This window comes from Tenacibaculum sp. MEBiC06402 (assembly GCF_049239625.1).
Lineage (GTDB): Bacteria > Bacteroidota > Bacteroidia > Flavobacteriales > Flavobacteriaceae > Polaribacter.
Genome location: NZ_JBMKKT010000083.1, coordinates 1 through 200,902, shown reverse-complemented (window position 1 = coordinate 200,902; position 200,902 = coordinate 1). Strand labels below are relative to the sequence as shown.

Below are 200,902 nucleotides of genomic sequence, written 5' to 3'. Positions count from 1 at the left end.
ACTTTTAGTCCCCAGTATAATAAACCTCTGTACTTTCAGTACAGAGTGATTTAGTTTTTTATTACTAAAGTTTACTTAAAACGAGTTTAATTAATTTTTTTGATTGAGTTTATTATGTATTTTAAGGGTTGAATTAACTATTACTATTTTGACTCACGAATTTAAAGACATTGTATATCAGGCAAAAGAAAATCAGAATAAAGGAATTAAAAATGTACTAGCTACCATTATTGCTTTAGAAGGTTCATCCTATAGAAAACCAGGAGTAAGAATGCTGTTATCTTCAGATGGAAAAATGGTAGGCGCTGTTAGCGGTGGATGTGTTGAGAAAGAGGTTCAAAGAAGAGCACAATCTGTTTTTGAATCTGGTATCCCAAAAATTATGACTTATGATGGTCGTTATCGATTAGGTTGTGAAGGTATTCTGTATATTTTATTAGAACCATTTCATATTTCTGATGAGTTTTTTCAGGATTTTGAATTATGTCTGAATAAGAGAAATTCGTTTGAAATAGAATCTTCTTATAAAAAAGAGGATGAGTATATTGCTAATATAGGTTCCTTAATTCGTTTTAACGAGAGTGAACATTGCTTCTCTCCTACTTTTGATAAAAATACTTTCGATAATCATGATATTTTTAAGCAATCATTACAATCTCGATTCAGGTTATTAATTATTGGAGGTGAACATGACGCCGTGAAGTTCTGTAAATTAGCAAGTTTGTTAGGATGGGAAGTTGATGTAATTACTTCAGAAAAAGATCCGAAATTAATATCCGATTTTCCTGGAGCAAATTCGGTTATAGGTATTTCACCAGAATTAGCTGAATTAACCATTGATACTAATACAGCAGTAGTATTAATGAATCATAATTATGTGAAAGATTTGAAATATCTTTTGAAGCTAGAACCTTTAAAACCTTTTTACATAGGGATATTAGGTTCAGTAAAACGTAGAGAACAACTGCAAAATGAATTATTTCATTATGCTCCAGATTTATCAGAAGAATTTTTAGATACCATTTACAGTCCCGCAGGGTTGAATATTGGCGCAATTACTCCTGAAGAAATAGCCATCTCGATAATATCAGAAATTTTAGCGGAAACTCGAAAAAAAACACCAGTTTCACTAAGGACTCTTACAGGAAAAATCCATGTTTAAAAATATGCGCATTGCTACACTAATTTTAGCCGCAGGTTCTTCAACACGAATGGGTAAAACTAAACAAATACTTTCTTTTGGAAATACAACATTGCTAGGGAAAGTAATTGAAGCTACAACTGAAGTTTCGAATAATGATATTTTTTGTGTTCTTGGAGCTAATTCAGAAGAGATAAGTCTATCCATTCAACAATATGATATAAATATAATTTTAAACAAAGAGTTTGAAACAGGCCTTTCTTCTAGTATATATGCTGGAATTGCAGTTATTTCGAAATTAAACTTTGATGCTGTAATAATCGTATTGGGCGATCAACCTAATGTTTCTTCAAATTATCTTCAACATATGATGAAAATATCCGAAGAGAATAAAAGCAAAATTATAGCATCAAATTACAATGGTAGAAATGGAGTTCCTGCCCTATTTCCTAAAAAATACTTTAAAGATTTACTCCTATTAAAAGGTGATAAAGGAGCTTCAAAATTATTAAATAGTGACGATTTTCCTATTTTTACAATGAAAGGTGATGTTGATTTATTTGATGTAGATACCGAATCTGATTACAACCATTTGATTAGAAAAAAAATATGATTTCAGTAACCGAAGCTATTAAGCTTGTAAATAGTTTTTCCAATAAAATGCCCTCTGTTTCAAAACCTATTCATAAGATTTTAGGGTGTTTTCTAGCAGAAGATGTTTACTCCCCTATAAATATGCCTCCTTTTAAGCAATCCTCAATGGATGGTTATGCTTTTATTCATTCGAAAAATACTGAATTTAAAATACAAGGAGAAGTGCCAGCTGGTAGTTCTGAAAATTTTGATATTAATACAAATCAAGCAATTAGAATATTTACAGGTTCTAGAATACCGGATGACGCAGATACAGTAGTAATGCAAGAGCATACCGAACGCAAAGGAGATTTTTTGAAGATTAAAAATGTTCCTGAAAAAGGAGTAAATGTTCGTCCTATTGGTAATCAGATAAAAAAAGGAGAAATAGCATTAAAAAAAGGAACTTACTTAAACGAAGCGGCTATTGGTTTTTTAGCAGGATTAGGAATCTCTGAAGTTAACGTTTATAAGAAACCTAAGGTGAGTATTTTGGTTACTGGGAATGAATTACAACAAGTTGGCGAAAATTTACAGGAAGGTCAAGTGTACGATAGTAATTCAATTACTTTAAAATTAGCTTTAAAACAATTAGGAATAAAAAAAGTAAGAGTTTTAAAAGTTAAAGATACTTTTAAAGCGACATATAAAATCATTAAAAAAGAACTTAACAAATCTGATATCTTGCTAATTTCAGGTGGAATTTCGGTTGGTGATTATGACTTTGTTCAAAAAGCATTGATTGATAATAATGTTCAGGAAGTGTTTTATAAAGTGAATCAAAAACCAGGTAAACCTTTATGGTTCGGATATAAAAATAATACCAAAGTTTTTGCATTACCTGGAAACCCAGCTTCAAGTTTAAGTTGTTTTTATGTACATGTACTTCCTTTGTTAAGAACATCTTTAGGATTTGAAAATCCTCATTTACCTAAAAAGACTGCAGTAACAACTTCTGATATTAAAAATATTCATGGTAAAACTTTATTTTTAAAAGGAACTGTTGAAAATGGAAAAGCAACATTATTAGGTGGTCAAGCTTCTTCCATGTTGAAATCTTTTGCAATTTGTAATGCTTTATTGGTGGTTCCTGAAAATGAAACTATGATAAAAAAAGGACAAAAAATTGAATACATAAAATTGAATTAATGGAATTTCTTCAAACGGATATTCTCGTTTTATTTTTTATCATTCTTGCTGTAGTAGCTTTTTTATATGCGAGTGTGGGACATGGTGGTGCTAGTGGATATTTGGCCTTAATGGCTTTGTTTGCATTTCCAACTATAGTAATGAAACCAACTGCTTTGTTACTGAACATTTTTGTTTCGGGAATTTCATTTTGGTTTTTTAGAAAGAATAATCACTTCAAATGGAAACTCTTTTATCCATTCGCTTTAACGTCGATACCTATGGCTTTTTTGGGCGGATATATATCCATAAATGCAACGTTATACAAACAAATATTAGGTGGTTTTTTAGTGTTTGCTATACTAAGAATGCTAAACCTATTTGGTAAAGAACAAACTTTAATAAAAGACAATAATTTAGGATTATCACTTTTGATTGGTGCTTCAATTGGTTTGTTTTCCGGTATGATTGGAATTGGCGGAGGAATTATTTTAAGTCCAGTTATAATTCTTTTAAGATGGGGAACCATGAAACAAGCAGCCGCGGTTTCTGCTCTTTTTATTTTTGTGAATTCTATTTCAGGAATTATTGGTTTTCATTTTAAAGGAGGAATCATTCCTAGTGAAGCTTGGTATTTTATTCCAGTAGCCATTATTGGTGGAAGTTTAGGAGCTCTATACGGAAGTCAAAGATTTAAAGGAGTGGTGTTAAAATATGTTTTAGCTGGAGTTTTAACAATTGCAGCTGTAAAATTATTCTTAATTTAGATATATGGAAATAAAATATTTTGGAGAAATAGCGGAAAGAACCAATACAACATCACAAAATATTTCATTGGAGAAGAAAAGTTTATTTGAACTACTATCTTTTCTAAAAGACACTTATGGTATCGATTCAAACGATATTCATATTGCTGTAAATCATAACTTAATATCAAAAGAAATTGATTTAGAGTTTGATAGCGGCGATGAAATAGCTATACTATCTCCTTTTGCAGGAGGATAATAAAACAATATTTAATACAACTAAATAAAATAAGCACATTAGTAATATCTAATTGTTGAAAGAACATACATGAACAAAAAGAAAACAGTATTCATTGAAGGTGAGATTACCTCAGATTTTATAGCAAATTCCATCGCAAAACATCAAATGAAAACTTCAATTGGGGCACACAATATATTTTTAGGTCAAGTAAGGAAAGATAATGTTGATGATAAGACAGTAGCTGCAATTGAATTTTCATGTTATGAAGAAATGGCCAATGAGAAATTACATATAATTCGAGAAGAAACTTTTGAAAAGTATAATCTTACTTGCATGCACATTTATCATAGCTTGGGAACTGTTAATGTAGGAGAGATTTGTTTTTTCGTTTTTGTATCAGCTCCTCACCGACCTCAAGTGTATGAAGCAACTGAGTATATTGTAAATAGAGTTAAAAGTGAAGTTCCAATTTTCGGTAAAGAATTGTTCGAAGAAGGAACTCATCAATGGAAAAAGAATGTATAATGGTTGATATCACGCATAAATCAAATACGTTAAGAATTGCAACTGCTCAAGCTATTGTAAAAGTAAGTAGCGAGAAAACAATCAATGCAATTCAAAATGGCACAGTTCCTAAAGGAGATGTTTTTTCAATGAGTAAAGCAGCAGGTTTGTTGGCTGTAAAAAAAACACCTGAGCTCCTACCCGATTGTCACCCAATGCCAATAGAATTTACGGGTATTACATATGAAATTGATGAATTGACTATACAAGTAAAAGTTACTGTAAAAACTATATATAAGACTGGCGTTGAAGTTGAAGCAATGCACGGTGCAAGTGTAGTGGCGTTAAACATGTATGACATGTTAAAGCCTATTGATAAAGGTGTGGAGATTGAAAATATTAAGTTATTAGAAAAAAAAGGAGGAAAAAGTTCATACCCGATCGCAGATGTTTCGGGTATTAATGCTGCTGTGATTGTTTGTTCTGATTCCATTTCACAAGGAATTGGAAAAGATACATCTGGAGAAGTGATTAAAAACAAGCTTGCTCAATTTCAAATAACTACAAATGAAAGCATAATTATTCCTGATGAGATTTCTGGTATTCAAAATAAGGTTAAAGAATTAGTAAAAACCAATAATCTTATAATTATTACTGGAGGAACCGGTATTTCTCCAAAAGATGTTACTCCTGAAGCTGTTCTCCCACTTATAGAAAAACGTTTGTCTGGAGTTGAAGAGACCATTCGAAGATATGGGCAAGACAGAATGCCTTTTGCCATGTTGTCAAGAAGTGTTGTTGGAACATTTCAAAATAGTATAATTATGGCATTACCTGGATCAAGTAAAGGTGTAGCTGAATCGTTAGATGCCGTTTTACCGCATTTATTTCATAGTTTTAAAGTGCTCACTGGAGCGAGACATTAATTAATGCAAGAATCATCAAACATATTAACAGATAGTTTTGGAAGACATCATAACTATTTGCGCATTTCACTAACTGAAAAGTGTAATTTAAGATGTACGTATTGCATGCCTGAAAATGGTGTTGTTTTAAGTCCGAAAAAGCAATTAATGACAACACAAGAAGTTATTGATATTGCACAGTTATTTGTTAAAAATGGAGTAACTAAAATCAGACTTACAGGCGGTGAACCCTTGTTACGAAAAGATTTTCCTGAAATTATAACTGCTTTATCAAAATTCCCCGTTCATTTATCGTTAACTACCAATGCTATTTTAGTTGATAGACATATTGATACGTTTAAAAAAAGTAATCTAAAAGCGATAAATGTTAGTTTAGACACCTTAATTCCTGCTAAATTTAATAGCATAACCAAGAGAGATCAATTCAACAAAGCCTATGATAATATAAAGCTACTTCTTAATCATAATTTTAATGTGAAAATAAATGTTGTTTTGATTAAAGGATTTAATGATGATGAGATAATAGACTTTATAAACTTTACTAAAAACGAGCATATTACAGTTCGTTTTATCGAGTTTATGCCCTTTGATGGGAATAATTGGGATACTAGTAAAATAGTATCTTACAAAGATATTTTAGACAAAGTTGAAGAATTTTATTCTCCTTCTAATGTTACCATGTTGACTAATGAAAAGAATTTTACAGCTCGAAATTTTAAGATAAAAGGCTTTACAGGAACTTTTGGAATAATTAGTACTGTTACCAATCCTTTTTGTGATAGTTGTAATAGGATTCGCTTAACAGCCAATGGAAAACTAAAGAACTGTTTGTTTTCAACTACAGAAACAGATTTGTTAGCTCCTTACAGAGAAAATCAACCTATTGAACCAATTATTCAAGCAGCTATTCAAAAAAAGAAAGCGGTTCGTTCTGGTATGACTTCAATTGATGATTTTAAAAACCTCGCGAATCATGATAACCGCAGTATGATTACTATTGGAGGTTAAACTATAAGGTTTTGTATTAAATAGCACATAATTTTTCAGCAGCAGCTAACAACGTTTCATCTGTTTTTGCGAAACAAAAGCGCAGCATGTGTTTATCTGTAGCATCTTCATAAAATACCGAAATAGGAATAGCAGCAACCCCATACTTCGTAATTAATTCTTTGGCAAATTCTGTATCATTGTTCTTACTTATTTCTCCATAGTTTACTACTTGAAAATAAGTTCCTTCAGAAGGCAAAATTTCAAATCTACTTTCTTTTAAAGCATTTTGGAAAAGTGTTCTTTTCCTTGCATACATCTTTGATATTTCATCAAAATCAACCACATCTAAATATTCTGAAATTACATGTTGCGATATACTATTTACACTAAATACTAAAAATTGATGTACTTTTTTTATCTCTTTCATCAAGTATTTAGGAGCGATTAAATAACCAACTTTCCATCCTGTTACATGTAATGATTTTCCGAAGGAAGAAGCTATAACTGCTCTTTCTCTTAATTTTGGACGAGTGTTTACTGAGACATGCTGGTGTTTAAATGAAATGTATTCATATACCTCATCACTCAACAAAACTATTTGAGGATGCTTATCTAGAATCGTTTCTAAGTTCTGATAATCCTCTTCACTCCATATTTTACCGGTTGGATTGTGTGGATTATTTACAACAATCATTTTAGTTTTATGACCAATAGCCTCTTCAATTCTATTGAAATTCGGAGAATAATCATCATTTAAAGAAACGCGTACAGGCTTCCCTCCTGCTACCAAAACAGATGGCTCGTAACTATCATAACTGGGATCCAAAATAATTACTTCATCGTCCGTTTTAACTAAAGCATTAATTGAAGTGTAAATTCCTTGAGTAGCACCTGTAGTAATTAGCATTTCTGATGAAGTATCTACTTCTCTCCCGTAATTCTTCCTTGTTAAAATTGCAATTTTCTCTAACAAAGAAGGTAAACCAACCATTGGAGTATATTGATGAATATTTTCAGTTAATAATCGATTAGTTATTTTTAGTAACCTCTCATCTACTGGAAAATTAGGAAAGCCTTGTGATAAGTTAATGGCTTTATGCTCATTGGCTAATTGAGACATTACAGAAAAGATACTTGCAGAAGTGTTCGGTAGTTTAGACATATTTGGTATAAAATCTTGATATACGAAAATAGGATTTTGATTCTAAAATTTGCGCCTTATTAATTTGAACTCTACTATTTTTTTAATCTGATGTTTTTCAAAACGTTAACATTTCTTTGACGGATATAAAGTCCTTTAATTTTTAAATTTGAAAGAAACAATCATACCATGAGAAAACTAATAATAACATTAATTACAGGATTACTTTGCATCCCTATGATGGCAAACAATTCTTTAACCAAAAACTTTATTACAGGTAATCCTGAAATTGGTTCTATAAATACAATGACCTTTGGTCCAAAAGGAATATTATTTTTAGGTGATAGTAAAAATTCTCAAATAGTTGCTATTGACATGAGTTCTGCTAAAAAAGCAGTTAACGAAAAACTTTACATTGAGGATATTGAAGCTCTTTTAAATCAACTTTTAGGTGCTGATAGTGACCAATTACAAATTATAGATTTAGTGGTAAATCCCATAAATGAAAACGTTTATTTAGCAGCACAACACAGTTCTGGAAAATCGTTTTTATTCTTAGTCAATAATAATAGTTTAGAAAATATTCCGCTTAATGATGTTTCTTTCTCTAAAGTTAATGTCCAAAATGTTGTAAAAGCAGATGCTAAAGACAGACGAGGAAGACCTTTACGAAAGTTAGCTATTACAGATATTCAGTATTCAAACGGACAATTAATGGTTTCGGGTTTAAATAATGCTGAGTTTGCTTCTACTTTTAGAGCGATTCCTTTTCCGTTTACTGATAAGCAACAAGACAGTTCTTTAGAGATTTATCATGCTGCACATGGACAATATGAAACGCATGCTCCTATTAAAACTTTTATGACTACTACAATTAACAATCAGCCACATATTATTGCTAGTTATACTTGTACTCCTTTAGTTGTTTTTCCAATGAATAGTTTATTACCTGGAAAACATACGAAAGGAAGAACTGTAGCAGAATTAGGGAACTGGAATACTCCTTTAGATATCATAGAAATGTCAAAAGATGGAGAACGCTATCTATTGATGGCAAATTCAAACAGAGCACTTATGAAGTTTAAAGTTGCTGATATTGAGTCTTTCAGTAGTTCTCTAACAACCAGAGTAAAAGAACGTGCAGGAACAGATGGTGTTAATTTTATAAACTTACCTTTTGTGAATGTTCAACAGTTAGATAAACTTAATGATAAGGAGTTTGTTTTTATTCAACGAGGAGCTAACGGTAAATTATCATTAAAAACGAGTAATAATCGTTGGTTATAATTAAAGCATAACATTTTGAAGCATTTAGTGCTTATACTATTAATAATATCAACTTTGGAGATGTCTTCTCAATCACCAAAGTTTTCTTTTACAAAAGAGTTTGTACAGGTTTCAAATACTAGTTCAGGTAAAGAACTCAAGGTTTATAAAGGAGCTTATAAAAACTCTGATGAAATTTTAAGTAAAAAAGCTTTACTTGGAAATGTTTCAAGAACTGATAAATCAATACGATTTACTCCACTCCTATCTTTTCAGGAAAATAAAATGTATACGGCTGTTTTCGAAAATGAAATTTTTGTTTTCAAGATACCTCTAAATCCTAATCACGAACAATTAAAAGTAGTAGATGTATATCCTAGAACCGCTACTTTACCTTCTAACTTTTTAAAGTGGTATGTCGAGTTTTCTAAGCCTGTAAACAGCACTAATATTTACAATCATATTTCATTAGTAAATAATAAAACTGGAAAAAAAGTGGATAGAGCTTTGTTACCATTAGAAACTCCATTAATTTCTGATGATGGTAAAATTCTTACTTTATGGATTGAACCTGGTCGACAAAAAAGAGATTTAGGACCAAACAAAAGACTTGGTGAAGTCTTAAAAGAAGGAGAATCATATACTTTACTTATTTCTAAAAGTTTAAAGGATATTGAAGGATTTTCTATGAAAACTGACTTTCATTATTCTTTTGAAGTGATTGAAAATGATAGAGAAAGTCCAAATATCACAAGATGGACACTTGAATTACCAAAATCTAATACCCAAAATTCGCTTATAATCAATTTAAATGATACCTTAGATTATGGAAGTCCATACAATAATGTAGTTATCGTCGATGAAAAAGGAAAACAGATTCAAGGAGTTTTCTCTATTAACATGAATGAAGAAAGAATTGTCTTTAGACCAGATAATAACTGGGAAAGAACTTACTACACTATACATTGTAATAAACTAATAGAAGATGTGGCTGGAAATAATTTAGAACGTTTATTTGATAGAGATATTCGAAAAGAAGTAAAAGCGCCAATTTTAGAACTCTATTTTTCTCTAAATTAATTTATAGAATACGAACATTTATCAAATAAAAAATACGATTACAGTAGCTAGTAATCGTATTTTTTTATCGGTTATTTGAGTAGATTATTTACTCTCCCTTAAAAACATCATTTAATAGCTGTTGTAAACTTTCCCAAGATTTTTGATCAGCTTCTGCATTATAAGCTAATGGCAGATTGAATTTTTTTCCGTTTTCATCTGCTTCTTTAGATGTAAAACTATGTGTAGCACCAGGGTAAGCAATATACTCATACTTTTTACCTAAAGAATCTAATGCCGATGTAAATGCCTTAACCGATTCTGGACTTACAAATGGATCTTCTGCTCCATTACAAACTAATACTCTAGCTTTTAAATCTTCATTAGGCATCACAGGAAGTTGCACACCACTGTGAAAAGCAGCTACAGCAGCCAAATCTTGTCCACTATTTGCCATAGTTAAAGCTACACTACCTCCAAAACAGTATCCAATAGCCGCAATTTTTTCTGCATCAACAGACTCATGTTTTTTTAATAAATCAACAGCAGCATTAAATCTGGCTTTCGCAACAGGTAAGTTAGACATTACATTTTTAGCGAATTTACCTGCATCATCAGGATGCCCAGCTTGTTTTCCATCACCATACATATCAATTGCTATAGCTGTATAGCCAAGTTCTGCTAACATATCTGCACGTTTTCTAACATAGTCATTATGTCCCCACCATTCATGTACAATAATTATTCCTGGACGTTTTTCCTTTTTATTTTCGTTAAAAGCTATATACCCTTTCATTTTTGTAGAATCTGTAGCATAAATAACTTCTTCTCCTTTAACTTTTTCAGGTAGGTCTTCAACAACAGTTTTTTCTTCTGTTTTGGAAGCTTTCTCTGTTTTACAAGAAAATACAAATGCTAACGTAAAAATGAGTACAAAGGTTGTTTTTAATAGTTTCATTATGGTTAATTTTATATGAAAGATAAAGATACTAATTGTAAGGAATACATTCAATAATTATAGCTAATGCTAGAAGTAATTAATAGGGAAATAATGATTTCTTTAAATTCTAAAAACATTTGTTGAGAAAGTACTAGTATATTTGTTTGTTATCAATAGAATTATTTAAACTTATAAAAATGATAAAGAAGTTATTGTATACGGTTGTTTTGTCTTGTATTAGTTTTATGAGCTTTGGACAAGATTTGGTGCAATCTGGACCAATGGTTGGTTATTCAACTATGAAAGAGGCTTTACTTTGGGTACAAACAACGAAAGCTGCTGAAGTACATTTCGTATATTTTGATAAAGCTAATCCTAAAAAGCGATTTAAGACTGAAAAATATACAACTGAAAAAAAATATGGATACGTAGCGCGTTTAATTGCTGATGAAATTTCACCTGGAAAAAAATATACATATGAAGTGTATATTGATGGAAGAAAAGTGAAAAGAGACTATCCCATGGAGTTTCAATCACAAACATTATGGCAATGGAGAACTGATCCACCAGAAGTTAATTTTGCAGTTGGAAGTTGTAATTATGTGAATGAAAAAGAAGTTGATAGACCAGGGAAACCTTATGGAAGCGAGCATGAAATCTTTGAATCTATTCATCAAAAAAGACCAGATTTTATGTTGTGGTTAGGTGATAATACTTATTTAAGAGAAGTAGACTGGAATTCTAGAACTGGTTTTTTACATAGATATACACATACTCGTTCATTACCAGAAATGCAACCTTTATTAGCATCAACACATCATTACGCTATATGGGATGATCATGATTTTGGGCCTAATAATGCTGATGGTAGCTTTGCAATGAAAAAAACAGCATCTGAAATTTTTAAACTATTCTGGGGAAATCCGAATTATGATGTAATAGATAAAGGAGGAATTACCGGACATTTTCAGTGGGCTGATTTAGATTTCTTCTTATTAGATAATCGTTATTATAGAACAGCTAATAATAATCATACTGAAGAAAGACAAATGCTTGGTAAAGAACAAATAGATTGGTTGATAAATGCCTTGACTTTCAGTAGAGCTCCTTTTAAGTTTATAGCAATTGGTGGACAATTTATTAGCTCGGAAGCTATGTATGAAAATCATGCAATCTATCAGAATGAACGTAATTATTTGATTCAAAAAATACGAGAAGCAAAAATAGAAGGCGTTATTTTTCTTGACGGAGACAGACATCATACAGGTTTAAGTAAAATGCAAGAGAGTGATAGAGTTCCTCCTATTTATGACTTAACATGTTCTTCTTTAACTGCTGGAGCACATGCAAATAAAGAAGCTTTAAACATGTATAAATTAGAAGAAACACTAGTTGGGCAGCATAATTTTGGAATGTTAAAAGTTAGTGGTCCTCGTAAAGAAAGAGTTCTTACGATTCAAATTTTAGATAAAGATGGTAAAGAGTTGTGGACTAAAAATATTAAAGCCAAGGATTTAAGATATAAGAGAAGATAAAAATCAAATAAAAGCGAACCTATGTTGGTTCGCTTTTTTTAATTATAGTTGCTCTACTTTTCCATTATGAAATACACGGTAATACTTTTCTCCTTCAATTAATAAACCTTCTGATTTTCGATTAGGCCAACTATTTATATAGTCTTTGGGATGCACAACATCAATAGCATAGACTTTTCCTTTATAGAGTTTTTTTACTTTCGATTGTAATGTATGACCTACTACAATACTTTTTGCATTAAAATTATTGAGCCCCTTCTCTACTTCAATTTGTGTTAATTCATCTTTAAAATATCCACGGTACCAACAAACTCCTTTCTTATTAGAAGTAATTAGCTGTTCTACTGTTTTCTGAGGCTTAGGAAAATACGGTTTGAAATAATGTTTTCTATTAATCGCATTTATTTCATCTATTGAAATACTTGTTTTTACAATTTCAGGATGAATTCCGCCATGTGTGAACAAAACACCATTAATAAGTTCAATACTATTTTTACTAGCTAACCACCTTCCTAAAAATGCTTTTTTATTATACAATTCATATCGCTTTTTTCCAAGGATAGAAGCCACAGCATAGTATTTTTGTTCAGAAGATTTATATTGTCCTTGCATATTATATAATTCGTGGTTACCAATTATAAAATGAACATTTCCGCCATGTTGCTTAGCTTTTTGTTCAAGCATGTAGATAAACCATAATACTTGAGTTGTTGAGTTTCCTCTATCAACAAAATCACCAACTAAAACCAAATGATTGTCCTTAAATATCCAATATAGTTTTTCATTAATTACATCGTTTTTAATTAGAAAATCTCTGAATGTTTTAAAACCACTTTCTATATCTGATATAGCAAGTACTTTTTTTCCTGTACTATACGTTGATTTAGGTGGCTTTATAATATGATTTAATTCAAAATTAAAGCTCGAACTATCTAATGGAAAATAACAACTTAAAGAGGTCTTCTTTTTGATATTACATGAATCTGATTTCACAAAAAAACCATAAGCTCTAGTTCCTTTTAAATAATTCACACTGAAAGTACTATCATTTTCATAAAAAACATAAGGACCTTCATTCTCTAAATTATATGCTAAAGAGTTTTGATTGTAGTTTAAAGATCCATTTAAATAAATTAACAGAAACGCCCCTGTTATTAATAATAAAAATAATGTTATAAAAATATGCTTTAGATATCTTATTATTCTTTTTTTCATTTAATTAAGTTTAATTCTTCTCAAATGTAAATGGTGAATAATGAGATCAAAAACTTTTGGGATAAACGTATCAAAAATGATTTCATACATTTCTATTCGCATGAAAATGAAAAAAAGGACTTTTATCAATTAAATCTATCTGTTCATCACTAAAACTTTAATTACCATAAAGAAATTACTACTTTTCAATCATGATTCAAATACTAGATAAATACAAAAAAATAATAATCTCAATTATCATTATTTCTATACTGATTCCTTTGATTTATTTAAGTTATATCATTATTGAATCAAAGCAAGATTCAGTTCGGGTAAGCATTGGTTTAAATTCAATATTCGAAATTATTCTTTTGATTTTCTATATTTTGCTTCTCTTTATTGTATTCAGTTATCTTATTTCCTGGTTCATCACTAAAATTCAATATGTATTAAATCTAAAAAAAGAGAAAGCAAAAACTGAATTACAACATCTACAATCTCAAGTAAATCCTCATTTCTTCTTTAATATGCTAAACAACTTATATGGTTTGGTAGATAGTGATCGTGAAAAGGCTAAACGATTAATTCTTCAGCTTTCCGATATGATGCGTTACAGCATATATGAAGGACAAAAAGAGTTGGTAACTTTAGAACAGGAAATAGATTTTATTCAAAGCTTTTTAGAGTTACATAAAATGCGTTATCATAAAAAGATTGATATTAATTTCAACGTGGATGTTCAGAGTTTAAATCTAAAATTAACCCCGTTACTATTCATTATTTTAGTTGAAAACGCGTTTAAACATGGTGTAGAAGTTTTGCGAGATAATGCCTATGTAACAATAAATATTACAGAACAAAATGGTACTATAAAATTGCATGTAGAGAATAATTTTGATACCGAATTAAAAACAGAAAATGGTATTGGATTATCCAACTTAAAAAGAAGACTTGAACTTCTATATCCTAAAAACCATAAGTTTAGTAAGTTAATTAAAGAAGATGTGTACACCACTCAATTATTATTAATGCCATGATAAAATATATAATTATCGATGATGAATCTGTAGCACATGATATTATTAGAGGATATTGTGATGCTTTACCCAATTTTTCATTAGTGCAGAGTTGTTATGATGCTATTGAAGCTCTTGAGTGTATTAGAAATAATAAAATAGATTTAATATTTCTGGATTTAAATATGCCTAAATTAAATGGTTTTGATTTTTTGAAGACTCTTCAACATCCACCTAAAGTAATTGTAACTACAGCATACCAAGAACATGCTTTAGAAGGATATGAATTGAATGTTGTTGATTATTTATTGAAACCATTTAGTTTTGAACGTTTTTTAAAAGCTATCAATAAATTAGACTTTAAAGTAAATTTAGAAAGTAAACGTTCCGAGGAAAATCACCCGGAAAGCTTATTTGTGAAATCGAATAAAAAACTAATCCAAATAAACTTTGATGAAATTTTATTTATTGAAGCTCAAGGGAATTATTGTAAAATAGTTAGTGTGAATGAAGAAATACAAACACGAGAAAAGATTTCTGATTTTATGGAACGATTATCAAAAGTAGATTTTTATCAAGTTCATAAGTCATTCATAATTTCAAAAAAACATATTAAGTCAATAGAAGGAAATAGAATTTATATTCAGGATTATATTATTCCCATTGGAAAATCATACAAAACTAACTTAACTAAATTCCTGTAAGTATTAATTATTTATCTAAAATAATTAATCAGAATTGATCATAGAATGAATTTTAATTCTGATAACTGTGACCTATCTCAATAATCTATGTCATATTTTTTAGAAAAGTTAAAATTTTATTAATTAAATTAAAATTCATCATGAAAAAATTGATGTTAGGGGCAATCTTAATTGGAAGTATTTCATCGTATTCACAAGATTTACCAGAAAACCCAGAACCAGGAAAGTGTTATGTTCGTTGTAAAACCCCAGAAGTCTGGAAAAACGAAGATGTAACCATTGAAATAGCTCCAGCTTATAAAAGAATAGTAACATACCCTGCCCAATATAAAACAGTAACTGAGAGAGTTATTGTAAAAGAAGCAGGTCAACGTTTAGAAGTTGTTCCAGCAGTATGGGAAAACAAACAAGTAAGCTATACAGCAAAAGAAGATGCAAATAGGTTAACGGTTATTAACGCTACTTTTAGACCAGATGAGGAAACAATTGAAACCAAAGCGGCTTCAGCTCGTTGGGAAATGAGTGAGAAAGCTCCTGATTGTGAATCTAGTGATCCAAATGATTGTAGATATTGGTGTTATAAGCCAACTCCGGCTAAATTTGTAACTATTCCAATTACTAAATTAAATAGTGATGCTAATACGAATAAAGTAGCCGTTCCAGGTTATGAAAAAACATATACGAAAAGAGTTATGGTTAAACCTCCAACTACTCGTACTGTTGAAATTCCTGCCGTTTACAAAGAAATTACTAAAACTGTTTTAGTTAAAGATGCATATAAAGAAGAAATAACTGTACCAGCTAAATATAAAAATGTAACTAAAGAAGTACTTGTTAATAAAGGAGGATTAACAACTTGGAAAGAAGTTGAGTGTGAATTATTAACATATAATCCATTACCAATTAACTGGAATTTAGGAAGTGCTACGTTAACTTCTGCAGCAAAAAGATTAATTGACTCAAGGTTATTACCGGTTTTAAAAGATGGTGTTCAGGTAGAATTAGCATCACATACAGATTCTAGAGGTTCTAAGGCATCAAATTTAGATTTATCTGAAAGAAGAGCTCAAGCTGTAGCAAATTATTTAATTTCTAAAGGCGTTAATGATAGCCAATTAGTAGCTAAAGGTTATGGAGAATCTAGATTAAAGAATAGATGTTCAGATGGTGTTACTTGTACGGAAGCTGAGCATAGAGTAAATAGAAGAACAGAGTTTAGAGTAATTAATCAAAAATAATTAGATTACATCTAAAACGTCATAAAAAATCCGTTGCGAAAGCAACGGATTTTTATTTTATATAACTTTCAAAAAATGGATAATAATACTCGGTTAATATCAACCCTTTCTTTACACCCATTACTTTTTGTCGATGATTTAAAACTAACAGCGTCGGATAAGAAGAAACCTTAAATTTCTTTACAAGTTTTTTATTCTGTTCTAGTCGTTCCTTTGTAACTAAATCCTGATTCATTGGAATATCTGCTTCATATAAAACAAAATGATTTTCCGATAAATTTTTAAATTTTTCAGTACTAAATAATTCCTGATCCAATTTTTTACAAGGTCCACACCAATCAGAACCTTTGAAATAAACTAACAAAGGCTTCTTTTCTTTTTTCGATAATTGTAAAGCTTCTTTATAAGATAAACTCCAAAGATCTTTTTTAGGAATCGAATCATTGCTTTCTTGAGCAATCAATAAATTATTAAAAACAAAAAGAAATGTTAGTACTATTACTTTTCTCATACTTCAAAATTAGATTTTAAAATTAACAAAAATAATACCAAAGAGAAAATCTAATGTTTTCAGATGAGGACGATATAACTTTGACTAACATTTTGAAACTTTTTCTAATATTTTAAAGGATTAACATCATTTTTTGAAAAATATTAGAAAATGATATATTTAACATATCACAAAAGTCATTAATAATAACTACATTGGTAAAGTGAAATACATAGTATACCAATATTTATACAACAATCCCCCAATGTATAGATTGAAAAACTTTTTTTTAAAAATTGTCTTTTGTTTTTGTTGGTTGTTTTTTTTAAGTTATTCGAGTTCTGCTCTACAAACCCCCGATAATAAAGAGCTTAGAATACACCTTCATAACAATGTGATAAATGGAAATTCTGAAATTGTATTAGATTCAGAATGGGAATTTTATTGGAACAAATTATTATCACCCAAAGATTTTGAAAAAGAAATTAGTCCCGATACTATAGTAAAAACACAAACTTGGACACACTTTATTCTTAAAAACAAAAGGCTTCCTACTTTTGGATATGCAACTTACAGGTTACAATTTTCCATGCCTCTAGATAGGCCAAATACCTCTCTTTTTATACCTCCAGCCTATTCTTCATCTAAAATATGGATTAATGGAAGATTAATGTCCGAAATAGGTATAGTTGGAGCAACCAAAGAAACTACTTTACACAGAAGATTTTCGAAAAAAATTGATTTAGACAAACATGAATCAAATTTTGAAATTGTAATTCAGGTTGCAAATTTTTACCATAACAAAGCAGGCATTGATAAAGATATAATTTTAAGTGAGACAAATTATCTAGAGAAAAAGTTGAGAAAAAAAATTATAGCTGATATGTTATTTATTGGTTGTTTAGGTTTTATAGGTTTTTTCTTTCTTTTGTTTTTCTTTTTCTATTGGAATAAAGATAAAGCGATATTACACTTAGGTCTTGCCTGTGTTTGTTTGTCATATATGGCAGTAAGTAGCAGATATGCTCCTCTCACGGATGTTTTTCCAAATATAAGTTGGATATTACTTACTAAAGTTGAGTATCTCTCATTGTTTTATGCTGGTACTGCTGCCAGTTTGTTTTTTAACCAGATTTTTAAAGGGTTTTCCCACAAGTTATATCCCAAAATTTTGCGCTATTCTTTCTACTTGTTAGCAACGCTAATTATAGTACTTCCTGCTCCTTACTTCACTGAGTTTGTAGTTCCTTTTTTAGTATTTATGATTATCAATATTTTATATGTTTTTTTCATAATTGCTAAATCTTTAAGAGAGAAAAAACATGATTCTATATTATTATTGGTTAGTATGTTACTAGGAACAATTGTTTTTTTCTTACATATTTTTGTTTTTCTTGGAAAAATAGAGAATACTATAATCTATGTAAATTTTGGTTATGTAATTGTTTTTTTAATGTTATCCATGCTATTGATGTACCGATTCTCAACTTCATTTAAACAATTGGCAAAATCAAGAGAATTAGCTGTAAATCAACGAAAAGAGATTACATTACAATCAAATGAACTTACTAAGGTCAATTTAGAGCTTAAGGAAAATTTAAAACAATTAGAAAGTTCAAATGCCGAATTAGATAGTTTTAATCATATTGTCTCTCACGATTTGAAAGCGCCATTGGTAGCCATGCACACGCTTATTACATTTATTGAAGAAGATTTAGAATTGGTAATGGATGAAAATGCGAAAAAACATTTTGGATTGTTAAAGAATAGAGTTTCTAAAATGGACGGATTAATTAACGGTCTTTTAGAGTATTCAAAAGTTGCGAAAGGAAGTAAAAAGAAAGAATTATTCAGCTTGAATAATTTATTGAAAGACGTAGTTGATATATTAAATCACACTAAGCAGAATTTAATCCACTTACCCGATGAAGATATTCAAGTGTATGCGAATAGAATAGCATTAGAACATGTTTTTCAAAACCTCATTAGTAATGCCATAAAATATAATGATAAAGAAAAAGCTGTAATAGAAATTACAGCCTTAATTACAGATGAAGAATATGTGTTTTCAGTAAGTGATAATGGCCCTGGAATTGACACGAAATATCATTCGAAAATATTTGAGATGTTTAGTAGATTGGACAAAGATGATGAGCACAGTACTGGAATTGGTCTTACTATTGTGCAAAAATTAGTTACTGAAAACAACGGTTTTATCTCTGTTGAGTCAGAAGAGGGTCAAGGGACTACAATAAAGTTTAGCTGGAAGGTATGATATCTTAAATGATTTTTATATAATCAATTTCCAATTCAAAATTTTCATCTCTTTTATTTCCAATTAAAATTGCGATTTCTTCAATTCTATTCCAATTAAAATTGGCCTTATTAAGTTTATATCCTCTGTAAGCAGGATAAAAATCTTCAAGTAATAATTCTATAGTTTCCCATTCATTTTGGGTTTGAAAAGAATTTACATACGAATAACGCTGATAGGATTTTGATTTAATTCTAAACTGATAGTTTTTCGAATCACCTTTAACTCTTAGTACTATCTTCTTTTGCATCGAATTTAAATCTATACTGACTGGTAATTTTGTCATAGCAAATCCTCCATTATTTTCAGTTGACACTTTTCCCTGAAAGACTCCATGACCATTGCTGTTTAATGTAATTTTTGATGTTGAAACACCGCCCATAACATCGTCGTTAGTAATATACCAATTATTGATATCGCAAGTTTTAGAGAAATCAAATAAAATCAAATCTGTAGTAGATAAACTCATTACAAATAAAAAGGATAGAACATATTTCATATTATAATTTTAAACTAACAATTCCAGCATCAATAGGAAATACTTGTCCAGAGATTGCCGAAGATTGTTCTGATAATAAATAAGAAGCTAAACTGGCAACTTCATCAGCTTTTAAATATTTCTTTAACGGATGGCGGTTTTCCATATTCTCTTTTTGCTTTTCGTTTCTCAATAGCTTTTCCGCTAAAGAAGTATCGGTTACTGTTGGAGCAATACAATTAAAACGAACTTTAGTTGCAAATTCACCTGCTAATGATTTTGCTAAGCCCTCCACTGCTGACTTACTAGCGGCTACGCTCGCATGAAATGGCATTCCTAATTTAGTAGCGACCGTACTGAATAAAACTACACTAGCATCATTATTCTTTAATTGATTGATATATTTTTGTATGACTTTTACTGCACCAATTACGTTAATTTCAAAGTCGTTTCTAAAATCATCTAGCGAAAGACGATTTACAGGTTTTAGATTAATACTTCCTGGGCAGTATACCAAACCATGAATGTCTTCATTTAGTTCCGGCATTTCGTCTTGTAAAATATCAACTGAATAATGAGTAACATTTGGGTGAGACTCAGCTTCACTCCTACTAAAATTTATTATTTTATGATTTTGCTTTAATTGGTTAATTATAGCATTTCCAATTCCTTTACTTCCACCTACTACTATGATAGTTTTCATATTGTATTATCTTTTTGATATTTTATTGTTTGAAATATTTCGTTGTCGTGTGCATTTAAATCTTCCTTTATCAAACTCACGTTTTGCCTGATGTTTGGTTGCCCGACCTGTAACTCTTTTTCGCCACATTCTAAAGCTTGAAGGCTTCATTTCTTTACGCATTAAATCAATAACTTCTTGCTCTTTTAATCCAAACTGAAATTGAATGGCATCAAAAGTCGTTCGGTCTTCCCAAGCCATTTCTATAATTCTATCGATTTCTCTAACCGTCATAATAATCAAGATTTAAAAATTCATTTTTGTAATCAATCATTTTGTCAATGAATTTTTTGTTTTCTACATAATTTTTATTCTTTAAGAACTTTATAAAATTCCCTTCTGCATGAATACTGAAATAACTAGAATTATAAACCACTAACTTATAGTAAGGAATACACCAAGAGTAACGTTCAAGTCGATTAGTAAAATGAACCAAAATTCCATTTGGTCTTAATTCTAAATTTCCATAATTAAGTTCTGAGAATTGCTTCTGTTTAGAATGTAATTTTTCACTTAACTCATGAATCATAAATCTTCCAGAACCAATTCCCTTCATTTTAATTCGATCAAGAAAACCAAAAGGTTTACCCAATAGCTCTTTACTATGTATGTTAAAATCTTCGTTGTTGTATGTTGTATTAAATATCATTCGTCTCGTAACATTCTACTTCTATTATTAATTGTATGCTTTCTTAGTATTCTCACGCTTTCTTTTAGCACATCTTTATCCTTTTTCATATTCCATAAAATTTCACTAGCTCTTTTTCTGTTTTCTTTTATGTTTACAATTGGATAAGGATAATCAGTACCTAAATGACAATTATTAAACTGTTGATCTAATGGAGTCATTAAATACGGTTCATGAATAAAAGGTGTTGATAAATGCGCTAATTCAGGAACCCATTTTTTAATAAACGTAGCATCAGGGTCATGTTCTTGTCCGTTTTTTATAGGATTATAGATTCTAAGGTTGTTAATTCCAGTTTCACCTGCTTGCATTTGTAACTGCGGAAAATGAATTCCTGGTTCAAAATCTAGAAAACATCTTGACAAATGATGTGTTGCTTCTTGCCAAGGCTGCCATAAAATATGAGTAAAAAAAGAGACTAACATGGCCCTCATTCTAAAGTTTATATAGCCAGTAGTATTTAAACAACGCATAGACGCATCAACTAAAGGAAAACCAGTTTGACCTTTTTCCCAAGCTTCGATATAACCTTTAGAAATTGATTTTTTAAGTTTATGATATCCTTTATTTACACTTGCGTTTTCCATGGTACACTCCATTTCAAACTTCTGAATAAAATGAGCTTGCCATCGCAATCTTGAAATAAATGCACCTAAATGTCTTTTTCCGGATGAATTTTGCTTTACTTCCTTAGCTTTCTGAAAGATTTCTCTTATTGAAACATTTCCCCAAGCTATATACGGAGATAATCTACTACAACTTGTTCTTGAATCTTCAGGTTTAGAAATATGAAACATGTACTTTTCATAGCGTTCATTAAAAAATGAATCGGCATATTTCCAAGCCATTTTGGTTCCTCCATGCTGAAAATTCTTATCCTCATCCGTTTTTAAATTCGTCGTATGAAAATACTCTGAAAGTGAATGTATCTCAGACAAAGAAATAAAACGTTCTGTTGAAGCTTTAAATTCTATTTGAGGCTGGTACATATAGTCTTCCCATTTCTCAAACCAATCATCTCTATTTAAAAGCCCTCGTAAAACACCGTTATTAATGTTTTCTGTCCATTCTATTAAATTATTTCTACAATAACGAGCAAATTCTTTATCCCTATTAAAAGTGACTAATAATCCTGTTTCTTGATGAGAGAATACATTACTTATTGTATATTTTGATTGTAACTGATTAAAAACAGCAAAAATATCTCCAGTTACACTTAAAACTTTTGTGTTGTATTTGGATAAATCCTCATTGATATCTGCGATAGATTGTTTAATAAAATCCCAATGACGCTTACTATAATGTTCATCATTCAATAAAAGATTTTCAAAAACATATAAAAAGAGCACTCTTTTATCTGATTGTAAAGCATTTTGAATTGCTTCATTATCACGAAGTCGTAAATCTCTTTTTAACCAAACAACTGATATTCTTTCTTTATTCATCATGAAATTTTAAAGTATAATTGGTTTCTTTTTCTTCTAACTTGTCTAAAGAATTCAAGAAGCTCTCTGCTGCATCAAAAAGAGTATTTCTTTTTTCTGAAGACATTTTATCAAGGTTAGAAATCAACATTCTTAACCTAGGATTCTTAGCTAATTTATCACGATTAACATCCATGAATCTCCAAAATAAGCCATCCCAAACATCTTCCCAATATCCAGAAGGATAATCACTCATTTTTTTGATATAATTGCTACTGCTTATATATGGCTTGGTAGACATTAATCCTCCGTCAGCAAACAAAGTCATTCCGTACACATTTGGTACCATCACCCAATCGTAGGCGTCGATAAAAAACTCCATAAACCATTGATAAACCTGATTCGGATCAAACTCACAGAGCAACATAAAATTTCCGAGCACCATTAAACGCTCAATATGATGCGTATATCCGGTTTTTAAAATTCTTTTAATGGTGGTATCAATTGGTAGAATTCCAGTATTTCCTGTATAAAATGATGCCGGAATTTTTCGTGAATGATTCCAGTAATTTCGTGTTCTTTCTTCCGAACCTTTTACTTCATAAACTCCTCTTATAAATTCTCTCCAACCTAATATCTGACGGACAAAGCCTTCCAATGAATTTATTGGTATTTCGTTCTTTGCAGCATAATTAATAGCGGATTCAATAACGTATAAAGGAGATAATAATCCTACATTGATTAATGGAGATAGAATACTGTGATGTAGAAAATTTCTGTCTTTTACAATTGCATCTTCATAATCTCCGAACTCATGAAAACGTACTTCTAAAAACTCCTGTAACCATTTTTCAGCTTCAGCAAACGTTGTTGGGTAAATTTGGAACTGATGAAGCTCTCCTAAATTATCTTGAAAGTTTTCACTAATGTAAGTTTTAGCTTCCTTGTAATATTTGTTAATATCTGGAAATAAAACAACCGGGGTGATTTTGTTCTTCGGATATTTCTTTCGGTTCTCTGTATCAAAGGTCCACTTTCCTCCTACTGGATCACCATTCTGAACTAAAATATTTCGTTTTATTCTTTCATCTTTATAAAACGAAGTTTGATAAAATTTTTTCTTTGTCTTTTTAAAAAAGGAAGATAATTCTTCTTTTGAATTGATAAATAAAGGATTATCGAACCATTTAATTTCAGCTTGTACTGTAGATTCTTTAATTCTTTTTGATAACCAATTATCTGTTGGATCAAATAAGAACAATTCTCTGCAGCCTTTGCTTTCGATTTCTGGTATCAATTCTCTAATATCAGATAATGGATTATTTGCTTCAATGTACGTTGTTTTGAATCCTTTTGTATGAAGATAATCTTCATAAAATTTAAGAGTTGCTCTATGAAAAGCTAACTTTTGCTTATGAAAGTTATATTGATTGAAGTATAATAATTCCTCAATCAAATACACATGAATACCTTGAGAAAGATAATCTGTTATGTTTTTGAATAATTGATGTGGAAATATGATACTAATTTTATTCATTTAAAATAATGTTGTTTGTAACCACGTACGCTGAAATTTCCCATTGCTGTCATATCTTTCAGCTTGTAGTTGTATGTTAAACTTTCTGTTTCGAGGGTCATTACCTACTCCAGAGACATATTGCCAATTTCCATAGTTACTGTGTACATCATAATCGATTAGCATACTTTCAAAATACGATGCACCAATTCTCCAGTCTAATTGAAGTTCTTTTGAAAAATATGAGGCCACGTTTTGTCTACCTCGGTTACTCATCCATCCAGTTTCCCGTAATTCAATCATGTTGGCATTAACAAACGGTTCAGAAGTTTCACCATTGATCCATTTTTGAACTAGATCTTCATCTTGCTTCCATTCGTAATCAATTTCCTTAATACCATCAATTTTAAATAACTGATTTCTATGTTTTATAGCGAGGTACTTAAAATAATCTCTCCAAATCAGTTCAAAAATTAACCAATAAGTTGATTGATTTTTTTCAATCAGATTCTCATACTTTTTTACTTCCCAGTAAATAGTAACTGCAGATATACATCCATTAGCTAGCCATGGAGAAAACTTAGAACTATAATCAACTCCCAATAAACCATTACGAGTTTTTTTATAATACGATAGCTTCTTAGAATTAAAAAAATACTCTTTTAGGCGTTCAAGAGCTTCAGTTTCTCCTCCCGAAAAAGGAAAAGCAGAATACGCTGGAGTGTCAAACTCTTCAAATCCCAAATCTTGAAGTGTAATAAACTTAGTTTCCTCTTTAATTAAGTTGGAAATATTTTTCTTTATGGGATAAACTTCCTGTTCGATAACCCCATACTTCTCTAGTTTCTTACGAAACTCAGTAAAAATGTGAGGTGTTTGGCGGGTCTCGAAAGAAATGTTACTTGGTTCAACTAAAAATTGATCGTAATATTCAAACACCTCAACTTGCTCTGGAATTGATGATCTTATATATTGTATTTCAAGTGTTTCTTCACTTGTAAATTCCCTCTGAAAAAAAAGAGCATCCGCGTTATGCGTCAGACAAAATTTTGGCAAAAAAACTTGCGGATGCTCATAACATAAGAAGAGAGAAATGTTTAATTTTTTTAAATTCTCATGTAAATCATTAACAGATTCGATGATAAATTTGGCTCTATATTTTTCGGTTTTTTTAAATCCATATTCGTTTATTTTATAATGATTAGGATTAAAGCAATAAACAGCAATAACCTTGTCATAGTTGGCACAAGCTTTATAGAGAACTTTATTATTTCGTACTCTTAAGTTGTTGGTAAACCATACTATTGCTGTTTTAGATTTTTGCATTTTTTACTACAATATTTAACGTTATCCCAATCTCTTTCCCATTTTTTTCTCCAAACAAAGGGCCTTTCACATGAAGGACAAACTTTGGAAGGTAAATGTTGTTTTTTTACACCTTTCACTGTTCTGCTACTAATGCGTCAATCATTCCATTAAAAACAAAAGCATGAAAAGGTAAAACACTATACCAATACAGTCTTCCCCATATTCCTTTTGGTCTAAATACAGCGCGCTGGAATAATTGATTTTTAACTATCTTAAATTCTAACCAAGCTTCACCAGGTAATTTCATCTCTGCAAAAAGCAATAATCTTTTTCCCTCTTTATCAGCTAATAAAACACGCCAAAAATCCAAAGGATCTCCAGGTTCTAAATAAGAACTATGTGTTCTTCCTCTTCTTAAACCTACTCCTCCAACCAGCTTATCCATATAACCACGAATTTTCCATAACCAAGTAAAACTGTACCACCCATTTTCTCCTCCAATGGACCATATTTTATCAATAGTTTGTTCTTCATTACGAATTTGACGAGATCTTACATCTTTAAAACATCCAAATTGTGGTATTTGAATGTGCTTACTTAGTTGATCTTTAAAAACACCGCTACTTATAGCATCTTTCCAACTTGAGATAACGGCATTTTGTTCAATTTTTTGAAAAGCAACGTCTACTGCTTCTGAATATCTAATAGGTTCTACTCTCAGTAACTCGTTAATATTACTTGGTTTTGCGATCACTTCAACCTTCATACTATCTACCAATGCTTTTGCCAAATTGAATGAAGTTGACGTCACAAAATAGAGCCAGTAGGACGAAAGTCTTGGTGTTAGTACAGGCAATGTAAAAATGTACCTTTTTAAGCCTCTAACCTTAGCAAATTCTAATAACATTTGTTTGTAGGTTAACACTTCAGGTCCACAGATATCAAAAGATTTGTTGTGAACTTTCTCATTTCCTAATCCATTAACTAAAAAACTTAATACATCTCTAATAGCTATTGGTTGCGTTTTCGTATTTAACCATTTCGGAGTAATCATTACAGGAAGCTTTTCAACTATATCTCTAATGATTTCGAAAGATGCACTTCCACTTCCTACAATTATTCCAGCTTTAAATGTGGTTAAAGCATACTTATTTGACGTTAACGTTTGCTCAACTTGTAAACGAGATTGTAAATGTTTGGATAAGGAATTATCATTTACAATTCCACTTAAATAGATTACTTGCTTACAATTTGTCTTTTCAACGAGTTTTTTAAAATTGTCTGCACATTTTTTTTCTAAGTCTTCAAAATCTCCAGAACTTGAGGACATTGAATGAATAAGATAATATGCAGCATCAATATCTTTTGGTAACTCTGGTAGATTCTCTTTTAAAAAATCTACTTTTAAAAACTCTATATTTTCCTTGTTTTCAATTTCATCTGGAATTCTATTTAAATCACGGACACAACAAACAAGTTCATGATTGTTTTCCAACAATTGAAGCACCAAGCGTTTTGCTATATAACCCGTTGTACCTGTGATTAAAATTTTCATTCCTTATGAAATTGTTTTTTTAGGTCTCTGATATTCGTATCTTTTATTAGATTCAGGAATAGCATACGCATCTAAACCATTAATGGCAGCAACATTCCCTTTTGCTAAATCTAAAAAGCCATCTTGAGCATTATACATTTCTTCTTTTACATAAAAGAATTGAATTTCTCCTACAACCAGAAGTGTATCATTAGCTTTAATATAATGCTCCTCTATAAATTTCATAGCGATTTGCACTGGAGACTCTTTTACAAATGGCGCATGAAAATCATTCTTATACTCAGGATTCAGAGCAGTCATATTAAATTCTGAAATACTCTTGTCATATTTAGCCGAAGTATGATGAGCATCTTGTGTAAACTCTTTAGAAATATGATTAACTGTATAATATCCTGTGTTTATAATATTCTCATAGGTGTTTCTTGGAACAGTCGTAGGCCTTAAAATGAAACCTAACAAAGGTGGATTGGACCCTAAATGAACAATTGAACTAAAAACAGCTACGTTCTCCTCTCCTTCATTAGAAACTGTTCCTAATAAATTTGCAGATTTGTAACCTGATAAACTATTCATTAAGTTAATCCTATGAATTTTATCAAACTCATTAATATGTTGTTTTTCGAATAGCTTCATTAATACTTATAGAAATTGTTAATTTTAATGTTAGTTGCCTTTAAATCGTGCATTAAATTGTAAAGGCCAAAAAACGTTCTGTTTATATAAATAAAGTGCTTTGAACCACGATTTCCATTCATATTTCTTAGTTCTGTATTTTTTGCATACTTAGTTCCTAATTCGGTGATTTTACCAAAGAAATCTTTATCCGAAAAATCAAAAACTTCTTGATGAAAAGGTTGTGTGAACAGACTTAACATTTCGTGAAACATGTCCTTAAAGAAAACTATTTCTTCAGGAGAATCATCCTTTCTTAATATTTCTAATTCATATAATTTCTTTTCGAAAAAATCTGGATTGGATATATTCTCTTTCTTTGCTAGCTCGAAATAAGGAATATAGAATTCTTCAGGAACTTCTTTCATGCAACCAAAGTCAAGAACAATAAGTTCATTGTCTTTAGATACAAGAAAGTTTCCAGGATGCGGATCTGCATGTACTTTTCTAAGCTTATGCATTTGATACATGTAGAAATCCCAAAGGGCTTGTCCTAATTTTGTCGCTGTTTGTTTATTTGCATTCCTAGCAGTAAATTCAGAAAGATGAACACCTTCCATCCAATCCATTGTTATTATTCTATCAGAAGAGAATTCAGTGTAGTAATTCGGGAACTTAAGATTCTCAATATGTTTACAAGCATCAACAATAGCTTGACTTTGAGAAACTTCTAAAACATAATTTGTTTCTTCAATTAATTTATCTTCTACTTCTTTGAAATACTTATCACTATCCTTTCCTCTAATATTAAACATTTTAATAGCAATAGGTTTTACTAATGCTAAATCTGTCGAAATACTCTCAGCTACACCTGGATATTGAATTTTTACTGCGTATTTTTTTCCATCTTTAACAGCTAAATGCACCTGTCCGATACTCGCACCACTAACTGCTTCTAGATTAAACTCATCAAATAAGTCATCAGGATTCTTACCGAAATACTTCTTAAAAGTTTTTTTCACCAAAGGTGCCGATAACGGAGGCACGGAGAATTGAGATAATGAAAACTGCTCAACATAAGCTTGAGGAAGAATTCCTTTCTCCATGCTTAACATTTGAGCAACTTTTAGCGCACTACCTTTCAACTGCTTTAAACCATTATAAATATCCTCTGCATTATCCTTATTTAATTGTTCCTTGGCTTCATCCTCTCCATTAACAATTTTGTTGCCATAGTATTTTAAATAATTCACACCAACTTTAGCTCCAGTCTGAACTAATTTTGATGCGCGTTGAATTTTTGATGTAGGTATATTATCTATCGTTTTCATTTGCCAATCGTTTCTTTATATAAAAATTTACCTAAATCAATTACACTTTTTACAGGAGCAATATTCAATAACTCAAAACTTGCATTAACTGATTTTTCAATAAATACATCTGTTTTCTCAAAAGAATTTGAAGTGTCCTCTAACCAAAACTTTAAGGTTATTACAAATTGCATCCAAGCACTCTCTGCAATTGCTTTGTCTTGAATTTTTTCAATTCTATCTTGCTTGAAATCTAGTTTTGGAATCTCTAAAGTGTGAACGAAATTTTGAAAATGTTTCTTTAATCCAGATAACATTTTAACCTTTTTAAGATTGTCTTTTTGATGTTTCAAAGCATAAATCACATAACTTCTATTTGCAATAAAAATTTCAAATATTGTATAGTAATAGCTTAGTAATTTATTTTGAGCATTATACGTTTCGACATCCTCACTTTTTACTAATAATGATAGTGTATTTGTATGGAAAATTTCAAATATTGAGTTTTGAAGAGACTCAAATGAAGTAAAATGTTCGTAAAATATTTGTTCAACAAAATTATTGTTTTTACTGAACAAATATATTGACTTAGGGTTTTCATTATAAGTTAATACATAGTCCATGTATTTCTCAATTATAAAGTCTTTTGTAATATTCTTTTTTTTAGCCATTGGAATTATTTTACTTCTTCAAAGATACGATTTTTTGTTTAAGAATTATGGAAATAATATAAACAAAAATAAATTTTAACTTTATTTTAATAGTAATACTATTATATTTGCAAAAAAAACAATCAAATATGGATGAATTACTTTCAAATTTGAAAATAGAAGTACCAGAAGGTATTTATATTAAGAATCCAGAATCGTCGGAATTAGGTAAAAAAATAGTTGAGAATAGTATTATACTGATAGATGAAATTGGATTTGAAAACTTTACGTTTAAAAAGTTAGGGCAATTAATTAAATCTAACGAAAGCTCTATTTACAGATATTTTGAAAGTAAACATATGCTTTTAATCTACTTAAGTGCGTGGTATTGGAGATGGATAGAGTATCAATTAGTTATTGAAACTTTTAGCTTAAAAGACACCAAAGAAAAACTTGTTCGTGCCATTGATGTTGTAACCAGAACTACGAAAGAGGATAATGATTTCTCTCATATTAACGAGGTAATTTTAAACAGAATCATTATTAACGAAAATTCAAAATCCTACTTAACCAAAAGTGTAGATTCAGAAAATAAACAAGGATATTTTTTACCTTATAAAAGAGTAGTAAGACGTTTAGCAGATATGATTTCGAGTCATAATAGCGATTATAAATATCCTTTGAGTTTAGCTAGCTCTGTTACGGAGGGAGCTTTACATCAACAATTTATTAAACTACACTTTACAACAATTACAAATTGTAATGACGATATTACACCAACAAATTTTTACACTGATTTAATTCTAAAAACTTTAACTAATGACTAATCAACAACTAACTCCTTGGAAACGCTTTTTAGGATTACTTAAATTAGAAAGAAAAGATATATTCCAAATTGCGTATTACGCAATCTTTGAAGGGCTTGTTTCGCTATCTCTTCCGCTAGGAATTCAGGCAATCATCAATTTATTACAAGGCGCGCAGGTTTCGGTCTCATGGATTGTTCTAGTAGTTTTAGTAACTATTGGAGTGATTTTTTCAGGGGTTCTAAAATTAATGCAGCTTAGAATTATTGAAACCATTCAACAACGCATATTTACTAGAGCTTCATTCGAATTGAGTTATCGTTTTCCAAAAATAAAAATGAAGGAATTACGAAATTATTACTTACCAGAATTAGCCAATAGATTTTTCGATACCTTGACAATTCAAAAAGGTTTATCAAAGATTTTAATCGATGTGCCATCAGCATTCTTACAAATTATTTTTGCAATGTTGTTATTATCATTTTATCATCCATTTTTTATCATTTTTGGTTTGCTTTTAATGGTTTTAATTTACAGCGTATTTAAGTTAACTGCGCAACGTGGTATTGAAACTAGTTTAGATGAATCTAAAAATAAATACAAGGTTGCACACTGGTTGCAAGAAGTAGCTCGATCTGTTGTAAGTTTTAAGCTTTCTGGTAAAACAAGTTTAGCACTAGATAAAAACGATAGTTTGGTACACAAATATTTAGATTCTCGTGAAAGTCACTTTAAAATTTTGATCATTCAATTCATTCAAATGATAAGCTTTAAAGTTCTTGTAACTGCTGGTTTACTATTGATTGGTGGATTTTTAGTGTTAGATCAAAAAATGAATATTGGTCAATTTGTTGCAGCAGAAATTATCGTGCTATTGGTAATAAACTCTGTTGAAAAATTAATTTTAGGTTTAGAGTCTTTCTACGATGTATTAACTTCAATTGAAAAATTAGGGCAAGTAGTTGACAGACCAATAGAATCTCAGAATGGAGAAGTTATTGAAGGTGACTTGGAGGTTCAATTACAAGATGTATCTTACGAAGTATCTAATAGAAAGACACCTATATTGAGTAATATAAATTTTGAGATTTACAAACAAGACAGAATTTTAGTTCAAGGAGAAAGTGGGTCGGGTAAATCAAGTTTACTACAATTAGTGGCAGCTGTAAATGAACCAACTTCAGGGCACATTTATGTTAATAATCTTTCCATGCAAAGCTTACATGTCAATTCATATCGATCTAATTTAGGACTTTCATTATCGGAAGAAACTCCTTTTGAAGGAACATTTAGAGAAAATATAACATTCGGAAATCTTGAAGTAAAAGACCAAGAAATATATGAAGCTTTAGATATTGTGGGATTAACAGAATTTCTAAAAATTCAACCTAAAGGTTTGAATACTATTTTAAACCCAGAAGGAAAGCAAATTGCTTATACGATTGCTAAAAAAATAATTTTAGCTAGAGCAATTGTTAAAAAACCTAAATTATTGATTTTGGAAGATCCTTTAGATCAGTTCCAACAGGAAGAGACGAAAGAAATAATAAACTATTTAACGAGTCCAGAAAGACCTTGGAGTCTTATTGTTGTGAGCAGCAATCCAAATTGGAAGAAACGTTGTAATAAATATATAATCTTAGAAAAAGGTCAAATTAAACAATAGAGCTATGCTAAACATATCGAACAATCCGGTTTCAAAAAATGTTGATTTGACAAAGTTCAAATCAGGAAAAGACATATTTACAAAAGAGTATTATAAAACGTTTCGAAAGTTTTTATTGGCGTTTTCATTTATTATATTAATCATATTATTCCTACCGTGGACTCAAAATATTTCAGGGAAAGGTAATGTAACCACATTGCAACCAAATCAAAGACCTCAAACACTTCAATCTCAAATACCAGGTAGAATTGAGGAATGGTTTGTTAGAGAAGGAGATTTTGTAAAAAAAGGTGATACAATTCTAAGAATTTCAGAAATCAAAAGTGATTATTTTGATACTCGATTAACTGAAAGAACTCAGGAGCAATTAAATGTAAAGTCACAATCGGTAGATGCTTATAATAATAAAGTTATTCAACTTGAAAGACAAATAAATGCTCTGAAAAGAGAGAAACAATTGAAACTACAGCAAGCCAATAATAAATTATTACAGGCTCATTTACAGGTGAAAAGTGATAGTATCGATTTAAAAGCTGTAGAAACCAAAAATACAATTGCTAAAACACAATTTGATCGTGTAATTAATCTTCAAAAAGAAGGTTTGAAAGCTGTAAAAGATGTTGAGGAAAAAAGAGCAAAGTTTCAAGAAGCGGCAGCAAAGTTAATTTCTCAGCAAAATAAGTATTTAGCATCTCAAAATAAAGTTATAAATGCTAGGTTAGATTTATCTACAATCAATACAAGTTACGATGATAAAATAGCCAAAGCTAGTAGTAATTTATTTACAGCTAAATCGGCGGCATTGGATACAAGAGCTCAAGTTTCTAAATTAGAAACAAATGTTGCGAATTATACAAGAAGAAATAATTTACTTTTTATAACAGCACCGCAAGATGGGTTTATTAACAAAGCGATTAAGTCGGGTATTGGAGAAACCTTTAAAGAAGGTGAACAATTAGTGGGAATTATGCCTGCTAATTATGAATTAGCCGTTGAGATGTATGTAAGACCAATCGATTTACCTTTAATTCATATTGATGAAGATGTTCGAGTACAATTTGATGGTTGGCCAGCAATCGTTTTTAGCGGATGGCCTAACGTTTCCTATGGAACTTATGGAGCTAAAGTTGTAGCAATTGAAAATTTTATTAGCGATAATGGCATGTACCGAGTTTTGTTAGCCCCAAACCAAGATACAGAACCATGGCCAGAAGCTATTCGTGTAGGTTCTGGAGCAAAAACTATTGCTTTGTTAGACAACGTTCCTATTTGGTTTGAATTATGGAGACAAATTAACAGCTTCCCTCCTAACTTCTATCAGCCTGATTCAAAAGTAAAAGATTCTAATAAAAAGAAGAAGTAATGAAGAAAACTCTTAGTTTTTTACTCGTACTATCTGGTTTAGTTACTTTTTCTCAATCAGATATAGACAATGTATTATCTCTAAAAGAATATATTGGATATGTAAAAAAGTTTCATCCAATTGTTAAACAAGCACAATTGAAAACGACTGAAGGTGAAATTAAATTAATGAAAGCTCGTGGTGCTTTTGATCCGAAATTAGAGGTAGATTATGACCGTAAGAAGTTTAAAAACACCAATTATTTTGATAAGCTCAATACCACTTTTAAAATACCAACTTGGTATGGAATAGAGTTTAAAGGTAATTATGAGAAAAATTCAGGGGTGTTTTTGAATCCAGAATTTACAGTTCCTGAAGAAGGATTATACAGTGCTGGTGTTTCTGCCTCCTTAGCTCGTGGCTTACTAACGAATGAACGAATGGCAACGCTTAAAAAGGCCAAAATTTATAACTCACAAGCCAGAGCAGATCAGCAAATGTTGGTGAATGAAATATTGTACAATGCCATTCTTACTTATTTTGAATGGCTAAAAGAATACGAAAAACAAAATACTTATACTTCTTTTTTAAGAAATGCTAAACAGCGTTTCAACAATGTTAAAAGAAGTTATGACGAAGGTGATAAACCAGCAGTAGATACTTTAGAAGCTACTATAAATCTAAATAATCGAATTTTGGATTTAGAAAAAGCGAAGTTAAACTACATAAAATCGAAGTTAAAGCTTGCCAATTATTTATGGTTAGATAACAATTTACCATTAGAGCTTGAAGAAAATATCATTCCCGATTCGAATACTCTTGCTGACATCGACAATACACTTAATACAACCACACTGAACAATAATCAGACAATTGTGGATAATCACGTTAAGGTTCGTTCTTTAGAGTATAAAAAGGCGAATTTAATCATTGATAAAAGATTAAGATTGAATAATTTATTACCTAAAGTTGATGTAGAATATAATTTTCTAACATCAAAGTTTGGTGATTTATCAAATCTGGATACAGATAATTATAAAGCTGGATTAAATGTTAGTATTCCTCTCTTTTTAAGAAAAGAACGTTCTGATTTAAAATTAGCTAGATTAAAATTACAAGATATTGATTTTGTTATTTCATCTAATAAGGCGAATATTTCAAATAAAATTAGTGCTGTACAAAATGAAATTAGTTCTTATTTAGAACAAAATAGAGTTTTAAATAATCTTGTAAAAGATTATCAAGTTTTGGTTAAGGCTGAAGAGCGAATGTTTGTTTTAGGTGAAGGATCTTTATTCAGAATTAATTATCGTGAAGCCAAATTAATTGAAACACAACTAAAAGTTATTGATAATTATAACAAGTATTTCGGAGCAAAAGCTTCTCTGTATCAAATTGTCAACAATCAGTTTGTAGAATAAACAAAAAAACTGTCCTAATAATAAGGACAGTTTTGCATATGGTTAAAGTTAAAAAGTATGTATAATTTTCTAGTTTAGCTTAAATACTACTGGGAAAGAATATCTAGTATTCACTTTTTGCCCATTCTTAACTGCAGCTTTAAACTCTGGTAATTTTTCTATTAATTCCTTAGCTGCCTTTTCTAAATCCGCTCCATTGCTTGGTCCTTTTGCCTCGATATTTACAACATCTCCATCGGTATTTACTACAAACTTAACATATACCTTTCCTTCGATGTTTTTATCAATAGCTTGAGCTGGATAAGCAAAATTATCTTGGATATGCTCTACTAAGTTTTTGTTAAAGCAATCTATTGAAGTATCTCCTGAAGATTTACAACCTTTAAATTGTGGAATAGTTTCAACATCTTTAAAATCATATACTGTTGCAACTACAGCTTTTTTCGGTGCTTTTCTAACATTTGAAGGCTTTACACCTGGAATTCTGAAAGTAATAGGTAAACCATACTTTACAGTAACTGGAGTACCAGATTGTTTACCTGGAATGAACTTTGGTAACTTCTTCATAATTCTTTCTGCTTCTTTACCTAACTCTTCTCCTTTGTATGGTGAAACAATTTTCATTTTATCCACATTTCCTTCTCTGTCGATAACAAAATGTACTATAACTCTACCTTGAATTCCTCTATCAAAAGAGTTTTCAGGGTACTTTAAATTTTTCTTAATATGGTTAGCTAATTCAGCTTTAAAACATTTTTCTTGTTTATAAATAGCAACGCTCTCACAATTTTTAAATAATGGAATCTCGTCTACATAGTTAAAAGGAATAACTTTCATACCAGCATTTTTATCAACAGAAATACTATTAACGATTTCTGTTTTTTCTTTAATCTTAGCCAGTTTGTGTGAATAATCATTCGTCATAACTCCTGTAGCTTCATCTCTCTTTCTCACAACTCTTCTTCTTGATGTAACCTGAACTGCAACTTTAGCCTCTTTAGTATTCTTATCTGCTTTTTCAATCGAGCATTTAGTAATACTGTTTAAATCTAATACAGATTCTTCTTGCTTGTCACATGTTTTTGTTGATTGGGCAGTAACCTGTGCTGCACAAAAAACTAAAATTGAAAGTATTGCTTTTTTAACCATAATTTCTAGGGGTGTTTGAATTACATGGATAAAAGTAACAAACTAATACAAAATCAATTAATAATAATACTTTTTTAACCTGATAGCTTCGTTAAACTGCAATTTAACTTAGATGAATGGTTTTTAAAGTATTAAATTATCAATAAAAAAGATTAAAAACTGATATTTAATCAAGTTTAAGCTAGTTTTGTTTGAGATTTCATAAACTTAGTCAGTAAAAAATAAATATTTAATAAATACAGATAAGCCATTTTTAGTTTCCTAGTAAAACTATTTCAAGAACTTATTTACTTCGTACTTGTAAAAATATCATCTTTAATTTTTGGTAAATGTAGTTTGTAGATTACCGAAAAAGTTCTGATTATAATAATTACTGATGCAGATATGATAAAGTTAATGTCATCATTTAAGTGAACCTCTTTCAGCAGTAAATAAACCAAACCTCCTGTTAAACAAGCAGAAGCATAAATCTCTTTTTTGAATATTAATGGAACTTCTCTTGATAACACATCACGTATTACACCTCCGAAAACCGCAGAAACCATTCCCATTATAATCGCAACAATAGCTGGTAAGTCCAAACTTAAACCTTTTTGTAATCCTAACAACGTAAACACGCTAATACCTATGGTATCAAATAGAAAGAAGGTTTTTCTTAGTGGAGCGATTTTACTTTTAAATAAAAATGTGCAAACCACAGCTATTAATATGGTATAGATATAATTAAGATCACCTATCCAATTAATAGGATGAGAATTTATCAAAATATCTCTCAGCATTCCTCCTCCTACTGCTGTAACAAATGCGAGAATTATTACTCCAAATAAATCAAACTCTTTTTTAGATGCAACTAAAGCACCGCTAATTGCGAAAGCAAAGGTTCCTAGAATATCAATAACATATATTATATCCATAGGTAAAAAAGTTTTATTTGTTGATAAACTTAATATTTAATCTTTTTTGAATTTGATGAATATTCTCAATTTCATTAGATAAAACAAAAGCTTGAGATATTCCTCTATTTCCTCCTCTCGCAGTACGTCCACTTCTGTGTGTGTAATACTCTAACTGCTCAGGTAACTGATGATGAACTACAAAATTTAAATTTTGTACATCGATACCACGAGCAGCAACATCGGTTGAAACTAAGTATTGTAAGCTTTGATTTTTAAAAGCTCGCATTACTTTATCTCTTTCAATTTGTTTCATATCTCCTTCTAAAACACCAATAGTAAATCCATCTTTCGTTAATTCCTCTGTTAGTTTTCTAGCTCCAGCTTTTGTTCTAACGAATATGATTCCTCTTTCATCTTGTCTACCTTCTAAGAAAGAAATTATTTCAGCAGTTTTATTGGCTAAGGTTACAACTTTATAATAGTGTGTAATGTTTTCATTTACTACAGAAGCGGGATTTATTTCTACTCGTTTCGCATTGATATTCATGTAAGTTTTTACAATACGACGAATTTCATCAGGCATCGTTGCAGAGAACAACCAAGTACTTCTATCTCCAGAGGTGTATTTTAAAATTCTATTGAGTTCTTGTTTGAAACCCATACTCAACATTTCGTCAGCTTCATCTAAAACAAGAGTTTTAATATTCTTAAGATCTATCTCTCCTCTTTCAATTAAATCTATTAGTCTACCTGGAGTCGCTACAACTATGTGAGTGGTTCTTTGTAAGTTCTTTATTTGTCTTTCAATTTTCTCTCCTCCATAAACACCTTCAACGAAAATCTTGTAATCAACATATTTAGTAAACTTAAAGAGTTGTTTTTTTATTTGTTGAACTAATTCTCTGGTAGGTGATAATATTAATGATTGAATCGCATCTGATTCAGGATTAATTTGATGTAAAATAGGTAGTCCGAAAGCAGCAGTTTTTCCTGTTCCAGTTTGAGCTAAACCAATGAAATCAGCTCTTTCTGTTAATAAGGTAGGAATTGCTTTCTCTTGAATTTCTGTAGGGGTTTTAATACCTAATTCTTTTAAACCTTTTATAAAGTCTTTACGAATACCTAAATCTAAAAATGTTGACATCTGTTTTTCTTTAGACCGCAAAGATAGGTTTATTTAATACGGTAAAAGCAAATTCGTAATGTTTTCAGTAATTCTTGTTGGTCTAAAAGTTTTGCTATTTAATAAACACCAAGTTGTTTTCGCTGAAACCAATAAAATATCGCCTTTATAAATTTCAACATGTCGAACAGATTTAACACCAGCAGTCTCTCCAACCCAAGTCTTTAAAGTAACTACATCACCCAAAGTTGCCTGATTTTTATAATCAATTTCATGTTTTAAAACCACCCAAATATAATTGTTATCAGAAACGTTTTTTGTTAATTCTGCCCAATGCAATTTTGCCACATCTTGCACCCATTGCACGTAAACAACATTATTGACATGATTTAATTCATCTATTTCTTCTGAAACAACAGTTCTTGAAGTACTATAAATATTGCTTGAATTCATATTAACAAACTTACATAACTAAGCGTATAATTTCGTTACTTTGTTTACTAATTTTCTACTATACTTTTCCAACATGAACCAAATTGCCAATGAACTTTCTACAGAGAAAGTAAGTACATTACTACTAAAACAATCTATTCCTGCAGCCGTTGGTATTTTGGTAATGTCAATAAATATGATTGTTGATACCATTTTTGTTGGACAATGGATTGGAGTTTTGGCAATTGCAGCAATTACGGTTGTTTTACCTATTGGATTTTTAATTTCCTCTATTGGAATGGCCATTGGTATTGGAGGAAGTTCAGTTATTTCATTGGCATTAGGAGCTGATAAAGTAGAAAAAGCGAAGAAAGTATTTGGAAACCAAATTAGCTTAACCACACTTTCCTCTGTTATTCTGGTAACTATTTGTTTACTCTTTGAAGAGTCTGTGTTAAAATTATTTGGAGCAAATGGAAATATATTAGAGCCTGCACTTCCCTATTTTAGAATTATAATTATTGGAGTACCATTTTTAGCATATGCCATGATGGGAAATCCGATTATTAGAGCTTTAGGAAAACCAACCTATGCAATGATTGCATTGATTTTACCAGCTATAGCCAATATCATTTTAGATATCATATTCATCAAAGTTTTGGGTTGGGGAATGTTCGGAGCTGGTTTAGCTACATCTATTGCTTATGCTGTTTGCGGACTATTTATTCTAGGTTTCTTATTATCTAAAAAGAGTAATCTTAAAATAGGTTTAAGTTATTTAAAACTTGAAAAAAGTATCGTATCTGAAATCAGCTCATTAGGAAGTATTACATTGGTAAGACAAGGAACCGTAAGTGTACTAACCATCATTTTAAACTATTCTTTATTTAAATATGGAAATGAATCATCTGTTGCAGTTTTTGGTATCATTAACAGACTAATGATGTTTATCTTCTTTCCTGTCTTCGGAATTGTTCAAGGGTTTTTACCAATTGCTGGTTATAATTATGGTGCAGAATTATATGACCGCGTAAAAGATGTTTTAAATACTGCTAATAAATACGGTACCATTATCTGCATCTTTATTTTTATTGCGGTTTATTTCTTCAATTATGAAATGACAGCCGTTTTCACAAACGATGCTGAGTTGTTAGAACAAACACCTAATGCAATTTTAACTACACTTTTAGCCACACCGTTCATTGCGTTTCAATTAGTTGGTGCTTCTTATTTTCAGGCGGTAGGAAAAGCTAAACCTGCATTAATATTAACCTTATTACGACAATCAATTTTCCTGATTCCGTTTATAATTTTATTACCAATGTTTTTTGGACTAAACGGTATATGGTTTTCTTTTCCAATTTCTGACCTTCTAGCTACCGTCGTTACTTACTTTTACGTAAGGAAAGAAATTTCATTATTAAAAAATTAACATTTATAAATTCGTTCAAAAGAAATAGTTTTATTACTTTTGAAACGTTCATTTCAAATATATGCCAAAAACAGAAACATTTGATAAAGAATTAGTGATTAAACAAGTAACCGAAGTATTTCATGAAAAAAGTTACTCGTTAACCTCTATGCAAGATTTAGTTGACGCAACTGGTTTAAATAGATCAAGTATCTATAACACCTTTGGAAGTAAATTAGATTTGTATATGTTATGCTTAAAAGATTATCAAAAGATATCTATGAACTATATCAACGAAATTCTTTCCTCAAGTAACTGTTATGTTAATACTATAGAGCGAATTTTTAATTTAAATGCACATTGTGAAAATGGATGTTTAATTAATAGTTGTGTTACTGAAATGGCCAATCAAGAAAACACAATCAACTCGTTTCTAAAAAAACATGATTATGGCATGGTTAATCTTTTTAAAGATATTGTAGAAAAAGGTCAGGAACAAGGATCAATAAACACTAATAAGACTGCTTATGAATACGCAATTTATTTAGTTTCATCTTTGAAAGGTTTCAATTTATCAACAGTTTTAATGGACAATTCTAAGGACAAACAGAGTATTATTAGTACAATACTATCTGTCTTGAACTAATTTTTTTTATCACTATTTGAAATGATTGTTTCAAATAAAAAAACAAAACATTATGAGTAAATTAAAAAACAAAGTAGCCGTAATAACAGGAGCTAACAGTGGTATTGGATTAGCAACTGCAAAACTATTTTTAGAAGAAGGTGCAAAAGTTGTTCTTTCAGGAAGACGACCAGAAGCACTTGAAGAAGCTTCCAAAGAATTAAGCGGTGATTATTTAACTGTTGTAGCTGATGTTTCCAAGCCAGAAGACAACAAAAAATTAATTAAGGAAACAGTAAATAAGTATGGTAAAATTGATGTTTTATTTCTAAATGCTGGAATTGCTCCAATTTCACCAACAAATGAAATAACTGACGAACATTATAACGAGGTATTTGACACGAATGTGAAAGGTCCGATTCTAGCTGTAAAGGAAGCACTACCAAACTTAAATGACAACGGTTCAATCTTATTTACAAATTCAATCGTTCATCAGAAAGGGTTTGAAGGCTTTAGTGTTTATTCTGCAAGTAAAGGAGCCTTAAGAGCGTATTCAAGAGTATTAACATCTGAAGTAAAAGATCGTGGAATTCGAGTAAACTCAATTGCTCCAGGTCCAATTGAAACTCCAATTTATGGAAAGATGAATTTACCAGGTGAAGTTGTTGAGGAAATGGGTAAAGGTTTTGCTCAAAGTGTTCCATTAGGAAGGTTCGGACAATCTGAAGAAGTAGCTAAGACAGCTTTATTCTTAGCCTCTGATGATGCTTCATATATTAACGGAGTTGAACTTGAAGTAGATGGAGGATTAAGTCAAATCTAAACCATAAATCAAAAAAATCAATACTTTGGGTTTAACCTAAAGTATTGATTCTCCATTTAAATTTGTAGTAAGAACCGAACTCATCAAATCGAAAAACGGTCTTAATGCCCTGTAAGAAGCATCTATTTCTTTCATAAAATTACTTGATAATACTTCTTCATCGGTAAAATTACGAACTGCTATGTATCCTTTTTTGCGAAGTAAATCGATATCTGGATGCGTTTTATCGAATCCTTTTGGAGCCGTCTTTAATTCGTCTCCTTCAAATTTATTTCCAAAATACTTATTAAACGTTTTATCGGCTAAAATCTCCCTGAATTCCGAAGCATCAATTTCTATTTCTTTCCTGATTCTATATAAATCTTCTTTATTAGGTTCCCAAAACCCTCCAGCTAGAAAACTCTCGCCTGGTTTAATTCTTAAATAATACCCACCTCTTAAATGTGCTCCACTTCTGGAAAAAGAGCCTGCGAAATGAGTTTTGTAGGGCGTTTTATCTTTAGAAAAACGAACATCACGATAAATCCTGAAAAATTTATGCTTTTCAATTTCATCGTGTACTTCTAAATTTTCCTGTATCGTTTTATAAAATTGTTTCACTTCTTTTTGAACAGCATCAAAGTCTTTTTTGTTTTCAGCAAACCAATCTCTATTATTATTTTCTGATAACTTGTTTAAGAAATCAAAGGTTGATTTTTCTATTTGCATTTCGATTTATTTGTGATTACAAAATACAAAAAAGCTCAAAACCATACGATTTTGAGCCTCTTAATATTTATAAGAAAATTTTCTTATTAAACGTTAAATCTAAAATGCATTACATCGCCATCTGCAACAACATATTCCTTCCCTTCTACTCTAACTTTACCAGCTTCTTTCACTTTCGCTTCACTACCGTAGGTTTCATAATCATTATAGCTAATAGTTTCTGCTCTAATAAATCCTTTTTCAAAGTCAGTATGAATAACTCCAGCAGCTTGCGGTGCAGTAGCTCCCACAGGAATGGTCCAAGCTCTTACCTCTTTAACACCTGCTGTAAAATATGTTTGCAAGTTTAATAATTTATATGCCGAACGAATCAAACGAGAAACTCCAGGTTCATCTAATCCAATATCTGATAAGAACATTTGACGTTCTTCATAGTCATCTAATTCTGCAATGTCAGCTTCAGTAGCAACAGCTAAAACTATAATTTCAGCATCCTCGTCTTTTACAGCTTCTTTCACTTTATCAACATAGGCATTACCATCTTTTGCAGCTGCTTCATCAACATTACAAACATACATTACAGGTTTTGCTGTAATAAATTGCATCGATTTCACTAACTCCTCTTCTTTTTCAGTAAATTCAATAGTTCTTACTGATTTTCCTTCTAATAAAACCGCTTGAATTTTCTCTAAAAGCGCCAGCTCAGCTTGGGCTTCTTTGTTTCCAGTTTTAGCAGCTCTTTTCACCTTCTCTAATCGTTTTTCAACTGCTTCTAAATCTTTTAACTGTAACTCAATATCAATAGTTTCCTTATCTCTAATCGGATCTACAGAACCATCAACGTGCACTATATTATCGTTATCAAAACAACGTAAAACGTGCAAAATAGCATCAGTTTCTCTAATATTTGCTAAGAATTGATTCCCTAAACCTTCACCTTTACTTGCTCCTCTTACTAATCCAGCAATATCAACAATTTCTACAGTAGCAGGAATAACTTTTTCAGGATTTACTAATTCCTCTAATTTTTCTAACCTTGGATCAGGCACATTTACCACTCCTAAGTTCGGTTCAATAGTACAGAAAGGAAAGTTTGCACTTTGCGCTTTTGCATTTGATAAACAATTAAATAATGTTGATTTTCCAACATTTGGTAATCCTACTATTCCAGCTTTCATGTTTCTTAAAATATTTAGATAAAAAATACAAGTATTAATGACTTGATTTTTGCGGTGCAAATATACAATTTTCAAGCAAAAAAAATCCCGAGTATTTACTCAGGATTTTCTTTAATTCTTAAATTTTATTTTAGTCGTTATGCATAAATCGTTGTTTTGCTAACAACTCTTCCTCTGTCTCTACATTGTTTTCATCTGGAACACAACAGTCTACAGGACAAACAGCAGCACATTGAGGCTCTTCATGAAAACCTTTACATTCAGTACACTTATCTGCAACTATATAGTAAATTTCATCGGAAATAGGCTCTTGATCTTCATTAGCATTAGCACTATTTCCATTTGGTAAAACAATGTTTCCATCTAAATCAGTTCCATCAGAATATTTCCATTCTTCTGCACCTTCATATATTGCTGTGTTTGGGCACTCAGGTTCGCAAGCACCACAATTTATACATTCATCTGTTATAATAATCGCCATAGCTAATCTATTTCAGTTTTGTAACTTTGCAGTTGCAAAAATAAAGCCAATTTAATTTAGAACCAATTTAAATGGATAAAATCGAAAAACGAATTAATTCGTTTGTACAATTAGGACAATTTTTAGGACAATTCTCAAGAGAAAACATCGAGAGAAATGATACAATTGCTCTAAATGAAATGTTTTTTGATGGATTTAAACATCAGCTAAAATTAGCAGAGGAATCAAATACTTGGTTTACAAAGGAGAACCTTTTGTTTGCTTGTGAAAATTGGTCAAATGCTTTGACAGTTGAAAATATCAAAAAATGGATTTTTGAGGAAGATTTGAATAATACAACGAATAAAAAAGTTGCCATTGTTATGGCTGGTAATATTCCGTTGGTTGGTTTTCATGATTTTCTTTCTGTATTACTTTCTGGTCATTCTGTTTTGGCGAAACTATCAAGTAATGACAAACATTTACTTCCTTTTTTAGCTAAGTTCCTAGAATTTTCCAACGAAGAGTTTAAAGGTAAAATTGAATTTACCAATGATAAGCTTCAAAACTTTGATGCAGTAATTGCTACAGGAAGTGATAATACTTCTAGGTATTTTGAATACTATTTTAAAGACAAACCGAACATTATTCGTAAAAACAGAAATTCAGTTGCTGTAATAACAGGTACTGAAAATGAATCGGATTTTGAATCATTGAGTGAAGATGTTTTTAGGTATTTCGGTTTAGGTTGTCGTTCTGTATCTAAATTATTTGTTCCTCGAGGTTTTGATTTTGATGCATTTTTCAGAGGAATGTTTAAAAAACAGGATATTATTAACAATACAAAATACGCTAACAACTACGATTACAATAAAGCTGTGTATTTAATGAGTGAGTTTGATATTTTAGAGAACGGATTCTTAATGATTAAAGAGGATGAAAGCTACTCCTCTCCTATTGCTTCTGTTTTCTATGAATATTATGATGATCCAGTAGACTTAAAAATAAAGTTGTACGAAGATCGTGAAAAAATACAGTGTATCGTAGCGAAAGATTTTATTGAAAATGAGGTTAAATTTGGGCAGACACAACATCCAAATTTATGGGATTATGCAGATGGAGTTAATACTTTAAAGTTCTTATCAACCATTTAATAAAATTGTAATGAAAAAACATAATTTTAGTGCAGGTCCGTGCATATTACCTGAAAGTGTATTACAAAAAGCTTCTGAAGCTGTTGTAAACTTTAATAATGACGATTTATCTTTGATTGAAATTTCTCACAGAAGCAAACCTTTTGTTGATGTAATTGAAAAGGCTAGAAATTTGGCTTTAGAACATTTGAATCTTCAAGATAAAGGTTATACAGCTCTTTTTCTTCAAGGTGGAGCAAGTTCTCAGTTTTTAATGACGGCCTATAATTTTTTGCATAAAAAAGCCGCTTATTTAAATACTGGAACTTGGAGCAGCAAAGCAATCAAAGAAGCTAAATTATTCGGAGAATTAGTTGAAGTTGCCTCTTCAAAAGATAAAAACTTTAATTACATTCCTAAAGGTTATACCATTCCTAAAGATGTCGATTATTTTCACTGTACAAGTAATAACACGATCTATGGAACCCAAATGAAGAGTTTTCCAGAAATAGATGTTCCTGTAATTTGTGATATGAGTTCGGATATATTTTCTCGTCAACTTGACTTTTCAAAGTTTGATTTGATTTATGCTGGAGCACAAAAAAATATGGGACCAGCTGGAGCAACTCTAGTAGTTATTAAAAATGAGTTTTTAGATAAAATTTGTCGTGAAGTTCCTTCAATGTTAAACTACAAAATTCATGCTGATAAAGATAGTATGTTTAACACTCCTCCTGTGTTTTCGGTGTATGTTTCAATGTTAACTTTAGAATGGTTAAAAGATATCGGAGGAATTGATTTTATAGAAGGAGTTAATCAGAAAAAAGCGGATTTATTATATTCCGAAATTGATAGAAACCCATTATTCAAGGGCTTGGTTGAAAAGGAAGATAGAAGTATTATGAACGCTACTTTTATTTTAACGAATGAACGACTAACATCAAAATTTGATGCGATGTGGAAAGAAGCTAGAATAAATGGTTTAGGAGGTCATCGTTCTGTAGGAGGTTATAGAGCAAGTATGTATAACGCATTGCCTTTGTATAGTGTTCAAGCACTTGTAGATGTAATGAAAGAATTAGAAAGAAAAGCATAAATCGTCATTCCGAATAACCTGAAGGAATCTTATGATTAAACGCTGTATTTAGTTTAGTATATCATAGATTACTTCATTTGCTTTCGCTATGACATATCAAATTATAAAATGAAAATATTAGTAAACGAAGGAATTACGCAAGAAGGTGTAGTAATATTAGAGGATAAAGGTTTTGAGGTAGTAATTACAAAAGTTGCACAAGAACAACTAGAAAACTTTATTAATGATAATAGTATTGATGCAATATTAATTAAGAGTAAAACACAAATTCAACAGGAATTAATTGATGCTTGCCCAAGTTTAAAGTTAATTGCATCTGGAAGCATGTCGATGGATAATGTTGATGTGCAATATGCAATTGATCAAGGACTACAAATTGTTCATAGTCAAGAAGGAAGCGCTAATGCAATTGCGGAATTAGTATTTGCCCATCTTTCCGGAATGGTTCGTAACTTACATCAGGCAAACAGAGAAATGCCACTTGAAGGAGATATGAATTTTAAAGGTCTGCAAAAGTTATACAATGGAACTGAGTTGAGATCAAAAACTCTAGGTTTAATCGGTATAAATTCAAGTAGTTTGGCTACGGCTAAAATAGGCATTGGTTTAGGAATGAATGTTTTAATAACCGATCCAGAAGAAACTGATGCTTCAATTGAATTAGAGTTTTTTGACGGACAAACTATCCAATTTGAATTAAATTCTATTCCTTTTGATGAAGTTATTACCGAATCAGATTTTATTTCAGTTCATTTACACACGCACGATTTTAAACTGACAGAAAAAGAGTTTAAAAAAATGAAAGATGGTGTTGGCATAATTAATTGCGTCAAAGGTGGACTTTTAGATGAAGTTGCTTTAGTTCAAGCAATTGATTCGGGACAGGTTAAGTTTGCCGCTTTAGACAGTTTTGAAAGCGAACCAAGACCAGAAATTCAACTATTAATGAATCCTAATCTTTCATTATCACCAAAAATTAGTAATGCAACAAACGAAGCACAACAAAGAATAAGCATTGAGTTAGCGAATCAAATTACTACTTTATTATCATAATTTATGGCAAAAATTAAACCATTTAAAGCTGTTCGTCCCACAAGAGATAAAGTGGCATTGGTTTCATCAAAATCTTATGAAACATATCCTGAAAATGAATTGAATGCTAAGTTGGCTTTTAATCCTTTTACATTTTTACACGTGGTCAATCCAGGGTATAAATACCATAAACAAGATGTTACAGGTGAAAAACGTTTTAAACTGGTTCATAATAGATATTTGGAGTTCAAAGAGAATGAAATTTTCACAGAAGAAGAGAAACCTGCTCTTTATGTATATCAAAAAAAGTCAGCTACTCATTCTTTTTCTGGTATAATCGCAGCAACTTCAACAGAAGATTATCATAATGATGTTATTAAAATTCATGAACGTACGTTAAAAAAACGAGAGTTACTTTTCGAAAATTATTTGAAGAACACTGGCTTTAATGCAGAACCAGTACTTCTAACCTATCGTGAAAATGATATTATAAATAATGTTATTGAAAAATACAAATCTCAGCGTGCTGAATATGAATTCACAAGCTCTGATAAAGAATTACATTTACTCTGGGTTATAAAAGATCAAGTGGATATTGATTTGGTAGTTGATGCTTTTAATAAAGTGAATACGCTATATATCGCTGACGGACATCACCGAACAACTTCCTCTTGTATTTTGGCTAAGAACTTAGCGAATGAAAATCCAAATCATACTGGTGAAGAAGATTATAATTTCTTCATGAGTTATCTACTCTCTGATAATCAATTAAGTATTTATGAATTCAATAGATTCATTAAGGATTTAAATGGCTTAACACCAGATGAGTTTTTAATTGAGTTAGATACTTATTTCAGAATTGAAAATCGCGGACAAGAATTATATCGTCCGAAAGAAAAGCATCATTTCAGTATGTATTTAAAAGGAGAGTTTTATGCCTTGTATTTGAGAAAGTCTGCTTATTCTTTTTCGGATGAATTAAGTGAACTAGACGCTGAAATTCTATTTAGGACTGTCTTGAAACCTATATTAGGTATTGACGATATCCGTGACGATTCTAAAATTATCTATTCTCAAAATAAATCAGATGGATTAGAATTAAAAACCAAAGTTGATAGCGGAGAGTTTAAAGTTTCATTTGGTATGCTTCCTGTAAGTATTAAGGAAATTGAAACAATAGTTGACAAAGGTTTAGTAATGCCTCCTAAAACCACTTACATAGAACCTAAACTACGTAGTGCTTTAACCATTTATGAGATACTGTAATGATAAAAGATAATTTAACTAAAATAAAGAAGAGCATTCCTGATTATGTTACGTTGGTAGCAGTTTCAAAAACAAAACCAATAGCCGATATTCAAGAAGCTTATAATGCGGGTCAACGTGTTTTTGGTGAAAATAAAGTACAAGAAATGGTTACCAAATACGAGGAGTTACCAAAAGATATTGAATGGCATATGATTGGTCATCTTCAACGTAATAAAGTAAAGTATATGGCTCATTTTGTGGATTTGATTCATGGAGTTGATAGTTTAAAAACGTTGAAGGAAATCAACAAACAAGCTAAAAAGCATAATAGAGTAATCAATTGTCTTTTACAAGCTCATATTGCAGAAGAAGAAACTAAATTCGGACTATCATTCGACGAAATATCAGAAATTAAAAATTCAGAAGTGTTTTCTGAATTACAGAACATTAAAGTAGTTGGACTCATGGGAATGGCAACATTTACCGAAAATGAAGAAAAGATTATTTCAGAATTTTCAAGTTTAAAAGCTTATTTCGATACCGTCAAAAACGACGTGGAGGATAATTTTGATTTAAAAATTCTTTCAATGGGAATGAGTGGTGACTATCCATTAGCCATTGATTGTGGCAGTACTATGGTTCGAATTGGGAGTTCTATTTTTGGTGTTAGAAACTACTTATCATAACTTTTTTTTATAGCTGTTTGATTTTCTTATATTTGCCCCATTCATAGCTACTAATTTAAATAAGGAGGGGATTGCATGTACGCTATAGTTGATATTGAAACTACTGGGGGAAAATTTAACGAAGAAGGAATAACTGAAATTGCCATATATAAATATGATGGGCATACAATTGTTGATCAGTTTATCTCTTTAGTAAATCCACAGAAAGAAATACAAGAATTTGTTGTAAAGCTAACAGGTATTAATAATAAAATGCTTCGTAATGCACCTAAATTTCACGAGGTAGCAAAGCGTATTATTGAGATTACCGAAGGCTGTGTTATTATTGCTCATAATGCTTCATTTGATTATAGAATTTTAAGAACCGAATACAACAGGTTAGGCTATGAGTATGTAAGAGATACACTTTGTACAGTTCAATTAAGTAAAAAGTTAATTCCAAATGAAGATTCTTACAGTTTAGGAAAATTATGTCGTTCACTCGGAATTCCAGTTACTGATCGCCATAGAGCAAGTGGAGATGCATTAGCCACTGTAAAACTATTTAAACTTTTATTGGATAAAGATCTCGATAAAAAAATTCTTGAGAGAACAATTCAATTCATAGATAATAGAAATTACAAATTAAAAATCAATAGTATTTTAGAGGAATTGCCAGAAAAAGAAGGTGTTTTTTATGTACATAATGAAAATGGAAATGTAATATTCATAGGACGTGGAAAAAATATCCGTTTAGAAGTCAACAAGCTGTTTCTAAAAGATAATAAACGTGCTCAAAAGATTAAAAACAAAGTTGATATTGTTACCTACCAAGAAACAGGAAATCAATTATTTACAAGATTAAAATACTATTTAGAATTAGATAGTATAAAACCAAAATATAACTTAATAAGAAAGAGGAAATTAACTCATTTAGATTTCAATCACGATCATTTCTTAATTGTAGAAAAAGGAAGGATTCCTGAAGAAAACTTAATTATTTTAGTTGAGAAAAATGATGTAATTGGTTACGCTTTTACCAACTTATCTTATCAAAGAAATCAATTAAATGTTCTCAAAAAATTAGTTACTTTAATAGAAAATAAACCACTAGCAAAAACTATTATAAAAAATTATTTATTGAATAATTCAGTAGGACAAATTGTACGTTTCGAACTAGAAAATAATTTGTAATATTGCTGATATAACTCATAGTTTTGGCAGATAATCAAACGCAATCAAATTGGAAAAAACGTCTTCATGAAATTATTTATGAAGCCGATACTCCTGCTGGAAAATTATTTGATGTTATTCTCCTTATAGCCATTATTGTAAGTATTACACTTGTAATGCTTGAAAGTGTTGATACAATTGGACAAAAATATATTTATGAACTAAATATTGCAGAATGGATAATTACCATTCTATTTTCCATAGAATATATATTACGAATCATATCAATTAGTAAACCTGCTAAGTATATTTTTAGCTTCTATGGATTAATCGATTTTCTATCAACAATTCCAAAGTATCTATCAATCATTTTCACTGGAACACACAGTTTAATTGCTTTAAGAGCCCTTCGATTGTTAAGGGTTTTTAGAATTCTAAAACTTGCTCGTTTCATTCAAGAATCTCAGCATTTAGCCAAAGCATTAAAAGCTAGTAGAGCTAGAATATTTGTTTTTCTATTTTTTGTATTAATTGTATGTATCATTTTAGGATCCATAATGTATTTAGTAGAAGGTGCTGAAAATGGATTTACAAGTATTCCTAGAAGTGTATATTGGGCTATTGTTACTTTAACTACTGTTGGTTTCGGTGATATTGCTCCTAAATCTCCACTCGGCCAATTTATAGCGAGTGTAATTATGATTTTAGGTTACGCCATAATTGCCATACCAACTGGGATTGTTTCTTCTGAGATAGCAAAAAATCATGAGCTAGATTTAAATACCCAATCTTGTCCAAACTGTGCCACAGAAGGTCATGTAGATAATGCTATCTTTTGTCATCATTGTGGAAGTAAATTGAATGATTAATGAATACACTTATTACAATTGTTGGTCCTACTGCTATCGGAAAAACAGCATTAAGCATTCAACTCGCACAGTATTTTAAAGCCGATATTATTTCATGTGATTCAAGACAGTTTTATAAAGAAATGAGCATTGGAACTGCAGTTCCCGATGAAGAAGAATTAGCTGCAGCGAAGCATCATTTTATTCAAAACAGAAGTATTTTCGAAGACTATAATGTCGGTAGTTTTGAAAAAGATGCATTAGAAAAGTTAGATGAATTATTTGAGAAAAACCAAATTCAATTGATGGTTGGTGGTAGTGGTTTATATGTTGACGCGGTAATCAAAGGATTTGATTATTTTCCAGATGTTGATCCAAAAATTCGTGAGAAACTAACCGAAGAACTTAACTCTAAAGGAATATCATCTCTACAACAAAAGCTAAAAGATTTAGATATAAAAACTTATGAAACTATAGCGATTGACAATCCTCATCGTTTAATTAGAGCTTTAGAGATTTGTATCGGAACAGGACTTCCCTACTCTTCATTTATAAATAAAGAAAAAAAGGAGCGTAATTTTAAAACCCTAAAAGTGGGACTTACGGCAGATCGTGAAATTATCTATGAAAGAATTAATCAAAGAGTTGATATAATGATGGAGAACGGTTTACTGGAAGAAGCAAAATCTTTGTATGAACATAAAGAACTTAACGCTTTACAAACTGTTGGTTATCGCGAATTATTTCAATATTTTGATGGAAATTGGGATTTAGATTTTGCTATTTCAGAGATTAAAAAGAATACTCGACGGTTCGCTAAAAGACAGCTTACTTGGTTTAAAAGAGACCAATCTACTTTATGGTTTGATTATAAAGAAGATATACAAACTATCATCAATCAAATAGAACAATCTCTAACTAATGATTAGTTTATAAGAAATTATTTTTGCGATTTCATCCCGTTTACTCAATTAAAAAGCCTACTCACTCAATATAGATTGTTTTAACAGTACTATCCTATTAGTTTTGAATAAAAAAAAATGATGAATAAACTAATATTTATAGCATTGTTATCTTTTGGAACAGTTAGTTGCAAAAACGATGTAAAAGAAAAACAAAATGAGGTTATTATTACTGCGTACGCTAATAATAGCATTACAGAGTCAAGAAAAAACATAAAAACTAAAGATATAGAAATTGTTTTTTGTTTAGACGCAACGGGAAGTATGAGCGGGTTAATTGGTACTGCGAAAGAAAAAATTTGGGATATTGTTTCAGAATTAGCGCAAAGTGGCGATGTTGATAATCTAAAATTAGGAATGGTGTTTTATAGAGATCGTGGCGATGGCTTTGTCACCAAACAAATTGCACTAACTAATGATTTAGATGAAGTTTATTCTGACTTATTAGAAATTAATGCAGCAGGTGGAGGTGATACACCGGAAAGTGTAAATCAAGCATTACATGAGGCTATAAATGACATGAAATGGTCAAACAAAAAAAATACATATAGAACCATTTTTGTTGTTGGAGATTGTCCACCTCATATGGATTATCAAGATGATGTAAAGTACACGGAAAGCTGTAAAAAAGCTGCAAGAAAAGGAATTACAATTAATACAATAAAATTGGGAAACAGTTGTAAAAGCGCTATTTATCATTTTAAACAAATGGCGAGTTGTACAAATGGTGAATTTATGCAGCTAGATCAGAATGCATCTGATATTGTAATAGCAACCCCTTATGATAATGAAATTTATGAAATTGCGCAATCTATTGATAAATCCAGAATGTATTACGGAAATGAGACGGAGCAAGCTTTTAATTACGATAAAAAAGCAAAGTCTATGGATGTTTATGAAAAGAGCTCAAAAACTGCTAATAGTGCCAGAGCTACTTATAAAATGAGCAAAACTGGAAGAAAATCGTGGCTAGGAAATAAAGAAATTGTAAATGATTATGCACAAGGAAAAGTCGATGTAGATGAAATTAAAGAAGAAGAATTACCAAAGGAATTAAAAGGAAAAAGTAGAAAAATAATAAAAGAAGAATTAGAAAAATTAAAAAAAGAGCGAAGTAAAAAAGAAAAACAATTAAAAGAATTGTCAGCGAAAAGAAAACAATTTATTAAAGAGAAAAAGAAAGAGTTAACATCAGACAAAACCTCTTTTAGTGAAAAAGTCGTTGATGTATTAAAAAAACAAGCGGAAAAGAAACAATAAGTTTGCTCGGGGATTTTGAGTAAGAACCACCAAAAATCTTAGGATTTGAGGTGGTTTTATTTTTTAAAGTTTAGTCTCTATTTTAAAAACATATTTGGATTCCTCTCTATCATAAGTTACTTCATAACAAGGAAGTTTAAAATTAAAAACCGTACTTGCCCATTCTGCGAAAGCAAAAAAAAGTGCCTCATCTTGATAATCTGTAAAATTCTGTTTTAAATCATGAATTGTAATTATTAAAGGCTTTTTTATATCGTGTCTAATCCAATTTAAACCTTCAAATAGATACTTCTTTTGAAAGTTTGGAATATCTAATTCTGACAAGTCTAATTCTATATCCCCCTAATATAATTAGCTAAAGAATCATTGAATTGAAAACCTTTTGTAAAGCGTTCTTTATTTAATATTTTGAATTCCGATAACGCCCAAAGAATCAATTCTTTTAAGAAGTAAACATCGTCTTTTGGATAATTAGAATGATAAGTATCTATCAGCTTTTGTAGCGGTTTAATAACATCTAACTGCTCTCTGAAATATACATCATTCATGTCGTCTAATAATTCAATAGCATCGCTTGTATAAAACCATTGTACAATAGCATCATATGGAGTTTCTTCATCCTCTTTCTTCAGTTTTTTAATTTCTGGGAATAACTCAAGAAATAAAGTTTTAACAGCATTACTAATTAAATTCTGAGCAACAAAATCAGCTCCCTCCTGTTCTCCTTCATATACTAATTCTATTTTTCCAGTAATCGCGGGAATTGCCCCGAAGAAATCTAGTAAACGAACAGTAGTTTTATCATCTTCTGTCAAGAAACTTCTTCTTTCTGCAGTACTGATGAGATTCTCTAAAACAGATATGCTCATACGAGCACTAACACCGCTTTTTACATCGACATATTCACTATCTCTAGCTTCAAAACTAATTTGTTCTACAAGTCTCTTTGCTAATTTTGGAACATACACCGTTTCTTTTTGATTCTGCAGAGCATTAGCTTCTTGTTCTGTGATTTTCTCTGCAATTTCAATAGACTTAGGATAATGTGTTAAAATTTGAGAACCAATTCTATCTTTTAAAGGAGTTACAATACTTCCTCTATTGGTATAATCTTCTGGGTTTGCTGTAAATACAAACTGAATATCTAAAGGTAAACGTAATTTGAATCCACGAATTTGAATATCACCTTCTTGTAAAATATTGAAAAGCGAAACCTGAATTCTAGCTTGTAAATCAGGAATTTCATTAATTACAAAAATGCATCGATTCGCCCTTGGAATCATTCCAAAATGAATTACACGATCATCTGCATAACTCAATTTTAAATTCATCGCTTTAATTGGATCAACATCTCCAATTAAATCTGCAACGGTAACATCAGGTGTTGCTAATTTTTCATAGAAACGTTCGTCACGATGCAACCATGTGATTGGAGTATCATCACCTTTTTCTTTAATTAATTCTTTTGAATAGCGAGATAATGGTTGTAACGGGTCATCATTTATTTCAGAACCTTCTACAACTGGAATAAATTCGTCTAATAAGGTAACCATTAAACGGGCTAACCGAGTTTTTGCCTGTCCTCTTAAACCTAGTAAGTTAATGTTATGTTTTGATAAAATCGCTGTTTCTAATTCAGGAATAACAGAGTTTTCATACCCCCAAACTCCTTCAAAAACTGTTTCTTGATTTTTTAATTTTTGAATTAAGTTTTTTCTTAATTCATCTTTTATTGAAATTGATTTGTATCCAGATTTTTTTAAATCTCCTAGTGTTTTTATATCGGTATAATTCATAATCTATTTTCCTCTAATTCGTTTTTTTCTGTTTTGTTCATAGTCTTCGAAAATCATTTCTCCTAATCCTTTTAAGCCTGTGTAAAAAGCTTTTCCTTGATTCGCTTGTGTAAACTGTCTAATAAACTGCATCAAATATGGGTCTTGTGCAATCATGAAAGTAGTAATAGGAATATGCAATTTTCTAGCTTGTGAGGCCATATTATAGCATTTTTCAACTATGTAACTATCTAAACCATTACTGTTTTTGTAATAAGTCCCATCTGGCAAACGCAAGCAACTTGGTTTACCGTCGGTTATCATAAAAATTTGTTTGTTTGTATTTCGTTTTCTACGTAAAATGTCCATAGCTAATTGCAATCCGGCTACAGTATTTGTGTGGTACGGACCAACTTTTAAATACGGGAGTTCTTTAACCGAAATTGGCCAGGCGTCATTTCCAAAAACCAAGATATCAATCGTGTCTTTTGGATATCTAGTTTTAATAAGTTCAACCAACGCCATGGCGACTTTTTTTGCTGGTGTAATTCTATCTTCGCCATACAAAACCATACTATGGCTGATATCAATCATTAAGACAGTACTCATCTGTGCTTTAAAGTTTGTTTCCTCAACAATTAAATCATGTTCTGTTAATGAGAAATTACCAATACCGTTATTGATTTGAGCATTTTTAATACTTTCTGTCATTGAAATACTATCCAAAGCATCACCAAAATGGAAGTTTCTATATTCACCAGTATGTTCATCTCCTTGGCCAATTACTTTGGTTTTGTGATTTCCAAGACGACTTTTTTTTAGTTTACCGAATATTTGATCTAACGCATTTTGACGAATAGCTTGTTCGGTTTTGGCTGTGATTTTAATATTACCATCTCCATTTCCATCAGAGTCTGTAGGATCAATTTCCTCTCGGATATATCCTTTATTTTTTAAATCCTCTAAAAAATCATCTAATGTATATTCTGGAGTAGTTAATCCATATTCTCTATCAAGCTGTGTCAACCAATCAAAAGCCTCATCAAAATCACCAGAAGTATATGTTATTATCTCTTTAAAAATGTCGAATAATTTTTCAAATGGAGAAACGTCTTCTGGCGTGTATTTTTCAAATCGTAGTCCTTTTTTGAATTCATTAATCATACTATAAAAATACGGCTATTTCGAATTTTAAACTAATCGAAAAATTAAGAATATGTTTATTTTAGCATTATTTTAATACTTCATGCATTTTAGCGAAAAGGAATTAACACTTCAATATCAAGGATTTTGTCAGTCAAAACCGCTTTGGATTAATTATTTAAATAAGGAACTGCAACAATTTGATTTTCAGAAAACTTGCAACACTGAATTTAAAGTAAAAATAAATTCAAAATTACGGTTAGGTAAGTTAGTTGAACAATTCGTTTTTAATGAATTCTCTTTTGATGCGTCTATTGAAATATTATTACAAAATATTCAAATTCAAGATGAAAAGATTACCATTGGAGAGTTAGATTGTATCCTACTTCAAAACAAAAAACCTGTACATTTAGAAATCGTTTACAAATTTTATCTGTATGACAAATCAGTTGGTGAAACAGAAATCGAGCATTGGATTGGACCTAACAGAAAAGATAGTTTTATTCAGAAATATTGTAAACTAATAGACAAACAATTACCGTTACTTTATAATCCAAAAACTGCAGAAACTTTAAAAGAGCATAATCTGGATGTAAATGAAATAGAACAAAAGGTATACTTTAAAGCCCAACTTTTTCCTCATCTGAATGAATTGAATGATGAATTTGATCTTATAAATAATGATTGTATTGAAGGTTTTTATATTTACAAAGACGAACTAAAAGATTTTAAAAACTGTAAATTTTATATTCCCACCAAACATAATTGGTTAGCTATACCACATGTGAACGTGAGTTGGGAGAATTTTGATAACTTTTCTCGAGCAGTTTCCGAATGTTTAGAAGAAAAATATGCCCCTTTATGCTGGTTAAAAAAATCAAATGGGATTATCTCGAAATTTTTTGTGGTATGGTGGTAATTTAAATTAAAGGTAGATTTTTAAAATGATTAATCATTAAAAGGATTAATCCAGAGACTAGAACAACCATTACAACAAGGTACTTGGCGTAGATTAATAGCTTACTATTTTTCATACGTTAGAAACATTAAAGGGGTTATTATTTAGTATAATGACAGTTTAGTTTTAAAATACCCTACTACCATTTACATTTTATAACGAATGAAAACCTATTTTATGTTTTTTGAGATGTGCTAACTTTATTTTTAGTAATTCTTTTTCTTGAAGTAATAAAATATACACCTGTTAATAGAATAATCGATGCAATTATGGATTGTGTGGTTAGGTTTTCATTTAAAAAATACCAACCCAATAAAAGTGCAATTACAGGGTTTACATAAGCCGAAGTAGATACTTTTTCTGGAGAAACTACCTTTAACAAATAATTGAAAGCTGTGAAAGCCACAATACTTCCGAAAATTATTAAAATAATCATTGATACCTGCACTTTAAAGCTTATCTCACTAAATACAGGAATATTCTCATTAAAAATTTGACTAAAAAAGACTTGTAATATACTCGCAATCGTCATTTGATATCCTGTACTCACAAAAAAGTTTTTAGGCAAATCTGCTTTAGAAACAAAAACACTACCATAACTCCAACTTAAAACACAAGATAAAATCATAAATATTCCAATAACCATTCCTTCAGAGGTAGCAATTTCCTTCTGACTAACTAATAAATACATTCCAAATATTCCTAAACAAACTCCAATAATGGATTTACGTTGCATTTTTTTTCCATCAATTAAGCGAAGTAGGAATAATACAAATAATGGTTGAGTTGATGCTAATAATGCCGCAAAACCACTATCTACATACTTTAAAGCCCAAACGAAAACTCCATTTCCGTAAACCAAAAACAAAAACGCGGCAATTACCAAATTCAAAAATTGACGCTTAGTTACTTTCAAAGATTTTTTAAGAAGTAGCGCAATTATTAAAATTAGAATTCCAGCAAAACCAAAGCGAATAGCGGCCAATAGCAACGGTGGAATTTCAGTAACAGCAATTTTATTTAGCAAATATGTAGAACCCCAAATTACATATATAGAGAAAAAAGAGGCTATAATTAGTAGTTTCGATTTATTCATTATACGAAGTTACTTGAAAAACTTAGTTGAATAAAGTTTTTTCTTATTTATAACATATAGCTACTTTTGAGGTCTTAAAATAACAATGATGAATATTGATTTAATTTACGAAGATGAGTATTGTATTTGTGTAACTAAACGTAATGATGTAGTTGTTCATCATGCTTATCATTCTAGAAATGTAATTCATGAACAATCATTGTTACAATTACTAGAAGAGGATTTTGGAAAGAAATTCTATCCCGTTCATCGTTTGGATAGAAGAACCTCAGGAATAATTCTGCTGACAAAAGAAACTAAGTATGTTTCAGAATTTCAAAAACTATTTACGGAAAATAAAATTCAGAAAACTTATTACGGAGTTGTTCGTGGTCATGCTCCTGAAAACAGAGTTATCGATTCTCCAGTAAAAGGAAAAGATAGTAATGTGTATAAAGATGCTGAAACACTTTTAGAATGTGTAAAAACTACCACACAAAATATTCCAGTGAAACCATATGATACTTCACGCTATAGTTTGGTAAAGTTGACTCCTAAAACGGGTAGATTACATCAACTTCGAATTCATATGAATAAAATAAGCCATCCGTTAATTGGAGATGGTAAATACGGGGATAAAAATCATAATGCGATGTATGAAACTAATTTTGGTTGGACGAATTTATTTTTACACGCAAAAACACTAGAGTTCAAACATCCTTTTACCAATGAAAATTTGAAGCTAGAATCAGATTTTCCAGAGAATTGGAAAGCTTTATTTAAGCAATTTGAATGGTAGGGCTTAGTCTATCTGAAAATTGTCATTGCGAGGAACGAAGCAATCCCTAAACAAGTTAAGATTACTTCACTTCGTTCGTAATAACAATTTGTGAATTGATTTCTACTATTCTAAAAACCTGTAATACGCACACTTTAAATAAGCACCTTCAGGAAAACCAATTGGGTGATCTGAATCATGATAGGTTTTCAATTCCGTTTTAAAACGACGTTTACCGCTTTCTAAAACATCTTCATTTATATCGAAAAAGTCATCTGCCACCACTCGTGATGAACAAGAGGCTAATACTAACAAGCCTTTTCTAGATGTTAACTTAGCTCCTAACCTGGCTAATTGAGCATATTTCTTTTTAGCTAATTCAATTTCCGAAGCTTGTTTTGCAAAACTTGGAGGATCTATTACAACGACATCAAAAGAAACTTTGTTTTGAATCAATTTACGAAGTTCCTCAAAAGCATCTCCTGCAATTGTTTTATGAACACCGGAATAATCATTCAGCTTTCCGTTTTCAACTGCAATTTCAAGTGCTTGTTTACTAATATCTAAACTTGTTACCTCTTTTGCTCCGTTATACAATGCATGAACTGAGAATCCACCTGCATAAGAGAAAACATCTAAAACAGTTTTATTCTTACTGAACTCTCCTACTCGTTTTCTATTCGCTCTATGATCTAAGAAATATCCTGTTTTATGACCTTTAATCACATTGGCAGAAAATTTCACGCTATGTTCTACGAACTCTACTACTTCACTCTCTAAGACTCCATAAACAACATCTCCATCCTTCAAATTATGATTTGTAGATTTTTGAACATTTCTACTTAAACGAATTACAATGGTTTCTGCTTTAGAAACTTCTTGTAAGCTTTTTAAAATGGTTTCTAAAAATGGCAACCAAATTTCAGAATATAGCTTAACTACTAAAACTGTATCATAAACATCTGCAATAAAAGAAGGAAAACCATCATTTTCACCGAATATTAAGCGATAACTGTTGGTGTTTGTTTGTAGTAATGTGTTTCTTTTCTGATAGGCTTTTTCTATTTTTTTATGAAAAAAAGATTCATTTACAACCGCTTTATCAGAAGACGTGTGAATCATTTTTATACGAATAGGTGAATCTGAATCGTACAAACCAATACCAACTACTTTGTTTTTCTTTCTACCAAAAACAATAGCTAAATCTCCTGTTTTAGGATCTTTACTAACTTTCTCTATACTATTAGAAAACACCCATGGATGATTCTTCATCACATGTTGTTCTCCTTTGCTAGTAAGTTTTACAGCGAGATTCTTTGGTTGGTAATTTGAAACAATTCGTTCACTAAAATTCATACAACAATTGCTAAAAAATGATGCACAAAAATAGGTATTCATTAAGAACTATTCGTAAAACTTTTTCATTTTAAACTTAAGAAACTCCAACGATATGAGTATTTTTAGAATCTTAATTAGAATCTAACCCTTTCATATTAAAAATGACAAAACTACAAGACCCAATTACCTTACCCAACGGAACGGTATTAGCCAACAGAATTGCCAAGTCTGCAATGAGTGAGAATTTATCTAATAAAACACATGAACCAACAGCCACTTTGATCAATGCATACAAAGAATGGGCAAAAGGAGGTTCTGGATTATTGATTACAGGAAATGTAATGATAGATAGTAAAGCGCTTGGTGAACCTATGAATGTTGTTATCGAGGATGATCGACATCTTGAAAAATTGCAAGAATGGGCAGCAACAGTAAAAGGAACAGACACTCATCTTTGGGTACAAATTAATCATCCTGGAAGACAAGCCATGGACCAGATTAATAATGTTTTAAAAGCTCCCTCTGCTATACCTTTAAAATCAAAAGGTAGAAAAAAGGCTACAACAAAAATTCCGAAAGCCCTAACTCACGATGAAATTTTAGATATTATTAAACGTTTTGGAACTACTTCAAGAATTTTAAAAGATGCTGGTTTTACTGGTGTTCAAATTCATGGTGCTCACGGATATTTAGTAAGTCAGTTTTTATCACCTTATGCCAATATACGAGAAGATGAATGGGGTGGAACTTTTGAGAAGAGAGCGAAATTTGTTTTAGAAGTTTATAAAGAAATTCGTTCTCAAGTTGGACCAGATTTTCCTATTGGTATTAAGTTGAACTCTGCAGATTTTCAAAAAGGAGGATTTAGCGAAGAAGATTCGATGAAAGTTATTGAGTTGCTTTCTGAAGCTGGAATTGATTTAATTGAAATTTCTGGAGGAACATACGAAGCTCCAGCAATGATGATGGGTAACCGTAAACAAAGTACAAAAGAACGAGAAGCTTATTTTATTGATTATATCGAAAAAGCAAGGAAAATAACTAAAACTCCTTTAATGTTAACAGGAGGATTTAGAACTGTTTCTGTAATGCAAGATGCCATTGCTTCTGAGAAATTAGATGTTGTTGGACTTGCTCGTCCGTATTGCTTATTCCCAAATATTGGAAATGAAATTTTAAACGAGTCTCGATCAACATTTCCTGTAAATATTAATAAAACAGGAGTAAAAGGAATTGATGGAATGATGAATATTATTTGGTACGAAGCACAAATAAAGCGCCTAGGTTTAGGAAAATTACCTAAATTAAAACTAAGCGCTTGGTCTGTATTTTTTAATTACCTCTTTTTAATATTCAAGTTTAAGTTGACGAAGAAGTAATTGATATCTAGTTTTAGTGTCTACTTTTTAAAACAGCTTCAATATCTTTTAAAGTAAATCCTTTTGCTTTTAATAATATCAAGTAGTGATATAACAAATCTGCTGCTTCATTGGTGAATAAGTCGTCGTTATTGTCTTTAGCTTCAATTACAACTTCTACGGCTTCTTCACCAACTTTTTGCGCTACTTTATTAATTCCTCTTTTGAATAGTTTGTTTGTATATGAAGACTCCACATTATTGTCGATTCTATCATGAATAATATTCTCTAATTCATACACAAAACCTTTTGGTGTTTCTTCTGCAAAGCAAGAAGTCGTTCCTTTGTGACAAGTTGGTCCTTTTGGCTCTGCTTTTATTAGAATAGTGTCATTATCACAATCAGTTTGAACATCCTTAACTAACAAGAAATTACCACTCTCCTCGCCTTTTGTCCACAATCTATTCTTACTTCTACTATAGAATGTAACTTTTTGTTCTTTTTGTGTTTTTTCAAACGCTTCTTCGTTCATATAACCTAACATTAACACTTGTAATGTTTTGCTATTCTGAATAATAACTGGCACTAAACCGTCGTTACTTTTATTGAAATCTACTTTCATTTTTTATACTTTGTCAGGTCGAGCGCAGTCGAGACCAATTTTAAATATGTTTGTATTAATAACCTCTCGACTGCGCTCGAGGTGACATTTTAATTGTTATTTAAAAAATCAATATAATTCGTTAATAATCCTTTTATTTGTTCGGTAGCTACTGGATTTGCAGAGTGTACTTTGAATTGTAAACTTCTTAAATCTAAACCTGATTCGTATACTAACCATTTTGCAGCAGCATAACCATCAAGAGCAACTTCTCCATTTTTATCGAGTCCTAAATCATTATCAAAACTGATAAAATCTGGCAAACCATTTTTTAGAATATATGAAACAAATGCCTCATACGTTCTTACAATATCAAATTCTTTTTCTTGCGATGCGTCATAAACCATATCTATGGTTCTTAAATCATCTAAAAACAATTTCTTTTTCATTTTGTTTTCATTCTAATTGTCATTCCCGTGAAAACGGGAATCTTTTCTAACTCTATGAGATTCCGCATCAAGTGTGGAATGATAAGTTTTTTTTGTTTAAATCCTAACAGGAATATTTTGTTCTTTTAAAGCTTGTTTTAATTCTGGAATTGGAATTTCACCAAAGTGGAAAACACTTGCAGCTAAAGCAGCATCAGATTTCCCTTCCGTGAATGTATCAATGAAATGTTGCACCGATCCAGCTCCACCAGAAGCAATAATTGGTATATTCAATTCATCTGACAATCTTGCCAAAGCTTTATTTGCAAATCCAGCTTTGGTGCCATCATTGTCCATTGAGGTAAATAATATCTCTCCTGCTCCTCTTTGTTCAACTTCCTTAGCCCAATCAAATAAATTCAATTCCGTTGGAATTGTTCCACCAGCTAAATGAACTTTCCATTCTCCGTCAACTTGCTTAGCATCAATTGCCACAACTACACATTGACTTCCAAATTTTTGAGATAATTCATTAATTAACTCTGGTCTTTTAACGGCTGATGAATTAATCGAAACTTTATCCGCTCCACATTTTAATAAAGCGTCTACATGTTCAATAGAAGAAATTCCACCTCCAACAGTAAACGGAATATTTACTTGAGCTGCAACCTTTTCTACCATATCTAAAGTAGTTCCCCTGTTTTCAAGAGTAGCTGCTATATCTAAAAACACCAGTTCGTCCGCTCCAAGCTCTGCATATTGTTTCGCAAGAACAACAGGATCACCAGCATCTATTAAGTTTACAAAATTGACTCCTTTTACTGTTCTTCCATTTTTAATATCCAAACAAGGAACTATTCGTTTTGTTAACATTTTAATCTTTGTTTTTTATTGTTAAATCTACTCCATCGTAAAAACCTAAATCTTTATTCTTTAATTGCTTTACCCAAAAAGCAATTTGTCCTGTGTGATACGAATAATGTTCAGTTACGTGAATAACAATTCCAACACCTGAAAAAGTAAACCCTTGAACTTCTCGTTTTCTAAGATATTCTTCAAGAGTAGTTTTGTTAATAATCTCTTTAGCTTTTTCAAGAGTAGTATTCAGTTTTTCTAATAATTCGGATTTCGAATATCCTTTATCAATAGAAAATTCTAAATCTCTATTTCTTAAATCATCTGTATTTCCTAATGAAGATACTGCATACTGAGTAATATTACCACATAAATGAAGTATTAAGTTTCCTATACTGTTCGAAGAATTATTGATTCTTTTCCAAACATCATCTTCTGAAATGAGACTCAATGATTTAGTATTCATTCGAGTACTTTCATCCAATCTGTAAATGATTTGATTCTTTAATTCTTCTAATACTTCAATATTCATTTTTTATTGTTTTATAATAAACTGTTCAAGTTCTTTTAAACTGATTTTATTCTCGTAAATAGCTTTACCAACAATAACACCTTCACAACCTAACTCTTTTACCTTAAATAAATCATCTAAATTAGAAACTCCACCACTAGCTATAAGTTTAACTTTAGTTGTCTCTAAAATCTCCTTGTATAATTCGTTTGAAGTTCCCTCTAACATTCCGTCTTTAGCAACATCTGTGCAAATTACATATTCAGCTCCAATTTCCTTATAGTCAGTAATAAATTCAACTACATCAACTACGGAAGTTTCCATCCAACCGTGAGTGGCGACTTTTCTATTTTTACAATCAGCTCCCAAAATGATTCTCTCAGAACCATAATTTTTTAACCAATTGATAAAAACATCTGGATTTTTTACTGCAATACTTCCACCTGTAATTTGATTTGCTCCACTTTCAAATGCAATTTTAGCATCTTCATCAGATTTTAAACCACCGCCAAAATCAATTTTTAAATTAGTTTTCGTGGCAATTTCCTCTAATACTTTATGATTTACAATATGTTTAGATTTAGCTCCATCTAAATCAACCACATGTAAATACTCAATACCAGCATCTTCAAATTGTTTAGCAACCTCTAACGGATTTTCGTTGTAAATTTTCTTTGTGTTATAATCCCCTTTTGTTAAACGAACACATTTTCCTTCAATAATGTCAATAGCAGGTATTATTCTCATTTTGTTTGTTTTAAGTATATAGTAAAAAGTATTAAGTTATAAGCTTCTTTGAAGTGAAAAGTTCATTTTCTTGACTTCATTACATAAGTTCAAAATATTTATTACTTGTTCATTTTTAATAAATTTTAGTCTTACAGATAATAATATCTGCGTTTCAAGTTCACATGTAGAACCATTTGCGATACTCAAAAAATGCTTGAACTCTTTTTTTGAATTTCTTCCTGCTCCTTCAGCTATATTAGAAGGAATAGAAATACTACATCTTTTAATTTGTGATACTAATCCGTATTTTTCTTCTTCAGGCATTAATTTGATTACGGAATAGACTTCTTCCACCAAACTCATTGCCTTTTCCCAAATTTTTAAATTTTCATATTTATTCATAGCTATTTTCTTAATACTTTAGTCTAAAGTTCTAAAAAATTCTTCAGAATTTTTTCCCCTTCAACACCACTTTTTTCTGGGTGAAACTGAGTTCCGTAAAAATTATCTTTATGTAAAGCTGTTGCATAGTTTATTCCGTAATCGGTAGTTGCAATTGCATATTTACAATCTTCGGCATAATAGCTATGTACTAAATACATGTATTCATCTTCTTTTATTCCTTTGAATAAATCTGACTTTAAATTTGAAATTGTATTCCAACCCATTTGAGGAACTTTTAACTCATTTGAGAAACGTTTAATTTCTACATCAAAAATTCCTAATCCTTCGGTATTTCCTTCTTCAGATGAAGTACACATTAATTGCATACCCAAACAAATACCTAGCACAGGTTGCTTTAATGTTGGAATAACTTTATCCAAGCCACTTTCTCTTAATTTATTCATTGCCGAACTTGCTTCTCCTACACCTGGAAAAATAACTTTATCAGCATTTTGTATTTCTTCTACGTTATTGGTCAAAACGGCATCAACCCCTAATCTTTTAAAGGCAAATTGAATGCTTTTTATGTTTCCCGCTCCGTAATCAATAATGACTAATTTCATTTCTTCAATATTAAATATTAGAAGTTAAATATTAGAAGTATATGAGTAGCAACTTTACACTTTTAATATCTGATATCTAACTTATAAAAGTCCTTTAGTTGATGGTAAAAACATTTTATTTGCATCACGTTTTACAGCCATTTTTATAGCTTTAGCAAATGCTTTAAATATTCCTTCTATTTTGTGGTGTTCGTTCACACCTTCTGCTTTTACATTTAAGTTACATTTTGCACCGTCTGTAAATGATTTGAATAAGTGGAAGAACATTTCTGTAGGCATATCTCCAATTTTCTCTCTCTTAAACTCAGCATCCCATTCTAACCAATTTCTACCGCCAAAATCAACAGCAACTTGCGCTAAACAATCATCCATTGGTAAACAGAATCCATAACGTTCGATACCTAATTTATTTCCTACTGCTTTATAAAACACTTCTCCTAAAGCGATCATTGTATCTTCGATAGTGTGGTGTTCGTCAACTTCTAAATCACCATCAACTTTGATTGTTAAATCCATTGCCCCGTGACGACCGATTTGGTCTAACATGTGATCAAAGAATTTTAATCCAGTACTAATATCGTTTTTACCTGAACCATCTAAATTTAATCTGATATAAATCTTAGTTTCATTAGTGTTTCTAGTAATTTCAGCAACTCGATCTTCTAACTTTAAAAACTCATAAATTTCCTTCCAATCTGTACTTGTTAAAGCGATACAATCGATTATTTCTTGTTTAGATGATTCTATTTCATCAGCTCCTAATTCTGGATTTTCAGACAAATAAATACCTTTCGCTCCTAAATTCTTAGCTAATTCCATATCTGTAATACGATCTCCTAACACAAAAGAATTTTCAAGATCATATTCATCAGAAAAATATTGTGTTAACAAACCTGTTCTTGGCTTACGAGTTGGTGCGTTTTCAGCAGCAAAAGTTCTATCTATAAACACTTCAGAAAAAACAACACCTTCTTTAGCAAAAGCATCAATAACTTTATTTTGAGCAGGCCAAAATGTATCTTCTGGAAAAGACTCTGTTCCTAAACCATCTTGATTGGTAACCATTACTAATTCAAAATCTAATTCTTCAGCAATTTTAGCCATGTATTGGAATACCTTCGGATAAAACTCTAACTTTTCTAAACTATCTAATTGATAATCTACAGGTGGTTCTAATACTAAAGTTCCGTCTCTATCTATGAATAATACTTTTTTCTTCATTATAATGCTTTTAGCGCGTTGATTAGTTGTTCGTTTTCTTCTGGAGTTCCAACAGTAATTCTAATACAATTATTAATTACTTTATTTCGATTTCTAATAATAACTTTTTCATCAATTAAATAGTTATAGGTTTTATCAGCATCGTCCACATTTACCAATAAAAAGTTAGCATCAGAAGGATATATTTTATTTACTTTTTTAATGCTTGCCAAGCGCTGCTTTAATCGACTTCTTTCTTCTAAAATAATGTCGATGTTTTTCTCTACGTCTGACAAATTATTTAATGATTCTAAAACTGCTTCTTGATTTAAAACACTCACATTATACGGAGGTTTAACTCTGTTGTACAAATCTAAAATCGCTTTATTTGTGTATGCTGCTCCTACTCTAACACCAGCTAATCCCCAAGCTTTACTAAAAGTCTGACTAACAATTAAATTCGGATAGTCGTTAATCTTCTCGATAAAAGATTGCTTAGAACTGAAATCGATATAAGCTTCATCTATAATTACAACACCTTCGAAATTAGCTAATATATACTCAATATCTTCCTCATTAATTGTATTTCCTGTTGGATTATTTGGTGAACATATAAATATCATTTTCACCAAAGGATCGTCTAAATAAGGCTGTAATTGATTTAAATTAATCTGAAAATCATTAATTAATGGCTGCTTTATTAACTCAATATTATTAATGTCTGCCGAAACATCGTACATTCCATAAGTTGGAGAAAACGTTAAAGCCTTATCAACTCCAGGTTCACAAAAAATGCGAAATGCAATATCAATAACTTCATCACTTCCATTTCCGATAAAGATCTGATTTGTATTAACATTTTTAATCTTTGCTAACTTCTCCTTGATTTTACTTTGTTGCGGATCTGGATAACGATTTAAGTTTCCGTAAGGATTTTCATTTGCATCTAAAAACACATCTGCAGTTCCTTTAAATTCATCTCTCGCAGAAGAATACGGAGTCAAATTCCATATGTTTTTTCTAACTATTTTTTCTAAACTAAACTGTTTCATTTTTATAATAACATGTCAGATCGAGCGAAGTCGAGATCTTAATTACCTCTCGACTCCGCTCGAGGTGACAATTTAACTTTTTATAGATTTTAAACGTAATGTAACTGCATTTTTGTGAGCTTGTAATCCTTCAGCCTCAGCCATTAACTCAATAGTATTTCCAATATTTTTTATTCCTTCTTTTGATAATTTCTGGAAGGTGATCTTCTTTACAAAACTATCCAGAGAAACACCACTGTAGTTCTTAGCATAACCATACGTTGGTAAGGTGTGATTTGTTCCTGAAGCATAATCCCCGGCACTTTCACAACTATAATTGCCTAAGAAAACAGAACCCGCATTGGTAATTTTATCGATAAAATCATCTGCCTTTTCAGAAGCAATAATTAAGTGTTCTGGAGCATATTCATTACTAAAATCAATTCCTTCTTCCATAGAATCAAAGTAAACTGTTCTACTGTTCTGAAGCGCTTTTTCAGCAATATCTTTTCTCGGTAATTCGTTTAACTGTTTTTCTAATTCAATTTCAATTCCCCCAATACTTGCTTTATTGTTTGATACTAAAATCACCTGACTATCCGTTCCGTGTTCTGCCTGTGATAATAAATCAGCAGCCACAAAACTTGGATTTGAAGTTTCATCAGCAATCACTAAAACTTCACTTGGTCCCGCTGGCATATCAATCGCAACTCCGTATTCCTGAACTAACTCTTTAGCTTTAGTCACAAACTGGTTTCCTGGTCCGAATATTTTATAAACTTGTGGAATAGTTTCTGTACCAAACGTCATAGCTCCAACTGCTTGTGCTCCACCAACTTTAAATATTTTGGTTACTCCAACAAGATTTGCAGTATATAAAATTACAGGATTAACTTTTCCTTCCTTATTTGGAGGCGTGCACAATACAATTTCTTTACAACCAGCAACTTTCGCTGGTACTGCTAACATTAAAATTGTTGAAAATAATGGCGCAGTTCCTCCAGGAATATATAAACCAACTTTTTCAATTCCTACAGATTTTCTCCAACATTGAACACCTTTAGTAGTTTCAATTACTTTCGGAGTCTCTTTTTGAGAAGTGTGAAAAACTTCAATATTATTTTTAGCTTGCTCAATAGCCTGCTTCAACTCTTCTGAAACTTCATTTTTTGCCGCTTCAATCTCTTCCTGAGAAACTTCTAAGCCGGATAACTTTGTATTATCAAACTTCTCAGCATACTCATATAAAGCTTGGTCTTTATTTTCCTGAACGTTCTTTAGAATAGCAGTTACGATTTCATTAAGTTCAGATTTATCAAACTGAGCTCTTTTACAAAGCTCATTCCAGGTACTTTTCTCCGGATTCGTATATACTTTCATTTTAGCCATTATATTACTGAATCATATTTTCAATTGGACAAACTAAAATTCCTTCTGCACCTGCAGCACGAAGTTCATCTATTAAATCCCAAAAATCGTTTTTATTAATAACTGAGTGAACAGAACTCCAACCTTCTTGAGCTAAAGGCAAAATAGTTGGACTTTTAATTCCTGGAAGAATATTTATGATATCGTCTACTCTATTATTTGGAGCGTTTAACAACACATATTTATTCTTTCTTGCTGCTAAAACAGATTGTAAACGGAATTGAATTTTATCTAATATAGCTTGATTTTCAGCAGAAATCTGTGGAGATTTTACTAAAACAGCTTCTGATTTCACTAAAACTTCAATTTCCTTTAAGTTGTTCTTGAATAAAGTACTTCCACTAGAAACAATATCACAAACTGCATCAGCCAATCCAATATTTGGAGCAATCTCAACAGAACCATTAATGATGTGTAAGTTTGCTTCAACTCCTGCTTTTGCTAAGAATTTTTCAACTGTTTTTGGATAAGAAGTTGCAATCTTTTTACCAGCTAAATCAGCTAAACTCTTAGCTTCTGAGGTTTTAGGTACAGCAATAGAAACTCGACATTTAGAAAATCCTAATTTCTCTACTACATCAATATTATTGCCTTTTTCAATTATTAAATTCTCACCAATAATCGCGATATCTACTACTCCATCTCTTAAGTATTGAGGAATATCTCCATTTCTTAAAAAGAAAACTTCTAATGGAAAATTTCGAGCTGAAGCTTTTAATTGATCTTTCCCGTTATCAATTGAAATTCCAATGGCTTTTAAAAGTTTTAAAGAATCTTCGTTAAGTCTTCCTGATTTTTGAACTGCTAATCTTAATTTACTCATTTTAGTATTTGTGTTGTTGTTTGAGCAAACCTTAGGAATCTAATTCTGAACTGTGTAGAATTAAAAAATCCGCTTGATTTACTCAAACGGATTTTAAATTTTATGTTGTTAATTACGTACATATCATTATCGATTCGCTTGAGTGCAAATATGATGATGATGATGATGTAATTGAATAAATGTCATTGTAATAATTTTACGTTTGCAAATTTAAATGATAATCTTTTATTCATCCAAATAAAAATTCAACTATTTTAATTTTTCCACAAAAACCTAGATAAAGTTTGATTTTTAACTTCATTATATTCCTATTCTTTATAACTAGCAAATGACAAAAAAGGAGTAATAGTTTATATTACTCCTTTCTTATACATATTTATAAAACTTTATAATTCAATTAAAAGTCTTGAAATATTGCATGCATCATACGTTTTTTATCGTTGATGCTTTCTTCTAATGAAATCATAGTCTCAGTTCTACTTACCCCATGAATTTCATCAATTTTGTAAATAACGTCTTTCGCATCATTCGTATCCTTGGCACGAACTTTACAGAAGATATTATACTTTCCAGCAGTTACGTAAGCTACAGTAACATTAGGAATGTGACGTAAGTTATCAATCACATGTTGCGTCATAGAAGTCTTTTCTAAAAAGATACCTACATGAGCAATAAAAGAATATCCCATTTTCTCATAATCTAACGTTAACGTAGATCCTTGAATAATACCTTCATCTTCCATCTTTTTAACACGTACGTGAATTGTACCTGCAGATACTAATAATTTTTTAGCAATATCTGTAAATGGTGTTCTAGCATTTTCAATTAAGATATCCAAAATTTGATGATCGATTTCATCTAATACAAATTTCTTCATTTTTAAATTTTATTCATAGTATGCGACAAAAATATGAATTATTATTAACAAACAACAATAATATGCGGTATAAAATTTAATATTTAATAAAAATTTAATCTTCGAAAACGATTTCGTGATGTCCAAAGTATTCTTTTAAGTCACCTTGCTTTTCCTTTTTTAATCTAGAAGTAAGTCTGTTATCTGCAATTTCATCTACATATAAAAAGCCAATATCTGTACCTTCTTGATTACGATGAATCACATCAAAAAATGATTTTTCATTGTTTGGAATTTTAAAATACGGTTTGTACATATTAAAATCACTAGTAATAGCAATATGATATATCCCTTGAAGTAATGAATAGAAATTAAACTTTCGAGTTTCCTCTCTGTTATAATCATTAGGAAAATGTCCAGCTTCAATTAAAATTGTGTTATGACCAAGTTTTTGAAAATTATCACCAGTAGCTGTCGGATAAAACTCGTCTGTATATCTTCCTATATGATTTGGAATAACTTTCTGAAGTAATTCGTTCATTGCAACGATAACATTCATCGTTTCAATTCTTCCTTTTGTTATTTTACGCGTTTCCTCTTCCGAAGGCGCTAAAAAAGAAATAGTAGCTGGATTTTTTGTTCCTTCCACTCCGAATATGGTTCGCTGGTCATGCAAATTAAAACAAAAATGAGGATTAAAATCATCTAAATATTTCCTTAAAACCTTACTCTCACAAGCGCTTTGATCAACAGCATCTCTATTTAAATCAACATTATTAGCATTCACTCTTGTATAAGCTAAGGCTCCATCTGGATTTAAAATTGGAATGATTTGAATAGTACAATTCTCTATTATATCTTGAATAATATCATGACCATAATATTCTCTGTAGAAATTTAAAAAGTCAAACACAGCTTTCGTTCCTGTGCTTTCATTACCATGCATTTGACTCCAAATTAATATACGTTTTTTTCCATTTCCAAACTTCAACTTAAAAATGTCCCTCCCTTCTTCTGATTTACCTATCAATTCCTTAGAAATAGAATCATGTAACTTATCAAATAAAGGCTGTATATCACTTAGAGTAATCCATTTCCCTAATAAATGACTCTCTTTAATATCTGTATAACAATCTTTTAAAAAGTTTATATCCAGCAAACTCATTTAACTATTTATCCTTTTTAGTATGAAAACCATTCTTTGACTAACTTCTTTTCAATTGATTCCACTGACTTGTGTACATAGTCATTTTTTATCGAATCATAATCGTAATCAGCCGACCATTCTTCAATATTTTGATGAAGCTCTTTTAAAGAATCACAGATAAAATCTAACTCTTGATTTGTAATTGTTGGATGAATTGATAAACGAATCCATCCTGGTTTTTCGATATTACATCCTTCCAAAATCCGACTTTCAATAGATTTAGAAGTTTCTCTATCTACATTTAGTAAGAAATGCCCATAAGTTCCAGCGCAAGAACACCCACCACGAGTTTGTATTCCAAATCTATCATTCAATAATTTTACCACTAAATTGAAGTGATATTTTTCAAAATAAAATGAAAAAATACTAAGTCTATCCCTATGATTTGGTGCTAAAATGTGAACACCTTCTAAAGAATCTAAACAGTCAAACATAACTTTATTGATCTCATCCTCCCTATTCTTAATGTTTTCTGTTCCCATTTGATCTTTTAACTGCATAGACAAAGCAATTCGAATGGTTTGTAAAAATGCAGGTGTTCCTCCATCTTCTCTCGTCTCTACATCATCAATATAATCATGTTCTCCCCAAGGGTTTGTATAAGTTACAGTTCCTCCTCCTGGATTGTCTGGAATCACATTCTTGTATAATTTTTTATTAAAAATCAAAACCCCTGAACTTCCTGGACCTCCTAAAAATTTGTGTGGAGAAAAGAAAATAGCATCTAAATACTCATCATCATTATCGGGATGCATATCAATATCTACGTAAGGTGCTGAACAGGCAAAATCAACAAAACATAATCCGTTATACTTATGAATTAAAGCTGCAACTTTGTGATAATCCGTTTTAATTCCTGTAACATTTGATCCTCCAATAATTGAAGCTATTTTGATTGGCCTGCTCTCATATTTTTGAATTACTTTTTCAAACATCTCCAAGCAAACTAATCCTTCCTCGTTACAAGGAACGACTTCAACATCAGCAATTGTTTCTAACCAAGAAGTTTGATTAGAATGATGTTCCATATGACTCACAAATACAATTGGTCTCTTTTCATCTGGAATTACTGTATGATCTTTTAGGTTTTCAGAAACTTTTAATCCAAGAATACGTTGAAACTTATTTACGACACCTGTCATACCAGAACCTTCCGTAATTAAAACATCATCTTTTGAGGCATTTACATGACGCTTAATAATATTTCTAGCCTCATGGTAAGCCAATGTCATAGCGGCTCCAGAAGTTGAAGTTTCTGTATGAGTATTTGCCACAAAAGGACCAAACTCATTCATTAATTTCTCCTCGATAGGTCTATATAAACGTCCACTCGCCGTCCAATCAGTATAAATTAGCTTCTTAACACCATATGGTGTAGTAAACTCTTGATCGATTCCAATTATATGTTTTCTAAACTGTTGGAAATATTCCTCTAAACTCATATCCATCATATTCTAGTTATACGAATTTCTATAAAAATTTTTAATTGATTACTAGCTTGTTTTAAATTTAACAACCCTAGTAAATTTGTATGGTAATAAAAAATCCCGCACAACTGCGGGATTCTATTAAATTATCTCTTTTATTTCGTTTATAAAGCGCTCAGCTAAATCATCTGCTTTTTCTTGTGATTTTGCTTCGGTGTATATTCTAATAATTGGCTCGGTATTCGATTTACGAAGATGAATCCACTCTTCTGCAAAATCAATCTTTACACCATCAATAGTATTCACATCTTCACTTTTATATTTTTCAGCCATGGCAGCTAAAATATTATCAACATCGATTTGTGGTGTTAATTGGATTTTATTCTTACTCATGAAATAACTTGGATATGAGTTTCTCAATTCTTTACAAGAGATTTTCTTTTTAGCTAAATGTGATAAAAATAAAGCGACTCCAACTAACGAATCTCTACCGTAATGAGACTCCGGATAAATAATACCTCCATTTCCTTCTCCACCAATAACGGTGTTTGTGTCTTTCATCATTTGAACTACGTTCACCTCTCCTACTGCGCTTGCTGTATATGTTCCTCCGTGAGCTTCTGTAACATCTCTCAAAGCTCTTGAAGATGATAAATTTGAAACTGTGTTTCCTCCTTTTAATTCTCCTAAAACATAATCAGCGCAAGCAACTAACGTATACTCCTCACCAAACATAGAACCGTCTTCACAAATAAGTGCTAAACGATCAACATCAGGATCGACAACAATACCTAAATCAGCCTTCTTTTTCACAACTAATTCAGATATATCTGTTAAATGCTCTTTTAAAGGCTCTGGATTATGAGGAAAATGTCCATTAGGCTCACAGTATAATTCAATACATTTCACTCCTAATTCCTTTAGCAACGCTGGTATAGCAATCCCTCCAGTAGAATTCACTCCATCTACAACTACTTTAAATTTTGCTTTTTTAATAGCCTTTTTGTCTACAAGTTTAAGTTTTAAAACTTCTTTAATATGCTTTTTAATATAATTCTTCTTCTTTTTTACAACACCTAAATCATCAACATCGGCAAAATCAAAATCTTCTTTTTCTGCTATTGCTAAAATCTCTTTACCATCTTCTCCATTCAAGAACTCGCCTTTCTCATTTAACAACTTAAGTGCATTCCATTGTTTTGGATTATGAGAAGCGGTTAGAATAATTCCACCTTCAGCTTTTTCAATTGGAACAGCAACTTCTACTGTTGGAGTTGTAGACAATCCTAAATCGATTACATTAATTCCTAAACCAATTAAAGTATCAGAAACTAAACCACTAATCATCTTCCCTGAAATACGAGCATCTCTACCTATAACAATGGTAATTTTGTCTTTATCAGTATTTCTGTTCTTTATGAAGGTACCGTAAGCTGCGGCAAATTTTACTGCATCAATTGGTGTAAGATTATCTCCAGTACTACCTCCAATGGTTCCTCTAATTCCCGATATAGATTTTATTAATGTCATATTTATTTTTTGATTTACGCAAATATAAAATTAATACTTCATTTCTTCATAGAATACTATAAAAGCTGCTAGTAAAATTATAATTAGCGAAAAAAACTATATTTGTGTCAAAATTTTAAAATTAGTTATGGAAAACGAATTAAATTCAGAAAAAACTGCCTGCTCTTTTTGTAAAAGTCCTATTGAGGAAGATGTTATTTTTTGCTCGGAATGTGGTCATCCTGAAAATGGAACAGATAAACAAAGAGCACAATTCTTTGCTAAAAGAGCAATGAACAAGAACAAAAAAATTGATGATGAGAAAAAAATTAATTCTGCTAGAAATATACTCTTTGCCTTATCTGCATTAATGGCCATCTTCGGATTCATAATATACTCACAAACAGATGAATTAATTAGTTTAGGTGTAAATTTCTTTGTTGCATTCATCTATTTAACCCTAGCTTTTTGGTCGGAACAAAAACCTTTTATTTCTTTATTAATAGGCTTGTTATTATATATCACAATTTTGATTATAGGATTCATTATAGATCCAACATCTATTGTTAGAGGAATATTATGGAAAATATTAATCATTTCATTACTAGCTAAGGGGATGCACTCCGCATTAGAATTAAAGAATAAAGGAACTAACGAGTTATAAGGATGTTGAGCTTTTGTGCCAATTGTAATAAAAATTATGAAACTCAGGTAAACTTTTGTACTGAATGTGGCTTAAGAATAAAAAAAGTTAAGAGTAATAACAACAGAGATACGGTAAATGCTATTTTGGGTTTTTACATTGTTATGATTTGTTATTTAGCACTTTCAAATTTTATATTCAGAGCATATCAAAATAACCTATTAGTCGATATTGGTATTGAATTATTATTTATTGGTATCGTTTTGATTTTTTGCTTTTATAACTTGAAGGAAATTATAACGCTTTACAAGTTTCCCGAAATAGCGGTTTCTAAGTACATAAAATATTTATCAATAACATTGATTTTCTGCTTTTTAGTCTATTTCGGAATAGGAAAATTAAATGAGTTTATATTCCCTAATGAAAACTTAAATATTCTATATGATTATTCCTATTTAGAGCATCCTTTTCTTTGGTCTATATTGTTTGTAGCAATTTTACCTCCTATTTTTGAAGAATTAGCTTTTAGAGGTTACTTATTTAATAACTTGTTAAAACTAATATCACCTAAATCAACAATAATAGCTACAGCCTTTTTATTTGCGTTGATTCATATATCCTTTATTTCAATTATATGGATTTTTCCGTTTGGCTTATTTCTAGGTTATTTACGAAAAAGATATAATACTTTATGGATTCCTATGCTTGTGCACTTTACACATAACTTTGTAGTGCTAATTTTAGATTACTATTTCTACAATAAAGAACTCACAGCATTATTATTTGAAAATGGTTTATAAGTGTTACTAATTAATTTCTTATAAATTAAATTTAACTTAAAAAGAGAATTTTATTCATAAAAAAACCACTACAAAATTGTAGTGGTTTTCTATATCATATGGACTTCGGATTACTTTCCTTGTTCCATTTTCTTCTTTAATTCAGCTAATCCACCGATATCACCTAAAGTAGTTTTTTCAGTTTCTTGAGCTTTTTTAGCTGCAGCTTTCACATTTCTTTGCTCTTCTTCTCTGAAGATTGAAGTATGAGAAACAACTATCTTACGATATTCTTTACTAAATTCAGTTACCATAAATTCAACAGTATCACCTTTAGCTAATTTACCACCGTCTTCTTTTTCTAAGAAACGAGTTGGAGCAAATGCTTCAATACCGTCTTCAAAAGTTACTGTAGCTCCTTTATCGTTTTTAGCTGTAATAGTTCCTTCGAACTTAGATCCGATAGCATACTTAGCTTCATGAGCATCCCAAGGATTATCTTGAGTTTGCTTGTGTCCTAAGTTTAACTTACGGTTTTCAACATCTAATTCTAAAACTTGAACCGCTAATTTATCTCCAACAGTTACAAACTCTGATGGGTGCTTAACTTTCTTAGTCCAAGATAAGTCAGAAATGTATACTAATCCGTCAATACCTTCTTCTAATTCTACGAATACACCGAAGTTAGTATAGTTACGAACAGTTCCTTCGTGCGTAGAACCTACAGGATACTTAGTAGTAATATCTGTCCATGGGTCTGGGTGTAATTGCTTCATACCTAAAGACATTTTACGCTCTTCTCTATCTAAAGTTAAGATTTGAGCCTCAACTTCGTCACCTACTTGTACGAAATCTTGTGCAGAACGTAAATGAGTAGACCAAGACATTTCAGATACGTGGATTAATCCTTCAACTCCATCTTCTACTTCTACAAACGCACCATAGTCAGCTAAAACAACTACTTTACCTTTTACTTTGTCTCCAACTTTTAAACCACCATCTAAAGCTTCCCAAGGATGAGCAGATAATTGCTTTAATCCTAATTGGATTCTAGATTTGTTATCATCAAAGTCTAAGATTACTACATTTAATTTTTGATCTAACTCAACAACTTCACTTGGGTGGTTGATACGAGACCAAGATAAATCAGTAATGTGAATTAATCCGTCAACACCTCCTAAGTCAACAAATACACCATAAGAAGTTACATTCTTAACAACTCCTTCTAATACTTGTCCTTTTTCTAATTGACCGATGATTTCACGTTTTTGCTCTTCTAAGTCAGCTTCGATTAACGCTTTATGAGAAACTACTACGTTCTTAAATTCGTGGTTAATTTTAACAACCTTGAATTCCATAGTTTTTTCAACATATTGATCGTAATCACGGATAGGCTTAACATCGATTTGAGATCCTGGTAAGAATGCTTCGATTCCGAAAACATCTACAATCATACCACCTCTAGTTCTACACTTAACAAAACCGTTAACGATTTCTCCAGTTTCGTGTGCATTGTTAACTCTATCCCAAGCTTTAATTACACGTGCTTTTTTGTGAGATAATACTAATTGACCTGAAGAATCTTCTCTTTTGTCAACTAATACTTCTACTTTGTCACCAACAGCTAAGTTAGGGTTGTAACGGAATTCGTTTAAAGAAATAACTCCTTCAGATTTAGAGTTAATATCAATAATCGCGTCACGATCAGTAATACGAACTACTTCACCTTCAATTACGTCACGCTCGTTTACGAAACCTACAGTTCCTTCTAAAGCTTTTTCGAATTCTTTTAATTTAGACTCATCAACTTCATCAATACCTTCTTCGTATTTATGCCAATTAAATGTTGCTAAAAATTCTGCTGGATTTACTGCTTCTGCAGTTTTTTTTGTTTCTTCAGACATGTCTGAGAATAATTTTTGTATCTTTTTGTTAATCAGATTTTTAACGATATTAACTCAAAGAGAAATTAAACTTAATAAAATAATTTTTCACCCTTTTCTAATCTGTTCTCGTAAAAAGGAGTGCAAATTTACAAAATAATATTTATTTAACCTAAAATGATTTGGTTTATAGTTATTTAAATCAAAAAACCGTTACAAATTTTTGTAACGGTAAGTATTTCTTTCAGATTTAGTTAAGAAAATTAATCCTCATCTTCCTCTTCATATTCTTCATCTTCATAAGGATCAGCTTTCAACAATAATGCAAAAACTGTTTTTTCATCTAAATTCATGAAGTCTTTATACAAAATTTCTGTAACCTGATCTTTAGTTTTATTCTCTTTAAACAAGTCATATGCTTTTTCCGGAGCACCTTTTATTACATCTTTCACTAATTCTTTCCCAAACTGAAGTATTTCGGCTTTTGGCATTCCAGCATCCATCATTGGTTTAACATTCGCTACTACACTAATTGCCGCTGCTTTACATATATTTTCTTTAGTTAATTTCATATTTGCTTGAGAAAACAAATGGAACGAACTAAGTAAAAAAACGATAATTACTAGGTTTTTGATTTTCATTTTTCTTGATTTAAAAGGTTAACAATATTATTATCTAAAATAAACTATTAACTTCTATTAATCAGAAATATTTCACTAAAACTAAATTATAATTTTCTAATCCCAATTTTAATAGAAAACTAGATTAATTCTACATGTAAACAACTTTACTATTCGCTTTAAATGTAAAATCAATTAATTATAGTTATTTCTACTTTATAAAGACTATTAATTTGTTCAAATAAACTCTCTGAGTCATTTTTTCTTACAGAAATGACATACTCACATTCCAATTCTAACTTTTGATTCAGAATTTCAAGTTGATTCTTTTTAATAATCTGCTGAACTTTATTCATCATATCGTAACCAAATGTTAGTTTAAAATGCACATCAATTGTTTTCTCAATAATCTCTGAAGCCTCCAAAGCCATTTTCGCAGAAGTTCTGTATGCATTAATTAACCCTCCTACTCCTAACTTGGTTCCTCCAAAATATCGAACAGAAACAATTAAAATGTTTGTTACATCAAAAGCTTGAATTTGCCCATAAATTGGTTGACCTGCGGAATTGCTGGGCTCTCCATCGTCATTTGCTCTAAAACGAATATTCTCTGTACCTAACTGCCATGCATAACAATGATGCGCAGCATTTGGATGTTGTTTTCTTAATTCATCTAAACAATCTTTTATATGATCTTCAGTTGAAACTGGAAAAGCATAACCAAAAAACTTACTATTTCTGTCCTTGAATAGCGTTTCCTCTGAAGGTTTTATAAGTGTTTTATACGTATCCTTTTGTTCCATTTTAATCCTTCATAATTAAAAGAATACTAATTACTGCAATTAAAACTCCCAACCAGTTCTTATTTTCTAGTTTCTCTTTAAATAAAAACAACCCGAAAAGCGTAGTTAATAAAACTATACTAACATTATTTATGGTAAACAGCACAGAACTTTCAATTCCTTTAATCTTTAGCGCTCGAATTAGAAACTCAATAGAAAAGTAATTAGGAATTCCTAAACCAATTCCACCAATAATACTTTTCATTTCAAACTTTTCCTTTTTTCGAACAATCTGAAAAAGTAAAAACAGAATTCCAAATATGAATGCAATTCCAAAAATATACGCAGAGAAAATAGAAACACTTTCTTCAGGAACAAAGTTCAACTCTGTATATTTCAATAAGGTATCAATTGCTCCAGAACCTAGGAATAAAATAACAGGAAGTAACAATGAACTCCCTTCAAAACTTCTTGATTGATTAGTTTTCACAGAAGTTAAATACACAGCAACTAATGCTAATAAAATTCCTATTACTTTGATTAATGAAATGGTCTCATTATACAATAAAATTCCGAATACAATTGGAATTACTACCGCCATTCTTCCAGAAACAGAAGCAACCGAAAGTCCGTTGCGTTGAGAAGTGGTTGCCATCACATTAAAAATAGTAATGAATAAAAATCCTAGGACTAGAGCTCCATAAAACCAATCTTGCTGCGGAATTGACGCAACAGAAACCTTCACATCAGAATATGAATAACCAATTATAAAGGCAACAATATAGTTTACAACTATTGCTTGAAATGTATTTACTTTGAAAACATCGAATAATTTAAATATCACATATAAACTACTCGAAATTAAAATGCTTAAGATTAAATAAATCATACCTTAAACTCCTCTCTATTAAATAATTCAACAACGTCATCCTTTCCTGGCTCATTGTTCCAAACATGAATTCCTAATTGCTTTGCAGCATTCGTGTTATCTGTAGTATCGTCGATAAAAATCGTTTCTTTAGGATTTAAGCTATTCTCTTTTAGTACAAACTCATAGATATCAGCATTTGGCTTTCTCATGTGAATTTCGTGAGACAAATAAAACTGCTCGAAGCAGTTTTTAAATTCATTATATAAATCCTTTCCCCAATCATTCTGAATCCAAGAAATATGTAAATCATTAGTATTACTTAAAAGGAACAATCGATACTTATTTGAAGCGGCTAATTCTTTTAAAAATCGTAATCGTTCTAAAGGAAAATCTAATAAAATAGCATTCCAAGCTTTTATCAAGTCTTCTTTATCTATGCTAAACTCATTATGAAAATACCCTACAAAATCTTCTGTTGAAATCAGACCCATTTCATAATCATAATACACTTGCATCATTTTTTCAGAAATCTCCTTTACTCCTAGCTTATATAATTCTCTATAAGTCGCCTCCTTATCTAAATTAATGAATACATCACCAAAATCGAAAATGATATTTTTAATCATTTATATATGTTCTTAATATGTTGTTTGCTATTTTCTCTTCTCTTTCTAATCGTGCATTTAAAACAGGAGCTTTCACCCCATCTTCAAAGCTATTTTTACCAATAAACACTTGTGCTTCATCCCATAGATTTTCATCTATAAATGATTGTAAAGTAACCGCACCACCTTCAATTATTACAGATTGAATTTTATGTTTTGATAAGACCTCTAAAATTTGATTCGGTACATTACTATGAAAATCAATCTTTTCGAAAATTAGGTTTTCATCCAAACTCTTTTGCTCTTGCTCTGTAATAAAAATTGTTTTTACTGAATTATCATAAACCGCTAATTCTTTATTCAGTTTTAACGAACGATCTAAAACCACACGAACTGGATTTTGCCCCGTCCAACTTCTTACATTCAATTTTGGATTATCTGCTAATACAGTTTTTGTACCAACTAGAATTGCATGTTCTTCTGCTCTAAACTTATGAACCAATTGTTTCGCATATTCATTTGAAATCCATACTGGAGACTGATTATCTTTTTCTTTTGGAGCTATAAATCCATTTGAAGTTTCTGCCCATTTTAAAATAACAAATGGTCTTTTTTTATTTTGAACCGTAAAAAAACGTTTGTGATGTTGTTTACACTCTTCCTCTAAAACACCAACAAATACGTTACAACCGTTCTTTTTTAGCTTTTCTATACCTTTTCCTGCAACGACACTATGAGTATCAATTGTTCCTACAACAACATTTGGAATCTTTTTTTCAATGATTAAGTCGGAACAAGGCGGTGTTTTTCCAAAATGTGAACAAGGCTCTAAGGTTACATAAATGGTAGATTTTACCAATAACGACTCGTCTTTTACGGATTGAATAGCATTTACTTCAGCATGTGGACCTCCATAAGGGCTCGTGAATCCTTCTCCTATAATTTTGTCGTTATAAACAATTACTGCTCCAACTGAAGGATTTGGACGTGTTGTGCCAATTCCATTTTTTGCCAACTCTAAGCATCGGCGCATATATTTCTCGTTGAAATCCAACAGCTATAATTTAATTTTTACTTCTTGTGTTTTATCAACCTTGTAAGTATTCGAAAAACCTAAAACTTTATATTTGATATCACCCTTAAACTGAACATTTACTTTTTCGTTAATTAACGTTCTTAAAAGTCCACCAAGAATACCTCCTTTATCTTTTTCGAATATTTTATTTGTGGGTATTAATACGTCTAATGGAATTGTAAATTCTTTGTTTGCAGGAACTTTAAATTCCTCCGAAGAAACCTTTGCTACTTCTGCCCCATCTACAATTACTTTAATTTCATCTGTCGAAATTTTCCCGCCTATATCATTCTCATTTTTAAAGAAAGCTTTTGCTTGTAAATGAATTGTATCGCTTCGTAACGACAAAAACTGAATTTCATCAACCTTTATAAAAGTGGGTTTCTTTTTTACTGAACAATTCAATAAAAAAATAGAGATAACAATTAGATATAGTATGTTCTTCATTTGTTTTCTATACTTTTGAAAAGCCAAAAATACCATTTTTACATTGATTATATGAAGCTAAAAGACTTCAGAACTTTTTTCAACGAGGAACTCACTGATTTATATCCTAAAACAGAAATAGACGCATTTTTCTTTAGAGCAATTGAAAGCGTTCTAGAGTTACAATTGATGGATGTTTTTACAAAACAAGATTTTAAAATTGAGGAAAACAAACTTGTCACTTTGAAATCAGTTTTAGATAAGCTTAAAAATGAAGAACCTATTCAATATATTTTAGGTGAAACTGAATTCTACGGTTACAAATTCAAAGTGAATTCTGATGTATTAATTCCAAGACCCGAAACGGAAGAATTGGTTAGTTGGGTAACAGAAACTTGCAATTCTGATAATAGAGTACTCAATATTTTAGATATTGGAACTGGTTCTGGTTGCATTGCGATTTCCGTTAAAAAAGAGATAGAAACTTCAAAAGTTACAGCTTTCGATATTTCTGAGAAAGCTCTGGAAACTGCAAAAGTAAATGCAAAACTAAACGATGCCGATGTAAATTTTATTCATCATGACATCTTATCTGATACCAAAGTTCATCAAATGTTTGATGTTATAATTTCGAATCCACCATACGTTCGAGAATTGGAAAAAGTCGAAATAAAAAACAATGTTTTAAATAATGAGCCACATTTGGCGTTATTTGTTGAAGATGATAATCCTTTGATGTTTTACAAACGTATTGCAGACTTTGCCAAAACTAATTTAAACCAAGATGGCGTATTGTTTTTTGAAATCAATCAGTATTTGGGAGAAGAAACAAAACAAATGTTATTGCAAAAAGGATTTAAAGATGTAGTTTTAAAGAGCGATTTGTTTGGAAATCACAGGATGATAAAAGCTAATTTTTAAAAAATACATGTATTTATGGAAGGTAATTTTCAAGAAGAATTAGAAAAATTAAAAAAAGAAAATGAAGCTTTACGTAATGAAATGAGCAAAGCTTCTGAAAAGAAAAAACGTAAACAAGAACGCACGAAAAAAACACTCTCTTGGACTTGGAGTATGTTTGCTGGCGCTTCACTAAAAAATAACTTTAATCAGTGGTTTACAGAATTCCACACCCAAGAAAGAGTTTCACCAAATACTTCAGCGAGTTTACTTACTTCATTAGTTAAAAGATTTGTTAGAGTACGTTTATTAAGTGTAATCTTACTTCTGTTCTCTATATTTCCCTCATTAGTTTCATTGTATATTTTAATAAAACAAAACGAATTAATTAAAACTCAAAACTTACTAGTTGAAGGTTCGAGACGATCTTCTTATAGCTATCAATTAGCACAAGTATTAGATGATATCGATAGAGGCTATTCATCAAAAACTAGAAATAGAATTATTTCTCTATGTAATGTTCTTAAACCATATAGGTATCTAGATGAAAATGGAAAATCTACAGTATACTATAGCCCAGAGAGAACTCAAGTTCTATTATATTTAATCAATTCTCAAATGAGTAATGCCGAAAAAAGTGTTTTGTTTGATAATATCGATTTCTCCTATTGCGACTTAAGAAATGTAGATTTATCTGGAAAATATTTAGCAGGAATTAATTTGTCTAATTCTAATTTGGATAATTGTGAATTAAATAAAGCTCGATTAGATAATGCCGATTTTACAAAAGCCTCATTAAGAGGTATTCAGTTTTCAAATGGCTGGGCTAAAAACACATCATTTAGAGAAGCTGATTTAACCAACGCAAACATTACAAAGGCAGTAGATTTAACTGGAGCAGATTTTACTGATGCTGATACTGACGACACCAACTTTAGTCTGTCAGATATTACAAAAACTAAAGGATTAAAATAAATCTAGAAATTTTAAAATATCTGTACTTTTGATTAACCAACGCTAAATTTTCTTTTTTGAACGAAGCTATTTTAAAAACAGAAGTACAGAATTTTATCAACGATAATATTAACGAGGATGTTTCTAAAATCATCTTTAAAGGCAGTCCTTTTGAAGAAATTTCAGTTCAGGAGCTCGCAAATCAAATTGTAGCTAAGAAAAAAAGTCAAAAAAAGTTACCAACTTGGTTTGCATCAAAAAACATATACTATCCACCAAAAATTTCAATTGAACAAACTTCATCAGAAATCACGGCAAAATATAAATCTGAAATTATTAGTGGCAATTCGCTTATTGATTTAAGTGGTGGATTTGGAATCGATTCTTTTTATTTTTCAAAAAAAGTAGAAAAAGTCACTCATTGCGAAATCAATCAAAATCTTTCAATAATTGTAAAGCATAATTACGAACAATTAGCGGTTAACAATATAGATACACTAGCCGTTGATGGAATTTCTTTCTTAAAAAATTGTGAAGATAATTTTGACTGGATTTATATTGATCCTTCTAGAAGGGATAACACTAAGGGTAAGGTTTTTTTATTGAAAGATTGTACTCCTAATGTGCCTGAGGAGTTGGATTTATTATTTTCAAAATCAGAAAATATTCTGATAAAAGTTTCTCCTATTTTGGATATAACTTCTACATTGAAAGAATTAAAACATACCAAAGAAATTCACGTAGTTGCAGTAAACAATGAGGTTAAGGAACTTTTATTTGTATTAAAAAAAGATTTTACACAATCGACCACTATTAAAACAGTAAACCTAAAGGTTACAGGAAATCAGTATTTTAATTTCAATTCAGAAGATGAAACTCACTTAGAAAACATATACTCTCTTCCTCAAAAATACTTATATGAACCAAATGCTGCGATCTTAAAGTCTGGAGCTTTTTATAAGATTCCTGAAAGATTCAACTTAAAAAAACTGCACCAACACTCACATCTTTATAGCTCTAATGATTTAATTGATTTTCCTGGTAGAAAATTTATTATTAATTCAATAGTACCATACAATAAAAAAGAAGTCAGGAAAAGTATCCCTAATAAAAAGGCCAATATAACCGTAAGAAATTTCCCTAAAACAGTAGAACAAATAAGAAAGGAAACTAAGATTACTGATGGCGGAGATACGTACTTATTTTTTACAACATTAATAGATAATAGTAAAGTTATGATTATCAGCAAAAAAATTAGCTAGATTTTATTATATTTGAAGCGGTTACAACTTTTGTAAAGGGTAACTACTATAAGTGTTTTAAGGGGGAAACACGTGGAAGCCTTGATAAAATTCAAGGCTTCCGTCCCCTTTTAAGTTCAATTCCCTCCCTATTTCGAAAAGATTTGTATTTTAGCTTTATAGAATTTTTAAACTAGCCTATACCTATGCCTTTTTTAAACGATCAAGAATACGAAGATTTACAGGAGCAAGTAAAAAATCTTACTTCTAAAAATGAAGAACTTGAAACAGAAATTTCTGCCAAAGAAGAAGAATTAGGTGATGTTAAAAGTACTGCTCGAAACAGAAATATCTTATTGAGTTTTTTATCTGGTGTTTCCATAGCTGCGGCTGTATATTTTTTCCAAAATCAATCTGGTAGTACTATTGATATCTCAGAAATCAAGAAAGCCGAAGCGACTCGAGTTTTAGATAGTATTAGCGATTTAACTGCTGATGCAGACTACTTTGATGATTCAGATGATAATGAAGGAAGTACTGGTTTAGAAAGTGGAATTAGTAAAATTAAAAACAATATTAAAAACGAAGTTGTTTACTCTGTACAAATTGGTGCTTTTACAAATAAAAAATACCCACTACTTTCTAAAACTATTGCGGGTACACTTTCAAATGAAGAGTACTTAAGATACTCAATCGGATTATTCTCAACGTTAAAAGAAGCTCAGAATTTTAGAAGACAATTATTAAAATTAGGATTTAATGATGCCTTCGTTGCCTCTTATGTTAACGGTAAAAGAAAAGAAATACATAAACCTTATTAATTATTACATTTTATAATGGTAAACTATATACCTCGAACGCTACTGTTAGCTTTAACATTAAGCGTTCGTTTTTTTTACGCTCAAAATGATACTCCAGCAAATAACACTCAAATTGGTTTTGCTCAATTAGACTTTTTATCTATTAACATGCCTGATGCTAATGAAGCAAATATGGATTTCACAGGAATTCATTACAATGCGAAGTTAAATGATTGGAGTTATGCCGGGCTTGGTTTTTACGGTGCCGTAGGTGGAATAAGAGGAGGTTTCTTCACTCTTGGTTTAAATTTAGGAGTAAAAAAAGAAATCTATAATAACTTATTTATTGATGCTGGTTTACATTTTGGTGGTGGCGGTGGTGCTGCAGCTCCTGATGGTGGAGGTGCATTTATATTACCTCACGCGAGTCTGGGATATGATTTTAAATACTTTTCTCTAACTACGGGATGGAGTTATATAAATTTCTTCGATGAAGGAACAATTAAGAGTAATCAGTTTTATGCATCAGTTCAAATTCCTTTTTCTTTTGATTACAGCGATTTTGATATTCGAGAAGAAGAATTTACAACTGAAAATTTGAAAAATTCCAAATGGAATAAAAAAAGCCATAGAATTAGTGCTATGGTACATCTAAATAATTTATCTGTAGAAGGAAATTCTCAGTTTACTACTGGAACTTCTATAAAAGGTAGAACAATTCGATTAGCCGGATTCGAGTTTTCTTCTTTTTTAAATGATGATTGGTTTTATTTTGTAAAAGCAGATGGAGCATTTAGTGGAATTCCTGCAGGCTATATGGATATTTTCATTGGTGGTGGATATCATTTATCAATGAATAAAAACAGAACTAATATTCAAGCTAAATTCGGTGTTGGTGCTGGAGGTGGCGGAGGTGTAGACACGAAAGGTGGATTTTTAATTTATCCTGACATTTCATTAGAGCAAAAGATTTACGACAATATGTACTTGTCCATAAATAAAGGATACTTAATGAGTCCAGATAGCCATTTTCTCTCTTCTACTTTAGGATTTGGATTAAAGTATTATGTAGAAAAAGATGGAACTATTTCCGAAAATAAAGAAAATACAAAAGCAAAATTAAAAGGTGTCCAAACCATTTTAAAACAAGACTGGTATTTGAATGCAAATAGAAATGGTGGATTTGAACAAGACATGCATCAAATATCACTTCAAATTAATGTATTTCTTAACAAATATATTTATGGAGCAGGTCAAACTTCATTTGCCAACTTTGGCGATGCCGGAGCTTACGCAGAAGGAATTGTTGGTATTGGAGTTCAATCTAACAACTTCTTAAACAATAAGATTAGCCTATTTGCTCAAGTTTTAGGTGGTGCAGCCGGTGGTGGTGGAATAGCAACAGGTGAAGGTTTTATCGTTAAGCCAAGCGCAGGAATTAATTTAAAACTTACCAAAACTTTAGATTTAAGAGGTGGAATTGGATACGTGAAAGCTCGTGGGGGTTCGTTGAGCAACGTTTTTGGGAGTTTTGGTTTAAGTTATAACATATCTTTTTTAACGGCAAAGTAGATTATTATTAGGCTATCTTTGTGAAAAATTGATGACACTGATACATGCAGAAAAACATAAACATACAAAATAAAAAAGCTCGTTTTGAATACGAGATTTTAGATAAATATATAGCTGGAATTCAATTAACAGGAACTGAAATAAAGTCTATCCGACAAAGTAAAGCACGAATTACAGAAAGCTTTTGTGAATTCAATGAGCGTGGTGAACTTTTTGTAGTGAATATGTATATCGAGGAATATGCTTTCGGTAATCATTACAATCATAATCCGAAAAGCGAAAGACGATTGTTATTGAATAAACAAGAGCTAAAAAAACTTGCCCGCGAAGTTGAAGTTAAAGGAAATACTATTGTTCCTCTTAGGTTATTTATAAATGAAAGTGGTTGGGCAAAACTAGAAATTGCTTTAGCAAAAGGTAAAAAAACACATGACAAGCGTCAAACAATAAAAGATCGAGATAGTAAAAGAGATTTGGCTAGACTTAAAAAAAGTTTCTAACAATGTTAAGGGAAAAATTAGCCAATTACAATATTATTCTTGCCTCAGGTTCTCCTAGACGACAACAATTTTTTAGGGACTTGGATTTAGACTTTGAAATCAGAATAAAAAGCGTTGATGAAATTTATCCTAATCATTTAAAAGGAGCTGAAATAACAGATTATTTAGCTGAATTAAAAACTTCACCTTTTATTGAAGAGTTAAACGCAAATGATTTATTAATTACTTCTGATACCATTGTATGGTTAAATAATCAAGCATTAGGAAAACCAAAAGATTATAATGAAGCTTTTAAAATGATTAAAAGTTTATCCGGAAAGTCACATCAAGTAATAACTTCTGTAAGCCTCAAAAGCAAAAACTTTAAAAAAGTATTTAATGATACTTCAACTGTGTACTTTAGAGAGTTAACCGATGAAGAAATAGACTATTACATAAAAACTTATAAACCTTTTGATAAAGCAGGTGCTTATGGCATTCAGGAATGGATTGGTAAAGTTGGAATTAATAAAATTGAAGGAAGTTATTTTAATGTGATGGGATTACCTGTTCATAAATTATATAAAGAATTGATGAATTTATAATTATCATCTTTATTAAAAGTTTATTTTTGACCCGAATTTACAACACAACAATGAAAAAATATACATACACAGAGAAAAAAGACACTAGATCTGGTTTTGGAGATGGTTTAACGGAATTAGGTAAAACAAACCCTAATGTTGTTGCATTATGTGCTGATTTAACAGGTTCTTTAAAAATGAATGAATTTGAAAAGAATCATCCAGAGCGTTTTTTTCAAGTAGGAATTGCGGAAGCAAATATGATGGGAATCGCTGCCGGTTTAACAATTGGTGGTAAAATTCCATTTACTGGAACTTTTGCAAACTTTTCTACAGGACGTGTTTATGACCAAATCCGTCAGTCTATTGCATATTCTCATAAAAATGTAAAAATCTGTGCTTCTCACGCCGGATTAACATTAGGAGAAGATGGTGCCACTCACCAAATATTAGAAGATATCGGTTTAATGAAAATGTTGCCTGGAATGACTGTAATCAACACTTGTGATTACAACCAAACTAAAGCAGCAACTATCGCTATTGCAGAACATGATGGTCCTGTATACTTACGATTTGGAAGACCAAAAGTTCCTGTATTTATGCCAGAAGATCAAAAATTTGAGATCGGTAAAGCAATTAAATTAACCGAAGGAATAGACGTGACAATCGTTGCAACTGGTCATTTGGTATGGGAATCTTTAGTAGCTGCTGAGAAATTAGAGAAAGAAGGAATTTCTGCTGAAGTAATTAATATCCATACTATTAAACCATTAGATGAAAAAGCTATTTTAGAATCTGTAGCTAAAACTAAATGTATCGTAACAGCCGAAGAACATAATAAATTTGGTGGACTTGGAGAAAGTGTAGCACGCTGTTTAGCTCAAAACTCCCCTACTCCACAAGAATTTGTAGCTGTTAATGATAGTTTCGGAGAGTCTGCAACTCCTGCTGAGCTTATGAAAAAATACAAAATTAACGATGAAGCTGTAGTTGAAGCGGTAAAGAAAGTTTTGAAAAGGAAATAATAATTCTTAAAAAACGTTTAATACAAACACTCAAATTACAAGAATATGAAAAAACTAATTTTAGCGTTATGCTTGTTTATTGCGGCAACGCAATTTGCTGATGCACAAATTCATTTTGGAATTAAAGGAGGTATTAATTATAATTCTGACTCTTTTAAAGAGGTTTCAGATGATATTATTAACGGAAATGCAGAAAGTAGAACTGGATATCATGCAGGTATTTGGTTACGCTTTAAATTACCAATGGTTGGCTGGTATGTTAGACCAGAATTAGTGTACACTTCTTTAAAAAGTGAAGTAGATCTTAGAACAACAGCAACTACTTCTGAAGTAGTGGGCTATAATTTTCAAAAATTAGACATTCCTGTTTTATTAGGAAAGAAATTCTTAAAAGTTGCTTACGTTCATATCGGACCTTCTTTCCAATATATTTTAGATGGTGATTTAAACTATCAAACTGTTTCTAGCTTAAAGGCTGATGGTTTTACAGTTGGTATGCAGTTAGGTGGTGGAATTGAAATTGGTAAATTTGGTATTGATTTAAGATGGGAAAGAGCTTTTTCAGATGTTGAATCTCAATTTATTTCGGATATTGGAGGAGCAAATACTACTGCTAACTTTGACACGAGAGTAAATCAAATTATTGTAGGATTGTCTTTACGTCTATAATAATTTTATAATAGAATAGAAAAAAGCAACACTTTCGTGTTGCTTTTTTTATTTTATACTGTGTATTTAAACAATTAATTATTGAAGTTTTTAAATAATAAATCTATACCCTACCACTTTATTTCCTTCACGAATATTTGATTTTAGAACTTACTATTTTTAAATCTAGAAACTGCACATAACCCGTGAATAAATAAAAATAGGCAATAATCTACATCTTTACTCAAAAATTTAAATAAACTATAATTGACTCTTTATAACAATAAAAAAGCAGCACATATCTGCGCTGCTTCCTAATACTATTTATTGATAATTCTATTCGTTTGAAACTCTAATCTTCTCATTTAAATAATCTGGCAAAGTAGGATTATCTGGATCACTAAAATCATTTGTTGGGTCACCGTCTTTGTTTGCGTCTTCATTAATTGTTAAAACTCCGTCACCATCATCATCAGGATCAGCAAAATTTACTATTCCATTTTCATCTGTATCATCATTCCATGGTTTTCCGTCTCCATCAACATCTTCTAAAATATTTGGCACACCATCTCCATCAGAGTCTGTATTCTCAATTACATCATTCAATTCTACATAAAACAACAAAGTCTCATTCGCTTGAATTGTTCCACTCCCAACGTTTCTGTAAGCTAAACCTGATGGAATGAACAAGATAATCTTACCTGTTCCATCAAAAGTTAAAGGCTCATTTGGCATTGTTACATTTACTCCTGCTTTGATATTTGTTACACCATAAGTCCAACCTCTAATAACACCAGCTCCTAAAACAAACCATAAATTATTATTACTATCAAAATCAGTGTCATTTAAAGTAGTACCATTCAAAATTCTTCTTCCTGAATAATTCACTAAAACAGAATCAACTACAGTAGGATATCCTTTTGTTGAAGTTCCTTGTTGCGTAATGTATGAATACAATGTATAGTTAATATCAACATCATTAATCGTTTCTTCTACGATTTGTGAGTTTAATTTTGGATCATCGAAAAGTGCAGTTTGACCTGACTGTAGTGGTTTAACAACTCCTTCTGATGCATCATAATAATGACTTTTGAAAAACTTAACAAGTGTGTCATTATCTCTAACAGCTTGTGCAGCATGGTCAAAATTGTCTACTTGAGCGATTCTTTCATTTCCACAAGCATACGTTAAAAGTGAAATAACTCCAACAAAAATAAGATGTCTAAATTTTATCATTAATTATAATTTTTGATGCGCAATTTACCATTTTTATACCTTTGTAAAAAGTAAACGCAAAAAAATTAACTTTTTGTATGAGAATAGATAAATATTTGTGGTGTATTCGACTGTTTAAAACAAGAAGTATTGCCACAACTGCTTGTAAAAAGGGACAAGTTAAAATTGATGATACTACCTTAAAACCATCTCGAGAAGTTTTCGGAGGTGAAATAATCATCGTTCGTAAGAATCAGATAAACTACAAAATAAAGGTAATTGATATTCCTGAAAGTCGAGTTGGTGCAAAACTTGTAGATTTATATAGAAAAGATTTAACTCCTAAAGAAGAATTCGAAAGAACAGAACTTTTAAAGTTTGCTAAGGATTACTACCGCAAAAAAGGAACAGGTAGACCAACAAAAAAAGACCGAAGAGATATTGAAGATTATTATGAAACTAATGAAGAAGATGATTAAATTTGTAGCATGGTAGAAACACAAAATATTATTTTAAATAATACTGAGATTGCTCAGAAAATAAAACGAATTGCCTATCAAATTTATGAGGTAAATTACAAAGAGTCTGAGATTGTCATAGCCGGAATCGCCGATAATGGATTTTACTTAGCTGAAAAAATTGTTACTGTTATTAAAGAGATTTCAGATATTAAAGTGACTTTGTGTAAAGTTATAATGGATAAAAAAAATCCTTTAAGTTCTGTATCTACCGATATTAATGCAAGTAGTTATCAAAATAAATCAGTTGTGCTTGTAGATGATGTACTTCACTCTGGAACTACACTAATATATGCCATAAAACATTTTTTAGATGTTCCTTTAAAAAAGTTCAAAACTGCTGTACTCGTGAATAGAAATCACAAAAAGTATCCGGTAAAAGCTGACTTCAAGGGTATCTCATTATCAACCTCTATAAAAGAACATGTTGTAGTTGAGTTTAAGAAGGATGAAATCATTGCTTTTCTAGAATAGTTAATCTATCTTTTATCTCATTAACTGTTTCAGTTAAATCTTTTGAATCTGTTTTTATGCGAAGTTTTGCTTGCTCATAAAAATAGCTTCTTTCAAATAAATGTTTGGCTATAAACTCTTCTAATTCCTCTTCTGGAATCCTAGCTACTAAAGGTCTATGCTCCTTTTCAGACAACAATCTGTTATAAATAGTTTTAATGGAAACTTTAATATAAATCGAAACAAGATCATTATAACTGTTAATTAAAGTCATATTATTTGCATAGCACGGAGTTCCACCACCCAATGACAGAACAAAGTGTTCTTTATTTTCTAAAATTTCTTTTATCGCCTCATGCTCTTGAAGTCTAAAATAAATTTCTCCTTCTTCTTTAAAAATAACGGAGATGCTTTTAGTATACTTTTCTTCAATATAATTATCTAAATCAATAAAAGGTAAATCTAGTTTTTCTGCCAAAACCTTCCCTACTGTCGACTTACCACTGGCCATATATCCTAATAAAACAATCTTCATAATCAGAAATAAAGCAAATATCTATAAAAAAATATAAAAAAAGATTTTTTCATTTAAATAGTCCATGTATATTTGCACTCGCTTTGGAAAAAGTTTAGACCGGGTAGCTCAGTTGGTAGAGCATCTCCCTTTTAAGGAGAGGGTCCTGGGTTCGAGCCCCAGCCCGGTCACAGAAAAGTTAAGCAAATGCTTAACTTTTTTAGTTTTAGCGCATATGGCGGAATTGGTAGACGCGCTGCCTTGAGGGGGCAGTATTCTTTATGAATGTGGAAGTTCGAATCTTCTTATGCGCACCATCAGAAATCAAAACACAACAAACCATTAATAGTCAGTTTATTAGTGGTTTTTTTATTTCTAAGAGTTAGTTTTTAATAAAACTTCCTCAAAAGATTAGCTTATTTTAAAAGATTATTTACTACTTTTAGAGTAACAATTATCCTCCTTCCCTCGAGATCTCAACAGGAGATCAGTAAGGCCTTTCGTTTCTGAAAGGCCTTATCTTTTTTATGGAACAATATTTGAAACTACTTTTACATATAATTAACTATAATCATCCTAAATATCCGTATTATTGCATATGCTTAAACGTATTTTTATAATCTCATTTATTATTTGTTCTGCTAACGTTTTAGCACAAAACAAATTAAAAGGACAAATAGTTAATTCTGCAACGAAAAAGGCATTAAGTGCTGCTCATATACTTAACTTAAATTCAGTAGAAGGTACAATTACCAATGAAAAAGGACTTTTCGAATTGACTGCTACTGCCAACGACACTGTATTAGTTTCTTATTTAGGATTTGAATCAATTAAATTAAAAGTAACTAATGATTTATTAAAAGGAAATGAATTGATTATTTCCTTAAATGAAAAACCAGAGGAAGTACGAGAAGTTGTTATAAATTCTACTAAACTTATTGGAGTCTTAGAAGTTGATGTAAAGCAAGTACCTAAAGACCGTTTCACTCGAATTCATTTAAATGGTTTGCCACAAACCTATGAAGTAGGTCGACCACAAAAGATCTCCTCACCTATTGCAAAGTTGTTAAACCCTGTGGATATGGTCTACGGACTCTTTGGCAAAAAACCTAAACAACTAAAAAAGTTACAAAAACTAAAGAAAGAAGATGATTTACGTAAAATGCTAGCAGGTAAATTTGATCGTGAAGTAATGATGGAATATCTAGAAATGGATAAACAACAGTTATCAAAATTATTAGGAGATTGTAATTATTCGGAATACTTCATTAAGAAAGCCAGTGATTTACAAATGATTGAAGCTGTGTTAAATTGTTACGAAAAATATAAAGCTATAAAAAAGGGAAAAATTGACAGGGATAGAATTCCTGATAAAAATTAAGCCACTAATGGCGTAACTTAATTCTTTAGACAATCATTATATATTTATGATGAAAAAATTACTCTTTACCCTTGTAAGCTGTTTAACAATTTTTTCGGCTTATTCTCAAGAAACTTATTACAATGATGTAAATTTAAATCTTACTGGTGTAGCTTTAAAAGATGTATTGGCTACAAAGATTATAAACACACACACCAATGCATTAGATTATACTCCGGGTATATGGAACGCTTCAAAAGTAACTGATGTCAACCCAGAAAATAGTTCTGAGGTTCTTCTTATTTATGGATATAGCACCTCTGGAACAACATCTAGAACCAGAGGAATCAACGATAATGGAGGTAATAATGGAGACTGGAATCGTGAGCATGTATTTGCTAATTCTTTAGGTAGTCCGGATTTAGATGCAGGAGGAACAAATGGACCTCCTTATGCAGATGCTCATAACTTAAGACCTTCTGATACTCAGGTAAATTCATCAAGAGGAAATAAAAAATTTGCAACTGGTTCGGGCAATTCGGGTTCTGTTACAAATGGTTGGTATCCAGGTGATGAATGGAAAGGTGATGTTGCTCGTATCATCATGTATATGTATTTAAGATATGGAGACCAATGTAAGCCAACATTTGTAGGTGTTGGAGATTCTTCTCAAACCCCTGATGACATGATAGATTTATTTTTACAATGGAATGCTGAAGATCCAGTTTCTGATGTGGAAAAACAGCGTAATCCATTTCATGAGAATACCGCTAATACGTATGCACAAGGAAATAGAAATCCGTTTATTGACAATCCAAGATTAGCTACAAGAATTTGGGGAGGACCAGATGCAGAAGATATTTGGGGTATTTACACTAATAATGATACTGAAGCACCAACTGCTCCAACTAATGTAACTGCTTCAAATGTTACCACATCTTCCATTGATGTATCTTGGACTGCGGCTACCGATAATATAGGTGTAACAAATTATGACGTTTATGTAGATGGAAGTCTTACGGCAAATACAACTAATACAAGTGTTACTTTGAGTAATTTGAACTCTAATACAACATATTCAATTACTGTTTTGGCTAAGGATGCAGCAGATAATGAATCACCTTTAAGTGCTGCTATAACTCCAACTACTTTAGAAGACACTCAAGCGCCTTCAGTTCCAACTAATCTTGTAATTAGTAACGAAACAGACACTACTTTTATAGTTACTTGGTCTGCTTCTACAGATGATACTGCTGTTACTGAATATGAAATTTACATTGATAATGTCGTAAATGGAACATCAACAACTGCAACTTATACAGCTACTGGACTTACAGCTTCTACAACTTATAGCGTGCAAATTTTAGCTAAAGATGCTGTGAATAACACTTCCGCTTTAAGCACAGCCGTGAATGCAACAACAACCGATGGTGGAACAAGTAGTGCTAATGAATTATTTTTCTCTGAATATGTTGAAGGTTCTAGTAACAACAAAGCAATCGAAATTGCTAATGTAACACCAAACCCTATAGATTTAAGTGCTTACAGCATCAAAAGAAATGGTAACGGTGGAGCAACTTGGTCAGCTCCTTTAAATTTATCGGGAACTATTGCTGCTGGTGATGTTTATGTTATTATCAATGGAAGTGCTGCACTACAAAAACTTATAGATGAAGCAGATTATGTGCATCCTAATAATAGTAGTACAAACAATGGAGAACCTATCAACTTCAATGGAAATGATCCAGTTGGTTTATTCAAAAATGATGTCTTAATTGATATCATCGGTGTTTTTAATGGCGGAACGGCAAATTTTGCAAAAGATGTTACTTTAAGAAGAAAAAGCTCAGTGGTTAATCCAAATACAACATTTGACAAAACTAACGAATGGGATGAGTTCGCTCAAGATACTGTTGACAATATTGGAATTCATGATACAGCTACAGCTAGCGTTGATGATGAAATAATTGATAAAATCAGTGTATACCCAAATCCGATTTTAAATAACACTCTTTATATTAAAAATAACTCAAGCATTCTATTTCAAGAAATTGTTATTCACAATATTAACGGACAAGCAGTGTTCAAAACTTCTAAAGAAGTTAATAGTAATGAAATAAAAATCAAAAAGTTAAGTTCAGGAACATACTTTCTAAAAATGAAAAGTGAACTTGGAATTATAACGAAAAAATTACTCGTTAAGTAGAAATTAAAAGCAGCAAATTTTGCTGCTTTTTTTACGCTCTTAATTCAATTAAAAAAGTAAATTTGTAGCTTTTAACAACACAACCTAAATAACACATAATGATTCATTTCTTTGGAAACACAAACAGTAAAGTCTTTGCTGTTCAAACATCAAAAGAATTAACAACTGAAGATATTTCAAAACTTACATGGTTATTTGCGAATAAACCTAAACTTGATATGGCGTCTATTGACGCCTTTTTTGTTGGGCCTAGAGCAGCTATGATTACTCCTTGGAGTACTAATGCTGTGGAGATTACGCAAAACATGGGAATTGAAGGAATTATTCGAATCGAAGAATTTGACGCTGTAAACGAAGATTTTACAGATTTCGATCCAATGATTTCTCAAAAATTCAATGGACTTAACCAAGAAGTTTTTACCATAAATATTACTCCAGAACCTATCTTAGAAATTGAAGATATTAAATCTTATAACGAACAAGAAGGTTTAGCATTGAGTGACGAAGAAATTGATTATTTAAATGAAGTTTCTGAAAGAATTGGTAGAAAATTAACTGACTCAGAGGTTTTTGGATTTTCACAAGTAAACTCAGAGCACTGTCGTCACAAGATATTTAATGGAACTTTTGTTATTGATGGAGAAGAACAACCTACTTCCTTATTCAAAATGATTAAGGAAACATCGAAACAAAATCCTAACGATATTGTTTCTGCTTATAAAGATAATGTTGCGTTTATTAAGGGACCTAAAGTTGAGCAATTTGCTCCGAAGTCTGCTGATAAACCAGATTATTACGAAACAAAAGAATTTGAATCTGTTATTTCATTGAAAGCAGAAACGCATAACTTCCCTACTACCGTTGAACCTTTCAATGGTGCAGCAACAGGTTCAGGTGGAGAAATTAGAGATCGTTTAGCTGGAGGAAAAGGTTCTATTCCTTTAGCTGGAACAGCTGTTTATATGACATCATATTCTCGCTTAGAAGAAAATCGACCTTGGGAAAAAGGAATGAATGAGCGTGATTGGTTATATCAAACTCCGATAGATATTTTAATTAAGGCTTCAAATGGAGCTTCTGATTTTGGTAATAAATTCGGACAACCTTTAATTTGTGGGTCTGTACTAACTTTTGAACATGAAGAAGATGCACGAAAATTAGGTTTCGATAAAGTTATCATGCAAGCCGGAGGAATCGGTTATGGGAAAGCTGAACAAGCTTTAAAAGATACGCCAAAAGAAGGTGATAAAATTGTAATTCTTGGTGGAGAAAATTATAGAATTGGTATGGGAGGAGCAGCTGTTTCTTCTGCTGATACTGGTGAGTTTTCCACTGGAATTGAGTTAAATGCAGTTCAACGTTCTAATCCTGAAATGCAAAAACGTGCAGCGAATGCAGTACGCGGAATGGTAGAAAGTGAAGAAAACTTAATCGTTTCTATTCACGATCATGGGGCTGGTGGACATTTAAATTGTTTATCTGAATTAGTTGAAGACACTGGTGGTAAAATTGACTTAGATCAGTTACCTGTTGGTGACCCTACTTTATCTGACAAAGAGATTATCGGAAATGAATCTCAAGAAAGAATGGGATTAGTTATTTCTGAAGAAAATATAAATACATTAGAGAGAATTGCTGAAAGAGAAAGATCTCCTATGTATACTGTTGGTGATGTTACTAATGATCATAGATTTACATTCGAATCTCAAACTAAAGGTAATAAACCAATGGACTTGGCACTGAATGATATGTTCGGAAGCTCACCAAAAACTATAATGAACGACGTTACAGTTTCTAGAAACTATAGCGAAGTAAATTATGCTAAAGAAAATTTCTATGATTATTTAAACCAAGTACTACAATTAGAAGCAGTTGCTTGTAAAGATTGGTTAACGAATAAGGTAGATCGTTGTGTTGGTGGTAAAGTTGCTAAACAACAATGTGTGGGTCAGTTACAAATTCCATTAAACAATCTTGGTGTAATGGCTTTAGATTTTAAAGGAAAAGAAGGAATTGCGACTTCTATTGGCCACTCTCCTATTTCTGGTTTAATTGATTCTACAGCAGGAAGTTTAAACTCAATTGGAGAAGCATTAACAAATATTGTTTGGGCTCCATTAAAAGATGGTTTACAATCAGTTTCATTATCTGCTAACTGGATGTGGCCTTGTAAAAATGAAGGTGAAGATGCAAGATTATATAAAGCAGTAAAAGCAGTTTCTGAGTTTTCTATTGATTTAGGAATTAATGTTCCTACTGGAAAAGACTCTTTATCAATGAAACAAAAGTATCCAAATGAAGATGTAATTTCTCCAGGTACCGTTGTCATTTCTGCCGCTGCAAATTGTAATGATATTACAAAAGTAGTAGAACCTGTTTTCCAACAAAATGCAGGAAGTATCTACTACATCAACTTATCTCAAGATACTTTCAAATTAGGTGGAAGTTCATTCGGGCAAGTAATTAATAAAATAGGAAATGAAGCTCCTACCATTAAAGACGCTTCATTCTTTAAGAAGGCATTCAATGTAATTCAACAATTAATAAAAGATGACAAAATTGTTGCTGGTCATGATATCGCTTCTGGTGGTTTCATTACTACATTACTTGAATTATGTTTTGCTAATACAAATACTGGAGCCAACATCGACTTATCTGGATTAAATGAAGAAGATTCTATTAAATTATTATTCTCTGAGAATAATGGAATCATCATTCAATCAAAAGATGACTCTATAGAATCTATCTTAAATGAAAACACTATTGAATTCTTTAAAATTGGTTCAGTTGTAGAAGCTGATAGATTGAATATCAAGAATAATGATGATTTATATTCATTGTCTGTAAGTGAGTTAAGAGATACTTGGTATAAAACTTCTTATTTATTAGATAAGAAACAAACAGCTAATAATTTAGCGGAAGACAGATTTAATAATTATAAGAATCAACCATTAGAGTACACTTTCCCAAAAAGCTTTACAGGAAAACTTCCTAAAGTTGATGGTTCATTACCAAGACCTAAAGCTGCAATTATTAGAGAGAAAGGATCTAACTCTGAACGTGAAATGGCTAATGCAATGTATTTAGCTGGATTTGATGTGAAGGATGTTCATATGACAGATTTAATTTCTGGAAGAGAAACTCTTGAAGACATCCAATTTATTGGAGCTGTTGGAGGTTTCTCTAATTCAGATGTTTTAGGTTCTGCTAAAGGTTGGGCGGGAGCTTTCTTATATAATGAAAAAGCAAATACCGCTTTAAAGAACTTCTTCAACAGAGAAGATACATTATCAGTTGGAATTTGTAACGGATGTCAATTATGGATGGAATTAGAATTAATAAATCCAAATCATGATGAGCATGGAAAAATGGTTCATAATGATTCTCAAAAACACGAAAGTTCATTTACATCTGTAAAAGTTCAAAAGAATAACTCTGTTATGTTATCTACATTAGAAGGTACAACATTAGGAGTTTGGATTTCTCATGGCGAAGGTAAATTCAATTTACCAAAAGAAGAATCTGAATACGACATTGTCGCGAAGTATGCTTATGAAGGATATCCACATAATCCAAATGGATCAGATTATAATACTGCAATGATGTGTGATAAGACAGGAAGACATTTAGTTACTATGCCACATATCGAAAGATCTACATTCCAGTGGAACTGGCCTTATTATCCTGAAAATAGAAAAGACGAAGTTTCTCCATGGTTGGAAGCATTTGTGAATGCTAAACAATGGATAGATAATAAAAATAAAAATAGAAAGTAAACTATTAAGTTTACAATGTTAAACAATAAAAACACTCACATTGCTGAGTGTTTTTTTTATTACATAAATTAAGGAATTATAACTGTTTACAATTGTAACCAATGATATTTAAGGTTAGAATATTTGTTTATTAATAGTAATAACGCTTTTATGATAACAAGTAAACCTAGTACCGAAGATTAGTCCTTTAACGTTCTTAAATTGTCTTAATTTAACCTTAAATATGCACTTTATGGTGTTAATGAGTCGATTCAACGTTTATTTAATTATAACTAGAGGAAATTTTATAATTTTAAATATAAGCTGTTTGATAAGTTACAATTGTATACGTCAATTAAGTTAGTTTTTTAATAGTTTATACCACTTCACCTCTCTTTACAATTGTAAATCAACGATAATTACCCGCACTATAAACAAACTCTATTTTAGTAGTCTAAACTACTCTTTTTTAATTATTTAAATACATTTACCTGATATTTTACTTTAATATATATTACCTGTTATATGTAATTTTTTAATATTTTTATTGTTTACATTGGTAAAATATCTTATGTTTACATCGTTAAACATTAATATTGTTTACATTTGTAACATGATAGAACGATTAAAACTAATATTAGATTATTATAATTTGAGTTCGTCAAATTTTGCGGAAAAAATTGATGTTCCCCGATCAAGTATTTCTCACCTATTATCTGGAAGAAATAAACCGAGCTTAGATTTTATATTGAAAGTTGACAAGGCTTTTGACGAAGTAAATTTAGATTGGCTATTATATGGAAAAGGCACTTTTCCTAAAGTTAGTGAAGAAACTACTTCCCCGTCATTATTCAATCAAACAGAAAAAAAGATTGATCAAACTGAAATACAAAAATCTCAGCAAACAAAAAACCTAAGTGAAGTTCCAGCTAATGAACTTAAGAAGCTTATCAAAGTTATTCTTTTATATAGTGACGGAACTTTTGATGAATTTGAAAAGTGATTTTTTAATCAATCATTTTATTTTTAATAATCCCTAATAAAAAATAAGTCTGTATGAAAATACGGACTTATTTAATTTATAGCTTTTTTAAAATATCAGATAGAACATTTTAACAAAAATTCCAGAAAATCGACACGACGTCAAAATCAATTATTCGGGAAAATATACAGATTAAATTCAAATACGCGATTCTCAGAGAGGTTAATTAGATAAATAAAACTTATTTATTGCGATTTAACTATAAGATTGAACTATGCTTTTTAGTTGTATTATTAGATAAAAAAAATAGATAATACATATAAAAAAAAGTAAGTCCGTATTTTATACGAACTTACTTGTAGTAATAAATAATTAATAAGTTGGGGGACTAACACAAATCGATAAAAACAATCCCTATTATAGCACTATCGATTTATTGTTTTTTTAATTACAGTTTTTAAGTAGTTTAAGAATGTTTTGCTCGTTATCTACAAAATGAACTTTATCCTCACTGTCAAATGTAACTGTGTATTCATCAGTTAATTCAGTCGGTAAATTTTGAGAAGAAATTACGACTACTGTCGAATTATCATCTAATGTATTTACACTCCATTCACCTTCATAATTCTCTCCATTTCCTTCCGCTACAAACGTTCCGTCTTCCTTAAAGTTAAAATAGATTTCGTAATTCTGAGTAGCATCGTTACCATTTAACTCAAAATAATACACAGACCAAGTACATTCTTTCATCGCATTTTTTACACGCTCAGCTTGATTTTCATTACTTGGATCACTATCACAAACTCTTTCAAGTTTTAAAGTATGCTCTTGTTCACCTTGTAAAACCATCTTATGATCGTTTAAGTCGGCAAGCAAATAGTAATCATTAATATCACCAGTTAATGTTGGAGATGATAACGTAATTGCAATTCCTCCCGTAGCAATTTCTTGAGCCACCCAAGTACCTTCATGTAAATCTTGATCATCACCAGTAGTCATGATAAATGTTCCATCTTCCTTAAAGTCAAAGTGATAGTCATGGTATTGTGCTGTTAAATCTTCTCCACCTACTTTTAAGTAATACATATACCACTTACACTCTTTGATAAATTCTTTAACTTCTGCTAAATTGCTACTGTTTGGACATTCTTTAACTATTTTAATGAAATTACCAGCTTCGTCAAACATTTCTAAGAAATTGTCACCACATTCAACTACTTTCCAACTTCCGTTAAAGTCTTGATAATTAGAATCTAATTTAACATAATGATACTCACCTTCTTTTATCACTGTCCAAGCACCACTAGCCTCTTCAACTCCATTTGGATTAGTAACAACAAAGCTAAAATCTTCCTTAAATTTAATCGTCAAGTTTGTACTTCCGTTATCATTTCTAATTTCCCAGAAACACTCTTTTAAATTAGATTTAATTGAATTCACATCGCAGTCTAAATCATCATCATCATAATCATAGTCATCATCTTCATCACATGAATCTTTTGCTTGGTTAATAGTATTAATTAATTCTTCATTATTATTAACAGCAACTGTAGATCCATCCGCTAACACCATTGTAACAGGAAAGTTCAAACTTGCCAAAGTAGCATCGTCTAAATTCTCTAAGAAAACATATAATTCCTGATCATTGTTAATTGTTTTAGTGTCGATTACGTCGAACGATGTGTTAAAAATTGAAATTGATATAGGGTATTGAAAATCAATACATTCGATATCGTCGTCTGGCTCGTTTTCACCAACACAAGACTTAATTAATTCTTCTAATTCTGCTTGATTATTTATCGTAGTTTCTGTGAAATCTCCAGAAATGATGGTGATTGGAAATTGTATATCTAATTTATCAATATCATCTGCGAACTCATCATAAATATCTTCGATTAACTCATAATCTAATTGAGTATTAATGGTAATTTCAATATCATTAACAATAACAGTTACAGGTAATTTAACCTCTAAACAGTTAGCTTTATCAATTATATTATCAACCGAACCGTCATTAGTGGCAGTTTTTGCCATTAATTTCCCAACTTCTGAAGTTGCATTAAAAGATTGGTTGTCATTTGGTTGAGAAATATCAATAGCTTCTTGTTGACATGAAAAAAAGCTCATCAGTACAAAAACTGATATCGCTAAAAATTTTAGGGGTTTCAAGTTTTTTAAAGTTTTCATGGTTACTAATTATTTTTAAAATAGGTTTAAATTATTAAATGAGGCCTGCTTTTAATTGAAACAATTCTCTTTTAAAAATTCCTACCCCCGTTTTTATTTTTTTTTAATTTTAGAGAAATTTTTAAAAGTTTAATGAAAAAAACTACCGACAAAGATATTTGTAATGAAGCGCTCTTTTCAACTTTCTTCCAAAAGTACTCCAAAGCTCTTTTTAATTTTCTCTACTATAAGTTTGGTGAAAAACTTAATCCCGAAGATAAGGTGCAAGAGGCGTTTTTAAAAGTTTGGCAAAACTGTCATAAAATATCACCTGATAAGGCAAAGAGTTTTTTGTATACAACGGCCAATAACTTAATGTTGAATCAAGCAAATCATGAGAAAGTAAAATTAAAATATGCTGAAACTCCTCAGAAAAGCCATACAAATGAATCGCCAGAATATGTGATGGAAGAAAATCAGTATATGGAGAAAATACAAAATGCACTCTCCAAATTAACTGAAGCACAAAGAGTTGCATTCATGATGAATCGAGTTGAAGGTAAAAGATTTAAGGAAATTGCAGAGATTTTAGATATTTCTACCAAGGCTGTAGAAAAGCGAATATACGGGGCGTTAAAGAAATTAAGAGAAGATATTAAAGGGTTGTAATAATAGATAGGTAGGAATTTTAAAAACTAATCTGTTATATTTATGAGTATTAGTATGGAAAAAGCAGAATTAATAAAAAAATGGTTGGATAATAATTTAAATCCTGAAGAGCAAAAGCAATTTGAAGCTCTTGAGGATTATAATGAATTAATTCAACTTTCAGATAAGTTAAAACAATTTAAAGCTCCTGATTATAAATCAGACGGAGTTCTTGAAGACATTTTAGCAGCAAATAAAGTTAAAAAAGAAAAATTAATCTCTTTCAATTTTATCAGTAAGATTGCTGCAATATTTATTATTGGTTTAAGTTTGCTCTATTTCTTTAGAGATAACAATACAAACATTAATGCACTAGCAGCCAATAAGGTAACTACAAAATTACCTGATAATTCCGAAGTAACAATCAATGCACTTTCATCTATTTCTTTTAATGGAAAAACTTGGAAAGATAAACGTGAAGTTTCTTTAAAAGGAGAAGCATTCTTCAAAGTTGCGAAAGGATCTAAATTTAATGTACATACAAATAATGGAACAGTAACTGTTTTAGGTACAGAGTTTAACGTTAAAAATAGAGATAATGACTTTGAAGTTATTTGTTATGAAGGCTCTGTATTAGTTGAATCAAATAATATTTCAGAAACTTTAACTCCAGGAGATTCTTTCAAGTCAGGTAAAATATTTAGAAACAACATAAGTGTTAGTTCACCAAGTTGGATTCATAATGAAAGTGTTTTTACAAGTGAGCCTTTCAATAAAGTTTTACAAGAATTTGAAAGACAATATGATGTAAAAGTTAAAGTTGAAAATATGGATACATCCCTCCTTTTTACTGGTAAATTTATTCACAATGATATTGAAACAGCTTTAAAGACATTAACTTTACCTTTCAATTTAGTATCTGAACAAAAAAACAAGACTATTATATTAAAAAGTGAACGTACGAAATAAGTCAATTATACTACTATTACTACTTATTTTCAACCTCTTTTCTTCTTTCCCTCAACAAAATAGTCAGGATAAAATTCCGCTCCGTGAGGTTTTAGAAGTCTTACAAAAGAGGTATGGAGTAAGTTTTTCGTATGCCGATAATACCATAAAAAACAAATACATAAAGCTTCCTGAAGAGAATATTTCGCTTTCGGAAGTTCTTACTTTTTTAAAGAATACAACAAATTTAGAATTTGAATTAGTAAATGACACCCTTATTGCTATCAGGCGTCCGATTAAAAAAAACAAAACCAAAAGAAATTTCGTAGAATTTGAGCCTTTAGATGAAGTATTAGTTCAAGGCTATTTGACTTCAGGGATTAGTAAAAATTCAGATGGATCAATAGATTTGGAAACAGATAAACTTGGGATTTTACCAGGATTAATTGAACCTGATGTGCTGCAAATAATAAACTCATTTCCAGGAGTAATAGCGGTTGACGAAAGTATTTCTAACATCAATATTCGTGGGGGAACTCATGACCAAAACCTAATTTTATTTGATGGAATAAGAATGTATAAATCAGGGCATTTTTTCGGACTTATTTCCGCATTTAATCCCTATTTAGATTATGATATTAACCTTTCAAAAAGTGGTAGTAGTGCAAAATATGGAGAAAGTATTTCGAGTGTAATAGACATGAGATTACCTGATGAAGTAAGTAACAAAACTACAACTCAATTTGGTATTAACATGATTAATGCAGATGTATTAACCCGAATACCATTATCTCAAACTGCAGAAGTTCAAATCGCGGCAAGAAGATCAATCACAGATTTCGCAAATACTCCAACTTATAAACAATATTTTAATCGTGCGTTTCAAGATTCTGATTTAAGCGCTTTATTAAATAATAATAGTGTTTTGGTTAAAGATGAGAATTTTAAATTCCATGATATTTACTCTAAATTTATTTGGGATATCAGTAGAGATGACAGGTTAAAAGTTGTTTTTCTAAACATTGAAAACGATTTATCTTACAATCAAAAACTAACAGGATCTACTGGAGATTTAGAAGTAAGAAGTGAATTAAATCAACAAAGCTTTACAAGCGGAATTACCTACGAAAAACAACTACATGATGAGTTTAAAATTAGTGCTCAAAAATATTTCACTCATTATGATTTATCCTCTAATAACGCTGATATTTTAAACAATCAAAACTTAATACAAGAAAATGTTGTACAGGACAATGGGCTGAAAATTGACGCGGATTATAAATTCAATGAATCGTCTTCATTTCTTTCCGGTTATCAATTTTCACAAGTTGCAATAAGTAATTTAGAAGACGTTGATAACCCGGAATTTAGAAGATACATAAAGCAGGTTTTACTATCACATGCGGCATACGGTCAATTTAATTATACAACGGACCGAATTCAATTAAAAACGGGAGCGCGCCTAACTTATTTTGATAAGTTTAAAAAGTTTTCACTAGAACCTAGAGTTACTTTTAATTATAAGTTTCTAAATAACTTCAGTTTACTAGCCACAGGAGAAATGAAAAGTCAATCAGTATCTCAAATAATTGATTTACAAGAAGATTTTTTAGGAATTGAAAAAAGACGTTGGGTTTTGGCAGATGAAAATACGATACCTATAATAACGAGTAAACAAGCTAGTCTGGGAATCTTTTATAAAAAGAATGATTTATTGATTAGCGGAGAGTTTTACCTGAAAAACGTAAATGATATAAGTGCTAGAAGTCAAGGATTTCAGAATCAATTTCAGTTTGTGAATGATATTGGAAACTACACTGTAAAAGGTTTTGATTTTTTAATAAATAAACGATTTCAAAACTTTAACACCTGGATTAGTTACAGTTATAATGTAAATAATTATGATTTTGCTAGTTTAAATAATGCCGAAAGCTTTCCTAATAATGTAGATGTTCGAAGCGTAATAAATATTGCCGCAAACTACACCTATAATGACATTAAACTTGCGTTAGGCTTAAATTGGCATACTGGAAGACCTTTTACAAAACCGTTACAATCAGATAATACAATTGTTAGAACGATTAATTTTGACAATCCTAATAGCTCTAGACTAGCAGATTATTTAAGGTTCGATGCTTCTTTACAATATCGATTTAAAATAGGAAATACAGATGCTTCCTCTGGGATTTCTGTTTGGAGTGTTTTAGACAAAAGAAACATTTTAAATACCTATTTCGATCTTGAAAATAATACCATAAATCAAATAGAAAATACTTCGCTAAGAATAACACCTAACGTAAGTTTTAGAGTTTATTTCTAATTAAAATTTTGAAATTTTACTATAAAAGATTAAATATTGTATAATTTTAACATTATTTTCTTAAATAAATTAATATTATTTAATTTTAAATAATCAATCAAAACAGCAATACCCCGAAATTTAACTAGGCACTCTAACTGCATAGTATGTTATAAACTCAAAAAGAGTTTTCCATCCATTTTACATTTGCTACATTAAATAGCACTTTAAAAAAGAACACCTCCCATTAAATTGTGTTCAAAAGCCCACTACCTGATATTTCAATCTCACATTTAATGAGACTGTATTATATATCAATCAATTATTAACCTAAAACCCTTCGAAATGAAAAACAAAAACTTCATTAACAATTACGTATTCATTTTACTCTTTTCTCTCTTTATATCTGTACACTCACAACAGAAAGAATCTATGTTTTACGCTACTATGAAAACCTTGGATGCAACTGAACTTCAAAAGAATCACCCAAATGAAATTATTATTATTGAATCTAAAGATGAATTTAGTGCTGTAATGCTAACAAATCATGCTGCTGAAGAATTACATCATAAAGTATTGGTTCATGGCCCAGGTTTTATATATGAATCTTCAAGAGAGAATGCATTAAAAGCAATTAACCGAACAAAACGATACAAATCAAAAGCTAAAACGAGTAGTAAAGCTAGTTTACAAGCTTTTTCTATTACGCAAGATGCACTTGTAAATCAGAGTTTAAACTTAGTAAATAATTTAAATATTGAAGCTCAAATATTAGAGCTGCAGGCTTACGGAACTAGATATCACACAACTAATAGTGCTCGCCAAGCCGTTTTAGAATTAAAGACTAAATGGGAATCAATGGCTTCTGGAAGAAACGATGTTTCTGTTAGAATAGTCAATCATACATCTACAAATATGCCTTCTGTTGTAATGACTATTACCGGAACCGAATTACCTGATGAATATGTAATAATAGGTGGTCATATAGATTCTACAGCTTCAGGAAATAATACTACTAATGCTCCTGGAGCAGATGATAATGCCTCTGGAATAGCAACATTTACCGAAGCCGCAAGAGTTTTATTCGAAATGAATTATCAACCAAAAAGAACCATAGAATTTATGGCGTTTGCAGCTGAGGAAGTAGGTTTAAGAGGCTCTAGAGAAATTGCTGAAGATTACAGGAATAGAAATGTTAATGTAATCAGCTACTTACAACTTGATATGACAAATTATAAAGGTTCTACTAACGACATTTATATTTCTACGGATTCTTACAACGATGATACTTTAAACGATTTCTTGATAGAATTAATGAATTACTACAATGCTTCTGGAACTCACAAACTGACTTATGGAACATCAAGCTGTAATTATGGTTGTTCAGATCATTATAGTTGGGCTCAAGAAGGATATAATGTTGCTTTTCCATTTGAAGCTACTTTTAGGCAAAGCAATCCAAATATTCATACGACAAGAGATACCTACGATAGATCACCTACTCCAAATGCAACTCATGCAGCAAAGTTTGCTAAGCTCGCGTTAGAATATCTAATAGAAATATCAAATGCGCCTACAACTACTCCACCAGTAGATACTTGTTCACAAACGATTTCTAATTTTCCATACGGGGAAAGCTTTGAAAATTCATTAGGTTCATGGAGCCAAGATATAAACGACGATTTAGATTTTACTAGAGACTCTGGAGGAACACCTTCTTCAAATACTGGACCTTCAAACGGTGCGTCTGGAAGCTTTTATCTGTATGTTGAAGCCTCAGGTGAAGGAAGTGGTTTTCCAAATAAACAAGCTATTTTAAACTCTCCTTGTTTTGATTTAAGCAGTTTAAACAATCCTAAATTTGACTTTAATTATCATATGTATGGATCAGCTGTGAATTCTTTAAAATTAGAGGCTAGATTAGAGGGAGAAACGAATTGGTCAACTCTCTTCTTAGAAAATGGCAACCAAGGAAATACTTGGAATGAGGCTTCAATAAATTTGAATACCTACACTAACGAAAGTAGTGTACAATTTAGATTTGTGGTTACAACAGGTTCTGGAAGCTCAGGCTGGCAAAGTGACATCGCAATAGATGCAATAAATATTAAAAGTGAAGTATCAGATCCTGACCCTGACCCAAATCCAACTTGTGATAGTTTGAATTTTACCAATTATACAATTTCCTCTTTTTCAAATCAAGATTCGAACGGAAACTATTCTGTTGAGAATGCAGGAAATTCGTTAGTATTAACTAATAACACATGGAAATATATAAACTATCCATACACCATAACTTCTCAAACAGTAATCGAGTTTGATTTTTCAAGCACCAATCAAGGTGAAATTCATGGAATCGGATTTGAGAATGATAATAGTTTAACCTCTAGTCGCTATTTTAAGGTACATGGAACACAAAACTATGGTGTGACAAACTATGATAATTATACTAGCGGAAATGCTACTTATATCATTCCTGTCGGAAGTTTTTACACAGGATCGATGGATCGTTTAGTTTTTATTAATGATAATGACGCTGGCTCAGGAAACAACTCTAGTTTTAGTAATGTGAAAATTTACGAGGGTTCTTGTGGTAATTCAATTCAAAATAGAAGCGTCCAAGCTGTTAATACAGTTTATTTGGGTAATGAAGATGAAAATTCACCTTTTGAACTAATTATCAGTCCTAACCCTAGTAGTGATCTATTTCATATTAAACTACAAGGTAGTTCTAATAAAGAAGTTCAACTTCTTTTATACACTATTGAAGGAAAAGAGATTTTAAACAAAAAATTAGACAACAACGAATTACTAATCTCAGCAAAAGAACTCAATCTAAGTTCAGGAATTTACCTCATAAAACTTAGAAATACCAAAAAAGAAATATCATCTAAAAAACTAATTGTGAAATAAAAAAAAAGAGGGCTTAAAAGCCCTCTTTCCAAATATATTATCTAAGAAATTAATCTTCTTAAGTCAACATTCCTCCATCAACAGATAAAGTTTGACCTGTAATGTAAGCACTCATATCTGAAGCTAAGAACACACATGCGTGAGCGATATCTTCAGGTGTTCCACCACGTTTTAAAGGAATTTCATTTCTCCATCCTTCAACAACTTTCTCATCAAGTTTAGCAGTCATTTCAGTTTCAATAAAACCAGGAGCAACTACATTACTACGAATATTTCTCGAACCTAACTCTAAAGCTACCGACTTAGAAAAACCTAAGATACCAGCTTTAGATGCCGCATAGTTTGCTTGTCCAGCATTTCCTTTTAATCCAACCACAGAACTCATATTAATTATAGAACCTTTACGTTGCTTCATCATTGGACGAATAACTGCTTTAGTTAAATTAAATACCGACTTTAAATTTACTTCAATAACCTTATCAAAATCATCCTCTGAGATTCTCATTAATAGATTATCTTTCGTAATTCCTGCATTATTAACTAGTACATCGATAGTTCCGAATTCTTCTAAAACACTCTTAGCTAAATCCTGCGCCGCATCGAAATCAGCAGCATTAGATTGATAACCTTTTGCGTTTACACCTAGTTCTTTCAACTCATTTTCTAAAGCTTTTGCTGCATCTACAGATGAACTATAAGTGAAAGCAACATTAGCTCCTTGCTTTGCAAATTCTACTGCTATTCCTCTACCAATACCTCTTGTAGCGCCAGTAACAATAGCTGTTTTATTTTCTAAAAGTTTCATTTTATTTAATTAGTTGTTTGTAAATATAAAAAGAATTCCCGCTAAAAAACGGGAATTTATATTATCTAAGAATATTATTGGCTTATCCTAAAACCTTAGCTACCATCTCTCCTATTTTAGCTGGTGATTCAACAACGTGAACTCCATTTTCTGCTAAAATCTTCATTTTTGCTTGTGCAGTATCATCAGCACCTCCTACGATTGCTCCGGCATGTCCCATTGTTCTACCTGCAGGTGCTGTTTGACCAGCGATAAATCCAACAACTGGCTTACGGTTACCGTCAGCTTTAATCCAACGAGCAGCTTCTGCCTCTAATTGACCACCGATTTCTCCAATCATTACGATTGCTTCAGTTTCTTCGTCATTCATTAATAACTCTACTGCTTCTTTAGTAGTAGTTCCGATAATTGGATCTCCTCCAATTCCGATTGCCGTAGTAATACCGTAACCTTGTTTTACAACTTGGTCAGCAGCTTCATACGTTAACGTTCCTGATTTAGAAACAATACCTACTTTACCTTTTTTGAAGATAAATCCTGGCATAATTCCAACTTTAGCTTCTTCTGGAGTAATTACTCCTGGACAGTTAGGTCCAACTAAAGTACAATCTTCTTTAGCATCAATATAAGATTTCACTTTTACCATATCTGCAGTAGGAATTCCTTCAGTAATACAAATAATTACTTTAATCCCAGCTTCAGCAGACTCCATAATAGCATCAGCAGCAAATGCTGGTGGTACAAAAATAATAGATGTATCTGCTCCTGCTTTTTGCACTGCTTCATCAACAGTATTAAATACAGGCTTCCCTAAGTGCTCTTGACCTCCTTTTCCTGGTGTAACACCACCAACAATATTGGTACCATATTCGATCATTTGACCAGCGTGGAAAGTTCCTTCACTTCCCGTGAAACCTTGTACAATAATTTTTGAATCTTTATTTACTAAAACGCTCATTGGTTTGTTTTTTATTTTTAGTGTAGCAAAAATAGTTTTTTAATTGGGTATTACCAATTAAATTATCGTTACTTTTTATCTTTCTTTACTTCATTTTTTACGTGTACAATTTCACGCATTTTTTGTCTGTATTCCTCTTGTGGTGTTCCAAAATAAACACCTTTTTTAAGAGACTTCATAACTCCTGTTTGCGCCATTAAAACGGTTCCTTTTTCAATTCTTAGACCGCTAATAACACCTACTTGACCCCAAATGGTAACCTCGTCTTCGATAACTGTACAACCGGCAATACCAGATTGAGCAGCAATCAAGCATTTTTTACCAATAACAGTATCGTGACCAACGTGAACTTGATTATCAATCTTTGTACCTTCTCCAATCGTAGTATCGCCAGTAACTCCTCTATCAATAGTACAAGAAGCACCTAAATCAACATAATCTTCGATAACAACTCTCCCTCCAGAAACTAAAGGATCGAACCCTTCTGCTCTTTTTTTATAGTAAAATGCGTTGCTACCAAGAACAGTATTTGAATGTATTGTTACATTATCTCCAATAATACAGTCATTGTTTATGGAAACATTTGCATGAATAATACAATTCTTTCCTATTTTCACCTTCTCGCCAATAAAAACATTAGGTTGTATAATCGTGTTTTCCCCAATAATTGCTGAATCAGCAATACTATTTTTTGAAGCGATAAAAGGGTTAAAATACTTTGTTAGTTTATTAAAATCTCTAAAAGGATCATCGGATATTAATAATGTTTTTCCTTCAGGACATTCAACTTCTTTGTTAATTAAAACAGTAGTTGCAGCAGAACTTAAAGCTTTATCATAATACTTAGGATGATCTACAAAAACAATTTCACCCTCTTGTACCACATGAATTTCATTCAATCCGGTAATTTTAAAATCAGGGTCTCCTACGTAGTTCAAGCCTAATAAATTAGCTATTTCACCTAACGTTTGTGTTTCTTTAAATTTCATGACATAAAAAATCCCGCATTAGCGGGATAAAAATTATAAAAAGTTATTCCTTGATTCTTTCTGAATAAGATCCTTTTTCAGTATCTATTTTTATTTTATCTCCTTCGTTTATAAACAATGGAACATTAACTCTTGCACCAGTTTCAACAGTAGCTGGTTTTGTAGCATTAGTAGCTGTATTTCCTTTAACACCTGGCTCTGTATGTGTAACTTCTAAAATCACATGAGACGGCATTTCTACTGATAGAGGCAAGCTATCTTCTGTATTAATTAAAATAGTTACAACTTCTCCTTCTTTCATAAACTCAGATCCATCCACTACTTTTCTTTGAAGCGTAATTTGATTGTAATCATCAGTATTCATGAAGTGTAAATCGTCACCTTCTGCATATAAATACTGAAATTTATGTGTTTCAACACGAACATCTTCAATTTTATGTCCAGCAGAAAAAGTATTATCTATAACTTTTCCCGTTGTAACACTTTTTAATTTAGTTCTCACAAAAGCAGGACCTTTACCTGGTTTTACATGTAAAAACTCAATAATTTTAAAAATATCACTATTATATTTTATGCACAGTCCCTTTTTAATATCTGAAGTTGATGCCATTTATTCTTATTAATTAATTTGTATTATAATATCCTTTCATTATTCCTCTATGAGAATCTTTTATGAATTGCATAATTTCATCTCTTTCTGAGGTAGCTTCCATTTCTGCTTCAATAATTTCAATCGCTTGTGAATTATTGTAATTCTTTTGAAATAGAATTCTATAAATATCTTGAATTTCTCTAATTTTCTCGGTTGTAAAACCTCTTCTTCTTAAACCGATAGAATTTATCCCTACATACGATAAAGGTTCTCTTGCAGCCTTAACAAAAGGAGGTACATCTTTTCTAACCAATGATCCACCTGTTACAAACGCATGATTTCCAACAGAAGCAAATTGATGAACTGCAACCATACCAGCTAAAACAACATTATCTCCAATAGTAACATGACCAGCAAGTGTAGAATTATTTGAAAAAATACAATTGTTTCCTACGATACAGTCATGAGCAATATGGCAATAAGCCATAATTAAGCAATTATCACCGATAACCGTTTTATGTCTATCAGAAGTCCCACGATTAATAGTAACACATTCTCTAATAGTAACATTATTTCCTATTTCAACAATAGTTTCCTCGTCATTAAATTTTAAATCCTGAGGAATCGCAGAAATAACAGCGCCAGGGAAAATTCTACAATTTTCACCAATTCTTGCACCTTCCATTATAGTTACATTAGAACCAATCCATGTTCCTGAACCAATTTCTACATTAGCATGAATTGTTGTAAAAGGTTCAATTACTACATTTCTAGCAATTTTTGCCTGAGGGTGTACATAAGCTAGAGGTTGATTCATATTATTTTACTTTACTTATTTGAGCCATTAATTCTGCTTCTGCTACAAGTTTTCCGTTAGCATAAGCATAGGCCTGCATATGAGCAATACCTCTTCTTATTGGCGTTATTAATTCACTTTTAAATATTAACGTGTCACCTGGTAAAACCTTTTGTTTGAATTTTACCTTATCTATTTTCATGAAGTACGTTAAATAGTTTTCAGGATCTGGTACAGATTTTAACACTAAAACTCCTCCAGCCTGAGCCATCGCCTCAATTTGAAGAACTCCTGGCATAACAGGTGCTCCAGGAAAATGTCCCACGAAGAAATCTTCATTCATGGTAACATTTTTCATACCTACTACATGTCTGTCAGAAAGTTCTAATATTCTATCTACAAGTAAAAATGGAGGTCTATGCGGTAATACATCCATAATTTGGTGTATATCCATCAAAGGAGGTTGGTTTAAATCATAAGAAGGAACGTTATTACGCTTTTCCATTTTAATGATTTTTGCCAATTTCTTTGCAAAAGTTGTATTTACTAAATGTCCGGGTTTGTTCGCTATTACCTTTCCTCTTATTCTGGTACCAACTAAAGCTAAATCACCAATTACATCTAGTAACTTATGTCTTGCAGCTTCATTTGCCCAGTGTAATTCTAAATTATCTAGAATTCCATTAGGTTTAATTTTTATATTATCCTTATTGAAGGCTTTTTTAAGCTTTTCGGTTGTTCCTTCAGATAACTCTTTATCAACATAAACAATGGCATTGTTTAAATCACCACCTTTAATTAAATTATGCTCTAATAACATTTCAATTTCATGAAGAAAACTAAATGTTCTTGCTGAAGAAATTTCTTCTTTAAAATCAGATATTTTTTCTAGAGTTGCATTTTGAGTACCTAACACTTTTGTCCCAAAATCAACCATAGCAGTCACTTGATATTCATCAGCAGGCATTAAAATAATTTCACTACCTGTATTTTCATCCTTGTAAGAGATAATCTCCTTTACAACATATTCTTCAATTTCTGCATCTTGCTCTTCGATACCAGCTTTCTCTAAAGCTTCGATAAAAAACTTCGAAGAACCATCCATAATTGGTGGTTCAGAAGCATTAATTTCAATTAATAAATTATCTATATCTAAACCTACAGCTGCCGCTAAAACATGTTCCGAAGTATTAATTTGTACTCCGTTTTTTTCCATGTTCGTTCCACGTTGTGTATCCGTTACGAACTCCGCTCTAGCCTCAATAATTGGTTGCCCTTCTAAATCTACTCTTTTAAAAGCAAAACCATGATTCGGAGGAGCTGGTTTAAATGTCATTACAACCTCGTTACCAGTGTGTAATCCTACACCTGATAATGTAATTTCATTTTTAATGGTATTTTGTTTCTTACTCATTTCGGTTTTTAAGAGAATTCAATTCTTTCTCTATTTTATTTAGTGTTGTTATTGTTTTCGGTAAATTTTTAAAGTGAACGTATGACTTATTCCAATCAGAATATCCAAATGCTGGTGAGCCTTGAACCACTTCTCCATCTTTTAAATTTCTTCCTATACCCGACTGCGCCTGAATTTTTACGTTATTTCCTATTGAAATATGACCTACTATTCCAACCTGTCCACCAATCATACAGTTCTCTCCTACTTTTGTTGAACCCGCTACTCCAGTTTGAGAAGCAATGACAGTATTCTTTCCTATTTCAACATTATGAGCTATTTGAATTTGATTATCCAACTTCACTCCTTTTCTAATAATTGTTGAACCTAATGTAGCTCTATCAATAGTTGAATTAGAACCAATATCTACATTATCTTCAATTATAACATTTCCAGTTTGTGGAACAGCTTTGTATTCTCCATTTTCATCAGGAGCAAAACCAAAACCATCTGAACCTATAATACTTCCTGAATGTATTTTACAATTCTTTCCAATTACAGTCTCCGAATAAATCTTAACTCCCGCAAATATTATACAATTATCTCCAATAGTTACATTATCTCCTATGTAAGAATTAGGATAAATTTTCACATTATCTCCAATACTTACATTATCTCCTATATATGAAAATGCTCCTATATATTCGTTTTCACCAATACTTGCTGTTGAGGATATAAAATTAGGTTCTTCTCTTCCTGATTTATTGTTTTTAACTTGGTTATAATACTCTAATAGAGTTGAAAAGGACTTATATGCGTCTTCAACTTTAATTAAAGTTGTTGTTATATCTTTCTCAGGTACAAAAGTTTTATTTACAATAGTAACAGAAGCTTTTGTGGTATATATATATGAATTATACTTAGGATTCGCTAGAAAAGTAAGAGAACCTATTTCTCCTTCTTCTATTTTAGATAATTTAAATACTTCCTCTTCACGGTTACCAACTATTTCACCTTGTAAAATATCTGCTATCTGTTTCGCTGTAAATTTCATTACTTGCAAAAGTAATTATTTTTTTTGTTTAAGGTTAGTTTCAAGCAAATCTAGACTAAAATTTCTTAGGATAGCAACAATAATATTTGACTACCGGTTTTGATAAACTCTTTAAGTTAAGATGGTCAGAAGCCTTTACAATATCTTTAACCTTGCCTTTCTTAGTTAATATTTTAATCGGCTTGTTTACATTATAAGCGTGATTAGAAGCAGTGTCTAAAAAAATAAAATAGTCAATATGTTCTTGTGGAATTTTAAAAGTATTTATCAAGTAATCCTTCAACTTGTCTATTTTCTTTTCTGAAAATGGCTTGTCCTGTATTTCAATACCAAATAATTTTCTCTGAATAATCATTTTAGACAGATTTGAAAGCACAAAATCGTCATGTGAACACCATTCCTTTATTGATGTAAAAACATCATAGTCGTCTAAATTAGAAAATACCTCTAAAGCGTCTTCATTAAAATTTTCTGGTGATATTGTGTTATATAAAAAATATCTTAAAGCTTCCGTTGCAAATAAAGTCTCTCCTTTTTTAGCTAACTCCTTAGCTCTTTGTAAAACCTTAACTAATAAAGTTTCAGCAGATAACGAAGTTTTATGTAGGTATACCTGCCAGTACATTAATCGCCTTGCTATTAAAAACTTTTCAACAGAATAAATTCCTTTTTGCTCAATAACCAGCTCATCATCTTTCACATTCATCATTGTAATTAAGCGATCCGATGATATATTACCTTCAGTAACACCTGTATAAAAGCTATCTCTTTTCAAATAATCAAGTCTATCAACATCTAGCTGACTAGATATTAATTGACTAAAAAACTTTCTTTCATACTTACCTTCAAAAATTTCAATCGCTAAACTAAGTTTCCCATCGAACTCTTCATTTAGTTTTTTCATGAACATCAATGAAATCTCCTCATGTGTAATTCCGTTAACAATACTATATTCTAATGCATGAGAAAAAGCTCCATGTCCAATATCATGTAATAAAATTGCAATACTAAGTGCAGTGGCCTCTTCTTCTGAGATTGATACATTTTTTGTTCTTAAAATATGAATGGCTTTTTGCATTAAATGCATACAACCTATGGCGTGGTGAAATCTCGTATGGTTTGCACCAGGATACACTAAATTCGTAAGTCCCATTTGAGTTACTCTCCTTAATCGTTGAAAGTAACGATGCTCAATAATATCGAAAATAAGAGAGTTTGGTATTGATATTAATCCGTAAATAGGATCGTTTAGGATTTTTAATTTATTCGTTTTTTTAGTAGTCAATAGTATCTATTTAATATCTTTATTATGAAACAAAAGTAACTAATTAATAGAGGTTTTTTAAATTATTACTTGATTTTAAAGAAATAATAAATCTCTAATGAACTTTAATATATTCTTTAGAAATATGAAGTATATTTTTTGTTCTTTTACACTAAACGAATTTTTTCTTCGTTGATTTTTTGTAAAATATACATATGAGAAAAATAGACATCCTTTGGGTAGATGATGAAATAGATTTATTAAAACCACATATACTTTTTTTAGAAAAGAAAAATTACAATATAAAAACTTGCACTAACGGTGCTGACGCTGTTGATTTAGTAAATGAAGATAGTTTTGATATCGTTTTTTTAGATGAAAACATGCCTGGTATTTCTGGCTTGGAAACGCTTAGTCAGATTAAGCAGCAAAAGCCAAACCTTCCTGTTGTTATGATAACCAAAAGTGAGGAAGAGTTCATTATGGAAGAAGCTATTGGTTCTAAAATAGCTGATTACTTAATTAAACCAGTAAACCCAAACCAAATTCTGTTGAGTCTTAAGAAAAACCTAGATCATTCTCGATTAGTATCTGAGAAAACAACACACAATTACCAACAGGAATTTAGAAAAATAGCCATGGATTTATCTATGGTAAATACTTATGAAGAATGGGTTGATTTATATAAAAGACTTGTTCACTGGGAATTAGAACTTGAAGATATTAATGATTCTGGAATGTTGGAAATTCTTGAGAGCCAAAAATCTGAAGCAAACTCTCAATTTTTCAAGTTCATAAAAAACAATTATCAAGACTGGCTAACAGGTGATGAAAAACCAACCATGTCTCATACTTTATTCAAAGACTATGTTGTTCCGAACTTAGATAAAGAAAACGGAACATTATGGGTTATCATTGATAATTTAAGATATGACCAATTTAGAGTTCTAGAACCATCTATTAATGAGTTTTATAAGAAGGAAAACGAATATTCTTTTTATAGCATTCTCCCTACAGCTACTCAATATGCCAGAAATGCTATTTTCTCAGGTTTAATGCCTTCTGAAATGGAAAAAAGACATCCAAATTTTTGGAAAAACGATACAGATGAAGGAGGAAAAAACTTATATGAAGCAGAGTTTTTGTCGGATCAAATTAAACGAATGAATCTAAATCTTAAACATGAATATTATAAGATAACGTCGTTAAAAAACGGTAAAGATTTAGAAGAAAATTACAACGGAACTAAGCAAAACGATTTAACAGTTGTTGTGTATAATTTCGTGGATATGCTTTCTCATGCTAAAACAGAAATGGAAGTTATAAAAGAACTTGTTGGTGATGATAAAGCTTATAGATCTTTAACTGTTAGTTGGTTTAAAAACTCCCCTCTACTTTCAATTATTCAAAAAGCTAAGGAATTAGGACAAAAATTAATTATCACAACAGATCACGGGACAATTAACTGTAATAATCCTACAAAAGTTATTGGAGATAAAAATATTAGTGCTAATCTAAGATACAAAACAGGCAGAAGTTTATCATATGAAGAAAAAGATGTGTATGCTGTTAAAAATCCGAAGGATATTTTCCTGCCGAGTTTAACCATAAATAGTCCCTTTATTTTTGCCAAAGAAGACCTTTTCTTCGCATATCCAAATAATTACAATCACTTTGTAAAATATTACAAGAACACTTATCAACATGGAGGTATTTCATTAGAAGAAATTATTATACCTTGCGCCGTGTACAATACAAAATAGGTGTATTTTATGAACAAAAATTATTCTTTAGATCAAATTCGAGAAATAGCAAAAGAAGTTGTTGCTTCATCTAAACATAAAATTCTTTTATTTAATGGAGAAATGGGAGTAGGTAAAACGACTCTTATAAAAGAAATTTGTGCTGTTTTGGGAGTTGAAGACACTATCAGTTCTCCAACTTTCTCTTTGGTTAATGAATACGCTACTTCCACTAACGAAACTGTGTACCATTTTGATTTTTACAGAATCAACGATGAAGAAGAAGCGCTAGACATGGGAATCGAGGATTATTTTTATAGTGATAATTGGTGTTTGGTTGAATGGCCTCAGAATATTAAAAATTTATTACCTTTAAATTCTGTTAAGATAGACATTGTACTATCCTCAGATAACCTGAGAAATATTCAACTGAAATAAAATTAATGAGCTTATCTCCTTTCACTAAAGAACAATTACTTCCTCAACCTGAAATGCTTGAAATAAAAAAGCAAAAAGGTGAATTATTTATTGGATTACCAAAAGAAACTCACTTTGAAGAAAAGAGAATAAGTCTTACCCCTGATGCTGTGGCAGCATTAGTTGCCCATGGACATAGAGTTGTTGTTGAAACTTCTGCTGGTGAAGGAGCTAACTACTCAGATCGAGAATATTCTGAAGCTGGTGCAAAAATTTCTTACGATATTAAAGAAGTATTTCGCTGTAACCTTATTGTTAAAGTTGAACCACCTTCTCTTGAGGAAATAGAGCTCATGAATCCTCAGGCATTTTTAATTTCTGCTTTACAACTTAAAACGCAAGACAAACAATATTTTAAAGCACTTGCTAAAAAAAGAATTACGGCTATTGCTTACGATTATATAAAAGATGAGGATGGAGTTTTTCCTATATTAAAGTCATTAAGTGAAATTGCTGGAGCAGCCGCTATGCATATAGCTGCAGAGCACATGACTACTGTTGGCGGTGGTAATGGTTTATTGTTAGGAAACATTAGTGGTGTTCCTCCTACAGACGTTGTAATTCTCGGAGCTGGAACTGTTGGTAAATTTGCTGCAAAAGCCGCTATTGGTTTAGGAGCTAGAATTAAAGTTTTTGACAATTCAATTACTAAATTAAGACGCTTACAAGAAGCTGTTCCTGGTCCAATCTACACTTCTACTGTACAACCAAAATCATTATTAAAAGCTTTAATGCGTTGTGATGTTGCTATTGGTGCTATTCGTGGAATCGATAGATCACCGATTATTGTTACTGAAGTAATGATAGAAAAAATGAAAGCTGGTGCAGTAATAGTTGATGTTTGTATTGATCGTGGAGGATGTTTTGAAACTTCAGAAGTTACTACTCACAGTAAGCCGACATTCTTAAAACATGATATTATACATTATTGTGTTCCTAATATTCCTTCTCGATATTCTAGAACGGCATCCGTTTCTATCAGTAATATACTTACGCCTTATCTGCTAAATATTGCTGAAGAAGGAGGTTTTGAAAATGCAGCAAGATTTGATAAAAGTCTGCGAAACGGGATGTATTTCTATCACGGTGTATTAACGAATAGAACTGTTGCGGATTGGTTTGATCTTCCTTATAGAGATATTAACCTTCTTATTTTATAAATATCTACTTTTTTGAGTACTTTTGCGATCTAAATTTAGATCATGCAATTACTAAAGAGAATAGGGTTTTATATGATTGGTGTAGCTTTAGGAACGTTAGCTGTTTCTTTCTTTTGGAAAAACAAAAACGTGACTTTTGACTATGGTATGGATGCGCGAACACTTAAAAGTATTCGTATAAAGAAGCGTCTATTCTCAGATGAAGCCCTAAAAACAATGGAACTTCATAAAATTGATTCTACTAACATTTCTTTGATATTGAAAAATGGTGATGTTAATTTTGGAAAAAGTAAGCCTCGCCAAAGACCTTGTGCTGAATATTATGTAACAAGCGAAAAATTGGATTTGTATGTAATTAGATGTGATAGTACTGCAACTATTGATAAGATTTTTGTTAAGTAGGTTTTACAAACTATCTATATCTATCATTAAGACCAATTCCTGATTTTATCATAGGAATAATTTTTTCTAGTCTTTTCTCCTTAGTTGCCTCTCTCTTAGCTTCTATTATATATTCTGAAAACTCTCTCTTTTTAGTTAATGAAAGTGAGTGAAACTTTTCTTTTAGTTCATCGTTATTTTCAAAAACTTGAGATAGTTGAGAAGGAATAACTAAAGGTTTTTTATTTCTTTGAGGTTTTATCTCTTTACCCAATTCAGCATTCTTCATTGCCTCTAAAACATATGCTTGAAGTGTTTCTTTATCCAAATCATTTATTGAACTAAAACGCCATTGACGCATTGCTTTCGTTTTTCCTTCTTGGGCATTCATCAACAAATTCTTTTCATCTTTTAAAAAAACACCTTGATGAAACCATAAACCAAAATAATTTTTGAATGCAGAAATACCTAAAATATTCTTTCCCTTATGAATATAAGCTGGCATTCCCCATTTTATATCTTCAACCAAATCTAACTCTAACAAAAAAGAACGCAAAGTTTCTAATTCTTGCGTCCATTTTTCTTGTTTCTCGATATATGCCTTGACTTTATCGTTCATAATTAAGCTTTAATTAGCTACATCACTGGTAAATTTTATTCTCATTAAGCGTAATTCTTCGTCATCATAGTCACCATCAAACTCATCTAACGCCTCTTGTATTTTATCTGTTTCAGCTTCCATGAAGTAATCATAAATTTCTTCTTGCTGATCTTCATCTAATAAATCCTCTATAGCATAATCAATATTTAATTTCGTTCCGGAAAACACAATTGCTTCCATTTCTTTGATTAGCTCGTTCATCTCAAGACCTTTTGATTTTGCTATATCATCCAAAGGTAATTTTCTATCCGTATTTTGTATGATATATAATTTCAAACCTGAATTAACACCGGTACTCTTTACAACTAAATCATCTGGTCTTACAATGTCATTATCTTCAACGTACTGCGAAATAACTTGTACAAAATCTTTTCCGTACTTTTTGGCTTTCCCTTCTCCTACACCATGAACTTTGGATAGCTCATCCAATGAAATTGGATATTTAAGTGCCATATCATTAATGGAAGGATCCTGAAAAACTGCAAACGGCGGTACTCCTAATTTTTTACCAACTTGTTTACGTAAATCTTTTAGAATTGCAACTAGTTTTTGATCTGTACCAGCATTATTCGATTTTCCATTTGTAATGATTGTTCCATCATCTTCATAATTATATTGATGATCTTCAGTCATCATAAAAGATGTTGGGTTTTGTAAATAATTTTTACCCTCCTTGGTTAACTTGATTACTCCGTATTGCTCAATTTCTTTACGAATTAAATCCGCTACTAAAATCTGACGAATTAACGCCATCCAATAACTTGAAGTCTTTCCTTTACCAACTCCGAAGAATGAATGTTCTGTGGTTTTATGAGATTTTAAAAGTGCATTTTCTTTACCAATAAGCGTATTAACAATTTCTTTTGCTTTATACATCTCGTTGGTGTCTTTAACTATCTGTAAAATAGTTACGACTTCGTCCTGGGCTTCATGTTTCTTCTTAGGATTTCGCATGTTGTCATCCATGTCTGCTCCCTCTCCATTAACTTCATCAAATTCTTCACCAAAGTAATGTAAAATGTACTTTCTTCGATTCATAGAAGTTTCTGCATATCCAACTACTTCTTGTAATAAAGCATGACCAACCTCTTGTTCAGCAACAGGTTTATTAGCCATAAACTTTTCTAACTTCTCTATATCTTTATAAGCATAAAATGTTAGACAATGACCTTCTCCTCCATCACGACCCGCTCTTCCTGTTTCTTGGTAATAACTTTCTAAACTTTTTGGAATATCGTGGTGAATTACATAACGAACATCAGGTTTATCAATTCCCATTCCGAAGGCGATAGTAGCAACCACTACATCGCAATCTTCCATTAAGAACATATCTTGATGTCTTGCTCTTGTTTTTGCATCAAAACCAGCGTGATAAGGCAATGCATTAATTCCGTTTACCTGAAGTACTTGAGCAATTTCCTCTACTTTCTTTCTACTTAAACAATAAATAATTCCTGATTGTCCTTCTTTTTGTTTTATAAAACGGATAATATCTTTTTCTACCTCTTTCGTTTTAGGTCGAACTTCATAAAACAAATTAGGACGATTAAAAGATGCTTTAAAAACATTTGCATCTGTCATTCCTAACGTTTTTAAAATATCTTCTTGAACTTTTTGTGTAGCTGTAGCTGTTAAACCAATCACCGGAACATTATCAATTTGTCTTATGATATTTCTAAGATTCCTATATTCAGGTCTAAAATCATGTCCCCACTCTGATATACAGTGTGCTTCATCAATAGCTACAAAAGAAATATTTTGTTGCTTCAAAAAATCAACGTATTCTTCCTTAATTAAAGATTCTGGTGCAACGTACAATAATTTTGTAATACCATTAGAGATATCACTCATTACTTGATTAATCTCCGATTTGTTCAAAGAAGAATTCAATACATGAGCAATACCATGAGTTTCTGAAATACCTCTTATAGCATCAACTTGATTCTTCATTAAAGCAATCAGCGGAGAAACCACTATTGCTGTACCTTCTTTCATTAGTGCAGGTAATTGGTAGCATAGAGATTTACCACCCCCTGTTGGCATTATAACGAATGTATTTTGATCGTTTAATATGCTTTTCACTACATCTTCCTGAAGTCCTTTAAACTGATTAAAGCCAAAGAACTTTTTTAAAGCATCGTATAAATTCATTTTCATATTGTTCCCAGAAAGTCAAAATTATAAATTCAATCTTACACACAAAAATATTTACATTAAAGTTACGTATAAGTTTCTTATAAAATGAAAGTTTTAGTAGCTAAATTATTCCTATTTTTACATCTTCAAATTAAACCTTGTTTACTTGAAAAATTCAGACTTAATAATAGCCAGAGCAAAAGAAACCATTGTTCTTCAAAGTAATAGTATAGCTAATTTAACTAATTTTTTGGACAATTCATTTGCAAAAGCAGTTAACTTCATATTAAATTCCAACGGTAGAGTAATTATTACCGGAATTGGTAAAAGCGCGAATATTGCTAACAAAATAGTAGCCACATTAAATTCTACTGGTACTCCGGCAGTTTTTATGCACGCAGCAGACGCTATTCATGGGGACTTAGGTAATATTCAAGAAGATGATGTAGTAATTTGTATTTCTAAAAGTGGAAACACTCCTGAGATTAAAGTTTTGGTGCCGTTAATTAGAAATGCAAAAAATAAAATAATCGCTATTACAGGTAATCCTGATTCTTTTTTAGGGAAAAATGCAGATTTTGTATTGAATTCATACGTAGAGAAAGAAGCAGACCCAAATAATTTGGCTCCAACAAATAGTACTACAGCACAATTAGTTTTAGGTGATGCTTTAGCTGTTTGTTTGCTAGATTTAAGAGGTTTTACCAATAGAGATTTTGCTAAATATCATCCGGGTGGAGCTTTAGGAAAAAGATTATATTTAAGAGTTTCTGATTTGGTAAAAAACAATCAATTACCAAAAGTGTTAGCCTCAGATAAAATTACAAAAGTAATTGTAGAGATTTCAGAAAAAAGATTAGGTGTTACGGCAGTTGTTGATGAAAATAATCAAATCTCTGGAATTATAACTGATGGTGATATCCGTAGAATGTTGAACAAAACAACCGCAATTGAGAGCTTGACAGCAGTAGATATCATGAGTTCAAATCCTAAAACCATTGATATTGATGCTATGGCAATTGATGCTCTTGATGCTTTAGAAAATAATAGTATTACTCAGATATTGGTTACTAACGAAAATAACGAATATGTTGGTGTAGTGCATTTACATGATTTAATTAAAGAAGGTATTTTTTAGTCATGGCAGAAAAAGAAATGTCTTTTTTAGAACATCTTGAAGAATTAAGATGGCACGTTATTAGAAGTTTCTCAGCGATTTTTATAATTGCAATTTTGGTATTCGTCTATATAAAAACTGTTTTTGATACAGTTTTGTTAGCTCATTTAAAACCAGATTTTGCTACTTATAAATTCTTTTGTAATGTTTTCTCTTCTATTGGAATTGACAGTAGCTTTTGTGATATTCAATTTAAACAAACCCTTCAAGCATTGAATCCTACTCAACAATTAATGACTGCCATTTGGTCTTCTTTAATTTTAGGGTTTATTTTAGCTTTTCCTTACGTTTTATGGGAGATTTGGCGATTTATCTCACCTGGATTACTGGAAAAAGAACGTAAAAAATCGAGAGGATTTATTTTTTGGGCTTCTTTCCTGTTTTTCTTAGGGATTTTATTCAGTTACTACGTCATTATTCCAATGTCAGTGTATTTCTTTTATAATTTTTCTATTGGAGATGCCGTTGTAAACAATTTTAAGTTAGACGCATATATTGGTTTAGTAACAAATACCTTAATAGGTGTCGCCGTATTTTTTGAGTTACCTATTTTAATTTTCTTTTTATCAAAAATAGGATTAATAACTCCTGAATTTTTAAAACGATATAGAAAGCACGCATTGGTGGTAGTTTTGGTATTAGCTGCTATAATAACACCTCCGGATATTGCTAGCCAAGTAATTGTGGCTGTGCCAATTATGATTTTATACGAAATAAGTATTTACATTTCAAGATTTGTAATTAAAAAAGAACAACAAAAAAATGTCGAAAAAAGTCCAAGAGTTCAATGATTATCGTTCTAAGATGAACGAGAAAATTTTATCTTCAGATAATAAAGTAATCAAAAGAATATTTAATCTAGACACGAATGCTTATGCTGAAGGTCACTTATCTGTAAAAACAAAAGAATTATTAGGTTTAGTAGCATCAGCAGTTTTACGTTGCGACGATTGTATCGCTTATCATTTAGAAACGGCTTATAAAAACGGAGTTACTAAGGCTGAAATGATGGAAACAATGTCTATTGCTACATTAGTAGGAGGAACAATTGTTATTCCGCATTTAAGAAGAGCGGTAGAATTTTGGGAAGCACTAGAAGAAGAAGTTTAATATCTTTTTAAGAACCCGATTCGTAAATTTTAAGCACTTTTAGCAAAAAATTTAAATATATATCCAACAATCATGAAATTAAGAGCCGATAACATCCAAAAAATATACGGTAGTCGTAAAGTCGTTAAAGGAATTTCTTTAGAAGTAGAGCAAGGAGAAATTATTGGACTATTAGGACCTAACGGTGCTGGTAAAACCACTTCTTTTTACATGATTGTTGGTATGGTAAAACCTAACTTTGGTCAAATTTTCTTAGACAATGATGAAATTACCGAAGATCCAATGTATAGACGTGCTCAAAAAGGAATTGGATATTTAGCTCAGGAAGCTTCGGTTTTCAGGAAGCTATCTGTAGAAGATAATATCCTTTCTGTTTTAGAATTTACAAACAGAACTAAAGAAGAAAGAAAACAACGTCTTGAAGAATTAATTGAAGAATTTAGCTTAGGACATGTTCGCACAAACAGAGGAGATTTACTTTCTGGAGGAGAACGTCGAAGAACTGAAATTGCTCGTTGTTTAGCTTCAGATCCAAAATTCATATTATTGGATGAACCTTTCGCTGGAGTAGATCCAATTGCTGTTGAAGACATTCAAAGCATTGTAGCACATCTTAAAAATAAAAATATTGGTATTCTAATTACGGATCATAATGTACAAGAAACTCTTGCTATTACTGACAGAACTTATTTAATGTACAATGGTAGCATTCTAAAAGAAGGAACTCCAGAAGAATTGGCTGCTGATGAAACTGTAAGAAAAGTTTACTTAGGTAAAGACTTCGAATTAAAGAAAAAAAAGTTCAACTAACCGTGAACTTTTTTCATATTTTTAAGTAACGACATCGCTACGTACAAAAGAATTATTAGCGGTATCGCTACAAACTTCAATAAAACTAACAACAGTATTGACAATAATAAGAAAGTATATTTTATACTGTTTTCTTTAAATGAATAATTCTTAAATTTTAAAGAAAACAACTTTATTTCTGAAACCATTAACACACTCAATAATACAGTAACAACAATTAAAACATACTTGTTATGAATGACATCTTGAATCGTTGGATTTGATGTATATTCTGAAATTAGTGGTAACGAAAGAACAAACAAATTCATTGCCGGTGTTGGTAAACCGATAAAACTATCCGATTGTCTTTTATCAATATTAAACTTTGCCAATCGGTAACCTGCAAAAAGAGTCAATAATAAGCCTAAAGATTCATAAGAAAACCAATTATCTATATTCAACCCCATATCTAAAGCTGCATCCCAAGAAGAAATTCCAAGTTCATTGTAGTGAGAACTATTTAACATATACTGAACCATAACAATTCCTGGTACCACTCCACTAGTGACCATATCTGCCAAACTATCTAATTCTTTACCAAATTCACTTTGAACTTGTAACAATCTTGCTGCAAAACCGTCAAAGAAATCAAAGAGTATTCCAACTCCAACTAAAATTGCTGTAGTGTAAAAATCACCTCTAACCGCGTAAATTGTCGCAATGGTACCACAAAGTAAATTACCTAAAGTGATTATATTTGGAATGTGCTTTTTAATATTCATGTTTTTGATAGATTTTTGACTAAAATATGAAATAGATTTTTTTTAACAATTAATTCAACCAATAAGATTTAAAATGCCAATACTAAAAAGTCAACTAACTACTAAGTTTCCTTTTAGAAACCCACATGTTAACACGCTTTATAAGTTTTTTGCTAATAAGGAAAAACCAGCATATGAAAGAAAGAGAATTATCACTTGGGATAATGATTTTATCGATTTAGACTTTTTAAGTTCTAATTCATTTTCTGCTGTTTTATTAATTCATGGTTTAGAAGGGAGCTCTGAATCAAGTTATATATGCTCAACCGCAAACTATTTACAAGATCAAGGATATGATGTAATTGCTATGAATTTAAGAAGTTGTAGCGGTTCTGATAATAATATTCTAAAAACTTATCATGCAGGTAAAACTGATGACGTTGAATTTATTGTAAACTATTTAATTGAAAATTACAACTACAATAATATCGTGTTATGTGGTTTCAGTCTTGGTGGAAATCTAATTCTCAAATATTTAGGAGAATTCAACCAATCGATACCTTCAAACATAAAAGGGGGAATAGCAGTATCTGTGCCAATTGATTTAACCAGTGCTCAAGCTGAATTGAGTAAACTGAAGAATAAAATATATATGAAAGAATTTCTTAGAACTTTAAAATCTAAAGTAATTTTAAAAGCTGAAAAATTCACCGACTATAATCCTGATAAAAAACTAATAGCTAAAGCATCAACTTTTAGAGATTTTGAAGAAATTTACACAGCTCCTGTTTTCGGTTTTGACGGACCTGAAGACTATTGGGCAAAAGCAAGTAGCAAACCTTATTTATCCCAAATAAATCATAAAACATTGCTTATTAATGCTAAAGATGATTCATTTCTATCAATAGATTGTTATCCATATGAAATTGCGGAAAGCTCAGATAATTTTTATTTGATGACTCCAAAATACGGAGGACATGTTGGATTTGTAAGTACTTTTAATGATGAAGTTTTTTGGATTGAAAATCAAATTGTAAGTTTTATTCAAAATCAGTTAAATACATATTCTTAGTACAATAAGTAGTTAAATTATCTGTTATTTCACAAGGAATTAAGATATTTGCTTTTTTATAAATAGAGGATTTGAAAATCAAAATACTATATTTTTTATTACTTACTACTACCCTATCCTTCGGTCAGTTTAGAAACTATTCTAATGAATTTTTAAACATCGGTGTTGATGCAGCTGCATTGGGTATGAGTAAAGCTGTTGTTGCTACCTCAAATGATGTAAATTCTACATACTGGAATCCTGCTGGATTAGTTGGTTTGGAAGATTATCAAGGTTCTTTAATGCATGCGTCTTACTTTTCTGGTATAGCAACATATAATTTTGCAGGATTTGCAATGCCTATTAATAAAGAAAGTTCTGTAGGTTTATCTATTATTAGATTTGGTGTTGATGATATTTTAAACACAACGGAATTAATTGACAGCCAAGGAAATATTGATTTTAATAGAATAAATCTATTCTCTGCCGCCGATTATGCTTTTAATTTGAGTTATGCTCGTAAAATGCCTTTAGATGGATTTACTATTGGTGGAAACGCAAAAATTATTCGAAGAATTATTGGAGATTTTGCCACATCTTGGGGTTTTGGTTTTGATTTAGGTGTCCAATTTCAAAATAACAACTGGAAGTTTGGTATTATGGCTAGAGATATTACAACAACATTCAATACTTGGGCTATTAACGAAGAAGAGTTTCAAAAAATACAAAATGCTATTCCCGGTCAAAATCAAGAATTACCTGAAACTACAGAGATAACAAAACCAAAGCTTCAGATTGGAATGGCTAGAAGTTTTAATATTGGACGATATTTTCATTTACTTACAGAAGTTGATTTAAATATGCGATTTGCAGAAACCAATGATATTATCTCCACATCTTTTGTCAGTATCGATCCTGCTTTTGGTTTTCAACTAGATTATGATGATTTGGTTTATTTGAGAGTTGGTGCTGGTAATTTTCAAAATGTAAGAGAATTTGACAATAGTGAATCTTTATCTGTTCAACCGAATTTCGGTTTAGGTTTTAAGTATAGAGGAATTCAAATAGATTATGCTTTAACGAATATAGGAAGTGTAGGAAACGCTTTATTTTCAAATATTTTCTCTATTAAGTTTGATTATAGTTTTTATAGATAATTATGCTAAAAAAATACTTCTTTTTATTACTTCTAGTATCTCAATTTAGTTTTTCTCAAAATGTTCAACTATCGATATATTCCGAAATAAGTATTATTACTTCAGGACCAGGAGATGATTTACATGAAAAATTTGGTCACACTGCTATAAGAGTAAAAGATCCTGTTTTAAATTTCGATTTAATTTACAATTACGGAATCTTTGATTTTAATGACCCTAAGTTTTACACCAACTTCGTTAGAGGTTACATGAAGTATAAATTGGCTAGGTATGATTTTTATTATGCGTTAAAATCTGCTAAGGAAGACAAAAGATGGGTTAAACAACAGGTTTTAAATTTAACTCAACAAGAAAGAACAGAGTTTTTTCATTTTTTACAAAAAAATGCACTTCCTGAAAATGCAAGTTATTTCTATGATCCTTTTTTTGACAATTGCGCGACTAGACCCAGAGACATCGTAAAAAACATATTAAAAGAGAAATTAATTATAAACGAAGAATTTGTAACAGCTCCCAAATCCTTAAGAACATTAATGAATGAAAAAATTCATCAAAATTCATGGGGCAGTTTTGGTATTAATTTAGCATTGGGTAGCAAGCTTGATAAAATAGCAACTCCCGAAGAGTATATGTATTTACCGGAATTTCTAATGGAGTCTTACGCTAAATCAATAATTAGAAGTTCAAAAGGAAATGAAAAACTGATAAAAAAGACTAATATTCTTCTAGATTTTGAACCAAAAGAAGCGAATGCAGATTTCCCAAGTCCTCTTTTAGTTTTTTCTATATTTTCATTAGTTATCCTTTTAATTACCTATTTTGACTTCAAGCAAAAAAGGCGCACAAAAATTTTAGACTTTTTACTATTTTTTACCACTGGAATAATTGGAGTATTAATTGTCTTTTTATGGTTTTTTACTAATCACTCTACTGCACCTAATAACTTTAATATTCTTTGGTCATTTACTCCTAATATTGTAGTTGCTTTTTATGTAATTAAAGGAAAACTACCAAACTGGTTTTCTAAATACATTTTGATGGTTTTACTATTATTAACAGTAATACCTATTATTCATATTACAGGAATTCAGAAGTTTACGTATCCTGTAATACCAATATTAATCTTGTTATTCGGTAGGTATTTGTTCCTTTATAAAATAACTTCAATTAAAAAGTAGAACAAGTAGAGTTTGTTATTGAATTATTTTAAAAAGCTCTGAATTGCTAAAACATAGCTATCCAATCCAAAACCAGTAATAACACCTTTTGCATTCCCCGCAATATAACTTACGTGTCTAAAATCCTCTCTAGAGTGAACATTAGAAATATGAACTTCAACTACAGGAGTTTCAATCCCCCGCACTGCATCTCCAATACCAACAGAAGTATGCGTATAAGCAGCCGCATTCAAAATGATTCCATCATAGCTAAAACCAACTTCGTGCAGTTTATCTATAATTTCTCCTTCTATATTTGACTGGAAATAATCAAGCTCTAAATCAGAAAATCTAGCTTGTAACTCTTTAAAATATTGAAGAAAAGTCTTATCCCCATATATTTCGGGCTCTCTTTTACCTAATAGATTAAGATTTGGCCCATTTATAATAATAAGTTTCATAAAACTCTACTATAAGCTATAATAACTATTCCCTCCAAAAACATTGAAGACCAAACCAATTCCTGCGTAACCATATGTTGGTCCACTTTTCTTTACTCCAGAGTAAAATAAATTAACATTAAAATTCTGGTTAATATTATAACCCACCATAGGCTTTAAAAAAATCCCGCCGTTATCTCCCTCTGGAGAAATTCCAATGGCATATCCAGCATCTAAAGCAACATAAAAATCATCTCCATCACTATAAAATTTAACAGAACCTCCAATAGGCAAATACATAAAAGCATCTGGCTTAACACCATTTTCCTCCTGTGTTGCGAAATAAATTAAATTAAGAGATGGACCGAACTTCACACCTTCGAAGATATCAAAAAGATAATTTGCATCTAAACCAAAAGCAGCACTTGCTACTCCTTCTATATTTCCTATTGTTATTCCTCCATTAACGCCTACATTAAACTCATTTTCTTGAGAAAACGCAAGATTATTAAACATACAAACGAACAAACAAAGTGTGAATATTTTTCTCATTATAAAAATTTTAAAGCGCTAATATAAATTATATAAACAAAAAAACCTTTGAATAATCTTCAAAGGTTTAATTAAATATTTAAAAACTAGCCCATTTAAAGCTAACTTAAATTATTTTCTTGGAGCTTACCAAGCATATCCTAATGATACTCCTATTCTTGGTAAAAATCCATCAATATTAACAGAAGTCCCTTCAGTAGCTGATACAGACACATATTGTGCTCCAAAGTTTAAATCTAGAGCAAATCCAGAATCTCCTCCACCAAATACCCATTGGTATCCAGCTAATGCTCCACCAGCAAAAGCATTAAAACCTACATCATTACCTGAAGAATCCTCCACTGAAGACGTAGAATAACTTACAAATGGAGCTGCATACCATCCACGAGGAGCATCTTTTTCCGAAGAAAAATAGAATTTATATTTACCCTCTCCCCCAAAAGCACTTGCACTAATAGTTTCACTTCCTGTAGAAACGTCAGTACCTGCATAAGCTAATCCTATTTCGAAAGATCCATTATCAGAAATTGCTCTTTCATAAGATAATTCAGCAATACCAAAAGCTAACCCAATTGGATTTGCTTTAATCACATTTTTCTGAGCGTTAGCAGCAAAACCAAAAGCCACCATGGTAATTGTCAAAAGAAATTTATTCATAATTTTTATTTTAATTTGTTCAAATATAATTTTATTTTTTTATTCAAAAAAAAAGAACAGTTTAGAAAACTGTTCTCCTTTAATATTATTAAGAATTCTGCTTAGAAATATAAAGCAAATCCGATTAAACCTTGGAATAAACCTTCTTGACCTTCGTCTAAACCAATGTTATATCTTAATGCAGGCTTAATACTTACGTTTTCACCTAAGAAATAAGCATAACCAGCTTGTAAACCAACCCAGTTTTGACTTCCTCCATCAAATGAACTTCCTGTAAAATCAACTCCTACTGGAAACTGTCCATCTAAATAGTACTCAGCTCCGATTTTGTAAGTGAAAACACTTGCATCATTGATATCTGAATAACCTAAACCTGCTTTAACAGCAAAATCATCCATGAAGAAGTATCCTCCATCTAAACCTAATGAAAATGCAGTAACACCATCAGAAGAAGCGAATGAGAAAGCAGTATTACCTGTAGTAGCTGAACCAGTATTTGCTTCAATTACAAATTTACCTTTTGAAGTTTGTCCTGAATCATCTTGTGCGTTAGCAGCAAATCCGAAAGCTACCATAGCAATTGTTAAAAGAAATTTTTTCATAATTTTTAATTTTATAATTATAAGTTTGCTTAGCAAATGTAAGTTTATTTTTCAAATATCAAAGTTTTTTTTACAAATTTCAATGGGTTGGCAAGCTAAGATTACTGATTATAAGAACTATCTAAAAATAGAAAGAGCCTTATCTGAAAATTCAATAGATAACTATTCGAGAGACATTTTAAAACTCGTTCGTTTCTTAGATGATTATCAAATTGATAGCTCGCCTAATAGCATCGATAAACAAAAAATTCAGCAATTTATCCATGAAGTATCAAAAATAATCAGTCCGCGGACTCAAGCTAGAATAATTTCTGGACTCAGAAGTTTTTTCGATTATTTGGTTTTTGAAGGTTATCGTGAGGACAATCCTTTAGACTTAATACAGTCGCCTAAAATAGGAAGAAAATTACCTGACGTATTATCTAATGAAGAAATAACAACCCTAATCAAAGCAATAGATTTAAGTCATCCACAAGGAGAAAGAAATAAAGCTATCATTGAAACTATATATGGATGTGGTCTTCGTGTAAGCGAATTAATAAATTTAAAAGTATCTGATTTATTTTTTGAAGAAGGTTTTATAAAAGTTACCGGAAAAGGAGACAAAGTTCGATTTGTACCTATTCATAATTACACGATGAAACTGATCTCTTCATATATCTCTAATTTTAGAAACCATATTACTCCTAAAAAAGAGGATTCAGATATTGTATTTTTGAATAGACGTGGTAAACGACTTACCCGACAAATGATTTTTATCGTGTTGAAAGATTTATGCACCTTAACTAAAATTAATAAAAATGTAAGTCCTCACACACTTAGGCATTCTTTTGCAACCTATTTATTAAAGGAAGGAGTGGATTTAAGAGCAATTCAACAACTTTTAGGACATGAAAGTATCACCACAACGGAAATATACGTTCATTTAGATAATAATTACTTACAAGATGTGGTTAAGAAATTTCATCCGAGAAGAGATATATAGATGAAATAAAAAAAGGCAAGCTATCTACATCACACCGCTACGACCTAATACCCTTGCTGCGTTCCCGCCCTGGGGGATTCAAAGGGAGCTGGTTGTGTAGGACTTGCCCATGCAAATTTACAATCATTTTTTTAATCATAAACAATAAATTTACATGATTTTTTTGTAACATTTTTAAAACATTGAATACTAACAAGATGTTTCACATATTTTTTTAATAATTTAACTAATCAAATCAATAACAAATGGAAAATCAAGCAAACAGTAAAAACATAATTCTAAATTATGGACTTTATTTAGGTGTCGCAGGAGTATTTATTCACCTTTTATTTTATGCTTCTGGGAGCCTTTTTGAGAATTTACAAATGGTGGGCTTAATAGGATTAATTCCTATGATAGCTCTAATTGTATTAGGAATAAGAAAATTTAAATTCGACAATGGAGGATTTCTTTCATTTGGACAAGCTTTAAAAGTTGGTGTTGGAATTGCTGTAGTAAGTGCATTAATTTCTACAATTTACACATTAATTTTTACCAATGTTATTGAACCTACTTACCAAGACCAACTAATGGAGATTCAAAAACAGGCATGGCTTGATGGTGGTTTAAGTGATGAACAAATAGAATCTGCTGAGGCAATGACGAAGAAATTCCAAAGTCCATTCATTACAGTGCCAATTGCAATCGTAGTATCTGCATTCTTTGGATTCATTATTTCTGCAATTACTGGTGCTATCATGCAAAAAAAGGAAGAAGATACCTTTTAACAACAATAATATTGTAACTTTACTGCTCAATAATCTGCATTAGTATTTAGTATGGATATATCGGTAGTAATACCACTTTTAAACGAAGAAGAATCTTTACAAGAATTATATGATTGGATTGCAAAAGTTATGCAATCCAATCAGTTTTTATATGAAGTTATTTTTATTGATGATGGAAGCACGGATAGTTCATGGGAAATCATCAAAAGAATATCTCAAAACCACAATCAAGTTAAAGGAATACGTTTCCAAAGAAATTATGGAAAATCTCAAGCCTTAGACGCCGGTTTTAATATTGCTACTGGAAATGTAGTAATTACTATGGATGCTGACCTACAGGATAATCCAGAGGAAATCCCAGAATTATATGATTTAATTATCAAGGAAGATTATGATCTTATCTCTGGCTGGAAAAAGAAACGCTATGACAATGTTTTAACTAAAAACATTCCTTCTAAACTATTTAACTGGGCAGCTAGAAAAACATCTGGACTAGACCTTAATGACTTTAACTGTGGATTAAAAGCTTATAAAAATGAGGTTGTCAAAGCCGTAAAAGTTAGTGGTGAAATGCACCGATATATTCCAGTTTTAGCTAAAAATGAAGGATTTACAAAGATTGGTGAAAAAATAGTACAACATCAAGCTAGAAAATATGGTGTTACAAAATTTGGTATCGATAGATTCGTAAATGGTTTTTTAGATTTAATTACTATTTCTTTTTTGTCTAAATTTGGTAAAAGACCAATGCATTTTTTTGGTTTGTTGGGAACTTTAATGTTTATCTCAGGAACCACAATGGCTTTTTATGTAGGAATTATTAAACTTTATAGACTTTTTAATAATATTCCTACTATTTTAGTTACTCAAAATCCTTGGTTTTACATAGCTTTAACAGCAATGATAATAGGTACTTTACTTTTTTTAGCGGGCTTTTTAGGAGAGTTGATTATAAAAAGTAATTCCCAACAAAAACACTATAAAATTAAAGAAGAACAAAATATATAACAACTACCAATAATATTTATAATGGAAGAAATTCTAAACAAAGCAAAACTTTGGTTGTCTACTACTTTTGACAAAGAGACTCAGAACGAAATAAAAGAATTAATCTCTTCAAATTCTGATGATTTAGCTGATCGTTTTTATAAAGATGCTGAATTTGGAACTGGTGGTATGCGAGGTATCATGGGTGCTGGTACAAATCGAATTAATAAATATACACTTGGTAAAGCCACACAAGGGCTAAGTAACTATTTGCACAGAAGTTACCCAAATCAAGATATAAAGGTCGCTATTGCTTATGACTGCAGACATAACAGTAAAAAATTTGCTACGTTGGTTGCAGAAATTTTATCTGCAAATAAGATAAAATCATTTGTCTTTGAAGATTTACGACCAACTCCAGAATTATCATTTACAGTTAATCATCTTAATTGTCAAGCAGGGATAGTATTAACCGCTTCTCACAATCCACCAGAATATAATGGTTATAAAGTTTACTGGACGGATGGAGGACAAATCGTACCGCCACAAGATCAAGCTATCATTTCTGAAGTTAATTCTCTAGATTACAAAGATATTAATTTTGATAAAAATGAAAGTTTAATCTCTTACATTGGTAGTGAATTAGATGAAGCTTTTTGGAATGCATCTATTAAAAACGGTACTTTTAATGTGAAGGGAAGAGAAGATTTAAAAATTGTTTTTACTTCTTTACATGGTACTTCTATTAAATTGATTCCAGAAGTTTTAAAAAGAGCAGGATACACAAATGTTCATGTTGTTGAAGAACAAGCTGAACCAAATGGTGATTTCCCTACAGTTGATTCTCCTAACCCAGAAGAGCCAGCTGCATTAGCTATGGCAATGGAATATGCTGAGAAAATGAATGCAGATATTGTTATTGGAACAGATCCTGACAGTGATAGATTAGGTATTGCAGTTAGAGATTTAAATAGTAATATTAAATTGTTAAACGGAAATCAAACCATGAGTGTTATGACTGATTTCTTAATAAAACAATGGAAAGAACAAGGTAAATTAAATGGAAACCAGTTTGTAGGTTCTACTATTGTATCAACTAATTTAGTAAATGATATTGCTGCCAATTATGGTGTTGAAACCAAAGTTGGATTAACTGGTTTTAAATGGATTGCAAAAATGATTAAAGATCATCCTGAATTAGACTTTATCGGAGGCGGTGAAGAAAGTTTTGGGTTTATGGTAGGTGATTTTGTTCGTGATAAAGACGCCGTTACCTCTACTCTACTTGCTTGTGAAATTGCTGCAGATGCTAAAAGTAATGGAAGTTCTTTTTACAAAGAATTACTTCATATTTATGTGAATAATCGTTTTTACAAAGAGCATTTAGTTTCCTTAGTAAAAAAAGGAATGGACGGAGCTGCTGAAATCAAGCAAATGATGATTGATTTAAGAAACAATCCACTTGCCGAAATTGATGGAGAAAAAGTAACGTTTGTAAATGATTATAAAACTTCTGTTCGTAAAAATATTATTACCGGAGAAGAATCTGCTATTGATATTCCAAAATCAAACGTATTAATTTACGAAACAGAAAAAGGAACAAAAGTAGCTTGTAGACCAAGTGGAACAGAACCTAAAATTAAGTTCTACGTTAGTGTTCAAGATGATTTAGATAAGATTGAGAACACTGATAAAGTTGAAAAGCTTTTAGATGAACGAATTTCAAGAATACAAAAACAACTAGGAGTTTAATGGAATACTTCAAGAAAATTTTAAAATATGCGAATCCCTACAAGAGATTCGCTTTTTTAAACATCTTTTTTAACATTTTCTATGCATTTTTTTCTGCATTATCTTTTATCGTTTTAATGCCTTTAATAAATGTATTGTTTAGAGATGATAAATCAGAAAGAATAACAAAACCTGTTTATGAGGGGTTTAGTAGTTTAAATAGTTATGTAAACCAAAGCTTAGAATATTATACTGATCAATTAGTTCAAGAAAATGCATACAAAGCGTTATTATTAGTTATTGCATTAATAGTTATAACTACTATACTCAAAAATCTATTCAGTTACCTTGCATTTTACTTTATCACTTTTTTAAAAAATGGTGTTTTAAAAGACTTACGTAACGATCTTTACAACAAAACAATTTCTCTCCCTATATCATATTATTCCGAAAAAAGAAAAGGAGATACAATGGCTCGTATCGGTAACGATGTTATTGAAGTACATTACTCTTTTCTTTCAATTCTGGAGCTTATATTTAGAGATCCACTGATGATATTTATTTCAATAGGAATTATGCTATTATTTAGTGTGAAACTAACAATCTTTATTTTTATTTTTATTCCTATAGCTGGATTTATTATTAACGTAATAGGTAAAAACATAAAAAAGACTTCAGATAAGGTTCAAAAAGAGCAAGGTGTTTTTCTATCAATTCTTGATGAAACATTAGGAGGACTTAAAGTAATTAAAGCTTTTAATGCGGAGCATATTTTTAATGAAAAGTTTCAAAAATCTACAAGTAGATTTGAAAAACTAATGAATAAAGTCATGATTAAAACCCAATTGGCTAATCCAGTAAGTGAAATCTTGGGTGTAACTGTATTTTGTATTTTAATTTGGTTTGGTGGTCAAATAGTTTTAATTGATAAAACGATTGCTGGTGGTACTTTGATTGGTTTTTTAGGATTAGCATATAATATTATCACTCCTGCAAAGTCAATCTCTAAAGCAAGCTATACTATTAAAAAAGGAAATGCAGCAGCTGAACGTATTCTGCAAATTTTAGAAACAGATGATGAGTTAAAAGATGCTCCAAATGCAAAGAGTAAATTAACCTTTGATCATGATATAGAGTTTAAAAATGTTTGGTTTAAATATCAAGATGATTATGTTTTAGAAGATTTTTCTTTAAAAATTCCCAAGGGAAAATCCGTCGCTTTAGTTGGTCAATCAGGAAGTGGGAAATCTACACTTGCTAACCTGATTACACGTTTTTACGATGTTACCAAAGGTGAGATTTTAATTGATGGAGAAAACATTAAAAACCTAACTAAAAAATCACTTTTAAATTTAATGGGTATTGTTACTCAAGACTCTATTTTATTTAACGATTCTATTAAAGAAAATATCAAAATTGGTGATCAAAATGCAACTGATGAAGAAATTTTAAAAGCTTCTGAAATTGCTAATGCCTATGAATTTATAAAAGATCAACCAGAACAATTTGAAACGAATATTGGAGATAGTGGAAATAAATTATCTGGTGGTCAGAAACAACGTCTATCTATTGCGAGAGCTGTATTAAAGAATCCTCCAATCATGATTTTAGACGAAGCTACTTCTGCCCTAGATACTGAATCAGAAAAACTGGTGCAATCCGCTTTAGAAAACATGATGCAAAACAGAACTTCTATAGTAATTGCACACCGTTTATCTACCATTCAGAATGCTGATAATATTGTAGTTTTACACAAAGGAAAGATTGTTGAGCAAGGAAAACATGATGAATTACTATCCAAGAAAGGAGAATATTTCAAGTTAGTTACCATGCAAAATATTGATTCTTAATCATGAAAGAATATTTTATATTCAACATAATTTATAAGTGGAAATATTTATTAGCCATTTTAAAATCTAAATTTATTAAAGTTGAAAAGAAAACAACTATTGATAAATTAGTGTACGTGGCTAGAGAAGCTGATAAAAATTGGATTTTCGGAACAAAAGTTCGCAGACTTTCACAGCATTCAGGATTAAATGCTTCTCCTTACTTTCATGCAAAACTCAGAAATTTACCAGATGCTGACGGATATTACTTTATTTATCCACATTACTTCTGTAGAGCTATGCGACACAACCCTCAAATTTTGAGGAAAAAAAACATTGTAATGTTTACACATGCGCATTACACAACTTCATACTCTAAAACACATATTGCCTGGTGTTTGAATTTAGCTGACAAAGTAATTTGTTTAAACTCTCAAGTAAAACAAGATTTAATCGGAATTGGAATTAAACCTGAAAAACTAGAAGTCATTCATATTGCTTCTGATCCTGAGTTTTTCTTTTCTCATGAACGAAATGCTGGAGATGTTGGTTTTTGTTCAAATTTTGGAGAGCGTAAAAATCCAGAATTAGTTTATCAAATTATCAAAAATATGCCGGAGAAAGATTTTCATATTTTCGGTAAAAACTGGGAAAATTTCGATAAATTCCATGAGCTAGAAAAACTAGATAATTTTACCTATCACAACAATCGGGATTATTCTGAATTTCCAGATTTATACGCGAAGATTGACACCTTTGTTTCTCCTTCTTTATTAGAAGGGGGACCTGTTCCTGTTTTAGAAGCTATGCTCTCAAATTGCGTTCCTGTAGCCTCAAAAACTGGATTTTGCCCTGATGTTATAGAACATGGAAAGAATGGCTTTTTATTTGATTTAGATGCCACACATGAAGATGTAATTCCTTTGATTAAAAAAGCTGATGAACTAAAAACAAACATTAGAGAAACTGCTTTAGCCTATTCGTGGGAAAACTGTTCTAAGAAGATTGATGAGTTGTTTCTTAATACTTAAAAATCGTTAAAACTTGTCCGGAATAATCCAATAACTATAATCTCGGACATTGTACCATAGCGTAGCAGTAGTTTTATGGCATAATTTAAAACGATACTCTATGAAAAAAATAGTTCTCTTTTCAATATGTATAAACTTGCTATTTTCGTGTTCTGACAAAATCAACAACAACTTAGACTTACCTTATTTTCAATTTCAAAATGAAGATCAAGAAAAATTACTGCAACTTCCAGAGCTTAACAAACAACTCACATTTGTCAATCAGAACAATAATGAGCTTACATTTGATGTTGTGAAAAGCGAAAATGGTCGACAGTTACATCAAAGATTTAACATGCCATTTGGCTCAACCAAATATTTCTATTACGATAAGCAACAACTTTCTTTACAATCTACTTTATTTGATGAAAATCATACTCATTGTGTTTTAGCAATTCACATTAAAAAATGGCCAGTTGAATTTTACGATCCTAGAAATGGAAATCCGATAACTCTATCGAAAGAATCAAAACTAACTGCAACTCTTGATTATGGTGCATTTAATAACATAGGACGAGACATAGAGGTACCTTATACGAACTTCGGATTATTAACTATAAATAATAAATTATATAATAAAGTTTTAACTATAGACTTAACAAATACGGGCTCATATAATATAGATTGGCCTCTACCTTCTGTAAACTATATTTATTTTGATATTAACGAAGGTTTTTTAGGTTTTGATGATACAGAAGGAAACCAATGGAGACTTTTATAAATTAATCAGATTGATTAACTACTAAGCCTAAACTTTCAGCTTTTTTTAGCATAAAATCATAGGAAGCTTCATATTCGTTTGGTATTTCACCTTCTAATATGGCTTCTTTAATTGCCTCTTTAATTTGTCCGATTTCACGACATGGCTTTAAATTGAAAGTTTTCATAATCTCCTCACCAGTAATTGGTGGTTGGAAATTACGAATACGATCGCGCTCTTCTACCTCTTTGATTTTTTCTCGAACAATTTCAAAGTTTTTATGATAACGCTTAAACTTTTTTGGGTTTTTAGTCGTAATATCAGCTTCACAAAGGGTCATTAAACTATCAATATCATCTCCAGCGTCAAAAATTAATCTTCGAACTGCCGAATCTGTTACTTCAGAAGCTAACACAATTGGTCTAGAACTTAATAAAACCATTTTCTGAACAAACTTCATCTTATTATTCAAAGGCATTTTTAATCGCTTAAAAAGCTTGAAAACCATTTTAGAGCCCACAAATTCATGAGAATGAAACGTCCATCCTACTTTTTTACTGAACTTCTTTGTTGGTGCTTTTCCAATATCGTGCAGTAATGCTGCCCAACGCAACCAGACATCGTCTGTATTTTCAGAAATATTATCAACCACTTCTAGAGTGTGGTAAAAATTATCTTTATGTTTTTGTCCTTCTACTTCCTCTACTCCTTTTAAGGCAATCAGTTCCGGAATAATTCTTTTTAATAAACCTGTTTTTTCAAGCAACAAAAAACCAACCGAAGGTATTGGAGAAGCAATAATTTTATTTAACTCATCTACAATTCTTTCTCTAGTAATGATATCAATACGCTTTACATTTTTCGTAATAGCATCCAATGAACTTTTCTCAATAGTAAAATTTAATTGTGAGGCAAAACGAACGGCACGCATCATGCGCAAAGGATCATCCGAATAGGTAATATCTGGATCTAAAGGTGTTCTGATAATTTTGTTGTCCAAATCAGAAATGCCATCAAAAGGATCTAATAATTTCCCAAATGATTCTTTATTCAGACTTAATGCTAATGCATTTATTGTAAAGTCTCTTCGATTTTGATCGTCTTGTAAAGTTCCCGCAGTAACTTCAGGATTTCTACTATCTTCATTATAAGATTCCTTTCGAGCACCTACAAATTCTACTTCAATATCCTGATAACGCAACATTGCTGTTCCGTAGGTTTTAAAAACCTGTACTTTAGGTGTATTTGGCAATAAACTTGCTACTTTTTGAGCTAACTCAATACCACTTCCTACCGTAACTACATCAATATCTTTTGCGTTACCTCTTTGTAATATAAAATCACGCACAAAACCACCAATTACATAACTCTCTAGTTGTAATTCTTCCGTGGCTTGTGTAATGTATTCAAATATTTTATTCGAAATTGCTTCTTTGTAATACTTCTCTGACATAAACTCTATTCTCGGATCACTATAATTTCTTCTCCTTCAATTTTTAATATGGTCGACGACTTTTCTGAAACTTTGTCTTGCTGCAAATTTACTATATAATCTACGCTCTCCAAAATTGCTTGTTCTACTTCAGAAAAAGACTTTGGCGTAGGATTTCCACTAACGTTTGCTGAGGTTGAAACAATTGGTTTTCCAAACTTTTCTATTAACTCTTCGCAAAAATCATTTTGAACTATACGAATTGCTAACGTATTATCTTCTTTGCTAATAATATTTGAAGCTATTCCCGTTGGATTACTGTAAATAATTGTTGTTGGTTTCTGGGCTTTCTTTAATATTTCTAAAGCTTTTTCTGGAACAGTAACGTACTTTTTAAGCATCTCTAATGAGCTCACTAAAACAATTAAACTCTTACTTTCTTCACGGTTTTTAATTTTGTAAATCTCTTTAACAGCTTCACTATTAGTTGCATCACAACCTAAACCCCAAACTGTATCTGTAGGATATAAAATAGTTTTTCCGTTTACCAAGTATTTCAGTGTTTCTTCAATCATTTTTAATAAAATTAATCCAAAAAAATCGTTTGCAAATTTACACATATCTAATGTAATTTTCCTTTCAAAATCTAAAACTGATGATTTAAAAGTTAATTTGCCCTATTCATAAAGTCTAGTTTATGAAACTCCCGAAATTACGTTATGTTTGTCATTGTAAAATGATGACAATGCATAAACATCCAATTAGTGCTGCTTTAATTACTTTTAATGAAGAAAGTAACATTGCACGTACACTAGAAAAACTAACTTGGTGTGATGAAATTGTTGTTGTTGATTCTAACAGTACTGACAAAACAGTAGACATCTGCAAATCGTTTGGAGCTAAAATATACTCTAAAGACTTTAACGGGTATGGAGAACAAAAGCGGTTTCTAGTTGAAAAATGTAATTTTGATTGGATTTTATCTATTGATGCTGATGAAGTTTTGACAGAAGAATTAATAGAAGAGATTATAATTGAATTTTCAAAAAATAACATTCCTTTTAACGCGTATTACCTAAACAGAAAACATGTTTATTTAGGAAAGGTTTTTAAATATGGTTATTTAAAAAATACTCCTGTCCTTAGACTATTCAATAAAAAATTAGCTAATTTCTCCAATAAAAAGGTCCACGAAACTGTCGAGTACAAGGGTAAAAAGGGAAGATTCAAAAATGTCTTCTATCATTACACCGCCAGTACCGTCGAACAAATAAATTATAAGAAAAATAGGTATGCAACTTTAGTTTCAGAAGAATATTTTAAGAGAAAGAAAAGAGTAAACCTATTCATCCTTATTTTTAAATATCCTTTAGCTTTTTTTAAAGAATACTTTATCCGAGGAAATATTTTAAATGGTTATGAGGGCTATGTTTGGAGTACTTATATTGCTGAATATAGCGTTCTAAAATATTTGAAACTTAGAGAAAGAAATAAAAATGCTAAATCTTAAGATTGCAAGTACGATTTTACTCTATTTTGAATTAAAGAACTATTAAACTCTTTTTCTATTTTCTTACGGCCATTTTTCCCCATTTCTAGAATTTTTTCTCTGTGGTTCGAAAACAATTCAATTTTATCACAAAAAGCATTCACGTCTTCAAACGCAACTAAAAAACCATTAGTTTCATTTTCAACAATTTGAGAATTACTACTAATTTCAAAAGCTATACAAGGCTTTTCACATAGCATTGCTTCTGCTAGAACATATCCAAAACCTTCCCATTTTGATGGTAATAAGAAAACATCGATACTACACATAAAGCTTTTAGGATTGTCGATAAAACCTAAAAACTTAATTTCACTACTCAAGTTTTCCTGCGTTACTCTATCTTTTAACTCCTTTTCAAGCTTTCCATTTCCACCAATGAGTATTTTAAAAGCAACCTCTCTCTTTTTTAATTCCTTCGCTACATCAACTAAAAAAACTTGATTCTTTTGAAAGACCATTCTCCCTAAATTACCTAATATAATTTCTGAATCTTCTCTCTCATATGAACGCTTTGATTCTAAGTCATCGAACTTTTTTATATCTATAGCATTGGGTATTACTGTAATTTTATCTTCAGGAAATAAATCTGAATTTTTAGCATTAATCGTTTTTTTGGTTGCTTCTGAATTAGCTAAAACTTCTGTTAAAACATTTTGAAAGAAATAACGATTTACAAATGAATTTTTAATAGGAATTGCACTTCCTCTTCTATAAATTATACGTTTTACACCTGCTTTTTTTGCAGCTAAACCTCCTAATTTCATGTCTTCGGAAGAATTCATAACAACAGTATTGATGTTATGCTTCTTATAAAACTGAACAACTTTATTGACTTTAGAAAAGTTTACATAACTAAAATTAGAAACTTTAATTTCCTCTGTAGGAACTCCTTTTTCCTTTAGTTTTTTACTTAATTCACTATTCGGAGAGACAATTACCAAAACCTTTACACCTCGAGAATGTAAAAAAGTAGCCATTTCAAAATGCCACTTCTCTCCTCCTCCCCAAGTTTTTGTAGAGTTAAAAAAACAAATGGTTTTAGTTTCTCTCATTTAAAATCGATCTATAAAGTTGCATGATATTATCAGCAATAACATCATCATTAAATTTCTGTACAAATGTATGACCTTTCTCAACCATATTATTGCGCAGACTTTCATCATTTAGAATATTTTCAATCTCCTTGGAAAACTCTTCTGTATTACTAGGATCTACATAACAAGAATTTGGTCCACCAGCCTCAGGAAAAACTCCACCTTTTGATGTGATTACAGGTGTTTTTGAATACAACGCTTCAATAATAGGAATCCCGAATCCTTCAAAAATACTTGGATACACAAATATATTAGCCATTTGATAAATAGTTGCCAGTTCATTTAAAGTAACACCTTCTAAAAAATGAACTCTATTATTGAGATTATTATCTTCAATATATTTTGAAACTACTTGATAGTAACCTGTTTTTCTTCCGATAACAACTAAGTGAGTTTCTAAATCTTTAATTGATTTTACGACACTTAATAGATTCTTTCTTTCCTCAATCGTTCCTACATTCAAAATAAAGTTTTCTGGAAGATTGAATCTCTTTTTTACTTCAGACTTATGTTGAATTGAAACTTCTTCCTTAAAAACAGCATGACAACCTTGATAAATAACTTCAATTTTAGAGGCTTCAACGCCTAAAAACTCGATAATATCATTTTTAGTTTGTTCACTTATCGCGATTACTTTATCTGCCTTTTCTGCAGCATATTTAAACTTATTAAAGTGAATTTTTCTATCAAAAAAAGAATATAGTTCGGGATAACGCACAAAAATTAAATCATGAATTGTAACAACAGAAGGAATACCAGACTTTTCAATTCCTCTTGGAATTTCTCCCGATAATCCATGATATAATTCAATTTGATCTTTTTTTAATTGTTTAAGAATCGGACCTTGTCTCCAAATAGAAGAGAACTTTTTCCAGAAAGCTGATTCAGGTAGTTTTTCAATAAGATTTTGAAACCCGCTTAATCTATCAATTTTCTTAGGCTTTGTATTGTAAACATAATATTCGTTATCAGAAAAATAAGCAGCTAAAATTTTAAGTAAATCTCTACTGTAATTTCCTAATCCTGTTGAATTATGAAACGCTCTTTTTCCATCAAAACCTATTTTCATGTACTAACGTTTTTCAAGACCATTTAAACACACATAATTGTCTGCTTCAAGCTTTTCTCTTAACAATTCTCTATTCTTTTCGACACCTTCATTTGAATAACTTCTCTCATGATGTAAATGGTAAACAATAGCTTTGTTTTTCATTGATTTACTTCCTATTCCGCTTCGTTTTAAACGCCACTCAATATCAGTATCTTCACCAACAGCAGCTCTTATATAATCTTCATCAAAACCATTTACTTCAACTAAATGTTTCTTTTGAATTCCCCAATTACAACCAAGCAAACCTTTATCTTTCATTGTTAAAAGTAAGCTCTTATTTCCTAAATAAACAGCTTCTTTTTTCTTTCCAGAATCTGAGAAAAAAACAGACAATCCATTTAAAGGAGCTAATGTTTTGTTTTTTTGAATATTCTCAGTAATTTTTTCACCTAACATCACTCTTCTTCCTTTTAACATTACATTTTCTTCAATATTCTCTATGTAAGCTTTTACAAAATGTTTGTGCGGAATACAATCTCCATCAATAAAAACAAGTGTCTCAGTAGTAGATGCTTTAATTGATTTATTAAGCATTTGGTTTTTTCTAAAACCATCATCAACCTCCTGATTTACGTGTAAAATTTCATATTTATAATTCTTTCTATTGGTATTTAAAAAATCAATAGTTTCTTGATTATTATCGTCTTCTGAAACAATCGCTTCAAAATCATTTGAACTCTGATTATTCAGCGCTTCTAAGATTAATTTTAAATTGTCTAATGCCTTGTAATAAGAAATAATAATTGAAATTTTCGCCATTTGAAACCAAAATAAAAGAGACCAAATATAAAACTATATTCGGTCTCTTTGGAAATATATTTAACTATGAATTTTTAAACGGCTACGTCGTACTCTCTTAATGCGTCGTTTAAAGAAGTTTTCTTATTTGTGCTTTCTTTACGTTTTCCAATAATTAAAGCACATGGTACATTGTATTCTCCTGCAGCAAATTTCTTCGTATAACTTCCTGGAATTACTACAGAACGAGCCGGAACTCTTCCTTTCATTTCAACAGGTTCATCACCTGTAACGTCAATAATTTTAGTAGATGCGGTTAATACAACATTCGCACCTAAAACTGCTTCTCTTTCTACTTTTACACCTTCAACCACAATACAACGAGAACCAATGAAAGCATTATCTTCAATAATTACTGGAGCAGCTTGTAAAGGTTCTAAAACTCCACCAATTCCTACTCCACCCGATAAGTGAACATTTTTTCCAATTTGAGCACAAGAACCTACTGTGGCCCATGTATCAACCATAGTTCCTTCATCAACATAAGCTCCAATATTTACATAACTTGGCATTAAAATAGTTCCAGCAGAAATATAAGCTCCATGTCGAGCAACAGCATTCGGTACTACTCTAATTCCTTTTTCTTTATAATTTCTCTTTAATGGAATTTTGTCATGGTATTCAAAAATTCCAGCTTCTAAAGTTTCCATTTTTTGAATTGGGAAATACAAAACAACTGCTTTCTTTACCCATTCATTCACTTGCCATCCGTCAGCTGTCGGCTCTGCTACTCGTAATTCTCCTAAATCTAATAAATCAACTACTTTTCTAATAGCAGCAATAGTTTCTTCTTCTTTTAACATTTCTCGGTTATCCCAAGCTTTTTCTATAATTGAACGAATTTCTGTCATTATTAAAATATTTTAAGCAAATATAAATCAGTCTGTAATTTTCAAAAGCGAAAATACATTTTTTAAACAGAAAACATTTCCTTGTTTAAAATGAGTATTTTTGCCAAAAATAAAATAATTTGGCACGAATACTTGCTATTGATTTTGGTTTGAAAAGAACGGGAATTGCCGTTACTGATGAATTACAGATAATTGCATCTGGATTAACTACGGTTCCTACTGAAGATTTATTTTCTTTTTTGAAAGATTATATCTCTAGAGAGAATGTTGAACTTTTCATTGTTGGAAAACCAAAGCAAATGGATAATACTGACAGTGAGAGCGAACAACTTATACTTCCTTTTCTAGAAAAACTAAAAAAAGAAATTCCTACAATTCCTTTTGAACGCGTTGATGAACGTTTCACATCTAAAATGGCTTTTCAGACTATGATTGATGGCGGATTAAAAAAGAAACAGCGAAGAAATAAAGCTTTGGTTGATGAAATTAGTGCAACGATTATTCTACAATCATATTTGTATAACAAATAATTTATAGAAATAAACGTTATTTGTACTTTTGCATGCATTAAAAAAATAATTTATTTATGATTTTACCTATTGTTGCTTACGGTGATCCAGTTCTTAGAAAGGTTGGAAAGGAAATCGATAAAGATTACCCGAACCTTAATGAATTAATCGCCAACATGAAAGAAACAATGTACAATGCTTCAGGTGTTGGTTTAGCTGCTCCTCAAATTGGAAAAGATATCCGTTTATTTGTAATTGATGCTTCTCCTTTTGCTGCTGATGATGATTTAAGTGATGAGGAACGTAAAGTTTTAGAAGGATTTAATCGTGTATTCATAAATGCAAAAATTCTTGAAGAAGAAGGTGAAGAATGGGTTTTTAATGAAGGATGTTTAAGTATTCCTGATGTGCGTGAAGATGTTTGGAGACAACCAACAATCACAATAGAATATCAAGATGAAAACTTTGAAACTAAAAAAGAAGTTTTATCTGGATTAGCAGCTCGTGTATTTCAGCACGAATATGACCACATTGAAGGAATTTTATTTACTGATAAACTTTCTTCTTTAAAGAAAAGATTAATCAAGAAAAAATTAGAAAATATTTCAAAAGGAAAGATAAAAGCAGATTATAGAATGCGCTTTCCTAAATTAAAAAGATAATTATATACATGGAATTTAGTAAAATTATAGCTGTATCTGGTAAGCCTGGATTATTTGAAATTTTATCACAAACTAAAAGTGGTGTAATCGTAAAGTCTTTATTAGATGATAAGCGAATGCCAATTACAGCAACTCATAACGTAAGCTTGTTGGAAAACATCGCTATTTTTACATATGCTGAAGATATTCCTTTAGCTAACGTATTTAAAAACATAGCTGATAAAGAAGGTGGAAAGGAAGCTATTTCGCACAAAGAAAGTGCTAATAAATTAACAGCTTACTTCTCTGAAGTTTTACCTGATTATGATGACGAAAGAGTATATACTTCAAATATTAAGAAAGTAATACAGTGGTACAACATTTTAGTAAAAGCAAATTTTGACTTCTCAACATTAGCTCAAGAAGAAGTTACTACTGACGAAGAAGAATAGTATATGTTAAACTCTCGTAAACAACAATTAGAAGCTTTTAATCGTCTTTTAGATATAATGGACGATTTACGCGAAAAATGTCCTTGGGATAAAAAGCAAACACTTGAAAGCTTAAGACATTTAACAATTGAAGAAGTTTACGAATTAGGTGACGCTATTTTAGATAACGACCTGGAAGAGTTAAAAAAAGAATTAGGCGATGTGCTTTTGCACATCGTTTTTTATGCTAAAATCGGAAGTGAAAAGAAAGCTTTTGATATAGCAGATATTGCCAATGCTATTTCTGACAAATTAATAGATAGGCACCCACATATTTATGGCGATATTACTGTTGAAAATGAGGAAGAAGTAAAACAAAACTGGGAAAAACTTAAACTAAAAGAAGGTAAAAAGTCTGTTCTAGAAGGTGTTCCTAGAAGTTTACCTGCATTAGTAAAAGCCAATAGAATTCAAGATAAAGTTGCTGGTGTTGGTTTTGATTGGGAAGAGCCTCATCAAGTTTGGGAGAAAGTTCAAGAGGAACTAAATGAATTGAACGAAGAAATTAAAAATGGAAATCAGGATGACATTGAAAAGGAATTTGGAGATGTTTTGTTTTCTATGATTAATTATGCGCGTTTTATAAAAGTAAATCCAGAAAATGCTTTAGAACGAACTAATAAGAAGTTTATAAGCAGATTCCAATATCTTGAAGAAAAAGCCAAAGAAACTGGTAAAGAATTATCAGAGATGAGTTTGGCTGAAATGGATGTTTTTTGGAATGAAGCCAAAACTTATTTTAAGTAATTAACATGAATGTACTTTTTGTTTTAGGTGGTGGTAATTTAAACACTCAAATTGCGCAAGTGGCCTTATTTCTTGGTTTAAAAGAAAAAGGAGTAAATATTTACTTAATCGGTCCGCTTAAAGATGATGTCATTGAATATATTACTTCACAAGACGAAAACGCTACGTTTTTAAACTTTTATCCAGAGAAAAAAATAGATTCCGAATACCAAGAAAAGTTTTCTAAATTAATTACAAAACACAACATTGACTTAGTTCATTTTGTTAGTGGAAAAGCGGCTCGAAGTGGATTAATTGCACTTCGTAAACTTCCTAAAGTAAAAACTGTTATCTATTTTGGTTCTGTGAGCTTGCATTGGTACGACCCTAGTTCTTACTTAACCTATTTAAACCCTAGAATCGATGCGATTATAGGAAATAGCAATTTCGTTTATAACCACGTTAAAAAACAGCTTTTTGGAAAGCACAAGAACAAGGCTATTCGCATATTCAAAGGATATAGTTCTGAGTGGTTTTCTGACGTAAATCCGTTTGATTATTCACAAATGGGAATTCCAAAAGATGCGGTAGTAGTCTGTTCTATCGGAAATCACAGAAAAGTGAAAGGAACTAAGTATTTCTTAGAGTCTTCAAACTTTTTGGACTCAAATAAAGAAATTCATTATGTATTAATTGGAGAAAATACAGATGCTCCACACTTAGATAGTATTAAAAAAAACAGTGAAATTAGTAATCGCATTCATGTTTTAGGAAAACGTAATGATGTTCCTGATTTATTGGCAGGTTGCGATATGTATGTTCAAACTTCTTTAAGTGAAGGTTTTGGACGCGCGATTAGTGAAGCAATGAGTATAGGTAAACCTGTTATCATGACAAATGCTGGTGGTTGTACTGAACTAATCGATGAAAGTTCAGGAATTGTTGTGCCTCTTAAAGATTCAAAAGCCATTGGAAAAGCTATTTCAAAATTAGCTAATGATGAAGAGCTTTGTAAACAAATGGGTAAAAATGCTAAAAACAGAATTTTAAATGTGTACAGTATTGAGCGTACGGTAAATGAAACTTTAGATTTATATAAAAAATTATTAAGTGAGTAATATTGTAATTATAACAGGAGGAAGTAAAGGAATCGGAAATGCCTTGGCAAAGAAATATAGTTCCGAAAATTATATTGTTTATTCTCTTTCTCGATCAATTACAGGAAACAAAAATCTCAAAGAAATCTCCATTAATCTCTTAAATTTTTCTTCTGCAACTCATACTTTCAGCTTACTTTTAAATAATATAATTGAACACAGCCCTACATCTATCACTTTAATTAACAACGCTGGTCGATTAGGAAATATTGGCAATTTAGAGAATATTCCAACGCATGATATTGAAAAGTCAATTCTCTTAAACACTACAATCCCTCTAGCTTTTTCGAGTATATTTATTGAAAAGTTTGCTAATTTAAATTGTAAAAAACAAATCATTTCTATATCCTCAGGAGCTGCTACTAAACCATATAACGGATGGAGCATTTATTGTAGCTCTAAGGCAGCTTTAGACATGATGACAGCAACAATTGGTCAAGAGCAAATTGAAGTTGAAAATAGTGTGCAAGCATACGGAATTCGACCTGGAGTGGTTGATACAAACATGCAATCTCAAATTCGAGAAACCTCTGTTGATGATTTCAAAAATGTGCAACGTTTTATTAACTTAAAAGAAAATAACGAGTTATATACTCCTGAATTTGTAGCTCAACGTATTTTTGATTTAGACACTCAGAATAAATTAAAAAACGGAGAAACTATTGACTTAAGGAATTTTTAAAAGCCTGTCTAAACATCTCGTTCAAACTTTAAAAATCCTTATTTGTAGGTATTCATAATCACTTCTTCCTATTATAATTTTGAAGGAAACAAAAACTTATAATTATGAATACTTTTATTATTCCTGAAATAACGGAAGACGTAAACTCAAGCGAAGCTGCTAAATCCAATGAATCAACTGAATCAATTAAAAGTGCCGAAGAAGCTTTATTTACCTATAGTGTAGATAAATCCTCAAGTAATTGGGTAGTTACTTTTAACCAATATTCGAAAGTAAGACATCACACATCAAGGCTTTATTATCCATACTCTGAATATAATTGTAGACAAGGAGATCAAAGTATCGTAGCACCAAATCAATGGTTAGAAGGATTAGTAAATGGAAGATGGTCTTTATTAAGTGATGCCGATAACAGATAATTTATGGAAGCAAAGGATTTATTACACTTAGTTAAAGAATTAGAGTTTAAAGAGGATAAACCTATTGGAAAATGTGAAATTTCGACAGCCGTAGGAAATTATTGCTTTAATCTAACTCAAGATGGATGTGCCAAAGTAGCAAGTAATGTTGGCGGAACTTATAATTGGAAAGCAAACCAAAGATGCTAAAAAAAGCCTCACAGTTGTGAGGCTTTTTTTATTAAGCTAATTTCTTAGCGTTCTTTACTTTTTGTTTAGTAAGTGCGATATCAATTACTTCACTCATTTCGGTTACATAATGGAATTTCAATCCTTTTAAGTAACTCTCTTTGATTTCATCAATATCTCTTTTGTTATCTGCACATAAAATAATCTCTTTGATATTTGCTCTTTTAGCAGCTAAGATTTTCTCCTTTATACCTCCAACTGGTAATACTTTTCCTCGCAAAGTAATTTCTCCAGTCATTGCTATTTTATTCTTAACCTTTCGCTGAGTAAATACAGATACTAAAGATGTTAACATCGTTATCCCTGCACTTGGACCATCTTTAGGAGTTGCTCCTTCAGGAACGTGAATATGTACATCGTAATTATCAATTATTTCAGGATTTATTCCAAATAACTCTGCATTCGACTTTATATACTTCATCGCAATTGTTGAAGATTCTTTCATTACAGTACCTAAATTACCTGTAATAGAAAGGTTTCCTTTTCCTTTAGATAAAATAGATTCAATAAATAAAATATCACCTCCAACACTTGTCCAAGCTAAACCTGTAACAACTCCGGCTGTATCATTATTTTCATACTTATCACGTTCTAACCTTGCTGGACCTAAAATGGTTTCAATGTCCTCATTCGTAAGTGTAATGTTGTATTCATCTTCCATTGCAATAGATTTCGCTGCAAAACGTACAACTTTAGCAACTTGTTTTTCTAAACCACGAACACCAGACTCTCTTGTATAACCTTCAACAATTTTTTCTATTTGGGCTTTTCCTAATTTTAAATGCTCATCATTTAATCCGTGCTCTTTCAATTGCTTTGGTAATAAATACTTTTTAGCTATTTCTACCTTTTCTTCAATAGTATAACCAGTTACATTAATAATCTCCATACGATCTCTTAATGCCCATGGAATTTGATTAATGTTGTTTGCAGTTGCAATGAATAAAACTTTGGACAGATCGTATCCAACCTCCAAATAATTATCATAAAACTCAGTATTTTGCTCAGGATCTAAAACTTCTAACATAGCCGAAGATGGATCACCTTGATTGCTTTGAGCTAACTTATCAATTTCGTCTAGCACAAACACAGGATTAGATGTTCCAGCCTTTTTAATATTTTGAATTAAACGACCTGGCATTGCTCCAATATATGTTTTTCTATGGCCTCGAATCTCAGCCTCATCACGTAAACCACCTAAAGACATTCTTACATATTTACGTCCTAAAGCCTCTGCTACAGATTTACCTAATGACGTTTTACCAACACCTGGAGGTCCATATAAACAGATTATAGGAGATTTCATATCTCCTCTTAATTTCAAAACAGCTAAATGCTCAATAATACGTTCTTTGACTTTTTCTAATCCGAAATGATCTCTGTCTAATATCTTTTGAGCCTTCTTTAAATCAAATTTATCCTCTGAATATTCATTCCAAGGTAACTCTAATAATAACTCCAAATAGTTACGTTGAACACCATATTCTGCCATTTGAGGATTCATTCTTCTTAACCTGTTCAGTTCCTTCTCAAATGTCTCTCCTACTTCTTTGGACCATTTCTTCTTTTTAGCCTGAGCCTTCATTTCTTCGAGCTCTTGATCATGAGAAACTCCTCCAAGTTCTTCTTGAATAGTTTTTAATTGCTGGTGTAAATAATATTCTCTCTGTTGCTTATCTAAATCAGATCTAGTTTTCGATTGAATATCATTTCTTAACTGGAGCTTTTGTAACTCTCTATCTAAATTTTTAAGCGTTAAAAGTGCTCTTTCTTTAAGATTGTCCTTTTCTAACAAAACTTGTTTCTGACCAACACTTAAATCCATGTTTGAAGAAATAAAGTTGACTAAAAACGAGTTTGATTGAATATTCTTTATAGCAAACGAAGCTTCGGAAGGTAACATCGGGTTTTCCTTAATAACATCAAGAGCTAGTTCTTTTATCGACTCAATAATTGCATCAAACTCTTTTTTATCATCAATAGTACGCTCTTCAATTGCTTCAGAAACCTTAGCCTTCATATAAGGCTCTTCCTGAATTAATTCATTAATCTCAAAACGCTTTTTTCCTTGAATAATAACGGTAGTATTTCCATCAGGCATCTTTAAAACTCTTAATATTTGAGCAACAACTCCTGTGTGATAGATATCGTCTAAAGTTGGATCTTCTACTTCACTATTTCTTTGTGCAACAACTCCTAAAGTCTTATTTCCTTTGTTAGCGTCTTTAATTAATTGAATAGACTTGTCTCTTCCAGCCGTTATTGGAATTACAACCCCAGGAAATAAAACTGTATTTCTTAAAGGTAGAATTGGCAATTCATTTGGCACATCTTCATTATTTATAATTTCTTCATCTTCTGGAGTTAATAAAGGAATTAATTCAGAATCTTCATTAATTATATCCTGTAAAGACAAGTTGTCTAAATGTATTATTTTGGATCTACTCATATCTTATTTATCTGTCAATATGACATTATATATCTTAATTAAAAATTGATTAGTAAGAAAAACAAAACACAAAATACTGATAAACAGCATTTTAATTGTTTTTATTCACTAATTCTTATTAAGTATTTCAATAGTTATGCCAACTGATTTAATTTTAAGACCATCCTGTAACATATTGGTAAACGATTCGTCTTATCTTTAATACCTAAATCAACACTATGAAAACTAAGCTTTTTTTATCTATTTTTTGCGCTTTCTTGTTAAGCAATTGTACTTCTGAAAAAAATAGTCAAGAATTTATCGAAAATGCTTCGGGACGTTACTTTTTTAATGCTGACGAAGTAATTGAAGTAATCTTTAAAGAACAAGAGTTATTTTTAAACTGGCGAAACACAGATTTAAAACCATTAAAAGTAAACGATAGCGTATTTTATGTGCGTGAACTTAATGAAAAGCTTATTTTTAATACGGAATCAAATAAAATCACTCTAGCTGAAAAAAGAGAGCATAAAGGTGAAAAGTATACATTCTTTAAGTTAAAAGCAGGACAAAAAACCCCTAGTGAATATTTAGCAGAAAATAACTATAATTTAGCTTTAGAGGGTTATAAACAAATTAAAGAAAGAGATAGTTTAAACCCTATTATTAGACAAAGAACTTTGAATAGAGCTGGTTATCGTTTTATTCGAAATAATGAATTAGAGAAAGCAGTTAATATATTTAAAATTAATACCGAATTATATCCAAATAGTTCAAATACTTTTGATAGTCTAGGTGATGCATATTTAAAGATAAAAGACACTGTAAATGCTATTGAGAGTTACAAAAAAGCTTTAAGTATCAATCCTGAAAATAGAAGTTCGAAACGAAATCTACAAAAAATTACAGAAAAGAAATAAAATGGAAGATCTTAAATATCCAATTGGTAAACCGAACATTCCCGATGAAATAACAAAAAATAACATTGAAGATTGGATTAAAACCATTGAGGATTTTCCAGAGCGATTAGAAGTTTTAGTTTCAAAATTATCCGACGAACAATTAGATACTCCTTACCGTGAAGATGGATGGACAATTCGACAAGTTGTTCATCACTGTGCTGATAGCCACCATAATTCATATACAAGATTTAAATGGGCTTTAACTGAAGACAAACCAATTATAAAGGCTTATTACGAAGGAAGATGGGCTGAACTGTTAGATGCAAAATTTGGTCCTATAGAGCTATCATTAAACACGCTAAAAGCACTTCATGCAAAATGGGTCTTTTTTCTGAAACTACTTAACCCTAAGCAATTAAATACATTTTTCATTCACCCAGAAGGTAATGAAAAAGTTACACTTAAGGAAAATATAGGAATCTATGCTTGGCATTGCAATCATCACTACGCCCATATCGAGAAATTAATAATGCGAAAAAAATGGTAATTATTTAGAATCTGGTAATAGAATAAAAATAGCGATTCCAACGAAAACTATGATTTGTAGCCATTTTAAATAAACTCCGACATTCTCATTTTTCTTTATTAAATCCGAGATCGAACCCGCTAAAATCGCTATTAAAGAAAATATGATGAAGGAAACCAAAATAAAAATACCTCCTAAAACGTAAAATTGAATAACCGTTGATATTGTTTGAGAAAATAAAAACTGAGGAAAGAATGCCAAAAAGAAAATAGTTACTTTCGGATTTAAAATGTTCATCCAAAACCCTGTTTTAAATAACTCTAACGTTGATTTCTTCTCTACATTTTCAGTTGAAAAAGCAATTTTCGCATCACTTTTATAAACCAAATAGGATAAATATAATAAATACCCAGCTCCAAATAATTTTATTATTAAAAATATATTTTCATTGGCTTTAATAGCTTCTGAAACCCCAAAAGCTACCAGAGTGGTATGAATAATACAACCCGTCATTAATCCTAAAACAGTGGCAATTCCAAACTTTTTACCATTTACAATACTTTGAGTTAATACAAAAATGTTGTCTGGTCCAGGAGATATTGCTAATGCTGCAGTTGACAAGGCAAAAGAAATTAATATTTCCAACATGTTTTAACTTCTTTTTAAAATAGCCTTGTTTATTCTTTTCACCAAAGATGGACCTTCATAGATAAAACCAGTATAAACCTGAACTAAGTCGGCACCAGCGTCAATTTTTTCTAACGCGTCTCTTTCAGAATGAATACCTCCTACTCCAATAATTGGAAAAGCTTTATTAGAATTATCTGCTAAGTATTTAATCACTTTTGTACTCTTTTCTTTAATTGGTTGTCCGCTTAAACCTCCATTTCCAATTTCTTCTAACCTATCGTCAGAAGCTTTTAATCCAGTTCTATCGACCGATGTGTTGGACGCAATTATACCATCAATTTTAGTATCAGCAACTAACTCAATAATTTCATCCAGTTGATTTGTATTTAAATCTGGTGCAATTTTTAATAATATTGGTTTTTGAGTAGATTTAGAACTATTTATTTTTTGAACCTCAGTAATTAGTTCTTTTAAGTAATCGGCATCTTCTAGTTTAGCATGGCTCGATACATTTGGACAACTTACATTCAACACAAAATAGTCTACATAAGAATGCAATTCTTCAAAACACTTTGTATAATCAGCTGTATAATTTTCAGGCTTCGTAGCTGTATTTTTACCTATATTTCCACCGATAATTACTTTTCCTTTGTTCTTCTTTAATTGAGTAATAGCCGCTGCTAATCCTTCATTATTGAATCCCATTCGATTGATAATCCCTTTGTCATCTTTCAATCTAAATAATCGTTGTTTCGGATTTCCAACTTGACCTTCTGGTGTAACGGTTCCGATTTCTATAAAACCAAACCCAAAATCGGCTAACTCGTTATATAAAACGGCGTTTTTGTCAAAACCTGCAGCCAAACCTACTGGATTCTTAAAAGTTAAACCAAGTAAATTACGCTCTAATCTTTTATCATTAACCTTATATAAACCTCTAAAAATTGAACTTACAAAAGGTATTTTAGATAAAAACTTCACCAATGAAAAAGTGAAATAATGAATCTTTTCAGGATCAAAAAGAAAAAATATTGGACGGATAATTAATTTGTACATATTAACTTATTTATTTAACCAAGCTTTGAATTCATTAGACTTTGAGAAATCTTGAAAAGTTTCTTCTACAGATGATTTTAAATCTTCCTTTCTAAGATCAAATCTTTCTACCATAACATTCAATATTTCTATAGCTTTCCCTTTTTCATTGCTTTCGATATATAATGTTAGTAGACCATCGTAACCATCAACAAAGTTAGGATAATTGCTTACTACATTTAGAAATTTATCTTTAGACATTTTATAGTCCTTTTTCATATAGTAAATATTACCACGGTAATAATCTAAGAAATCATCAATTCCTATGGATTTATCCAGTTTATCTAGAGTTGTAAGTGCATCATCAAATTGGTTTTTCATAATAAAACCATCCATAGAAATTAAATACAAACTTGGATCATTAGGAAACTCTTTCTCGTATTCATCGATATATTTTATATATAATTCTTCTGACAAATGTTGAGACCCTAATAACGAATAAATTTTAAATATTTTTTTCTTTTTCGATTTTTCATTCAAGGATTCATATAACTCCACTAATTCCTCATACTTCCCTGAATCTCGATATCTCTTCATTTTATCTATCTTCTCATAATCCTTTAAATCGTTTCGATTCAATATCCTTTTCATAAAACTTAAGTTATTCAAAGACATTTCATAAATCACTTTGAATGACTCAGATAAATATTCTCCGGTAAGATATATGTATGTATCTACAATCTTAGGCTCGTTATTGATATATTTAATCAGATGTCTATGATAATTTAAACCCTCTTCACCGAACAATCTGAACAATAAAAAATATTCATCATTTTCCGAATAAGCTCTTAGAAAAGTATACTCAGCACCCAATTCTATTTGCTTAACCAACTCTTTCCCTAAAGAAAAATTACCGCTAAATCCTTTGTAAAAACCAGAATTATACTTTTTAATCTCGCTATCCTCAGATTCAATAAAGAATCTCTCGGTTAAACCTTTTATATTATAAATATCATCTACATATTTATAATCACTATTGAACAATGTACTATCAATAGCATAACCAATTTTTTCTAGCTTCGATATTCTCTTTTCGTTTAACTTCTGTGAAAAAGCTGTTGTAAGCATGAAACCTACAATTAAAAACAATTTATTTCTCATAACTTTTCTGTATTAAAAAAGCTCCAAAAGGAGCTTTTACATTATCTTAATTCTGCACCAACATTCTTTTCGAATGTTTGCTGTAATTTTTGCATTATCTTATCTATCTGTTTATCATTAAGTGTTTTATTTTCGTCTTGTAACACGAAACTAACAGCATACGATTTTTTTCCTTCCGGTAAATTCTTACCTTGATAAACATCGAACAAATCAACTTCCTTCAGTAATTTTCTTTCTGATTGGAAAGCTAAATTATACAGCTCTTTAAATTCTACTTTCTCATCTAACAAAAGAGCTAAATCTCTTTTTACAGATGGGAACTTAGGTAAGTCACTAACTTTAATTTTCTTTTTACCTACTAATGGTAAAATTACATCCCACTTTATATCAGCAAAAATAACTTCTTGTTTAATAGAGAACTCTTTTAAAACTGAACGTTTTACAACTCCAAAATCAACTAATTTAGTTTTTCCTAAACTTAGCGCTAGTCCTTCAGAAAATACATCAGATTTTACTGGTGTCGTTTTTAGGTTTGTGAGTCCTAACCTTCCAAAAAGACTTTTAATTACACCTTTTAAGTAAAAGAAGTCCGAAAGCTTATTATCTAATCTCCAGGTATCTTTAGTTCTATTTCCTGTAACAAATAAAGTTAAATGCTTTTGTTCTTCATAACCGCTTTCGTACTTGTGATAGGTTTTACCGAACTCAAAGAACTTTAAACTATTATTCTTCCTGTTTATATTGTAAGCAATGCTCTCTAACCCACTAAATAATAATGATTGACGCATCACCTTTAAATCGCTACTTAAAGGATTTAACATTTCAACATTGAAGTTGGTGTTTAAATCTTCAGATAACTCAATATAATCCTCTTTGGTTAAAGAATTTGACATTGTTTCGTTGAATCCCATTGCCACTAACTGATTAGCAACTGTGTTTTCAACTTTTACCTGTGTATCATCATCAAATGAAATTGATGCATTTAACTTATGAGAGAACTCAATATTATTATATCCATAAACTCTTAGGATTTCTTCAATAATATCTGCTTCTCTTTGCACATCAACTCTGTAAGAAGGAATAACCAATCCTAAACCAGCTTCTGTAACACTATTAATCTTAATCTCTAAAGAAGCTAAAATTTTCTTGATAGTTTCCTTTGGAATTTCTTGACCAATTAATCTGTAAACACTATCAAAAGATAAGAAAACCTCAAAATCATCTACTTTCTCTGGAAAGAAATCTAAAATATCAGAAGAAAGTTTTCCTCCTGCATACTCTTCAATTAATAAAGCTGCGCGCTTTAAAGCGTATTTAGTTTGGTTAATGTCAATTCCTCTTTCGAAACGGAAAGAAGCATCTGTATTTAAACCATGACGTTTTGCTGTTTTTCGAATTGCAACAGGATTAAAATATGCACTTTCTAAGAAAACCGTTGTTGTGTTTTCAGTAACTCCAGATTTTAAACCTCCAAATACTCCACCAATGCACAACGGATTGTCTTCAGCATCACAAATCATAATATCTTCAGAAGATAATTCTCTTTCAACTTCATCTAATGTTACGAATTTAGTCCCTTGTTCTAAAGTTTTAACTACAACTTTATTCCCTCTGATTTTAGAAGCATCAAAAGCGTGTAAAGGTTGTCCTAATTCATGAAGAACATAGTTCGTGATATCTACCACATTATTCTTTGGAGCAATTCCAATAGCTTTTAATCTATTTTTAATCCACTCTGGAGATTCTTTTACTTCAACATCGGTAATTGTAATACCACAATATCTAGGAATTAACTCCTTATCCTCTACTTCAATATCAATCTTAAGGCGTCTTTCATCAACATGGAAATCAGAAACAGAAGGAGAAATCAATTCAAGATTCACATCTTTTTGCATTAATCCTGCTCTTAAGTCACGAGCAACACCATAATGGCTCATAGCATCTGCTCTGTTTGGAGTCAATCCGATTTCAAAAACGTGATCTGTTTCAATTTTAAACACTTCCGCACAAGGAGTCCCAGGAACTAAGTCTTCACTTAAAATCATTATTCCATCATGACTACTACCAAGACCTAGTTCGTCTTCAGCGCAAATCATTCCTTGACTTTCTTCACCTCGAATTTTACCTTTCTTGATTTTAAAACCTTCTCCTTTTTCATCATATAACATCGTTCCAATTGTTGCTACAGGAACTTTTTGTCCGGCATCAACATTTGGTGCTCCACAAACAATTTGCACAGGCTCGCCATTTCCTAGGTTTACCGTAGTAACTTTTAATTTATCTGCATTTGGGTGTTTTACACAAGTTAAAACTTCACCAACAACAACTCCATTTAAGCTTCCTTTAATGCTTTCCTTTAACTCAATACCTTCAACTTCTAAACCTAAATCAGTTAACAATTCACCTGTTTTTTCAGGAGACCAATCAAGTTGTAAAAATTGTTGTAGCCAGTTATATGATATCTTCATTTTTGTTTTTTCTCTTTTGGCTTGCAAATTTACACTTTTATCTATAAATCGCCCTAATTTTGTTTAGATATACTCTTTCTTTCTCATTTTGTTGACTTTCTTGATAAATATGTTAATAACTTCTTAATGCATAATGATTTATTAACACTATCTTAACATAGTAATATGAAATTTGGTCGGTTTTAACAAAATAAAAAATGAGAAAATTACTACCCTTACTCCTTCTACTGATAACCAGCTTATCGGTAGGAGCTCAAATTCCGTCGTACTACAACGATGTAAATTTAACCTTAAATGGTTCAGCTTTAAAAGATGAACTTGCTACAAAAGTTATCACTACGCATAACATTTTTCTAAGCTACACTCCAGGTGTCTGGGATGCTTTAAAACAAACAGATCTTGATCCAACTAACTCGACAAGAGTCGTATTAATTTATGGTTGGAATGATACTGATTCGGACATTACCAATGACAGAACCAGAGGTAGAGATCAAAACGGTGGAAACTCTGGAGATTGGAACAGAGAACACGTGTATCCAAAATCTTTAGGTAATCCTAATCTAGGAACTACAGGACCTGGAGCAGATGCGCACAGTTTACGTCCTTGTGATGGCTCAAGAAATTCTTCGAGAAGTAACAGGAAATTCGCCGCAGGTAGCGGAGCAGCTTCTTACATTACTCCAGAAGGGAATTGGTATCCTGGAGATGAATGGAAAGGAGATGTTGCAAGAATGATGATGTACATGTATTTACGCTATGGAAATCAAACTTTACCAACGAATGTTGGAGTTGGAAGTTCTGTACCTACAGATACAAATATGATTGATTTATTCTTACAATGGAACGCTGAAGATCCTGTCTCTGACCTAGAGAAACAACGTAACCCTGTTTTGGAAGTAGAACAAGGAAACAGAAATCCTTTTGTTGATAATCCAGCTTTTGCAACACAAATTTGGGGAGGACCGCAAGCTGAAGATTTATTTGGAAACACTGGAGGTGGAAGTGATACACAGGCTCCTACTACTCCATCTGGGTTGGTTTCTTCAAATGTAACACAAAGCACAGTTGATTTAGCTTGGTCTGCTTCAACAGACAATATCGCTGTAGCTGGATACAGAATCTTTAGAAACGGAACACAAATCGCAACAACTCAAAATACAAACTATACTGTGACTGCTTTAAGCTCTGGTGCAACCTATTCATTTTATGTAAGAGCTTATGATGCTGCTGGAAACACTTCAGGAAATAGTAATACTGTTTCTGTAACTACTCAATCTGGTGGAGGATCAGGAAGTGGAAACGCTGCCGATTTATTAATCTCTGAGTACGTTGAAGGTTCCTCTTATAATAAGGCTATAGAAATTGCGAACTTTACCGGAACTTCAGTTGACTTATCTTCTTACTCGTTAAGAAAAGCAACCAATGGATCAGGAAGTTTTACAAGCATATTAAACTTAAGTGGTTCATTAGCAAACGGACAAGTTTATATTGTTGCTAATAACAGTGCTTCAACAGCAATAACAAGTGTAGCTAACATTACAGAAAATAGCGTTACAACTTTTAATGGAAATGATGCTATTGGTTTATTTAAAAACGGTGTTTTAATTGATTTGGTAGGAAATCAGAGTAGCAGCGCAACATTTGCACAAGATGTTACTTTAAGAAGAAAGTCAACAATAACTGCTCCGAATAATAGCTATGTAACCTCTGAATGGGATACGTTTACAATTGATACATTTACAGATTTAGGAACACATACAATGGATACTGGAACTGCTGATACAACTGCTCCTTCTACTCCATCTGGATTAATTGCTTCGAATACTACTCAAACATCTACAGATTTAGCTTGGTCGGCATCAACTGATAATGTTGCTGTAACTGGTTATGACGTTTATCAGGGAAGCACAAAAATAGCTACTGTTACTACTACAAGTTTTACGGTAAATAACTTGACTGCTAATACAAACTATAACTTTTCAGTTAGAGCATTTGATGAAGCTGGAAATGTTTCAAATTCTAGTAATACCGTAAATGTTACAACGCTACCAGAGCCATCTACAAATGGAGATTTAATTATTTCTGAATACGTAGAAGGATCATCAAATAACAAGGCCATTGAAATTGCTAACTTATCTGGAGCAACAGTTGATTTATCTGAATATTCTTTAAGAAAAGCTACAAATGGATTAGGTAGTTTTACAAGTGTATTAAATTTAAGTGGTCAATTAGCTGATGGCGATGTTTATGTAGTTGCTAATTCAAGCGCAACTGCTGCTATTTTAAATGTAGCTGACATTACCGAAGCTAGTGTTACTACTTTCAATGGAAATGATGCAATAGGATTATTTAAAAACGGAGTTTTATTAGATTTATTAGGTGATCCGACTAGTAGCGCTAACTTTGCTCAAGATGTTACTTTACAAAGACTATCTAGTGTAACTACTCCGAATACTGTTTACACTACTTCTGAATGGAATGTATTAAGCACGGATACTTTTAATGGTTTAGGTAATCTTAATAATGGTGGTGGAACAAATCCAACTGGTCCTGTTGTATTATCTGAATCATATTTTGAATCGGGATGGGATAATTGGTCTGACGGAGGAAGCGATGTTGCTAGATATTCTGGTTCTAGGTCTTTCGAAGGTTCTTTCTCGATACGTTTAAGAGACAACTCAGGAACTGCGTCTGCTATGACTTCTGAAACTTTTGATTTAACATCTTTTGATACAGTTGAAGTTGATTTTTACTTTTATGCTTATAGTATGGAAAACGGAGAGGATTTCTGGTTAAGATATTATAATGGAAGTTCATGGCAAACAGTTCAAGTTTGGGCAAGAGGAACAGACTTTAACAATAGTACTTTCTATAACGCGACTGTTACATTAAATAAGTCAAATTATAACTTTGCTTCTAACGCTCAGTTCCGTTTCCAAGCTGACGCTTCAAATAATAGTGATTACATCTATATCGATCAAGTTACTATTACAGGAACTTCAGGAACAGCGGCTAGATCAGCAAATGCGGTTGCTAGTTCGTCTTTAACTGAATTAGATTACCTAAATACTGATGAATTTGATTCGTTTGAAGGAGACTTCAAAATGTATCCAAATCCTGTAGTTGGCAACTTTATCAATATTCAATTACAAGATAGAGATGCTGAAAATGTAACTTATACAATCACATCAATTTTAGGACAAGTAATTACCACTGGAAATATTGAAGAAAACCATATTAATGTGGATACTCTTAAAACTGGAGTTTATTTATTAGAAATAAACGATGGCGAAGAGAGAATGATACAGAAATTTATAAAGAAATAAGTTTGCTACTTCTTATAAATGAAAAACTCGGAATTAATCTTCCGAGTTTTTTTATTTCATAAAGCTATTAATATAATAGCTCTAACGTTTCAATTTATTAAAATAATGAAGTAATAATATCCTGGATTGATATTCCTTCTGCCTCTGCTTTATAGTTTTTAACTACTCTATGCGATAAAATTGGAACCGCAATAGCCTGAACATCTTCAATATCTGGTGAATATTTACCATTTACAGCAGCATGCGCTTTGGCAGCAAGTATTAAATTTTGAGAAGCTCTTGGTCCTGCTCCCCAATCAATATACTTTTTAACAAAATCAGTTGCTAAATCAGAATTAGGTCTTGTTTTACCCACTAAAGAAACGGCATACTCAACAACATTATCTGCCACAGGAATCTTTCTAATCAGTTTTTGTATCTCTATAATTTCAGCAGCATTAAATAAGGCATTTACAGACTGGTTATTTAAAGAAGTCGTACTTTTAACTACTTCAACTTCCTCTTCAAAAGTAGGATAATCTAAATTAATAGAGAACATAAAACGATCCAATTGAGCCTCTGGTAAAGGATATGTTCCTTCCTGTTCTATAGGATTTTGCGTTGCTAAAACAAAAAACGGCAAATCTAGTTTATAATGATTACCAGCAATTGTAACCGATCTTTCTTGCATTGCTTCTAATAAAGCCGCTTGAGTTTTAGGAGGCGTTCTATTAATCTCATCTGCTAAAATAATATTAGAGAAAATAGGACCTTTTATGAATTTAAACTTTCTAGTTTCATCCAAAATTTCACTTCCTAAAATATCAGAAGGCATTAAATCTGGAGTAAACTGAATTCTGTTAAAACCTAAACCTAAAGAACTAGAAATTGTATTAACTAATAATGTTTTAGCTAAACCAGGCACACCTATTAATAAGGAATGTCCTCCACAAAAAATGGATAATAAAGTAAAGTTTACAGCTTCGTTTTGCCCGATGATAACTTTACCGATTTCTTGTTGTAATTGGGCATATTTTTTAACAAGATTATCTACCGCTGCAACTTCAGACATATTTTTTAGTTTTCTTTTTTCCAGTTCGCTTTAAAACTACACTTTTTATAGTCTTCTCCAAGCTTGATATAAGTTTCTAATATTTTTTCTTTAGACCACTTTTCGATGGTTTCTTCTTTCTTTTTTACTAATGCCAATTGTTGAACCTTTACATAATCTTTTACCAAATCAGCGGTATGTGTATCGGTTCTGTTTTTCATCAAAATTAACATGTACATTTTCTTTTGAGTATTAGTCTCTTCGTAGAATACTTCTGAATACTCACCCTTTTTCAACTCGTTAACTCGCCCATACAACGCGGGATCCATTCTTGTCAATTCCCATGTTGGCTCACTGGTATATGGATTGATATACAAACCACCGTTGTTTTTTGTATTCTCATCCTCAGAATATTTTTTAACAGCTTCTTCAAAAGTCAACTTCTCATCTACCAAATCTTGTCTCACTTTTTCAAGTTTCTCTTTTGTTTTTTTCAATGTCTCATCAGTAACTTCAGGCATAATCAAAATATGAGAAACCTCTCTTGCTTTTCCTTTAATTTTATGAAGTAAAACAATATGATATCCAAAATCTGTTTTGAATGGCTCAGAAATTTGACCTTCATCAAGAGAGAATACCACTTCTTTAAATTCTTTAATAAACTGCGTTTCTTTAGTAACAGGACCTAAATATCCTCCTGATTGACCAACATTCGGCTCATCAGAATTAATAATTGCTTTTAACTTAAAACTAGCACCGTCTTCTATAATCTGTCTTCTAATTTCAGTTAATTTATCGATAACTCTTTTATTTTCCTCTTCAGTTGGTTCTGCCTTTATAACGATTTGAGCTAATTCAACTTCTGCAGGAAACTCAGGAAGTTCTTCCTTTTCTTTTAGTCCATTATAATACAATCTAACTTCTTCTGGAGTTACATCAATATCTTCGGTTACTTTAGCCTGTTCTCTTTCGATTAAAGCATTTTCTTTTTGAACACGAGATAATTCTTTTCTCAAATCTTCAATATCGTTGAAACCGTAGGCTTCTACAACTTTCTCAACAGTACCATACTCCTGAGTAAAAAACTGAATACTTCTATTCACTCTTGAGTCAATTTCAGATTTAGAAACCGTAACACTATCAACTACCGCATGGTGAGCTAAAAGTTTTTGCTGCATTAATTCTTCTAACATTTCACAATTAGAAATCTTAACTTTCCCCTCACTTCTTAATTCAACTTCTTGCTTAAATTTATCAATATCTGAATCTAAAACTATATTCTTTCCTACTACTACCGCAACCCCATCAATTTTAACTTTTTGTGCGAACAAACTCAGTGTTGAACACATCATAAAAAGTGAAAGACTAATACTCTTTAAATTCATTATTCTTAATTGCATCATTAATCAACGTTTTTTCTATATCCCTAACTAATTCTATCTTACGTTTATGTAAGATTAATTGTTTAATATTATTTTCAATATAACTTAGTGGAGCAATGTCGTTTCTTAGTAAAACATTGTTCACAGCGACCAAATATACTCCTAAACTATCTTCCTTCTTTATGAATTTTGAATTTTTTAACAATTTTTCTTTCGCTTCATATCTAAATGGTGGAATTTTTTGAAGTAATTTTTCATAGGTAATCCAAGTAGAATCTCTTAACTGATAATCTTTAAAATTAATTGTTAATGACTCTAAATCTTCTAAATCTTCTTCCTCGTTCGATTTAAACTTCTCAATCGCCTCTTCTTTATCTAAAAAATCATTTCCAAAATACACATACTTAATTTGCAATAACTCTTCATTTAGTTTAAAATTTTCCTTGTTATTTTCGTAATAATCAAGTATTGATTTTTCACTAACTATGGTATCAAGTTGTTGTTTTATTAAGCTTTGTTTGTAACCGTTTATGTATAAACTTTCTCGATAAGCTTTTACTAATTCGTCTATCTCCTGGCTATTAACTTCTGATATATTCTCTTCTGCTTTTTGAAGTAAAAGTTGTTGTTTTGCCCAAGTATTAATGTAACTTTTCGCTAAAACGATACTATCGCTTTCTGCAATTCCTTTTGGTATTACACTATTTAATTCAGATAAATATAAATTTGTTTCTCCAACGGAAGCAACAACAGGTTCTTTAGACTCTTCCTTTTTAGTAAATAAATCTAAAGATTTTATTTTTTCGCAAGAGCTTACCATTAGGATTCCTAAAAAAAGTAGAACTAGTTTCTTCACTTAATTTTATTGATTATACTGTTTTTTTAATTTCTTTAAAACTTTGTTATTAATCTTAACTTTATTTTCTTTCCTGAGAGAGCTTAACCACTTTTCTTCTAAATACTTTTGATAATCATTAATTACCTCTCCCTTTATTTTACTTAAATCTTGAGATTTATATTTTTTACTATTCTCTTTAAAATAAATAGTTAAACCTTCATCATCTTTCTGAGAAGCATCCCAAATCTTGGTCTTCATTAAATCAAAAAGTAACAATCCATCTTTATACTCCTGAAGTGTATTCTTATACTCTGGAAAAATATTTACCAAATCTTCCTTGTAGTAGTTTAACACCTCCTGATCTTCAAATTTTTTCCAAAGATTTTCTACGGTTAAATATCTTTTATTTTTTATGAAATCTAAAAACTCTTTTAAAGCTATTTCCTTTTTTTCGATTGTCAAAACACCTTCTTTTTCTTTATCTTCCGAGAATTCAGTGTTTCTATCTTTGACAACTTTGTCTAGTAAATTCGTATTGGTAACTACCTTGTATTTTTTCTTTAAATCAGAAATTAATTTTTGAAGAGATAACTTACCTCTATTACTAGTTCTAATTCTAGCTTCAAGTTCTGGTTTTAACTGTTCAAATGATTTAACTGGATAATTTTTAATCAATTTTACGATGTGCCAACCATATCTTGTTTTAAAAGGTTTGCTGTAAGTGCCTTCTTCCTTTAAATTGAAAACTTCATTTTCGAAAGCCGGAACCATTCTTCCAGAAGAAAACTTCGGTAACATTCCACCATTAACAGCTGATCCTTTGTCTTCTGAATATTTTTTTGCTAATTCTTCAAATGATGCTCCATTTTGAAGTTTCTGATAAACAGAATCTATCTTTACCTTACCAACAATACTATTATCTCTTGCTAAAATATGAGCTACTTCAAAAGCTCCTTTTGACATTCTCTTGTCTGTTACTTTTAAAATGTGATAACCAAATCTTGTTTTAAACGGTTCTGAAACATTATCTACTGCTGTTTCGTAAGCTGCTTTTTCAAAAGGATATACCATTCTAAAAGCGTTAAAATAGCCAAGGTCTCCTCCATTCATTTTTGCCGAAGGATCATCTGAATACTCTCTCGCAAGCTTACCAAAATCTTCGCCATTTTTAATTCTTAATTTAATTGAATCTAAAACCTTAATAATTTCAGTTGAATCTCTCTTAGCACTTTTTTTTGAATAAGAAATTAATATATGACTTGCACGAACTTCTTCTATTGTTCTTTCATATGCTTCTTTTACAAGTGTTTTCTTAAAGTCTTCATCTTGGAGATATGGAGTCATTAACTGATTTTTATAACTTTTAAACTCACTTTTATAAGTTCTTGAAGTGTCTAATTTCAGATTGTAAGCCTCTTGTAATTTCAATTTATAGTTTACAAATAACTCTAAATTTTTATCTATATCCTTTTCACTTTCGCTAATCTGGTCTAAATTTTTCTCATACACGCGTTTAAACTCAGACACGTAAACAGGATTATCATTTATAGTAAGTAGTACTTTGTCTTTCTGAGCAAAACTTTGAAATCCGAAAAACAATAAAACAAATGCAATAATGATTTTTTTCATAAAAATTTATAATGATATAATTCCCTCGATTTTTTCAGCTTGTTTATAGTAATCTATAATCTCAGTAGAACTGCCCATAGTAACATGAATAGAAACACTAACATATTTCCCAGTTCTTGACTTTTTAGTTTCGATTACGGCTCCTCCTTTATCAAATAAGTTTTTCACTTCTTCAACTTGGTTTCCATTAGAAGGAACGATAAATTTATACAAGTATTTTGTTGGAAACTTAGTTGTTTCCTCTAATTTGGTTTTCAATTTTATGTAAAAAGACTCTCTATCTGACATGATATCCTCTTTAAATATTTTATATATTTCTTTTAAATAAAGCCTGTCCAAAATATTTGGAGAACAAAATTACACTATTTATTACATATAACTAATGAAACTTTTATTTTTGCCCCATGCAAGAAAAAATTGTTTTTATTGGTGGTCCAGGTACAGGTAAATCTTCTGTTTTAAGATATTTAAAACGTCAAGGCTTTAAATGTATGCCTGAAATATCGCGAGAAGTTACAAAGAAGGCACAAGAGGAAGGAATAGAACAGTTATTCTTGACAGATCCTATTTTATTTAGTTACAAACTATTAGAAGGAAGAGAACAACAATACATAGATGCAGATAAGTGTAACGATCGTATTATTTTCTTCGATAGAGGAATTCCTAGTATTCATGCATACATGCGTTATTTTAATACTGAATTTCCTGATATCTTTTTGGAAAAAAGTAAGCAATATCGATATACAAAAGTTTTTCAATTTCTACCTTGGAAACAAATTTATAAATCAGATAACGAACGTTACGAGACTTTTGAGCAGTCAGAAACTATCAGTAAATTTTTAAACGAAGCATATACTGAATTAGGTTATGAAATTATTAATGTACCTTTTGATACTATTAAAAGTCGTTGTAGTTTTATTTTGAGTCACATGTAATAAATGTCAAATCCATTAAAAATACTAGAAACCTATTGGGGTTTCAGTTCTTTTAGAGCTAAACAGGAGGAGATTGTAAATAGTGTTCTGAACAAAAAAGATACTGTTGCTTTACTTCCTACAGGAGGAGGGAAATCGATTGCTTTTCAAGTTCCTGGATTATTGCTTGATGGTGTTTGTATTGTTATATCTCCATTAATTGCGTTAATTGAAGATCAAGTTAGTAATCTTAAAAACAAAGGAATTAAAGCGACTCATATTCCTTCTGGATCTTCAACTGATGACATTGTTCGTATTTTTGATAATATTAAACATGGAGGTTTTAAGTTCTTATATCTTTCTCCAGAAAGAGTTCAATCGAAATTAATACAGGAAAAGTTACGTGAACTATTGATTTCTATTTTTGTAATTGATGAAGCACATTGCATTTCTGAGTGGGGACACGATTTTAGACCTTCATACACCAAATTAAACATATTGCGCGAATTAGCTCCTAACTCACAAATTATAGCGCTTACTGCCACTGCAACAAAAAAAGTACTGAAAGATATTATTGAGGTATTAGAATTACAAGAACCAACAATTCTTCAGGAATCTTTTTTAAAAGAGAACTTATCGTATAATATCGAAGAGACGAACGATAAACTATCAAGGCTTCAATTAATTTTCAAAAAGCATAGTGCTCCCAGTATTGTTTATGTCAATTCTAGAAAAAAAACGAAAGAGTTATCCAATTATCTAAACCATATTGGATTCAAAAGTAGTTACTATCATGGTGGCCTAGGTATTTCTGAAAAAAAGGTAGCATACGAAAATTGGATGACTGAAAAGACACCAATTATGGTTGCTACAAATGCATTTGGAATGGGAATTGATAAATCGAATGTAAAAATAGTTGTTCATTATAACTTGCCTTCTTCCTTAGAAAATTACGTTCAAGAAGCTGGAAGAGCAGGAAGAAATAAAGAATTAGCATTTGCAATACTACTTACAAACCTTTCTGATATTGAAAGTTCAAAAGATATTTTTAATAGATCTCAACCCACGATTAAAGAAATTAAAGAAGTACATAAAAAACTATATCAATATTTTCAAATCTCATTGGGAGAATTTCCTCAGGAAAAGTTTGATTTGAATATTTTAGAGTTTTGTAATAGATATAGTTTTATACCTGGTAAAGTATTTATTATTATTCAAATTTTAAATAACTACGGAATCATTGAGTTGAATCAATCGAAACAAAAGGTATCAAGTATTCAATTTACAGTAAACAGCAATCAACTTTTAAACTATAAAGCTTCGCACCAAAGTCGAAAAAAGTTTATTGATATTATTTTAAGAATGTATGCTGGTCTTTTTGAAAATGAAGTAAAAATCAACGAATTTTCAATTGCAAAACAAGTTGGTATTACTTCAGAAAAGGTAATAGAACAACTTACTAAACTGGAGGATGATAATATTATAAAATATCACAGAGCAAACTCAGACAGTCAAATTGTTTTTTTACTTCCACGAGAAGATGATAAAACAATCAATAGAAATAGCAAATTAATGGCTAATTTTCTAGAGCATAAAAAGAAGAAACTAGAAAACCTAATTGAATACGTTCGAAATGATTATGTATGTCGAAATATACAATTACTAAATTATTTTGGTGAATATATTGATAAACCTTGCGAGAATTGTGATGTATGTAGAAATAACAAAAAAAATGACACTGACATTTCATCGTTAATTCTGGAAATATTAAGAACAAGGTCATTGGTAACGACTCAGCAGCTACAGGAATCGTTGCCATACTCTGAAAATGATATTTTAATACATTTGCGAAAATTAATGGCCGAAGAAAAAATAATAATTACAAACCTTAATACATACTCTTTAAAATAAATGAAAGATTTGAGAATTGTTTTCATGGGTACGCCAGATTTTGCGGTAACCATTTTAAAAAAACTAATAGAAAGTAATTATAATGTTGTTGGAGTAATTACTGCTCCAGATAAACCTGCTGGTAGAGGACGTAAGTTAAATCAGTCTGCAGTTAAGAAGTATGCATTAACGCAAAACCTACCTATTCTTCAACCTACTAATCTGAAAAATGAGGATTTCACAAATGAATTAAGAGACTTAAATGCGAATTTACAAATTGTAGTTGCGTTTAGAATGCTTCCAACAGTTGTTTGGAAAATGCCAGAGTATGGAACATTTAATCTACATGCTTCCCTCCTTCCTGAATACCGAGGAGCGGCTCCAATTAATTGGGCTATTATTAATGGTGAAACTAAAACTGGAGTTACAACCTTCTTTATAGATGATAAAATTGATACAGGTGAAATCATTTTAAAAAGTGAAATTGAAATTAAAGAAGATGAAATTGTTGGAGAACTTCATGATAAATTAATGCACTTAGGTGCTGACTTAGTAACCAAAACAGTGGACTTAATTGCCTCTGGAAATGTTGCTACAACAAAGCAGCCAGAATTGGAAGAAAAAGCTGCTCCAAAATTATTTCCTCATAACTGTAAAATAAATTGGTCTGATTCTCTCAATAATATTTATAATCATATTAGAGGATTAAATCCTTATCCTGCGGCGTGGACTACGATTAAAAATGGAAATGAAGAAATTACAGCAAAGATTTATGGAGTTGACAAAGAAATAGCTACTCACGATTTAAAAACTGGGACTATTGTTACTTCAAAAAAAGAATTAAAGGTTGCAGTAAAAGATGGTTATTTGATTGTTAAAGAAATAAAGTTGTCGGGCAAAAAATTATTAGATATTCCAAGCTTATTAAATGGTTTTACATTTGAGAAAGAAGCAATAATGCTCTAGCCCTTTAAAGACGAGGGTTTTGTGGTTTTTAGTCATTTTTTATTAGGGTTATTAACAAATTGAGGTAACTTATTAACAAATTCTTGGTTTTTTACCCCCTAAACTTGCGCAATATCCCATTAAATCTATATTTGTTGAGCATTAATGCAAAAAACATTAATTAATTTTAAAAATCTATAAATTATGAACAAGTCTGATTTAATCGACGCAATGGCTGCTGACGCAGGAATTTCAAAAGCTGCTGCAAAAGCTGCTTTAGATTCTTTAACTTCTAACGTAACTAGTGCTTTAAAGAAAGGTGATAAAGTTGCTTTAGTTGGATGGGGAACTTGGTCAGTGTCTAAGAGAGCTGCTAGAAACGGAAGAAACCCACAAACTGGTAAAGAAATCAAGATCGCTGCTAAGAATGTTGTTAAGTTTAAAGCTGGAGCTGGTTTAAGCGATTCTGTAAACTAAGAAAAATAGTTTTAGAACATAATAGAAACACTCGATTTTGCATCGGGTGTTTTTTTTGTGTAACAATTTAAAAAATGGTGTGTCTTTAGTATAAACGAAATAAAATTTAACATCATGAAATATATAATTACTTCTCTCGCTTTCTTTTTGGCAACTGTTTCTTTTTCTCAAAAAACAGTGAACGCTTCTGATATTTTAAAGGATATAAAAGATGGGAAGAAAATTAATATTAGTAATGCAACAATAGAAGGGGTTTTAGACTTAACATATATGGATGACGCATTACCTTCACTTCCAAAAAGAAGTAGATGGTGGAATAATGGTGGATCAAATACTGTAGAAAAAGATATATCTAATAGTATTTCTTTTGTAAACTGCACTTTTAAAGACGATGTGTTAGCATATATTCCACATGAAGAAAGTGGTTATACTTTTATTGCAAATTTCGAAGAATCTGTAATATTCAAGAATTGTACCTTCGAGAGAAAAGCTATGTTTAAATATTCTGATTTTGATGAAAATACTGATTTTAGTGGTACTAAGTTTTTAGAGGATAGTACTTTTAAATATGCAGAATTTGCTAGAAACATCTCTTTCGAAAATACCTTTTTTGATGAACCCGCTACTTTTAAATATGCTGAGTTTAGAAAATTTGTGAGCTTTTCTAATTCTGTATTCAAAGAAACAGCCACATTTAAATACACGAAATTTAAAAATGGAGTTTCTTTCAATAATGTGAAATTTGAAGAGGATTTAAACTTAAAGTATACTAAAGTTGACGGTGAATTTGACATCAAAAACATGGAAGTTGGTTATGATATCGATTCAAAATACACCAAAATCAATGGTAAAAGTTTTAGTAAATATTTATTGAAGAGCAAATAAATTTAAGCTGGTTAGAGGAATAAAAAAAGAAGTGCTTACTCAAGCACTTCTTTTTTTTGTTTTTTACTTCCTTCGTATAGTTCATACTTTACAAAACGACAATCTAAATCTCCATTCTTTATTGGAACTCGCTTCGATGTTCTTAATCCCACATATTTTAACGCTGAAATATCCGATGTAATTAACCAAGCTGTTGAATTTGGATAACCATGCTTTAAAGTATCACCAATACTTCTGTAAAAATCTTCAACATTAATATTCAAACGCTCACCATAAGGAGGATTGAACAAAATAGTAGTTTTACCAAAAACCTCTTTTTTTGAATTGAAAAAGTTCACATGATGTACCCCTATAAACTCTTCTAAATTAGCATTTATAATATTTTGGCGAGCTTTTTTTACTGCAGAAGGAGCCTTATCAAATCCCATTATTTTAAAATGAGAATTTCGAATTTTTTTCAAAAGAGAATCTTGAATGATAAAGTATAAATCTTCATCATAATCTTTCCAATTTTCGAAGGCAAAATGCTTACGATTAATATTTGCAGGAATATTATTCGCTATCATTGCAGCCTCTATTAAAAGTGTTCCAGAACCACACATAGGATCAATAAAATTCTCCTCTCCTCTATAACCCGACAATAATACCAAACCGGCAGCTAGAACCTCATTAATAGGTGCTATATTGGTAGCAGTTCGATATCCTCTTTTATGTAAAGAATCACCCGAACTATCTAAAGAAACTGTTAACCATTCTTTATGAATATGAATATGAATTTTAACATCAGGTTGTTTTAAATCAACATTAGGACGTTTCTTATATTTAAACATAAAATAGTCTGCAATTGCATCCTTAGATTTCAACGAAATGTAATGCGAATTAGTGGTGAAATTTCTAGAAAAAACAACAGCATCAACGGCAAAAGTTCCATCTACATCTAAAATGCGTTCCCACTTTATTCTTTGAATTGCCTCATATAAATCTTCTTCATCGAAAATTTTACTTCGTTTGATTGGTTTTAAAATTCTGATAGCTGTTCTTAGAGCAATATTCGCTTTATACATAAAGCCTTTATCTCCTCTAAAATAAACACTTCGTATACCTTCATTCACTTCTCTGGCTCCAAGTTTTTTTAACTCATCTGCTAAAACTCCTTCTAGTCCAGAAATGGTAGTTGCTACCATTTTAAAATCTTTATCCATGCCCAATAATTATGCCTACAAAAGTACACTTTACAGGCTAAAGTATAAAAGTCTAAAGACTAAAGTTTGAATTAGATTTTTAACAGGGGATAATAATCCAAAGTTTGAATGATAAAGTATTCTTAATACACCTTGTTGAATATGAAAAATACTGTAAGTTTTCATTACTTTTGCGTCCAACATATTCCTATGAAGACAAAAGATTGGTTTACTTCTTGGTTTGACACCTCATATTATCATACACTATATAAGCATAGAGATGATAATGATGCACAGCTTTTTATGCAAAATATCACCAACTATTTAAAGCTTCCAAAAGATGCTCATATAGCTGATTTACCTTGTGGTAAAGGACGACATTCGATTTATCTAAATTCATTAGGATATCGAGTAACAGGTGGAGATTTGAGTAAGAACAGTATCGAATACGCTAAACAATTTGAAAACGAAAACTTACATTTCGAAGTTTGGGATATGCGAAAATCTCTTGAGAATAAATACGATGCGGTTTTCAACTTATTCACGAGCTTTGGTTATTTTGACGACGATGAAGAAGATTTACAAGTGCTTAAAGGAATGAAAAGCGGCTTAAAAGATTCAGGAGTATTAGTACTTGATTTTTTAAACGTTCAAAAAACGAAAAACAATCTTGTTAAAAAAGAGCAGAAAGAAATAGATGGAATTACCTTTTATATTGAAAGAGAAATAAAGAATGGATTTATATTAAAACATATTTCATTTTTTGCTGACGGAAAAGAACACTCGTACACGGAAAAAGTTAAATTTTTAGATCTAGAAAAAATGAAACGCTATTTTGATAGTGTTGGTTTAACAATAATAAATACATTTGGAGATTATAATCTAAATGAATTTGACGAAGAAAAATCTAGTCGATTAATATTAATTGCTAAATGAGTTATATACTCTTAATTGGAGCTGTTTTATTAGGTGGTGCTTTTGTATTATTCAAAAAACCTAATAAATTATACACAAGGTTATTACTAGCTTTTAGTGGTGCATATTTACTATCCGTAACAGTATTACACTTACTTCCCGAAGTCTACACAAATACTCAAGACGAACATAAGCTGCACACTTTAGGAATTCTAATTTTAGTTGGAATATTAATACAATCAATTCTAGAATCTTTCTCAAAAGGAGCTGAACATGGTCATGTTCACTTACATTCAAATTCTAATACATTTCCATGGTTGTTATTTATAAGCTTGTCTGTCCATGCTTTTTCTGAAGGATTACCGATACATAATGCTAACGATAACTTATTATGGGCAATAGTTGTGCATAAAATTCCTATTGCTATTATTTTAACCACCTTCTTTTTACATTCAGAGTTTTCTAAACCTAAAACCTTCTTATTTCTTTTTATTTTCAGTTTAATGAGTCCTTTAGGTTATTTCTTAGGGGAAAACATTGTTACATTACAACAATATCGCCAAGAGATCACGGCAATCATTATCGGTGTATTTCTTCATATTTCTACAATTATACTCTTTGAAACTTCCGAAAACCACAAATTTAACTTTCAAAAGTTTACAGCTATTATTTTAGGCATCTTATTGACGGTTTTTACTTTACATTAAAATATATCCCTATATTTAAGTAGTTTAAAATACCTATTTGTAGGTAGAATTAATCTATATCAAATTTTGATATTTGAATCAACTAATTTTAAAATTATGAAAAACAAAATCAAAAACACTTTGCTAATATTAACTTCTATTTTAACGCTTTATTTTGGCTACTCTATTTTTGAAAGACCTAGTAATATAGAAGAAGATGTTTACTATAATATTAATCCTTACTTATCAGAATTTCAAGTACTACATTCTACTAAAACTTTCGGTACAAATTATGCAATATTAGGTAAATTTGATTGTAAGAATGATTCTATTAAGAAAGCTGAATTTAAAATAGCAAATTTTGGTGGTCCGGTAAACTTCTATCTGAAAAAAGTAACGTTTCATCCAGAAACTGATTTTTTTACCTTTGATATTGGGGTATCATTATTTTCAAAAGAAGACACAGCATTAACATCTAATTGTAGTTTTGTTTTTAAATCTGGTGAAGAATACGATAGTCATATCAAAATCCATACTCTTTTTTGGGTCATAGACGAAACCAATTATCTAGAAAACAAACCCTTAAGAGATAAATGGTGCTGTGGGAGAATGTGCCGATATATGTATACACCTGAGCAAACGAATTAAGATTGAGAAAACTTTTACTCATAATAATTTATTTAAATTTTGCTCCTACCAATTGTCAAAATTTTAAAAATCGTATCGATAAACTCTATAGATACGATTTAAATTTTGAGGGAAATAATATTGAATCTTTGTTTTTAAAATTACAAGCTGAATTAATCGCTAATTCCAATTTTGATAGTACTCTGAAAATAAAATTAAAGAACACTATTACCAGTAAAAAAGATTCAATTTTTCTTTATTTAATAAAAGGTGATAGTATTAAAAATGAAATTTATTTTAAAAAAGAATCGAGTGCATTTCAACAATATTTTAAGGCTTACAAAAAGGCTCTTGAAGTCAATGATTCAACATTAGTTTGTGAAAGCTTAAATAGAATCAATAAATACTGTATTACTTTTGAAAATAAAGACTATTTAAAGTATTTTAATCATTATTCTAATGAGTATTTAAAATTTGCAGATACTGACCATCAAAAAGCAAAGGCCAAGTATTTTAGACTTTCGTATATTCTACAGAAAAACTTTAAAACAACAGGAACATTACCGAAAAATATACTTTCTCAGTTTCATGAGAACATTCTTTTTTGTAAAAAAACAAATAATCAATTTATTGAAGCTGAGTTTTATAATCTAATAGGTGTTACTCATGATGTTTACTTCCAAGAACTCGATAGTTCTTTATTTTATTATAAGAAAGCAAAGAGCATTTATAATCAACACCAAAACCTACAATATTTTAAAAATAAGTTATTTGATTTACTCATAAATGAGGCTTATGTATATAGTAAAAAGGGAAAACTCAATAATTCAAATGACAAACTTCAAAAAGCATTTAATTTAGACATAAAAGAAATGCGATATTTAGGCGCTATGAGAGCTCATAAATTAGCCTCTAAAAACTATGAACTTCTCGAAAAACATGATAGTTCATTATTGTCTCTTAAAAAAAGTAATACACTTCGTGATAGCATCGAACTATTAAGGAATGCAGCAACCGTTTCTTTTAATACGGAACAACATAAAGCTCAGGAAAAAGAAAAAGAAAATTCAGAATTAAAGAACAAAAGAAAACAAGATCAAATAATTCTTCTAATTGGAGGTGTTTTCATCATTTTAGGAAGCTTAATAACCTACCTAAACCTAAAAAACTCTCGTAAAAAGCGTTTGCTAGCTGAACAACAAAAAGAACTTGAAAAACAGAAAAACCTAACACTTCTAAAAGAACAAGAAATCACAACTATAAATGCAATGGTAGAAGGACAAGAAAAAGAACGAATAAGAATTGCAGAAGATTTACATGATAATATTGGTAGTGTACTTGCTACTTTGAAATTGCATTTTGAAAATTTAAAACTTAACAGAGAGAAAAAACACTTCAACCAAGAAGAGTTATATAATAAAACTGAAAAATTAATTGATGAAACCTATTTAAAGGTCCGCAGTATTGCTCATGCAAAAAACGCTGGAGTAATCGCTAATCAAGGATTATTAGTTGCTATTAAAGTAATGGCTGAAAAGATATCATCCGCCAATCAATTAAACATTGAAATTGTAGATTATGGTTTGGATAAACGATTGGATTCTAATACAGAAATAACCATCTTTAGAATTATTCAAGAACTAATTACCAATATTATAAAACATGCGGAAGCCTCAGAAGCCACAATCAATATTTCTCATTTTGATGATAGTCTAAACATAATTATTGAAGATAACGGAAAAGGATTTAATTCTAATAACATAAATTTAAAAAATGGAATGGGATTAGCATCAATCAAGAAAAGAGTTGAGCACTTAAATGGAAGTTTTCAAATAGATTCCGTTCAAAAAAGAGGAACTTCAATTATTATTAATATTCCGGTATAATACCTAACTGTAAGTATTTGAAAAAAAACGGGATTCATTACCTTTGAGAAAAGAGCAAATAACTATGATAACAATAGCAATGGCTGAAGACCATCAAATGTTAATTGATGGTGTTAAATCTTTTTTTGAATATGATGAAACTGTAAACATTATTGGTACAGTTAATAATGGTGAAGAATTGGTAAAATTGGTTTTGTTTAAACAACCTAAATTAGTTATTACCGATATTAGAATGCCAAAAATGGACGGTATTGAAGCTACAAAGATCATAAAAACTAAGCTTCCCCATATTCGAGTATTGGCTTTAACAATGTTTGATCAACCTGACGCTATCAAACAAATGCTAGATGCCGGAGCTTCGGGCTATTTACTGAAGAACTCAGGAATAAAAATGCTCTCAAAGGCTATTACTACCGTTGCCCAAGGAGAAACTTTTTTTGATCCTAACGTTGCATTCAATTTCATGAACGATTATATAGATACTAATGTTACCATAGGAAAATCAGAAAAAGTTGTCCTATCGAATAGAGAAAAAGAAATACTGAATTTAATTGCAAACGGGCATACTTCGAAAGAAATCGCAGAAACATTATTTATTGCAAAAACCACAGTTGACACACATCGAAAAAATATGATTCGTAAACTCGATTTGAAAAATGGGAACGAATTAGTAAAATATGCAATTGATAAGAAATATCAGTTTTAAAGATTATTCCTCCTCCCTATTCACCAAATCTACAGAAAATGCGGGTAAGCAAATTGCTATATATTCGCATTCTTCTTTGAAAGGATTCGAATATTGAACTCTTACATTTTTTTCAATTTTAATTGATTGTCCAGCTTCTAAAACAATGGTATCCTCATCAACTATAAATTGCTTTTTCCCTCTAATAATATAAGTATACTCCTCAAATTCTGGAGTTTGAAAAGGTTCACTCCAACCAGAAGGAGCAATCATGTGTGCAATACTTATTTTTGAATCTTGATTTGTCGCATTTCCAAAATGCTCTTCAATTAATTTACCATCTGTAGTTGGAACAACAAACGGTGATTTTTGTATCGTGTATTTTTTCATGATAAAAATTAATATCTGTAACAAAAATAAAAAATGGAACACCAATTGTGCTATATAGATGAAATAAATTAATTATAACTAAACAACTAAAAAACGGTGTAGTTTTGCTACATTTGTCGCGTTTTTCTCAGCTAATTTTTTTGAGAAATGACAAGTTGACATTTAATATTTATCGATGGAAGAAAAAAAATATGACTTCAACTCCTTTATGGGAATGTTATTATTAGGGGGGATTTTTATATGGTGGATGAACTCTAATAAACCAAATGTTGAAGAAGAGCAATCTAAAACAACTCAAACTGAGTTAACTACTCAAATAGACTCAACGGCTACAAGTCCTACACTTACTGAAAATACTATCGCAAATGATTCTTTAAAGCAAATCGCTTTACAAAATCAATTAGGTGCTTTTGCTTATGGAGCAGCTACTAGTACTGATGGTGAAACTACAATTGAGAATGAATTAGTAAAATTAATCATCAGTAATAAAGGAGGACAAATCAAAGAGGCTTTAGTTAAAAATTATAAAACATACGACTCTTTACCTTTACACATTATTAAAGATAAAAACGCGTCTTTTAACATCAATTTTGGTACTACAGATAATAGAATTTTAAATACTAAAGATTTATTATTTAGTCCTGAATTAACTAAAAATGGAGAGAATACTATTCTTTCTATGAAGTTAAAAGTTTCTGAAACTAAATTTTTAGAGTATCGCTATGAAATTAAACCAAACGATTACAGAATTGGTTTTGCTGTAAGGTCTCAAGGTTTAAGTAATGTAATTAACAGCGGACAAGCAATTAACTTAACTTGGGATTTAAAAGCACTTCGAAAAGAAAAAAGTTTACGTACAGAGAATATGTACTCTTACTATTATTATAAAGCTGATAATGATGTTGAGTATTTACAAATGAAAGATGATGAAGTTGCTAGTGATATAGACTGGGTTGCTTATAAACAACATTTCTTCTCAGCTGTTTTATCTACAGACACTCCTTTTAATGAAGCCAAATTAAAGTCTGTTGATTATTTAGGTGAAGAACAAGATTCTGTATTTACAAAAACATATAGCTTAAGTACACCTTTAGCATTACAAAGCGGAGAACTAAATTATAACATGCAGTGGTTTTATGGACCAACAGATTATAATTTATTAAAAACATACGAAGGAACTGATTTAAAGGAAATTTCTGACTTAGGTTGGGGTATTTTCGGATTCTTAAACAGAACGGTTTTTTACCCTGTATTTAATTTGTTAAAAGGATTCATTGGAAACTACGGTCTTATCATTATTTTAATGACGATTGTAACAAGAATTATCTTGTCTCCAGTACTTTATAAATCTTATTTATCTAGTGCTAAAATGAAAGTGATTCGTCCAGAAATGGAAGAAATCAACAAAAAATATCCTGGAAACGAAAATGCAATGAAGCGTCAGCAAGAAATTATGGCGGTTCAGCGTAAAGCAGGAGTTAGTATGATGTCTGGATGTATTCCTGCGTTATTACAAATGCCAGTATTCTTTGCTTTATTTAAGTTTTTCCCTACAAATATAGACTTTAGGCAAAAAGCTTTCTTATGGGCAAATGATTTATCTTCTTATGATATTATTGCTAAATTACCTTTTAGCATCCCATTTTATGGTGATCATATCAGTTTATTCCCAATTTTGGCTTCTGTTGCTATTTTCTTCTATATGAAAATGAATCAGAGTCAACAATCGGCTATGCAAGCACCTCCGCAAGAAGGTATGCCAGATATGAGCAAGATGATGAAGTATATGATTTACTTCTCTCCTATTATGATGCTATTCTTCTTCAATAACTATGCAAGTGGATTAAGTTTATATTACTTCATTTCGAACTTGCTTACAATTACAATTATGTTTGTTATCAAAAACTATGTAATTGATGAAGCTAAGATTCATGCACAAATTGAAGAGAATAAAAAGAAGCCTGTTAAAAAGAGTAAATTCAGAGAGCGTTTAGATGCTGCTATGAAACAAGCTCAAGAACAGCAAGAAGCTCAAAAAAGAGCTGCACAGAAAAAAAAGAAATAACTTAATATAAGTTTATAATTTAACGTAAAGAGCTGCATTTGTTATGTTTAACGATGTAGCTTTTTTGTTTAACAAACTTTTAACATCGAATGGTTAAACCATTACGGAACTTTGTTGTCCAAATGTAATTAATCAATTATCATCAAAGAATGAATAAAATTACAATGCTATTGTTACTTTTTTGCACAACTCTTTATGCGCAAAAAGGATCTAATATTACTGTCTCAGGAAAAATTATTGAAGCTTCTTCAAAACAACCTTTAGAGTATGCCACATTAATAATAACTGATGTCAAAACGAAAAAAGTTACGGGAGGAGTTACCGATTTAAAAGGAAACTTTTCTGTGTCAGTACCTAAAGGACTTTATGATATGAAAGTAGAGTTTATTGGTTTTAAAACAAAACAACTTCCTCAAAAAGAACTAACTGCAGATGTTAATTTAGGTGTAATAACATTATCGGAAGACACAGAAACCTTAGAAGAAATTGAAATTGTAGCAGAAAAATCTACTGTTGAAATACGACTTGATAAAAAAATCTACAATGTTGGTAAAGACATGACCATAAAAGGAGGAAATGCGTCTGATGTTCTAGACAATGTTCCCTCTGTAAATGTAGATGCGGAAGGAGCTGTTAGTTTACGTGGAAATGAAAATGTAAGAATTCTTATTGATGGTAAACCATCTGCTTTAGTTGGTTTAAACGGAACAGATGCCCTAAGAAATTTACCTTCAGATGCTATTGAAAAAGTTGAAGTCATTACGTCGCCATCGGCAAGATATGATGCAGAAGGAACAGCAGGAATCTTAAACATAATTCTACGTAAAGGAAAAATAACTGGATTTAACGGTTCTTTGAATACAACAATTGGTAATCCTGATTTATTTCAACTTGGTGGAAATGTAAATTATAGAACTAAGAAGTTGAATATTTTCTCTAATGTAGGCTATCGCTACAGAAAAGGTCCAGGAAATTCACAGAGTTTCTTTACCAATTTTGACGATACGGGTGCCATTTCTGACTACAGAAACGAGGACAGAGTGTTTGATAGAAGAAGTAATAACTATAACGGTTCTATTGGTTTAGAATATTACTTAAATAAAAATAGTTCGATTACCGGAACTGTATTCTACAGAAAGTCTAAAGACGATGATATTGCTACAAATTTTACTGAATTCTTCGATGAAAATTTAACAAGAATAGACACACAGACAAGAATTGAAAATGAAAAAGAAGACGGAGTCGATAAACAGTACTCTTTAAATTACACAAATAATTTCGACGGTAAAGGCCAAAAATTAAATATTGATTTACAATATGGAAATAGCAATGAGGACGAACCTGCTTTAATTACAGTTGATGACGTTTTAAACGAACAGAACTCGCAAACAACAAGCACTGAAACCAAATTATTACAAATTGATTATGTTTTACCAATTGGGGAGAAAAGTCAATTTGAAATTGGACATAAATCAGATTTACAGGATTTTTCTTCAGATTTTAGAGTTCGTGATGGTAATGGAAATGTTTTACCAGAAGATCCTTCAAACGCTATTACTTTCAAACAGAATATTTATGCTTTTTATACGCAATATGGAAGCAAAATTAATAAGTTTTCATACTTATTAGGTTTACGCTCAGAGATCACTGATATTGACTTATTTGTGATTACAAGCAACCAATTTTCTGATAAAAACTATACAGAGTGGTTTCCAACTATAAACTTTGGTTACGAATTAAATGACAACGATAATTTCACTTTAGGATACGCACGAAGATTGAGAAGACCACGCTATTGGTTTTTAAATCCATTCGAAAGTAGAAGTTCTGCGACAAACGTTTTTAGAGGAAATCCTGATTTAGACCCTACTTTCACAAGTTCTTTTGACCTTGGCTACAATACAAGAATAAGTAAGTTTAATTTAGGCGCCTCTATCTATTATCAATATTCGACCGACATCATTCAACGTGTCTCAATACTAGAACAAAGAACAATTTTAGGTGTTCCTACAGATATTACCGTAAGACAACCTGTTAATTTAAACGATGAAACTAGATATGGATTTGAATTTACGACAAACTATAATCCAAGCAAAAAAGTAAGGTTAAGTGCTTCTTTCAATTATTTCAAATTTAATACCGATCCGTTTACCTATGTATACACTGCCGCAAACGGTAGTGAAGTTATTACCGAGTTAGACAAAGTAAATGAAAGTAGTTGGTTTACTCGTTTTAATGCTAGAATAACATTACCAGCTAAAATTCAATGGCAAACTCGAATTTTATACCGTGGTCCGCAATCATCTGCTCAATCAGACAGGGAAGGAATTTTTTCTACAAACTTAGCTTTTAGTAAAGATTTGTTTAAAGAAAAAGCCACACTAGTATTAAACGTGAGTGATTTATTCAATACTCGAAAAAGAGAAAGTATTACATATTTAGGTGAAAGAAATGATCCTAATTCCATTGTTGATGGAGCATTTCAATGGAGAGAACGCCAAATTTCTTTAAACTTTACATATAGATTCAATCAAAAGAAAAAAAGAGAACGTCCACAAAGAGATGATGATGGTGGTGGTGAAGGTTTCGGAGGATAGTAAAATATATTAGTTAGAATAAAATAGGCTTTCAGAAAATTGAAAGCCTATTTTATTTACTAGAGTTTTTTTAAAAACAAAAACCTTTATAGAAAAACAAAAGCCCGCAAATTGCGGGCTTCTATATTTTATATCCTTAAAACTACTTTCCTTCAGCAGCTTTTTTTGCTTCTCTCTTTAATTTTAAATTTTCCCAGATAGTTCCACCAATCCAATAAGGAACTACAAACGTTAATAAGAAAATTAACAACCAAAATCCAGTTGTAAAAATGAACATGAATAATACTAATCCTGAAAACTCTGAAAAATTTAACATCTTTTGTTTTGATAAATAATTACTGAAGGCAAAAATAGCACATATTTTCTTTATTTTCTATCATTTTATAAAATATTTCAACAATTATTTCAACTAACAATTCTGCTAGTTTTCTTAACTTTGAATCCACTTATAAATTAATATTATAATAATGGAATATAGAATTGAAAAAGACACAATGGGCGAGGTAAAAGTACCTGCCGATAAGTACTGGGGAGCACAAACTGAGCGTTCTAGAAACAACTTTAAAATTGGTCCTGCTGGAACAATGCCTTTAGAAGTTGTTTACGGATTTGCTTATTTAAAGAAAGCTGCTGCTTATACTAATTGTGAATTAGGTGTTTTAGCTGAAGAAAAACGTGATTTAATTGCACAAGTTTGTGATGAAATTTTGGCCGGAAAACACGATGATCAATTTCCGTTAGTTATTTGGCAAACTGGTTCTGGAACACAAAGTAACATGAATGTAAACGAAGTTGTTGCGAACAGAGCTCACGAAATTGCTGGTAAGAAAATTGGTGTAGGCGAAAAAACTATTCAACCAAATGATGATGTAAATAAATCACAATCATCTAACGATACATTCCCAACCGGAATGCACATCGCTGCTTACAAGAAAATAGTTGAAGTTACAATTCCTGGAGTTGAGCAATTAAGAGATACTTTACAAAAGAAATCTGAAGATTTTAAAGATGTTGTAAAAATTGGACGTACACATTTAATGGACGCTACTCCCCTAACCTTAGGTCAAGAATTCTCAGGTTATGTAGCGCAGTTAAACTTCGGTTTAAAAGCTTTGCGAAATTCATTAGCACATTTAAGTCAGTTAGCTTTAGGTGGAACAGCAGTAGGAACTGGATTAAACACTCCTGCGGGATATGATGTTTTAGTAGCTAAGTATATTGCTGAATTCACAGGTTTACCATTTATTACTGCTGAAAATAAATTTGAGGCATTAGCTGCTCACGACGCTTTAGTTGAAACTCATGCAGCTTTAAAACAATTAGCTGTTTCGTTAAACAAAATAGCTAATGATATTCGTCTAATGGCTTCTGGTCCACGTTCTGGAATTGGAGAGTTAATTATTCCAGCAAATGAACCAGGATCATCTATCATGCCAGGAAAAGTAAATCCAACACAGGCTGAAGCTATGACAATGGTTTGTGCACAAGTTATGGGTAACGATGTTGCTGTAACTGTTGGAGGAACTCAGGGTCATTACGAATTAAACGTATTCAAACCAATGATGGCTGCTAACGTTCTACAATCAGCTCAATTAATCGGAGATGCTTGTGTATCTTTCGATGTAAATTGTGCTGCTGGTATTGAGCCTAACTACGGAAGAATTACTGAATTAGTAAATAACTCTTTAATGTTAGTAACAGCGTTGAATACTAAAATTGGATACTACAAAGCCGCAGAAATTGCTAATACAGCTCACGCTAACGGAACAACATTAAAAGAAGAAGCAATTAACTTAGGTTATGTTACTTCCGAGGAATATGATGAATGGGTAAAACCAGAAGACATGACTGGAAGTTTAAAATAATTAAGTTCTTATTTAAGAAATATAAAACCACAGCATTTTGTTGTGGTTTTTTTTGAACTCAAAACTAACTGATAATAAAATCTTTAAACCGAATTAAACATTCCTATTCTTGTATTAGTCAATTATTGGCATGTTGTTTGAAATTAACCTCACAATAACTTAAAACAAAACTTATGAAACTAAGAATACTACTTTTATTAGGCTTTTGCCTCTCTTTTGCTTCCTTTGGACAAAAGAAGACTAAATACGAATCATTTAAGAAAGAACTTTCTCAAAAGAAATACACACCAGAAACAGTTTTAGACAGGGCTGTTAATTATACTACTCAAAATGATATTTATGTTTCAGAGTTAATTGACGCCTGTCGATATTTCTCTAGCGATAGAAGAAAATACAGGATTTGCGTAAATGCGTACCCAAGAGTAATTGATAAAAGAAATTTCTTTCAGGTATATGATCTTTTCAATAGCTTTTCTTTCGCTATGAAATTATATCATAATACTCAAGGAACCCAAAACGCTATATCAACAATTAATTATCCGAATGCGGATTATTATCACGGAGTTACTACAAATGTATGTAATCAACCTATGTCTGAATATCAGTTCAGTAGTATTTTAAATGGAAGAAGAAATAATTTGAATTTTAACTTAAGGGAGTTAAAAGATATTATCTCTAGAAATTGTTTAAGTACTAGCCAAATTATGAAATTGACTGAAACTTTACAGTCGATTAGAAATAGATTTGAACTATTACAATTTGCTTTTCCTTATTCATTTGATTTAGAGAATTTCTATTACACCGAACAGTTAATTGATGAGAATTATATGAAGCAAAGGTTAATCAGATTTATTGATAGAGAAATTGCACAAATTAATCAGCAAGGACCTGGTTATAATGACTGTAGACCTTTATCTCAAAACGAATATGATTATGTCTTAAAGTCTATAAAAGATGAACGATTTACTAAAGAACGTTTAAAACTGGTAAAACAGCATTTAGAGAGAAACTGTTTTTCAATTGATAGAATTAGACCTATTGTAAATGAATTTAGTTTTGATAAAGACAGATTAAATATTTTAAAAATCAGTTATCAAAACTGTCCGGATAAGGATCAATTTTATAGATTAAAAGAAACACTAACATTTTCAAGACACAAACGAGAGTTTGATCAGTTTTTGTTAGACCAACGATAAAACTTTAAATATTTGGAATTAGAAAAAACCACAACATTTCGTTGTGGTTTTTTATCTCTCAACCTAAAAAAGCAATCACCCATAACTAAAAAAAATACGTTTGGGGATTATTCCTGAGGAAAACCACTGATTAAGTTTTATTTTTAGTACTGATTAACCTAAACTTTAAACTTACTAATCAATGGAAGAATCTAATAACTACAAGTCATCTTCATGTTGGAATTGTGATGGAGATATTGAAACCATTACAAAACGTCTTAAAGAGATGTTTGTTGAAATGGGACAAAAAACACGCATTGAAAGAGGTCAAAAACCTGCAGAAAGAGCTGTTTTTAGAAAACAACACGGAATTGCCTACGGAAATTTTGTTATTAATAAAGATATAGAAGAACGCTTTAAACTGGGAATATTTGCTGGTGATTCTTATGAATGTGCCGTGCGTTTTTCGAGCGACACTACTCCTACATCACCTGATTTACATTCTACTTTAGGAGTTGGTCTGAAACTTTTTGGTGTCAATGGTGAAAATATGCTAGATGGTGGATCAAATGCTGACTTCATAATGCAAAATATCGATCGCTTTTTTGCTCGTGATGCGCAACAAATGTGCAGTTTTACAACTGCTGGTGTAATTGATAAAGATTACGATTCTTACATAGATAAACATCCAGAACTTGCTGCTATATTACAAGCAATGACTAAGGAAGAAGCGAGTGTTTTAAGTGCAAGTTATTGGGCGATACTTCCTTTTAAATTAGGAGACAACCAAATTGTAAAATATCGTTTGATTCCAGAAAACACATATAAAGGAACTCCTTTTAATGACAATGATTACTTAAAAATTGATCTTGAAAAACGTTTACTACAAGGTGATGCTACGTTCAGATTTGAAATTCAATTAAGAACGAATCCTGATAGCATGCCAATTGATGATGCACAAGTGGTTTGGAGTACCGAAGAAAGTCCATATATCTGTATAGCAAAACTTCATTTACCAAAACAAAATGTTGCTGCAATAGGTCAAGCGGAATTTGGAAGTAATTTAGCCTTCAATATTTGGAGAACACTACCACAACATGAACCATTAGGTTCTATCGCTGAAGTTAGAAAAGTTGTGTACGCCGCAAGTGCAGAGGCGCGTCATCAAGCGAATGGAGAATTATTAGAAGAACCAAAAGAGCGAAACCCTAAATTCCAAGGAAATACTGATGAAGATGATGATTGTATTGTTACTGCTGGAATTTATCCGCCAATAGGAATAATGCGAGTTGGAAATAGCCAAAAAGAATATTTCATTGGCCCTTTAACCGATGAACCAATAGCGCAAGAAGATCCTTACGCTTATAGAGATGAAGTCGGTGCATTGAAAAGACAAGCTGCACAATTCAGAATCTATGGTTTTAATGCTGCTGGTAAAGCTGTAAAAGAATTAACTGCTGAAAATGCTAAAATTACTTGGCATTGCCATTTAGCGAATCAAAAAGCTTCATGGTATCAGTTTCAATTAGCTTTAGATATTCCTGAAGCTGCCGATGCTCCGCCTTCATTCTTACGAAATATCAATATTCCTAATCGTGAATCGTTATTAATTGATGGAGGAGCAAAGTCCATTTCCGGAACTAATATTCAAGATGGTCCTTTCTTCGAAGGAGAGTTTTTATCTAAAAAAGTGTATTTAGGTGAAATGAAAACAGATGAAAAAGGTAGATTAATTATGTTAGGTGGACATGGAAAATCTGAAAATATTGACGGTGATATCGCAATTACATTTGCCAATAACGAAGGTTGGTATGATGATACTTCTGACGGACCTGTTACTGCTGAAGTAGAATACAACGGAACAAAATTAAAAGTTGATCCTGCTTGGGTTGTTTGTGCCCCGCCAGATTACGCACCAATGCAAAAATCGGTAAGAACAATGTGGGATTTAATGCGAAGTGTCGCTGTAAAATCTGGAATGTTAACAAGGCCGCAACGACCTTCTTTTACAAAAGATATATTGCCAATTTTCCAACGCATGACAGATTTACAATGGGTAAATGCTGGATTCGCCGGAGCATTTGGTTGGGGAGGACAATTCAATTACACTTCGAAAGAATGGATTAAAAAGTTGGGTAATCCTTCTCCTGCATTTTTAGAGATGAGAAGAACGATTTCTAATAATTTTAGAAGAATTGAAGTAACGGGTGCAGAAGCTCCACAATTATGGCCTTGGTTATATGGAGATGCAATTAGTATTCCTTCAATCGGTTCTGTGCGTCAACATGCTACGCTATCGGAATTACAATTGGAGTTTTTAGATCAATGGGTAAAAGGTGATTTTGACGCTGATTATATGGATACAGAGGGTTGTCCTTTTCATGAACAACAAAAAACCATTGATGATTTACCTGTTCATGAACAGCCTGATATGCTAACTAAAGCAGCTATGGATTTTTGTTTAGCGGATGCATTCCATCCGGGTTGTGAAATGACTTGGCCAATGCGTTCTTCTGGAATGTACATGGCTCCTTTTAGAGTTAAACATGCAAAGGCAACTCCGCCTGTCAATAATATTTATTACGGTCCAACAATGAGTAGTGACACATTAACTTTAGCAAAAGGTCCGATTTTAGGCGGACAAGTAGCTGGTGGAATTACGCGTTGGATGGCAATTCCGTGGCAAACGGATACAGCAAGTTGTAGAGATGGATATACAACGACATATGATCCGTATTTACCAACATTCTGGCCTGCAAGAGTTCCAAATAATATTTTAGACGAAAAACGTTACGATCAAACTTTAGATACTAATTTAGCCGAAGAAACTCGTATGGAAGCTTTCGCTGATAGAGCTGATTGGTTAAACGATCTTCCTTTGGATGGTGCTGCACCTAATTATACAAATCAGATTAATAGCATGATTAAGTATTTTGATAAACTAGCAGTAGTACAAAAACGTCCTGGAGTTCAAAACGATCCAAACTTTCCAAAAGAAATGCAAGTTGGAATCACACCTACCCCTGAACAAGAAAAAGCATTACTTAAAGCAACATTGAATGATTTATCGAGTACTTTAGATGCTGAATCATTAAATATTCAGACTAAAGATGTATTGAAATCTGCCGTTGATAAATTATCGAATAAAGATTTATTGAATGAAGAATTCTTATTAGAAGGAGCTCAAAATCAATTATTAACTTTAGTTGAAGACGAATTGACAAAAGATTTTGTTCAAACTCCAAATGTTATTCATACAATTAGTTTATTAGCTTCCAAATTACATGGAATTAACAAAACCAAGACTAAGTCTCATCAAGAAGTACCACAAAAGAAAACAGAAGTTGGTATTCCTGAAAAAATGACTCGTTTCTCTAGGTTTATTCCTAAATAGAGAGCTATTCTACTATGAACACAAATCATAATACAGAAATTTTAATTATAGGTGGCGGCATTGCAGGTTGCATTGCTGCCATTGCTTTATCGGAAACTTATAATGTTACTTTAATTGATAAACTTGAACAACCGATTGACAAAGTTGGAGAATCTTTAGCTCCTGCTACACAACGTGTTTTTAATGCTCTTGGATTATCTTTAAATGATGATCAATATGAAAACTTATCTCTAAATAATTTAGGAATGCAATCCTACTGGGGAAGTGATCAATTACAAATACTTGATCATTTGAGAAACCCAGATGGATTATCAAAAAGTGTTGACCGAAAAAAACTCGGTTTATTTCTAAGAGAAAAAGCTTTAGAAAAGGGCGTAAAAGGATTTTGGGGATTTAGATTATTCAGCAGTGATTATTCCCAAAGAAAATGGAAGGTTACTTCTAAAAAAGATGATCAAAAGAATAGAAAAACAATTACTATCTCTGCAGATTTTGTAATAGACGCTACAGGTAGAAATTCTCATTTTGCAAGAAGTTTAGGTATCAAAAGGACCCATTTTGATTCTTTAATATCTTGTTGGTTAACCCTACCAAACAAATCAAAAAATACCATGAGTACGATTCTAAGTGATGAATTTGGTTGGTGGTATTCAGCGGTTTTACCAAATAACAAACGAGTTATTTCTTACCAGACAGATTCTGATATATTTGATAAAAAAGTATTTAAAAACTTTAACTCCTTCTCGGAACTTTTAAATAATAATGAAACGATGAAAAAGTTAGTAGAGGAAAATACTGACGAAATTAACTTTCATGGTGTGGTAAGTGCTAATTCTACAAAACTACATACGGTAGTTGGTCAACAATGGTTAGCATTGGGTGATGCAGCTTTAAGTTTTGATCCTTTATCTTCCCAAGGAATGTTTAACGCTATGGCGAATGCCATGCAAGTTTCTGAATTATTGAAAAAATTTCAACTTTCGGATTTATCCGATCTTGAAAAAATGAATCAATTTTCAAAACAATATACTTCACAAGTCGAATCCGTTTGGGCACATTATTTAAAGCATAAAAACCTTTTTTACGGAGCAGAAACACGTTGGAGTGATTCTATTTTTTGGAAAAGAAGGCTTGAAAATGCTTTCGTATTGTAAAATCTACTATTTTTGTTGCCCTTTTTTCTTTAAAATAAAAACATGAATACACACGAAGAATATATGAGCGAAGCGGTAAAAGCTGCTTTGAGAGGAATGCAAAACAATGAAGGTGGTCCGTTTGGATGTATTATTGTTAAGGACGGAGAAATTGTTGGTCGCGGAAATAATAAAGTTACCTCAACAAATGATCCTACAGCACATGCAGAAGTCACTGCGATTAGAGATGCTTGTGAAAATTTAGGAACTTTTCAATTGGATGGTTGTATTGTATATACTTCTTGTGAACCTTGTCCGATGTGTTTAGGAGCGATTTATTGGGCAAGACCAGATAAAGTCTATTATGGAAGCAATCAAGTAGATGCGGCTAATATTGGATTTGATGATGAGTTTATTTATAAAGAAATTCCATTACCGTACGAAAAAAGAAGTATTCCTTTTGAACAAGTAGGAAGAGACATCGCATTAGAGCCATTTCAAAAATGGTCAGAAAAAGACGATAAAATTGAATATTAAACTTTAAAATCCTTACCTTATAAGTGAGGATTTTTTTATTCTAAAGAGAAAGAAATGATTGTATTAGAAAACAATAAGATTAAAGTCAACATTGCTTTATTTGGAGCAGAACTAACAAAACTGTATTCAAAAGAAACTGGCTTAGATTACCTTTGGAATGGTAATCCTAAATTTTGGAAACGCCACGCTCCTATTCTATTTCCTATTGTAGGTAAATTAAAGAATCATACTTATTATGTCGATGATAAAAAGTTTTATTTACCTCAACATGGTTTTGCAAGAGACAATGAATTCTCAGTCATATCTCAATCAAACAATGAAATTATTTTTGAATTATCTTTCTCTGAAAAAACGTTAGAAATCTATCCTTATCGATTTAAACTTCAAATTGGGTATCATTTAAATGAAAATATTTTGGAAATAACCTACAGAGTTATAAATTTTGATAACCATCCTTTATTCTTTTCAATTGGTGCGCATCCCGCTTTTAAATGTCCGATAACCAATGATACTTCATTTTCTGATTATTATGTAGAATTTCAACACCAAGAAAAACCTCTTCAATATTCATTGAACAAAGAAAATGGATTACGCATAGAAAAGCCTACAACAGTGGAATTACCATCCAAACTTCCTCTTGACTATACTTTATTTGAGGATGATGCTTTAATTTATAAGAATATCAAATCGAATGTAATTTCATTGCAATCACCGAAACATAATCATGGAATTAACTTTCATTCCTCAAATTGGGAATACTTTGCTTTTTGGACAAAAAAAGATGCACCGTTTATTTGTTTTGAGCCTTGGATGGGAGCAGCTGATTTAGAAACCACCAATCAAGATTTCACTACAAAAGACGGTATTATTGAATTAGATATAAATAAAGAATTTAAGCAGCACTATGCTATTGAAATATTTTAACTTCCATTAGCTAATCTTTCATAAGAATTAAAACATACTTTATTTAAAGAAATTAGGTTTCACTTCAACTTCTACTATTAAGCTTTATTTCTAGAGGTTATCTTTTTGTACCACTCCAATATTCTGTCAGTATAGTGTCTGTGTGTAATTTCTATATCTAATTCTTCAAGAATATTTTTTAATTCCTTCAATTGATTTTTATCAAGTTCCATTACTAACTCCGATTCATCAATTTTCAAATAATAGAATTTCCCATATTCCTTGCCGAATATTACTTGATTAATTGAATTTAATTCTATTACTTTTTTTGAATCCTTTAATTCAAATGCTAATTCTTTATTTGTAATAGATACCTCTCCTATTCTTAAAAACAATTTACTATTTAGAAGCATCATAATTATTCCTGAAAACCAAAAAATATGTGAAAATAAAATAATGTAGAACTCGTATTTTACAATAGTTTCTACTCCATCAAAAATTGTTAACCCAATCAATAGAGTTCCATAAAGAAAAATTAATTCCTTCCAAATTTTAAAAATTCTATGATTATAAACATAATTCGTATCAATTAAATCCGTATTCATAAATCCTTTAATTATAAATAACGCTCTTTTATAACATTTAAATGGTGTTGTTGATGACCAGCCATAACCATTCCTAAAGCTCTCACAGAAATCTTATTTCCCGAACCGGTTCCAATTTTTAATAAATCATCAGCAGTAAAACTTTTGAATAATTGAATAGTTCCTTTTCTTAATACATCCATTTCATCTAACAATTCATTATAATCTCTTTGTTGTGCTACAGAATTAACAACAAATAAATCTTGATCAAAACCAGGTAAATCTTGTTGATCATTCCTTGCAAAACTCAGTGCTCTATAACAAAAAACACGTTCAGTATCAATAATATGCTGAATGAGTTCTTTTATAGTCCATTTTCCATCAGCATAAGCAAAGTTCTCTTTCTCTATTGAAATGTTTCTAAGTGTTTTCTCGAAATCCTTTTGTGCTGCTTCTAAATTCTCAATAATCGAATTTTCTTCTGGTAATAATGAAATAAATGGTGTGTAGTACGGTACGTATTCTGTAGCTGGAATCATTTAAAAAATATTTGTTCCAACTAAATTAATCAATTTCCCAAGATTACAATTAAAATTCCTGCTATTCCAAGAAATACACACAAAGGCGAAAAGTACTTTGAATCATTCTTTGCAAATTGAGTTCCTTTTATTTTTTTAAAGAAACCGACGTATTTAAAATCACCTATTGCTCTTATAATAAATATTGAAGAAAAAATAATTACGCCAAATTCTTGTAAAAACTTTGGTAGAAAAGCTACATCATAAACTCGAGCATTATGTATATAAACCATCGCAACCATTAATAGAAAAACAGCTACTAAAAAAGTCAAAAATGGTGGCGCTTTAAACACTTTATTTTTATCCGATTTTGTTGGAATAACTCCGCCCAAAGCATAAGCACCTCCAAATGCCCAATACACATGTAAAAGTGAAAGAGCTAAAAATATAAATCCGCATGTAATCCCTAGAAAAAATACCATAATAATTCGTTTTTTAATGTAAGTTTGTCTTTACTCAAAGTTAAAAAGCATATATGACAACAATATTGATAAATATCAAGGAATTAATTCAGGTAAGAGAATCTGAGATTAAAAAGGTTTCTGGTGAAGAAATGAAACACTTACCTACGATAAAGAATGCATATTTAGCTATTGAAAAAGGTCTTATTAAAGATTTTGGAACTATGGAAAATATTCCAACATTTCATCCTAGTGCAATTATTATCGATTGTAAGGGAAAAATGGTATTTCCTTCTTGGTGCGATAGTCATACACATATTGTGTATGCCGGAAATAGAGAACAAGAATTTGTTGATAGAATTAATGGTTTAACTTATGAAGAAATTGCGAATCGTGGTGGTGGTATTTTAAATTCAGCAAAAAAACTACAAGAAACTTCGGAAGAAGAATTGTATGAACAATCGAGCAAAAGATTAAAAGAAATCATAAGTTTAGGAACTGGAGCTGTTGAAATTAAATCAGGTTATGGCTTAACAGTTGAAGCTGAACTAAAAATGCTCCGAGTAATTAGAAAGTTAAGAGAAACATTTGCGTTACCTATAAAAGCAACGTTTTTAGGAGCACATTCGTTTCCAACAGAATATAAAGAAAATAAAGAAGCCTATATTGATTTAATTATTAACGAAATGCTACCTGAAATAGCTAAAGAAAGTTTAGCTAATTTTATAGATGCATTTTGTGAAACAGGGTATTTTTCAGTTGAACAAACAGAAAGAGTGATTGATGCAGGTAAAAAATACGGACTTATTCCGAAAATTCATGTGAATCAATTTACATCAATTGGAGGTTTACAAGCTAGTGTAGCAAAAGGAGCTTTATCTGTTGATCATTTAGAAATAATGACAGAAGATGATATTGAAGCTTTAAAAGGACGTGATACAATGCCTGTAGCTTTACCTTCATGTTCTTATTTCTTAAGCATTCCTTATACTCCTGCTAGAGCAATTATAAATGCAAATTTACCATTAGCTTTAGCAACAGATTATAATCCAGGATCAACACCTTCTGGTAATATGAATTTTGTAGTTTCTACAGCTTGTATAAAAATGAAAATGACGCCAGAAGAAGCAATTAATGCAGCAACTATTAATGGAGCTTATGCAATGGGTTTATCTGATGAAGTTGGTTCCATTACTAAAGGTAAAAAAGCAAATTTCTTTATCACGAAAGAAATTCCTTCTTATGGATATTTACCATATAGTTTTGGTTCTAACGTAATTGAATCTGTATACCTTAACGGAAAACGTATCTAATTATGTTACAAACCTTTTCTCTAGAAAATATTAATGAGTTTGTTTCAACTAGAAATGGTGAAACAAAATTAGGTGAATGTGTTCAATGCATTTCTGATAATAAAAACATTGCAGATGAATTGAATAACTCAAATGCTAAGTTTGTTATCATTGGAGTTCCTGAAGATATCGGTGTTCAGATGAATTACGGTAATCCTGGTGCGCATACAGCGTTTATACCAGCTTTAAAAGCATTATTAAACACGCAACAAAATCAGTTTATTAATGGTAATGAAATTCTGATTCTAGGTTATTTAGATTTCTTAGATGATGTTGTGAATTTTAATCCTACTGATAGAGAAAAAGGTAATGAACTAGTTCAGAAAATAGATAATGAACTTTCTAAATGGATTCGAATTATTTCTTCGAGTGGAAAAACACCAATTGTTATTGGCGGAGGACACAACAATGCTTATGGAAACATTAAAGGTTTATCTGAAGCTAAAAATGATGCCATAAATGTTGTGAATCTTGATGCACATACGGATTTAAGAAAATTAGAAGAACGACATAGTGGAAATGGATTTTCCTATGCTCTAAAAAATGGTTTTCTAGATAAGTATTTTATGTTTGGTTTACATGAAAATTATACTCCTCAATATATTTTTGAATACATACATGATCATATAAATCTAGAATACAACATGTATGAAGAAATGGAAGTTTATCAAACTACCTCTTTTAAGAGTGAACTTCAACGAGCTTTAAATTTTGTTTCTGAAAAATCGTTTGGAATTGAAATAGACTTAGATTGCATTCAATATTTTCCTAGTAGTGCAATGACACCAAGTGGTTTTACACCACAACAAACAAGGCAGTTTATAAATTACTTCGGAAAGCATGAAAACGCTTCTTACTTACATATTTGTGAAGGAGCTCCGTCAGTTTCTAACGAAAAAACAGCTACAACTCAAGTCGGGAAGTTTATAAGTTACTTAATTACAGATTTTATTAAATCAAAAACTAAATCACTCTGTACTGAAAGTACAGAGGTTTATTATACTGGGGACTAAAAGT

The 200,902-nt window shown here is 31.0% G+C and carries 195 protein-coding genes, 2 tRNA genes and 1 other RNA gene; 107 read left to right on the top strand and 91 right to left on the bottom strand.

The genetic code is table 11. From position 1 onward, the window contains the following. Positions 1 to 148 precede the first annotated feature (148 nt). From ACOSP6_RS02910 to moaA, 8 genes are all read left to right on the top strand, one after another. Positions 149 to 1,162 (top strand): XdhC family protein, encoded by a 1,014-nt coding sequence (locus tag ACOSP6_RS02910; RefSeq protein WP_422093244.1) that lies wholly within the window; start codon positions 149 to 151, stop codon positions 1,160 to 1,162. Positions 1,163 to 1,166: 4 nt separating this feature from the next. Beyond that, positions 1,167 to 1,754, top strand: coding sequence for a nucleotidyltransferase family protein (locus ACOSP6_RS02905; RefSeq protein WP_422093243.1), 588 nt, complete (start codon positions 1,167 to 1,169; stop codon positions 1,752 to 1,754). After that, positions 1,751 to 2,923: a gephyrin-like molybdotransferase Glp gene (glp, locus tag ACOSP6_RS02900; RefSeq protein ID WP_422093242.1), complete on the top strand. Its 1,173-nt coding sequence runs from the start codon at positions 1,751 to 1,753 to the stop codon at positions 2,921 to 2,923. The genes ACOSP6_RS02905 and glp overlap by 4 nt, the downstream gene beginning before the upstream one ends. Further along, positions 2,923 to 3,669 (top strand): sulfite exporter TauE/SafE family protein, encoded by a 747-nt coding sequence (locus tag ACOSP6_RS02895; RefSeq protein ID WP_422093241.1) that lies wholly within the window; start codon positions 2,923 to 2,925, stop codon positions 3,667 to 3,669. Before glp ends, ACOSP6_RS02895 begins: the two co-directional genes overlap by 1 nt. Before the next feature lie 4 nt (positions 3,670 to 3,673). Beyond that, complete coding sequence (locus tag ACOSP6_RS02890; RefSeq protein WP_422093240.1) at positions 3,674 to 3,907, top strand: MoaD/ThiS family protein; 234 nt, start codon at positions 3,674 to 3,676, stop codon at positions 3,905 to 3,907. 69 nt (positions 3,908 to 3,976) lie between these two features. Next, positions 3,977 to 4,414 (top strand): molybdenum cofactor biosynthesis protein MoaE, encoded by a 438-nt coding sequence (locus ACOSP6_RS02885; protein WP_422093239.1) that lies wholly within the window; start codon positions 3,977 to 3,979, stop codon positions 4,412 to 4,414. Next, on the top strand, positions 4,414 to 5,319 hold the full coding sequence (gene moaCB / locus ACOSP6_RS02880) for a bifunctional molybdenum cofactor biosynthesis protein MoaC/MoaB (RefSeq protein ID WP_422093238.1): 906 nt from the start codon (positions 4,414 to 4,416) through the stop codon (positions 5,317 to 5,319). Before ACOSP6_RS02885 ends, moaCB begins: the two co-directional genes overlap by 1 nt. Positions 5,320 to 5,322: 3 nt before the next feature. Continuing rightward, complete coding sequence (gene moaA, locus ACOSP6_RS02875; RefSeq protein ID WP_422093237.1) at positions 5,323 to 6,327, top strand: GTP 3',8-cyclase MoaA; 1,005 nt, start codon at positions 5,323 to 5,325, stop codon at positions 6,325 to 6,327. A gap of 16 nt (positions 6,328 to 6,343) precedes the next feature. Here the strand turns inward: moaA and ACOSP6_RS02870 are convergent, their stop codons facing one another. Next, positions 6,344 to 7,471: a methionine aminotransferase gene (locus tag ACOSP6_RS02870; protein WP_422093236.1), complete on the bottom strand. Its 1,128-nt coding sequence runs from the start codon at positions 7,469 to 7,471 to the stop codon at positions 6,344 to 6,346. A 168-nt stretch (positions 7,472 to 7,639) separates the two neighbouring features. On the opposite strand from ACOSP6_RS02870, the gene ACOSP6_RS02865 reads away from it, so the two are divergent. Together ACOSP6_RS02865 and ACOSP6_RS02860 are read left to right on the top strand one after the other, a co-directional pair. Continuing rightward, complete coding sequence (locus ACOSP6_RS02865; RefSeq protein WP_422093235.1) at positions 7,640 to 8,737, top strand: hypothetical protein; 1,098 nt, start codon at positions 7,640 to 7,642, stop codon at positions 8,735 to 8,737. Positions 8,738 to 8,797: 60 nt separating this feature from the next. Continuing rightward, positions 8,798 to 9,796 carry an Ig-like domain-containing protein gene (locus tag ACOSP6_RS02860; RefSeq protein WP_422093234.1) on the top strand — a complete coding sequence of 333 codons (999 nt, stop codon included), beginning with the start codon at positions 8,798 to 8,800 and terminating at the stop codon, positions 9,794 to 9,796. Between the two features lie 88 nt (positions 9,797 to 9,884). On the opposite strand, the gene ACOSP6_RS02855 is transcribed toward ACOSP6_RS02860, so the two are convergent. Next, positions 9,885 to 10,733, bottom strand: a complete 849-nt coding sequence (locus ACOSP6_RS02855) for a dienelactone hydrolase family protein (protein WP_422093233.1) — start codon at positions 10,731 to 10,733, stop codon at positions 9,885 to 9,887. Positions 10,734 to 10,912: 179 nt separating this feature from the next. Here ACOSP6_RS02855 and ACOSP6_RS02850 point away from each other — a divergent pair, with 179 nt between their 5' ends. After that, on the top strand, positions 10,913 to 12,250 hold the full coding sequence (locus ACOSP6_RS02850; protein ID WP_422093232.1) for an alkaline phosphatase D family protein: 1,338 nt from the start codon (positions 10,913 to 10,915) through the stop codon (positions 12,248 to 12,250). A 42-nt stretch (positions 12,251 to 12,292) separates the two neighbouring features. Here the strand turns inward: ACOSP6_RS02850 and ACOSP6_RS02845 are convergent, their stop codons facing one another. After that, on the bottom strand, positions 12,293 to 13,465 hold the full coding sequence (locus ACOSP6_RS02845; RefSeq protein WP_422093231.1) for a metallophosphoesterase: 1,173 nt from the start codon (positions 13,463 to 13,465) through the stop codon (positions 12,293 to 12,295). Positions 13,466 to 13,656: 191 nt separating this feature from the next. Here ACOSP6_RS02845 and ACOSP6_RS02840 point away from each other — a divergent pair, with 191 nt between their 5' ends. The 3 genes from ACOSP6_RS02840 to ACOSP6_RS02830 all read left to right on the top strand — a co-directional run bounded on the left by ACOSP6_RS02840 (position 13,657) and on the right by ACOSP6_RS02830 (position 16,402). Beyond that, positions 13,657 to 14,481, top strand: coding sequence for a sensor histidine kinase (locus ACOSP6_RS02840; protein ID WP_422093230.1), 825 nt, complete (start codon positions 13,657 to 13,659; stop codon positions 14,479 to 14,481). Continuing rightward, entirely contained in the window at positions 14,478 to 15,164 is a 687-nt protein-coding gene (locus tag ACOSP6_RS02835; protein WP_422093229.1) for a LytR/AlgR family response regulator transcription factor, read from the top strand. The genes ACOSP6_RS02840 and ACOSP6_RS02835 overlap by 4 nt, the downstream gene beginning before the upstream one ends. A gap of 140 nt (positions 15,165 to 15,304) precedes the next feature. Further along, positions 15,305 to 16,402 carry an OmpA family protein gene (locus tag ACOSP6_RS02830; protein ID WP_422093228.1) on the top strand — a complete coding sequence of 366 codons (1,098 nt, stop codon included), beginning with the start codon at positions 15,305 to 15,307 and terminating at the stop codon, positions 16,400 to 16,402. Between the two features lie 52 nt (positions 16,403 to 16,454). Here the strand turns inward: ACOSP6_RS02830 and ACOSP6_RS02825 are convergent, their stop codons facing one another. Then, complete coding sequence (locus ACOSP6_RS02825) at positions 16,455 to 16,913, bottom strand: thioredoxin family protein (protein WP_422093227.1); 459 nt, start codon at positions 16,911 to 16,913, stop codon at positions 16,455 to 16,457. A gap of 373 nt (positions 16,914 to 17,286) precedes the next feature. On the opposite strand from ACOSP6_RS02825, the gene ACOSP6_RS02820 reads away from it, so the two are divergent. Next, on the top strand, positions 17,287 to 19,167 hold the full coding sequence (locus ACOSP6_RS02820) for a sensor histidine kinase (RefSeq protein WP_422093226.1): 1,881 nt from the start codon (positions 17,287 to 17,289) through the stop codon (positions 19,165 to 19,167). 4 nt (positions 19,168 to 19,171) lie between these two features. Here ACOSP6_RS02820 and ACOSP6_RS02815 read toward each other — a convergent pair whose 3' ends face one another. From ACOSP6_RS02815 to ACOSP6_RS02760, 12 genes are read right to left on the bottom strand one after another with little or no spacing between them, the layout of a single operon-like run. Then, complete coding sequence (locus ACOSP6_RS02815; protein WP_422093225.1) at positions 19,172 to 19,705, bottom strand: CIA30 family protein; 534 nt, start codon at positions 19,703 to 19,705, stop codon at positions 19,172 to 19,174. Between the two features lies 1 nt (position 19,706). Continuing rightward, positions 19,707 to 20,387 carry an SDR family NAD(P)-dependent oxidoreductase gene (locus ACOSP6_RS02810; protein WP_422093224.1) on the bottom strand — a complete coding sequence of 227 codons (681 nt, stop codon included), beginning with the start codon at positions 20,385 to 20,387 and terminating at the stop codon, positions 19,707 to 19,709. Between the two features lie 6 nt (positions 20,388 to 20,393). Beyond that, a complete protein-coding gene (locus ACOSP6_RS02805) occupies positions 20,394 to 20,660 on the bottom strand; it encodes a TIGR03643 family protein (RefSeq protein ID WP_422093223.1) in 267 nt (88 codons plus the stop codon). Continuing rightward, complete coding sequence (locus ACOSP6_RS02800) at positions 20,650 to 21,075, bottom strand: hypothetical protein (protein ID WP_422093222.1); 426 nt, start codon at positions 21,073 to 21,075, stop codon at positions 20,650 to 20,652. Before ACOSP6_RS02800 ends, ACOSP6_RS02805 begins: the two co-directional genes overlap by 11 nt. Further along, positions 21,072 to 22,562, bottom strand: coding sequence for a deoxyribodipyrimidine photo-lyase/cryptochrome family protein (locus ACOSP6_RS02795; protein WP_422093221.1), 1,491 nt, complete (start codon positions 22,560 to 22,562; stop codon positions 21,072 to 21,074). The genes ACOSP6_RS02800 and ACOSP6_RS02795 overlap by 4 nt, the downstream gene beginning before the upstream one ends. Next, a complete protein-coding gene (locus ACOSP6_RS02790; RefSeq protein WP_422093220.1) occupies positions 22,552 to 24,075 on the bottom strand; it encodes a cryptochrome/photolyase family protein in 1,524 nt (507 codons plus the stop codon). Before ACOSP6_RS02790 ends, ACOSP6_RS02795 begins: the two co-directional genes overlap by 11 nt. Then, positions 24,076 to 25,380 carry a DASH family cryptochrome gene (locus ACOSP6_RS02785; RefSeq protein ID WP_422093219.1) on the bottom strand — a complete coding sequence of 435 codons (1,305 nt, stop codon included), beginning with the start codon at positions 25,378 to 25,380 and terminating at the stop codon, positions 24,076 to 24,078. After that, entirely contained in the window at positions 25,356 to 25,499 is a 144-nt protein-coding gene (locus ACOSP6_RS02780; protein WP_422093218.1) for a DUF2256 domain-containing protein, read from the bottom strand. The genes ACOSP6_RS02785 and ACOSP6_RS02780 overlap by 25 nt, the downstream gene beginning before the upstream one ends. After that, a complete protein-coding gene (locus ACOSP6_RS02775; RefSeq protein ID WP_422093217.1) occupies positions 25,496 to 26,917 on the bottom strand; it encodes an SDR family oxidoreductase in 1,422 nt (473 codons plus the stop codon). The genes ACOSP6_RS02780 and ACOSP6_RS02775 overlap by 4 nt, the downstream gene beginning before the upstream one ends. Before the next feature lie 3 nt (positions 26,918 to 26,920). Further along, a complete protein-coding gene (locus ACOSP6_RS02770) occupies positions 26,921 to 27,550 on the bottom strand; it encodes a flavin reductase family protein (RefSeq protein WP_422093216.1) in 630 nt (209 codons plus the stop codon). Then, the gene (locus ACOSP6_RS02765) at positions 27,550 to 28,860 is read right to left on the bottom strand and encodes an ABC1 kinase family protein (protein ID WP_422093215.1); all 1,311 of its coding nucleotides are present in this window, start codon (positions 28,858 to 28,860) and stop codon (positions 27,550 to 27,552) included. Before ACOSP6_RS02765 ends, ACOSP6_RS02770 begins: the two co-directional genes overlap by 1 nt. After that, positions 28,857 to 29,510, bottom strand: coding sequence for a TetR family transcriptional regulator C-terminal domain-containing protein (locus ACOSP6_RS02760; RefSeq protein ID WP_422093214.1), 654 nt, complete (start codon positions 29,508 to 29,510; stop codon positions 28,857 to 28,859). The genes ACOSP6_RS02765 and ACOSP6_RS02760 overlap by 4 nt, the downstream gene beginning before the upstream one ends. Before the next feature lie 128 nt (positions 29,511 to 29,638). On the opposite strand from ACOSP6_RS02760, the gene ACOSP6_RS02755 reads away from it, so the two are divergent. The 4 genes from ACOSP6_RS02755 to ACOSP6_RS02740 are packed head-to-tail and all read left to right on the top strand — an operon-like array spanning position 29,639 to position 34,724. Continuing rightward, on the top strand, positions 29,639 to 30,316 hold the full coding sequence (locus ACOSP6_RS02755) for a TetR/AcrR family transcriptional regulator (protein WP_422093213.1): 678 nt from the start codon (positions 29,639 to 29,641) through the stop codon (positions 30,314 to 30,316). Then, positions 30,309 to 31,961, top strand: coding sequence for a peptidase domain-containing ABC transporter (locus ACOSP6_RS02750; RefSeq protein ID WP_422093212.1), 1,653 nt, complete (start codon positions 30,309 to 30,311; stop codon positions 31,959 to 31,961). The genes ACOSP6_RS02755 and ACOSP6_RS02750 overlap by 8 nt, the downstream gene beginning before the upstream one ends. 4 nt (positions 31,962 to 31,965) lie before the next feature. Beyond that, a complete protein-coding gene (locus ACOSP6_RS02745) occupies positions 31,966 to 33,324 on the top strand; it encodes an HlyD family secretion protein (protein ID WP_422093211.1) in 1,359 nt (452 codons plus the stop codon). Further along, entirely contained in the window at positions 33,324 to 34,724 is a 1,401-nt protein-coding gene (locus ACOSP6_RS02740; RefSeq protein WP_422093210.1) for a TolC family protein, read from the top strand. Before ACOSP6_RS02745 ends, ACOSP6_RS02740 begins: the two co-directional genes overlap by 1 nt. 69 nt (positions 34,725 to 34,793) lie before the next feature. Here the strand turns inward: ACOSP6_RS02740 and ACOSP6_RS02735 are convergent, their stop codons facing one another. The 4 genes from ACOSP6_RS02735 to ACOSP6_RS02720 all read right to left on the bottom strand — a co-directional run bounded on the left by ACOSP6_RS02735 (position 34,794) and on the right by ACOSP6_RS02720 (position 38,345). Then, positions 34,794 to 35,873, bottom strand: a complete 1,080-nt coding sequence (locus tag ACOSP6_RS02735) for an energy transducer TonB (protein ID WP_422093209.1) — start codon at positions 35,871 to 35,873, stop codon at positions 34,794 to 34,796. 287 nt (positions 35,874 to 36,160) lie between these two features. Next, positions 36,161 to 36,787 carry a trimeric intracellular cation channel family protein gene (locus tag ACOSP6_RS02730; RefSeq protein ID WP_422093208.1) on the bottom strand — a complete coding sequence of 209 codons (627 nt, stop codon included), beginning with the start codon at positions 36,785 to 36,787 and terminating at the stop codon, positions 36,161 to 36,163. A gap of 13 nt (positions 36,788 to 36,800) precedes the next feature. Further along, positions 36,801 to 37,913 (bottom strand): DEAD/DEAH box helicase, encoded by a 1,113-nt coding sequence (locus tag ACOSP6_RS02725; protein WP_422093207.1) that lies wholly within the window; start codon positions 37,911 to 37,913, stop codon positions 36,801 to 36,803. A 33-nt stretch (positions 37,914 to 37,946) separates the two neighbouring features. Beyond that, positions 37,947 to 38,345 (bottom strand): acyl-CoA thioesterase, encoded by a 399-nt coding sequence (locus tag ACOSP6_RS02720; RefSeq protein WP_422093206.1) that lies wholly within the window; start codon positions 38,343 to 38,345, stop codon positions 37,947 to 37,949. Between the two features lie 73 nt (positions 38,346 to 38,418). Here ACOSP6_RS02720 and ACOSP6_RS02715 point away from each other — a divergent pair, with 73 nt between their 5' ends. The 3 genes from ACOSP6_RS02715 (at position 38,419) to ACOSP6_RS02705 (ending at position 41,183) form a co-directional block, all read left to right on the top strand. Next, positions 38,419 to 39,756 carry an MATE family efflux transporter gene (locus tag ACOSP6_RS02715; RefSeq protein WP_422093205.1) on the top strand — a complete coding sequence of 446 codons (1,338 nt, stop codon included), beginning with the start codon at positions 38,419 to 38,421 and terminating at the stop codon, positions 39,754 to 39,756. 61 nt (positions 39,757 to 39,817) lie between these two features. Continuing rightward, positions 39,818 to 40,381: a TetR/AcrR family transcriptional regulator gene (locus ACOSP6_RS02710; protein WP_422093204.1), complete on the top strand. Its 564-nt coding sequence runs from the start codon at positions 39,818 to 39,820 to the stop codon at positions 40,379 to 40,381. 52 nt (positions 40,382 to 40,433) lie between these two features. Next, on the top strand, positions 40,434 to 41,183 hold the full coding sequence (locus tag ACOSP6_RS02705; protein ID WP_422093203.1) for an SDR family NAD(P)-dependent oxidoreductase: 750 nt from the start codon (positions 40,434 to 40,436) through the stop codon (positions 41,181 to 41,183). A 36-nt stretch (positions 41,184 to 41,219) separates the two neighbouring features. Here the strand turns inward: ACOSP6_RS02705 and ACOSP6_RS02700 are convergent, their stop codons facing one another. The 3 genes from ACOSP6_RS02700 to ACOSP6_RS02690 form a co-directional block, all read right to left on the bottom strand. Next, a complete protein-coding gene (locus ACOSP6_RS02700; RefSeq protein ID WP_422093202.1) occupies positions 41,220 to 41,891 on the bottom strand; it encodes a DUF2461 domain-containing protein in 672 nt (223 codons plus the stop codon). 86 nt (positions 41,892 to 41,977) lie between these two features. Continuing rightward, complete coding sequence (ychF, locus tag ACOSP6_RS02695; protein ID WP_422093201.1) at positions 41,978 to 43,069, bottom strand: redox-regulated ATPase YchF; 1,092 nt, start codon at positions 43,067 to 43,069, stop codon at positions 41,978 to 41,980. Positions 43,070 to 43,199: 130 nt separating this feature from the next. Beyond that, complete coding sequence (locus tag ACOSP6_RS02690) at positions 43,200 to 43,550, bottom strand: 4Fe-4S dicluster domain-containing protein (protein ID WP_422093200.1); 351 nt, start codon at positions 43,548 to 43,550, stop codon at positions 43,200 to 43,202. A 71-nt stretch (positions 43,551 to 43,621) separates the two neighbouring features. On the opposite strand from ACOSP6_RS02690, the gene ACOSP6_RS02685 reads away from it, so the two are divergent. The 9 genes from ACOSP6_RS02685 (at position 43,622) to ACOSP6_RS02645 (ending at position 52,946) form a co-directional block, all read left to right on the top strand. Further along, complete coding sequence (locus ACOSP6_RS02685; RefSeq protein WP_422093199.1) at positions 43,622 to 44,683, top strand: acyl-CoA reductase; 1,062 nt, start codon at positions 43,622 to 43,624, stop codon at positions 44,681 to 44,683. Between the two features lie 10 nt (positions 44,684 to 44,693). Continuing rightward, positions 44,694 to 45,758: a 3-phosphoserine/phosphohydroxythreonine transaminase gene (serC, locus tag ACOSP6_RS02680; RefSeq protein WP_422093198.1), complete on the top strand. Its 1,065-nt coding sequence runs from the start codon at positions 44,694 to 44,696 to the stop codon at positions 45,756 to 45,758. A 108-nt stretch (positions 45,759 to 45,866) separates the two neighbouring features. Then, entirely contained in the window at positions 45,867 to 46,811 is a 945-nt protein-coding gene (locus ACOSP6_RS02675; protein ID WP_422093197.1) for an NAD(P)-dependent oxidoreductase, read from the top strand. A gap of 3 nt (positions 46,812 to 46,814) precedes the next feature. Then, complete coding sequence (locus ACOSP6_RS02670) at positions 46,815 to 48,056, top strand: DUF1015 domain-containing protein (RefSeq protein WP_422093196.1); 1,242 nt, start codon at positions 46,815 to 46,817, stop codon at positions 48,054 to 48,056. Beyond that, entirely contained in the window at positions 48,056 to 48,724 is a 669-nt protein-coding gene (locus ACOSP6_RS02665; RefSeq protein ID WP_422093195.1) for a YggS family pyridoxal phosphate-dependent enzyme, read from the top strand. The genes ACOSP6_RS02670 and ACOSP6_RS02665 overlap by 1 nt, the downstream gene beginning before the upstream one ends. Positions 48,725 to 48,799: 75 nt before the next feature. After that, positions 48,800 to 49,897, top strand: coding sequence for an exonuclease domain-containing protein (locus tag ACOSP6_RS02660; protein WP_422093194.1), 1,098 nt, complete (start codon positions 48,800 to 48,802; stop codon positions 49,895 to 49,897). 23 nt (positions 49,898 to 49,920) lie between these two features. Next, positions 49,921 to 50,745 carry an ion transporter gene (locus ACOSP6_RS02655; protein WP_422093193.1) on the top strand — a complete coding sequence of 275 codons (825 nt, stop codon included), beginning with the start codon at positions 49,921 to 49,923 and terminating at the stop codon, positions 50,743 to 50,745. After that, on the top strand, positions 50,745 to 51,653 hold the full coding sequence (gene miaA / locus ACOSP6_RS02650) for a tRNA (adenosine(37)-N6)-dimethylallyltransferase MiaA (protein WP_422093192.1): 909 nt from the start codon (positions 50,745 to 50,747) through the stop codon (positions 51,651 to 51,653). Before ACOSP6_RS02655 ends, miaA begins: the two co-directional genes overlap by 1 nt. A gap of 111 nt (positions 51,654 to 51,764) precedes the next feature. Beyond that, positions 51,765 to 52,946: a vWA domain-containing protein gene (locus ACOSP6_RS02645; RefSeq protein WP_422093191.1), complete on the top strand. Its 1,182-nt coding sequence runs from the start codon at positions 51,765 to 51,767 to the stop codon at positions 52,944 to 52,946. Positions 52,947 to 53,009: 63 nt separating this feature from the next. On the opposite strand, the gene ACOSP6_RS02640 is transcribed toward ACOSP6_RS02645, so the two are convergent. From ACOSP6_RS02640 to ACOSP6_RS02630, 3 genes are read right to left on the bottom strand one after another with little or no spacing between them, the layout of a single operon-like run. Further along, positions 53,010 to 53,270 carry a hypothetical protein gene (locus ACOSP6_RS02640; protein WP_422093190.1) on the bottom strand — a complete coding sequence of 87 codons (261 nt, stop codon included), beginning with the start codon at positions 53,268 to 53,270 and terminating at the stop codon, positions 53,010 to 53,012. Between the two features lie 8 nt (positions 53,271 to 53,278). Further along, positions 53,279 to 54,742, bottom strand: coding sequence for an AAA family ATPase (locus ACOSP6_RS02635; protein WP_422093189.1), 1,464 nt, complete (start codon positions 54,740 to 54,742; stop codon positions 53,279 to 53,281). A 3-nt stretch (positions 54,743 to 54,745) separates the two neighbouring features. Next, positions 54,746 to 55,885, bottom strand: a complete 1,140-nt coding sequence (locus tag ACOSP6_RS02630) for a vWA domain-containing protein (protein ID WP_422093188.1) — start codon at positions 55,883 to 55,885, stop codon at positions 54,746 to 54,748. 82 nt (positions 55,886 to 55,967) lie between these two features. Between ACOSP6_RS02630 and ACOSP6_RS02625 the strand changes: the two genes are divergently transcribed. After that, positions 55,968 to 56,783, top strand: a complete 816-nt coding sequence (locus ACOSP6_RS02625) for a DUF1853 family protein (RefSeq protein ID WP_422093187.1) — start codon at positions 55,968 to 55,970, stop codon at positions 56,781 to 56,783. Between the two features lie 214 nt (positions 56,784 to 56,997). Here the strand turns inward: ACOSP6_RS02625 and ACOSP6_RS02620 are convergent, their stop codons facing one another. After that, complete coding sequence (locus ACOSP6_RS02620; protein ID WP_422093186.1) at positions 56,998 to 57,918, bottom strand: EamA family transporter; 921 nt, start codon at positions 57,916 to 57,918, stop codon at positions 56,998 to 57,000. A gap of 88 nt (positions 57,919 to 58,006) precedes the next feature. Here ACOSP6_RS02620 and ACOSP6_RS02615 point away from each other — a divergent pair, with 88 nt between their 5' ends. After that, positions 58,007 to 58,696, top strand: a complete 690-nt coding sequence (locus tag ACOSP6_RS02615) for a pseudouridine synthase (protein ID WP_422095695.1) — start codon at positions 58,007 to 58,009, stop codon at positions 58,694 to 58,696. A gap of 105 nt (positions 58,697 to 58,801) precedes the next feature. On the opposite strand, the gene ACOSP6_RS02610 is transcribed toward ACOSP6_RS02615, so the two are convergent. Next, a complete protein-coding gene (locus tag ACOSP6_RS02610; RefSeq protein ID WP_422093184.1) occupies positions 58,802 to 60,031 on the bottom strand; it encodes a class I SAM-dependent rRNA methyltransferase in 1,230 nt (409 codons plus the stop codon). A gap of 143 nt (positions 60,032 to 60,174) precedes the next feature. Here ACOSP6_RS02610 and ACOSP6_RS02605 point away from each other — a divergent pair, with 143 nt between their 5' ends. Further along, positions 60,175 to 61,392: an NADH:flavin oxidoreductase/NADH oxidase family protein gene (locus ACOSP6_RS02605; protein WP_422093183.1), complete on the top strand. Its 1,218-nt coding sequence runs from the start codon at positions 60,175 to 60,177 to the stop codon at positions 61,390 to 61,392. A gap of 13 nt (positions 61,393 to 61,405) precedes the next feature. On the opposite strand, the gene hisIE is transcribed toward ACOSP6_RS02605, so the two are convergent. From hisIE to glmM, 15 genes are all read right to left on the bottom strand, one after another. Then, positions 61,406 to 61,993 (bottom strand): bifunctional phosphoribosyl-AMP cyclohydrolase/phosphoribosyl-ATP diphosphatase HisIE, encoded by a 588-nt coding sequence (gene hisIE / locus ACOSP6_RS02600; RefSeq protein ID WP_422093182.1) that lies wholly within the window; start codon positions 61,991 to 61,993, stop codon positions 61,406 to 61,408. A gap of 89 nt (positions 61,994 to 62,082) precedes the next feature. Next, the gene (locus tag ACOSP6_RS02595) at positions 62,083 to 62,421 is read right to left on the bottom strand and encodes a cyclic-phosphate processing receiver domain-containing protein (RefSeq protein WP_422093181.1); all 339 of its coding nucleotides are present in this window, start codon (positions 62,419 to 62,421) and stop codon (positions 62,083 to 62,085) included. Between the two features lie 96 nt (positions 62,422 to 62,517). Continuing rightward, positions 62,518 to 63,273, bottom strand: a complete 756-nt coding sequence (gene hisF / locus ACOSP6_RS02590) for an imidazole glycerol phosphate synthase subunit HisF (RefSeq protein ID WP_422093180.1) — start codon at positions 63,271 to 63,273, stop codon at positions 62,518 to 62,520. Between the two features lies 1 nt (position 63,274). Further along, entirely contained in the window at positions 63,275 to 63,787 is a 513-nt protein-coding gene (locus tag ACOSP6_RS02585) for a DinB family protein (protein WP_422093179.1), read from the bottom strand. Positions 63,788 to 63,790: 3 nt separating this feature from the next. Continuing rightward, a complete protein-coding gene (gene hisA / locus ACOSP6_RS02580) occupies positions 63,791 to 64,513 on the bottom strand; it encodes a 1-(5-phosphoribosyl)-5-[(5-phosphoribosylamino)methylideneamino]imidazole-4-carboxamide isomerase (protein WP_422093178.1) in 723 nt (240 codons plus the stop codon). Between the two features lie 36 nt (positions 64,514 to 64,549). After that, positions 64,550 to 64,897, bottom strand: coding sequence for a four helix bundle protein (locus ACOSP6_RS02575; RefSeq protein WP_422093177.1), 348 nt, complete (start codon positions 64,895 to 64,897; stop codon positions 64,550 to 64,552). Between the two features lie 23 nt (positions 64,898 to 64,920). Beyond that, complete coding sequence (gene hisH, locus ACOSP6_RS02570) at positions 64,921 to 65,502, bottom strand: imidazole glycerol phosphate synthase subunit HisH (RefSeq protein ID WP_422093176.1); 582 nt, start codon at positions 65,500 to 65,502, stop codon at positions 64,921 to 64,923. Between the two features lie 81 nt (positions 65,503 to 65,583). Next, positions 65,584 to 66,723 (bottom strand): bifunctional histidinol-phosphatase/imidazoleglycerol-phosphate dehydratase HisB, encoded by a 1,140-nt coding sequence (hisB, locus tag ACOSP6_RS02565; protein ID WP_422093175.1) that lies wholly within the window; start codon positions 66,721 to 66,723, stop codon positions 65,584 to 65,586. Further along, a complete protein-coding gene (gene hisC, locus ACOSP6_RS02560) occupies positions 66,723 to 67,754 on the bottom strand; it encodes a histidinol-phosphate transaminase (protein ID WP_422093174.1) in 1,032 nt (343 codons plus the stop codon). The genes hisB and hisC overlap by 1 nt, the downstream gene beginning before the upstream one ends. A 72-nt stretch (positions 67,755 to 67,826) precedes the next feature. Further along, positions 67,827 to 69,113, bottom strand: a complete 1,287-nt coding sequence (gene hisD / locus ACOSP6_RS02555) for a histidinol dehydrogenase (protein ID WP_422093173.1) — start codon at positions 69,111 to 69,113, stop codon at positions 67,827 to 67,829. A gap of 13 nt (positions 69,114 to 69,126) precedes the next feature. Further along, complete coding sequence (gene hisG, locus ACOSP6_RS02550; RefSeq protein WP_422093172.1) at positions 69,127 to 69,984, bottom strand: ATP phosphoribosyltransferase; 858 nt, start codon at positions 69,982 to 69,984, stop codon at positions 69,127 to 69,129. A gap of 397 nt (positions 69,985 to 70,381) precedes the next feature. Then, a complete protein-coding gene (locus ACOSP6_RS02545; protein WP_422093171.1) occupies positions 70,382 to 70,861 on the bottom strand; it encodes an Lrp/AsnC family transcriptional regulator in 480 nt (159 codons plus the stop codon). 94 nt (positions 70,862 to 70,955) lie between these two features. Beyond that, entirely contained in the window at positions 70,956 to 72,005 is a 1,050-nt protein-coding gene (locus ACOSP6_RS02540; RefSeq protein ID WP_422093170.1) for a M14 family zinc carboxypeptidase, read from the bottom strand. 17 nt (positions 72,006 to 72,022) lie between these two features. Next, entirely contained in the window at positions 72,023 to 73,489 is a 1,467-nt protein-coding gene (locus tag ACOSP6_RS02535) for an aminotransferase class V-fold PLP-dependent enzyme (RefSeq protein WP_422093169.1), read from the bottom strand. A gap of 126 nt (positions 73,490 to 73,615) precedes the next feature. Next, entirely contained in the window at positions 73,616 to 75,004 is a 1,389-nt protein-coding gene (gene glmM, locus ACOSP6_RS02530; protein WP_422093168.1) for a phosphoglucosamine mutase, read from the bottom strand. A gap of 127 nt (positions 75,005 to 75,131) precedes the next feature. Between glmM and ACOSP6_RS02525 the strand changes: the two genes are divergently transcribed. Then, complete coding sequence (locus tag ACOSP6_RS02525; protein WP_422093167.1) at positions 75,132 to 75,647, top strand: hypothetical protein; 516 nt, start codon at positions 75,132 to 75,134, stop codon at positions 75,645 to 75,647. Between the two features lie 263 nt (positions 75,648 to 75,910). Continuing rightward, a complete protein-coding gene (locus ACOSP6_RS02520; protein WP_422093166.1) occupies positions 75,911 to 76,426 on the top strand; it encodes a CPBP family intramembrane glutamic endopeptidase in 516 nt (171 codons plus the stop codon). A gap of 110 nt (positions 76,427 to 76,536) precedes the next feature. Here the strand turns inward: ACOSP6_RS02520 and rpsA are convergent, their stop codons facing one another. The 7 genes from rpsA to ACOSP6_RS02485 all read right to left on the bottom strand — a co-directional run bounded on the left by rpsA (position 76,537) and on the right by ACOSP6_RS02485 (position 82,688). Further along, positions 76,537 to 78,309: a 30S ribosomal protein S1 gene (gene rpsA / locus ACOSP6_RS02515; RefSeq protein WP_422093165.1), complete on the bottom strand. Its 1,773-nt coding sequence runs from the start codon at positions 78,307 to 78,309 to the stop codon at positions 76,537 to 76,539. 242 nt (positions 78,310 to 78,551) lie between these two features. After that, entirely contained in the window at positions 78,552 to 78,860 is a 309-nt protein-coding gene (locus ACOSP6_RS02510; RefSeq protein ID WP_422093164.1) for a hypothetical protein, read from the bottom strand. 239 nt (positions 78,861 to 79,099) lie between these two features. Next, entirely contained in the window at positions 79,100 to 79,711 is a 612-nt protein-coding gene (locus ACOSP6_RS02505; protein WP_422093163.1) for an IMPACT family protein, read from the bottom strand. A 1-nt stretch (position 79,712) separates the two neighbouring features. Continuing rightward, positions 79,713 to 80,579 carry an EamA family transporter gene (locus ACOSP6_RS02500; protein ID WP_422093162.1) on the bottom strand — a complete coding sequence of 289 codons (867 nt, stop codon included), beginning with the start codon at positions 80,577 to 80,579 and terminating at the stop codon, positions 79,713 to 79,715. Continuing rightward, complete coding sequence (locus tag ACOSP6_RS02495; RefSeq protein ID WP_422093161.1) at positions 80,576 to 81,187, bottom strand: HAD family hydrolase; 612 nt, start codon at positions 81,185 to 81,187, stop codon at positions 80,576 to 80,578. The genes ACOSP6_RS02500 and ACOSP6_RS02495 overlap by 4 nt, the downstream gene beginning before the upstream one ends. Continuing rightward, complete coding sequence (gene ribD, locus ACOSP6_RS02490; protein ID WP_422093160.1) at positions 81,180 to 82,199, bottom strand: bifunctional diaminohydroxyphosphoribosylaminopyrimidine deaminase/5-amino-6-(5-phosphoribosylamino)uracil reductase RibD; 1,020 nt, start codon at positions 82,197 to 82,199, stop codon at positions 81,180 to 81,182. The genes ACOSP6_RS02495 and ribD overlap by 8 nt, the downstream gene beginning before the upstream one ends. 24 nt (positions 82,200 to 82,223) lie before the next feature. Continuing rightward, entirely contained in the window at positions 82,224 to 82,688 is a 465-nt protein-coding gene (locus tag ACOSP6_RS02485; protein ID WP_422093159.1) for an LEA type 2 family protein, read from the bottom strand. A gap of 51 nt (positions 82,689 to 82,739) precedes the next feature. Between ACOSP6_RS02485 and prmC the strand changes: the two genes are divergently transcribed. From prmC to ACOSP6_RS02440, 9 genes are all read left to right on the top strand, one after another. Beyond that, the gene (gene prmC / locus ACOSP6_RS02480) at positions 82,740 to 83,588 is read left to right on the top strand and encodes a peptide chain release factor N(5)-glutamine methyltransferase (RefSeq protein ID WP_422093158.1); all 849 of its coding nucleotides are present in this window, start codon (positions 82,740 to 82,742) and stop codon (positions 83,586 to 83,588) included. A 15-nt stretch (positions 83,589 to 83,603) separates the two neighbouring features. Continuing rightward, positions 83,604 to 84,542 (top strand): pentapeptide repeat-containing protein, encoded by a 939-nt coding sequence (locus tag ACOSP6_RS02475; RefSeq protein ID WP_422093157.1) that lies wholly within the window; start codon positions 83,604 to 83,606, stop codon positions 84,540 to 84,542. A 56-nt stretch (positions 84,543 to 84,598) separates the two neighbouring features. Then, positions 84,599 to 85,783, top strand: a complete 1,185-nt coding sequence (locus ACOSP6_RS02470; protein WP_422093156.1) for a THUMP-like domain-containing protein — start codon at positions 84,599 to 84,601, stop codon at positions 85,781 to 85,783. 185 nt (positions 85,784 to 85,968) lie between these two features. Next, positions 85,969 to 86,583 (top strand): hypothetical protein, encoded by a 615-nt coding sequence (locus ACOSP6_RS02465; protein ID WP_422093155.1) that lies wholly within the window; start codon positions 85,969 to 85,971, stop codon positions 86,581 to 86,583. Between the two features lie 15 nt (positions 86,584 to 86,598). Then, on the top strand, positions 86,599 to 88,134 hold the full coding sequence (locus tag ACOSP6_RS02460) for a hypothetical protein (protein WP_422093154.1): 1,536 nt from the start codon (positions 86,599 to 86,601) through the stop codon (positions 88,132 to 88,134). Positions 88,135 to 88,178: 44 nt separating this feature from the next. Further along, entirely contained in the window at positions 88,179 to 88,634 is a 456-nt protein-coding gene (smpB, locus tag ACOSP6_RS02455; RefSeq protein WP_422093153.1) for an SsrA-binding protein SmpB, read from the top strand. Between the two features lie 2 nt (positions 88,635 to 88,636). Further along, entirely contained in the window at positions 88,637 to 89,218 is a 582-nt protein-coding gene (locus tag ACOSP6_RS02450) for a Maf-like protein (protein ID WP_422093152.1), read from the top strand. A gap of 50 nt (positions 89,219 to 89,268) precedes the next feature. Beyond that, entirely contained in the window at positions 89,269 to 90,222 is a 954-nt protein-coding gene (locus ACOSP6_RS02445; protein WP_422093151.1) for a transketolase family protein, read from the top strand. Between the two features lie 45 nt (positions 90,223 to 90,267). Continuing rightward, complete coding sequence (locus tag ACOSP6_RS02440; RefSeq protein ID WP_422093150.1) at positions 90,268 to 90,891, top strand: porin family protein; 624 nt, start codon at positions 90,268 to 90,270, stop codon at positions 90,889 to 90,891. 315 nt (positions 90,892 to 91,206) lie between these two features. Here ACOSP6_RS02440 and ACOSP6_RS02435 read toward each other — a convergent pair whose 3' ends face one another. Beyond that, entirely contained in the window at positions 91,207 to 92,106 is a 900-nt protein-coding gene (locus tag ACOSP6_RS02435) for an FKBP-type peptidyl-prolyl cis-trans isomerase (RefSeq protein ID WP_422093149.1), read from the bottom strand. Between the two features lie 77 nt (positions 92,107 to 92,183). Between ACOSP6_RS02435 and ACOSP6_RS02430 the strand changes: the two genes are divergently transcribed. Together ACOSP6_RS02430 and ACOSP6_RS02425 are read left to right on the top strand one after the other, a co-directional pair. Next, positions 92,184 to 92,564, top strand: coding sequence for an RNA-binding S4 domain-containing protein (locus ACOSP6_RS02430; protein WP_422093148.1), 381 nt, complete (start codon positions 92,184 to 92,186; stop codon positions 92,562 to 92,564). 9 nt (positions 92,565 to 92,573) lie between these two features. Continuing rightward, a complete protein-coding gene (locus ACOSP6_RS02425; protein WP_422093147.1) occupies positions 92,574 to 93,077 on the top strand; it encodes a phosphoribosyltransferase family protein in 504 nt (167 codons plus the stop codon). On the opposite strand, the gene ACOSP6_RS02420 is transcribed toward ACOSP6_RS02425, so the two are convergent. Beyond that, on the bottom strand, positions 93,058 to 93,591 hold the full coding sequence (locus ACOSP6_RS02420; RefSeq protein WP_422093146.1) for a shikimate kinase: 534 nt from the start codon (positions 93,589 to 93,591) through the stop codon (positions 93,058 to 93,060). The two genes, ACOSP6_RS02425 and ACOSP6_RS02420, sit on opposite strands and share 20 nt — an antisense overlap. A gap of 97 nt (positions 93,592 to 93,688) precedes the next feature. Here ACOSP6_RS02420 and ACOSP6_RS02415 point away from each other — a divergent pair. From ACOSP6_RS02415 to ACOSP6_RS02390, 6 genes are all read left to right on the top strand, one after another. After that, positions 93,689 to 93,761 (top strand) — tRNA-Lys (locus ACOSP6_RS02415). A 38-nt stretch (positions 93,762 to 93,799) separates the two neighbouring features. Further along, a tRNA-Leu gene (locus tag ACOSP6_RS02410) sits at positions 93,800 to 93,887 on the top strand. 281 nt (positions 93,888 to 94,168) lie between these two features. Further along, positions 94,169 to 94,951 (top strand): carboxypeptidase-like regulatory domain-containing protein, encoded by a 783-nt coding sequence (locus tag ACOSP6_RS02405; protein WP_422093145.1) that lies wholly within the window; start codon positions 94,169 to 94,171, stop codon positions 94,949 to 94,951. A 46-nt stretch (positions 94,952 to 94,997) separates the two neighbouring features. Next, on the top strand, positions 94,998 to 97,136 hold the full coding sequence (locus ACOSP6_RS02400; protein ID WP_422093144.1) for an endonuclease: 2,139 nt from the start codon (positions 94,998 to 95,000) through the stop codon (positions 97,134 to 97,136). A gap of 98 nt (positions 97,137 to 97,234) precedes the next feature. Beyond that, positions 97,235 to 100,912: a phosphoribosylformylglycinamidine synthase gene (gene purL / locus ACOSP6_RS02395; protein ID WP_422093143.1), complete on the top strand. Its 3,678-nt coding sequence runs from the start codon at positions 97,235 to 97,237 to the stop codon at positions 100,910 to 100,912. Positions 100,913 to 101,504: 592 nt separating this feature from the next. After that, complete coding sequence (locus ACOSP6_RS02390; protein WP_422093142.1) at positions 101,505 to 101,894, top strand: helix-turn-helix transcriptional regulator; 390 nt, start codon at positions 101,505 to 101,507, stop codon at positions 101,892 to 101,894. 423 nt (positions 101,895 to 102,317) lie between these two features. Here ACOSP6_RS02390 and ACOSP6_RS02385 read toward each other — a convergent pair whose 3' ends face one another. Continuing rightward, positions 102,318 to 104,000: a hypothetical protein gene (locus ACOSP6_RS02385; RefSeq protein WP_422093141.1), complete on the bottom strand. Its 1,683-nt coding sequence runs from the start codon at positions 103,998 to 104,000 to the stop codon at positions 102,318 to 102,320. A 192-nt stretch (positions 104,001 to 104,192) separates the two neighbouring features. Here ACOSP6_RS02385 and ACOSP6_RS02380 point away from each other — a divergent pair, with 192 nt between their 5' ends. The 4 genes from ACOSP6_RS02380 to ACOSP6_RS02365 all read left to right on the top strand — a co-directional run bounded on the left by ACOSP6_RS02380 (position 104,193) and on the right by ACOSP6_RS02365 (position 110,847). Continuing rightward, positions 104,193 to 104,708 carry an RNA polymerase sigma factor gene (locus ACOSP6_RS02380; RefSeq protein WP_422093140.1) on the top strand — a complete coding sequence of 172 codons (516 nt, stop codon included), beginning with the start codon at positions 104,193 to 104,195 and terminating at the stop codon, positions 104,706 to 104,708. A 42-nt stretch (positions 104,709 to 104,750) separates the two neighbouring features. Continuing rightward, entirely contained in the window at positions 104,751 to 105,656 is a 906-nt protein-coding gene (locus ACOSP6_RS02375) for a FecR family protein (protein WP_422093139.1), read from the top strand. Further along, positions 105,640 to 107,955, top strand: coding sequence for a TonB-dependent receptor plug domain-containing protein (locus ACOSP6_RS02370; protein WP_422093138.1), 2,316 nt, complete (start codon positions 105,640 to 105,642; stop codon positions 107,953 to 107,955). The genes ACOSP6_RS02375 and ACOSP6_RS02370 overlap by 17 nt, the downstream gene beginning before the upstream one ends. Positions 107,956 to 108,279: 324 nt before the next feature. Further along, positions 108,280 to 110,847, top strand: coding sequence for a M20/M25/M40 family metallo-hydrolase (locus tag ACOSP6_RS02365; RefSeq protein WP_422093137.1), 2,568 nt, complete (start codon positions 108,280 to 108,282; stop codon positions 110,845 to 110,847). A gap of 58 nt (positions 110,848 to 110,905) precedes the next feature. Here the strand turns inward: ACOSP6_RS02365 and fabG are convergent, their stop codons facing one another. From fabG to ACOSP6_RS02325, 8 genes are all read right to left on the bottom strand, one after another. Then, on the bottom strand, positions 110,906 to 111,652 hold the full coding sequence (fabG, locus tag ACOSP6_RS02360; RefSeq protein WP_422093136.1) for a 3-oxoacyl-[acyl-carrier-protein] reductase: 747 nt from the start codon (positions 111,650 to 111,652) through the stop codon (positions 110,906 to 110,908). Between the two features lie 82 nt (positions 111,653 to 111,734). Continuing rightward, a complete protein-coding gene (sucD, locus tag ACOSP6_RS02355) occupies positions 111,735 to 112,610 on the bottom strand; it encodes a succinate--CoA ligase subunit alpha (protein ID WP_422093135.1) in 876 nt (291 codons plus the stop codon). 68 nt (positions 112,611 to 112,678) lie between these two features. Continuing rightward, positions 112,679 to 113,599 (bottom strand): UDP-3-O-(3-hydroxymyristoyl)glucosamine N-acyltransferase, encoded by a 921-nt coding sequence (locus tag ACOSP6_RS02350; protein WP_422093134.1) that lies wholly within the window; start codon positions 113,597 to 113,599, stop codon positions 112,679 to 112,681. 43 nt (positions 113,600 to 113,642) lie between these two features. Then, positions 113,643 to 114,209 (bottom strand): elongation factor P, encoded by a 567-nt coding sequence (gene efp, locus ACOSP6_RS02345; RefSeq protein WP_075340913.1) that lies wholly within the window; start codon positions 114,207 to 114,209, stop codon positions 113,643 to 113,645. A gap of 13 nt (positions 114,210 to 114,222) precedes the next feature. Continuing rightward, positions 114,223 to 115,008, bottom strand: a complete 786-nt coding sequence (lpxA, locus tag ACOSP6_RS02340) for an acyl-ACP--UDP-N-acetylglucosamine O-acyltransferase (protein WP_422093133.1) — start codon at positions 115,006 to 115,008, stop codon at positions 114,223 to 114,225. Between the two features lies 1 nt (position 115,009). After that, entirely contained in the window at positions 115,010 to 116,401 is a 1,392-nt protein-coding gene (locus ACOSP6_RS02335) for a bifunctional UDP-3-O-[3-hydroxymyristoyl] N-acetylglucosamine deacetylase/3-hydroxyacyl-ACP dehydratase (protein WP_422093132.1), read from the bottom strand. Beyond that, positions 116,394 to 117,434 carry a UDP-3-O-(3-hydroxymyristoyl)glucosamine N-acyltransferase gene (lpxD, locus tag ACOSP6_RS02330; RefSeq protein WP_422093131.1) on the bottom strand — a complete coding sequence of 347 codons (1,041 nt, stop codon included), beginning with the start codon at positions 117,432 to 117,434 and terminating at the stop codon, positions 116,394 to 116,396. Before lpxD ends, ACOSP6_RS02335 begins: the two co-directional genes overlap by 8 nt. A gap of 55 nt (positions 117,435 to 117,489) precedes the next feature. After that, a complete protein-coding gene (locus ACOSP6_RS02325; RefSeq protein WP_422093130.1) occupies positions 117,490 to 118,719 on the bottom strand; it encodes an HD domain-containing protein in 1,230 nt (409 codons plus the stop codon). A 194-nt stretch (positions 118,720 to 118,913) separates the two neighbouring features. Between ACOSP6_RS02325 and ACOSP6_RS02320 the strand changes: the two genes are divergently transcribed. Genes ACOSP6_RS02320 through ACOSP6_RS02305 form a run of 4 tightly spaced genes read left to right on the top strand, consistent with a single transcriptional unit; the run spans position 118,914 to position 122,479 of the window. After that, positions 118,914 to 120,461 (top strand): response regulator, encoded by a 1,548-nt coding sequence (locus ACOSP6_RS02320; RefSeq protein ID WP_422093129.1) that lies wholly within the window; start codon positions 118,914 to 118,916, stop codon positions 120,459 to 120,461. A 9-nt stretch (positions 120,462 to 120,470) separates the two neighbouring features. Further along, on the top strand, positions 120,471 to 120,878 hold the full coding sequence (tsaE, locus tag ACOSP6_RS02315; RefSeq protein WP_422093128.1) for a tRNA (adenosine(37)-N6)-threonylcarbamoyltransferase complex ATPase subunit type 1 TsaE: 408 nt from the start codon (positions 120,471 to 120,473) through the stop codon (positions 120,876 to 120,878). Positions 120,879 to 120,883: 5 nt separating this feature from the next. Beyond that, positions 120,884 to 122,077 carry an alanine dehydrogenase gene (locus ACOSP6_RS02310; RefSeq protein WP_422093127.1) on the top strand — a complete coding sequence of 398 codons (1,194 nt, stop codon included), beginning with the start codon at positions 120,884 to 120,886 and terminating at the stop codon, positions 122,075 to 122,077. Between the two features lie 42 nt (positions 122,078 to 122,119). Continuing rightward, complete coding sequence (locus ACOSP6_RS02305) at positions 122,120 to 122,479, top strand: DUF4258 domain-containing protein (RefSeq protein WP_422093126.1); 360 nt, start codon at positions 122,120 to 122,122, stop codon at positions 122,477 to 122,479. Positions 122,480 to 122,489: 10 nt separating this feature from the next. Here ACOSP6_RS02305 and ACOSP6_RS02300 read toward each other — a convergent pair whose 3' ends face one another. After that, the gene (locus tag ACOSP6_RS02300; protein WP_422093125.1) at positions 122,490 to 123,077 is read right to left on the bottom strand and encodes a YdeI/OmpD-associated family protein; all 588 of its coding nucleotides are present in this window, start codon (positions 123,075 to 123,077) and stop codon (positions 122,490 to 122,492) included. Positions 123,078 to 123,086: 9 nt separating this feature from the next. Next, entirely contained in the window at positions 123,087 to 125,270 is a 2,184-nt protein-coding gene (gene recQ / locus ACOSP6_RS02295) for a DNA helicase RecQ (RefSeq protein ID WP_422093124.1), read from the bottom strand. A 151-nt stretch (positions 125,271 to 125,421) separates the two neighbouring features. Here recQ and ACOSP6_RS02290 point away from each other — a divergent pair, with 151 nt between their 5' ends. From ACOSP6_RS02290 to lptB, 4 genes are all read left to right on the top strand, one after another. Then, positions 125,422 to 126,393, top strand: coding sequence for a KpsF/GutQ family sugar-phosphate isomerase (locus tag ACOSP6_RS02290; protein ID WP_422093123.1), 972 nt, complete (start codon positions 125,422 to 125,424; stop codon positions 126,391 to 126,393). Positions 126,394 to 126,395: 2 nt separating this feature from the next. Further along, on the top strand, positions 126,396 to 127,223 hold the full coding sequence (gene tatC, locus ACOSP6_RS02285; RefSeq protein ID WP_422093122.1) for a twin-arginine translocase subunit TatC: 828 nt from the start codon (positions 126,396 to 126,398) through the stop codon (positions 127,221 to 127,223). After that, on the top strand, positions 127,195 to 127,542 hold the full coding sequence (locus tag ACOSP6_RS02280; RefSeq protein WP_422093121.1) for a carboxymuconolactone decarboxylase family protein: 348 nt from the start codon (positions 127,195 to 127,197) through the stop codon (positions 127,540 to 127,542). The genes tatC and ACOSP6_RS02280 overlap by 29 nt, the downstream gene beginning before the upstream one ends. Positions 127,543 to 127,614: 72 nt before the next feature. Then, positions 127,615 to 128,352 carry an LPS export ABC transporter ATP-binding protein gene (gene lptB / locus ACOSP6_RS02275; RefSeq protein ID WP_422093120.1) on the top strand — a complete coding sequence of 246 codons (738 nt, stop codon included), beginning with the start codon at positions 127,615 to 127,617 and terminating at the stop codon, positions 128,350 to 128,352. On the opposite strand, the gene ACOSP6_RS02270 is transcribed toward lptB, so the two are convergent. Continuing rightward, positions 128,349 to 129,113, bottom strand: coding sequence for a CDP-alcohol phosphatidyltransferase family protein (locus ACOSP6_RS02270; protein WP_422093119.1), 765 nt, complete (start codon positions 129,111 to 129,113; stop codon positions 128,349 to 128,351). The two genes, lptB and ACOSP6_RS02270, sit on opposite strands and share 4 nt — an antisense overlap. 73 nt (positions 129,114 to 129,186) lie before the next feature. On the opposite strand from ACOSP6_RS02270, the gene ACOSP6_RS02265 reads away from it, so the two are divergent. From ACOSP6_RS02265 to ACOSP6_RS02255, 3 genes are all read left to right on the top strand, one after another. Beyond that, a complete protein-coding gene (locus ACOSP6_RS02265; protein ID WP_422093118.1) occupies positions 129,187 to 130,164 on the top strand; it encodes a YheT family hydrolase in 978 nt (325 codons plus the stop codon). 71 nt (positions 130,165 to 130,235) lie between these two features. After that, positions 130,236 to 131,300, top strand: coding sequence for a PorV/PorQ family protein (locus tag ACOSP6_RS02260; protein WP_422093117.1), 1,065 nt, complete (start codon positions 130,236 to 130,238; stop codon positions 131,298 to 131,300). 2 nt (positions 131,301 to 131,302) lie between these two features. After that, the gene (locus ACOSP6_RS02255; protein ID WP_422093116.1) at positions 131,303 to 132,478 is read left to right on the top strand and encodes a DUF4105 domain-containing protein; all 1,176 of its coding nucleotides are present in this window, start codon (positions 131,303 to 131,305) and stop codon (positions 132,476 to 132,478) included. Between the two features lie 23 nt (positions 132,479 to 132,501). Here the strand turns inward: ACOSP6_RS02255 and aroQ are convergent, their stop codons facing one another. The 4 genes from aroQ to ACOSP6_RS02235 form a co-directional block, all read right to left on the bottom strand. Further along, positions 132,502 to 132,918 (bottom strand): type II 3-dehydroquinate dehydratase, encoded by a 417-nt coding sequence (aroQ, locus tag ACOSP6_RS02250; RefSeq protein WP_422093115.1) that lies wholly within the window; start codon positions 132,916 to 132,918, stop codon positions 132,502 to 132,504. A 9-nt stretch (positions 132,919 to 132,927) separates the two neighbouring features. Next, on the bottom strand, positions 132,928 to 133,449 hold the full coding sequence (locus ACOSP6_RS02245; protein WP_422093114.1) for a hypothetical protein: 522 nt from the start codon (positions 133,447 to 133,449) through the stop codon (positions 132,928 to 132,930). A 126-nt stretch (positions 133,450 to 133,575) separates the two neighbouring features. Further along, the gene (locus ACOSP6_RS02240) at positions 133,576 to 134,106 is read right to left on the bottom strand and encodes a DUF3575 domain-containing protein (RefSeq protein WP_422093113.1); all 531 of its coding nucleotides are present in this window, start codon (positions 134,104 to 134,106) and stop codon (positions 133,576 to 133,578) included. Between the two features lie 101 nt (positions 134,107 to 134,207). Beyond that, positions 134,208 to 134,708 carry a hypothetical protein gene (locus ACOSP6_RS02235; RefSeq protein ID WP_422093112.1) on the bottom strand — a complete coding sequence of 167 codons (501 nt, stop codon included), beginning with the start codon at positions 134,706 to 134,708 and terminating at the stop codon, positions 134,208 to 134,210. Between the two features lie 82 nt (positions 134,709 to 134,790). On the opposite strand from ACOSP6_RS02235, the gene xerA reads away from it, so the two are divergent. Then, positions 134,791 to 135,693: a site-specific tyrosine recombinase/integron integrase gene (xerA, locus tag ACOSP6_RS02230; protein WP_422093111.1), complete on the top strand. Its 903-nt coding sequence runs from the start codon at positions 134,791 to 134,793 to the stop codon at positions 135,691 to 135,693. Between the two features lie 10 nt (positions 135,694 to 135,703). Here xerA and ffs read toward each other — a convergent pair. Beyond that, an RNA gene (gene ffs, locus ACOSP6_RS02225) (signal recognition particle sRNA small type) lies at positions 135,704 to 135,802 on the bottom strand. 136 nt (positions 135,803 to 135,938) lie between these two features. Between ffs and ACOSP6_RS02220 the strand changes: the two genes are divergently transcribed. The 6 genes from ACOSP6_RS02220 (at position 135,939) to ACOSP6_RS02195 (ending at position 142,798) form a co-directional block, all read left to right on the top strand. After that, on the top strand, positions 135,939 to 136,460 hold the full coding sequence (locus tag ACOSP6_RS02220) for a DUF4199 domain-containing protein (protein ID WP_422093110.1): 522 nt from the start codon (positions 135,939 to 135,941) through the stop codon (positions 136,458 to 136,460). Positions 136,461 to 136,511: 51 nt separating this feature from the next. Beyond that, entirely contained in the window at positions 136,512 to 137,468 is a 957-nt protein-coding gene (locus ACOSP6_RS02215; RefSeq protein ID WP_422093109.1) for a glycosyltransferase family 2 protein, read from the top strand. Between the two features lie 21 nt (positions 137,469 to 137,489). Next, a complete protein-coding gene (locus ACOSP6_RS02210) occupies positions 137,490 to 139,199 on the top strand; it encodes a phospho-sugar mutase (protein WP_422093108.1) in 1,710 nt (569 codons plus the stop codon). Beyond that, entirely contained in the window at positions 139,199 to 141,028 is a 1,830-nt protein-coding gene (locus tag ACOSP6_RS02205) for an ABC transporter ATP-binding protein (RefSeq protein ID WP_422093107.1), read from the top strand. The genes ACOSP6_RS02210 and ACOSP6_RS02205 overlap by 1 nt, the downstream gene beginning before the upstream one ends. A 2-nt stretch (positions 141,029 to 141,030) precedes the next feature. Beyond that, positions 141,031 to 142,038: a glycosyltransferase family 4 protein gene (locus ACOSP6_RS02200; RefSeq protein ID WP_422093106.1), complete on the top strand. Its 1,008-nt coding sequence runs from the start codon at positions 141,031 to 141,033 to the stop codon at positions 142,036 to 142,038. Positions 142,039 to 142,138: 100 nt separating this feature from the next. Beyond that, the gene (locus ACOSP6_RS02195; protein ID WP_422093105.1) at positions 142,139 to 142,798 is read left to right on the top strand and encodes a hypothetical protein; all 660 of its coding nucleotides are present in this window, start codon (positions 142,139 to 142,141) and stop codon (positions 142,796 to 142,798) included. Position 142,799: 1 nt separating this feature from the next. On the opposite strand, the gene ACOSP6_RS02190 is transcribed toward ACOSP6_RS02195, so the two are convergent. After that, positions 142,800 to 144,230 (bottom strand): CCA tRNA nucleotidyltransferase, encoded by a 1,431-nt coding sequence (locus ACOSP6_RS02190; RefSeq protein ID WP_422093104.1) that lies wholly within the window; start codon positions 144,228 to 144,230, stop codon positions 142,800 to 142,802. 5 nt (positions 144,231 to 144,235) lie between these two features. Further along, positions 144,236 to 144,829: an L-threonylcarbamoyladenylate synthase gene (locus tag ACOSP6_RS02185; protein ID WP_422093103.1), complete on the bottom strand. Its 594-nt coding sequence runs from the start codon at positions 144,827 to 144,829 to the stop codon at positions 144,236 to 144,238. 77 nt (positions 144,830 to 144,906) lie between these two features. Between ACOSP6_RS02185 and ACOSP6_RS02180 the strand changes: the two genes are divergently transcribed. Further along, positions 144,907 to 145,719, top strand: coding sequence for a glycosyltransferase family 2 protein (locus tag ACOSP6_RS02180; RefSeq protein ID WP_422093102.1), 813 nt, complete (start codon positions 144,907 to 144,909; stop codon positions 145,717 to 145,719). Here the strand turns inward: ACOSP6_RS02180 and ACOSP6_RS02175 are convergent. From ACOSP6_RS02175 to ACOSP6_RS02160, 4 genes are all read right to left on the bottom strand, one after another. Next, on the bottom strand, positions 145,716 to 146,810 hold the full coding sequence (locus tag ACOSP6_RS02175) for a glycosyltransferase (RefSeq protein WP_422093101.1): 1,095 nt from the start codon (positions 146,808 to 146,810) through the stop codon (positions 145,716 to 145,718). The two genes, ACOSP6_RS02180 and ACOSP6_RS02175, sit on opposite strands and share 4 nt — an antisense overlap. After that, positions 146,797 to 147,921: a glycosyltransferase family 4 protein gene (locus ACOSP6_RS02170; protein WP_422093100.1), complete on the bottom strand. Its 1,125-nt coding sequence runs from the start codon at positions 147,919 to 147,921 to the stop codon at positions 146,797 to 146,799. Before ACOSP6_RS02170 ends, ACOSP6_RS02175 begins: the two co-directional genes overlap by 14 nt. Positions 147,922 to 147,924: 3 nt before the next feature. Beyond that, positions 147,925 to 148,722 carry a glycosyltransferase gene (locus ACOSP6_RS02165; RefSeq protein ID WP_422093099.1) on the bottom strand — a complete coding sequence of 266 codons (798 nt, stop codon included), beginning with the start codon at positions 148,720 to 148,722 and terminating at the stop codon, positions 147,925 to 147,927. A gap of 74 nt (positions 148,723 to 148,796) precedes the next feature. Next, complete coding sequence (locus tag ACOSP6_RS02160; RefSeq protein ID WP_422093098.1) at positions 148,797 to 149,612, bottom strand: 2,3,4,5-tetrahydropyridine-2,6-dicarboxylate N-succinyltransferase; 816 nt, start codon at positions 149,610 to 149,612, stop codon at positions 148,797 to 148,799. Between the two features lie 119 nt (positions 149,613 to 149,731). Here ACOSP6_RS02160 and ruvX point away from each other — a divergent pair, with 119 nt between their 5' ends. From ruvX to ACOSP6_RS02120, 8 genes are all read left to right on the top strand, one after another. Further along, on the top strand, positions 149,732 to 150,142 hold the full coding sequence (gene ruvX, locus ACOSP6_RS02155; RefSeq protein WP_422093097.1) for a Holliday junction resolvase RuvX: 411 nt from the start codon (positions 149,732 to 149,734) through the stop codon (positions 150,140 to 150,142). 56 nt (positions 150,143 to 150,198) lie between these two features. Further along, a complete protein-coding gene (gene def, locus ACOSP6_RS02150) occupies positions 150,199 to 150,783 on the top strand; it encodes a peptide deformylase (protein ID WP_422093096.1) in 585 nt (194 codons plus the stop codon). Positions 150,784 to 150,791: 8 nt separating this feature from the next. Continuing rightward, positions 150,792 to 151,214: a DUF5606 domain-containing protein gene (locus ACOSP6_RS02145; protein ID WP_422093095.1), complete on the top strand. Its 423-nt coding sequence runs from the start codon at positions 150,792 to 150,794 to the stop codon at positions 151,212 to 151,214. 3 nt (positions 151,215 to 151,217) lie between these two features. Next, positions 151,218 to 152,000: a nucleoside triphosphate pyrophosphohydrolase gene (gene mazG / locus ACOSP6_RS02140; protein ID WP_422093094.1), complete on the top strand. Its 783-nt coding sequence runs from the start codon at positions 151,218 to 151,220 to the stop codon at positions 151,998 to 152,000. 5 nt (positions 152,001 to 152,005) lie between these two features. Beyond that, positions 152,006 to 153,097, top strand: coding sequence for a glycosyltransferase (locus tag ACOSP6_RS02135; RefSeq protein WP_422093093.1), 1,092 nt, complete (start codon positions 152,006 to 152,008; stop codon positions 153,095 to 153,097). Then, entirely contained in the window at positions 153,090 to 153,818 is a 729-nt protein-coding gene (locus ACOSP6_RS02130; RefSeq protein WP_422093092.1) for an SDR family NAD(P)-dependent oxidoreductase, read from the top strand. The genes ACOSP6_RS02135 and ACOSP6_RS02130 overlap by 8 nt, the downstream gene beginning before the upstream one ends. A gap of 104 nt (positions 153,819 to 153,922) precedes the next feature. After that, a complete protein-coding gene (locus ACOSP6_RS02125) occupies positions 153,923 to 154,237 on the top strand; it encodes a hypothetical protein (RefSeq protein WP_422093091.1) in 315 nt (104 codons plus the stop codon). Between the two features lie 3 nt (positions 154,238 to 154,240). Continuing rightward, positions 154,241 to 154,426, top strand: a complete 186-nt coding sequence (locus tag ACOSP6_RS02120) for a hypothetical protein (protein ID WP_422093090.1) — start codon at positions 154,241 to 154,243, stop codon at positions 154,424 to 154,426. 31 nt (positions 154,427 to 154,457) lie between these two features. On the opposite strand, the gene lon is transcribed toward ACOSP6_RS02120, so the two are convergent. Next, positions 154,458 to 156,914 (bottom strand): endopeptidase La, encoded by a 2,457-nt coding sequence (gene lon, locus ACOSP6_RS02115; RefSeq protein WP_422093089.1) that lies wholly within the window; start codon positions 156,912 to 156,914, stop codon positions 154,458 to 154,460. A gap of 218 nt (positions 156,915 to 157,132) precedes the next feature. On the opposite strand from lon, the gene ACOSP6_RS02110 reads away from it, so the two are divergent. Continuing rightward, complete coding sequence (locus ACOSP6_RS02110; RefSeq protein WP_422093088.1) at positions 157,133 to 157,813, top strand: tetratricopeptide repeat protein; 681 nt, start codon at positions 157,133 to 157,135, stop codon at positions 157,811 to 157,813. A 1-nt stretch (position 157,814) separates the two neighbouring features. After that, entirely contained in the window at positions 157,815 to 158,342 is a 528-nt protein-coding gene (locus ACOSP6_RS02105; RefSeq protein WP_422093087.1) for a YfiT family bacillithiol transferase, read from the top strand. Here the strand turns inward: ACOSP6_RS02105 and ACOSP6_RS02100 are convergent, their stop codons facing one another. The 4 genes from ACOSP6_RS02100 to pheT are packed head-to-tail and all read right to left on the bottom strand — an operon-like array spanning position 158,343 to position 163,615. Next, complete coding sequence (locus tag ACOSP6_RS02100) at positions 158,343 to 158,969, bottom strand: LysE family translocator (protein ID WP_422093086.1); 627 nt, start codon at positions 158,967 to 158,969, stop codon at positions 158,343 to 158,345. Between the two features lie 3 nt (positions 158,970 to 158,972). Continuing rightward, the gene (locus ACOSP6_RS02095) at positions 158,973 to 160,007 is read right to left on the bottom strand and encodes a quinone-dependent dihydroorotate dehydrogenase (RefSeq protein WP_422093085.1); all 1,035 of its coding nucleotides are present in this window, start codon (positions 160,005 to 160,007) and stop codon (positions 158,973 to 158,975) included. Positions 160,008 to 160,013: 6 nt separating this feature from the next. Beyond that, positions 160,014 to 161,147, bottom strand: coding sequence for a tetratricopeptide repeat protein (locus tag ACOSP6_RS02090; protein WP_422093084.1), 1,134 nt, complete (start codon positions 161,145 to 161,147; stop codon positions 160,014 to 160,016). Between the two features lie 41 nt (positions 161,148 to 161,188). After that, positions 161,189 to 163,615, bottom strand: coding sequence for a phenylalanine--tRNA ligase subunit beta (gene pheT, locus ACOSP6_RS02085; protein ID WP_422093083.1), 2,427 nt, complete (start codon positions 163,613 to 163,615; stop codon positions 161,189 to 161,191). 197 nt (positions 163,616 to 163,812) lie between these two features. On the opposite strand from pheT, the gene ACOSP6_RS02080 reads away from it, so the two are divergent. Next, positions 163,813 to 166,941: an endonuclease gene (locus ACOSP6_RS02080; protein ID WP_422093082.1), complete on the top strand. Its 3,129-nt coding sequence runs from the start codon at positions 163,813 to 163,815 to the stop codon at positions 166,939 to 166,941. A 97-nt stretch (positions 166,942 to 167,038) separates the two neighbouring features. Here the strand turns inward: ACOSP6_RS02080 and ACOSP6_RS02075 are convergent, their stop codons facing one another. Genes ACOSP6_RS02075 through ACOSP6_RS02055 form a run of 5 tightly spaced genes read right to left on the bottom strand, consistent with a single transcriptional unit; the run spans position 167,039 to position 172,108 of the window. Next, complete coding sequence (locus ACOSP6_RS02075; RefSeq protein ID WP_422093081.1) at positions 167,039 to 167,992, bottom strand: AAA family ATPase; 954 nt, start codon at positions 167,990 to 167,992, stop codon at positions 167,039 to 167,041. Between the two features lie 5 nt (positions 167,993 to 167,997). Then, positions 167,998 to 169,374, bottom strand: a complete 1,377-nt coding sequence (locus tag ACOSP6_RS02070; RefSeq protein WP_422093080.1) for a peptidylprolyl isomerase — start codon at positions 169,372 to 169,374, stop codon at positions 167,998 to 168,000. Continuing rightward, on the bottom strand, positions 169,337 to 170,209 hold the full coding sequence (locus ACOSP6_RS02065; RefSeq protein ID WP_422093079.1) for a hypothetical protein: 873 nt from the start codon (positions 170,207 to 170,209) through the stop codon (positions 169,337 to 169,339). Before ACOSP6_RS02065 ends, ACOSP6_RS02070 begins: the two co-directional genes overlap by 38 nt. A 6-nt stretch (positions 170,210 to 170,215) precedes the next feature. Further along, positions 170,216 to 171,820: a peptidylprolyl isomerase gene (locus ACOSP6_RS02060; protein ID WP_422093078.1), complete on the bottom strand. Its 1,605-nt coding sequence runs from the start codon at positions 171,818 to 171,820 to the stop codon at positions 170,216 to 170,218. A gap of 6 nt (positions 171,821 to 171,826) precedes the next feature. Beyond that, positions 171,827 to 172,108 carry a DUF493 family protein gene (locus ACOSP6_RS02055; RefSeq protein WP_422093077.1) on the bottom strand — a complete coding sequence of 94 codons (282 nt, stop codon included), beginning with the start codon at positions 172,106 to 172,108 and terminating at the stop codon, positions 171,827 to 171,829. Positions 172,109 to 172,224: 116 nt separating this feature from the next. On the opposite strand from ACOSP6_RS02055, the gene ACOSP6_RS02050 reads away from it, so the two are divergent. The 5 genes from ACOSP6_RS02050 (at position 172,225) to ACOSP6_RS02030 (ending at position 176,931) form a co-directional block, all read left to right on the top strand. Further along, positions 172,225 to 172,755 carry an AAA family ATPase gene (locus ACOSP6_RS02050; protein WP_422093076.1) on the top strand — a complete coding sequence of 177 codons (531 nt, stop codon included), beginning with the start codon at positions 172,225 to 172,227 and terminating at the stop codon, positions 172,753 to 172,755. Positions 172,756 to 172,758: 3 nt separating this feature from the next. Then, a complete protein-coding gene (locus tag ACOSP6_RS02045) occupies positions 172,759 to 174,645 on the top strand; it encodes a RecQ family ATP-dependent DNA helicase (protein WP_422093075.1) in 1,887 nt (628 codons plus the stop codon). Further along, complete coding sequence (fmt, locus tag ACOSP6_RS02040) at positions 174,646 to 175,590, top strand: methionyl-tRNA formyltransferase (RefSeq protein WP_422093074.1); 945 nt, start codon at positions 174,646 to 174,648, stop codon at positions 175,588 to 175,590. 183 nt (positions 175,591 to 175,773) lie between these two features. Next, the gene (locus ACOSP6_RS02035) at positions 175,774 to 176,046 is read left to right on the top strand and encodes an HU family DNA-binding protein (RefSeq protein WP_100924516.1); all 273 of its coding nucleotides are present in this window, start codon (positions 175,774 to 175,776) and stop codon (positions 176,044 to 176,046) included. Between the two features lie 114 nt (positions 176,047 to 176,160). After that, a complete protein-coding gene (locus ACOSP6_RS02030; RefSeq protein WP_422093073.1) occupies positions 176,161 to 176,931 on the top strand; it encodes a pentapeptide repeat-containing protein in 771 nt (256 codons plus the stop codon). Between the two features lie 35 nt (positions 176,932 to 176,966). On the opposite strand, the gene ACOSP6_RS02025 is transcribed toward ACOSP6_RS02030, so the two are convergent. Next, the gene (locus ACOSP6_RS02025) at positions 176,967 to 178,133 is read right to left on the bottom strand and encodes a THUMP domain-containing class I SAM-dependent RNA methyltransferase (RefSeq protein ID WP_422093072.1); all 1,167 of its coding nucleotides are present in this window, start codon (positions 178,131 to 178,133) and stop codon (positions 176,967 to 176,969) included. Positions 178,134 to 178,322: 189 nt separating this feature from the next. Between ACOSP6_RS02025 and ACOSP6_RS02020 the strand changes: the two genes are divergently transcribed. The 5 genes from ACOSP6_RS02020 to ACOSP6_RS02000 all read left to right on the top strand — a co-directional run bounded on the left by ACOSP6_RS02020 (position 178,323) and on the right by ACOSP6_RS02000 (position 182,932). Beyond that, positions 178,323 to 179,048, top strand: a complete 726-nt coding sequence (locus tag ACOSP6_RS02020; RefSeq protein WP_422093071.1) for a class I SAM-dependent methyltransferase — start codon at positions 178,323 to 178,325, stop codon at positions 179,046 to 179,048. Continuing rightward, positions 179,045 to 179,734, top strand: a complete 690-nt coding sequence (locus ACOSP6_RS02015; RefSeq protein WP_422093070.1) for a ZIP family metal transporter — start codon at positions 179,045 to 179,047, stop codon at positions 179,732 to 179,734. The genes ACOSP6_RS02020 and ACOSP6_RS02015 overlap by 4 nt, the downstream gene beginning before the upstream one ends. A 96-nt stretch (positions 179,735 to 179,830) precedes the next feature. After that, positions 179,831 to 180,361, top strand: a complete 531-nt coding sequence (locus tag ACOSP6_RS02010; protein ID WP_422093069.1) for a hypothetical protein — start codon at positions 179,831 to 179,833, stop codon at positions 180,359 to 180,361. A 2-nt stretch (positions 180,362 to 180,363) separates the two neighbouring features. Further along, the gene (locus ACOSP6_RS02005) at positions 180,364 to 182,226 is read left to right on the top strand and encodes a sensor histidine kinase (protein WP_422093068.1); all 1,863 of its coding nucleotides are present in this window, start codon (positions 180,364 to 180,366) and stop codon (positions 182,224 to 182,226) included. 64 nt (positions 182,227 to 182,290) lie between these two features. Next, complete coding sequence (locus ACOSP6_RS02000) at positions 182,291 to 182,932, top strand: response regulator (RefSeq protein ID WP_422093067.1); 642 nt, start codon at positions 182,291 to 182,293, stop codon at positions 182,930 to 182,932. 3 nt (positions 182,933 to 182,935) lie between these two features. Here the strand turns inward: ACOSP6_RS02000 and ACOSP6_RS01995 are convergent, their stop codons facing one another. Beyond that, the gene (locus ACOSP6_RS01995; RefSeq protein ID WP_422093066.1) at positions 182,936 to 183,301 is read right to left on the bottom strand and encodes a cupin domain-containing protein; all 366 of its coding nucleotides are present in this window, start codon (positions 183,299 to 183,301) and stop codon (positions 182,936 to 182,938) included. Positions 183,302 to 183,476: 175 nt separating this feature from the next. Here ACOSP6_RS01995 and yidC point away from each other — a divergent pair, with 175 nt between their 5' ends. Continuing rightward, a complete protein-coding gene (gene yidC / locus ACOSP6_RS01990; protein ID WP_422093065.1) occupies positions 183,477 to 185,366 on the top strand; it encodes a membrane protein insertase YidC in 1,890 nt (629 codons plus the stop codon). A gap of 149 nt (positions 185,367 to 185,515) precedes the next feature. Beyond that, positions 185,516 to 187,963 (top strand): TonB-dependent receptor domain-containing protein, encoded by a 2,448-nt coding sequence (locus tag ACOSP6_RS01985; RefSeq protein ID WP_422093064.1) that lies wholly within the window; start codon positions 185,516 to 185,518, stop codon positions 187,961 to 187,963. Between the two features lie 142 nt (positions 187,964 to 188,105). Here ACOSP6_RS01985 and ACOSP6_RS01980 read toward each other — a convergent pair whose 3' ends face one another. Further along, positions 188,106 to 188,279, bottom strand: a complete 174-nt coding sequence (locus ACOSP6_RS01980) for a hypothetical protein (RefSeq protein ID WP_165872123.1) — start codon at positions 188,277 to 188,279, stop codon at positions 188,106 to 188,108. A gap of 151 nt (positions 188,280 to 188,430) precedes the next feature. On the opposite strand from ACOSP6_RS01980, the gene fumC reads away from it, so the two are divergent. The 6 genes from fumC (at position 188,431) to ACOSP6_RS01950 (ending at position 196,991) form a co-directional block, all read left to right on the top strand. Continuing rightward, positions 188,431 to 189,828: a class II fumarate hydratase gene (gene fumC, locus ACOSP6_RS01975; protein WP_422093063.1), complete on the top strand. Its 1,398-nt coding sequence runs from the start codon at positions 188,431 to 188,433 to the stop codon at positions 189,826 to 189,828. A 173-nt stretch (positions 189,829 to 190,001) separates the two neighbouring features. Further along, positions 190,002 to 191,024: a DUF4476 domain-containing protein gene (locus ACOSP6_RS01970; protein WP_422093062.1), complete on the top strand. Its 1,023-nt coding sequence runs from the start codon at positions 190,002 to 190,004 to the stop codon at positions 191,022 to 191,024. A gap of 181 nt (positions 191,025 to 191,205) precedes the next feature. Then, positions 191,206 to 194,397 (top strand): LodA/GoxA family CTQ-dependent oxidase, encoded by a 3,192-nt coding sequence (locus ACOSP6_RS01965; RefSeq protein ID WP_422093061.1) that lies wholly within the window; start codon positions 191,206 to 191,208, stop codon positions 194,395 to 194,397. A 14-nt stretch (positions 194,398 to 194,411) separates the two neighbouring features. Beyond that, the gene (locus tag ACOSP6_RS01960; protein WP_422093060.1) at positions 194,412 to 195,551 is read left to right on the top strand and encodes a tryptophan 7-halogenase; all 1,140 of its coding nucleotides are present in this window, start codon (positions 194,412 to 194,414) and stop codon (positions 195,549 to 195,551) included. 42 nt (positions 195,552 to 195,593) lie between these two features. Next, positions 195,594 to 196,067, top strand: coding sequence for a nucleoside deaminase (locus ACOSP6_RS01955; protein WP_422093059.1), 474 nt, complete (start codon positions 195,594 to 195,596; stop codon positions 196,065 to 196,067). 54 nt (positions 196,068 to 196,121) lie between these two features. Beyond that, positions 196,122 to 196,991 carry an aldose 1-epimerase family protein gene (locus ACOSP6_RS01950; protein WP_422093058.1) on the top strand — a complete coding sequence of 290 codons (870 nt, stop codon included), beginning with the start codon at positions 196,122 to 196,124 and terminating at the stop codon, positions 196,989 to 196,991. A gap of 77 nt (positions 196,992 to 197,068) precedes the next feature. Here the strand turns inward: ACOSP6_RS01950 and ACOSP6_RS01945 are convergent, their stop codons facing one another. From ACOSP6_RS01945 to ACOSP6_RS01935, 3 genes are read right to left on the bottom strand one after another with little or no spacing between them, the layout of a single operon-like run. Continuing rightward, positions 197,069 to 197,575: a hypothetical protein gene (locus ACOSP6_RS01945; protein ID WP_422093057.1), complete on the bottom strand. Its 507-nt coding sequence runs from the start codon at positions 197,573 to 197,575 to the stop codon at positions 197,069 to 197,071. A gap of 11 nt (positions 197,576 to 197,586) precedes the next feature. Next, on the bottom strand, positions 197,587 to 198,093 hold the full coding sequence (locus ACOSP6_RS01940; protein WP_422093056.1) for a DinB family protein: 507 nt from the start codon (positions 198,091 to 198,093) through the stop codon (positions 197,587 to 197,589). 29 nt (positions 198,094 to 198,122) lie between these two features. Further along, the gene (locus ACOSP6_RS01935; RefSeq protein ID WP_422093055.1) at positions 198,123 to 198,554 is read right to left on the bottom strand and encodes a DUF3995 domain-containing protein; all 432 of its coding nucleotides are present in this window, start codon (positions 198,552 to 198,554) and stop codon (positions 198,123 to 198,125) included. 53 nt (positions 198,555 to 198,607) lie between these two features. Between ACOSP6_RS01935 and hutI the strand changes: the two genes are divergently transcribed. Continuing rightward, positions 198,608 to 199,846: an imidazolonepropionase gene (gene hutI, locus ACOSP6_RS01930; RefSeq protein ID WP_422093054.1), complete on the top strand. Its 1,239-nt coding sequence runs from the start codon at positions 198,608 to 198,610 to the stop codon at positions 199,844 to 199,846. Positions 199,847 to 199,848: 2 nt separating this feature from the next. Continuing rightward, positions 199,849 to 200,898, top strand: coding sequence for a formimidoylglutamase (locus ACOSP6_RS01925; RefSeq protein ID WP_422093053.1), 1,050 nt, complete (start codon positions 199,849 to 199,851; stop codon positions 200,896 to 200,898). The last annotated feature ends 4 nt before the right edge of the window (positions 200,899 to 200,902 follow it).

Coding starts and splice junctions, on each gene's coding strand:
- ACOSP6_RS02905 (WP_422093243.1), top strand. CDS start 1,167: ATGCGCATTGCTACACTAATTTTAGCCGCAGGTTCTTCAACACGAATG.
- glp (WP_422093242.1), top strand. CDS start 1,751: ATGATTTCAGTAACCGAAGCTATTAAGCTTGTAAATAGTTTTTCCAAT.
- ACOSP6_RS02895 (WP_422093241.1), top strand. CDS start 2,923: ATGGAATTTCTTCAAACGGATATTCTCGTTTTATTTTTTATCATTCTT.
- ACOSP6_RS02890 (WP_422093240.1), top strand. CDS start 3,674: ATGGAAATAAAATATTTTGGAGAAATAGCGGAAAGAACCAATACAACA.
- ACOSP6_RS02885 (WP_422093239.1), top strand. CDS start 3,977: ATGAACAAAAAGAAAACAGTATTCATTGAAGGTGAGATTACCTCAGAT.
- moaCB (WP_422093238.1), top strand. CDS start 4,414: ATGGTTGATATCACGCATAAATCAAATACGTTAAGAATTGCAACTGCT.
- moaA (WP_422093237.1), top strand. CDS start 5,323: ATGCAAGAATCATCAAACATATTAACAGATAGTTTTGGAAGACATCAT.
- ACOSP6_RS02870 (WP_422093236.1), bottom strand. CDS start 7,471: ATGTCTAAACTACCGAACACTTCTGCAAGTATCTTTTCTGTAATGTCT.
- ACOSP6_RS02865 (WP_422093235.1), top strand. CDS start 7,640: ATGAGAAAACTAATAATAACATTAATTACAGGATTACTTTGCATCCCT.
- ACOSP6_RS02860 (WP_422093234.1), top strand. CDS start 8,798: ATGTCTTCTCAATCACCAAAGTTTTCTTTTACAAAAGAGTTTGTACAG.
- ACOSP6_RS02855 (WP_422093233.1), bottom strand. CDS start 10,733: ATGAAACTATTAAAAACAACCTTTGTACTCATTTTTACGTTAGCATTT.
- ACOSP6_RS02850 (WP_422093232.1), top strand. CDS start 10,913: ATGATAAAGAAGTTATTGTATACGGTTGTTTTGTCTTGTATTAGTTTT.
- ACOSP6_RS02845 (WP_422093231.1), bottom strand. CDS start 13,465: ATGAAAAAAAGAATAATAAGATATCTAAAGCATATTTTTATAACATTA.
- ACOSP6_RS02840 (WP_422093230.1), top strand. CDS start 13,657: ATGATTCAAATACTAGATAAATACAAAAAAATAATAATCTCAATTATC.
- ACOSP6_RS02835 (WP_422093229.1), top strand. CDS start 14,478: ATGATAAAATATATAATTATCGATGATGAATCTGTAGCACATGATATT.
- ACOSP6_RS02830 (WP_422093228.1), top strand. CDS start 15,305: ATGAAAAAATTGATGTTAGGGGCAATCTTAATTGGAAGTATTTCATCG.
- ACOSP6_RS02825 (WP_422093227.1), bottom strand. CDS start 16,913: ATGAGAAAAGTAATAGTACTAACATTTCTTTTTGTTTTTAATAATTTA.
- ACOSP6_RS02815 (WP_422093225.1), bottom strand. CDS start 19,705: ATGAAATATGTTCTATCCTTTTTATTTGTAATGAGTTTATCTACTACA.
- ACOSP6_RS02810 (WP_422093224.1), bottom strand. CDS start 20,387: ATGAAAACTATCATAGTAGTAGGTGGAAGTAAAGGAATTGGAAATGCT.
- ACOSP6_RS02805 (WP_422093223.1), bottom strand. CDS start 20,660: ATGACGGTTAGAGAAATCGATAGAATTATAGAAATGGCTTGGGAAGAC.
- ACOSP6_RS02800 (WP_422093222.1), bottom strand. CDS start 21,075: ATGATATTTAATACAACATACAACAACGAAGATTTTAACATACATAGT.
- ACOSP6_RS02795 (WP_422093221.1), bottom strand. CDS start 22,562: ATGATGAATAAAGAAAGAATATCAGTTGTTTGGTTAAAAAGAGATTTA.
- ACOSP6_RS02790 (WP_422093220.1), bottom strand. CDS start 24,075: ATGAATAAAATTAGTATCATATTTCCACATCAATTATTCAAAAACATA.
- ACOSP6_RS02785 (WP_422093219.1), bottom strand. CDS start 25,380: ATGCAAAAATCTAAAACAGCAATAGTATGGTTTACCAACAACTTAAGA.
- ACOSP6_RS02775 (WP_422093217.1), bottom strand. CDS start 26,917: ATGAAAATTTTAATCACAGGTACAACGGGTTATATAGCAAAACGCTTG.
- ACOSP6_RS02770 (WP_422093216.1), bottom strand. CDS start 27,550: ATGAAGCTATTCGAAAAACAACATATTAATGAGTTTGATAAAATTCAT.
- ACOSP6_RS02765 (WP_422093215.1), bottom strand. CDS start 28,860: ATGAAAACGATAGATAATATACCTACATCAAAAATTCAACGCGCATCA.
- ACOSP6_RS02760 (WP_422093214.1), bottom strand. CDS start 29,510: ATGGCTAAAAAAAAGAATATTACAAAAGACTTTATAATTGAGAAATAC.
- ACOSP6_RS02755 (WP_422093213.1), top strand. CDS start 29,639: ATGGATGAATTACTTTCAAATTTGAAAATAGAAGTACCAGAAGGTATT.
- ACOSP6_RS02750 (WP_422093212.1), top strand. CDS start 30,309: ATGACTAATCAACAACTAACTCCTTGGAAACGCTTTTTAGGATTACTT.
- ACOSP6_RS02745 (WP_422093211.1), top strand. CDS start 31,966: ATGCTAAACATATCGAACAATCCGGTTTCAAAAAATGTTGATTTGACA.
- ACOSP6_RS02740 (WP_422093210.1), top strand. CDS start 33,324: ATGAAGAAAACTCTTAGTTTTTTACTCGTACTATCTGGTTTAGTTACT.
- ACOSP6_RS02735 (WP_422093209.1), bottom strand. CDS start 35,873: ATGGTTAAAAAAGCAATACTTTCAATTTTAGTTTTTTGTGCAGCACAG.
- ACOSP6_RS02730 (WP_422093208.1), bottom strand. CDS start 36,787: ATGGATATAATATATGTTATTGATATTCTAGGAACCTTTGCTTTCGCA.
- ACOSP6_RS02725 (WP_422093207.1), bottom strand. CDS start 37,913: ATGTCAACATTTTTAGATTTAGGTATTCGTAAAGACTTTATAAAAGGT.
- ACOSP6_RS02720 (WP_422093206.1), bottom strand. CDS start 38,345: ATGAATTCAAGCAATATTTATAGTACTTCAAGAACTGTTGTTTCAGAA.
- ACOSP6_RS02715 (WP_422093205.1), top strand. CDS start 38,419: ATGAACCAAATTGCCAATGAACTTTCTACAGAGAAAGTAAGTACATTA.
- ACOSP6_RS02710 (WP_422093204.1), top strand. CDS start 39,818: ATGCCAAAAACAGAAACATTTGATAAAGAATTAGTGATTAAACAAGTA.
- ACOSP6_RS02705 (WP_422093203.1), top strand. CDS start 40,434: ATGAGTAAATTAAAAAACAAAGTAGCCGTAATAACAGGAGCTAACAGT.
- ACOSP6_RS02700 (WP_422093202.1), bottom strand. CDS start 41,891: ATGCAAATAGAAAAATCAACCTTTGATTTCTTAAACAAGTTATCAGAA.
- ychF (WP_422093201.1), bottom strand. CDS start 43,069: ATGAAAGCTGGAATAGTAGGATTACCAAATGTTGGAAAATCAACATTA.
- ACOSP6_RS02690 (WP_422093200.1), bottom strand. CDS start 43,550: ATGGCGATTATTATAACAGATGAATGTATAAATTGTGGTGCTTGCGAA.
- ACOSP6_RS02685 (WP_422093199.1), top strand. CDS start 43,622: ATGGATAAAATCGAAAAACGAATTAATTCGTTTGTACAATTAGGACAA.
- serC (WP_422093198.1), top strand. CDS start 44,694: ATGAAAAAACATAATTTTAGTGCAGGTCCGTGCATATTACCTGAAAGT.
- ACOSP6_RS02675 (WP_422093197.1), top strand. CDS start 45,867: ATGAAAATATTAGTAAACGAAGGAATTACGCAAGAAGGTGTAGTAATA.
- ACOSP6_RS02670 (WP_422093196.1), top strand. CDS start 46,815: ATGGCAAAAATTAAACCATTTAAAGCTGTTCGTCCCACAAGAGATAAA.
- ACOSP6_RS02665 (WP_422093195.1), top strand. CDS start 48,056: ATGATAAAAGATAATTTAACTAAAATAAAGAAGAGCATTCCTGATTAT.
- ACOSP6_RS02660 (WP_422093194.1), top strand. CDS start 48,800: ATGTACGCTATAGTTGATATTGAAACTACTGGGGGAAAATTTAACGAA.
- miaA (WP_422093192.1), top strand. CDS start 50,745: ATGAATACACTTATTACAATTGTTGGTCCTACTGCTATCGGAAAAACA.
- ACOSP6_RS02645 (WP_422093191.1), top strand. CDS start 51,765: ATGATGAATAAACTAATATTTATAGCATTGTTATCTTTTGGAACAGTT.
- ACOSP6_RS02635 (WP_422093189.1), bottom strand. CDS start 54,742: ATGAATTATACCGATATAAAAACACTAGGAGATTTAAAAAAATCTGGA.
- ACOSP6_RS02630 (WP_422093188.1), bottom strand. CDS start 55,885: ATGATTAATGAATTCAAAAAAGGACTACGATTTGAAAAATACACGCCA.
- ACOSP6_RS02625 (WP_422093187.1), top strand. CDS start 55,968: ATGCATTTTAGCGAAAAGGAATTAACACTTCAATATCAAGGATTTTGT.
- ACOSP6_RS02620 (WP_422093186.1), bottom strand. CDS start 57,918: ATGAATAAATCGAAACTACTAATTATAGCCTCTTTTTTCTCTATATAT.
- ACOSP6_RS02615 (WP_422095695.1), top strand. CDS start 58,007: ATGAATATTGATTTAATTTACGAAGATGAGTATTGTATTTGTGTAACT.
- ACOSP6_RS02610 (WP_422093184.1), bottom strand. CDS start 60,031: ATGAATTTTAGTGAACGAATTGTTTCAAATTACCAACCAAAGAATCTC.
- ACOSP6_RS02605 (WP_422093183.1), top strand. CDS start 60,175: ATGACAAAACTACAAGACCCAATTACCTTACCCAACGGAACGGTATTA.
- hisIE (WP_422093182.1), bottom strand. CDS start 61,993: ATGAAAGTAGATTTCAATAAAAGTAACGACGGTTTAGTGCCAGTTATT.
- ACOSP6_RS02595 (WP_422093181.1), bottom strand. CDS start 62,421: ATGAAAAAGAAATTGTTTTTAGATGATTTAAGAACCATAGATATGGTT.
- hisF (WP_422093180.1), bottom strand. CDS start 63,273: ATGTTAACAAAACGAATAGTTCCTTGTTTGGATATTAAAAATGGAAGA.
- ACOSP6_RS02585 (WP_422093179.1), bottom strand. CDS start 63,787: ATGAATATTGAAGTATTAGAAGAATTAAAGAATCAAATCATTTACAGA.
- hisA (WP_422093178.1), bottom strand. CDS start 64,513: ATGAGAATAATACCTGCTATTGACATTATTGAAGGAAAATGTGTTCGT.
- ACOSP6_RS02575 (WP_422093177.1), bottom strand. CDS start 64,897: ATGAATAAATATGAAAATTTAAAAATTTGGGAAAAGGCAATGAGTTTG.
- hisH (WP_422093176.1), bottom strand. CDS start 65,502: ATGAAATTAGTCATTATTGATTACGGAGCGGGAAACATAAAAAGCATT.
- hisB (WP_422093175.1), bottom strand. CDS start 66,723: ATGAAGAAAAAAGTATTATTCATAGATAGAGACGGAACTTTAGTATTA.
- hisC (WP_422093174.1), bottom strand. CDS start 67,754: ATGAAACAGTTTAGTTTAGAAAAAATAGTTAGAAAAAACATATGGAAT.
- hisD (WP_422093173.1), bottom strand. CDS start 69,113: ATGAAAGTATATACGAATCCGGAGAAAAGTACCTGGAATGAGCTTTGT.
- hisG (WP_422093172.1), bottom strand. CDS start 69,984: ATGAGTAAATTAAGATTAGCAGTTCAAAAATCAGGAAGACTTAACGAA.
- ACOSP6_RS02545 (WP_422093171.1), bottom strand. CDS start 70,861: ATGAAGAAATTTGTATTAGATGAAATCGATCATCAAATTTTGGATATC.
- ACOSP6_RS02540 (WP_422093170.1), bottom strand. CDS start 72,005: ATGAGTTTGCTGGATATAAACTTTTTAAAAGATTGTTATACAGATATT.
- ACOSP6_RS02535 (WP_422093169.1), bottom strand. CDS start 73,489: ATGAGTTTAGAGGAATATTTCCAACAGTTTAGAAAACATATAATTGGA.
- glmM (WP_422093168.1), bottom strand. CDS start 75,004: ATGACATTAATAAAATCTATATCGGGAATTAGAGGAACCATTGGAGGT.
- ACOSP6_RS02525 (WP_422093167.1), top strand. CDS start 75,132: ATGGAAAACGAATTAAATTCAGAAAAAACTGCCTGCTCTTTTTGTAAA.
- rpsA (WP_422093165.1), bottom strand. CDS start 78,309: ATGTCTGAAGAAACAAAAAAAACTGCAGAAGCAGTAAATCCAGCAGAA.
- ACOSP6_RS02510 (WP_422093164.1), bottom strand. CDS start 78,860: ATGAAATTAACTAAAGAAAATATATGTAAAGCAGCGGCAATTAGTGTA.
- ACOSP6_RS02505 (WP_422093163.1), bottom strand. CDS start 79,711: ATGGAACAAAAGGATACGTATAAAACACTTATAAAACCTTCAGAGGAA.
- ACOSP6_RS02500 (WP_422093162.1), bottom strand. CDS start 80,579: ATGATTTATTTAATCTTAAGCATTTTAATTTCGAGTAGTTTATATGTG.
- ACOSP6_RS02495 (WP_422093161.1), bottom strand. CDS start 81,187: ATGATTAAAAATATCATTTTCGATTTTGGTGATGTATTCATTAATTTA.
- ribD (WP_422093160.1), bottom strand. CDS start 82,199: ATGCGCCGATGCTTAGAGTTGGCAAAAAATGGAATTGGCACAACACGT.
- ACOSP6_RS02485 (WP_422093159.1), bottom strand. CDS start 82,688: ATGAAGAACATACTATATCTAATTGTTATCTCTATTTTTTTATTGAAT.
- prmC (WP_422093158.1), top strand. CDS start 82,740: ATGAAGCTAAAAGACTTCAGAACTTTTTTCAACGAGGAACTCACTGAT.
- ACOSP6_RS02475 (WP_422093157.1), top strand. CDS start 83,604: ATGGAAGGTAATTTTCAAGAAGAATTAGAAAAATTAAAAAAAGAAAAT.
- ACOSP6_RS02465 (WP_422093155.1), top strand. CDS start 85,969: ATGCCTTTTTTAAACGATCAAGAATACGAAGATTTACAGGAGCAAGTA.
- ACOSP6_RS02460 (WP_422093154.1), top strand. CDS start 86,599: ATGGTAAACTATATACCTCGAACGCTACTGTTAGCTTTAACATTAAGC.
- smpB (WP_422093153.1), top strand. CDS start 88,179: ATGCAGAAAAACATAAACATACAAAATAAAAAAGCTCGTTTTGAATAC.
- ACOSP6_RS02450 (WP_422093152.1), top strand. CDS start 88,637: ATGTTAAGGGAAAAATTAGCCAATTACAATATTATTCTTGCCTCAGGT.
- ACOSP6_RS02445 (WP_422093151.1), top strand. CDS start 89,269: ATGAAAAAATATACATACACAGAGAAAAAAGACACTAGATCTGGTTTT.
- ACOSP6_RS02440 (WP_422093150.1), top strand. CDS start 90,268: ATGAAAAAACTAATTTTAGCGTTATGCTTGTTTATTGCGGCAACGCAA.
- ACOSP6_RS02435 (WP_422093149.1), bottom strand. CDS start 92,106: ATGATAAAATTTAGACATCTTATTTTTGTTGGAGTTATTTCACTTTTA.
- ACOSP6_RS02430 (WP_422093148.1), top strand. CDS start 92,184: ATGAGAATAGATAAATATTTGTGGTGTATTCGACTGTTTAAAACAAGA.
- ACOSP6_RS02425 (WP_422093147.1), top strand. CDS start 92,574: ATGGTAGAAACACAAAATATTATTTTAAATAATACTGAGATTGCTCAG.
- ACOSP6_RS02420 (WP_422093146.1), bottom strand. CDS start 93,591: ATGAAGATTGTTTTATTAGGATATATGGCCAGTGGTAAGTCGACAGTA.
- ACOSP6_RS02405 (WP_422093145.1), top strand. CDS start 94,169: ATGCTTAAACGTATTTTTATAATCTCATTTATTATTTGTTCTGCTAAC.
- ACOSP6_RS02400 (WP_422093144.1), top strand. CDS start 94,998: ATGATGAAAAAATTACTCTTTACCCTTGTAAGCTGTTTAACAATTTTT.
- purL (WP_422093143.1), top strand. CDS start 97,235: ATGATTCATTTCTTTGGAAACACAAACAGTAAAGTCTTTGCTGTTCAA.
- ACOSP6_RS02390 (WP_422093142.1), top strand. CDS start 101,505: ATGATAGAACGATTAAAACTAATATTAGATTATTATAATTTGAGTTCG.
- ACOSP6_RS02385 (WP_422093141.1), bottom strand. CDS start 104,000: ATGAGCTTTTTTTCATGTCAACAAGAAGCTATTGATATTTCTCAACCA.
- ACOSP6_RS02380 (WP_422093140.1), top strand. CDS start 104,193: ATGAAAAAAACTACCGACAAAGATATTTGTAATGAAGCGCTCTTTTCA.
- ACOSP6_RS02375 (WP_422093139.1), top strand. CDS start 104,751: ATGAGTATTAGTATGGAAAAAGCAGAATTAATAAAAAAATGGTTGGAT.
- ACOSP6_RS02365 (WP_422093137.1), top strand. CDS start 108,280: ATGAAAAACAAAAACTTCATTAACAATTACGTATTCATTTTACTCTTT.
- fabG (WP_422093136.1), bottom strand. CDS start 111,652: ATGAAACTTTTAGAAAATAAAACAGCTATTGTTACTGGCGCTACAAGA.
- sucD (WP_422093135.1), bottom strand. CDS start 112,610: ATGAGCGTTTTAGTAAATAAAGATTCAAAAATTATTGTACAAGGTTTC.
- ACOSP6_RS02350 (WP_422093134.1), bottom strand. CDS start 113,599: ATGAAATTTAAAGAAACACAAACGTTAGGTGAAATAGCTAATTTATTA.
- efp (WP_075340913.1), bottom strand. CDS start 114,209: ATGGCATCAACTTCAGATATTAAAAAGGGACTGTGCATAAAATATAAT.
- lpxA (WP_422093133.1), bottom strand. CDS start 115,008: ATGAATCAACCTCTAGCTTATGTACACCCTCAGGCAAAAATTGCTAGA.
- ACOSP6_RS02335 (WP_422093132.1), bottom strand. CDS start 116,401: ATGAGTAAGAAACAAAATACCATTAAAAATGAAATTACATTATCAGGT.
- lpxD (WP_422093131.1), bottom strand. CDS start 117,434: ATGAAATTTACAGCGAAACAGATAGCAGATATTTTACAAGGTGAAATA.
- ACOSP6_RS02320 (WP_422093129.1), top strand. CDS start 118,914: ATGAGAAAAATAGACATCCTTTGGGTAGATGATGAAATAGATTTATTA.
- tsaE (WP_422093128.1), top strand. CDS start 120,471: ATGAACAAAAATTATTCTTTAGATCAAATTCGAGAAATAGCAAAAGAA.
- ACOSP6_RS02310 (WP_422093127.1), top strand. CDS start 120,884: ATGAGCTTATCTCCTTTCACTAAAGAACAATTACTTCCTCAACCTGAA.
- ACOSP6_RS02305 (WP_422093126.1), top strand. CDS start 122,120: ATGCAATTACTAAAGAGAATAGGGTTTTATATGATTGGTGTAGCTTTA.
- ACOSP6_RS02300 (WP_422093125.1), bottom strand. CDS start 123,077: ATGAACGATAAAGTCAAGGCATATATCGAGAAACAAGAAAAATGGACG.
- recQ (WP_422093124.1), bottom strand. CDS start 125,270: ATGAATTTATACGATGCTTTAAAAAAGTTCTTTGGCTTTAATCAGTTT.
- tatC (WP_422093122.1), top strand. CDS start 126,396: ATGGCAGAAAAAGAAATGTCTTTTTTAGAACATCTTGAAGAATTAAGA.
- ACOSP6_RS02280 (WP_422093121.1), top strand. CDS start 127,195: ATGTCGAAAAAAGTCCAAGAGTTCAATGATTATCGTTCTAAGATGAAC.
- lptB (WP_422093120.1), top strand. CDS start 127,615: ATGAAATTAAGAGCCGATAACATCCAAAAAATATACGGTAGTCGTAAA.
- ACOSP6_RS02270 (WP_422093119.1), bottom strand. CDS start 129,113: ATGAATATTAAAAAGCACATTCCAAATATAATCACTTTAGGTAATTTA.
- ACOSP6_RS02265 (WP_422093118.1), top strand. CDS start 129,187: ATGCCAATACTAAAAAGTCAACTAACTACTAAGTTTCCTTTTAGAAAC.
- ACOSP6_RS02255 (WP_422093116.1), top strand. CDS start 131,303: ATGCTAAAAAAATACTTCTTTTTATTACTTCTAGTATCTCAATTTAGT.
- aroQ (WP_422093115.1), bottom strand. CDS start 132,918: ATGAAACTTATTATTATAAATGGGCCAAATCTTAATCTATTAGGTAAA.
- ACOSP6_RS02245 (WP_422093114.1), bottom strand. CDS start 133,449: ATGAGAAAAATATTCACACTTTGTTTGTTCGTTTGTATGTTTAATAAT.
- ACOSP6_RS02240 (WP_422093113.1), bottom strand. CDS start 134,106: ATGAATAAATTTCTTTTGACAATTACCATGGTGGCTTTTGGTTTTGCT.
- ACOSP6_RS02235 (WP_422093112.1), bottom strand. CDS start 134,708: ATGAAAAAATTTCTTTTAACAATTGCTATGGTAGCTTTCGGATTTGCT.
- xerA (WP_422093111.1), top strand. CDS start 134,791: ATGGGTTGGCAAGCTAAGATTACTGATTATAAGAACTATCTAAAAATA.
- ACOSP6_RS02220 (WP_422093110.1), top strand. CDS start 135,939: ATGGAAAATCAAGCAAACAGTAAAAACATAATTCTAAATTATGGACTT.
- ACOSP6_RS02215 (WP_422093109.1), top strand. CDS start 136,512: ATGGATATATCGGTAGTAATACCACTTTTAAACGAAGAAGAATCTTTA.
- ACOSP6_RS02210 (WP_422093108.1), top strand. CDS start 137,490: ATGGAAGAAATTCTAAACAAAGCAAAACTTTGGTTGTCTACTACTTTT.
- ACOSP6_RS02205 (WP_422093107.1), top strand. CDS start 139,199: ATGGAATACTTCAAGAAAATTTTAAAATATGCGAATCCCTACAAGAGA.
- ACOSP6_RS02200 (WP_422093106.1), top strand. CDS start 141,031: ATGAAAGAATATTTTATATTCAACATAATTTATAAGTGGAAATATTTA.
- ACOSP6_RS02195 (WP_422093105.1), top strand. CDS start 142,139: ATGAAAAAAATAGTTCTCTTTTCAATATGTATAAACTTGCTATTTTCG.
- ACOSP6_RS02190 (WP_422093104.1), bottom strand. CDS start 144,230: ATGTCAGAGAAGTATTACAAAGAAGCAATTTCGAATAAAATATTTGAA.
- ACOSP6_RS02185 (WP_422093103.1), bottom strand. CDS start 144,829: ATGTGTAAATTTGCAAACGATTTTTTTGGATTAATTTTATTAAAAATG.
- ACOSP6_RS02180 (WP_422093102.1), top strand. CDS start 144,907: ATGAAACTCCCGAAATTACGTTATGTTTGTCATTGTAAAATGATGACA.
- ACOSP6_RS02175 (WP_422093101.1), bottom strand. CDS start 146,810: ATGAGAGAAACTAAAACCATTTGTTTTTTTAACTCTACAAAAACTTGG.
- ACOSP6_RS02170 (WP_422093100.1), bottom strand. CDS start 147,921: ATGAAAATAGGTTTTGATGGAAAAAGAGCGTTTCATAATTCAACAGGA.
- ACOSP6_RS02165 (WP_422093099.1), bottom strand. CDS start 148,722: ATGGCGAAAATTTCAATTATTATTTCTTATTACAAGGCATTAGACAAT.
- ACOSP6_RS02160 (WP_422093098.1), bottom strand. CDS start 149,612: ATGACAGAAATTCGTTCAATTATAGAAAAAGCTTGGGATAACCGAGAA.
- def (WP_422093096.1), top strand. CDS start 150,199: ATGATTTTACCTATTGTTGCTTACGGTGATCCAGTTCTTAGAAAGGTT.
- ACOSP6_RS02145 (WP_422093095.1), top strand. CDS start 150,792: ATGGAATTTAGTAAAATTATAGCTGTATCTGGTAAGCCTGGATTATTT.
- mazG (WP_422093094.1), top strand. CDS start 151,218: ATGTTAAACTCTCGTAAACAACAATTAGAAGCTTTTAATCGTCTTTTA.
- ACOSP6_RS02135 (WP_422093093.1), top strand. CDS start 152,006: ATGAATGTACTTTTTGTTTTAGGTGGTGGTAATTTAAACACTCAAATT.
- ACOSP6_RS02125 (WP_422093091.1), top strand. CDS start 153,923: ATGAATACTTTTATTATTCCTGAAATAACGGAAGACGTAAACTCAAGC.
- ACOSP6_RS02120 (WP_422093090.1), top strand. CDS start 154,241: ATGGAAGCAAAGGATTTATTACACTTAGTTAAAGAATTAGAGTTTAAA.
- lon (WP_422093089.1), bottom strand. CDS start 156,914: ATGAGTAGATCCAAAATAATACATTTAGACAACTTGTCTTTACAGGAT.
- ACOSP6_RS02110 (WP_422093088.1), top strand. CDS start 157,133: ATGAAAACTAAGCTTTTTTTATCTATTTTTTGCGCTTTCTTGTTAAGC.
- ACOSP6_RS02105 (WP_422093087.1), top strand. CDS start 157,815: ATGGAAGATCTTAAATATCCAATTGGTAAACCGAACATTCCCGATGAA.
- ACOSP6_RS02100 (WP_422093086.1), bottom strand. CDS start 158,969: ATGTTGGAAATATTAATTTCTTTTGCCTTGTCAACTGCAGCATTAGCA.
- ACOSP6_RS02095 (WP_422093085.1), bottom strand. CDS start 160,007: ATGTACAAATTAATTATCCGTCCAATATTTTTTCTTTTTGATCCTGAA.
- ACOSP6_RS02090 (WP_422093084.1), bottom strand. CDS start 161,147: ATGAGAAATAAATTGTTTTTAATTGTAGGTTTCATGCTTACAACAGCT.
- pheT (WP_422093083.1), bottom strand. CDS start 163,615: ATGAAGATATCATATAACTGGCTACAACAATTTTTACAACTTGATTGG.
- ACOSP6_RS02080 (WP_422093082.1), top strand. CDS start 163,813: ATGAGAAAATTACTACCCTTACTCCTTCTACTGATAACCAGCTTATCG.
- ACOSP6_RS02075 (WP_422093081.1), bottom strand. CDS start 167,992: ATGTCTGAAGTTGCAGCGGTAGATAATCTTGTTAAAAAATATGCCCAA.
- ACOSP6_RS02070 (WP_422093080.1), bottom strand. CDS start 169,374: ATGATGCAATTAAGAATAATGAATTTAAAGAGTATTAGTCTTTCACTT.
- ACOSP6_RS02060 (WP_422093078.1), bottom strand. CDS start 171,820: ATGAAAAAAATCATTATTGCATTTGTTTTATTGTTTTTCGGATTTCAA.
- ACOSP6_RS02055 (WP_422093077.1), bottom strand. CDS start 172,108: ATGTCAGATAGAGAGTCTTTTTACATAAAATTGAAAACCAAATTAGAG.
- ACOSP6_RS02050 (WP_422093076.1), top strand. CDS start 172,225: ATGCAAGAAAAAATTGTTTTTATTGGTGGTCCAGGTACAGGTAAATCT.
- ACOSP6_RS02045 (WP_422093075.1), top strand. CDS start 172,759: ATGTCAAATCCATTAAAAATACTAGAAACCTATTGGGGTTTCAGTTCT.
- fmt (WP_422093074.1), top strand. CDS start 174,646: ATGAAAGATTTGAGAATTGTTTTCATGGGTACGCCAGATTTTGCGGTA.
- ACOSP6_RS02035 (WP_100924516.1), top strand. CDS start 175,774: ATGAACAAGTCTGATTTAATCGACGCAATGGCTGCTGACGCAGGAATT.
- ACOSP6_RS02030 (WP_422093073.1), top strand. CDS start 176,161: ATGAAATATATAATTACTTCTCTCGCTTTCTTTTTGGCAACTGTTTCT.
- ACOSP6_RS02025 (WP_422093072.1), bottom strand. CDS start 178,133: ATGGATAAAGATTTTAAAATGGTAGCAACTACCATTTCTGGACTAGAA.
- ACOSP6_RS02020 (WP_422093071.1), top strand. CDS start 178,323: ATGAAGACAAAAGATTGGTTTACTTCTTGGTTTGACACCTCATATTAT.
- ACOSP6_RS02015 (WP_422093070.1), top strand. CDS start 179,045: ATGAGTTATATACTCTTAATTGGAGCTGTTTTATTAGGTGGTGCTTTT.
- ACOSP6_RS02010 (WP_422093069.1), top strand. CDS start 179,831: ATGAAAAACAAAATCAAAAACACTTTGCTAATATTAACTTCTATTTTA.
- ACOSP6_RS02000 (WP_422093067.1), top strand. CDS start 182,291: ATGATAACAATAGCAATGGCTGAAGACCATCAAATGTTAATTGATGGT.
- ACOSP6_RS01995 (WP_422093066.1), bottom strand. CDS start 183,301: ATGAAAAAATACACGATACAAAAATCACCGTTTGTTGTTCCAACTACA.
- yidC (WP_422093065.1), top strand. CDS start 183,477: ATGGAAGAAAAAAAATATGACTTCAACTCCTTTATGGGAATGTTATTA.
- ACOSP6_RS01985 (WP_422093064.1), top strand. CDS start 185,516: ATGAATAAAATTACAATGCTATTGTTACTTTTTTGCACAACTCTTTAT.
- ACOSP6_RS01980 (WP_165872123.1), bottom strand. CDS start 188,279: ATGTTAAATTTTTCAGAGTTTTCAGGATTAGTATTATTCATGTTCATT.
- fumC (WP_422093063.1), top strand. CDS start 188,431: ATGGAATATAGAATTGAAAAAGACACAATGGGCGAGGTAAAAGTACCT.
- ACOSP6_RS01970 (WP_422093062.1), top strand. CDS start 190,002: ATGAAACTAAGAATACTACTTTTATTAGGCTTTTGCCTCTCTTTTGCT.
- ACOSP6_RS01965 (WP_422093061.1), top strand. CDS start 191,206: ATGGAAGAATCTAATAACTACAAGTCATCTTCATGTTGGAATTGTGAT.
- ACOSP6_RS01960 (WP_422093060.1), top strand. CDS start 194,412: ATGAACACAAATCATAATACAGAAATTTTAATTATAGGTGGCGGCATT.
- ACOSP6_RS01955 (WP_422093059.1), top strand. CDS start 195,594: ATGAATACACACGAAGAATATATGAGCGAAGCGGTAAAAGCTGCTTTG.
- ACOSP6_RS01950 (WP_422093058.1), top strand. CDS start 196,122: ATGATTGTATTAGAAAACAATAAGATTAAAGTCAACATTGCTTTATTT.
- ACOSP6_RS01945 (WP_422093057.1), bottom strand. CDS start 197,575: ATGAATACGGATTTAATTGATACGAATTATGTTTATAATCATAGAATT.
- ACOSP6_RS01940 (WP_422093056.1), bottom strand. CDS start 198,093: ATGATTCCAGCTACAGAATACGTACCGTACTACACACCATTTATTTCA.
- ACOSP6_RS01935 (WP_422093055.1), bottom strand. CDS start 198,554: ATGGTATTTTTTCTAGGGATTACATGCGGATTTATATTTTTAGCTCTT.
- hutI (WP_422093054.1), top strand. CDS start 198,608: ATGACAACAATATTGATAAATATCAAGGAATTAATTCAGGTAAGAGAA.
- ACOSP6_RS01925 (WP_422093053.1), top strand. CDS start 199,849: ATGTTACAAACCTTTTCTCTAGAAAATATTAATGAGTTTGTTTCAACT.